Source organism: Ureibacillus xyleni (assembly GCF_900217795.1).
GTDB lineage: Bacteria > Bacillota > Bacilli > Bacillales_A > Planococcaceae > Ureibacillus > Ureibacillus xyleni.
In genome coordinates, this window is the sequence record NZ_OBMQ01000001.1 from 239,011 (window position 1) to 469,696 (window position 230,686).

Annotated in this window: 209 protein-coding genes, 2 pseudogenes and 1 other annotated feature (1 of these 212 cut by a window edge); of the genes and pseudogenes, 163 read left to right on the forward strand and 48 right to left on the reverse strand. The window is 34.5% G+C overall.

What is annotated here, in order from left to right; translation table 11 throughout:
* Window positions 1–776: 776 nt before the first annotated feature.
* On the reverse strand, window positions 777–2,768 hold the full coding sequence (locus tag CRO00_RS01090; RefSeq protein ID WP_237658283.1) for an S-layer homology domain-containing protein: 1,992 nt from the start codon (window positions 2,766–2,768) through the stop codon (window positions 777–779).
* A gap of 253 nt (window positions 2,769–3,021) precedes the next feature.
* Between CRO00_RS01090 and CRO00_RS01095 the strand changes: the two genes are divergently transcribed.
* Entirely contained in the window at window positions 3,022–4,500 is a 1,479-nt protein-coding gene (locus CRO00_RS01095) for an O-antigen ligase family protein (RefSeq protein ID WP_097071805.1), read from the forward strand.
* A gap of 22 nt (window positions 4,501–4,522) precedes the next feature.
* On the opposite strand, the gene CRO00_RS20070 is transcribed toward CRO00_RS01095, so the two are convergent.
* Entirely contained in the window at window positions 4,523–4,675 is a 153-nt protein-coding gene (locus CRO00_RS20070; protein WP_161946588.1) for a hypothetical protein, read from the reverse strand.
* 128 nt (window positions 4,676–4,803) lie between these two features.
* Here CRO00_RS20070 and CRO00_RS20390 point away from each other — a divergent pair, with 128 nt between their 5' ends.
* From CRO00_RS20390 to CRO00_RS01130, 5 genes are all read left to right on the forward strand, one after another.
* Window positions 4,804–7,524, forward strand: a complete 2,721-nt coding sequence (locus CRO00_RS20390) for an S-layer homology domain-containing protein (RefSeq protein ID WP_237658284.1) — start codon at window positions 4,804–4,806, stop codon at window positions 7,522–7,524.
* A 332-nt stretch (window positions 7,525–7,856) separates the two neighbouring features.
* Complete coding sequence (locus CRO00_RS01115) at window positions 7,857–9,002, forward strand: polysaccharide pyruvyl transferase family protein (protein WP_097071807.1); 1,146 nt, start codon at window positions 7,857–7,859, stop codon at window positions 9,000–9,002.
* Entirely contained in the window at window positions 8,999–10,093 is a 1,095-nt protein-coding gene (locus CRO00_RS01120) for a glycosyltransferase (protein WP_097071808.1), read from the forward strand. The genes CRO00_RS01115 and CRO00_RS01120 overlap by 4 nt, the downstream gene beginning before the upstream one ends.
* 13 nt (window positions 10,094–10,106) lie before the next feature.
* Entirely contained in the window at window positions 10,107–11,627 is a 1,521-nt protein-coding gene (gene murJ, locus CRO00_RS01125; RefSeq protein WP_097071809.1) for a murein biosynthesis integral membrane protein MurJ, read from the forward strand.
* Between the two features lie 205 nt (window positions 11,628–11,832).
* A complete protein-coding gene (locus CRO00_RS01130) occupies window positions 11,833–12,423 on the forward strand; it encodes a TetR/AcrR family transcriptional regulator (protein ID WP_097071810.1) in 591 nt (196 codons plus the stop codon).
* 78 nt (window positions 12,424–12,501) lie between these two features.
* On the opposite strand, the gene CRO00_RS01135 is transcribed toward CRO00_RS01130, so the two are convergent.
* The 3 genes from CRO00_RS01135 to brnQ form a co-directional block, all read right to left on the reverse strand.
* Window positions 12,502–13,872 carry a S41 family peptidase gene (locus CRO00_RS01135; RefSeq protein ID WP_097071811.1) on the reverse strand — a complete coding sequence of 457 codons (1,371 nt, stop codon included), beginning with the start codon at window positions 13,870–13,872 and terminating at the stop codon, window positions 12,502–12,504.
* Window positions 13,873–13,962: 90 nt separating this feature from the next.
* The gene (locus CRO00_RS01140) at window positions 13,963–14,883 is read right to left on the reverse strand and encodes an LCP family glycopolymer transferase (RefSeq protein ID WP_097072344.1); all 921 of its coding nucleotides are present in this window, start codon (window positions 14,881–14,883) and stop codon (window positions 13,963–13,965) included.
* A 230-nt stretch (window positions 14,884–15,113) separates the two neighbouring features.
* Window positions 15,114–16,433 carry a branched-chain amino acid transport system II carrier protein gene (gene brnQ / locus CRO00_RS01145; RefSeq protein ID WP_097071812.1) on the reverse strand — a complete coding sequence of 440 codons (1,320 nt, stop codon included), beginning with the start codon at window positions 16,431–16,433 and terminating at the stop codon, window positions 15,114–15,116.
* Window positions 16,434–16,684: 251 nt separating this feature from the next.
* On the opposite strand from brnQ, the gene CRO00_RS01150 reads away from it, so the two are divergent.
* Window positions 16,685–17,614, forward strand: coding sequence for a C40 family peptidase (locus tag CRO00_RS01150; protein ID WP_097071813.1), 930 nt, complete (start codon window positions 16,685–16,687; stop codon window positions 17,612–17,614).
* 349 nt (window positions 17,615–17,963) lie between these two features.
* Window positions 17,964–18,470 (forward strand): C40 family peptidase, encoded by a 507-nt coding sequence (locus tag CRO00_RS01155; RefSeq protein WP_097071814.1) that lies wholly within the window; start codon window positions 17,964–17,966, stop codon window positions 18,468–18,470.
* Between the two features lie 290 nt (window positions 18,471–18,760).
* Here the strand turns inward: CRO00_RS01155 and CRO00_RS01165 are convergent, their stop codons facing one another.
* The 3 genes from CRO00_RS01165 to secA2 form a co-directional block, all read right to left on the reverse strand.
* The gene (locus CRO00_RS01165; RefSeq protein ID WP_097071816.1) at window positions 18,761–19,147 is read right to left on the reverse strand and encodes a hypothetical protein; all 387 of its coding nucleotides are present in this window, start codon (window positions 19,145–19,147) and stop codon (window positions 18,761–18,763) included.
* Window positions 19,148–19,339: 192 nt separating this feature from the next.
* A complete protein-coding gene (locus CRO00_RS01170; RefSeq protein ID WP_097071817.1) occupies window positions 19,340–20,239 on the reverse strand; it encodes an accessory Sec system S-layer assembly protein in 900 nt (299 codons plus the stop codon).
* A complete protein-coding gene (gene secA2, locus CRO00_RS01175) occupies window positions 20,239–22,602 on the reverse strand; it encodes an accessory Sec system translocase SecA2 (RefSeq protein ID WP_097071818.1) in 2,364 nt (787 codons plus the stop codon). The genes CRO00_RS01170 and secA2 overlap by 1 nt, the downstream gene beginning before the upstream one ends.
* Window positions 22,603–22,858: 256 nt before the next feature.
* Between secA2 and CRO00_RS01180 the strand changes: the two genes are divergently transcribed.
* The 3 genes from CRO00_RS01180 (at window position 22,859) to CRO00_RS01190 (ending at window position 26,988) form a co-directional block, all read left to right on the forward strand.
* The gene (locus tag CRO00_RS01180; RefSeq protein ID WP_097071819.1) at window positions 22,859–23,920 is read left to right on the forward strand and encodes a glycosyltransferase family 4 protein; all 1,062 of its coding nucleotides are present in this window, start codon (window positions 22,859–22,861) and stop codon (window positions 23,918–23,920) included.
* Between the two features lie 172 nt (window positions 23,921–24,092).
* Window positions 24,093–26,345: a fibronectin type III domain-containing protein gene (locus CRO00_RS01185; protein ID WP_097071820.1), complete on the forward strand. Its 2,253-nt coding sequence runs from the start codon at window positions 24,093–24,095 to the stop codon at window positions 26,343–26,345.
* Window positions 26,346–26,739: 394 nt separating this feature from the next.
* A complete protein-coding gene (locus CRO00_RS01190) occupies window positions 26,740–26,988 on the forward strand; it encodes a hypothetical protein (RefSeq protein ID WP_097071821.1) in 249 nt (82 codons plus the stop codon).
* A gap of 193 nt (window positions 26,989–27,181) precedes the next feature.
* On the opposite strand, the gene CRO00_RS01195 is transcribed toward CRO00_RS01190, so the two are convergent.
* Window positions 27,182–28,246 carry an LCP family protein gene (locus CRO00_RS01195; RefSeq protein ID WP_097071822.1) on the reverse strand — a complete coding sequence of 355 codons (1,065 nt, stop codon included), beginning with the start codon at window positions 28,244–28,246 and terminating at the stop codon, window positions 27,182–27,184.
* Between the two features lie 240 nt (window positions 28,247–28,486).
* Window positions 28,487–29,122: a YigZ family protein gene (locus CRO00_RS01200; RefSeq protein WP_097071823.1), complete on the reverse strand. Its 636-nt coding sequence runs from the start codon at window positions 29,120–29,122 to the stop codon at window positions 28,487–28,489.
* Window positions 29,123–29,291: 169 nt separating this feature from the next.
* Here CRO00_RS01200 and CRO00_RS01205 point away from each other — a divergent pair, with 169 nt between their 5' ends.
* Together CRO00_RS01205 and CRO00_RS01210 are read left to right on the forward strand one after the other, a co-directional pair.
* The gene (locus CRO00_RS01205; RefSeq protein WP_097071824.1) at window positions 29,292–30,452 is read left to right on the forward strand and encodes a sensor histidine kinase; all 1,161 of its coding nucleotides are present in this window, start codon (window positions 29,292–29,294) and stop codon (window positions 30,450–30,452) included.
* A 31-nt stretch (window positions 30,453–30,483) separates the two neighbouring features.
* Complete coding sequence (locus tag CRO00_RS01210; protein ID WP_097071825.1) at window positions 30,484–31,158, forward strand: response regulator; 675 nt, start codon at window positions 30,484–30,486, stop codon at window positions 31,156–31,158.
* A gap of 46 nt (window positions 31,159–31,204) precedes the next feature.
* Here CRO00_RS01210 and CRO00_RS20395 read toward each other — a convergent pair whose 3' ends face one another.
* Window positions 31,205–31,702 (reverse strand): hypothetical protein, encoded by a 498-nt coding sequence (locus tag CRO00_RS20395; protein ID WP_237658285.1) that lies wholly within the window; start codon window positions 31,700–31,702, stop codon window positions 31,205–31,207.
* 273 nt (window positions 31,703–31,975) lie between these two features.
* Between CRO00_RS20395 and CRO00_RS01220 the strand changes: the two genes are divergently transcribed.
* The 53 genes and pseudogenes from CRO00_RS01220 (at window position 31,976) to CRO00_RS01475 (ending at window position 90,394) form a co-directional block, all read left to right on the forward strand.
* Window positions 31,976–32,500 carry a DUF4440 domain-containing protein gene (locus tag CRO00_RS01220; RefSeq protein WP_097071826.1) on the forward strand — a complete coding sequence of 175 codons (525 nt, stop codon included), beginning with the start codon at window positions 31,976–31,978 and terminating at the stop codon, window positions 32,498–32,500.
* Between the two features lie 144 nt (window positions 32,501–32,644).
* Window positions 32,645–33,490, forward strand: a complete 846-nt coding sequence (locus tag CRO00_RS01225; RefSeq protein WP_097071827.1) for a DegV family protein — start codon at window positions 32,645–32,647, stop codon at window positions 33,488–33,490.
* A 147-nt stretch (window positions 33,491–33,637) separates the two neighbouring features.
* Window positions 33,638–35,056 carry an ATP-dependent helicase ComFA gene (locus tag CRO00_RS01230; protein ID WP_097071828.1) on the forward strand — a complete coding sequence of 473 codons (1,419 nt, stop codon included), beginning with the start codon at window positions 33,638–33,640 and terminating at the stop codon, window positions 35,054–35,056.
* On the forward strand, window positions 35,053–35,652 hold the full coding sequence (locus CRO00_RS01235) for a ComF family protein (RefSeq protein ID WP_097071829.1): 600 nt from the start codon (window positions 35,053–35,055) through the stop codon (window positions 35,650–35,652). Before CRO00_RS01230 ends, CRO00_RS01235 begins: the two co-directional genes overlap by 4 nt.
* Window positions 35,653–35,726: 74 nt before the next feature.
* A complete protein-coding gene (locus CRO00_RS01240) occupies window positions 35,727–36,140 on the forward strand; it encodes a TIGR03826 family flagellar region protein (RefSeq protein WP_097071830.1) in 414 nt (137 codons plus the stop codon).
* A 155-nt stretch (window positions 36,141–36,295) separates the two neighbouring features.
* A complete protein-coding gene (flgM, locus tag CRO00_RS01245; protein ID WP_097071831.1) occupies window positions 36,296–36,547 on the forward strand; it encodes a flagellar biosynthesis anti-sigma factor FlgM in 252 nt (83 codons plus the stop codon).
* Between the two features lie 18 nt (window positions 36,548–36,565).
* The gene (locus CRO00_RS01250; RefSeq protein ID WP_097071832.1) at window positions 36,566–37,066 is read left to right on the forward strand and encodes a flagellar protein FlgN; all 501 of its coding nucleotides are present in this window, start codon (window positions 36,566–36,568) and stop codon (window positions 37,064–37,066) included.
* A gap of 65 nt (window positions 37,067–37,131) precedes the next feature.
* Window positions 37,132–38,766: a flagellar hook-associated protein FlgK gene (flgK, locus tag CRO00_RS01255; protein ID WP_097071833.1), complete on the forward strand. Its 1,635-nt coding sequence runs from the start codon at window positions 37,132–37,134 to the stop codon at window positions 38,764–38,766.
* A gap of 31 nt (window positions 38,767–38,797) precedes the next feature.
* Window positions 38,798–39,712, forward strand: a complete 915-nt coding sequence (gene flgL, locus CRO00_RS01260; RefSeq protein WP_097071834.1) for a flagellar hook-associated protein FlgL — start codon at window positions 38,798–38,800, stop codon at window positions 39,710–39,712.
* A gap of 55 nt (window positions 39,713–39,767) precedes the next feature.
* A complete protein-coding gene (locus CRO00_RS01265) occupies window positions 39,768–40,331 on the forward strand; it encodes a DUF6470 family protein (RefSeq protein ID WP_097071835.1) in 564 nt (187 codons plus the stop codon).
* A 36-nt stretch (window positions 40,332–40,367) separates the two neighbouring features.
* Window positions 40,368–40,811: a flagellar assembly protein FliW gene (fliW, locus tag CRO00_RS01270; protein ID WP_097071836.1), complete on the forward strand. Its 444-nt coding sequence runs from the start codon at window positions 40,368–40,370 to the stop codon at window positions 40,809–40,811.
* On the forward strand, window positions 40,811–41,032 hold the full coding sequence (csrA, locus tag CRO00_RS01275) for a carbon storage regulator CsrA (RefSeq protein WP_097071837.1): 222 nt from the start codon (window positions 40,811–40,813) through the stop codon (window positions 41,030–41,032). Before fliW ends, csrA begins: the two co-directional genes overlap by 1 nt.
* 193 nt (window positions 41,033–41,225) lie before the next feature.
* Window positions 41,226–41,588 (forward strand): annotated as a pseudogene (locus CRO00_RS20630) (flagellin N-terminal helical domain-containing protein); the annotation flags it as partial.
* 15 nt (window positions 41,589–41,603) lie between these two features.
* On the forward strand, window positions 41,604–42,980 hold the full coding sequence (locus tag CRO00_RS01280) for a flagellinolysin (RefSeq protein WP_237658311.1): 1,377 nt from the start codon (window positions 41,604–41,606) through the stop codon (window positions 42,978–42,980).
* 143 nt (window positions 42,981–43,123) lie between these two features.
* Window positions 43,124–43,933, forward strand: coding sequence for a flagellin Hag (hag, locus tag CRO00_RS01285; protein WP_097071838.1), 810 nt, complete (start codon window positions 43,124–43,126; stop codon window positions 43,931–43,933).
* Window positions 43,934–44,067: 134 nt separating this feature from the next.
* Window positions 44,068–45,374, forward strand: a protein-coding gene (locus CRO00_RS01290) for an IS3 family transposase (RefSeq protein ID WP_097071839.1) whose coding sequence is annotated in 2 segments (ribosomal slippage) — window positions 44,068–44,428 and window positions 44,428–45,374 — 1,308 coding nt in all. Because the reading frame shifts where the segments join, the coding sequence is not laid out codon by codon here.
* 143 nt (window positions 45,375–45,517) lie between these two features.
* Complete coding sequence (locus tag CRO00_RS01295; protein WP_097071840.1) at window positions 45,518–45,865, forward strand: DUF8042 domain-containing protein; 348 nt, start codon at window positions 45,518–45,520, stop codon at window positions 45,863–45,865.
* Window positions 45,866–46,160: 295 nt separating this feature from the next.
* Window positions 46,161–47,132, forward strand: a complete 972-nt coding sequence (gene pseB / locus CRO00_RS01300; RefSeq protein WP_202615599.1) for a UDP-N-acetylglucosamine 4,6-dehydratase (inverting) — start codon at window positions 46,161–46,163, stop codon at window positions 47,130–47,132.
* On the forward strand, window positions 47,132–48,115 hold the full coding sequence (gene galE / locus CRO00_RS01305; protein ID WP_097071841.1) for a UDP-glucose 4-epimerase GalE: 984 nt from the start codon (window positions 47,132–47,134) through the stop codon (window positions 48,113–48,115). Before pseB ends, galE begins: the two co-directional genes overlap by 1 nt.
* Window positions 48,112–49,044 carry a UDP-glucuronic acid decarboxylase family protein gene (locus CRO00_RS01310; protein WP_097071842.1) on the forward strand — a complete coding sequence of 311 codons (933 nt, stop codon included), beginning with the start codon at window positions 48,112–48,114 and terminating at the stop codon, window positions 49,042–49,044. Before galE ends, CRO00_RS01310 begins: the two co-directional genes overlap by 4 nt.
* 6 nt (window positions 49,045–49,050) lie before the next feature.
* Window positions 49,051–49,941: a UTP--glucose-1-phosphate uridylyltransferase GalU gene (galU, locus tag CRO00_RS01315; RefSeq protein WP_097071843.1), complete on the forward strand. Its 891-nt coding sequence runs from the start codon at window positions 49,051–49,053 to the stop codon at window positions 49,939–49,941.
* Window positions 49,938–51,245 (forward strand): UDP-glucose dehydrogenase family protein, encoded by a 1,308-nt coding sequence (locus CRO00_RS01320; protein WP_097071844.1) that lies wholly within the window; start codon window positions 49,938–49,940, stop codon window positions 51,243–51,245. Before galU (CRO00_RS01315) ends, CRO00_RS01320 begins: the two co-directional genes overlap by 4 nt.
* A gap of 26 nt (window positions 51,246–51,271) precedes the next feature.
* Complete coding sequence (locus CRO00_RS01325) at window positions 51,272–54,109, forward strand: 6-hydroxymethylpterin diphosphokinase MptE-like protein (protein WP_097071845.1); 2,838 nt, start codon at window positions 51,272–51,274, stop codon at window positions 54,107–54,109.
* Window positions 54,110–54,118: 9 nt separating this feature from the next.
* On the forward strand, window positions 54,119–55,015 hold the full coding sequence (locus CRO00_RS01330) for a hypothetical protein (RefSeq protein ID WP_097071846.1): 897 nt from the start codon (window positions 54,119–54,121) through the stop codon (window positions 55,013–55,015).
* A gap of 31 nt (window positions 55,016–55,046) precedes the next feature.
* Complete coding sequence (locus tag CRO00_RS01335; RefSeq protein WP_097071847.1) at window positions 55,047–55,721, forward strand: methyltransferase domain-containing protein; 675 nt, start codon at window positions 55,047–55,049, stop codon at window positions 55,719–55,721.
* A 34-nt stretch (window positions 55,722–55,755) separates the two neighbouring features.
* A complete protein-coding gene (locus CRO00_RS01340; protein WP_161946590.1) occupies window positions 55,756–56,901 on the forward strand; it encodes a glycosyltransferase family 8 protein in 1,146 nt (381 codons plus the stop codon).
* 130 nt (window positions 56,902–57,031) lie between these two features.
* Window positions 57,032–58,330, forward strand: coding sequence for a glycosyltransferase family 2 protein (locus tag CRO00_RS01345; protein WP_097071849.1), 1,299 nt, complete (start codon window positions 57,032–57,034; stop codon window positions 58,328–58,330).
* 38 nt (window positions 58,331–58,368) lie between these two features.
* Complete coding sequence (locus CRO00_RS01350; RefSeq protein ID WP_161946591.1) at window positions 58,369–59,652, forward strand: glycosyltransferase family 2 protein; 1,284 nt, start codon at window positions 58,369–58,371, stop codon at window positions 59,650–59,652.
* A gap of 13 nt (window positions 59,653–59,665) precedes the next feature.
* Window positions 59,666–61,966, forward strand: coding sequence for an HAD hydrolase-like protein (locus CRO00_RS01355; protein ID WP_097071851.1), 2,301 nt, complete (start codon window positions 59,666–59,668; stop codon window positions 61,964–61,966).
* A gap of 26 nt (window positions 61,967–61,992) precedes the next feature.
* Window positions 61,993–63,126: a glycosyltransferase family 8 protein gene (locus tag CRO00_RS01360; protein ID WP_097071852.1), complete on the forward strand. Its 1,134-nt coding sequence runs from the start codon at window positions 61,993–61,995 to the stop codon at window positions 63,124–63,126.
* A gap of 252 nt (window positions 63,127–63,378) precedes the next feature.
* Window positions 63,379–64,586: pseudogene (locus tag CRO00_RS01365) on the forward strand (ISL3 family transposase).
* Between the two features lie 208 nt (window positions 64,587–64,794).
* On the forward strand, window positions 64,795–65,838 hold the full coding sequence (locus CRO00_RS01370) for a glycosyltransferase family 2 protein (RefSeq protein WP_097071853.1): 1,044 nt from the start codon (window positions 64,795–64,797) through the stop codon (window positions 65,836–65,838).
* Between the two features lie 26 nt (window positions 65,839–65,864).
* Window positions 65,865–68,201 (forward strand): HAD family hydrolase, encoded by a 2,337-nt coding sequence (locus tag CRO00_RS01375; protein WP_097071854.1) that lies wholly within the window; start codon window positions 65,865–65,867, stop codon window positions 68,199–68,201.
* Window positions 68,202–68,222: 21 nt separating this feature from the next.
* Window positions 68,223–70,514, forward strand: coding sequence for an LbetaH domain-containing protein (locus CRO00_RS01380; RefSeq protein WP_097071855.1), 2,292 nt, complete (start codon window positions 68,223–68,225; stop codon window positions 70,512–70,514).
* A 396-nt stretch (window positions 70,515–70,910) separates the two neighbouring features.
* Window positions 70,911–71,117, forward strand: coding sequence for an IS110 family transposase (locus tag CRO00_RS01385; protein WP_097071856.1), 207 nt, complete (start codon window positions 70,911–70,913; stop codon window positions 71,115–71,117).
* Window positions 71,118–71,514: 397 nt separating this feature from the next.
* Window positions 71,515–72,660 carry a UDP-galactopyranose mutase gene (gene glf / locus CRO00_RS01390; protein ID WP_097071857.1) on the forward strand — a complete coding sequence of 382 codons (1,146 nt, stop codon included), beginning with the start codon at window positions 71,515–71,517 and terminating at the stop codon, window positions 72,658–72,660.
* Window positions 72,661–72,809: 149 nt separating this feature from the next.
* Window positions 72,810–73,961 (forward strand): glycosyltransferase, encoded by a 1,152-nt coding sequence (locus CRO00_RS01395; RefSeq protein WP_161946592.1) that lies wholly within the window; start codon window positions 72,810–72,812, stop codon window positions 73,959–73,961.
* An 85-nt stretch (window positions 73,962–74,046) separates the two neighbouring features.
* A complete protein-coding gene (locus tag CRO00_RS01400) occupies window positions 74,047–74,808 on the forward strand; it encodes an SDR family NAD(P)-dependent oxidoreductase (protein ID WP_237658287.1) in 762 nt (253 codons plus the stop codon).
* 30 nt (window positions 74,809–74,838) lie between these two features.
* Window positions 74,839–75,378 (forward strand): UDP-4-amino-4,6-dideoxy-N-acetyl-beta-L-altrosamine N-acetyltransferase, encoded by a 540-nt coding sequence (pseH, locus tag CRO00_RS01405; RefSeq protein WP_161946593.1) that lies wholly within the window; start codon window positions 74,839–74,841, stop codon window positions 75,376–75,378.
* Between the two features lie 72 nt (window positions 75,379–75,450).
* Window positions 75,451–75,687, forward strand: a complete 237-nt coding sequence (locus CRO00_RS01410) for an acyl carrier protein (RefSeq protein WP_097071861.1) — start codon at window positions 75,451–75,453, stop codon at window positions 75,685–75,687.
* A gap of 166 nt (window positions 75,688–75,853) precedes the next feature.
* Window positions 75,854–77,404, forward strand: a complete 1,551-nt coding sequence (gene istA, locus CRO00_RS01415) for an IS21 family transposase (protein WP_202615610.1) — start codon at window positions 75,854–75,856, stop codon at window positions 77,402–77,404.
* A complete protein-coding gene (gene istB, locus CRO00_RS01420) occupies window positions 77,401–78,147 on the forward strand; it encodes an IS21-like element helper ATPase IstB (protein WP_097071863.1) in 747 nt (248 codons plus the stop codon). Before istA ends, istB begins: the two co-directional genes overlap by 4 nt.
* Before the next feature lie 124 nt (window positions 78,148–78,271).
* Window positions 78,272–79,615, forward strand: a complete 1,344-nt coding sequence (locus tag CRO00_RS01425; protein ID WP_237658288.1) for an AMP-binding protein — start codon at window positions 78,272–78,274, stop codon at window positions 79,613–79,615.
* Window positions 79,612–80,673: a LuxE/PaaK family acyltransferase gene (locus tag CRO00_RS01430; protein WP_097071864.1), complete on the forward strand. Its 1,062-nt coding sequence runs from the start codon at window positions 79,612–79,614 to the stop codon at window positions 80,671–80,673. Before CRO00_RS01425 ends, CRO00_RS01430 begins: the two co-directional genes overlap by 4 nt.
* The gene (locus CRO00_RS01435) at window positions 80,670–81,860 is read left to right on the forward strand and encodes an acyl-CoA reductase (protein ID WP_097071865.1); all 1,191 of its coding nucleotides are present in this window, start codon (window positions 80,670–80,672) and stop codon (window positions 81,858–81,860) included. The genes CRO00_RS01430 and CRO00_RS01435 overlap by 4 nt, the downstream gene beginning before the upstream one ends.
* Window positions 81,861–81,876: 16 nt before the next feature.
* A complete protein-coding gene (locus CRO00_RS01440; protein WP_097071866.1) occupies window positions 81,877–82,599 on the forward strand; it encodes a cytidylyltransferase domain-containing protein in 723 nt (240 codons plus the stop codon).
* Window positions 82,600–82,614: 15 nt separating this feature from the next.
* Window positions 82,615–83,583 (forward strand): UDP-2,4-diacetamido-2,4,6-trideoxy-beta-L-altropyranose hydrolase, encoded by a 969-nt coding sequence (pseG, locus tag CRO00_RS01445; protein WP_272914303.1) that lies wholly within the window; start codon window positions 82,615–82,617, stop codon window positions 83,581–83,583.
* A complete protein-coding gene (pseI, locus tag CRO00_RS01450) occupies window positions 83,580–84,626 on the forward strand; it encodes a pseudaminic acid synthase (protein ID WP_097071868.1) in 1,047 nt (348 codons plus the stop codon). Before pseG ends, pseI begins: the two co-directional genes overlap by 4 nt.
* The gene (locus tag CRO00_RS01455) at window positions 84,623–85,783 is read left to right on the forward strand and encodes a glycosyltransferase family protein (RefSeq protein ID WP_097071869.1); all 1,161 of its coding nucleotides are present in this window, start codon (window positions 84,623–84,625) and stop codon (window positions 85,781–85,783) included. The genes pseI and CRO00_RS01455 overlap by 4 nt, the downstream gene beginning before the upstream one ends.
* An 18-nt stretch (window positions 85,784–85,801) precedes the next feature.
* Complete coding sequence (locus tag CRO00_RS01460) at window positions 85,802–87,142, forward strand: DUF4910 domain-containing protein (RefSeq protein WP_237658290.1); 1,341 nt, start codon at window positions 85,802–85,804, stop codon at window positions 87,140–87,142.
* On the forward strand, window positions 87,143–87,949 hold the full coding sequence (locus tag CRO00_RS01465; RefSeq protein ID WP_097071870.1) for a formyl transferase: 807 nt from the start codon (window positions 87,143–87,145) through the stop codon (window positions 87,947–87,949).
* Window positions 87,950–87,951: 2 nt separating this feature from the next.
* Window positions 87,952–89,100: a UDP-4-amino-4,6-dideoxy-N-acetyl-beta-L-altrosamine transaminase gene (gene pseC, locus CRO00_RS01470; protein ID WP_097071871.1), complete on the forward strand. Its 1,149-nt coding sequence runs from the start codon at window positions 87,952–87,954 to the stop codon at window positions 89,098–89,100.
* A 70-nt stretch (window positions 89,101–89,170) separates the two neighbouring features.
* The gene (locus CRO00_RS01475) at window positions 89,171–90,394 is read left to right on the forward strand and encodes a glucose-6-phosphate isomerase (RefSeq protein ID WP_097071872.1); all 1,224 of its coding nucleotides are present in this window, start codon (window positions 89,171–89,173) and stop codon (window positions 90,392–90,394) included.
* 51 nt (window positions 90,395–90,445) lie between these two features.
* Here CRO00_RS01475 and CRO00_RS01480 read toward each other — a convergent pair whose 3' ends face one another.
* Window positions 90,446–91,900: a flagellin N-terminal helical domain-containing protein gene (locus CRO00_RS01480; RefSeq protein ID WP_097071873.1), complete on the reverse strand. Its 1,455-nt coding sequence runs from the start codon at window positions 91,898–91,900 to the stop codon at window positions 90,446–90,448.
* A gap of 100 nt (window positions 91,901–92,000) precedes the next feature.
* On the opposite strand from CRO00_RS01480, the gene CRO00_RS01485 reads away from it, so the two are divergent.
* The 8 genes from CRO00_RS01485 (at window position 92,001) to hpf (ending at window position 99,478) form a co-directional block, all read left to right on the forward strand.
* Window positions 92,001–93,713 (forward strand): motility associated factor glycosyltransferase family protein, encoded by a 1,713-nt coding sequence (locus CRO00_RS01485; RefSeq protein ID WP_097071874.1) that lies wholly within the window; start codon window positions 92,001–92,003, stop codon window positions 93,711–93,713.
* A 121-nt stretch (window positions 93,714–93,834) separates the two neighbouring features.
* Window positions 93,835–94,206: a flagellar protein FlaG gene (locus tag CRO00_RS01490; RefSeq protein ID WP_097071875.1), complete on the forward strand. Its 372-nt coding sequence runs from the start codon at window positions 93,835–93,837 to the stop codon at window positions 94,204–94,206.
* Window positions 94,207–94,224: 18 nt separating this feature from the next.
* Window positions 94,225–96,669, forward strand: a complete 2,445-nt coding sequence (fliD, locus tag CRO00_RS01495; RefSeq protein WP_097071876.1) for a flagellar filament capping protein FliD — start codon at window positions 94,225–94,227, stop codon at window positions 96,667–96,669.
* A gap of 19 nt (window positions 96,670–96,688) precedes the next feature.
* The gene (fliT, locus tag CRO00_RS01500; RefSeq protein ID WP_097071877.1) at window positions 96,689–97,048 is read left to right on the forward strand and encodes a flagellar protein FliT; all 360 of its coding nucleotides are present in this window, start codon (window positions 96,689–96,691) and stop codon (window positions 97,046–97,048) included.
* Between the two features lie 101 nt (window positions 97,049–97,149).
* Window positions 97,150–97,554, forward strand: coding sequence for a flagellar export chaperone FliS (fliS, locus tag CRO00_RS01505; protein ID WP_097071878.1), 405 nt, complete (start codon window positions 97,150–97,152; stop codon window positions 97,552–97,554).
* Between the two features lie 264 nt (window positions 97,555–97,818).
* Window positions 97,819–98,229 (forward strand): PilZ domain-containing protein, encoded by a 411-nt coding sequence (locus CRO00_RS01510; RefSeq protein WP_097071879.1) that lies wholly within the window; start codon window positions 97,819–97,821, stop codon window positions 98,227–98,229.
* Window positions 98,230–98,421: 192 nt separating this feature from the next.
* Complete coding sequence (locus CRO00_RS01515; protein WP_161946594.1) at window positions 98,422–98,811, forward strand: PilZ domain-containing protein; 390 nt, start codon at window positions 98,422–98,424, stop codon at window positions 98,809–98,811.
* Between the two features lie 112 nt (window positions 98,812–98,923).
* Window positions 98,924–99,478 carry a ribosome hibernation-promoting factor, HPF/YfiA family gene (gene hpf / locus CRO00_RS01520; RefSeq protein ID WP_097071881.1) on the forward strand — a complete coding sequence of 185 codons (555 nt, stop codon included), beginning with the start codon at window positions 98,924–98,926 and terminating at the stop codon, window positions 99,476–99,478.
* A gap of 109 nt (window positions 99,479–99,587) precedes the next feature.
* Here the strand turns inward: hpf and CRO00_RS01525 are convergent, their stop codons facing one another.
* The 3 genes from CRO00_RS01525 to galU (CRO00_RS01535) all read right to left on the reverse strand — a co-directional run bounded on the left by CRO00_RS01525 (window position 99,588) and on the right by galU (CRO00_RS01535) (window position 103,465).
* Complete coding sequence (locus CRO00_RS01525) at window positions 99,588–101,279, reverse strand: phospho-sugar mutase (protein WP_097071882.1); 1,692 nt, start codon at window positions 101,277–101,279, stop codon at window positions 99,588–99,590.
* A gap of 65 nt (window positions 101,280–101,344) precedes the next feature.
* On the reverse strand, window positions 101,345–102,565 hold the full coding sequence (locus tag CRO00_RS01530) for a glucose-6-phosphate isomerase (RefSeq protein ID WP_097071883.1): 1,221 nt from the start codon (window positions 102,563–102,565) through the stop codon (window positions 101,345–101,347).
* Between the two features lie 9 nt (window positions 102,566–102,574).
* Window positions 102,575–103,465: a UTP--glucose-1-phosphate uridylyltransferase GalU gene (galU, locus tag CRO00_RS01535; RefSeq protein WP_097071884.1), complete on the reverse strand. Its 891-nt coding sequence runs from the start codon at window positions 103,463–103,465 to the stop codon at window positions 102,575–102,577.
* A 167-nt stretch (window positions 103,466–103,632) separates the two neighbouring features.
* On the opposite strand from galU (CRO00_RS01535), the gene CRO00_RS01540 reads away from it, so the two are divergent.
* Window positions 103,633–104,775 carry a DUF418 domain-containing protein gene (locus CRO00_RS01540; RefSeq protein WP_097071885.1) on the forward strand — a complete coding sequence of 381 codons (1,143 nt, stop codon included), beginning with the start codon at window positions 103,633–103,635 and terminating at the stop codon, window positions 104,773–104,775.
* A 21-nt stretch (window positions 104,776–104,796) separates the two neighbouring features.
* Here the strand turns inward: CRO00_RS01540 and CRO00_RS01545 are convergent, their stop codons facing one another.
* Window positions 104,797–105,681 (reverse strand): DMT family transporter, encoded by an 885-nt coding sequence (locus tag CRO00_RS01545; protein WP_097071886.1) that lies wholly within the window; start codon window positions 105,679–105,681, stop codon window positions 104,797–104,799.
* Between the two features lie 86 nt (window positions 105,682–105,767).
* Between CRO00_RS01545 and CRO00_RS01550 the strand changes: the two genes are divergently transcribed.
* Genes CRO00_RS01550 through thiD form a run of 3 tightly spaced genes read left to right on the forward strand, consistent with a single transcriptional unit; the run spans window position 105,768 to window position 107,159 of the window.
* Complete coding sequence (locus CRO00_RS01550) at window positions 105,768–106,031, forward strand: helix-turn-helix transcriptional regulator (RefSeq protein ID WP_202615600.1); 264 nt, start codon at window positions 105,768–105,770, stop codon at window positions 106,029–106,031.
* Entirely contained in the window at window positions 106,024–106,326 is a 303-nt protein-coding gene (locus CRO00_RS01555) for a hypothetical protein (protein WP_097071887.1), read from the forward strand. Before CRO00_RS01550 ends, CRO00_RS01555 begins: the two co-directional genes overlap by 8 nt.
* 14 nt (window positions 106,327–106,340) lie before the next feature.
* Complete coding sequence (gene thiD / locus CRO00_RS01560) at window positions 106,341–107,159, forward strand: bifunctional hydroxymethylpyrimidine kinase/phosphomethylpyrimidine kinase (protein WP_097071888.1); 819 nt, start codon at window positions 106,341–106,343, stop codon at window positions 107,157–107,159.
* Window positions 107,160–107,199: 40 nt separating this feature from the next.
* On the opposite strand, the gene CRO00_RS01565 is transcribed toward thiD, so the two are convergent.
* Window positions 107,200–107,625 (reverse strand): VOC family protein, encoded by a 426-nt coding sequence (locus CRO00_RS01565; RefSeq protein WP_097072351.1) that lies wholly within the window; start codon window positions 107,623–107,625, stop codon window positions 107,200–107,202.
* Between the two features lie 221 nt (window positions 107,626–107,846).
* On the opposite strand from CRO00_RS01565, the gene secA reads away from it, so the two are divergent.
* The 3 genes from secA (at window position 107,847) to CRO00_RS01580 (ending at window position 112,969) form a co-directional block, all read left to right on the forward strand.
* Window positions 107,847–110,354, forward strand: coding sequence for a preprotein translocase subunit SecA (gene secA, locus CRO00_RS01570; protein ID WP_097072352.1), 2,508 nt, complete (start codon window positions 107,847–107,849; stop codon window positions 110,352–110,354).
* Window positions 110,355–111,294: 940 nt separating this feature from the next.
* A protein-coding gene (prfB, locus tag CRO00_RS01575; RefSeq protein WP_097072353.1) for a peptide chain release factor 2 occupies window positions 111,295–112,396 on the forward strand; the annotation gives its coding sequence in 2 pieces (ribosomal slippage) (window positions 111,295–111,366 and window positions 111,368–112,396; 1,101 coding nt in all).
* 198 nt (window positions 112,397–112,594) lie between these two features.
* On the forward strand, window positions 112,595–112,969 hold the full coding sequence (locus CRO00_RS01580; protein ID WP_097071889.1) for a YhjD family protein: 375 nt from the start codon (window positions 112,595–112,597) through the stop codon (window positions 112,967–112,969).
* On the opposite strand, the gene CRO00_RS01585 is transcribed toward CRO00_RS01580, so the two are convergent.
* On the reverse strand, window positions 112,958–113,461 hold the full coding sequence (locus CRO00_RS01585; protein WP_097071890.1) for a competence protein ComK: 504 nt from the start codon (window positions 113,459–113,461) through the stop codon (window positions 112,958–112,960). The two genes, CRO00_RS01580 and CRO00_RS01585, sit on opposite strands and share 12 nt — an antisense overlap.
* A gap of 261 nt (window positions 113,462–113,722) precedes the next feature.
* On the opposite strand from CRO00_RS01585, the gene CRO00_RS01590 reads away from it, so the two are divergent.
* The 10 genes from CRO00_RS01590 to CRO00_RS01635 all read left to right on the forward strand — a co-directional run bounded on the left by CRO00_RS01590 (window position 113,723) and on the right by CRO00_RS01635 (window position 127,100).
* Window positions 113,723–113,989, forward strand: coding sequence for an IDEAL domain-containing protein (locus CRO00_RS01590; protein WP_097071891.1), 267 nt, complete (start codon window positions 113,723–113,725; stop codon window positions 113,987–113,989).
* Window positions 113,990–114,187: 198 nt separating this feature from the next.
* The gene (uvrB, locus tag CRO00_RS01595; RefSeq protein ID WP_097071892.1) at window positions 114,188–116,170 is read left to right on the forward strand and encodes an excinuclease ABC subunit UvrB; all 1,983 of its coding nucleotides are present in this window, start codon (window positions 114,188–114,190) and stop codon (window positions 116,168–116,170) included.
* Between the two features lie 6 nt (window positions 116,171–116,176).
* Window positions 116,177–119,044, forward strand: a complete 2,868-nt coding sequence (gene uvrA, locus CRO00_RS01600) for an excinuclease ABC subunit UvrA (protein WP_141396936.1) — start codon at window positions 116,177–116,179, stop codon at window positions 119,042–119,044.
* 68 nt (window positions 119,045–119,112) lie between these two features.
* Entirely contained in the window at window positions 119,113–120,321 is a 1,209-nt protein-coding gene (locus tag CRO00_RS01605) for a DUF4097 family beta strand repeat-containing protein (RefSeq protein WP_097071894.1), read from the forward strand.
* Window positions 120,322–120,639: 318 nt separating this feature from the next.
* The gene (ftsE, locus tag CRO00_RS01610; RefSeq protein ID WP_097071895.1) at window positions 120,640–121,326 is read left to right on the forward strand and encodes a cell division ATP-binding protein FtsE; all 687 of its coding nucleotides are present in this window, start codon (window positions 120,640–120,642) and stop codon (window positions 121,324–121,326) included.
* A complete protein-coding gene (gene ftsX, locus CRO00_RS01615) occupies window positions 121,316–122,212 on the forward strand; it encodes a permease-like cell division protein FtsX (RefSeq protein WP_097071896.1) in 897 nt (298 codons plus the stop codon). The genes ftsE and ftsX overlap by 11 nt, the downstream gene beginning before the upstream one ends.
* Before the next feature lie 48 nt (window positions 122,213–122,260).
* Window positions 122,261–123,499, forward strand: coding sequence for a murein hydrolase activator EnvC family protein (locus CRO00_RS01620; RefSeq protein ID WP_237658292.1), 1,239 nt, complete (start codon window positions 122,261–122,263; stop codon window positions 123,497–123,499).
* Window positions 123,500–123,682: 183 nt separating this feature from the next.
* On the forward strand, window positions 123,683–124,255 hold the full coding sequence (locus CRO00_RS01625) for a peroxiredoxin family protein (protein ID WP_237658293.1): 573 nt from the start codon (window positions 123,683–123,685) through the stop codon (window positions 124,253–124,255).
* Window positions 124,256–124,351: 96 nt separating this feature from the next.
* A complete protein-coding gene (locus CRO00_RS01630; RefSeq protein WP_097071897.1) occupies window positions 124,352–125,794 on the forward strand; it encodes a S41 family peptidase in 1,443 nt (480 codons plus the stop codon).
* A 136-nt stretch (window positions 125,795–125,930) separates the two neighbouring features.
* Window positions 125,931–127,100 carry a PDZ domain-containing protein gene (locus CRO00_RS01635; protein WP_097071898.1) on the forward strand — a complete coding sequence of 390 codons (1,170 nt, stop codon included), beginning with the start codon at window positions 125,931–125,933 and terminating at the stop codon, window positions 127,098–127,100.
* Window positions 127,101–127,141: 41 nt separating this feature from the next.
* Here the strand turns inward: CRO00_RS01635 and CRO00_RS01640 are convergent, their stop codons facing one another.
* Window positions 127,142–127,465 carry an AzlD domain-containing protein gene (locus CRO00_RS01640; RefSeq protein ID WP_097071899.1) on the reverse strand — a complete coding sequence of 108 codons (324 nt, stop codon included), beginning with the start codon at window positions 127,463–127,465 and terminating at the stop codon, window positions 127,142–127,144.
* The gene (locus CRO00_RS01645; protein ID WP_237658294.1) at window positions 127,462–128,190 is read right to left on the reverse strand and encodes an AzlC family ABC transporter permease; all 729 of its coding nucleotides are present in this window, start codon (window positions 128,188–128,190) and stop codon (window positions 127,462–127,464) included. Before CRO00_RS01645 ends, CRO00_RS01640 begins: the two co-directional genes overlap by 4 nt.
* Before the next feature lie 242 nt (window positions 128,191–128,432).
* Between CRO00_RS01645 and CRO00_RS01650 the strand changes: the two genes are divergently transcribed.
* The 14 genes from CRO00_RS01650 to CRO00_RS01715 all read left to right on the forward strand — a co-directional run bounded on the left by CRO00_RS01650 (window position 128,433) and on the right by CRO00_RS01715 (window position 147,668).
* Window positions 128,433–128,984: a helix-turn-helix domain-containing protein gene (locus tag CRO00_RS01650; protein ID WP_097071900.1), complete on the forward strand. Its 552-nt coding sequence runs from the start codon at window positions 128,433–128,435 to the stop codon at window positions 128,982–128,984.
* Window positions 128,985–128,995: 11 nt separating this feature from the next.
* Window positions 128,996–129,643 carry a TVP38/TMEM64 family protein gene (locus CRO00_RS01655; RefSeq protein WP_097071901.1) on the forward strand — a complete coding sequence of 216 codons (648 nt, stop codon included), beginning with the start codon at window positions 128,996–128,998 and terminating at the stop codon, window positions 129,641–129,643.
* A 161-nt stretch (window positions 129,644–129,804) separates the two neighbouring features.
* Entirely contained in the window at window positions 129,805–133,329 is a 3,525-nt protein-coding gene (gene addB / locus CRO00_RS01660; RefSeq protein WP_097071902.1) for a helicase-exonuclease AddAB subunit AddB, read from the forward strand.
* The gene (gene addA / locus CRO00_RS01665; protein WP_097071903.1) at window positions 133,307–137,041 is read left to right on the forward strand and encodes a helicase-exonuclease AddAB subunit AddA; all 3,735 of its coding nucleotides are present in this window, start codon (window positions 133,307–133,309) and stop codon (window positions 137,039–137,041) included. Before addB ends, addA begins: the two co-directional genes overlap by 23 nt.
* A 70-nt stretch (window positions 137,042–137,111) precedes the next feature.
* Complete coding sequence (locus CRO00_RS01670) at window positions 137,112–138,341, forward strand: DUF418 domain-containing protein (protein ID WP_237658295.1); 1,230 nt, start codon at window positions 137,112–137,114, stop codon at window positions 138,339–138,341.
* 117 nt (window positions 138,342–138,458) lie between these two features.
* The gene (locus CRO00_RS01675) at window positions 138,459–139,361 is read left to right on the forward strand and encodes a fumarylacetoacetate hydrolase family protein (RefSeq protein ID WP_097071904.1); all 903 of its coding nucleotides are present in this window, start codon (window positions 138,459–138,461) and stop codon (window positions 139,359–139,361) included.
* 115 nt (window positions 139,362–139,476) lie between these two features.
* Window positions 139,477–139,842, forward strand: coding sequence for a YisL family protein (locus tag CRO00_RS01680; RefSeq protein WP_097071905.1), 366 nt, complete (start codon window positions 139,477–139,479; stop codon window positions 139,840–139,842).
* A gap of 98 nt (window positions 139,843–139,940) precedes the next feature.
* Entirely contained in the window at window positions 139,941–140,099 is a 159-nt protein-coding gene (locus CRO00_RS01685) for an AC76 family protein (RefSeq protein ID WP_097071906.1), read from the forward strand.
* Between the two features lie 138 nt (window positions 140,100–140,237).
* A complete protein-coding gene (locus CRO00_RS01690) occupies window positions 140,238–141,695 on the forward strand; it encodes an alpha-amylase family glycosyl hydrolase (protein ID WP_097071907.1) in 1,458 nt (485 codons plus the stop codon).
* 254 nt (window positions 141,696–141,949) lie between these two features.
* The gene (locus tag CRO00_RS01695) at window positions 141,950–142,993 is read left to right on the forward strand and encodes an ABC transporter ATP-binding protein (RefSeq protein ID WP_097072358.1); all 1,044 of its coding nucleotides are present in this window, start codon (window positions 141,950–141,952) and stop codon (window positions 142,991–142,993) included.
* Window positions 142,990–143,931, forward strand: coding sequence for an ATP-binding cassette domain-containing protein (locus tag CRO00_RS01700; RefSeq protein ID WP_097071908.1), 942 nt, complete (start codon window positions 142,990–142,992; stop codon window positions 143,929–143,931). The genes CRO00_RS01695 and CRO00_RS01700 overlap by 4 nt, the downstream gene beginning before the upstream one ends.
* A 2-nt stretch (window positions 143,932–143,933) precedes the next feature.
* The gene (gene opp4B, locus CRO00_RS01705) at window positions 143,934–144,896 is read left to right on the forward strand and encodes an oligopeptide ABC transporter permease (RefSeq protein WP_097071909.1); all 963 of its coding nucleotides are present in this window, start codon (window positions 143,934–143,936) and stop codon (window positions 144,894–144,896) included.
* Between the two features lie 15 nt (window positions 144,897–144,911).
* Window positions 144,912–145,811 (forward strand): ABC transporter permease, encoded by a 900-nt coding sequence (locus CRO00_RS01710; protein ID WP_097071910.1) that lies wholly within the window; start codon window positions 144,912–144,914, stop codon window positions 145,809–145,811.
* A gap of 48 nt (window positions 145,812–145,859) precedes the next feature.
* A complete protein-coding gene (locus CRO00_RS01715) occupies window positions 145,860–147,668 on the forward strand; it encodes an oligopeptide ABC transporter substrate-binding protein (RefSeq protein ID WP_097071911.1) in 1,809 nt (602 codons plus the stop codon).
* 40 nt (window positions 147,669–147,708) lie between these two features.
* Here the strand turns inward: CRO00_RS01715 and CRO00_RS01720 are convergent, their stop codons facing one another.
* Together CRO00_RS01720 and CRO00_RS01725 are read right to left on the reverse strand one after the other, a co-directional pair.
* Window positions 147,709–148,560: a DegV family protein gene (locus tag CRO00_RS01720; RefSeq protein ID WP_097071912.1), complete on the reverse strand. Its 852-nt coding sequence runs from the start codon at window positions 148,558–148,560 to the stop codon at window positions 147,709–147,711.
* Window positions 148,561–148,643: 83 nt separating this feature from the next.
* Window positions 148,644–149,453, reverse strand: a complete 810-nt coding sequence (locus CRO00_RS01725; protein ID WP_097071913.1) for a Cof-type HAD-IIB family hydrolase — start codon at window positions 149,451–149,453, stop codon at window positions 148,644–148,646.
* 140 nt (window positions 149,454–149,593) lie between these two features.
* Between CRO00_RS01725 and CRO00_RS01730 the strand changes: the two genes are divergently transcribed.
* Both CRO00_RS01730 and CRO00_RS01735 read left to right on the forward strand, forming a co-directional pair.
* On the forward strand, window positions 149,594–150,358 hold the full coding sequence (locus CRO00_RS01730) for a prolyl oligopeptidase family serine peptidase (RefSeq protein WP_097071914.1): 765 nt from the start codon (window positions 149,594–149,596) through the stop codon (window positions 150,356–150,358).
* A gap of 56 nt (window positions 150,359–150,414) precedes the next feature.
* Complete coding sequence (locus CRO00_RS01735; protein WP_097071915.1) at window positions 150,415–150,729, forward strand: metal-sulfur cluster assembly factor; 315 nt, start codon at window positions 150,415–150,417, stop codon at window positions 150,727–150,729.
* Between the two features lie 37 nt (window positions 150,730–150,766).
* Here CRO00_RS01735 and CRO00_RS01740 read toward each other — a convergent pair whose 3' ends face one another.
* A complete protein-coding gene (locus CRO00_RS01740; RefSeq protein ID WP_237658296.1) occupies window positions 150,767–151,459 on the reverse strand; it encodes a Crp/Fnr family transcriptional regulator in 693 nt (230 codons plus the stop codon).
* 171 nt (window positions 151,460–151,630) lie between these two features.
* Here CRO00_RS01740 and CRO00_RS01745 point away from each other — a divergent pair, with 171 nt between their 5' ends.
* Complete coding sequence (locus CRO00_RS01745) at window positions 151,631–153,763, forward strand: ATP-dependent Clp protease ATP-binding subunit (protein ID WP_097071916.1); 2,133 nt, start codon at window positions 151,631–151,633, stop codon at window positions 153,761–153,763.
* A 430-nt stretch (window positions 153,764–154,193) separates the two neighbouring features.
* Here CRO00_RS01745 and CRO00_RS01750 read toward each other — a convergent pair whose 3' ends face one another.
* Complete coding sequence (locus tag CRO00_RS01750; protein ID WP_097071917.1) at window positions 154,194–154,385, reverse strand: DUF2929 family protein; 192 nt, start codon at window positions 154,383–154,385, stop codon at window positions 154,194–154,196.
* A gap of 191 nt (window positions 154,386–154,576) precedes the next feature.
* On the opposite strand from CRO00_RS01750, the gene CRO00_RS01755 reads away from it, so the two are divergent.
* Together CRO00_RS01755 and fabF are read left to right on the forward strand one after the other, a co-directional pair.
* Window positions 154,577–155,515 (forward strand): beta-ketoacyl-ACP synthase III, encoded by a 939-nt coding sequence (locus tag CRO00_RS01755; protein ID WP_097071918.1) that lies wholly within the window; start codon window positions 154,577–154,579, stop codon window positions 155,513–155,515.
* Between the two features lie 47 nt (window positions 155,516–155,562).
* Window positions 155,563–156,798: a beta-ketoacyl-ACP synthase II gene (gene fabF / locus CRO00_RS01760; protein ID WP_097071919.1), complete on the forward strand. Its 1,236-nt coding sequence runs from the start codon at window positions 155,563–155,565 to the stop codon at window positions 156,796–156,798.
* Between the two features lie 264 nt (window positions 156,799–157,062).
* On the opposite strand, the gene trpS is transcribed toward fabF, so the two are convergent.
* Entirely contained in the window at window positions 157,063–158,052 is a 990-nt protein-coding gene (gene trpS / locus CRO00_RS01770) for a tryptophan--tRNA ligase (protein ID WP_097071921.1), read from the reverse strand.
* Between the two features lie 65 nt (window positions 158,053–158,117).
* Window positions 158,118–158,335 (reverse strand) — a binding site (T-box leader).
* Window positions 158,336–158,841: 506 nt separating this feature from the next.
* Here trpS and spxA point away from each other — a divergent pair.
* From spxA to pepF, 4 genes are all read left to right on the forward strand, one after another.
* Window positions 158,842–159,237, forward strand: coding sequence for a transcriptional regulator SpxA (spxA, locus tag CRO00_RS01775; RefSeq protein WP_202615613.1), 396 nt, complete (start codon window positions 158,842–158,844; stop codon window positions 159,235–159,237).
* A gap of 419 nt (window positions 159,238–159,656) precedes the next feature.
* Window positions 159,657–160,310 (forward strand): adaptor protein MecA, encoded by a 654-nt coding sequence (gene mecA, locus CRO00_RS01780; protein ID WP_097071923.1) that lies wholly within the window; start codon window positions 159,657–159,659, stop codon window positions 160,308–160,310.
* Between the two features lie 129 nt (window positions 160,311–160,439).
* The gene (locus tag CRO00_RS01785; RefSeq protein ID WP_097071924.1) at window positions 160,440–161,570 is read left to right on the forward strand and encodes a competence protein CoiA; all 1,131 of its coding nucleotides are present in this window, start codon (window positions 160,440–160,442) and stop codon (window positions 161,568–161,570) included.
* 54 nt (window positions 161,571–161,624) lie between these two features.
* Window positions 161,625–163,433, forward strand: coding sequence for an oligoendopeptidase F (pepF, locus tag CRO00_RS01790; protein WP_097071925.1), 1,809 nt, complete (start codon window positions 161,625–161,627; stop codon window positions 163,431–163,433).
* Between the two features lie 471 nt (window positions 163,434–163,904).
* Here the strand turns inward: pepF and CRO00_RS01795 are convergent, their stop codons facing one another.
* The 4 genes from CRO00_RS01795 to CRO00_RS01810 form a co-directional block, all read right to left on the reverse strand.
* Complete coding sequence (locus CRO00_RS01795; RefSeq protein WP_097071926.1) at window positions 163,905–164,708, reverse strand: DsbA family protein; 804 nt, start codon at window positions 164,706–164,708, stop codon at window positions 163,905–163,907.
* Window positions 164,705–165,106 carry a globin domain-containing protein gene (locus CRO00_RS01800; RefSeq protein WP_097071927.1) on the reverse strand — a complete coding sequence of 134 codons (402 nt, stop codon included), beginning with the start codon at window positions 165,104–165,106 and terminating at the stop codon, window positions 164,705–164,707. Before CRO00_RS01800 ends, CRO00_RS01795 begins: the two co-directional genes overlap by 4 nt.
* A 157-nt stretch (window positions 165,107–165,263) precedes the next feature.
* A complete protein-coding gene (locus CRO00_RS01805; protein ID WP_097071928.1) occupies window positions 165,264–166,010 on the reverse strand; it encodes a lytic transglycosylase domain-containing protein in 747 nt (248 codons plus the stop codon).
* 6 nt (window positions 166,011–166,016) lie between these two features.
* A complete protein-coding gene (locus tag CRO00_RS01810) occupies window positions 166,017–166,595 on the reverse strand; it encodes a CYTH domain-containing protein (protein WP_097071929.1) in 579 nt (192 codons plus the stop codon).
* Window positions 166,596–166,706: 111 nt separating this feature from the next.
* On the opposite strand from CRO00_RS01810, the gene CRO00_RS01815 reads away from it, so the two are divergent.
* From CRO00_RS01815 to CRO00_RS01840, 6 genes are all read left to right on the forward strand, one after another.
* On the forward strand, window positions 166,707–167,099 hold the full coding sequence (locus CRO00_RS01815; protein WP_097071930.1) for a UPF0738 family protein: 393 nt from the start codon (window positions 166,707–166,709) through the stop codon (window positions 167,097–167,099).
* A gap of 121 nt (window positions 167,100–167,220) precedes the next feature.
* Window positions 167,221–167,895 carry a GTP diphosphokinase gene (gene yjbM, locus CRO00_RS01820; RefSeq protein ID WP_097071931.1) on the forward strand — a complete coding sequence of 225 codons (675 nt, stop codon included), beginning with the start codon at window positions 167,221–167,223 and terminating at the stop codon, window positions 167,893–167,895.
* Between the two features lies 1 nt (window position 167,896).
* Window positions 167,897–168,691 carry an NAD kinase gene (locus CRO00_RS01825; RefSeq protein WP_237658312.1) on the forward strand — a complete coding sequence of 265 codons (795 nt, stop codon included), beginning with the start codon at window positions 167,897–167,899 and terminating at the stop codon, window positions 168,689–168,691.
* A gap of 9 nt (window positions 168,692–168,700) precedes the next feature.
* Entirely contained in the window at window positions 168,701–169,603 is a 903-nt protein-coding gene (locus CRO00_RS01830) for an RluA family pseudouridine synthase (RefSeq protein ID WP_097071933.1), read from the forward strand.
* 232 nt (window positions 169,604–169,835) lie between these two features.
* On the forward strand, window positions 169,836–171,212 hold the full coding sequence (gene mgtE, locus CRO00_RS01835; RefSeq protein WP_097071934.1) for a magnesium transporter: 1,377 nt from the start codon (window positions 169,836–169,838) through the stop codon (window positions 171,210–171,212).
* Window positions 171,213–171,272: 60 nt separating this feature from the next.
* Entirely contained in the window at window positions 171,273–171,611 is a 339-nt protein-coding gene (locus CRO00_RS01840) for a 4-diphosphocytidyl-2C-methyl-D-erythritol kinase (protein WP_097071935.1), read from the forward strand.
* Between the two features lie 126 nt (window positions 171,612–171,737).
* On the opposite strand, the gene CRO00_RS01845 is transcribed toward CRO00_RS01840, so the two are convergent.
* Window positions 171,738–172,316, reverse strand: coding sequence for a CotY/CotZ family spore coat protein (locus CRO00_RS01845; protein ID WP_097071936.1), 579 nt, complete (start codon window positions 172,314–172,316; stop codon window positions 171,738–171,740).
* A 285-nt stretch (window positions 172,317–172,601) separates the two neighbouring features.
* Between CRO00_RS01845 and CRO00_RS01850 the strand changes: the two genes are divergently transcribed.
* The 6 genes from CRO00_RS01850 to CRO00_RS01875 all read left to right on the forward strand — a co-directional run bounded on the left by CRO00_RS01850 (window position 172,602) and on the right by CRO00_RS01875 (window position 175,370).
* The gene (locus CRO00_RS01850) at window positions 172,602–173,003 is read left to right on the forward strand and encodes a hypothetical protein (RefSeq protein ID WP_097071937.1); all 402 of its coding nucleotides are present in this window, start codon (window positions 172,602–172,604) and stop codon (window positions 173,001–173,003) included.
* Complete coding sequence (spoVAC, locus tag CRO00_RS01855; protein ID WP_097071938.1) at window positions 173,003–173,458, forward strand: stage V sporulation protein AC; 456 nt, start codon at window positions 173,003–173,005, stop codon at window positions 173,456–173,458. Before CRO00_RS01850 ends, spoVAC begins: the two co-directional genes overlap by 1 nt.
* Window positions 173,452–174,450 carry a stage V sporulation protein AD gene (locus tag CRO00_RS01860; protein ID WP_097071939.1) on the forward strand — a complete coding sequence of 333 codons (999 nt, stop codon included), beginning with the start codon at window positions 173,452–173,454 and terminating at the stop codon, window positions 174,448–174,450. The genes spoVAC and CRO00_RS01860 overlap by 7 nt, the downstream gene beginning before the upstream one ends.
* A gap of 9 nt (window positions 174,451–174,459) precedes the next feature.
* The gene (spoVAE, locus tag CRO00_RS01865) at window positions 174,460–174,828 is read left to right on the forward strand and encodes a stage V sporulation protein AE (RefSeq protein ID WP_097071940.1); all 369 of its coding nucleotides are present in this window, start codon (window positions 174,460–174,462) and stop codon (window positions 174,826–174,828) included.
* A 174-nt stretch (window positions 174,829–175,002) separates the two neighbouring features.
* The gene (locus CRO00_RS19940; RefSeq protein ID WP_101918854.1) at window positions 175,003–175,119 is read left to right on the forward strand and encodes a YjcZ family sporulation protein; all 117 of its coding nucleotides are present in this window, start codon (window positions 175,003–175,005) and stop codon (window positions 175,117–175,119) included.
* 2 nt (window positions 175,120–175,121) lie between these two features.
* Window positions 175,122–175,370 carry a stage VI sporulation protein F gene (locus CRO00_RS01875; RefSeq protein WP_097071942.1) on the forward strand — a complete coding sequence of 83 codons (249 nt, stop codon included), beginning with the start codon at window positions 175,122–175,124 and terminating at the stop codon, window positions 175,368–175,370.
* Window positions 175,371–175,435: 65 nt separating this feature from the next.
* On the opposite strand, the gene CRO00_RS01880 is transcribed toward CRO00_RS01875, so the two are convergent.
* From CRO00_RS01880 to CRO00_RS01890, 3 genes are all read right to left on the reverse strand, one after another.
* On the reverse strand, window positions 175,436–175,864 hold the full coding sequence (locus CRO00_RS01880) for a GNAT family N-acetyltransferase (RefSeq protein WP_097071943.1): 429 nt from the start codon (window positions 175,862–175,864) through the stop codon (window positions 175,436–175,438).
* A 1-nt stretch (window position 175,865) separates the two neighbouring features.
* A complete protein-coding gene (locus tag CRO00_RS01885) occupies window positions 175,866–176,384 on the reverse strand; it encodes a YjcG family protein (protein ID WP_097071944.1) in 519 nt (172 codons plus the stop codon).
* Between the two features lie 81 nt (window positions 176,385–176,465).
* Entirely contained in the window at window positions 176,466–177,185 is a 720-nt protein-coding gene (locus CRO00_RS01890; protein ID WP_097071945.1) for an alpha/beta hydrolase, read from the reverse strand.
* A gap of 129 nt (window positions 177,186–177,314) precedes the next feature.
* Here CRO00_RS01890 and CRO00_RS01895 point away from each other — a divergent pair, with 129 nt between their 5' ends.
* The gene (locus CRO00_RS01895; RefSeq protein WP_097071946.1) at window positions 177,315–177,893 is read left to right on the forward strand and encodes a phosphatidylglycerophosphatase A family protein; all 579 of its coding nucleotides are present in this window, start codon (window positions 177,315–177,317) and stop codon (window positions 177,891–177,893) included.
* Between the two features lie 301 nt (window positions 177,894–178,194).
* Window positions 178,195–178,803, forward strand: a complete 609-nt coding sequence (locus CRO00_RS01900; RefSeq protein ID WP_097071947.1) for a thermonuclease family protein — start codon at window positions 178,195–178,197, stop codon at window positions 178,801–178,803.
* A 79-nt stretch (window positions 178,804–178,882) separates the two neighbouring features.
* Here CRO00_RS01900 and CRO00_RS20255 read toward each other — a convergent pair whose 3' ends face one another.
* The gene (locus CRO00_RS20255; RefSeq protein ID WP_202615601.1) at window positions 178,883–179,038 is read right to left on the reverse strand and encodes a hypothetical protein; all 156 of its coding nucleotides are present in this window, start codon (window positions 179,036–179,038) and stop codon (window positions 178,883–178,885) included.
* A 174-nt stretch (window positions 179,039–179,212) separates the two neighbouring features.
* On the opposite strand from CRO00_RS20255, the gene CRO00_RS01905 reads away from it, so the two are divergent.
* The 9 genes from CRO00_RS01905 to CRO00_RS01945 all read left to right on the forward strand — a co-directional run bounded on the left by CRO00_RS01905 (window position 179,213) and on the right by CRO00_RS01945 (window position 191,428).
* Entirely contained in the window at window positions 179,213–180,604 is a 1,392-nt protein-coding gene (locus tag CRO00_RS01905) for an aldehyde dehydrogenase (RefSeq protein WP_419865841.1), read from the forward strand.
* A gap of 227 nt (window positions 180,605–180,831) precedes the next feature.
* Window positions 180,832–181,890, forward strand: a complete 1,059-nt coding sequence (locus CRO00_RS01910; protein WP_097071948.1) for a M42 family metallopeptidase — start codon at window positions 180,832–180,834, stop codon at window positions 181,888–181,890.
* Between the two features lie 6 nt (window positions 181,891–181,896).
* Window positions 181,897–183,366 (forward strand): UDP-N-acetylmuramoyl-L-alanyl-D-glutamate--2,6-diaminopimelate ligase, encoded by a 1,470-nt coding sequence (locus tag CRO00_RS01915; protein ID WP_097071949.1) that lies wholly within the window; start codon window positions 181,897–181,899, stop codon window positions 183,364–183,366.
* Between the two features lie 129 nt (window positions 183,367–183,495).
* On the forward strand, window positions 183,496–185,073 hold the full coding sequence (locus tag CRO00_RS01920; protein WP_097071950.1) for a peptide chain release factor 3: 1,578 nt from the start codon (window positions 183,496–183,498) through the stop codon (window positions 185,071–185,073).
* 250 nt (window positions 185,074–185,323) lie between these two features.
* Entirely contained in the window at window positions 185,324–186,409 is a 1,086-nt protein-coding gene (locus CRO00_RS01925) for an SDR family oxidoreductase (protein ID WP_097071951.1), read from the forward strand.
* Window positions 186,410–186,704: 295 nt separating this feature from the next.
* Window positions 186,705–187,484, forward strand: a complete 780-nt coding sequence (locus CRO00_RS01930) for a TerC family protein (RefSeq protein ID WP_097071952.1) — start codon at window positions 186,705–186,707, stop codon at window positions 187,482–187,484.
* Between the two features lie 104 nt (window positions 187,485–187,588).
* The gene (locus tag CRO00_RS01935; RefSeq protein WP_097071953.1) at window positions 187,589–188,938 is read left to right on the forward strand and encodes a TrkH family potassium uptake protein; all 1,350 of its coding nucleotides are present in this window, start codon (window positions 187,589–187,591) and stop codon (window positions 188,936–188,938) included.
* A gap of 499 nt (window positions 188,939–189,437) precedes the next feature.
* A complete protein-coding gene (locus CRO00_RS01940; protein WP_097071954.1) occupies window positions 189,438–190,904 on the forward strand; it encodes an ATP-binding protein in 1,467 nt (488 codons plus the stop codon).
* A gap of 77 nt (window positions 190,905–190,981) precedes the next feature.
* Window positions 190,982–191,428 carry a MarR family winged helix-turn-helix transcriptional regulator gene (locus CRO00_RS01945; RefSeq protein ID WP_097071955.1) on the forward strand — a complete coding sequence of 149 codons (447 nt, stop codon included), beginning with the start codon at window positions 190,982–190,984 and terminating at the stop codon, window positions 191,426–191,428.
* Window positions 191,429–191,570: 142 nt separating this feature from the next.
* On the opposite strand, the gene CRO00_RS01950 is transcribed toward CRO00_RS01945, so the two are convergent.
* The 3 genes from CRO00_RS01950 to CRO00_RS01960 all read right to left on the reverse strand — a co-directional run bounded on the left by CRO00_RS01950 (window position 191,571) and on the right by CRO00_RS01960 (window position 193,246).
* The gene (locus CRO00_RS01950) at window positions 191,571–192,212 is read right to left on the reverse strand and encodes a hypothetical protein (RefSeq protein WP_097071956.1); all 642 of its coding nucleotides are present in this window, start codon (window positions 192,210–192,212) and stop codon (window positions 191,571–191,573) included.
* 69 nt (window positions 192,213–192,281) lie between these two features.
* The gene (locus tag CRO00_RS01955) at window positions 192,282–192,893 is read right to left on the reverse strand and encodes a CPBP family intramembrane glutamic endopeptidase (RefSeq protein WP_097071957.1); all 612 of its coding nucleotides are present in this window, start codon (window positions 192,891–192,893) and stop codon (window positions 192,282–192,284) included.
* Between the two features lie 170 nt (window positions 192,894–193,063).
* Window positions 193,064–193,246, reverse strand: coding sequence for a YkvS family protein (locus tag CRO00_RS01960; protein WP_097071958.1), 183 nt, complete (start codon window positions 193,244–193,246; stop codon window positions 193,064–193,066).
* A gap of 123 nt (window positions 193,247–193,369) precedes the next feature.
* Here CRO00_RS01960 and CRO00_RS01965 point away from each other — a divergent pair, with 123 nt between their 5' ends.
* From CRO00_RS01965 to CRO00_RS02030, 14 genes are all read left to right on the forward strand, one after another.
* Window positions 193,370–193,558 (forward strand): hypothetical protein, encoded by a 189-nt coding sequence (locus CRO00_RS01965; protein ID WP_097071959.1) that lies wholly within the window; start codon window positions 193,370–193,372, stop codon window positions 193,556–193,558.
* A 91-nt stretch (window positions 193,559–193,649) separates the two neighbouring features.
* Entirely contained in the window at window positions 193,650–193,859 is a 210-nt protein-coding gene (locus CRO00_RS01970; RefSeq protein WP_097071960.1) for an aspartyl-phosphate phosphatase Spo0E family protein, read from the forward strand.
* Between the two features lie 245 nt (window positions 193,860–194,104).
* On the forward strand, window positions 194,105–194,977 hold the full coding sequence (locus CRO00_RS01975; RefSeq protein ID WP_097071961.1) for an NAD(P)-dependent oxidoreductase: 873 nt from the start codon (window positions 194,105–194,107) through the stop codon (window positions 194,975–194,977).
* A 48-nt stretch (window positions 194,978–195,025) separates the two neighbouring features.
* On the forward strand, window positions 195,026–196,351 hold the full coding sequence (locus CRO00_RS01980; protein WP_097071962.1) for an MFS transporter: 1,326 nt from the start codon (window positions 195,026–195,028) through the stop codon (window positions 196,349–196,351).
* A gap of 77 nt (window positions 196,352–196,428) precedes the next feature.
* Window positions 196,429–197,331: a chemotaxis protein gene (locus tag CRO00_RS01985; protein WP_097071963.1), complete on the forward strand. Its 903-nt coding sequence runs from the start codon at window positions 196,429–196,431 to the stop codon at window positions 197,329–197,331.
* A gap of 224 nt (window positions 197,332–197,555) precedes the next feature.
* Window positions 197,556–199,124: a Ppx/GppA family phosphatase gene (locus CRO00_RS01990; protein ID WP_097071964.1), complete on the forward strand. Its 1,569-nt coding sequence runs from the start codon at window positions 197,556–197,558 to the stop codon at window positions 199,122–199,124.
* 65 nt (window positions 199,125–199,189) lie between these two features.
* Window positions 199,190–201,280 carry an RNA degradosome polyphosphate kinase gene (locus tag CRO00_RS01995; protein WP_237658313.1) on the forward strand — a complete coding sequence of 697 codons (2,091 nt, stop codon included), beginning with the start codon at window positions 199,190–199,192 and terminating at the stop codon, window positions 201,278–201,280.
* Window positions 201,281–201,386: 106 nt separating this feature from the next.
* Window positions 201,387–203,042 (forward strand): putative bifunctional diguanylate cyclase/phosphodiesterase, encoded by a 1,656-nt coding sequence (locus CRO00_RS02000; RefSeq protein ID WP_097071966.1) that lies wholly within the window; start codon window positions 201,387–201,389, stop codon window positions 203,040–203,042.
* Window positions 203,043–203,251: 209 nt separating this feature from the next.
* Complete coding sequence (gene fadH, locus CRO00_RS02005; protein ID WP_097071967.1) at window positions 203,252–204,025, forward strand: 2,4-dienoyl-CoA reductase; 774 nt, start codon at window positions 203,252–203,254, stop codon at window positions 204,023–204,025.
* Between the two features lie 84 nt (window positions 204,026–204,109).
* Window positions 204,110–204,349 carry a short-chain dehydrogenase gene (locus CRO00_RS02010; RefSeq protein ID WP_097071968.1) on the forward strand — a complete coding sequence of 80 codons (240 nt, stop codon included), beginning with the start codon at window positions 204,110–204,112 and terminating at the stop codon, window positions 204,347–204,349.
* A gap of 141 nt (window positions 204,350–204,490) precedes the next feature.
* Window positions 204,491–204,931 (forward strand): cyclic-di-AMP-binding protein CbpB, encoded by a 441-nt coding sequence (gene cbpB, locus CRO00_RS02015; RefSeq protein ID WP_097071969.1) that lies wholly within the window; start codon window positions 204,491–204,493, stop codon window positions 204,929–204,931.
* Between the two features lie 77 nt (window positions 204,932–205,008).
* Window positions 205,009–205,908, forward strand: a complete 900-nt coding sequence (locus CRO00_RS02020; RefSeq protein WP_097071970.1) for a LysR family transcriptional regulator — start codon at window positions 205,009–205,011, stop codon at window positions 205,906–205,908.
* 173 nt (window positions 205,909–206,081) lie between these two features.
* A complete protein-coding gene (dapD, locus tag CRO00_RS02025; RefSeq protein ID WP_097071971.1) occupies window positions 206,082–206,798 on the forward strand; it encodes a 2,3,4,5-tetrahydropyridine-2,6-dicarboxylate N-acetyltransferase in 717 nt (238 codons plus the stop codon).
* Between the two features lie 12 nt (window positions 206,799–206,810).
* Window positions 206,811–207,929: an N-acetyldiaminopimelate deacetylase gene (locus CRO00_RS02030; protein WP_097071972.1), complete on the forward strand. Its 1,119-nt coding sequence runs from the start codon at window positions 206,811–206,813 to the stop codon at window positions 207,927–207,929.
* A gap of 42 nt (window positions 207,930–207,971) precedes the next feature.
* On the opposite strand, the gene CRO00_RS02035 is transcribed toward CRO00_RS02030, so the two are convergent.
* Window positions 207,972–208,739 carry a 3-hydroxybutyrate dehydrogenase gene (locus CRO00_RS02035; protein WP_097071973.1) on the reverse strand — a complete coding sequence of 256 codons (768 nt, stop codon included), beginning with the start codon at window positions 208,737–208,739 and terminating at the stop codon, window positions 207,972–207,974.
* A 462-nt stretch (window positions 208,740–209,201) separates the two neighbouring features.
* Here CRO00_RS02035 and CRO00_RS02040 point away from each other — a divergent pair, with 462 nt between their 5' ends.
* From CRO00_RS02040 to CRO00_RS02050, 3 genes are all read left to right on the forward strand, one after another.
* On the forward strand, window positions 209,202–210,176 hold the full coding sequence (locus tag CRO00_RS02040) for a Gfo/Idh/MocA family protein (RefSeq protein WP_161946595.1): 975 nt from the start codon (window positions 209,202–209,204) through the stop codon (window positions 210,174–210,176).
* 136 nt (window positions 210,177–210,312) lie between these two features.
* On the forward strand, window positions 210,313–212,109 hold the full coding sequence (locus CRO00_RS02045) for an ABC transporter substrate-binding protein (RefSeq protein WP_097071975.1): 1,797 nt from the start codon (window positions 210,313–210,315) through the stop codon (window positions 212,107–212,109).
* A 466-nt stretch (window positions 212,110–212,575) separates the two neighbouring features.
* A complete protein-coding gene (locus CRO00_RS02050; RefSeq protein ID WP_097071976.1) occupies window positions 212,576–213,316 on the forward strand; it encodes an SDR family NAD(P)-dependent oxidoreductase in 741 nt (246 codons plus the stop codon).
* Window positions 213,317–213,455: 139 nt separating this feature from the next.
* Here the strand turns inward: CRO00_RS02050 and CRO00_RS02055 are convergent, their stop codons facing one another.
* Window positions 213,456–214,322, reverse strand: coding sequence for an alpha/beta fold hydrolase (locus CRO00_RS02055; protein ID WP_097071977.1), 867 nt, complete (start codon window positions 214,320–214,322; stop codon window positions 213,456–213,458).
* Window positions 214,323–214,594: 272 nt separating this feature from the next.
* On the opposite strand from CRO00_RS02055, the gene CRO00_RS02060 reads away from it, so the two are divergent.
* Window positions 214,595–215,125: an HXXEE domain-containing protein gene (locus tag CRO00_RS02060; RefSeq protein WP_237658297.1), complete on the forward strand. Its 531-nt coding sequence runs from the start codon at window positions 214,595–214,597 to the stop codon at window positions 215,123–215,125.
* A 30-nt stretch (window positions 215,126–215,155) separates the two neighbouring features.
* Window positions 215,156–216,400: an MDR family MFS transporter gene (locus tag CRO00_RS02065; protein ID WP_097071979.1), complete on the forward strand. Its 1,245-nt coding sequence runs from the start codon at window positions 215,156–215,158 to the stop codon at window positions 216,398–216,400.
* A 74-nt stretch (window positions 216,401–216,474) separates the two neighbouring features.
* On the opposite strand, the gene CRO00_RS02070 is transcribed toward CRO00_RS02065, so the two are convergent.
* On the reverse strand, window positions 216,475–217,671 hold the full coding sequence (locus CRO00_RS02070; RefSeq protein WP_097071980.1) for an MFS transporter: 1,197 nt from the start codon (window positions 217,669–217,671) through the stop codon (window positions 216,475–216,477).
* Window positions 217,672–217,833: 162 nt separating this feature from the next.
* Here CRO00_RS02070 and CRO00_RS02075 point away from each other — a divergent pair, with 162 nt between their 5' ends.
* A complete protein-coding gene (locus CRO00_RS02075; RefSeq protein WP_097071981.1) occupies window positions 217,834–218,817 on the forward strand; it encodes an MBL fold metallo-hydrolase in 984 nt (327 codons plus the stop codon).
* 60 nt (window positions 218,818–218,877) lie between these two features.
* Here the strand turns inward: CRO00_RS02075 and CRO00_RS02080 are convergent, their stop codons facing one another.
* The 5 genes from CRO00_RS02080 to CRO00_RS02100 are packed head-to-tail and all read right to left on the reverse strand — an operon-like array spanning window position 218,878 to window position 223,200.
* Entirely contained in the window at window positions 218,878–219,954 is a 1,077-nt protein-coding gene (locus CRO00_RS02080; RefSeq protein ID WP_097071982.1) for an ABC transporter substrate-binding protein, read from the reverse strand.
* Window positions 219,951–220,751: an ABC transporter permease gene (locus tag CRO00_RS02085; RefSeq protein WP_097071983.1), complete on the reverse strand. Its 801-nt coding sequence runs from the start codon at window positions 220,749–220,751 to the stop codon at window positions 219,951–219,953. Before CRO00_RS02085 ends, CRO00_RS02080 begins: the two co-directional genes overlap by 4 nt.
* Window positions 220,748–221,548 (reverse strand): ABC transporter permease, encoded by an 801-nt coding sequence (locus tag CRO00_RS02090; RefSeq protein WP_097071984.1) that lies wholly within the window; start codon window positions 221,546–221,548, stop codon window positions 220,748–220,750. Before CRO00_RS02090 ends, CRO00_RS02085 begins: the two co-directional genes overlap by 4 nt.
* Window positions 221,541–222,641 carry an ABC transporter ATP-binding protein gene (locus tag CRO00_RS02095; RefSeq protein ID WP_097071985.1) on the reverse strand — a complete coding sequence of 367 codons (1,101 nt, stop codon included), beginning with the start codon at window positions 222,639–222,641 and terminating at the stop codon, window positions 221,541–221,543. Before CRO00_RS02095 ends, CRO00_RS02090 begins: the two co-directional genes overlap by 8 nt.
* Before the next feature lie 16 nt (window positions 222,642–222,657).
* Window positions 222,658–223,200 carry a helix-turn-helix domain-containing protein gene (locus CRO00_RS02100; protein ID WP_097071986.1) on the reverse strand — a complete coding sequence of 181 codons (543 nt, stop codon included), beginning with the start codon at window positions 223,198–223,200 and terminating at the stop codon, window positions 222,658–222,660.
* A 316-nt stretch (window positions 223,201–223,516) separates the two neighbouring features.
* On the opposite strand from CRO00_RS02100, the gene CRO00_RS02105 reads away from it, so the two are divergent.
* The 4 genes from CRO00_RS02105 to CRO00_RS02120 all read left to right on the forward strand — a co-directional run bounded on the left by CRO00_RS02105 (window position 223,517) and on the right by CRO00_RS02120 (window position 226,276).
* A complete protein-coding gene (locus tag CRO00_RS02105; RefSeq protein WP_097071987.1) occupies window positions 223,517–224,059 on the forward strand; it encodes a peroxiredoxin in 543 nt (180 codons plus the stop codon).
* Between the two features lie 93 nt (window positions 224,060–224,152).
* A complete protein-coding gene (locus CRO00_RS02110) occupies window positions 224,153–224,611 on the forward strand; it encodes a TlpA family protein disulfide reductase (RefSeq protein WP_097071988.1) in 459 nt (152 codons plus the stop codon).
* A 161-nt stretch (window positions 224,612–224,772) separates the two neighbouring features.
* Window positions 224,773–225,540, forward strand: coding sequence for a class I SAM-dependent methyltransferase (locus tag CRO00_RS02115; protein ID WP_097071989.1), 768 nt, complete (start codon window positions 224,773–224,775; stop codon window positions 225,538–225,540).
* A 76-nt stretch (window positions 225,541–225,616) separates the two neighbouring features.
* The gene (locus CRO00_RS02120; RefSeq protein ID WP_097071990.1) at window positions 225,617–226,276 is read left to right on the forward strand and encodes a potassium channel family protein; all 660 of its coding nucleotides are present in this window, start codon (window positions 225,617–225,619) and stop codon (window positions 226,274–226,276) included.
* Window positions 226,277–226,341: 65 nt separating this feature from the next.
* On the opposite strand, the gene rnjA is transcribed toward CRO00_RS02120, so the two are convergent.
* Together rnjA and CRO00_RS02130 are read right to left on the reverse strand one after the other, a co-directional pair.
* Window positions 226,342–228,009, reverse strand: a complete 1,668-nt coding sequence (gene rnjA / locus CRO00_RS02125; protein WP_097071991.1) for a ribonuclease J1 — start codon at window positions 228,007–228,009, stop codon at window positions 226,342–226,344.
* A gap of 6 nt (window positions 228,010–228,015) precedes the next feature.
* Window positions 228,016–228,225 (reverse strand): DNA-dependent RNA polymerase subunit epsilon, encoded by a 210-nt coding sequence (locus tag CRO00_RS02130; RefSeq protein WP_097071992.1) that lies wholly within the window; start codon window positions 228,223–228,225, stop codon window positions 228,016–228,018.
* A gap of 310 nt (window positions 228,226–228,535) precedes the next feature.
* Between CRO00_RS02130 and CRO00_RS02135 the strand changes: the two genes are divergently transcribed.
* Window positions 228,536–229,306, forward strand: a complete 771-nt coding sequence (locus tag CRO00_RS02135) for a Cof-type HAD-IIB family hydrolase (RefSeq protein WP_097071993.1) — start codon at window positions 228,536–228,538, stop codon at window positions 229,304–229,306.
* 113 nt (window positions 229,307–229,419) lie between these two features.
* Here the strand turns inward: CRO00_RS02135 and def are convergent, their stop codons facing one another.
* The gene (def, locus tag CRO00_RS02140) at window positions 229,420–229,977 is read right to left on the reverse strand and encodes a peptide deformylase (protein WP_097071994.1); all 558 of its coding nucleotides are present in this window, start codon (window positions 229,975–229,977) and stop codon (window positions 229,420–229,422) included.
* Window positions 229,978–230,372: 395 nt separating this feature from the next.
* On the opposite strand from def, the gene pdhA reads away from it, so the two are divergent.
* On the forward strand, window positions 230,373–230,686 hold the start of the coding sequence (gene pdhA / locus CRO00_RS02145; RefSeq protein ID WP_097071995.1) for a pyruvate dehydrogenase (acetyl-transferring) E1 component subunit alpha. It continues 799 nt past the right edge of the window; 314 of the gene's 1,113 nt are visible here — the first part of the coding sequence; it begins with the start codon at window positions 230,373–230,375; its stop codon lies beyond the right edge, outside the window.

Below are 230,686 nucleotides of genomic sequence, written 5' to 3' on the forward strand. Positions count from 1 at the left end.
CATTTTCTATTAATAGGCGAAAAAATTCTATTAATGGCATTGAATTTTCTATTAAGTAGCACAAAAATTCTAATAACCCTTAGAAATTTTCTATAATGCGCCCGGGGGAATAAATTTTTCTATTATTAGGCGGAAAAATTCTATTAATGGCATTGAATTTTCTATTAAGTAGCACAAAAATTCTAATAACCCTTAGAAATTTTCTATAATGCGCCCGGGAGAATCAAATTTTCTATTAATAGGTGGAAAAATTCTAATAATAGCATTGAATTTTCTATTAAGTAGCTTAAAAATTCTAATAACCCTTAGAAATTTTCTATAATGTACCCGGGGGAATAAATTTTTCTATTAATAGGCGAAAAAATTCTATTAATGGCATTGAATTTTCTATTAAGTAGCACAAAAATTCTAATAACCCTTAGAAATTTTCTATAATGCGCCCGGGGGAATAAATTTTTCTATTATTAGGCGGAAAAATTCTATTAATGGCATTGAATTTTCTATTAAGTAGCTTAAAAATTCTAATAACCCTTAGAAATTTTCTATAATGCACCCGGGGGAATCAAATTTTCTATTAATAGGCGAAAAAATTCTATTAATGGCATTAAATTTTCTATTAAATAGCGAAAAAATTCTATTAACGCTCAAAAATATTCTATAAAGTGCCCAGGGATTCAAATTTAAAGTAGCCCCAATCCTCAAGTCCCCAAGTTACAATCTCCAAAAAAAAACTGCACCCGCCAATTGTGCAATGACAATTGGAGTGCAGTTTTACATTAATTCTTCGGCAACACTTTTACTAAGTCTCCACGAATCCAAACAAATTTTGCGATTGATGGATCATCTGAATAAGCTTTGTACCAAACATAGCCGTCTGTGCCGATTGTTTCTTCCACGATTGCTACAGGATAGCCGAACTCTTGGGATTCACCTGTCGCTTTTTGTCTGTATGTGAAGGCGATTGAACTGTTTGTTGATGGTTCTAAGCGCGTATTCACTGTACCTGTCCCAGTTCGAACCATGCCGATACGGTTTTTAGCGTAATCTTTCAACCCGTACTTAGCGTCAATTTTGTACATATGTCCTGCGATTTTTGCTCCCCAATGTGGATCTGATGCATAGTAAACATTAATGCCAGTAGCTTTGTTACCAGGAACTGCTCCGAATGGGTAAACCGCCGTTTGTGGTACATATCGTTCTTGCATGTAGCGTTGAACAAAGGCTTTCACACTATCAGCAGGCGTTGCATATTTTTCGCCAAGCGATTCATTGGAGTCGTACACTTTAATGCCGAACAAATTATTTTTTGTTTGTGCATTCGTACTCATCCCGTAATTACTTTCGTGAATGGCAGCCGATAAAATAAATAGCGCATTAATATTTTCTGTTTCTTCCATTGATTTAAGGATCGTTCCTAAACCGATTAATTTCGATTTTGTTGTTGCGTCTTTATATTGTGCTCCACCGAATGCTTGGCGGTTTTCTAATTCTGCCATAATGATTTTGTCTAAGTCACTAGCAGTATAACTACTAGGTTGTCGTACGGAAGCAAATTGGAAGTAAGGGAAATACGTTCCTACTAAACTATTATTTCTATTATAGAAATGAACACCATCAAAACTATAATATTTTGCACCGGATTGCATGAATTTTGGTGCTGGGCCTACATTATATTTACCTTCGTATTCTTTCTTCGCATGATTGTAAATACGATGAACAAGAATTGAATCTTCAATATAATATTCATCACGGCCTTCAATTAAATCAGTCGGAATTAAATTAACTGCAGAAGGTTTTGCATAACCAACTACATCGCCAACTTGTACAATGAAATAATCGCCATTTGCAGATGTACCATTGTATTTTAATTCGCGCCCTAGTTGTGTATAAGTGATTTGTTTCTTGAAGCTTTTATCTTCGTAGATAGAAGTCGTTTTTGCAACCGTATCTGAAGCAAAAGCTAATCCACTCGACATTTTTATAATATTTTCACCTTTAAAAATTAAGTTTAAGCTACCTGAAGCATTTAACGCAGCTAAAGCTTGTTCATAAGTTGTATAAATTGTAGGATTTTTTGATACAACACCATTCTTAATTTTGCCGATATAGTATTTTGAGGAATCTACATTTCCTTCATTACTTTGATTACCATCAGCATTTTTAGCTACTTCTAATGCGCGGAATAGATAAGCCGCTGCATGTGCTTTTGTTGCTGAATTTCCTGGATTAAAGTACACACCTTTGTCCGTATGAACGCCGCGGATAATGTTAAAATAAACAGAAGTGGATACGGCATTAACAAATGAATCATGAATTTTTTTATTATCTTTAAATGTTAATGGAGCTTGGTGTAAAGGCACTTCTAAATATCTTAATGCATTGTAGAGCATACCAGCCATTTGTTGACGTGTAATTTTTTGATTTGGTTTAAAAGTTCCGTCAGCGTAACCACCTAAAATGTTTGCTCCAGCTGCATTTTGAATTTCTTGTGCTTCCCGTGTTCCTTGTTTCAAGTCAGAAAATGTATATTTCGTTGAATCAGGTAACTCTAATGCACGTGCAATATAGGAAGCAAATTCTCCACGTGTTACAGGGTCATTTGGATTAAAGTTTCCTTTTGCATCAGGGAGAATGACGCCTTTCTCCGCAAAATATGTAAGTTCAAACTTCATTTGGTGATTACTAATATCATTTGCGAATGAAATACTTGGTACGATTGATAATATGAAAATCATAGAAAATAGAAAAACGCTTATTTTTTTTAGCAATATATTGTCCCCCTTCCATTACGCTCCTATTCTATCAATTTTCGCTATAGATTAATAGAGAAAATCAGACTATTAAAAGGTTTGTAATAAAAGTGCAACCATATTATACTTAAACTCGTCGTAAACTTAATAAAAATGAGATAAATGGAGATTCTATATAAAACAATTTAAGCTAGTTTTGGATTGATCTCCAAACCTAAAATAGAGGTGCTTTTTATCAATGTACAAAGATAAATAGAGAGGATAGAAATCAATGATAGACATTTCCACGGAAATACGAAAAAAAGAATGGCTTGAAATTGCATTGGCAGTGGCTGTATTAATTGCAGGTACACTGTTGCCTTCTCAAATCGCATTAATCGCCACATCCATTTTCTTCGTGATCTTTGCATTTTTTAAACCATTCCAAAGTTTAGTTATATTAATTCCTTATGTTATTTTCCGAACACTTTTTACTGATTTAAATAGTGGAATGAAGCTAGTTGGGGATATAATAACAATTGTTGTTCTTTTCCGTTTGTTATTGCTCAATATAAAAAACTGGAAAACATGGTTTCATTTTAAAAAGTTCGAATGGTTTTTCTTTATCTTTTTAATTTTTGGTGCAATTATAGGCTATTTAACGGGTGTTTCCATTACTGCAATCATATTCCAAATTCGAACATTTTTAATTATGTATTTGCTTTATTACATTTTAAGCCGAAGCGAATTGCCAAAAAACTTTTTCGTCAAGTTGGCGTGGATTACTGTATTTTCAGGATTCGTGTTATTTGTACAAGGTGTAGTTGAAAAAGTTTCTCTGCGTCGTATGTGGATGCCAGAAGCATGGATGGAGAAAGTTTTATCTGCCACCAACTTTGTGCGTATTTACGGGTTAGTAAATAATCCAAACTCACTTGCTCTTGTTATATTCTTTGCCATTAGTGCGACATTTTTCCTTCGCTGGGTATATAAAGATGGACAATATAAATGGCTTCTTTTAATTTCACAAGTTGCGTTTATGGGCTTACTTTTATTAACCCTTTCTAGAGGAACTTGGATTTCTTCTTTTGTATTTGTCGTTTTCTTTATATTAATTTCACGAAATTGGAAGATGTTGAAACAGATCGCGCTAACTGTCATTGCATCACTTATCCTTGTATATGTACCAGTAAATATTGGTGCAATGCTTGTCCAAAACTATGGAAGTGATGTTGGGGGAGCTCCATCAATTGGAGGCTTAACAAATCGTTTTGCAGAGACATTTGATGAGGAAAATCTCGAGTTAATGGCTCAAAGTGGACGGGTATTTTATATCAAAAAAGGATTTGAAGTATTTTTTGACCATCCAGTAACAGGTACAGGGTTTGGTACTTTTGGTGGTTCTGCTACATTATCCTACGATTCACCAATTTATGAAAAATACGAAATCCGTTCTGATATTTATGGCGGCAAAAACTTCTATTCAGATAATCAATATATTCAAGTTATTGCTGAGACCGGTGCAGTAGGTGTTATCCTATTTGCAGGCTTCTTGCTAGCAATGGTGTGGATGTTCTGGAAAGATCGCCGACATCCGTTTGGCCAATACATGTTTGCGTTATGGTTTGCTACAGGTGTTTGTGGGATGGTTTATAACATTTGGGAGTTAAAAGTGTATACAATGTTCTTCTTTATGTTACATGGAATTTGGTCAGCAACATATAAGCTATATCCGATGTTACAATTAAGTAAGGACGAAACAGAAAATTAATTTTTAGAAGGCAGAGCGTATTTTATATGCTTTGTCTTTTTTTATCCGTCAAAAATCTAAGTTTATCCGCCAAAATTATCAAAATATCCGCCAAAATAATCAAAATATCCGCCATTTTCTCTAATTTATCCGCCAAACCGCAAAAGGCACTGTCGCTTTTTATCAAATCTACCATTGTAATAGAGAAATTACCTGAATGTAACAATAGTATCATAGATTAAAATAGGGAAATTTGTTATCTTTAAACATATAAGTAGATTGAGAGGAAGGTGACACGCTTCGTCAAGATTATGAAGCAATACAATGAAGAAAACATTTAATTTAGTACTATCTTTCTTACTAGCATTTTCGTTTATGTTAGTTGGAGTCGAACAAGCTTATGCATTCCAAACGACTAACGATTCGTACCCAGTTTCACAAGGGGTAAAGTATTCGAATTATACATATTCCGGTAAGCCTATTAATCACTTAGAAGTTGATTTATCGAATCAATATACAGAGCTACAACTGGGGTTACCGTTTCCTATCAATACTGTTTCAACATTAACAGATCGCGCAAATAAGGATTCAAAAGAAGGCAATCGTGTTGTTGGTGCAATCAATGCCAATTTCTTTAATATGACAGGTGGGTACCCACTTTATTTAATCTCTCAAAATAATAATATCGTGATGCCGGAAGTACTTTCCGACACGAAACAATATTATGTAAGTGAGCCAATTGCCTTTGGGGTTACTTCAAATGGTATGGCTGAAATAGATTATTATGACAGTGATATTATCGTTCAATATAATAATCAAAGTATTGAATTAAATGGGTTAAATCGAAACCGTGAAGTAAATGAGGGGATTTTGTTTACGCCTCAGTACTTAGTTTCGAAAACTCCAACGAATAAATACGGTATGGAAGTGGTTGTCGAAACACCTCAAACAATTGGGGGAACAAAATTTGGCCAGACATTACAAGGTAAAGTAATCGGAATTCGCAATTATGGGGACGACAACAGACCAACAATTCCACGTAATGGTTTCGTATTATCTTTTAACGGTAAAGCAATGGACAAATTTAAAACAGTTAAAATCGGCGAGCAAATCTCTGTATCGATTTCTATAGACCCGAAATGGCAAGATGCAAAATATATCATGGCAAGTGGACCTTTACTTGTGTATGGCGGAAAAGTTAACATCACGATGGATACGAAAAGTTCCCGTGCAAAGCAAGTAACTCCTCGTACTGCAGTTGCAATTAGCAAAGATAAACAAAAAGTACATCTTGTAACAGTAGATAAAGGGATGACTTTGGCTCAATTTGCTGCGTATTTAGCGAAACTGGGTGTGGATCGAGCAATTAACCTTGATGGTGGCGGCTCAACAACGATGGGTATTCGAAAATACGGAAGCAACACAGTTGTATTAGCTAATAGTCCATCGGGTGGTACACAACGAAGAATTTCAGCAATTATTGAAGCAGTAAGTACAGGCGCAACAGGTACTGCAACGATGATGAAAGTAACACGAGATCAACTAGGTACAATGTTAGTTGGCTCAACGGTTACATTAAAACCAAACTATTTACTTGACGAACATTATAATCCACTACCAATTAATACGAATGATTTTATTCTTACACCTACGAAAAATCTAGTAACGGTGAGTGGATTAAGTTATACAGCAGTTTCACCAGGCTCTGAGTCAATTACAGTTCAGAACGGTAATGCAAGCCAACGTATTTCAATTACAGTGGTTGATGCACCCGCAACTCTATCAATCTCTTCAACTAGTAATACGGTTGAACCGGGAGCAACGATGCAATTTACTGCCAAAGCAAAAGATGCAAATGGCAACAATTTAATCTATTCACCTTCACAACTGAAATGGGCTGTTGAAGGAGATATTGGGACAATTAGTAGCACAGGTGTATTCAAATCAAACGGTAAATACGGAAAAGGTAAAATTACTGCTACTTTAGGTACGAAATCAGTTTCTAAAGATATCGAAATCAAAGAAACATATACAGCTAGTACTTTTGCGATTAATAACTTCGAAAATTTAGCAGATTGGCGTGTGGAAGCAACTAAGTCAACTGGCAAACATCAGTTAGCAAATGCAAAACAATATGGTAAAGAAGGTAAGTATTCAGTAAAACTTACTTATGACATGACAGGTAACACAAATGGCACGGCGGCAACATATTTACGATTAACTTCCCTTTTTAAGATTCCTGGAAATCCACAAAAAATTGGTGTATGGATGTATGGAGACGGCAAAGGAACTTGGGTGCGTGGATACGTGCGAGATGCTGCCGGAAAACGAGTACCAATTGATTTTACAGCTGAAAACGGACAAACGTGGTCAGGCTGGAAATATGTTGAGGCAAGTATTCCTGCTGAAGTGGCAAGACCTATTACATTTGAGTCAATCTATTTAGCACAGCCAACCGTTGCGAAACAAAAAGCAGGTGTCGTTTACTTTGATAAATTACAAGCAGTTTATAAAGATAGCTATAAAGAACCGATTTTCTCTGATGTCAGCGCCTATAAAAAAGAAATTCAATATTTAGTAGATCGCGGACTAATAAGCGGATATGGAGATGGAACATTTAAACCTAATCAACATTTAACTCGTGCTCACGCTGCGGTATTGTTGACACGTGCATTAAAATTAGATGTAACAAAAGTGACAAATCCAAACTTTTCAGATGTCCCTAGCAATTATGTTTACTATAAGCAAATTGCAGCCATCCAAAATGCAGGTGTCATGGGTGGAGTTGGGAATGGAAAATTCAATCCAAGTGCGAATTTAACGCGAGCTCAAATGGCGAAAATTCTCGTTGAAGCATATGACCTGAGTGGTACAACGGGGACAAAATTTACGGATGTCAGTGAGAACCATTGGGCAGCACCGTACATTTACGCCCTTGCAGCTAACAACATTACAACAGGCTATGGAGATAACACGTTTAAACCAAATGTCGAAGTCTCTCGAGCACATTTCGCGGTATTCTTATACAGAGCAATCAATGCATAGATAAAATTAGTTGGTGGGAAACATTCGTTTTTCACCGACTTTTTTTGTTTTAAAACACAATTAAATAGGAAAGCGCACATAAATTCGTGAAAACCGCACATAAACCCAAGAAAACCGCACATAAATTCGTGGAAACCGCACATAAATCTCAAGAAACCGCACATAAATCTCAAGAAACCGCACATAAATTCGTGAAAACCGCACATAAACCCAAGAAAACCGCACATAAATCTCAAGAAACCGCACATAAAATCCACACTTCCACAATAAGACACTATTCGTGTCGTTATGCTATACTCAAACATAGAAAATAGTAAAAGGATGAAGGTACAGTGAAAATTGGAATCGTTGGCAACTATGGGAATGATAATAATGGAGATGAAGCAATTTTACTAAGCATCATTCGTCAACTCCAAAAGGCATTCCAAATCGAAACAAGTAATATTACAGTTTTTAGTAATAATCCAAAACAAACAGCGGAACATTACGGAGTTCAGAGCTTCCCGCTTTATTATAAAAACGGCAACGCGATTAAAACATTCATCAAAACATACAATCAAAATGTGGAAGTTGTCAAAAAACTAGATTTCGTCGTAATTGGTGGCGGGGGGATCTTAATGGACCTTTACAAACGAGAAGCTCCACTTTACGGTTCGTATGCGATGATGGCGAAAAATGCAAAAGTCCCATATGTTGTATATGGCTGTGGTGCTGGTCCTCTAAACACAGGATTAGGCAAATGGTTTATTAAATACATGGCAAAACACGCCCAGAATATCTCGGTTCGTGATCCGAAATCCAAGCAACTTTTACAACAAATCGGTGTAAAACGGGAAGTACATCTAATTGGAGATCCTGCATTTAGTTTAGAAGTGGAACGAAATGGATTTAGTGAGCGTCCTAAAAAAGTAGGCGTTACTGCTGTCCCATACTATAACGCTTCGTACTGGCCAACAGGGGATGAGACTCTTTATAACAATTACATCACAGGCATGGCGAAAAACTTGGACAAGCTTATTGAAGAATTCCAGGTGGATGTTACATTTTTCGCAACGAAATATCCACAAGATGCCGATGTGACAAAGGATATTCAGCAACAAATGCAACAAGGCAACAAAACTTCAATTATTGATGAAAATTTAAAGCCACAAAAACTGTTAGACCTTTCTGCAGGATTTGACGTATTAGTTGGAACACGTTTGCACTCCCTTATTTTAGCGACAGATGCAAATACACCAATTATTGGCGTTTCGTACCATACAAAAGTAAATGATTTTCTGCAAATGGCTGGTCTTGGTGAGTATTCGATCTCCATTGATTCATTACATAAAAGCGATCAATATTTTACAAATCTCCTTACAAAAATGGATCAAGATTGGGAAGCAGCAAAGCAATTAGCAGCCGCTACAAATGACGATTTTAAACAAAAATCTAGCCTCGGGTTGAAGTTACTGCAAGAAGGTGCGAATAAGAAATGAAAAAAGTGTTAGTGATTAGTAATATGTATCCTTCAAAAGAGCATCTGTCTTACGGGATTTTCGTGAAAAACCAAGTTGAGCAATTGAGAGCACAAGGAATCGAAACAATCTTAGCAGTGAACTCCAATCCAAATACAGGTAAAGTCAATGTTCTGAAAAAATATGCAAGCTGGGCTGGTCAAGTATATTCGTTATTCCGGAAAAATAAATCGTGTATCGGCATTACCCATAGCCATTACGTTTTTCCAAGTGGGATGTTTTCCTACATTTTAAAAAAGCGATATAACATTCCGTACGTAGTGACAGCTCATGGTGGCGATATTAATAAAATGGCAAAGAAAAGTGCACGAATTAAAGGTTATACTGAAAAAATATTGCAACATGCTGACCATATTATTGCAGTAGGAGAAGAGCTTGCTTCAAACATTCAACAAGACTTCCAAATACCGCAAGAACGAATTTCGGTTATGAGTATGGGGATAGATCGCTCAGTTTTCCAAAAGCCTCTAAACAAAAGTGAACTCGCTACATCTTTAAGCATGAATACTGAACGAGTAAATTTTTTATTTGTCGGAAATATTATTCAAGAAAAAGGTGTACAAGAATTAATCGAAGCTTTCTTAAAACTTGAAGAAAAATATCCACAAAAAGCTGTTCTATACGCAATCGGCTCAACCAAAAACATTTCTTTTTCAAATCAAATGAAGGAGCTTGCACAACAAAGCAACAACATTCATTTTTTAGAACCAATGCCGCAAAAAAGATTAGCAAATTACTTTCAAGCTTCTGATGTGTTTGTCTTACCATCTTACATAGAAGGGCTAGGGCTAGTTGCTTTAGAGGCACTTGCATGTGGAACGCCTGTCATTGCATCAGATGTAGGAGGACTACACTATATGCTTCAAAATGGTGCAGGGGTGCTCGTGCCACCGAAAAGTGTAGAAGCATTATATAATAAGATGGAACAGGTCATCCAACAAAATGGCCAACTTCAGGTAAATGAAGAGCAAATTCAGCAATTATTAAAACTGCATGATTCAAAGGAAATTATAGCTCGATTAACAGCGATTTACGAAAAGTATTCTGACTAGGGAATGATACATTTTGAAACGATTTTTAAAGATTGTCGGAGCTGTAGCAGCAATCAATGTTCTCGCGCGGATTTTTGGATTTTTGCGGGAAATTATTATCGGGACACAGTACGGAACAACGTATATATCCGATAGTATTTTTAATGCCTATACCATTCCGAACTTTTTATACTTAGTAATTGGCGGTGCCTTTACAACCGCCTTTATATCAATTTACCATAAAACGAAAAGTTCGATTGAAGATTATATTAGAAGAACTTTTACGACGATTTTGGTATCAATTACGATTATAACACTAGTTTTTGTTGTATTTGGTGAAGGCATTTTACATCTCGTATTCCCTGAAGAAACAGGAAAAGAATTCGATATGTTACTAGAGCTTTATCAATGGATGATGCCATCAACAATTATGCTCGTGTTGTCGACATGGTTAAGTGGTGTGTTAAACGTTCAAGGGAAATTCCATTTATCGAGTTTTTCAGTGCTTGTTTATAACATGTCCTTTTTAGTGATTTCAGTTGGTTTATCTTTAGTTGTCGGTCCAATTGGTTATGGGATTGGGGCATTAATAGGCGCAATTTTCATGGTTGGATTTTTACTATTCGGGGTAAGGAAATTGGAGCATGTGTCATTTAAATTATCATTTGACCGTGCAGATGACCAAAAAGAGCTTTGGAAAGTTGCCCTTCCGATCATGTTAGGTGGAGCAACGGCACAGATGTATACATTGCTTCAACGTATTTTTACGAGCCTTTTAGCAGAAGGAACGGTTTCTGCGATGAACTATGCGACAAAAGTATCTCAATTTCCACAAGCCATTTTAATGACGGCAGTTACAACGGTTATTTACCCACTTCTTAGTAAAAAAGAGTGGGAGGGGGATGAAGCATCGGTAAAGGCCCTTTACTTAAAAGGAATGCGTATGCTGTTTTTACTGGTAATGCCCATCTCGGTTTATTTTTTCTTCCAACCAGAGACGATTGTACGAGTTGTTTTTGAATATAACGAATTTGATGCCACTTCGACAGCGATAACAGCACCACTTCTTCAAATTTTTAGTTTGACGATGTTTTTCCTTGCTGCAAACACCTATATCACACGTTTTTATTACGCAAAGGGAAATTCCATGACTCCAGTTATATTCAGTTTAATTACCGTATTTGGTATTAATATTGCGGTGACATATGTACTAATCGAACGTTATGCAGGAGAGGCTGTTGCATGGGGGAATTTAATTAGTGCAATTATTAACTTCATCCTATTAGTTGCGTATTTACAAGGAAAATATAAGCTGAAGATTGTTAATAAAAATGTCTTGCAATTTGTAAAACTCGGGACATTGACGGTTGTGTTTGTCTTAATCAATTGGGTAATTGCAACTTTTGTGTCATTTGATAATAAATTTATCCATATGATTGTGACATTACTATTAGCATTAATTGGATACGCTATTATCGTTTACTTATTGAAATTTGATGAGGTAAAAGGAACTATAAATAAAATTCGAGGGAAATTAGTCAAAAGTAGTAAGTGATTAAATGTTAGAAATGCCAATTGTAATTTAGGGCTTTTCTTTTATTTAGTTAATTAATAATATAATAGTTGCGGGTTATGGCAGTTTTATGACAAAATCCTTTTAAAATAAGTATTTATAATATATAATAAAACTAGTATAAATTAAATGGAATATTCTGCATTTACCGTTAATATTATATGCAACTGAATAGGAGAGAGTTAAATTGCCAAAAGGAAGAAGAGTAAACTCTAGTGGGGAAAAAAGTAAGAAATTACTATTAGAAAAAGCAATGGAGCTATTTTCTACTTATGGGTATCACGAAACAAAAATTAGTGATATTGTAAAATCGGCGAATCTAACTCAACCGACCTTTTACCTATACTTTCAAAGTAAAGAATCTTTATATAAAGATTTGAATGAAGAATTTCAAACGAATTTCTTTCAATTAGTTCAAGAGGATTTGGACGAAAGTACTATGGTAAACGATAGTTTGATAAGTAATATTGAGCATCTGTTAGTGAATGTATTCACGTACTTTGCTGAAAATCCATACTTAACTAAAATCGGTTTTTATGATTCTGAGGATTCGGTAGAGCTTAAGAAAAAGTTTTCCGAACAAGTATCAAAAAGTTTACATGAACAAAAACAAGCCATTTCTTCTAATGTTGAATCATTAATAGTTGCGGATTCAATCGTTGGGGCAATCGAACGTCTAACTTTAACAGCTCTACTACCAAAATTACGTGAGCCTAAACAATTAGCGAATGATATTGTAAATATTTATTTTACGAACCAACAAGAGCTTGTACGATAATTTACATAGAATAGTTCATCAACGTTCTTAAAATGATTAATGGGCACCTCAAGAGAAATCTATGAGATGCCCATTTTTTTATGATTCTTTTACGGTTATGTGTAAATATTGACCTGATTTTAATGCTTTTCCGTTAGATGCTTGAATTGTTGGATGAGCAATTAGCATATATTGATATCCAGCTTTTAACGGCTTAACCGGTTTTACTATTACTTGATTATTGTTAATTTCTAAATTTACTTCAACTTTACTACCACTAAGTTCTACTAGTTCGATTGCGTTTGTATCAAGCGAATTCTTCACAGGTTGATTAAACGAAATTTTAAACGTTTTAGAGGTAGGGACATTTAATAATGCTTTACCTTCTTTATAGTTTGATAATTTTTTTGCAACACTGTCGTAATGAGCTTTGAAAATAGGGTCTGTCGTCGTCACAATATGGGGTTTTAATCCAACATTTTTGACAACCGTACCTTTTGGACCAAAAAATTCAGCCATTGTAAGTTTTAAATAACTTCCATCTGATAAAGGATATAAAGATTGCATCGTACCCTTACCGTAAGTAGTCTCACCATAAACGATTGCTGCATTTTGATCGAGTAATGCTGCAGCCGTCATTTCTGAAGCACTTGCACTAAATCGATTCACCAGTAACCGTGTATCTTTTGGGAATTTAACACTTTGCGAAATAGAAGGTTCTAAATAAGTATTAGTTGATTCCTTCAATTTGTACGCATAAGGAGCATTTGGGAACATTCCAATTAGTTTTTCAGCAGTAGATACATAGCCGCCACCATTGTTTTGCAAATCAAGGATAAATGAAGTGGCACCTTGTGTTTTTAATTTTGTATAAGCGTTTTTCACTAAAGTGGTTCCATTATCTGAAAATGAGCTTAATGCAATATAGCCTACATTGCCATATAGTAATTCGCTTGTAACATTAGGCAGCGAAAATGGGAGTCTTGTTATCTTTTTAGTGGTAGTAGATCCGTCTTCCTTTAAAAACTTTATTTCAACGGTTGTATTAGCTTCACCTAAAATAAGTGCTTGTGTTTGTTCTATACTTAAATCAGCGGTAGATTGGCCATTAACAGCGATAATAATATCACCAGGAACAACTCCTGCTTTACTCGCACTTCCACCTTCAATGACATCGACTATTAAAATACCTTTCTCGTGCTTTTCAATTACAACCCCAATACCTACAGTTGTCATTTCAATTGAGTTAGTAAATGCATCAAACTCCTCTTTTGTGAAGTAAGCAGAATAGGGGTCTAACATTTCAATCATTTCATCGATTGTGGTTGCGCGGTTTAGATCTCCTTTGATTTCGCCCACATAATCGTTCTGGATAATGCTTTTTACCTCATCAAACATTGCAGCGTGTGATTGTGTAGGGAGAATGAAAAGTAAAAGTAATCCTAACCATATTGGTATCATTTTTTTCATAGTAAAACTCCTCTTAATATGACTATCTTTATTATATATCTTCTAGATTAATAGTGGAAAACAATAAATATTTACAAGTTTTCGACAATATTATTGCAATGACTCTTGTAATTGTGTTCGAATGGTTTGAAGTTCTTTTTCTGAGGGGAAATAGTACCATACATCATTTTCAATCCGTCCATCACCTTCTTGAAAGTTTAGTTGTTCGATATTTTTTAGTGCAGGTTTATAAGACTTTATGAAAGTTTTCATATCATCATAGGTTATATTTGTTTCGACATTTGCACGAATCGTTTCTAATACAGATGGAACTTGCCAGATGATGTTGAGTGAGGATAGTTTATTTAATAAGCTTTCCACTACAAGCCTTTGACGAATTTGCCTTCCAAAGTCACCAAGAGGATCATCGTAACGCATGCGAACATAATCTAATGTTTCCTCCCCAGACAATTCGAGTGTTCCTTTAGGGAAATCGAATAAATCTGTAGAAAAGGCAATTTCATTTTCAACTTTTACTCCGTTTAATGTATCGATTAAATCAACAAAACCTTCCATATTAATGGAAACGACATAATCTATTGGAAGTTGCAATAAATTTTCAACGGTTGCATGAGTCATCTGAACGCCACCAAATGCGTAGGAATGGTTGATTTTATCATATATATTAAGTCCCACTATTTCAGTATAGGTATCTCGGGGAATACTTAACATATTGATAGTTTCGGAATCGGGGTTCACTGTTAAAACAAGGATTGTATCAGCTCGTCCAGGTGTATCTTTTAATTGATCAATTCCGAGTAAAAGCAATGTAACGGGTTTTAAGTTGCTTTTTGGTTCTGAGATAGGTTGAGGGGTTTTTGTAGGAATGGTTATCTCAGTTGTTGTATTTTCTATTTTTAAAGGTGAATGGATGGCTTTCATTGTAGATTTTACATTTAGGAAAAGGTAAGTTCCGTAGCTAACTATTAATAGAAGGAAAATTGCAATACTAATCAAAAGTATTTTTTTCATAGTGAGCCATTTTGGCAAAAAAATCTCCTCCTATTACATAGTATGCAATGGGAGGAGGGAATAGTACTAATTTGTGGGTGAAGGATGGGTGACTTTTCTCCGCATTTCGGATTGTCTAGCTTCGCGCGTTAGCCGTTCGGAAACTTCGACTACCTCCTACGCGTGTAAACACGCTTGTCGGAAGTCTCCAGTTTCTGTCACGGCTGAACGAACGCGCTCCGCATTTCGAATTAAGCTCTGCGTGTATTTTTTGTCGTTAGATGAATAATCCAACCGATAGCTAGTCCAACAATTGCTGGAATTAGCCAACCAATATTTTGGTCGTACAGCGGTAATGCAGATAATATGTTTTCATACCAACTAATTTCGATCCCAGCAGTTTTAATACCGTCATATAAACTTACAAGTGCTGTTGCAAGTAACGATAAACTGTAAACAATCGGTCTGCGGTCAAATAATTGGTCGAACAGTACTAAGAACATTAAAACAATCGCAATTGGATAGATAAACATTAACACTGGTAATGTAATTGAGATTAATTTTGATAATCCGAAGTTCGAAATGACTAAACTAAATAACGTAAAGACAATAGCTAACGTTTTATAAGAAAGACTTGGGAACAACTTGTTGAAGTACGTTGCGTTTGCTGAAACTAGTCCAACAGCTGTCGTAATACAAGCCAAAATAATAACAAGGGATAAAATAATATTTCCTGCACTACCAAAAAGTACTCGTGCAGATTCGGCAATAATACTTGCTCCGTCACCTAAATAACCGATTTTTTCTGTACTCGTAGCCCCGATATATTCTAATGAAATATATACAAAAGCTAGCCCGATTGCTGCCACAATCCCAGAGAAAATTGTAATTGTAACTTGTTTTGAGCGATCCACAATGCCTTTTGCTTGTAAAGATTGAACGATAACGATACCAAATACTAAAGAAGCTAATACGTCCATTGTAAGGTAGCCTTGTACAAAACTTTCAGAAAAGGCGTTTGTTACATATACTCCTTGAGCTTCACCAAACCCACCCATTGGAGTAATAAATGCTTTAACAGCGAGTAAAGCGATAACAATTAATAGAGCAGGAGTTAATACTTTCCCGATACGGTCTACTAATTTTGTTGGGTTTAAAGATAAGTAAAGCACTATGGCAAAGAATATTACTGAAGCAATAAATAATGGAACCCAACTTGATCTTGTGGATTCAGATAAAAAAGGTGCGATACCGATTTCATATGTTACTGCACCAGTTCTAGGTATTGCAAAAAGTGGACCTATTGATAAATAGATAACTGCTGTGAAAATGGCACTGAACATTGGGTGGATTCGATTTGCCACCACTTGTAAATCTCCACCATTTTTCGCAACTGCAATTATTCCAATTAACGGTAAACCGACACCAGTAATCAAAAAGCCGATAATTGAAGGAAGAAATTCTGTACCGGCATTTTGACCTAGTTCAGGTGGGAAAATAATATTACCAGCACCAAGGAATAATGCAAATAGCATAAACCCTATTGCTAGGTTCTCTTTAATAAACTTCATAAAACCTAATCCTTTCTAATTTGAAAAGCGAAAACTTTCAAAAAATAATAATTATTTGTGTTCACACAAGGTTGAATTGTATCACAGAATGAACAAGAATCAAATAGTATATTCATATTCTTTACTAACATATGTCGAAATATTGATAAATTCGTAAAAATTTTTAGTTAAACAATGGATTGTATAACGTCGAAAAATTAAATAAGATGGTAATATAGGAAAATTCCTCTTTGAAAGGGTGACTACATCAAATGAGCTACAACAAAAAATTACTTTTATTTACTTCTACTATGATAGCAATGTCTATTGTCGCACCCCAGATTGCCGATGCCTCTACATATGTAGTCAGTAAAGGTGATACATTAACAAAAATTGCAAAAACTAGTAACACCACAATCCAACAGTTAAAAGATTGGAATAAACTAAAAAATGACAAAATCTTTGTTGGTCAAAAGCTAGTTGTTGAAGCCAGTAAGACGAGCAAGCCGGTTGCAAGCACAATAACGGTTGCTAAAGAAATTGATAACTCTACCTATAAAGTAGAAAAAGGCGATACGTTATCAAAAATCTCTAAAAAGTTTAGCGTGACTATTTCAGATTTACAAAAATGGAACAAGCTACAATCCGATAAAATTTTTGTTGGACAAGTATTGAAATTAGATCAAGCTGCACAAATAACGAATATAGGCGAACCCGTTGCAGAATTCCAGAATGAAGTAGTCGCAGCAACAGACCAACAAATTACCAATCAACTATTAAAAGAAGTACCAATTGGACAAACTCCATCAACTGAAGTTCATACACTATATAATAAGGTAATAGAGTTGGCCAATTCTTTTATCGGAACTCCTTATGTTTATGGTGGAAATACTCCAGAAGGCTTTGATTGTAGTGGATTTGTACGCTATGTTTATTCAAATGCAGGAATTGATATCATTCGAAAAAGCAGCATGGATTACTTTATAAATGACACAACAGTTGTAGAGACAGCAGTTCCGGGGGATTTAGTGTTCTTCAAAGACACATATATTGCGGGAATCTCTCACATGGGAATTTATTTAGGAGACGGCATATTTATACATGCAGGCAGTGATGGCGTTGAATTGTCGAAATTAGAATATGAATATTGGAAATCACGGTTTGTCACATTTAAACGATTTAACCAGTTAGTTTCCAAATAGTTACAATAGTCCTGCCACCTCTTTCAAATTGAGGTGGTTTTTATATGAATCTATCTAAGATATACGATTTAAGCACTAAAAAGGTTTCATCATTCTATTACAAATGTTACAAAATGTCGGATAAATACTTAACAAATTTTAAGTTAATAGGTTTATTTAATGTAAAATAATGAGTTGCGGTTCGCGGAAATACTTGGTATAACTGGGTTTCCATCTATTTCTTTAAGTGCGAAATTTATCAAACTATGTAACTTCTTTGTTATAAAACTGTAATGTTACAGGGCGGAATCTCGTGTTACTCTTAATACAGATAATTTTACAGAATATTTACGCAAAGTTGGAGGGGCACATGAGATATAGCAAGCGAATTCGACAATTCATTCTAGCATCTGTAGCAGGACTAGCATTATACTTTTCACCAATCGTAGCTGAAGAATCTTTAGCGGCAGAAAAAGAAGATATCACAGCAGTTGAATTAAAAGAATCAGCGAAACAATATTTAGGTGTTCCTTATCGATATGGTGGTACATCAGAAAACGGTTTCGATTGTTCAGGATTTGTATTAACAGTTTACAAAGAGTTAGGTATCAAATTACCAAGAACGTCATCTTCTATGTTCTCAGTAGGTGAAAAAGTAAGTAAAGATGAATTACAACCAGGTGATCTAGTATTCTTTAACACTTCTGGTAGCGGCATTTCACATGTAGGAATTTACTACGGTGACGGCAAGTTCATCCACTCACAAACAGGTAAAGGTGTAAGTATTACAGAACTAGATGATAAATGGTACTGGGGCGACCGTTATGTAGGCGCAAAACGCGTTGCAAAAGTACAATTAGTAGCTAAAGCTGACTAATTAATTGAAAAAAGTGTAGATGGAGACAATGTATATTGTCTATATCTACACTTTTTTCGTTTTTTAGGGGGGTGGTTGAATCTATCGTATGAACTTTCTATTAACTTACTGGATTTTTCTATTAATGCCGCAAAATTTTCTATTATGGTGGGGAAATTTTCTATAATTGATATGAAAAATTCTATTATCCAGGAACTTTCTACTAACTCACTGAATTTTTCTATTAATGCCGCAAAATTTTCTATTATAGTAGGGAAATTTTCTATAATTAGCATGAAATATTCTATTATCTAGGAACTTTCTATTAACTTACTGAATTTTTCTATTAATCCCGCAAAATTTTCTATTATAGTAGGGGAATTTTCTATAATTAGCATGAAAGATTCTATTATCCAGGAACTTTCTTTTAACTCGCTGAATTTTTCTATTAATCCTGCAAAATTTTCTATTATGGTGGGGGAATTTTCTATAATTAGCATGAAATATTTATCCAGGAACTTTCTTTTAACTCGCTGAATTTTTCTATTAATCCTGCAAAATTTTCTATTATGGTGGGGGAATTTTCTATAATTAGCATGAAATATTATTATCCAGGAACTTTCTATTAACTCACTGAATTTTTCTATTAATCCTGCAAAATTTTCTATTATGGTGGGGGAATTTTCTATAATTAGCATGAAATATTCTATTATTCAGGAACTTTCTATTAACACACTGAATTTTTCTATTAATCCCGAAAAATTTTCTATTATAGTAGGGAATTTTCTATAATTAGCCTAAAATTTTCCATTATCTATAGGAATTTGTCTATTAATCCCAAAGGAACTATAAAAACCCACCACCATTTATTTGGTAGCGGGTTTTTAATATTATTGAACCACTCTTGCTGTCCAGCGTGAGAAGTCTGCGTTTTCTGCGTCGACTAAATCAGCAGGGAAGATAAAAGTCCAAGGTTTTGTTGAGTTTGGTTGTACAGTTAAGATTGGATCTAATTTAAATGACCCTTTCGCAACACGTTTACCGTTTGCATCAATGATTTCTAATGGAAGTTGCTCTAAATTTATCGCTTTGTCGTTACCATTTCGAATAAAAATTGATGCATGTAAGCTTTGATCATCGCGTAAATTTACTTGCAAGCCTGTAAAGTTTACTTCTTTTTTACCTAATTTCGGTAACTCTTTTACAACCTTTTCTAATGCTTCTTGTTGTTCTTGAGGAAGTTGTTTTTTCCACGTTTCATCAAGGTCTAATTGATGGCCACGTAAAGAAATTAAATTAAAGGCAATTTTCCAGCCATCTTCAGGTACTTCTTCAGCCTCAATTGAGTTTTTATCAAAAGTAAATACCCAAGGACGAGCACTTTCTGCAGGAATTGTACCAAGTTCTTTAAAGTTGAATTGCTTTGAAGCTAAACGTTTATCGTCTTTATCTAACAAAATTAACTCGATGTCAGCAAGTTCGATTGGTTGAGATAGTGATGAACGGAAAAAGGCTTTCACGTGCCAAGATCCGTTTCGTGCTTCTTCTTCAATGCTAATTGCCGCTAAAGATAGTTGATTTGGTTTTAACGGTTCCAACTCATTTGCTAAAAAGCGGAAAACATATTGTTGCTCTTGAGGAACGTTCCAATCAGGATGGAAAGAAAGTTTCGTTACAACTTCTTGTGATGCTGCTTTGTCGTTTTCAGCACTTTTTACTAGTTCTTTTGAATCGATTGCGCTATCTTTTCCGACTTTATCTGTTTTCTTGAAAAAATCAAAAATTCCCATTATTGTTCCCCCTCTTGACTAGCCAATTGTTTCATAAAGGTTACAAGTTCTCCTACGATTGAACGACGAAGCTCTTGATAATTTTTGCCGAATAATTCTAAGCCTTCGCGTTGATAAATACGCATTGGATCTTCTTGTTGGTAATGACGTAAGCCAATTCCTTCTTTTAAATGGGCCATTTGCTCTAAATGTTTAACCCACATTGAGTCGATAAAACGTAACATGACTTGTGGAATAATTGCCATTACTTGTTCATTTTGTTCAAAGCTTTCAATCGTGCTCGCTAATTCGTCAACAGATGATTGCATTGATTCTAGAATGCGTTTTGTTTTGTTTTCTTCACGATTAATTGAAACTGGTGTAAGGAATAGCGAGTTCAAGGCATTTTCCATTTTGTCGAAGTCCCATTCAATCGGGTCAAGTTCTTCTGGTGCGTTATCGTGAACAGCGAAGTCTACTGTTTCTAGTAGCATCGTTTTCAATTCGCCGATTAAATCTTTTCCTTCTAACACACGATCGCGTAGGTTATAAATTACACGACGTTGATCATTAATTACATCATCTAATTTTAAGTTATATTCACGCATTGAGAAATGGGCGCCTTCAACTATTCGTTGTGTTCGATTAATGAGTTCGAATACGTCTTTGTTTGTGATACGTCCAATTTCATCCACTTGCATTTTGCTTTGGAATTTTTCCACTTCTTCTTTTGCAAAGCGGCGGAACATGTCATCTTGGATGGAGATAATAAATCGACTTTCTCCAGGGTCCCCTTGACGTCCAGAACGGCCACGTAATTGATTGTCAACACGACGACTTTCATGTTTTTCAGTACCAATTACATAAAGACCACCAAGCTCATCAACACCCTCGCCAAGTACAATGTCAGTACCACGACCAGCCATGTTTGTAGCAACAGTGATACGGCCTTTTTGACCAGCTTCTGAGATTAACTCTACCTCTTGCTCTACAGTTTTGGCGTTAAGTAATTGATATTTCAAACCATATTTGTCTAATCGTTGTGCCACTTTTTCTGATTGTAAAATGGAAGTTGTCCCAATTAACACAGGTTGTCCTTTCTCGTGACGGCGGGATGCTTCTTGGGCTACATATTCGTATTTTGCATCAATTGTATCGAAAACGATATCTTGTTGGTCCAATCGAATTCGCGGACGGTTTGTTGGAATTTGCACAACACTCATGCCGTAAACTTCTTGGAATTCTTTTTCTTGTGTTTTCCCTGTACCCGTCATACCAGATAATTGTGGGTACATACGGAAGTAGTTTTGAATTGTAATTTGTGCTTGTGCTTTATTTTCTTCCGTAATGGTAACGCCTTCTTTAGCTTCAATCGCTTGGTGTAAGCCGTCTGACAGAGAACGACCTTCCAAAATACGACCAGTAAACATATCGACTAATTCGATTTTGTCATCTTTAACGATGTAATCTACGTCACGCTCGAACATAACGTGAGCACGCACCGCTTGAATTACATAGTGGTAAAGTGTTTGATGTTCTAGTTCATAAAGATTATCAACACCAAAAGCAGCTTCTACTTTTTCAATCCCTTGATCTGTTAGGGAAGTTGCTTTTGTTTCATCGTCGAAATCATAATCTTCATCTTTCTTGAAACGTTTTGCAAGAAGAGCTGCTATGCGGTGAAGTTCTTCATTTGCACTCATTTTACCTGCGATGATTAACGGTGTTTTTGCTTCGTCAATAAGTACAGAGTCCACTTCGTCAATGATAGCGAAATGATAAGGGCGCTGAACTTTATCTGCAATAGAATGCGCCATATTATCACGTAAGTAGTCGAACCCAAATTCTGTCCCTACACCATATGTAATATCTGCATTGTACGCCAGTTTTTTTTGATCTGGTTCCATCATCGGCACGTTTAGACCAACTGTTAAACCTAAAAAGCGGTGGATTTGTCCGATTAATTCGAAGTCACGTTTTGCTAAGTAATCATTTACCGTAATAACGTGAACGCCTTTTCCTTCTAAAGCACGTACGTATGAAGGAAGAGAAGCAACCAATGTTTTCCCTTCACCTGTTGGCATTTCCGCAATGTTCCCTTCAGTAAGTACAAGCCCACCGATTAATTGCACGTCGAAATGTCTCATATTTAACACACGTTTTGATGCTTCACGAACTACTGCAAAGGCATCTGGGATAATGTTTACTAGTTCTTCACCTTGTTCTATACGTTCTTTAAATGTGAACGTCATATTGCGAAGCTCATCGTCTGTCATCGATGAGTATGTAGCTTCAAGACCATTAATTTTGTCAACTATTTTGTAGTATCTTTTTAATTCTCGAGCACTCGTTTTTTCTTTGTTACGACTAAAAATTGAGAACATGATTTTACGCTCCTTTAAAAATTGTCTATACTTGTAGACACTTCATTATTCTATCAAACTTTTGGGGGTATGACTATAAAACCATAGGGAAAACTAAGGGTGAAACAGCCTCTAATACGGGTAAATTTCCAAATTTAATAAATTCATAATATTTGTTCCACTTTTGTAACAGAGAAAAGCCTATATTTTAAAAATTATTCATGCTATAATTATTCTGGATTATCGTGCATATATTTTATTTTTGAGGAGGAGAGACATGCTTTACGTGTCTTTAATCGCGGCGTTTCTTACGTCAATTTTAATTACTCCGTTAGTAAAGCGATTAGCATTTCGAATAGGTGCAGTTGACGCGCCAAACTATCGAAAGGTCCATTCGCGCATCATGCCTCGATTAGGTGGTTTAGCAATTTTTATTGCTTTTGTAGTAGGATTTATCACTTTAAGACCGGATATACCGAGATTTGAATCTCCCTACATGTCTATAGCCATTATTTTAGGTGCAACTGTCATTGTTATTACTGGAATTTTAGATGATATGTACGAAATTTCAGCTAAAGCAAAAATGATTGGGCAAATAATTGCTGCATGTATTATTGTATTTTTTGGAGATATCCAAATCGGAATGATTAACTTACCATTCGGTGGGGAGTTAGATTTCGGATTTTTAAGTATTCCATTTACACTTTTATGGATTGTTGGTATTACGAATGCCATTAATTTAATTGATGGTCTTGATGGTCTAGCAGCGGGTGTCTCTACAATTGCCCTTATTACGCTGGCGTGTATGGCCTTCATCATGGGGAACATGTTTGTTGTCGCAATTGCAGCCATCTTAGCATGTAGCACGATTGGTTTTTTATTCTACAATTTCCATCCAGCTAAAATTTTCATGGGCGATACGGGAGCTCTGTTTTTAGGATTTATGATTTCAGTGATGTCTCTGTTAGGGTTTAAAGGAATCACAGTATTTTCATTCATTATCCCAGTTATTATGCTTGGTGTGCCAATTTCTGATACATTTTTCGCGATTGTACGTCGCTTACGAAACAAACAAAAATGGTCAGATCCAGACAAATCACACTTGCATCACCGTTTAATTGATATTGGTTTTTCACATCGCCAAACGGTTTTAATTATTTATGCAATTGCATCATTATTTGGACTAGCAGCCATTACCATTTCTGTGTCCAAGTTATGGGGAGCAATTCTTCTTATCACAGTGATCATCGTTGCTATTGAGTTATTTGTTGAGATGATTGGACTAGCCGGGAAGAACTATAAACCTTTACTAAATATCGTGAGAATCTTTAATAAATAAAAATTACTTTGTTAAAATAATTTGGTGAGCCGCTACTTTCAATGGTAGTGGCTTTTTTATATGCAATTATTGTCGAAAAATGCTATTGATTATATAGCGAAATAATATAGTACATTCGACTTAGATAAAGTAAAATATAGGTAAAATACTTCTTTGAAGGAGGAAGATTAATTTGAGGAAAATTCTCTATCCTTTGCTCGCATTAGTGGTAATTTTACAACTAGTTGTTTCTCCTTTATCCGCAAGTGCTGCAGAACAAGTTTATTTTACCGAGCCGGAAGAGGGAAAGTATGAGCCATTACATCCTTATACATTGAATTGGACGGGGAATGTGTTAGTTGATGGTGGGTATAATTTAAGCACAAAGGTATTACATGGTCGTGGTCAAGGTAATCTTGCTGATATTGTCATTACGGATGAAGAAATTGGTGCAAATGCTATTATTGACTTAGGCCCTAATGCAAGTCTGACTACCACAATAAACCCGGACCAGTATCGAGGGTGGAAAACGTATGTTCCGTTAAGGTATTCGACATACTTGATCAAAACTCACGATAATAAATATGCTAAAGTTAAAATTACGGATATTCAGCCGGGGAGAGTGTATTTCCAATATGTAATGGAAACTGATGCACCGGTTCAAGGGAGTTGGAAAGAATTCTCTGAGAAATATCAGGTTCCACGAAATAAAGAATGGCGAATTAATTTTAGTAGAGAAGTGGATGCAACATCTGTTCATACTCAAAATGTGTATGTGACTTCCGAGAGTGGTTCACGGGTAAATGTTTTAGTAAAAGTTGACCCGAACAATTCAAAAACTGTTTTAGTTCATCCACCGAGTAATGGGTATGAATATGGGAAATCGTATACTTTATATGTTCAGAATATTAAGGAAAAGGAAACAAGTAAACTAATCAAAGAAAATGTTAAAATGAAGTTTACAATTGAGCAATCACCTGTCCAGCCAAAACCACCGACGAACATAGTAGCAACTGGTGGCAATGACAGTATTAATATTTCTTGGACAAATAGCCCAGATAATAATATTAAAGGATATTACATTTATACAAGTACTGATAATACAAACTTTACAAGGTTAATTAACACAGTTAACAACAGTTATTTATTTAATGGCAGTAACTTTACCATTAAAGCAACTAATGGCCAAAAACTATATATCTATATCGTTGCAGTCGATCTATTTGATAGAGTATCTATAAAAACAGATGTGATTACTGTGACACCTATTGCGGATATAGCACCAAATCCTCCAAGAAATATAATAGCAAGCCCTTATGGAGACGAAATTGATGTAAGTTGGGATGATAGTACTTCTAGTAATGTAGATGGATACCGTATTTATATTAGTACGGATGGAGTAAACTTTAAACCATTACGAAATTCGGAAGATGCAAGCGATATCTTTAGAGGGAACTATGTAATTATTGATGGATATTCAGGGAAAACCGTATATCTCTATGTAGTAGCGGTAAATAAGAATGGTACAGAATCGGCTAAGACAACTACGTTAACAGTGAAGCCGGGTGAAACTCAACCAAATCCTCCTTCCAATCTGAAGGCGATTCCGGGGGATGGTGTAATTGATTTAAGTTGGTCAAGTAGCACAAGTTCCAATATTTCTGGATATTATGTTTATGCGAGATATGACGGTGAAATCAATTTCCGAAAACTAACAATTAGTGGTAGTAACAATAATCTCTTCACTGGAAATAGTGTGAAAATCCCAGTAACGAATGGGCAAAAAGTATTCTTTTATGTAACAGCTGTAAATACGAATGGTAAGGAGTCTAGCAGTTCGTTTGTGGTATCAGCGACAGCAACAAGTTCAAGTTCCTACACAGCACCAGTAATTCATACAACAACTCCCGGTAATGGTACAATTAAAATTGAGTGGTTTGAAATTTATGATCCTAATTTACTCGGATACTATGTGTATTTAAGTGAAGGGTCAACGAATAATTTTAAAAGACTAACATATAGTGACGGAAATCCGTTAGTCATTAGTACAGAGCAATTAATTGACAGTTTAAAGAATGGCACAAAATATTATTTATATGTTTCAGCAGTTTATAAAAATAATCAAATAGTTGATTCAAACATTGTATCAACTACAACAACTACTGGTACCTATACAGATTGGAGTGGAACATGGAGTACGGACTATGGAACGATGCAGTTAAAACAACTTGGGTATACAGTTGTGGGTACTTATAAATATGGATCTGTCGAGGGTACAATCACAGGTACAGTTGACGGTTATACTTTAAAAGGCAAGTTTAGTGAACCGGGGAACACGGGAGATATTGAATTTATGATGACAACAGATAAGACCGAATTCTTAGGGAAATACCGAAATCAGTATCAAACTATCTGGGCACCTTGGGATGGAGAACGAATATATTAAATGATTGCACAACCAGTTATATAAATGCTGGTTGTGTTTTTGTTTGAATAGAATTTTCACTGGGACAAATGAAGTTAATAAGCAAATCGCTAAAAGGGGAAAATAGTATTAAATGGCAAGAGTTACTACTGCTACGGGTATCAAATGATTACTAAGGGAACAACATTATGTTAAGCGCACAAATGATTTAGCTAAGTGCACAAAAGGATTGTCAAGTGCACAAAAGATTTAGCTAAGTGCACAAAAGAATTAGCTAAGTGCACAAAAGGATAGGTAAGTGCACAAAAGAATTAGCTAAACGCACAAAAGATTTCGCAAACGGACAAGTTTATAGGTAAACATGAAAGCAGAGGGAATGGGCAAAAGTTGCTATGTGGACGAAAAGAAGCGATAAGTGAGCAAAAGCGATTGCTATGTGGACGAAAAGAAGCTGAAAGTAGCAAAACCAGCATCTATGTGGACAAAAATGAGATCAATAAGTAAAAAAATAGCCTCAATGAGTAAAATCTTTAGTCGAATGAACAAGAAGTTGCTGAATGAGCAAAATGCGGTATTGAATGGGCAAAACTTAATATCGAGTGAGCAAAAAGAGCAGCTGAATGGGCAAAATCCAAAGCCTGAATGGGCAAAATCCAAAGCCTGAATGAGCAAAATGCTGCTGAATGGGCAAAACTTAATATCGAGTGAGCAAAAAGAGTAGCTGAATGGGCAAAATCCAAAGCCTGAATGAGCAAAATGAACGGCCTAGAATTGACATAATCCGCACTTTTGGAAACCCCAAATAAAAAGACCACGAAGAACTCCCTTCCTAAAGAAGTTCTCCGTGGTCGGACAATTTAATTATTCACCGAAACATTCGCCTCAGCTGCTTTTTCGTTCTCTGGTGTTGTTCCTGAGATGTCAGATGTATCTGGGATTAAGCCAAGGTGACTTTTTAAAATGTGTTGTGTTTCTGATAGTGATTCTTCGTCCAATTGATAGTAATAAACACCAGTGGACATATCGTTATAACCGTTTAATGTAATTGTATCGATTTGCGGAATGCCTTTTGATGCGTAGCTGAAGAAGGACTTCATTTCGTCAAAGGTCATGTCCGTTTTCATGTTGTCACCGATTGCTTCGATTACGTCATCATATTTCGTAATAGACGAAACGGATGCTGCTTTTTTCGCAATTGCTTTTAATATATCTTGTTGACGTTTACCACGCATTAAGTCGCTATCGTGTTTACGTGTTCGAGCTAATGATAAGGCTTGACTACCGTTTAGTTGTTGTAAACCTGGTTCGAGCTGAATTGTGTAACGATCGTTTTCGTCTTTTTCAGTGAAAGCATACGGAATGTCGACATCTACTTCGATTCCACCTAATGCATCTACTACATCGATGAATGCATCAAAGTTCATTCGGACATAATAATCTACAGGGATATCAAATAATTCCTCAACTGTTTCGATTGTTGCAAGTGTTCCACCAAATGCATGGGCGTGGGTAATTTTATCGTTATAGCCTACTTCTGGGATATACACGTATGAGTCACGAGGAATACTTACTAACTTCACCGATTTTGCTTCGTTGTTTAATGTTGCTAACACTAGAGCATCTGAACGGGAATTTTCAGCACCTTGTCCGCGTTTTTCACTATCATCGACACCAATGAATAGGATGGACACATTGTCTTGAATAGGTTCGACTTTTGCTTCTCGTTTTTCGGAAACGGGACGATCCTCAATGACTTCATAAGAATCATTTACTGCATATTCAGCTTTTTTCGTGATGTAAACACCGTATGCAGTGACGCAGATTAAAAGAGAAGCCGACAGTAAAAGCAGTACTTTGAGAACCAAAGAAAATTTTGTCGACTTTTTTTTCTTTTTCACATTATTTATTTTTGATCTTTTCATTTAAATTCTCCTCTAAAATGTAGGAATCGTGTATATAAACTTAACTAATTGTATATATCTATAGTATGTCGAACATTTTTCAAAAAAACAGTGGTAATACTTTCACTATGTAAATCACGATAATCGCATTTAACGGGCAGTATGACTCTAGAGATAGAGAAATCACTGCCCGTATTTTCGATTAATTTATTAATACGACTAATTATACTATGTTGTCGAATTGCGGTAAATAAAATTTTGTCACGCCACAATAAATTCCACAAATTTCTTATCTATGCAAGAGATAGTAGATTGACCATTTGTTAATTCCGTCATCCAATTAACAAACGTTTCCTCCTCGTCTTTTAATACCTCTACAATCACTTCAACACCTTCAGCATATTGAATTTCTGACAAGGTATATTTTGAGTTTCTTACTTCATTTTCCACTTTTCCTAACCATGTATAGTCTATGGAAATTTTCATTACATGATGCAATTTTCGTTCAACAACTTGTGCAGCATCGATTCCTTCTGTGGTAGCTTTACCGTAAGCACGAATTAAACCGCCGCCACCTAATTTTATGCCGCCAAAGTATCTTGTTACGACAACAACGGTATCTTTTAGTCCTTGTTTTTTTAGTACTTCTAGCATAGGGACGCCAGCTGTGCCACTTGGTTCCCCGTCGTCATTGGCTTTTTGGATTTGATCATGTTCACCAATCATATAGCATGAACAGTTATGAGTTGCATTTGGGTGCTTTTTCTTTATAAAATCAATAAAATCAAGGGCTTCTTCTTCTGTTTCCGCACGATTTACATATCCGATAAAGCGGGATTTAGAAATAACAATTTCTCGTTCACCGTAGCCTTTTACAGTTCTATAGTCTTTACGCATTAAAATTTCTCCTTTTTCTACCAAAAAATGATATCATTTGATGCAGAGTGATTTACTTAAAATTTAATGTTAAAATGGTATAATAGTATTTATAGTGACATTTAATGGTTTTCTAGTAAAAATCCTTATATTGTTATAATATCAACACCAATTAGATTGGGGAAAAGGTATGTTTTCAAACGATAAAGTTGACATAGGTTCACTTGACGTTATTTTTAATCGAATGATTGAAACCATTACAAATTCGAAAAGTGATATATTTATTATAAGCGAACAAAGCCGCAGAAGCTTTGAAGAAATGCAAGCTGAACTAGAATTAATTAAACTTAAAATAAAATATTTAATTGATGAAAGTGACGATTTAGAAAAGAGAACCAAAATTGCTAAACAACGTCTAGTAGAAGTGAGCCGTTTTTTCGATCGTTACACGGAAGAACAAGTTCGTGAAGCATATGAATTCGCAAACGAACTTCAATTAAAACTTTCTTTAACTCGTGCAGAAGAAAAGCGTTTACGAGAAAAACGAGATGATTTAGAGCGTCGTTTAAAATCATTATACGATACAATTGAACGTGCTGAACATATTGTGAATCAAGTGAATGTAGTTTTAAACTTTCTAACGTCCGATTTAAAAAATGTTGGTGCTGCTTTAGAAAAGGCAAAAATTAAACAAGATTTCGGCATTAAAATTATTTCGGCACAGGAAAAAGAACGAAAACGACTTTCACGAGAAATCCATGATGGACCAGCCCAAATGATGGCAAACGTCCTCATGCGTGCAGATTTAATTGAAAGAACGTATCGTGAAAGAGGAATCGAGTCAGCCATTAGAGAAATAAAGGAACTAAAGGGAACTGTAAGAAATGCTTTATCGGAAGTTCGCCGTATCATTTACGACCTACGACCAATGGCATTGGACGACCTTGGAATTGTACCGACGTTAAAAAAATACTTATCCACTGTGATGGAGTATAATCCGGGTGTCCAAGTACATTTCCAATCTTACAGCAATGAACAACGCCTTCCCTCTGATTATGAAGTGTCCATTTTCAGGCTTGTGCAAGAAAGTGTTAATAATGCGATGAAACATGGAAAAGCTTTAGATATTTGGGTAAAAATTGAATGGCTTCACAATTGTGTAAATATTGTAGTAAAAGATAATGGCACAGGATTCGATAAAAATAGTATTAAAGAACAATCCTTTGGTATTATCGGTATGAAAGAAAGAATTGATCTATTAAAAGGTACAATGGATATCCAAAGCAGTGTTGGAAAAGGAACAGTTGTAATGTTTAAACTGCCATTTCCAGAAGACGAACTTGTAAAATGAAGCATTTTAATTGTGTAGGGGGTAACATCTTATGACGAAAATTATTATTATTGATGATCACCAATTATTCCGTGAAGGAGTTAAACGTATATTAGATTTTGAAGATACGTTTCAAGTAGTAGCAGAAGGAGACGATGGGACAGATGTGATTGGTTTATACCGTGACCACTTACCTGATGTTGTGTTAATGGATATTAACATGCCTGGTAAAAACGGTGTAGAAGCAACAGCTGACCTAATTGCAGAATTCCCAGATGCCAAAGTAATTATGCTGTCAATCCATGATGATGAAACATATGTAACGCATGCATTAAAATCTGGTGCTCTTGGCTACATGTTAAAAGAAATGGATGCAGATGAAATCGTAGAAGCAATTAAAGTCGTTGCAAAAGGCGGTTCATACTTACATCCAAAAGTAACGAAAAACTTAGTAGCAGAATTCCGTCGCTTAAGTGAACATGAAAATAAAGGCAATTTCCACCAAACTGAAATTCGCCGTCCATTCCATTTACTAACAAAACGTGAATGCGAAGTGCTGCAGCTGTTAACAGATGGACAATCTAACCGTACAATTGGTGAAACATTATATATTTCTGAAAAAACAGTAAAAAACCATGTATCTAGCATTCTACAAAAAATGAACGTAAATGACCGTACTCAAGCGGTAGTAACAGCTATTAAAAATGGCTGGGTTGAAGTGCGATAATAAAAGAACCCCCTCTCAAAAATTGAATTTGGGAGGGGGTTTATTTTTATTGTTTTATACTACGTAATTCCGCTTCTAAATCAATTGAACGTCGGGAAAGAAGGTCGATAGTTTGTTCTTGCTTCCGTTCGATTTTCTGCAACTCTTTTACAATTGTATTCGTTTCCGCAATTTTGCTTGTGTTGATGAGTGTTTGCTCTTTGACTGCAATGAGTTCACCATTTATTTTATGGACTTCCATTGACAGTGAGTCTAACTTAGCATCTGTTTCGTCTTGACGGTGGAGAATCGCTTTTACAATTTCAGTGTTTTCATCTAGTTGTAATTGCATTTGGTCCATTCTACCTTCGAGTTGGTCCATTCTACCTTCAAGTTGATCCAATCTACCTTCAAGTTGATCCATTCTACCTTCGAGTTGGTCCATTCTACCATTAAGTTGGTCCATCTTACTTTCAAATTCGAGTTTTCCTAGTTTCCCATCGAGACTTTCTTGCATTTGATCTACTTTCTTTACAAGTAGTTCTAGTAATTCACGATCTGTCATGTTCATCATCCTTTACTTGTGTTTTTACGAGACGAATAGTTGACCGCAATTTCTTTTATTATAAGCCAAAAAGGAGACTAAAAAAATCATTTTAATAAAAGAGGCAGAAAATATCAATTTCCCTCCAAAATAAGAAACTAAATTATCGTTTTATCGTCTTGATTACGATAAAGTAACAAATAATATATTACACTTACAAAATTCGACTTAAATTTACGTAGTTAGCCATAATAAGACAATTATGCTACAATATGCCCAGGAGGTTTAATGTTTATGAAAAAATGGTTATGGTTAGTGGTAGCTGCTTTCATGCTTACTGCTTGTAGTGATAATAAAGAAGAAACACAAAAAGAAGATGTAGCAAATGATGATAATACAATTGGTTTTGAAGTAATGGGCGATGAAGTGGAAAAAGCTCCGGATATTCCAAAAGATCAAGAAGAACAAATTTTAGCTGCTTTTGATGAATATATCCAATCTTTCAACTCTAAGGATATTGACCGTTATGTTCAAACGTTATCCAAAAATCCACAGGGCTTTAACTATGAAGAAGATTTAGCAGCGGCTAAAAAGGCATTCGAACAATATAATATTGAAAGAACTCCTTCAGACGTAACGATTGTAAAATATAGTAAAGAAGAGGCCCAAGTGTTTGCGAATTTGGACATCCAAATGACCGAACTTGAAACAGATGTAGAGTTAACAAGTAGTGGACGCCAAGTAACAGTTTTTGTTAAGGAAAATGATGCATGGAAAGTAACGAGTGTTTATTATATAGGAAATGACTCCCAGCAATAGAGAGAACATTGTAATAATTTGTCTATCAAAATAAATTTATTCATTATGCGTTTCATGTACAATTAAAAGTACGTGTAGCGCTTTCTTTTTTGATTCACATACTAGAAAACTTAAGGTAAACTATTGTCAATAGGAGAGTGGGATATGAGAATTGCAATCGTTACAGATAGTACAGCTTACTTAACCCCTGAAGAACGGGCGCGTTATAACATTCATATGATTCCTCTAAGTGTGAATCTTGAAGATGGTAGTTATGAGGAAGAAGTTGAAATTACATCTTCCGAATTTTATGATAAAGTGCGTAATCAAAAGCAGTTTCCAAAAACAACTCAACCGGCAGTAGGGAAATTTGTGGAGTTGTTTAACGAGCTTTCAAAGGACTATGATGACGTAATTTCCATCCATTTATCAAGCGGCATAAGCGGTACTTTCCAAGGTGCTGTGCAAGCTGGTCAAATGGTAGATGGAATTACCGTATATACATTTGATAGTGAAATTTCTTGTGCACCACAAGGACTTTATGCGATTAAAGCTGCTGAAATGTCGAAACAAGGGGCATCGGTGGAGCAAATTATGAGCACGTTAGAAGAAATGAAGTCAACAATGGACGCATACTTCGTGGTGGATGATTTGACGCATTTACAAAGAGGTGGAAGACTTTCATCTGCAGCGGCACTTGTTGGTGGTCTACTTCAAGTAAAACCCATTTTAACGTTTGATAATAAAGCCATCGTACCTTTTGAAAAAATTCGAACGAAGAAAAAAGCCCTTCGTCGAGTAGAGGAACTTCTGGCAAAGTCAGCTCAAGAACACGAACGACTTCAAGCAACGGTAATCCATGCTAATTGCGAAGAAGAGGGCCGTGAATGGATGAAACAGCTTGCCGAAAGTTACCCAAATGTGGAATTTAGCTTAAGTTATTTTGGTCCAGTAATCGGAACTCACTTAGGTGAAGCGTCTTTAGGACTTGGTTGGGTAAAGAAAATTTAATTTAGTTGTAAAACAGTCTCGTATCCGTTTTGGGGTAGGGGCTGTTTTTGTGTTAAAAGACAAATAAACTCGCATGAAAAGCAAATAAGTTCGTGTGAAAAGCAAATAACTCTTAACGAAAAGCAAATAAACAAAGGAGCGGTGCCAATGAAATTAATAAAATCACCATTTAAATCTTATAAAGGAATCATTTTAGAACCTCAAATTCGTGATTTCTTTACAGGACGAATTTGGATCCGAACAAACACCCCCTTCCCGCAAGAAAAAATCGAAACTAATCTAAAGTTTTTCAAAATAACTCCGGGGATAACAACTAAAAGAGGTCTCCTTAATCGGAAAATCTATCGCTGCAATCGGTGCCATAATGAAAAGCAACAAGAGTTCGTCCGCTATGATTGTGCGCGGTGTAATCAAACGTGTATATATTGTAGACATTGCATTAATATGGGGCGGGTGACGAGTTGTACGGATTTAATCACGTGGAATGGTCCAAAACCGAAATTTAGCCGAAATCACATATTAGATTGGGATGGTACGTTTACAGATTCTCAATCAAAAGCCTCAAAGGAACTGACAGAAAGCATCCGCCGAAAAAACAAGCATCTCGTTCATGCTGTATGTGGTGCTGGTAAAACGGAGATATTATTTCCCGCAGTACTAACAGCTCTGAAGGAAGGGTTACGTGTATGCATTGCTACACCCCGAACAGATGTTGTATTAGAATTATTTCCCCGTTTTCAAAAGGTATTTCCAAAAACTATTATTCACGCATTATATGGGAATGCACCTACGCAAACAGGCCTTGCTCAACTTGTAATTGCAACGACCCATCAACTTTATAGATTCGAAAATGCCTTTGATGTTGTTATCGTGGATGAGGCAGATGCTTTTCCTTACACGTATGATCCGGCTTTGCAAAAGGCTGTCCTTAAGGTGAAGAAACAACATGCACCAATTGCATTAGTTACAGCAACCCCATCGCATCAAATCCTCTCCAAAGTCAAACAAGAACAATGGGGTTACTCATTTATTCCCAAAAGATATCATGGGCACCCGTTACCAGTTCCAATTTTCCAATCATTGTGGTCCTATGATAAGCAAATATTAAAAGGAAAGATCCCTAGCAAACTATCCAAGTGGACAGAAACTAGACTTAAAAACAAAGAACCATTTCTAATCTTTTTCCCAACTATTAAACTAATGGAAATAGCAATACCTCTATTCCAACAAATCAATGAAAATATTTTAAGTGTTCATGCGGAAGATCCTGACCGTAAAGAAAAAGTGTTAAAGCTCAGAAACGAAGATATTCCGGGGCTACTTACGACGACCATCCTTGAGAGGGGAATCACGATAAAAAACGTTCAGGTAGCAGTGGTTGGTGCAGAATCGAAAATCTTCACATCTAGTGCCTTAATTCAAATCAGTGGTCGAGTGGGCAGAAACGTAAACTTTCCTAAAGGAGAAATCATCTTCTATCATCATGGAATTTCAACTGAAATGGATGAAGCGCGAACTGAAATCATACGCTTGAATAAAGAAGGGTTCGGGGGGAAAACAACATGAAGAGAAATGAGGTTTCAAACTGTTTGCTCTGTAATTCCACGTTAAACCAACAAATTACGTGGAAAGCACTTCTCACCAACGCTTTTCCAAAAACGTTCTGTATAGATTGTGAACAAAAATTTGAACCTTACGAAAATACCTCGGACCAAATACTATCACTTTATCAATATAACGATGCAATGAAAGATTTCTTACATCGATATAAGTTTATGCATGACATCATACTCGCAAAAGTTTTTCGAGAACAGATTCACAAGCATCTATCAAAAACCCGTGCTACTATAGTTCCCATTCCATTACATCCAGCAAAACTTAAAGAGCGCACCTTTGCCCAAGTAGATGAATTATTAAAAGCAGCACACATCCCATACGAACATTTCCTTGAAAAAACAACGACGGAAACTCAAGTTGGGAAAACTCGTCAAGAAAGACTTGCGACATCTCAATTTTTTAAGTTAGTAAAGGAGTGCAAAAATAAAGAAATTTTATTAATTGACGATATTTATACTACAGGCGCAACGATACAACATGCAAAGAGTCTTCTACTTGAATCTGGTGCGAAATCAGTTAAGGCATTTACTTTGATAAGAGGGTAATAATAAAAATCGAGGAAAATTTAGGGATTAATAGTATAATAGAAAGTAGAAAAATATAAACGGAGGGAACTTCAATGGCAGAGGTAAGAAATTGCTCAAGTTGTGGTGAATTTTTCAATTATACGGGAATGCGTGATATTTGTTATAAATGCGCACAAAACGAAGAGGAACTGTACCAAATTGTTTACCGCTTTTTACGAAAACGTGAAAACCGTGCAGCAACAATGGAAAGAATTGTTGAAGCGACAGGTGTAAGTGAAGAATTATTACATAAATGGGTTCGAAAAAATCGATTACAACCAGCAATGTTTCCTAACTTAGGATATCCATGTGATAATTGTGGACATATTACAAATAGTGGTAAACTTTGTGCAAAATGTCAAAATGAAATAAAGAGTGATTTACGCACTTTTGAAGCTGCAAAAGAATTTAGAGATAACATCGCCAAATCAGAAAGAGGCGCTTATTTATCTGATCGAAATAAATAAATGAAAAAGCTTGCATTTATGCTTAAAAACTGGGAATGTTCGATAAACTAACCGGGTATAAGTATAAAATGTGAGCTTTTTTGGTAAGAATCGTTAACATTTTTATGAACGTACCGAAATAAACGTTAGTAAACGAAATCGAAGGAGGGGTAGTTGTGAAAATCACACCAATTCATGTGAATTCAGTGAACCCGTATAACAAACAACAGAGAAAAATGAATGCAACATCTTCAATTTCTACATTTGCAGATAAAATTGAAATTTCAACTACCGCTAAAGAAATGTCAACAATCAGTACTGATCGTGCTCAAAAAATTCAAAAGTTAAAAGAAGAAATCCAATCAGGTGAATACCAAGTAAATGCACGTAAAGTTGCCGAAGATATGTTGAAATATTATCGCTATTAAAAAAAGGAGTTCGAACCCATGTCAGTTCAACAAATTATTAAGACACTAGAGAATCTTGAAAAAATGCATAAAAGTTTGCTTGAGCTAGCCTATAAAAAAACAGAAATTGTGAAAAAAGGCGACATGGAAGAACTTGATGGGATGCTCAAAAACGAACAATCCCATGTAGCAGCTATTGGAACACTCGAGCAACAGCGCCAAGCATTAGTACTGGATTACTTGAACGCAAAAGGAATTGCGACTCTTGGCACACCCACTGTTCTCGACGTAATCGAAGCAGCTGAATCAGAAAACGAACGAAATCAATTGGAAGAGGTTCGAAAGCGACTAATGTTGGTTGTGGACGATTTGCGAAAACAAAATGATTTGAATCAAAAGCTTGTTTTCCAATCATTACAGTTTGTTAATATGACTTTAGACTTATTACGACCTCGTCCAGATCAAATTAATTATTCAGGGAGTACAGTACGTAAGCAAAATACTACTTCGAATAAAACCATGTTTGATTCTCAAGCTTAAAGTGTAGTTTGGTTTTGCCAACTACTCTATACATACAAACTATTAATCTACAGGGAGGAAACTTCATGCGCTCCACATTTATGGGTTTAGAAGCAAGTAAGCGCGGCCTTTTCACGCAACAAAGCGCATTATATACAACGGGACACAACATCTCGAACGCAAACACAGAAGGTTACACACGTCAACGAGTGAATATGTCGCCAACACAAGGATATCCTGGCATTGGCTTAAACACTCCGAAAACTGCCGGCCATATTGGAACTGGTGTACAAGCAGATTCTGTTCAACGCATTCGTGATGAGTTTATCGATCGTCAGTACCGTCAAGAAACGAATAAACTTGGTTACTGGGAATCTAGAACAAATGCAATTACTCAAATGGAAGATATTATGTCCGAACCATCGGAATACGGCTTAAACGAGGCATTTAACTTATTCTGGAAATCTATGCAAGATGTTAGTACGAACTCAGAAGATTCTGCTTCTCGTAAAGTAGCTATTCAACGTGCTGAACACCTGGCTGATTCATTCAATTATATTGATACCCAGTTAAAACGAATCCAAGGTAACCTAGGAAATGAAATCAGTGTTTCCACAACACACATTAACTCTATTTTGAAACAAATTGGTGAAATAAATAAACAAATTCAAGCAATTGAACCAAACGGATACATGCCGAATGATTTATATGATGCGCGTGATAATTTAGTTGATAAATTAAATGAATATTTACCAGTAACTATTGAACGCGTACCTTCAGGAGGTAACGCACTTGATATTGCAGAAGGTAGTTTGACAATCAAATATAAAACAAAAACTGGCGATGAAATAACTCTTGTAAACGGTAAAGACTATGTGAAACTTGCAACGTTTGATACGAACGGTACAGCTGTAGATGGTGGGATAGATAATACAGGTACCACATCAGCTTTCCATTTGTTTGACAAAATTCAAATTTCTGCTTTAGGAGAACCACCAGCTAATGGCTCTACTAGTGCAACATTAAATTATGAAGATTTAGAACCTTCTAAAGGTAAACTTGTTTCACTGATTGATTCATATGGTCATAGTGGGAATAAGGGGTATTATCCAGAAATGTTACAAAATCTAGATAAATTAGCGAAAGCTTTTGTAACGGCGTTTAACGAAGTGCATGCTAAAGGGTTTACACTAGGTACTGCAGATAAAGCATCAACAAATGGTGGTGCCTTCTTTAACGGCGATAGCGCGGCAAACATTAGTGTTAACAATTCAATTTTAACCGATCCTAACCTCCTCGCAGCTTCAAGTGTTCAAGGAGAAGAAGGAAATGGTAAATGGGCAATAGAGCTTGCAAACCTTCAATTTTTAGGTATTGCGAACGGTGCAAATGTTTCTGTAAAAAAACCTGATGGAACAACTGATACATCTGCGACAATTTCTGCGGATTTAGAAGGTGCAACATTCCAAGCATTTTACCGAGGTCTAATTGGTCAACTTGGAGTAGATGGAGAAGAATCCAGCCGGCTACAATATAATACTGAAACAATTCGTCTAACAGTTCAGAATAACAAAGCATCAATGAGTTCAGTTTCACTAGATGAAGAAATGACAAATATGATTACTTTCCAACAAGCATATAACGCAAATGCTCGAATGATCACAGTAATAGATGAAACATTAGATAAAATAATTAACGGCATGGGTCGTGTAGGATTATAAACAATAACTTTTTAAAGAAAGGAGCATGATTATGCGCGTAACACAATCAATGTTATCCAACAACATGTTGCGTAATTTAAGTTCCAGTTACAACAAAATGTCAGAATTACAAAATCAAATCAACACTGGTAAAAAAATTACTCGTCCCTCCCAAGATCCGGTAGTTGCATTAAAAGGGATGAGCTATCGTACAGATTTAGGGAAATCAGAACAGTTTTCACGAAATATCAACGAAGTAAATTCATGGCTTGATTCTTCTGATGATGCATTAGGACAAGTAGGGGATGCACTAAATCGTGTAAAAGAATTAGTAGTGCAAGCTGCAAGTGATACAAATACCCCAGATGATCGTCAGAAAATAAAGTTAGAAATCGACCAAATACGAAATCAAATACAAGACCTTGCTAATACAAAAATAGCGGATAAATATATTTTCAGTGGAACAAAAACTCATTCGCCTGTATTTATTAATGGAGCGCAAAATCCAGATTTATACAGTACAGATGGAAGAAATGGGACAATTTCAATGGAAGTATTTGATGGCATTCAATTACAAGTGAATACATCAGAGGGATCTGAGCTGTTTAAAAATGTTGATAATTTAATGAAGAAAATTTCAGACGAAATGGGTTCGGCTACTACTGGTACAGAAATAGGGAATCTTTTAGGTGGTTTAGCGGATGGTACTGACGACACATTGTCAGAACTTCAAAATAAAGTACTAGAGTCTCGTGCGGATGTTGGTGCCCGCCAAAATCGTGTAGAAATGATGAATAACCGTTTAGACTCACATCAAATCAATATTACAAAGCAAATGTCTGAAAATGAAGATGTAGACTATGCAGAGACGATTACAGAGATGGTAACATTTGAATCAATTCATCAAGCATCTCTATCAGTTGGAGCGAAAATTATTCAACAAACCTTGGTAGACTTTATTAGATAAGATTTAAGCGTTTGGACAAAGCTGTTCAAACGCTTTTTTAAAAGGGAGGTATACGATGGATTTCCCAAAATTACAAATTCGAAAGACCGATATAAAACTGGATATGCAAATACATGATCCTATTCAACGCATTAGTCAACCAAAAGCAACACAAACTATTGAACAACCAGCAGCAATTATTGAAATTAGCTCTAAAGAAGCTCAGCTGAAAATAGATTCCTCACAAGCAAGACGAGACTTAGGTTTACTTGGTCCGCTTGAATCATTAGAAAAATATTCGAAAGACGGAAAACAAGCACAGTTAAAAATGATTGCAAAGACTGCGCAAGAAGGTAGACAAATGATGATGAGTGCTGGTAAGGGGCAAGGGCGTTCAATTATTGCAAATATCGCGAAGCAAAATCATGGTCCACACCGAACACCGATAAATATTAAGTTTATTCCTTCAATAGGTTCTGTGAAAATTGACTATGTACCAGGTAATTTGGATATTAATGTAACACCACAAAAGCCAAGAATCGATGCACAAGTAAACAAACCAATCCATGACTACAAACAAGGAAAAGTGACACATGATGTAGTACAACGACCGTCAATTGATATTGATTTTATTATGTAATCACTTGTGGTTATAGCGTAAAAGGAGCTCGAAATAATGAAAATTGAGACAAAATTTTTAGGTGAAGTTGAAATTAACGAAAACGATTTAATAACTTTTGAATATGGATTACCGGGCTTTCCGGATTTCCAGAAATATGTACTTCTTTCTATTGATGCAGACTTACCATTAGCACTCCTACAATCTATAGATGAAACTGATATTGGATTTGTAGTGGCATATCCATTTGCATTTAAAAAGGATTACATGTTTGATATTAGTGATGAAGATAAAGAAGACTTGCAAATCGAAAAAATTGAAGACGTTCTTACGTATTCTATTGTGACATTGAAAGAATCTTTCCAAGAATCCACATTAAATTTACTAGCTCCAGTAATTATTAATATTAATAAGAAACTTGGTAAGCAAATAGTGTTGCAAGATAATATTGCATTTCCATTAAGATTCCCAATCGGTGCGCTGGAAGGAAGTGCAAAATAATGCTAGTTCTATCACGAAAAAAGAATGAATCCATTATAATTGGCGATCACATTGAGGTGAAAATCCTTTCCACTGAGGGGGATCAAGTGAAACTGGGAATTGTAGCACCGAAAAATGTAAAAGTTCACCGGTCTGAAGTATTTGAAGCGATACAGGAGCAAAATAGAGAGGCTTTAAATGCAAATGTGGATCTGTTTCAGCAATTTAAGAATAAAAAGTAATGATACCCCGCTTGGCTTAGTCCAAGCGGTTTTATTTTATATAGTTAAATTGTAATGTATTAAAAATCGACGGAAATGAGATAATAGACTTAATTGTTGTAAAACTTTGTCGATAGAATTATAGAGATATAGCAATAAAACTATATCTCATCTAAACAAAATAGAGGCTATTACATTACAACCAAGGAGGGAGGTGCAAAAATTGAGAATTCAACATAATATTCTAGCATTAAATACGCATCGTAACTTACTCCTAAACAATACAAATGGTAATAAGGGTCTTGAAAAACTTTCATCGGGATATAGGATTAATCGTGCAGGGGATGACGCAGCAGGATTAGTAATCTCAGAAAAAATGCGTTGCCAAATTCGTGGGTTAAATATGTCTGGAAAAAACATTCAAGATGGTATTTCACTTATTCAAACTGCAGAAGGTGGGATGAATGAAATCCACTCTATGTTACAAAGAGTAAGAGAATTATCTGTGCAGTCTGCGAATGATACAAATACTTCTGAGGATCGTGCAAAACTACAACTTGAAGTAACATCATTATTTGATGAAATTAACTCTATATCAGAACGTACTGAGTTTAATGGAATGAAAGTACTTCGTGGTGGTGGTTCCATCGACCCTCGTGGCCCGAGCGGCGGCGGTACTTCTGGTCCGATGTTAACGGGTCAGGCACTGATCAATGCACAAACGTCATTTACTGAAAGATTAGTTCAATCAACTTTAGAGGCATCTGAAAATATGCTAGCAAGTGATTATGGGTTAACTGTTAGTGGAAAAACAATGACACTTTCGTATATTACCGACTCGTCTAGTGGAATGGTTGCACGTGTTTGGCCGAGTTCAAATCCAACTATGGAAATAGATAATGCAGACTTTTTTACTGAAGGAAGTCTTTGGATTGATGAAGATCGAATTGTTGCACATGAAATGGTTCATGCCGTGATGGCTGCTTCAGGTATAAATATGGATAGTATGCCAGATTGGTTTATAGAAGGAAGTGCAGAATTTTTACCAGGTGCAAAGGAACGGCTAGAGGGAAGCGTCAATATCTTAGGTGTACAAAATACAATTAATATGATTACTTCATCAACGAAGGGATCACACTTTTATTCAGCTGGTTATGCGGCGACAATTTATCTTGACCAAAAACTACGACAGTCAGGAAATTCAGAAGGGTTAAAAAACTTACTTGAATATATGCAAAGTAATCCATCGAAGACATTCGAACAAGCAATGAAAGACAAAATGAACAATCAAAGTTATAGTTTGTCAACTTTCGTTAATGATTTTAAAGCAAATGGAGCAAGTGTCGTTCAAAATGTTTTAACAAATGCTGGAGTTGGAGCGATTTCTGAAATTACTGGTCTAGATGGTGATGGGAATTTAGTTTTCGGAAGCCCAAAAACGAATGAAACCATTGTTCCGGATACGACAAATAAAATTGATAGTAATGGGTTTAATTATGTATTTAAAAATAACACACATTATACAGATGACATGTTAGCCTCTATTTTATTTAGTAACTACTTGCCAACGATAGATGAAGGGGGCGATATGAAGTTACAGCTCGGTGCAAATGAAGGGCAAAATATGAATATAACGATGCCAACAATTACAACAGACGCATTAGGTTTAAACGAAGTAGATATCGAGGTATTACCTGAACATTCAATTACACTGTTAGACAATGCAATAGGAGCATTATCTCATGAACGATCAAAGCTTGGTGCAATTCAAAATCGTTTAGAACACGCCTATGAAAATGTTGTAAATACATCTGAAAACTTAACAGCCGCCGAATCCCGTATTCGTGACACGGACATGGCAAAAGAAATGATGAACTTTACAAAACAAAATATTTTAATGCAAGCAGCCCAATCCATGTTATCGCAAGCCAATCAGCAGCCTCAAGGCGTTCTACAATTACTTGGTTAAATTAATAAAAAAATATTTATAAAAACTATTAAACTATTTTTGATAAAGACGATATTAAATATGTAAGGCAGACGAACTAGTTTCAAAGCCTGACGTTCCACATGGATGTGGATTATCATATAAAATTCAAGGAGGAATTCCAAATGAGAATTCAACACAACATTTCAGCTTTAAACACACACCGTAACCTTTCTGCCAACAATACTCAAGCTTCTAAAAATCTTGAGAAATTAGCTTCAGGTTACAAAATTAATCGTGCTGGTGACGATGCTGCTGGTTTAGCAATTTCTGAAAAAATGCGCGGGCAAATTCGTGGTCTTGACATGGCATCTAAAAATGCTCAAGATGGTATCTCTTTAATTCAAACTGCTGAAGGAGCACTTAATGAGACTCACGCAATCCTTCAACGTATGCGTGAATTAGCTGTTCAATCTGCAAACGATACTAATACTGATGATGACCGTACAAAACTTCAAGAAGAAGTTCAAGCATTAAGAACAGAAATTAATCGTATTTCTACTGACACTGAGTTTAATACTCAAAAATTATTAGATGGTAGCTATTCTGGAACGATTCATATTGGAGCAAATGCATCTCAAAGCTTAACTGTATCAATTACTCAAGCAGATGATACAACTTTACAAATTGATTCTGAAGATATCTCAACTCAATCAGGAGCTAATACAGCTATTACTGCATTCGATAATGCAATTAAAGCAGTTTCAACAAGTCGTTCAAATTTAGGTGCTATTCAAAACCGTTTAGAACACACTATTAATAATTTAGGAACAACTTCTGAAAACTTAACAGCTGCTGAATCTCGTATCCGTGATACAGACATGGCGAAAGAAATGATGGGCTTCACTAAGAATAATATCTTAATGCAAGCTGCTCAATCGATGTTAGCTCAAGCTAACCAACAACCACAAGGCGTACTTCAATTATTAGGTTAATAGGTTAATTTGAAGTCAAAAGCCCTTAGCTAAAATTAAAATGTACCCTATAAGATAGACACTTAAAAAAGTCTCTCTTATGGGGTATTTTTATTTATAATGAAACACAACTACAACTAGATGGAGCAGAACTTATGTCAAAAAGATTATTTACCGATCACGAACAGAATTTACTCAAGAAACATCCTTATGTCAAAGCAGTTAGTGAAAAAGCAGTGGCCATTAAAGAGTATGAAGAGGGAAAATTTTCACGTCAAATTTTTGAAGATGCAGGATTTGATATTGAAATCGTAGGGATTGAACGTGCTAAATCTGCTTTAAAACGTTGGCGTGCTGCTTATAGAGAGAATGGTGCTGCAGGTCTTGAGGACTCACGTAAAAACCATTCTGGACGTCCACTCGAGCGTGAATTAAGTATAGAAGAAAAGTATGCAAGATTAGAAGCACAAAACGCTTTATTACGTGCTGAAAACGAGTTATTAAAAAAGATCGATTTAGCAGAAAGGTTGTTGGTGAAGAAAAAGAAAGTTTAACATCCGAACAGAAATTTCTCTTAATCGATTATGTCATTGAAAAGTATAGCTTAAATCGCATGGTGAGTTATCTTTGTGAATTAGTTGGCGTCTCTCGATCTGGTTACTATCGTTACTTTTCAGAAGAAGGTCAACTTAATAGACAAGCCCGTAATCAAGCAGATGAAGAAGTAAAGGAAATTATATTAAAAGCGTTCAATTTCCGCCGTCGTAAAAAAGGTGCACGTCAAATTAAAATGACGTTAAAAAATCAATATCAAATTACATATAACTTAAAACGAATTCGTCGCATTATGAAAAAATTTAATATTGTTTGTCCTATTCGAAAAGCGAATCCGTATCGAAGAATGGCTAAAGCAACGAAAGAACATAGAACATTACCAAACTTATTAAATCGTGAATTTAAGCAAGGTATCGCTGGAAAAGTATTATTAACAGACATCACTTATTTAAGTTATGGAACAGGAAAACGTGCCTATTTATCTACCATTAAAGATGCCGAAACCAATGGAATTCTAGCATATGAAGTGTCTGACAAAATAACACTAGATATCGCTTTGAATACCGTAAGGAAATTAAAGAAGAGTGGTAGAAAACTAGTTAATGGTGCATTCATCCACTCAGATCAAGGGGTTCATTATACCAGTCCCCAATTCCAGAAACTTGTGAAGAAAGTGGGATTAGGTCAGTCAATGTCACGTCGTGGGAACTGTTGGGATAACGCACCACAAGAATCGTTCTTTGGTCATTTAAAAGATGAAACAGATTTGAAATCATGCGAAGCATTAGGCGATGTAAAACAAGAGATTAAGAGTTATATGACCTACTACAATCATTATCGAGGTCAATGGAACTTAAAAAAGATGACGCCTGCACAGTACAGACATCATCTTTTACAAGTTGCTTAAGAACTTTTTTTAAAATGTTCTTTACAAAGGGTACACTTTAAAATTAGCTAAGGGTTTTTTAGATTATTTCATTGATGTTCATGAAAAGATGTCGATATATTTAATGAAATAAAATATAGAATAGTAAGGTGAGGGTAACTGGTATGAGTGAAATAATTTTAGAGGTAATCGAAAGTTATAATCAGTATTTAGATAAAGTGGTAAATGGAAGTACTACTATTGCAGATTTACTTAGAACAGAACGAATTTCTGATGCGATGAATATCATATTGGATTTTACAGAAGGAATGGGATGGCTTACTGATGTGAGTATTTTATTAAAACAAAATGACGTCTCAATAAATTTGAGAGTAGAACAGATTCATGAATTTTTAATTGAAATTAATACCGGACTTATAAATCAAGATTATGTCCTAGTTGCTGATATGTTTGAATATGAGATAGCACCTTTTTTTGAAAGTGTAGAACCTATAAATACAGTTTCTGATTAATGAATTGATCTACAACCTACTGACTAATGAAATTTTAAAAAATACCAGATTACTGATTGCAAATGTTAATATAATAACAAATATAAGTAGTTTGGAAAAGTCAATTAATCACTGTGTATAGTCCAAATTATTTAAGAGTTTAGTAATAATTAAATTTATAAAAAAACTGAAAACCTATTTTAAATGGGTTTTTCTTTATTATTGTAGAATTTAGTCGATATATTCTTTAGCAGAGAAAGGTATACTATATATACTTTTATACATATTGAACGAAGTAAAAGATTGGAGTATTACAATGAATATACTTGAAAATAAAACAGTTCTCGTTACAGGTGGAACAGGCTCATTTGGAAAGAAGTTTGTTAAAAGGGCATTAGAGCAAAATGTGAAAAAAGTAATTATCTTTAGCCGTGACGAACTGAAACAATACGAACTGAAGCAAGAGTTTGATGATAATCGTCTTCGTTTTTTTATAGGAGATGTACGAGATAAAGATCGCTTAGTTCGAGCGTTTGATGGTGTGGATTATGTTATTCATGCTGCAGCAATGAAACATGTAGATGCATGCGAATACAACCCTTTTGAGGCCGTGAAAACGAATATTCATGGAGCACAAAATATTATCGAAGCTTCAATAGACCGCGGTGTAGAGAAGGTAATTGCTTTGTCTACAGATAAAGCGTGCAGCCCAGTAAATTTATATGGCGCAACAAAACTAGCTTCCGATAAGCTATTCGTTGCAGCTAATGCATACGTAGGGGATAAAAAGACAAGCTTTTCAGTTGTACGTTATGGAAATGTTATGGGAAGTAGAGGCAGCGTCGTCCCTTTCTTTAAAAAAATTCGTCATACCGGTGTTCTAACAGTTACAGATGAACGTATGACGAGATTCTGGATTACATTAGAACAGGGTGTGCAGTTTGTAATCGACAATTTAGAACGTATGCATGGCGGTGAAATTTTCGTACCTAAAATTCCAAGTATGAAAGTGGTTGATTTAGCAAAAGCAATCGGACCAGAATGTGATATCAAAATAATCGGTATTCGTCCGGGTGAAAAGTTACATGAAGCAATGATCATGGAAGATGACGCTCGACACACCGTAGAATTCGATGATTATTACGTTATTCAGCCAGAGTTCCCTTGGTGGTCAAAATCATTCGCTAAAGGTGGAAAGGAATTACCAGATGGTTTTGCTTATACAAGTGATTCAAATAATGATTGGTTAACAATCGAACAATTAAGAGAATTGGCAGGAGACATGTAATGATTGCAGTTATTGGGGGAGCAGGCTATATTGGCTCGCATACAGTTAAATATTTAAGTCAACAAGGAAAAGATGTGGTTGTATTTGATAATTTAAGTACAGGACATCGTGAATTTGTACCGTCGTATATTCCTTTTGTAAAAGGCGATTTAGCAAATAATAACGACTTACATCATCTGTTCGCAACCTATCCAGATATTCATACTGTTATTCATTTTGCTGCTTTTGCTTATGTAGGAGAATCTGTTCAAGAGCCGGCAAAATATTATCGAAATAATGTAGTGAACACTATTAATTTGTTAGATTCGATGCTTGAACATAATGTGAAAAATATCGTGTTTTCATCAACTTGTGCAACATATGGCAATCCAATTGAGTGGCCGATATCAGAAGAACATCCACAAAATCCAATTAATCCTTATGGTAGAACAAAATTAATGATGGAACAAATTATGGAGGATTATTCACGTGCATACGGATTAAAATATGTCGCATTACGTTACTTCAATGCTGCTGGAGCTGATGTGGATTGCGAAATTGGAGAATGGCACGAACCAGAGACACATTTAATCCCTTTAATTTTAGATGTAGCAATAGGGAAACGTGAATCCATTTCTGTATTTGGCTCTGACTTTAATACACCTGATGGTACTTGCATTCGAGATTATATCCATGTAACAGATTTAGCTGATGCTCATAGTCGAGCAGTAGACTTTTTACTTCAACAGAGTGGCAATTTAAAGTTGAACCTTGGAAATGGGGAAGGATTTTCTGTATTAGATATCATTCACGCTGTGGAGGAGATTACAGGAAAGATCATTAAAAAAGACATGGTTGAACGACGTGAAGGAGATCCTGCAAAGTTGATTGGTTCTGCTGAAAAAGCAAAACAAATTTTAGGGTGGCAACCAAAGTTTAAATTAGACGATATTATTGCATCTGCATGGCATTGGCATGTGAAGAATTTTGGAGGTACAAAATGAAACGTATATTAGTAACAGGGGGAGCAGGGTTCCTTGGTTCTCATTTAATTGATCGATTAGTGGAGCAAGGTCATGAAATAGTTTGCCTTGATAATCTTCAAACGGGGTCTTTACAAAATGTTAAACATTTAGAGGGACAAATTACTTTTATCCAGCATGATATAACAGAACCATTACCAGAAATGGGGATGTTCGATGAGATTTATAACTTAGCTTGTCCTGCAAGTCCAGTACATTATCAAGCCAATCCAGTACATACATTTAAAACAAGTGTTCTGGGCGCATTAAATCTGCTTGAATTAGCACGCAAAACAAATGCTAAAATTTTCCAAGCTTCTACTTCTGAAGTTTATGGGGATCCATTAGTACATCCGCAACCTGAACATTACTGGGGACATGTCAACCCTATTGGAATCCGAAGTTGTTATGATGAAGGGAAACGTGGAGCAGAAACATTATTTTTTGATTATGCTCGTATGTATGATGTTGAAATAAAAGTTGTACGAATTTTTAATACATATGGTCCAAGAATGGATCCAAGAGATGGACGTGTAGTTAGTAACTTTATCGTTCAATCGTTACAAAATAAACCATTAACAGTATATGGAGATGGTAAGCAAACACGTTCATTTTGCTATGTGGACGATTTAATTGAAGGATTCATTAGAATGATGGCAACCCCTAAGGAAATCCAAGGCCCAATTAATTTGGGAAATCCGAATGAATTTACCATGCTCGAGCTTGCAGAAAAGGTGTTATTATTAACAGAAAATGAAGCGTTATTAAAATTTGAACCACTTCCACAGGATGATCCAAAACAACGGCAGCCAGTTATAGACGAAGCTAAGAAGCTGTTAAATTGGGAGCCGAAAGTAATGTTAAACGAAGGGTTAAAAAACACAATTACATATTTTAAAGAAAAGGTATGAGTTGATATGTCGAAAAAAGTACGAAAAGCAGTAATACCAGCTGCAGGTTTAGGAACACGTTTCTTACCTGCAACAAAGGCCCAACCGAAAGAAATGCTGCCAATCGTTGATAAACCAACTATTCAATTTATAGTAGAAGAAGCAGTGGCTTCTGGAATTGAAGATATCATTATTATTAGCGGCCGAAATAAACGTTCGATTGAAGATCATTTTGATAAAACTTACGAACTTGAAGAGCTTCTTGCACAAAAAGGAAAATGGGATGAGCTAGAAGAGATTCAGTCGATTTCAAACTTAGCAAATATCCATTATATTCGACAAAAAGAAACAAAAGGGTTAGGTGACGCAATTTATTGTGCACATCGTTTTATCGGGAACGAACCGTTTGCAGTATTATTAGGCGATATAATATTAAAAACAGAAAAACCTGCACTTGCACAGTTAATTGAAACTTATGAAAAGGAAGAAGCTTCAGTAATTGGTGTACAAGCTGTTTCGATGGATGTAGTTCATCAATATGGAGTAATTGATCCAATTGGAAAAATTGTTAGAGGACAACCTATTGAGGTGAATGGTTTTGTTGAAAAACCAAATAGAGATGTGGCACCTTCAAATTTAGCTATAATGGGTCGCTATGTATTAACACCAAATGTATTTAGTGCTTTAAAAGCTACTACTCCTGGAGCAGGGGGAGAAATTCAATTAACAGATGCTATTGAATTACTAAATAAAAGTGAGAGAATCGTTGCCCATGATGTTGTAGGACAACTTTATGATATTGGTAGTAAATTTGGTTTTGTTCAAGCAACAATCGATTTTGCATTAGAACGTCCAGAATTACGTAAAGAAGTTCTTTCCTACTTAGAACAAATTGTACAAAAGGTGGAAATGAAATGACGAATGTTGCTGTTATTGGAACGGGCTACGTTGGGCTAGTTACGGGAGTTGTTTTATCTGAAATAGGTCATACGGTAACGTGTATTGATATAGATGAAAAGAAAGTAGAAATGATGAAGCAAGGGAAATCTCCTATATATGAGCCCGGATTAGATGAATTATTAGTAAAAAATATTTCTAAAAACCGATTATATTTTACTACAAACCATAAAGAAGCCTTTGCTAATTCAGAGATAGTATTGATTGCAGTAGGCACACCACAAAGTGAAAGTGGTGCTGCAGATTTACAATATATTAAACAAGCTGCAAAAGATATTGCACACAATGTTACAAATGATACAGTTGTAGTAGTTAAAAGTACAGTACCGATTGGAACAAATGATTTAGTAGAAAATATTATTCAAGAAAACTTAGTAGCAAATGTTAAAGTAGATGTTGTGTCAAATCCAGAGTTTCTTCGAGAAGGACATGCTATTCATGACACGTTCCACGGTGATCGTATTGCTATTGGAGCAGAATCAAAAGAAGCAGGGGATAAGGTTGAAGAATTGTTTGCACCTTTAAATGTGCCAATTGTACGTACAAATCGCCGTAGTGCGGAAATGATTAAATATGCAGCAAATGCATTTTTAGCTGTAAAAATTAGTTATATTAATCAAATTGCAAATCTTTGTGAACAACTTGGGGCAGATGTAGATGCAGTAGCGGATGGGATTGGAATGGATCATCGAATTGGACGAGCATTTTTAAACGCAGGTCTTGGATATGGTGGATCTTGTTTCCCAAAAGATACAGAAGCGTTAGCTTACTTAGCTAGAGAAAATGAAGTGGATTTGAGTATCGTTGAGGCTGCTATACTAGCAAACCATAGACAAAGTGAAATGTTCACTAAAAAAATAATAGATAAATTCCAAGGAAATATTGAAGGAAAAACGTTAGCTATTCTAGGTGTTGCTTTTAAACCGAACACAGATGACATACGAGAAGCCCCATCACTAAAAATTATTTCAAGCTTGTTAAAGCAAGGAGCAAAAGTGAAAGTTTTTGATCCTGTTGTAAAAGACCTAGGATACATAAACCCATCTATTGAATATTGTGATTCTGTAAGTGATTGTATAACAGATGTAGACGCAACATTATTAGTAACAGAATGGCAAGAATTTATTGATTGTGACTGGGAAGCATTAATCAAATACCCTAAAGTACCACTATTACTTGATGGAAGAAATGCTTTATCTATTGAAAGATTGTCAATATTTGGTTGGGATATTGATAGGATTGGAATAGTACCAAAATTAAAGTAATGACTTAATAAGGAAAGGTGATCTTATTGAGCAAAATTGAATTCAATTTACTAGAAAGTCGAAATGGATTTCCAATTATTGAAGCAAATGTAGAAGGGAAACCCTTCCTGTTACACAGCAAATATGATCCGATAAAAGAGGCCGAGCGATTTATTGACTCTTGGCACGAAAAAATTGAAGCAGCTGATTACATCCTTTTTTATGGTGCTGGAATGGGGTATCATATTAAGGCTTTTTTCGAAAGATACCCTGAGAAAATTGCTTCTGTCTATGAGCCGTTTGAAGAGATTTCTTATTTAACAGTTCAAAATAAAAGTGTAACAAAATTCCCTTTCTCTTTATTAGAACATTATGTTGTTCAAACAGAAAAACAAGTGACATTACAAACGTTATCTGTTTTTAATACGGATTTAAATCATAAGTTTGAAATGATTGTTTTACCTAGCTACGGAAAATTGCAAGATGATAGATTAAAAAAATTTATAGATATATTCAAAAAATTAGTAGATACAAAAAAAGGAAACATAGCTTCTGCGTTTGCTTATTCAAGAAGATGGACAATCAATGCGCTTATGAACTTGCCAAAAACATTAGAGCATCCGAACTTCCTAGTTGAAAAAAAACAATATTTCAAAGGAAAACCGGCTATTATTGTAAGTGCAGGTCCAAGTTTAAGTGAAGAAATTGAGAATTTACGTAAAATCAAAATAGAGGGTTCGGCTTATATATTTGCTGTAGGTTCAGCTTATAAAGCATTAATAAAAGAAGATATTTACCCTGATGCGATTTGTACGTATGACCCTCAAAATCATAATTACACGATATTTAATGAGTTAGTAGAAAATAAAATCGATACTATCCCAATGATTTATGGGACAACAGTTGGATTTGAAACGGTGGATTATTATAAGGGACCAAAACTTTATTTCCCAGTATCACAAGATAAGTTAACAGTTCATTTCCATAATGATCCACAGGTTATCGTGTATGATGCAACAACAATCGCAATTGTTACACTGCAACTGTTAAATCTGCTGGAAGTAAGCAAAGTAATTTTAGTTGGGCAAAATCTTGCATTAAAAAAAGATAAGTACTATGCAGAAGGAATTAAACGATACGACGAAAAGAAAAAAGAAGCATCCGATAACACTGCTAACGAAAAAGATTTGGAACAAACATTCGAAGTAGAAGATGTACACGGTGGAATGGTCTTAACAAATGACGAGTTTAGACGAATGAAAAATGATATGGAAAACTATTTGTCATTAATGGAGATTCCAGTTATTAATACTACAAATGGTGGAGCAGCCATTAAAGGGACAATCTTTAAACCTTTAAATGAGTTAATGAAAGAAGAATTAAATGCTAAGGTAGTAGTAGAAGATTGGTGGAAGAATGAGTCTAAGAATTCATCAGATGTATTAAATAAATCTTTTTTAAGAAAGTATCGTAAAGCATTTGAAAGTTTTGAACAGCAAGATAATGAATTACAGAAATTTTTGACTGAATTCAATCAAGCTCTCCCTACGTTGGAAGACAATCAAATTCAGCGAAAACTTGAAAAATTCGATGAGCTATTTCAAAAATTTCATTCGAATGAATTTTATTTGACAACCATATTCCCAATTGTACAATTAGCTTTTGAAAAATTAAAAAGTGAAAACCAATTAATTGTGGCAATGGCTAACTTAAAAAAGAAAGTGCAGAAGATTAGTGAAGTTTATACTTCTTATCTTCAACAATGTCGACAGAAATATTTAGATGTTGCACCAATCGTAAGCAATTACACCCTGTTAGAACTGTGTAAAGAAAAGAATTATGTAGCAACATCGGGAGTTTTCCATTACGAGGGAGAATGGAACAAAAGATTCCCTCCTGAAAAAGAAACAATGCCAGAAGATTTGACTGAAGAAGAACAAGAAGCATGGCAAAAACAAAAAAAATTAGAGGATAAAATTGACTTCCCAATCCCACTATTTGTTGATACAAAACAAAAGGGCGCAAAATTACAATTCCGTTTCAAAGGTACAAGATTATCGTTATTTGGTTTAAATCTTACTAACCAAATACTAAAGTTAAATATTCAAATTGATAATAAAAATCGAATTATAACAATTGGTGAAAATGAGTTGGAAACAACAGAAGGATATATCCGAAAGGGTATTTTCTCTGTAGTAAACTTAAAGAATACAATTCACCATGTCACAATTGAAGTGCTTTCTGATAATCCCAACTTTTTATTTGAAGGAATTGAAATCGATGATTCTAGCTCTAGTCGTGCTTACCATATTCATGAAGTTGAGCGAGTGGAAGAATTAGAGGTTGGTAAACGAATTCGATGTCATTATAGAGCACCTTATAATACAGTTGGAGAATTTATTGGACTAGGAGATGAAAAAGCTAGTTTCTTGCCGGTTGAAGCATGTGCTGAGCCAGAAGGGGATTTTTACTTTATTATGGTCGATGAGATTGATGGGGAGAAGAAGTTAATTGCAGATCGGAATGTGCAGAACGAAATTTCATGGTTAAATATTGCGAAAAGAATAAATAATTGCCATTTAGAAGATTGTCTAATGACACTTCCTTCTGGTGGTATTAATGCAGATGATAGAAAAAATGATTGGTTTAAATTTATTGAGTCAAATGCAAAAATTGATTGGAATTTGATAGATGGTTTAACTAGTTGGTGTATTGATCGAGTTGAAAATAAGAAGGAAAGTGTTGCTATAAGAGGGCGATACTATGGTGCAGGTCAATGGTGGGGAAATTCAGGACATTATTGGCATGTTAGCGGTAACTTGAGCAATCATTGGCCTTCAAATGGATTTAGACCTATTTTTATACTAAACAAAAAGAAAGGTTAAAATAATATTATGAAGAAATTCATTTTTTTTGGTGCTTCTAAATTAGGTGAACTAGCATATTTCTCATTAAAAGATAAAATAGAGATTTCATACTTCTCTGACAACGATGAAACGAAGTGGGGTTCTGAATATTATGATATACCAATTATTTCTCCTTATGAATTACAAAAAATACAAAAAGGCAATAAGGAGGTAAATATACTAATAACGAGTTCATATCATAAGGAAATATACTTGCAACTTAAAAATATGGGTTTAAATAATATACAAATATTTGATATTCAGAGTAGTATTTTAAACCCTGATGAAGTAAATAATGGTAAACAAATTTCAGAAATTTTTTTTACTAAGTATGGTATTAAAAGTAATAATAAGTTGTTCTCTAGTACATTTTTTAATAAATTCAAAGGGAAAAAAGTAACTTTAAAAATAGACGATTTGAACTTAGGAATTGACGGGTTAAATGATAAATATACTCTAGCCTATAGGAAAGTTCAAAATTCACCACATTATGAATTAATGTTGTACTTGCATAATAATTGGGCATTACAAAATTGTGAATATATAAAAAGACTTAGCATTGGAACACTAGATTTAAGGGAAGCGCAAATTGTAAATGATGAATTTTTGGATTATACAAGGGAAAAGTATGAGGAAAGAGTTAATTTACTTAATTTAGAACTATTAGAACCTATTAAAGTTGCAAAAATAAACAACAATTGGTTCATTATTGATGGGAAACATCGGGCAGCTTTGCATTGTTTGAGGGGATATAGAACTATCAATGCAGTCGAAGTAACCGAAATTATGTATGATAGTTTTAATTTTTGGATCTATAAGTTAATGAAAAATAAAGAAGCGGAATATAAAAAAAACTTATCCTTATTTGAAGGACTTTATTACTAAATAATTTGCAAAAGAAAGATGGGATTAACAAATGTATAAGAGTATAAGTGAAATTGTAAGAAGTTTAGAAGAATCACCTATCGAAAATGGTGGTAATATCTATCATCCGATACCTTTTGAAGAATTTAATAATTTAAAAACTAGTACTGATAATATTGAATTTTTGAAAAAATGGGCAATTATCAAATCTAAGATAGACGAATTATTTGGTGAAAAATTGAAAGAAATTAGTGTATTAGATATTGGTTCAAATGGTGGATTTTTTACTTTCTCACTTTCAAAAGAAGTAGCTAATGTAACTGCCTTTGAATCTCATCCTCGTTATGGAGAAATTGGGAAGTCTTTAACTAAAATAAAAAAAATAAATAATGTTGAATGGCATAATGAGAATTTTAATTTAGAGAAAATCAAAAATGAGACATATGATATTACATTGATGCTAAGTGTTTTTCAATGGATTGCTAGGGGGGGAGAAAATTTAGAAGAAAGTTTAGAATTATTAAAGGAAATTTCAAAAAGAAGTAAGTATTTAGTCTTTGAGCTTGGATTTAACTCAGGAAAATCTTGTTTAACTACTCAAAATCCGGACCATTTTGATGAACTTATTAAAATGCTAAAAAGAGGTACTATTTATAATAACTTTGAATTAATAGGAAAGAGTAACTTTTGGCATGATAAAGAAAGATTTATAGTTTTATGCTATTAATACATCTTAATTCGGACTTATGGAGTTGATATTTTTGGAGAAAATACACATAGTATTGGCGCCAGATAATAATTATGTGGTTCCAGCATGTGCGGTTATCACCTCGGTATTGGAGAATAATACCAGTGGTTCTAGTATACATTTTTATATTTTAGATAATGATATATCAAATGAAAATAAAAAAAATTTAGATATGGCTATCAAAAAAAATAATTTAACTTCATTAAGTTATTTACAGATCAATTCAAGTCTAATTGAAGGTAAGGTTGTTAATGGGCATATTTCAGAAGCTGCTTATTATAGAATATTATTACCACAAATACTTTTTGAAATAAAAAAAGTAATTTACTTAGATTGTGATGTAATAGTAAAAAAAGATATAAAACAATTATGGGATATTAATATCGATGATTATGCAATTGCGGCAGTAGGAATTAAAGATTTCTCTCACAGCTCTATAATTGGTTTGCCGAGCGACGCCCCTTATTTTAATTCTGGAGTTATGCTTATGAATTTGAAAAAATGGAGAGAAGAGAATTTGTTAGAGAAGGTATTAAATTTTATAAGAAATAATCCAGATAAATTACTCCTATGGGATCAAGATGCACTAAATGCAGTGCTTTATAATAATTGGTTGGAGTTAGATATAAAATGGAATGTAAGAACTGTTATTTTTACTTTAGATAAAGGGATGTTAAAACTTTCAAGTGGCGAACTTCAAGATATAAGACATAATCCATATATAATTCATTATACAACAGAGTCTAAACCATGGCATTTTTTAAATAATCATCCATTAAAAAAGGAATTTTTTGAATACCTAGATAAAAGTGGTATAAGTTACATTAAATATCCCGAAGAAAAAGTATTAAAATCAAAGATAATATTATTTGGTACTGGAAGAAATTCTGAAAATATCACCAAACTTTTAAATGAATATAATTTTCCTGTATTTACTTATTTGGATAATAATAAAGAGAATCATGGGAAGTTATTTTTAAATAGAGAGGTTCTTAATCCTGAAATGTTTGAAAAAACAAATGATTCTTATATTATAATTGCAAGCCAATATTACAATGAAATTTCTATTCAATTACAGAATAAAGGTTTAATAAAAAATAAGGATTACTTTTGCTCCCTTCATGATATAACTAAAATTAGTCAAAATTCAAATCACTAGATTAAGCTAATTCATTAATATATGTATAAGTATGTTTATTCTAATTTGCTAGATATGTTAAATAATGTAACAATATATTGGAATTCAATTTATACATAAACAATATAAATTTCTAGTAGGAGGAATTTATGTGACAACTCCAAGTATAAGTGTAGTTATGCCTGCATATAACCGTGCAAAATATATAGAAGCGGCTATTGATAGTGTTTTAATGCAAACATATAAGGATTTTGAATTAATCATTGTAGATGATGGTTCAACAGATCAAACGGTTGATATTATTCAAAATTATAGCGATCCACGAATTAGATTAATTAAGCATGAAACTAACAAAGGTGTTGCAGCAACAAGAAATACTGGTTACAGAAACGCTCTAGGGGAATTTATTGTAATCGCAGATTCGGATGATATAAATTTACCAACGAAATTTGAAGAGCAAGTAAATTACTTAGATTTGCATCAAGATATTTCTGTTGTAGGCTGTCACTATCAACATTTTAGTAATATGGATTTTTTAGATAAATGGGAATTTCACGAAGACGATAAATATATTAAATCCATGAGGTTATTTTGGAATCACCAAGCCCCAGCCTCAATGTTTAGAAAAGAGAGAATTGAAAAACTAGGATTACTTTTACATGATGAAAGTTATCTAGCAGCAGTAGATAGTGAATGGTTTTCAAAAATGCCTAATAGTATTAAATTTGCGAATATCCCCAAAGTACTTTACTTGTATAGAAGACACGAGGATCAGTTTACGAAAGATGGAAAGCGTGATAGTTTACAAAGAAATTATGTGGATAAGATAAGGAAAGAGATGCTCTTTAAAACTGGGGCAAACCCAACAAAAAGAGAAGTTCAAACACATTATATACTCTGTGAATTTGAAAGTTTTTTGGAAAATGATATTAGTTTTGAGGAAATAAGAAAATGGATAGAAAAATTAGTAAAAGCTAATTTAGAAAGTAACTTTAATGATCCTTCTGTTTTTTTACAGATAATCACAGAGAGGTTTTATTATTTATGTAATCATTATAATTATTTAGGTATTGAAGTATGGGATGCTTGGGAGAAGTATGCGTATCGACATATTATTAATTACGATAGAGTTATGGTGGAAAGTAAAATAATAAAAGAAAAAATAAGGAATAAAAAAGTAGCTATTTTTGGCACACTTAGTAGTGCTAATTTTGTATTTAATAAGTTATATAACCTAAATATGAAGGTTGATTTCTTTATTGATAATTATTGGTCTTACCCAAATCCTTCAATAAATAATATTCCAGTTTATAGTATAGATATTTTGAAAGAGGAAACAATTGATGTAATTATTGTATCTAATACCTCAAGTAGAAAATACATTATAAAAGAATTTCTAAATAATAACTTTCCAAATATTACAGTACTTTTGATTGAAGACCTTTCTTAAACAGAATCGGTTTTTCTTCATAACAAAGGATGGTTTATGTGCCTAAAATAAGTGTTATTATGCCTGTCTACAACAGAGAAGCTTATATCAACGATGCTATAGATAGTGTTTTAAATCAAACATATCAGGATTTTGAATTAATAATCATCGACGACGGATCAACTGACAATACAATTAATCAAATAAACTCTTATGATGATTCAAGAATAGTATTAATTAAACATGATAGTAATAAAGGTATTTCTGCTGCAAGAAATACGGGATTAAGACATGCTAAAGGGGAGTTTATTGTTAACTCAGATTCAGATGATATAAATTTACCTACAAAATTCGAAGAACAATTATATTTCCTTGAAAAGAATCAAGAAATGGATATTGTAGGTTGTCATTATCAACATTTCTCTGAGGAAGGATTAGGGGAAATATGGTATTTCCCCGAAGATAATGATTATATTAAAGCTAATAGGTTACTTTGGAATCAACAAGCACCGACCTCTATGATACGTCGAAAAAAAATTGAAGATAAAGGTTTGCTTTATTATGATGAATTTTTTAGTTCAGCAGAGGATACAGAATTTTTTAATAGAATGCCAGATGATGTGAAAATGACAAATATACAGAAAGTTTTATATTTGTATCGTAGGCATAATGCTCAAGTTACATTAGATTTAGAGGACACTCCCCAAAAGCGTTTAGTTAATCTTGCACGTATTAAACTTCTAAATGAAATGGGTCTGTACCCTTCTGAACATGAAATTAAAGTTCACTATTCACTTTGTGATTTCAACAGTTTAGTAAAAAATAAAATTAAATTTAGTGAAGTGAGAAATTGGACTGAAAAACTAATTACATATAATAATCTTAACTATTTTTATAATATGAATCTTTTTAAGAATATTTATGCTAGTCAATTTTTCCGTTTGTGTGATTATTATTCGTATAAAGGAAAAGAAATCTGGGATGACTGGGAAAATTTTGAATATAAAAAACGAACACCAGCATACGAAGTTTTTGATATGGAAAAGGTGCTTCAAATTCTCCAAAACAAGAAAATAGCGATATTAGGGACTCTTTACAGTACTTACAATTTAATTCGAACATTAGAAGTAGTAAAAATACCAATATCCTACTTAATTGATAATAAAATCGGTGATCAAGGTTTGAGAATGAATAATTTACCAATATATAAATTAGATAATATAAAAGAAAATCGTATAGATACTCTTATTTTGGGAATATTATCTGATAAGAAATATGATATCAAGAATGAGATAGAAGAGAATTATAATATAGAAGTAATTTTATTTGATGACTTAATCTAAGTAGGTGGATATTGTGAATTATAAAAATGACCTAGTTTTATCAAAAATAAATATTGAAGATTATGAGATGTTTAGCTTAGATATCTTTGATACACTTCTCTTTCGAATGTGTGCACGACCTGAAGATATATTTACTAAAGTTGGAGAACTAGCGATAGATAAATTTGGTGATGCCTTTGGATATTCTTCTAAAACTTTTAGAGAGGTTCGGAAGTTAAGTGAGCAAAAAGCAAGAAAAGTATATTTAAATAAAAATGAAATTAACTACGATAATATCTATGAATTCATGCCATTTGATGGTGAAATTAGAGAGTATTTAAAAAAAATAGAGCTTGAAGTAGAGAAGGAAAATATTTTTTTAAATGAATCTGTCTATTCTTTTATTAGAGAATGTTATAGTAAAGGTCGAAAAATTATTCTTGTTTCAGATATGTATTTATTTCGTGAACAAATAGAGGACATATTGAAGCATACAAATTTAGATTTAGAAATGATTCACAATATTTATGTTTCTTCTGAAAATAATGAAACAAAACATAATGGTAACTTATTTAAACTTGTTTTAGAAGATTACTCTTATGTACCATCTAATAGAATACTTCATATAGGTGATAATTACTATGCGGATTTTCTTCAGGCCAGGGAAAATAAAATGCATGCAGTTTACTACCCACCAATAATCGAGGATTATCTTAGTATCTATCAATTAGAGGAGAAAATTTCAGATGAGTGTGCTAACAATATTCGATCTTTAAGAAAAATAGTTTCCCATACAGCAAAATATAGTGGAGATGACCTTGCATTATACAAAATTGGTTCGGAAGTATACGGACCTTTTTATTCTGCTTTTGCTGAATGGGTAGTGGAACAAGCTATACAGAAAGATATAAAAAAAGTATTACCTTTAATGCGTGAAGGAATGCTATTATCAACACTTATAAAAAAAATAGTAGATGATCGGAAACTTGATATTGTAGTTACCCCAACATATATATCAAGAAAAGCGTCTTATTTACCGTCAATTAAGGAATTAACAGAAAAACATATTGATGAAGTGCTAAAAAGGGAGAATTTAATTTTATATGATGTGTTTAATCTCTTTTTATTACCAATCGAGAATACAGAATTCGAGCATTATAAATATAATACCTTAGGAGAATGTCACTTAATAAGAAGTGAGGAACAAAGCATAACTCAAAGGTTAAAAAATTACTTCCTTCAGGATGAGCAATTTTCATCAATAAAAGAAAATATTCAAAAGCAAAAACAGTACTTAAAACAATATATTACTGAAATATCCGGTAATGAAAGTTTTATTACTGTTGATCTTGGAGGTAATGGGACAATTCAAAGTAATATTGATATTTTGTTTCCTAATAAAGCTATCCATCTATTTGTATATGGAACAGAAAAGGCCTTAGAAAAAATAATAAACGGTCAAAAAATTTTCTCTTGGATGGGATTTGAAAATGACTTTTCTAAATTGAATGAGATTTTTGCGAGACATACAGAAGTACTTGAAGCTATTACTAGTATAATGGAACCTGGAACAGACTATTATAAAAGAAATGAATTTGGAATTGTTGAACCAGTAAAAAGTTTAACAAACTATTCATACGATTGCTTTTTAAAGCAAGAAATCATTTGGAATGGAATAGCTGATTTTCAACAGTATTTTTTGAAATTAAGCCATAAAAAAATTAAACTTACCTCAAATGAATTGTTTAATATTGTAGAGAGATTTATAAGTTATCCAACTTTCAAGGAAGTAAAAAGTTTACAAAATTTCTTTTTTGAAGATCACGTTACTTATACGTCATCAAGAAAGTTAATAGAACCTTATGAAAAGGGGAAAATTAACAATAAAGATTATTATAATTTTTTATCGCATCAAAAAAAACCTAAACATGAAGAAAGGATACTTTGGCCAGAAGGAATCGTTACTTTAGATAATCCATTATATTTTCTAGACATCATTTATGGTGAAGATTCTAAGATATTTAAACATATAGTTGCCATTATAAAGGGAATTAATCTTAAATGCTATAGAAGTATTGCAATTTATGGTGCTGGCGAAATTGGTATACAAGTTTATAATATATTAAAATATTTAGATATTAAAGTTACATTATTTGTTGATAAAAATTATAAAAATATTATAAGAGAAATACCCGTTTGTGATATGTCAGGCATTCCTGAAGATATAGATTTGATTATAATAGCCTCAGTTGTATACAAAGAAGAAATTTTTAATGAATTATCATGTTATTATAAAGAAAATGCGAACAAACCTAATATTTTAAAATTACTTTAATAGATTATTCTTAGAGGGAAAATATAATGTCAATTAATATAGTATGTTCTATCAATTCGGTTTTTTTGCAACATTTTTGTGTAATGGCAATGTCTGTTGTGAGTAATACAAATCATACAATACACTTCCATATTATTAATAACGATTTAACAAATGAAGATAAGCAATTAGTAAATAAAGTTTTTAAAAAATATAATTATGTATCAGTTTCTTTTTATACTATTGAAGATAAATTATTAGAAGATATTAAAATTCAAGCAGAACACTTAACAATTCAAGCATTGTATAGACTATTAATTCCAGAAATTTTGCCCCATTCTATAAATAAAGTAATATATCTTGACTCTGATTTGTTAGTTAACAGCAATATTGCTAATTTATATGATATTGATGTTGAAGATTATTATATAGCTGCTGTAAATGAAATATTTGAACCAAGTACTATACTATTAAAATTAAATTCTTCTTTAGATTACTTTAATTCTGGTGTTATGATAATAAACTTGAAAAAGTGGAGAGAAGATGCATTTCTGCAAAAGTGTCTGGTCTTTGCCAAAAATAATCAAGATAAGCTGTTATTAGCAGATCAAGACATATTAAATGGTGTTTTAAAAGGTGAATGGAAAAGGATTCCACTTGAGTGGAATCTAGTCAAAGGTATTTGGATTGACTACCAAGAATACTGTAAACGATATTCCAAAGTATATATTGATACAATTATTGAAAAGCCCAATATTATTCATTTTACTACTCCATCTAAACCATGGCATTGGCTCTGCGATCATCCATATAAAGAAAAGTATTTTTATTATTTAAATATAACAGGCCTTTCTTATGTTAAATACCCAGAATTAAGCTATCTTAATAGTAAGAATAATATTTACATTTTTGGATCAGGGAAAGCTGGTCAGGAAACATTGAAAATATTGGAAAAGCAGAATACGAAGATTAAAGGCTTTTATGATAATAATGTTGATTTATGGGGGATTTCGGTAAATGGAATCGAGGTATATGATCCTAAAAAGTGTAAAAGTGGTCCAAATGACTTTATTATTATAGCTAGTATGTATTATAAAGATATATCAAAACAATTAAAGAATTATGGACTTAAAGAATATAAGAATTTTTGTAGAATAGAATATTTACACAAATTACAATAAGTAGGTATTATTTATTTTTATATTAAAAATATAACAATTAGAAAAGAACTGATAAAATTCAGTTCTTTTCTCGTATTTAATGAATTTAAGACATCGATAGGTGTAAAAAATTAAGGGAATTATAAATAATGGTTCTATATTATTTGTTGGGGTTTTCCTACAATTTATGAAAAAGAAAATGCACAACATCACCTATTTTTCTATACTTGAATTGACTAGAAACAAGTTGAAAAAAGTGAGTTGTGCTGTATGATGAATATTAACATGGAACTGCCAGGATTAAAAGGTGTAAATATTGAGGAAATCATTGAACAAGAAAATCGTATCCTAGTCTATATTTCAATGCCTGTAAAAGAACATATCTGTCCAATGTGTGGAGATAAAACGACTAAAATACATGATTATCGAATGCGAAAGATTGGTCACCTTTCGTTTTGGGGACGTTCAACGAAGCTGATCTATAAATGTCGTCGTTATCGTTGTCATTGTGGTAAGCGCTTTGCCGAAAGGGCCTTTTTTTCGAGCGATATCAACGATTCTCTAGAGAAGCAAATCAAGCTATGATTATTCAATCCGTGAAGTCTAAAACATTTAAAGATGCGGCAAACATTCTTGGTACATCCGTCTCAACGATTTTACGCAGATTTATCAAACAAGCCAAAGCGACATTACCTGAGGGTGTTAAATTACCAAAAGCAATTGCCATTGATGAATATAAAGGGGATACGGATGCAGGTAAATATCAGCTCATTATAGCCGATGCTGAAACACATGAACCAATTGATGTTCTGCCGAATCGTCGACTACAAACGATAAAAACATATTTACAAAAATATGGTCAAGATGTGGAAGTCGTCGTTATGGATATGAACGGAAGTTTTAAAGCGGCTGTTCAGCAAGCCTTGGCAAAACCGATAATTGTCGCGGACCGATTCCATTATTGTCGCTATATTCATTGGGCTTTAGATGATGTCCGAAGAAAAGTTCAAAAAGAAATGCATGCCTATGATCGTAAGAAATCTAAGAAAATGAGATTTGTTTTACATAAGAATTCCGCTAAACTATCTGAGGAAGAGCGTTGGTATTTAAATCGTTATCTTAGTTTATCACCTGAGTTAAAAAAGGCTTATGAGCTAAAGGAACTGTATAAACAGTGGTTTACAGAAGCAAAAAAGGAAAAGAATGTTCAGAAGGTTAAAGAAGGATTAGAAGCATTTTACCGGAAGGTAGAAGAGTTGAACATTCCAAGCTTTTTAAAAAGTATACAAACATTAAAGAATTGGCAAATAGAAATTTTAAATAGTTTTGTATTTGGTTATTCAAATGGATTTTTAGAAGGAATTAATAATAAAACAAAAGTGCTCAAACGGAATGCTTATGGATTCCGCAGATATGAGCACTTTAAGGCGAAAATAATATTAGGTCACATGTATAAAAATATAGGGTTGTATGTTGGTTAGAGGGAGCTAAGTCGCGACCTGCCATACATTCCTTCCTCGCTACGCTTCGGAAGAAATGTATGGCAGGGATGGTTTTCTTTTAAACAAGTATCCTTGATCTCTCGTGTGTTACCCCAACATTTGACAAAGGACCTAAATAATTTAAGTCCTATACATCTAATTATGATAATAAAAAGAGGTTTAATAATAAAATCTGTGAGGTAATAGAATGTCTTTAATATCTACCATCATTACAAATTATAACTATGAAAAATATATTGCCGATGCTATTCAATCTGTTTTGAATCAAACATATAATAATTATGAAATTATTATAGTCGACGATGGCTCAACAGATCATTCATTAGATATTATTTATGAATACAAACAAAATTACCCTGATGTTATTAAAGTAATTGAACAAGAGAATAGTGGGCAGGCTGTAGCATTTAATAATGCATTTAAATTAGCGCGAGGAGAAATAATAGCTTTTTTAGATGCAGATGATTATTGGTACTCCAATAAATTAGAGAAAATCGCAAAATATCATCAAACATATCCTGCTATTCAGCACAATTTAAATGTTAATAATAAAGAAAAAATTACAATATTAGAGGATCAAGTTCAAAAGCAACAATATGCTTGGGAAAATTATAATTTTGGAGGATATGTTCCTACATCTGGTCTTTCGTTTGTTAAAGATGTGGTAGCATTTGTTTTCCCTATCCAAGATAATGGATTTAAAGTATGTGCAGACTGGTATTTAAAATGTATGTTTTTAAATGAATTTGATATTTTTTCCTTAAATGAATCCTTAGGATGTTACCGAGCTCACGAATCCAACAATTGGTATGAGAGTCAAGAAAAGTATAAAGCGTATGGAGATTTTATTTTAGAGCAAACTAATCTCTATAGAAGAAAAAAAGGAAAAAGATTACTATCACTAGACTCTGGTAAAAATATAAAAGAATACCTCTATTCATCACTAAAATTAAATAAGACTGATCGTTATGTTATTTTTGGAACTGGTCAACAGGGGAAGTATTTTTATCAACGTATGAAGGATGACTATGATGTAATCGGTTTTACTAATAGTCTTTCGAAAAAGTCGTTTGAATTTGAAGGACTTATATGCACACCTTTAGAGGAAGTACTAACAAATACTAGACAGGATGATAAAATTCTGATTGCAAGTGATAGTTTGGGTGAAATAGAGTATTTATTACGAGAAATGGGAGTTGCACAAAATAGAATTATCTCACCTCAATTATAAAGTCAACAATAGAGGAAGCGATATATATGGAATTGTACAAAAAAGATAAAATGTTAAATAACGTCCAAATTAGTGATTATGAGATTATTAGTAGTGATATATTTGATACTTTAGTATTAAGAAGTTGTGCGGAACCTAGTGATATTTTTTTAAAAGTTGGACAATCTGCAAAAGAGAAATTTCATCTTTCTTTCCCTTTCTCTAAAGAAAGTTACAAAGAGTTGAGAAAATCTGTAGAAGAAAATGCTAGGAATTATTTAAAACATAAACAAGAAATTACTTTTAAAGATATTTTTGAGAAAGTTCCGCTTGATAATGAAATTAAAATGTTTTTAATGGAGCAAGAGATATTAGAAGAAAAAAGGAATTTAATATTAAATGAAAATGTTTATTCATTACTAAAAAGCGCCTATCACCAAGGGAAGAAAGTTATTTTAACATCTGATATGTATTTATCAAAAGAACAGATAGAAGATCTGTTAATTGGAATAGGAATAGATTTAACTCTTTTTGATGAAGTATTTGTTTCATCGGAATTAGATAAAACAAAAAGTAATGGTTCTTTATACCAACATATTTTATCCTTTTACAACAATACTCCGAAAGAAAAAATATTACATATAGGTGATAATTATAATTCTGATGTGATCCAAGCGGAACGAAATGGACTTAAATCAATCTACTACAACGTAATAAATGAAAATATATTTAGTATTTATAAAATTGAGGAAGCACTAACTGAAGCTCCCTTGAATGAACTAAGGTCTTTAAGGAAATTGATTGGAAATACAACTAACTATAAGGGAGATAACTTAAAGTGGTATCAAATAGGTGCTCAAATATTCGGTCCAGTTTATGCCCTATATTGTGAATGGATTCTTGATTATGCAAAACAGATGAAGGTTAAACAAATTGCACCAATGATGAGGGAAGGGGCATTATTTAAAAAATTATTGGAGAACAATATCCAGGATGAGAACCTTGATATTGTTGTTAAACCGCTTTATGTTTCAAGAAAAGCTACATTCTTACCAAGCTTAACTACGTTTGATGAACTAGTAGTTACAGAATTACTTGAAAGAGATTTTTTGTCTATTAATGATTTATTTAATCTCTTATTATTAGAAATAAAGAATACTATTTTTGAACAATATAGTACTTTAAAAATAGGAGAGATTAAAACAATAAATTTAGCTGATACTACATTGTATAAACATCTCCAACAATATCTACTAGGCGATGATATAAAAAAAGCCGTCGAGAATAACATTATTGAGCAAAAAAACCTTTTTAGGAACTATTTAGAAAACGAGACGAATAGTTACTCATTTCTAACGGTTGACCTAGGAGGTAACGGTACTATACAGACTCAAATTAATAATGCACTAGGGGATAAAGAAAAAGCAATTCATTTGATTTTTGCTGGCCGATTTACAGCACTAAAAAAAGTTGTAAATGGAGATAAGCTTTATTCATGGATGGGTTATATGACAAATCAAAGTATGAAAGTTAAGAGTTTTTTTAGAAGTCCCGAAATTATTGAAGCTGTAACAAATATTGTAGAAGCAGGAACAAGTCATTATATCTTTAAAAGACAAAATTTGGTCGAAATAATCTCTAATGGAATACATTATCCAGAGGAACAAAGAGTAAATCAATCAATTTGTTGGGAAGGCATATTAGAGTTCCAAAAAGCGTGGTTAAAATTTAAAAAGACACAGCCTGTTAAGCACCAACTATTAAATAACCTAGATGGAATAATAACAATATTTTATAGATTAATTACTTATCCTACCTATGATGAAGCAAGATTATTAGGCTCATTTATACAAGATGATCAAATTCATTACTCTAGAAGTGAGTCGATTTTACAAGAAAAAGATTTCTCAGTACTTGAGCAGCAAGGTATAGATGAATTTTTATTAGCAAATAGAGATGGTTATTCGATACATGAAATATATTGGCCACAAGGTGTTGTAGCTTTGAGGAGTCCTAATTATTTTACACAAAAGTATTTAGAAGAATGCTTAAAAGATTCAAATTATGTAGAGATTTATAATTTATTAAAAAATATTGAAATAAAAAAGTATCGTTGTATTTGTATTTATGGTGCTGGTGAAATAGGAGAGAAAATATTATTAATATCACAGTTATTTAAATTGCATATTAGCTATTTCATCGATCGGAATTATAAACAAATGAGTAGCGGTTTTCATGGTGTACCTGTAATAGGTAATTCGAATTTAAGTGAGAAAATAGATTTAATTATTATTGCTTCAAAAGCTTTTAAGCAAGATATAGAAAAAACAATACTCCAAAGATATAAAGGTAAAAAGTTACCAACAATTATCGGATTTGATTAGTGAGTAGGCAGGGGGAAGATTGTGATTACTCCACTTTGGAAAGAAGATAGTTATTTAAGTGATATAAGTAATAAAATTACGAATATTTCATATGTAGTAGTTGACTTATTTGACTCATTGATTTTTCAGAAATATAAAAATTCGAATGATTTACATAAACTAGTATATAGAAGTGGGCTTAAAAAAAATATTTTTTCAATTGAAATGGGAGAAGAATATTATTTAAACTTACGTATGAAGTTCCAACATAAAGAATTACAGGAGGAAATACAACCATCTTTAAAAGGAATATTCAAAAAATTTCCGCTAAGAATGGTTAAAAGGGATTGTTTATTGGATTTAGAATTAGAATTAAATAAACAAAGTTGTTACCTTAATCCTTTTGTGTATACATTACTTCAAACTTTACATGACGAGGGTAAATCAGTTTTTCTTACGGCAAATACTCCCTATAGTAAAAAACAGCTAGAGGAACTATTCAAGCATGTAGGGCTTTCGGAATACTTGTATTCAGATATCTATCGAGACTTTTTTGAAAATAGTGAAAGTAATATCATATCTTTCCTTGAAAAGATATCGACATCTAAATTGATGAATAATAAACAAGTGTTATATATTTCTAATAATAAACAAAATATTTCAGTGGCTGAAAAACTTGGCTTTCAAACAATTCATTATAATATTTTAGCAACTAACTTGAAAAATCCAACAGATTTAGAAAGTCTTTATTATGAGGAAAATTCTGACGAGTTTTATATGATAAGAAAAGCAGTTGAAAGTACAAAAACGGTAATAAATAATCCCTTTTTTAAAGTGGGCGCCACTATAGCTGGTCCATTGTTAAGCATGTATATTTTAAAAGTATATAAAAATTTAATCGAAGAAGGAATTACATTGGTTCTCCCACTTATGAGAGAAGGGGAGCTACTTAGCGAAATGCTTCAGGAAGTATCAAAATTTAGTAATAACAAATCGCTGGAAATTAAACCATTATATATATCAAGAAAGTCTTCCTATATACCTGCTCTATCAGATGATAATAATATTGAAGACATTCTAAATTTTTTTGAAGGAATTGCAATTAGTATTAATGATTTATTCAAATTGTTTGAAATTCCATATATGGATAAAGTACATGGACAGAAGACATTATATGAATTAAAATCTTTGGATCTAAAAGTATATGAGCAAATAAAGGAGAAGTATAAAAAGCTTATTAATATTAAGGAACTAAAGAACAGTAAATTGACATTAATAAAAAAATATATACTTGATAATTTAGGTAAGCATAGAAATATTGCTACAATAGATATCGGATTTAACGGTACAATTCAATCAAATATTGAAAAAATTATTGAGACAGAAAAATACCGTTTAAAGCATTATTTATTAATATCAAGAGATGGGATTGTCAATAAATTAGCTGATGGAATGTGGATTTCTTCATATATTAATGGTGAAAAAAATTGTGATTATAAAAATGATATAATTCGAGCCGTCGATGTTTTTGAACAGCTAGTTGTGGGATTAAAGGGATCGACATTAGATTATAAATGCAATCAATTTAATGTTGTACCAGTTTGTGAGAATCTACTATATGAAGATGATGAAATAAAAAATAGAGAAGCAATAAGAGAAGGGATACTGTTTTTCTTTAATATTTTATTATCTATGAATTATATTGAATTTTTAGAGAAAGTTGATTTTTCAAAATTAGGTCAAATGCTGCATCGATTAATACAATATCCAACAAAACAAGAAGCTAAAAGTTTAGGATTATTAAGTTATAGTAGTAACTTTGGAAGTTTATCAATGCATAAAATAATTGAAAATAAACAACTAAAGTTTGACGCAGAATATAAAAAAGTTCTGTTACACGCAATGGATTCGAGCTATTTGTCTAGTTCAATTTGTTGGCCACAAGGTGAACTTTCTATAATAGACAATATGTATTCTGTAGAGAACATGAAAAACACTAAACCTGTTCAATATTTGAGAAAAATATCTATTCATTTAAATGGTAATAAGTGTGCTAGAGTAGGTATATATGGAGCAGGAGAAATTGGGAAAGTTATTTTTGAGTCATTACAATTTTTATCTTTACAACCAATTTGTTTCATAGATAAAAATAAGAAACTACATGATACAGTTCTAAATAGTATTAAAATTGTCTCTCCTACTGATAGTATTAAGTTAGATTTAGATACAATTATTATTGCATCAAATACTTTTACAGATCAAATTGTTGGAGATTTGAAGAAATTGTATGGCAATGATTTTAGTAAACTTAAGATAGTAAAATTAAATGGTTAAATTTAAGGAGCATTCCTGTTAGAAGGATTTTCGGGGACTTGAAATAAAAAAAGCCCTCTTGTATGATGCTTGAGTGTCAACCGGAAAATTGACTCGCACATCTACAGAGAAGACTTACGTTATGAATTCTATACGAACTATAAATTTAATCAAGTTTCTAAAAATACTTTAGTAATCAGATTCGATATCGCCAAGCATAAAGATATTGATTGTGCGATTGATGCGCGGGGCGTGTTCCCAAAAAATCCTTCCCAATTTCACAATCACGGGATGGAATTGAAGTGTTTTATACGCACTTACTAGCTTTAAAATCAACACATGAAAAACAGGACATCCTCGTTGGCTTCGAACCAACTGGGCACTACTGGATGAACCTAGCTGCGTTTTTAACGAACTATGGGATTAAGTTTTGTGATGGTGAATCCATTTCATGTCAATCGTTCAAAAAAGTTAAACGATCATCTCCAAACGAAGAATGAACAAAAGGATCCGCTTGTCATCGCCCGTTTAATGCGGGATGGTCGCTTTAGATATTCACGACTACTTGAAGGCGTAGAAGCTGAATTACGAAATGGTACAACATTGCGTTCGAAAATTCAGTAGATCTCAATGCGCTCCAAAATCCCATTATACATTGGATTGATTGCTTCTTCTCTGAATTTATGAAGGTATTTAAAAAACTTCGGTAAGATGGCGGATGCAGTTCTTGAAAAGAAGCCTTTGCCAGTAGATATTCAGGGGAAGTCACCGGAAGAATTAGTATTTTTATATCGCCAAGTAGAGGCACGTCATTATAAGCATTGCAGAGATTCAATGTGCATCACATATTGGAACTGAAAGTTAATTACTACCAATTAGCTTTAGCGAAGCTTATCACCAAACTGTAAATCAATTAAAGTACTGTAAAATACCAAGATATAAATCTAGAAAAAATACTTATTAATAAGATTGAAACGGGTTAAACCGTTGATATATCAACATTTATAGAGGGAGGGATAACGTGTACCATACAATCATCATCGGCGCAGGCTACGCAGGCCTCGTTCTAGCCGAACGCCTTGCCAGCCAACAAAATCAAAAAGTTCTCGTTATTGAACAACGCCAACATATCGGTGGGAATGCCTATGATCGCTACGACGAGCATGGCGTTTTAATTCACGAATATGGTCCACACATTTTCCATACGCGTTCTAAAGAAGTATGGGATTATTTATCGCAATTTACAGAATGGCACCATTACGAGCATCGTGTACTTGCAAAAGTTGATGGACAAGAAGTTCCAATTCCTTTTAATTTAAATACCATTGAGCGCGTTTTTCCACCAGCACTTGCTGAGCGTTTACAGAAAAAATTGGTTGATGTGTTTGGCTATAATGTTAAGGTACCGATCTTAAAGCTTCGTGAACAAGATGATAAAGATTTAAAGTTTCTGGCAGAATATGTATACGAAAAGGTGTTTCTCCATTATACATTGAAACAGTGGGGGATTGGACCTGAAGAGTTAGATCCAACTGTGACAGGTCGAGTACCAGTGTATGTTTCAAGAGATGATCGGTATTTTCAAGATCCTTATCAAGGTTTACCTAAGTATGGCTATACGGAAATGTTTAAAAATATCCTCAATCACCCAAACATTCATCTGATGTTTAATACCCGTTACCAAGATATAATGACGATTTCAAAGGACGGTCATACGTTATTTGGACAACCATTTGAAGGGCAAATTATCTATACGGGAATGATTGATGAATTATTTGATTTCGCTTACGGTGAGTTACCTTATCGATCCTTACGCTTTGAATACGATATATTTGACGTAGAGTATAAGCAATCAGTAGGACAGTTAAATTCGCCGAATGGTTATGATTTTACTCGTATTACTGAGTTCAAGCATTTGACTGGGCAAAAACATCCTAAAACGAGTCTTGCTAGGGAGTACCCGCAACACTATGTAAAGGGAGAGAATATACCATACTATCCGATTACTGCTGAAGAAAATCAAGTAAAGTATAAAAAGTACAAGCAACTTGCAGATACTTTACCAAATGTTCATCTTGTCGGGCGTTTAGCAGAATATAAATATTATGATATGGATGCAGTAGTTGCAACTGCATTGAAGCTATACAAGAAATTAGCATCTAAATAATTTACATTCATGGCTATGTCTGAAATGGTAAACCATTTGACATAGTCATTTGTTGTTTGTTTGTATTATAATAATTGTTAACCTTGCATAGAAAGGTAATTATTGCAAGGGAAATGGAAACTTCCATACTAAACATAGGAGATTATTGCATGAAAATTTCTGTTGTCATTCCATTATACAATGCTGAAAAATACATATTAGAAACATTAAATAGTTTAATCAATCAAACATATCCAATAGATGAAATATTGGTTGTAGATGATTGTGGACCAGATAACTCGGCATCAATCGTTGAACACTATAGTAAGCAGTATCCTGTTATAAAGCTATTAAGGCAACCACATAATCAAGGTGGTTCAGCTGCCCGTAACCGAGGTTTACAAGAAGCGAAAAACGATTGGGTACTAATGATGGATGCAGATGATACTATTCATCGGGATTTATTGAAACGTCAAATCGAGCGATTACAAGAATATATCCATGTAGATCCAGCTCCAGTTTGTGTCCACCCCGCGTATTTACAAACAGATGCAGATGGTAATATACTCGAAAATAGCGAATACCGTGGACAGCAACTCCCATTTAAAGAAACATTTGGTTCACTCTTAGTTCGCAATTATATTATTACCCCATCTGGATTGCTTTTAAATCGTGATGCTGCGTTAGAAATTGGTGGATATAAAACGAACTTCCTTATTTCAGAAGATGCAGAGTTTATTTTACGTTTGTCTCGAAAAGGTACTTTTGTCTATTTAGATAAACCATATGTGTATTTTCGTAGACATCCAATGAGTATAACATCCGATTTAAAAAAAGCATCTCAGGCGGGGAAAGCCATTCTAGATATATATACAATTGACGAAATTAAAGAAGCAGTAATGTGTAGAAATTTCCCTAAGCAAAAAAATATACTAGATTTTGTGTCGTTACTTTATCAATACGGTCGATATGAAGAAGGATTTAAATATTTAAATCAAATTACAGAAGATGATTATGCCCAAAGTAAATTGTTTCTTCAATCACTATTTTATATTGAGAATAAGCAATTTAAAGAGGCGGCCCACTATATTGATGACCTGTTAGTTTTAAATGGTGAGCATGGCGCGGCATTAAACAATCGTGCTGTTTTGTATGCGCAAAGTGGGAATTTCTCTATAGCAAAACAGTTGTTTAAGAAGGCACTTGAATTATTTCCTGGTTATATGGATGTTACTGATAATTTAAAAGTGTTAATAAATGGAGAAGGACAATATCGTTTTACGAAACGTGAATTAAGAAAGAATTTATTACGGTACTCCTAATTTTATGTTCTGGTGAATTTGTTAGCCTGGTTATTATGTTAAAATTTATAGGAGTGTACACTACATTTTTTAAAATAACATAATGATGATAAGGAGCTGTAATATGTTATTAGAAAATACAATAGTATTCATCACGGGTTCAACTCGAGGCATAGGTCGAGCTACTGCAACTATATGTGCTTCTTATGGCGCGACATTAATCCTCCATGGTCGTGATGAAGATACTTTAGCACAACTAAAAGCTGAAATAACTAATCAATTTGAAGCGGAAATTTATACTATCGCTTACGATGTCCGTGATTCGGAGCAAATAAAAAAAGCATTTACTTGGATTAAGAAAAATGTAGGGCATTTAGATGTATTAATAAACAATGCTGGTGTATTGGATGATGCACTTCTTGGAATGGTCAATGAAAAGCAAGTATCTAATACATTCGGTGTTAACGTTGAAGCAGTAATTTTTCATATGCAGTATGCCTCACGTTTAATGATGAAACAAAAATTTGGCTCCATTGTCAATGTTAGTTCAATTATTGGTAAAACAGGTAATACTGGACAAACTGTTTATGGAGCAAGCAAAGCAGCGGTAATTGGTGCGACATACTCTGCTGCTAAGGAATTAGCACCTTACAATATTCGTGTCAATGCAGTAGCGCCAGGATTTATTGATACGGATATGACGAAACAGTTGTCAGAAGATAAGTACCAACAACGTTTAACGGAAATTAAAATGGGGCGTATTGGAAAGCCGGAAGAAGTCGCCAATGTGATATTATTTTTGGCATCTGAATTATCTTCTTACGTTACCGGTCAAGTTATTGGAGTGGATGGAGGCATGGTGATTTAAACCATGTCTTTCTTTTTGGAGGTGAGGAAAATGTTAGCTTTTAAAAAGCTGGAAGAATCTGATTTAGAGCTTGTACTTAATTGGCGTACAAGTGAGCATGTCACACAATTTATGTATACGGATATCGAAAAGAATATGGATAACCAACGAAAGTGGTTTGAAAGGATATCAAAAGACGATAACCAGTATTATTGGTTAATTCAATACGAAGAACAGCCAATTGGATTAATTTCTTTAAATGAAATTGATCGTATGCATCATAAGGCTACATTTGGTTATTATATTGGGGATTTGAATTATTCAATCATTGCAGGTCGAATTCATCCTTATTTATATAACTTTACATTTTTTGAATTAGGTTTAAATAAATTGTATGCTGAAGTTATGACTGGAAATGATGGTATGATGAAAATGCATTTACATTATGGATTTACGCATACAGCTACTTTTAAAGAACATGTTTATAAATATGGGCAATATCATGATGTTGAATATTTTGAATTACTATCATCTCACTGGAGAAACAAATGTACAAAGTTCCATAAGTATAGAGCTGAATTTATCTTATAAATAGAAAAGTGAATGTTTTAATAGTTTTTCCGATAATATAGGTATAGAAAAATGTTAGGTAGGGATATACAAATGAATGAACAAAAATTACGTACAATCTTTGCAGAAAGTCTAGGGATTGACGAATCACAAGTGACGGACGATCTGACATATAATGCGATTCCAGAATGGGATTCCATTGCACATATGGCATTAATCGCTGAAATTGATGATCAATTTGATACAATGCTTGATACTGATGATGTTTTAGAGATGAGCACATTTGCTAAAGCGAAAGAGATTTTAGTGAAGTATGATGTAGAATTTTAATAATGACTTCGATTTTTTAGAAGAAAGAGGAATGGTGTAAACGCTAAAATAAAATGGACAGTTACCGCTAGATAAGATTGAACACTTTCGCCAACTATTAACTTAATTCTCTTATACTATTAAATAGTACATAGGAATTGGGGAATGAAAGGTGAAAGAAAAGTTAATGTTATATCTAGAAATTCATCAAATGGTAAAGCAAGGATTCTCTGTTACTGACATTGCAAAACAACTAAAAATATCGCGTACAACTGTTTATAAATACTTAGAGATGTCATCTGAAGAAGCTTTTGAATGGGTGAACTCGTTGAGTTCTAGAAAGAAAAAATTAGATTCTTATAAAGATTGGCTTGTTGCTTGGTTGCAGGAGTATCCACATTTAAGTGCAGCACAAATGCAAGACTGGTTACTTGAACGTTTTCCTGACTTCGTTGTTGGAGAAAGCACAATGAGGTTGTATGTAAATCAATTACGAGAAGAATATCAAATCGAAAAAACAAGGAAAACTAGAGAGTATGAAGCTGTGGTTGAACAACCTATGGGTAAACAGATGCAAGTAGATTGGGGAGAAACAAGACAAAAAACTAAAGATAAAAAAGAAGTAAAGTTATATTGTATTTGTTTTGTGCTCTCACATTCTCGTTATAAATATGTAGAATGGCAAAATCGTCCCTTTACAACTCGTGATACGATTAGAAGCCATGAAAATGCCTTTCAGTATTACGGAGGTATGCCAGAAGAAATTGTATATGATCAAGATCATTTGATTACAGTTAGTGAAAACGCAGGCGACATCCTTTTAACTGGAGAGTTTCAAGCTTATCAGAAAGAACGAAAATTTAGAGTTTACTTATGCCGAAAAGCGGATCCTGAATCCAAAGGGAAAATTGAAAATGTGGTGAAATATGTGAAGTACAATTTCGCAGATAGTCGTATTTTTTCAACCATAGAGAATTGGAATGAGCGTTGTTTAGAATGGCTCAAAAGAACTGGTAATTATAAAGTTCATAATGGCATAAAAAAGAGACCAGCTGAAGTGTTTCTCCTCGAAAAGCAACACTTAAAGCAAGTCTCTTACCAACTCTCAAATGAGAGCTCCATTGAATCAAGTTTAACAAGAAATGTGAATAAAGACAACACGATAATCTACAAATCAAATCGCTACTCAGTTCCACTTGGTACATATAGACCTAAAGGTCTTAATACAGTAGCAATTGAAATCTATGATGATCAAGAAAGTCATAAGCAGCTTATCATTAAGCGAAATCATGGTGGAGAAGTTCTAGCAAAACATCGTTTGGAGATAGGAAAAGGGAAATTAATAAAAAACAGAAATCATGGAAGAGATCGTTCTAAAGGTATTCAAGCTTATAAAGATACGGTTATTAGGCAGTTTGAGAATACTGAGTTAGCAACAACTTATGTTAATAAAATGATGGCCCTATACCCTAGATATAAACGAGATCAATTAGACATCTTACAAAAAGCAACAATTGAATATGGTGAATTTATTGATGAGGCTCTTCAGAAGTGTGTGAATGAGCAGCTATTAAGTGCTAATGATTTCAGTGATGTATCAAAATACTTAAGTAAAATAAAGAATGAATTACAACCAGTAAACAACTCAAAAGTTCATCGAGAAAAACCTCAAAATATAAAAGTAGAAAAGCGTTCTATTAGGACATACACCAAAATTTTAGGGGGTGTGACGTCATGAATGATAGTTTAGAAAATCTTCAAGATTACTTTAAACAACTAAGATTAACAGAAACTTCTCATGAATTGCCTAACCTTCTTAGAAAAGCAGAACAAGCATCTTGGACTTACCGTGAATTCGTTCAGGAGATCGTTTTATATGAGTTGAAAAAGCGGGAAGAAAAAAGCATAGAGAAACGTATGAAATGGGCTAAGTTTCCCTATTTAAAGACATTGAAGGAGTTCGACTTATCCGAACAAACGTCATTAAGCCAACGGCAACTAAACCAGTTAGAGGAACTAAATTGGATGGAAAAGCAGTTCAATTTAATACTCCTTGGGCCACCAGGCTCAGGCAAGACTCATCTATCTATTAGTTTAGGAATTGAAGCAATTCAACGAGGGTTTCAGGTTATGTTTGTGACTATGGGAGAGCTAATAAACCTTTTAAAATCACGAGAATTCACACGTAAATCTCAAGTTCTTTTAAATCGCATTGAATCCTCTGATTTAGTTATTATTGATGATTTGATGTATATGGCGATGGATCAAAGAGAAGCAAATCTCTTTTTCCATCTTATAAATCATCTTTATGAAAGAAGTTCAATTGTATTAACCTCTAATAAAAGCCCCGATGAATGGGGCGAATTATTGGGGGATGATGGAATTACAACAGCGATCTTAGATCGACTACTTCACAGAGTCGAAATCATTCATTTAAATGAAGACAGCTACAGAATGAAACATCGTCAAAGTATGTTTTAATCGAAAGTGTTCAAAATTAATTAGCAAAAAGTGTTCAATTCTACTTGACGCTTACAAATGGGCTTTCAAGTTGAAAAAAGGTAGACAATGGCATGGTCAAACCGTGCCTTTTTCTTTGAGGGGAGTGAATAATTTGAGCGTTTTTAATGTAGAACAAGATTATATAGCAGTCATTACAAGTGAAAATCAGTATCAATATAAAGACTTAATTTCGATGAGTTTTAATAGTTCGCAAAAAGAACTAATATTAATCATTTGTCGAAATGCTATTGACATTTTATCCTCTTATGTATCAGCTATTAATAGTGGACATGCGGTAATGCTGATGAGTGCAGACACGAATAATGAATTACTTCAATCCGTTGTTTCGAATTATCAACCTAAATGGATTGTTGGGTTAAATAATTTTAATGGATATGAAAATGATAAGGATAAGTTAGTTCGACAAAGTGAACTGCAAATTGAAATTCATTCAGATTTAGCAATCTTACTGAGTACATCGGGAACGACTGGTAGCAAAAAGTTTGTACGACTTTCTTATGATAATATTCGTTCGAATGCTAAATCTATCATTGAGTATTTACAAATTGATCAAAACGAACGTGCAATCATGAATCTGCCGCTATCGTATTCATATGGTATGTCAATTGTGAATAGTCATTTATTAGCAGGAGCCACTATTTTATTGACTGAAGAAAGCGTAATGGAAAAGTCGTTTTGGAAGTTTGTCCGCGAACAGAAGGCTACTTCTATTGCTGGCGTACCATTTACATATCAAATGCTTCAGCGTATCGGTTTTACAAAAATGGATTTACCTCATTTGAAAACACTTACTCAAGCAGGTGGACGTTTAAATGAAAAACTTGTAAGACTGTTTGCTGAATATGCGCAAGAACATAGTAAACGTTTTTATGTGATGTATGGACAAACGGAAGCAGCACCTCGTATGTCATATATTCCACCGAAACGGCTATTAGATAAGGCAGGTTCAATTGGGATTGCTATTCCTGGTGGTAAGCTTCGTGTGGATAATGAAACATCTGAACTCATTTATGAAGGTCCGAATGTCATGATGGGTTATGCAGAATCGATAACTGATTTAGCAAAAGGTGATGAATTAGGCGGTCTTCTTTATACAGGCGATACAGTAACAATGGATCATGAAGGTTATTTCACTATTACTGGTCGGATGAAGAGATTCATTAAATTATTTGGATTGCGCATTAATTTGGATGAAATGGAAAAAAAACTAGAGTCGGAAATACATACCACTGTGGTTTGTACAGGAACTGACGATAAATTAATTGTAGCGATTGAATCGGAAAAAGTTGTCGAACAAGTAAAAGAAGCGATTGAAAAACTTTATAAATTACATCGAACAGCCTATAAAGTAAAGATTATTGATGAGATGCCTCGCTTTAGTAATGGAAAAGTAGATTATTTAACGCTAAAGGAGATTTGTCTATGACGATTCCTTACCATTTGACAAAAACGGAAAAAGAATCGCAATTATTAGCGAAATTAAATGATTTAACGAAATGGCATATAGAAAACTCGCCTGAGTATAAGGCGATGCTTGAAAAAAGTAGTGCAAAAGAAGTAGCAAATTGCTTAGAAGAAGTCCCCCATTTACCTGTACAGCTTTTTAAATTAATGGATTTGAAATCTATTCCACAAGAAAATGTCGTAAAAGTGTTAACCTCGAGTGGTACAACAGGCCAACAAGTATCAAAAATATATTTAGATAAAGATACGTCAGTGACACAAACAAAAACATTAGTGGAAGTCATGAAACCGATATTAGGGAATAAGCGACTACCTATGATTATTTTAGATACAAAATCTGTATTGAAAGATCGAAAATCCTTTAGTGCAAGAGGGGCTGGAATTTTAGGTTTTTCAAATTTTGGACGGAAACATTTTTATGCACTGAACGATGATATGACGTTAGATGTGGAAGGGTTACAGTCTTATTTAAAAGAGTATGCGGGACAGCGAATTTTGTTATTTGGGTTTACATTTATGATTTGGCAATACATTTATAAAGAGTCATTGAAGCAAGAGATAAAGCTTGATTTTGGAGATAGCATTTTAATTCACGGTGGCGGTTGGAAAAAGTTGAAGGATGAAGCAGTGGATACGCAGGAATTTAATCAACTTCTTCATCAACAGCTAGGAATTCGTGAAATTCACAATTACTATGGAATGGTTGAACAAGTTGGTTCTATTTTTGTCGAATGTTCACATGGATATTTACATACACCGAGCTATGCGGATGTGATTATACGTAATCCGATTACATTTGAACCAGTACCATTTGGTGAACAAGGATTAATTCAAGTGTTAAGCGAATTGCCGAAGAGTTATCCAGGTCATTCGTTGTTAACTGAGGATTTAGGAACGATTTTAGGCGAAGATGACTGTTCTTGTGGTTGGAAAGGTAAATATTTTAATGTTGCAGGGCGAATTCCGAAGGCAGAGTTGCGCGGTTGTAGTGATACGTTTCAAGGAGGAGGTGTAGGATGAAACTTTTTTGGCCACAAAATGGTGAATTTGAAGTTGTGCTAAAAAAATTGGGGAATCAACAACTTCTTTCTCCATTTGACGATGAGGTTGTTCGTTTTACACAATCATTATCTAAGCGTTTACTACAATATAGACAAATACCTGAAATTGTTGCATTAGGTTTTTGGCTAAGAAAAACAAATGTTCAGTCAATGAAAGAAAATTGGGAAACTGAAAAAAGTGGGAAAGTGATTAAAGCACGAGGAACAGTATTTCATATTGCACCTTCGAATGTGGATACGATTTTTGTCTATTCATGGATGCTATCACTCCTTGCTGGAAATCGAAACATTATTCGAATTTCTAGTAAAGAAAAATCGAATCCTTTGCTAGATGCAATTATATTGGAGTTATCAAGACCTGAATTTGAAAAAATTGCTAATATGACCATAATATGTACATACAGTTATGAAGAAAAGGCCACTAAAATATTGAGCAGCATTTGCCATACACGCGTTGTTTGGGGAGGAGACACAACAGTACAGACCATTCGTCAAATCCCCTTAGCTTCAATGGCAAACGAACTTGTTTTTCCCGATCGTTTTTCATTAGCTGCTTTTTCATCTGAAGTGGTGTTGACATTAGACGAAGAAAATCTAGAGCAGCTGCTTGAGCAATTTTATAATGATGTCTTTTGGTTTGACCAAATGGCTTGTTCATCTCCAAGGCTTGTTGTGTGGAGTGGGGAGAAAATAGCACAAGCAAAGACTCGTTTTTGGAAAGCATTTGAAAGAAAAGTATATGGTAAGCGGTATGAGCTAATGGCTGCAAATCAAGTATTAAAATATTCCACAAGCTTGTGGCTATCAGTAAATAAAGAAGTTAGTCAAATTAATAACAAAACATATTTTTCTCGAATTCAACTAACGGATTTTTCTCCTGAGGTGCGTGAACGACACTGTGGTGGTGGAGTGTTTTTCGAATATCATGTGAATAAATTGATTGACATCGCGTCCATTATTATTGATAAAGACCAAACACTTGCATATTTTGGTTATGAAAAAGAAGAGTTGATAGAGCTTGTTCAGAAAATCCCTACAAGGGGACTTGATCGAGTTGTACCTATTGGACAGGCACTCAATTTTGATGGTGTATGGGATGGACAAAGCTTTATAAATTCTTTTACGAGGGAAGTAACGATTCTTTAGAAGAGGGTTGAAAATAATGAAAACAATTTGTATTATCCAAGCAAGAATGGGCTCATCCCGCTTGCCTGGGAAGATTTTGAAGCCACTTGGAAATGTTGATGTATTAACATATGATGTCAAACGCTGTAGACAAATTCAAGGTGGCGATGAAGTAATTGTTGCTACTTCTACGCAATCGCAGGATGATGCGATTGCTGATTGGTGTAAAGAACATCAAGTAAATTATTATCGTGGTTCAGAAGATGATGTACTTGATAGATACGTCCAATGTGCAAAGCAGTTCAAACCGGATTATGTGATGCGTGTCACGTCGGATTGTCCATTTGTCGATTATGAAATGGCAAGTGAGATGCTGGCATTAATGGAACGGGAGCGTAAAGATATTGTATTAATTGATGGTGAACTGCCTCGTGGATTAGCGGTAGAGATTATTTCTTATGAAGCGCTTTTACGTATACATGAAATTGGAAAGGAATCTCGTCATCGCGAGCATGTAACTTATTATGCCTATGAGTTTCCTGAACAATTTGAGTCTGTTACATATAAAGTACAAAAAAATCGCATAGCACCAGAACTTCGCATCACGCTTGATACAGAGGAAGATTATGAACTCATTAAAGCTGTTGCAGAGTACTTCAAAAATCCTCTGGTATCCAGTAGCGATGTAATTCAATTTTTAAAGGATCACCCTAAAATCGCAAAAATTAATGCACATATTGAACAAAAGCCGGTGATTTAACTGAAAAAAGTAATTATACGAACAGATGCGTCTACTAAAATTGGTAGTGGTCATGTAATGCGTTGCTTAACTATTGCAAAAAATCTTCAAAAACATGATGTTAAGGTTACATTTTGGATGGAACAATTAGCTGGAAATTTAATTGATTATGTTCTAGAAGAAGGTTTCGAAGTAATAGGCAAAGTACGAAAAGCTGATTTATTTGTAATTGACCATTACAAGATTGGGAAGCAGTGGGAAAAAGAGCTTCGTAATTATACGAATAAAATCGCAGTTATTGATGATTTAGCTAATCGCTCTCATGATTGTGACTTAATTTTGGATCAAAATGTTATTCCAAATTATTCGACTCGTTATAATGATTTAATTCCTGCACATTGTATTCAATTGCTAGGTACCAAATATTTAATTATGCGGGATGAATTTATTGAGGCGCGGATGCATCTGCGTCAGTGCAACAATAAAGTAAATCGTTTACTAATTTTTATGGGTGGAACCGATCCTACAAATGAAACTATGAAGATTTTAAAGGCTTTGAGTTATTTTTCAGATAGTTTTGGTCATATTGATGTCGTTGTTGGAAATGGTAATGTTTCTAAAGAAGAGATCAAACAAATTTGTTTGAAGCAAGGGTATTCCTATCATTGCCAGATCAATTATATGGCGCAATTGATGCAACGCGCTGATTTTTCAATTGGTGCAGGGGGTTCAACTACATGGGAGCGATGCTATGTAGGACTTCCTTCTTCAAGTACTATTGTTGCTGAAAACCAATCAATAACTACCCAATATGCAGCAGAATTAGGTGCAGTTGTGAATTTGGGGTGGCATGAAAATGTAACTACACAAACCTATGTAGACCTATTGTTGAGACTAGAAAATAATGAAATTGATTTGAATCAATTAAGTAGAGTTGGACTAAACTTAACTGAAAATACCTCTCCAAACCCATGGATAAACGAAATAATGGAGTTGTTAACATGATCAAAATTGGACATAAAGAAATTGGCAAACATACAAAGCCTTTTATTATTGCAGAAATGTCAGGAAATCATAACCAATCATTGGAACGTGCTCTTCGTTTAGTAGATATAGCAGCTGAAACAGGTGTAGATGCACTTAAGCTCCAAACGTATACTCCTGATACCATTACATTAGATGTACATACAGGTGAATTTTTCATTTCAAATGATACGAATCTTTGGAAAGGACAATCTTTATATAACTTGTATAAAGAAGCATATACACCATGGGAATGGCATGAAGCAATTTTTAATCGTGCAAAACAACATGGTATTCTTGCCTTTAGCTCGCCATTTGATGAAACAGCAGTTGATTTTTTAGAGACGTTAAATGTACCTGCCTATAAAATCGCTTCTTTTGAAAATGTATCAATACCTTTAATTCGAAAAGTTGCTCGCACCGGAAAACCGATCATTATTTCAACTGGAATGGCAACCGCAGCAGAACTCGACGAGGCAGTTCACGCAGCTCGCGCGGAAGGAAACGACCAACTTATTCTATTAAAATGCACAAGTACTTATCCAGCAAAGCCTACTAATTCGAATTTAGCGACAATTCCACATATGCGTGAGCTGTTTGGAACTGAGATTGGTTTGTCTGATCATACAATGGGTGTGGGAGTATCAGTAGCTGCTGTAACACTTGGTGCAACGGTGATTGAAAAGCATTTTACTACATCACGTGATGAAGGTGGCGTTGATTCAGCATTTTCCATGGAACCACATGAGTTAAAAATGCTTGTTGAGGAAACAGAGCGCGCTTGGCAAAGTATAGGTCGAGTGAAATATGGACCAACTGAGGCAGAAGTGGCTTCGTTAGAACATAGACGTTCAATTTATGTAGCACAGAATTTAAAAGCTGGAGATGTTTTGACGAAAGAGAATATTCGAGATGTCCGTCCAGGTTTAGGGTTGCCAACAAAATATTATGATTTAGTGTTAGGGAAAACAATAAAAAAAGATGCAGAAAAAGGAACACCGCTTAGTTGGGAGTTATTATTATGAGAATTGTAATTTATAAAGGACAATTCCAATACGATGTTGTAAATGATTTTGGGATTGCCATTGGTGAAGTGCTAACAAGATTAGGCCATGAAGTTATTTTTATAAATTTGAATAGTCGCAATATAGTGAACGAATTAACTGACACATTCAATCAACCTATTGACTTTGTTTTGTCATTTAATGGGATTGGTCATGATTTAAAGATAAAAGGTGAATCTTTATATGATTATTTAAAAACTCCGATTGTAATGTGGCTAGTAGATCACCCAATTCACTTGTACGAGCGAGTTACCGAGTCTATTAAGTATAAAATTGTTATTTGTATAGATGAAACACATGTAGATTATATTGAACAAAATATTCAAAAAGAAATTATTACTTCCTTTATACCACATGCCGCAAAAAAAGAAGAATTTCAACCTAATATTCAAAAAAAATATAATGTTGTTTTTGCAGGGCATATAGCTACTACCGATGAATACGAGGAAACATTAAATCAAGTCGAAAGCTATATCCCTAATATTCGGGATAAAGTTAAGATAAAGTTAAAAGAACAGGGGAACATTGATTTACGTCTAATAATGAATGATTTTTATCAAGAACAGCCTCATTTAAAACAAGTACTAAATGAAGTGGGCGTTATGTATGTTTTAGATCGTTATATTCGAGCGATAAAACGAGAAAATATTATTGCTGAATTACTGAATGGAGATATAAATATTGACTTCTTTGGTATTATTCCCGAAAATCATCCATTCCTATCAATCAGTAATTTTAAATATCATGGTTCTGTTCCATTCGAAGAGATGAACAAAATATTTAACCAGTCTAAATTGGTACTTAACGTTTTACCCAATTTCCCTAACGGCGGTCATGAACGAATATTTACAAGTATGATGCAAGGTGCATTACCTATAACGGATTCTAATTCATATATAAAACAACATTTAGAGCAAGTTCTAAGTTATGAATATGCTGAAGTTTCAAATGTCAGTAAAGTAATTTTGGAATTACTTACAAATGAAGATGAATTAATAAAACGTATAAAATTCAATCATCAAATTGCTTACGAAAATCATAGTTGGGAAAATCGTGTAGAAGAATTGTTATATGTAGTGGAAGTTGCCAAAAATCACCTTTATTCGAATGGTATTTAGTTGGGAGTTATTATTATAATGAATGAATTACATCAAATGAACGAATTGTTTGATGAACTGTTTCCCATTATGCGTAGTATTACTGGGGAAGGTGTTCGTGAAACAATTCGAATTTTGCAAAACTATATGCCCCTCGAAATGGAGGGAATTCCAACTGGTACCGAAGTATTTGATTGGGAAATTCCAAAAGAATGGGTTATTCGTGAAGCGTGGATTAAGGATGAGCAAGGGAACGAAATTATTAATATAAACAACTTAAATTTACATGTTATTAATTATTCTGAACCAATTGATCAATGGCTCTCTTTAGAAGAATTAAAACAACACGTTCACACAATCCCTCACTTGCCTGATGCGGTACCTTATGTTATTTCATATTACAAAGAACGTTGGGGTTTTTGTATGTCTCAGAGTCAACTCGATTCATTATCTGAAGGAACGTATCACGTATTTATTGATAGTGAAAAAATCAATGGCGAGTTGAATTATGCTCATGCAATTTTACCTGGTAAATCAAAAAAAGAAGTATTAATTAGTACATATATTTGTCATCCATCGATGGCGAATAACGAGCTGAGTGGACCTATTGTTGCTGCTTTTTTATATAACCGTATTAAGAAATGGGAAAATCGAGAATTAACGTATCGTTTTGTTTTTGTTCCTGAAACGATTGGATCTATTTCTTATCTGTGGAAGTATGGTCAGCATCTGAAAGAACATTTGTATTCGGGAGCTGTTTTAACTTGCCTGGGAGGAATAGAGCATCGTTTAAGTTATAAGATGGCACGAAATAATGCCGCTCCTCTTAACCAGTTAGTAACATACTTAAATGAACGAGAGAACTATGCTATGCCTGTTCGACCATTTACTCCTCTATACGGTTCAGATGAACGTCAATATTGTTCACCGGGTTTTAATTTACCTGTTGGACAGTTTTCTAAAATGGTTTATGGGGCATACCCAGGTTATCATAATTCTCTTGATACAAAAGAAGCTATGTCCATTGAATCGTTATTGGAAAGTTTGAACGAAATTGAGCAGTTATTGAAACTACAAGAATTAGATGGCTATTATATTAATTTAAAGCCATTTGGTGAGCCAAAGCTTGGGAAATATGATCTTTACCCAGATATTAATACTCCAACGATATGGGGGCGTTCAAGTAATAAAAAAATCGACGGTCGCCAACAATTAAATCAAATATTAACGATTTTAAATTATTCAGATGGAAGGCATCGTTTAGCAGACCTAGCGAAAACTTTAAATTACTCGTTAGAAGATTATGAAATATCCTTAGAGGCTTTAAAAGAACATCAATTAATAGAAGGTCCTTTCTATGAAGAAAGAGAGTTGTTTTAAATGAGAGTTTTATTATTAACGGGATCACATCCGAGACATTTGTATTTGGTCAATAAACTAATGGAGTTAGATATTGTAGCGGCACATGTAATGGAAGTTCGAGAGTCCTTTGTTCCTAATCCTCCTGAACATCTTGAAGAAATAGACCGAGAAAATTTTATTCGTCATTTTGCTGATCGGGATGAGGCAGAAAATCGCCATTTCGAAGGACACACTGAAGTACTAGGTCAAGTACCGACTTTAAAAGTTTCATTACAGGAGTTAAACAGTGAAGAGACTATAAAATGGGTTTGTAATCAAACTTTTGATATAGCTATTAGTTACGGTGTGCATAAATTAAGTAATGAGTTATTAAACGTATTAGGAAAGCACGCTTGGAATGTTCATGGTGGATTATCACCCTGGTATAAAGGCAATACGACTTTATTCTGGCCTTTCTTCATGTTACGACCAAATTGGGCAGGTATGACGGTACACCGACTTTCATCAAGACTGGATGCAGGGGATATTGTGCATCATTCTCTCCCGCTGCTTGAATATGGAGATGGCTTACATGATGTTGCATGTAAAGCTGTAAAACAAGTTGCTAGTGATTTAGGTGAAATATTAACAACCCTTCCGCTAGAGGACATCCAATATACACCTCAAAAAGGAAATGGGAAGCTATGGGTTGGTAGTGATTGGATGCCACAACATTTACGATTTGTCTACAATACGTACAATAATGATATAGTGGATTACTATTTAGATGGCAAGCTGCCCCAAATTGAACCGACAATTATTTCTGCTTTTCAGAAAGGGGAGTAAGTATGAAAAAGCTACCTGAATATTTATCTTACGGCCAGCAACGAATAGAAGAAGAAGATATTCAAGCTGTTATAAATACTTTACGTTCTCCGTTACTTACTCAAGGTCCAAAAATTGCAGAATTCGAACAAAAACTAGCAGATTATGTTGGATCCAAATATGCGGTGGCATTTTGTAACGGTACAGCGGCATTACATGGGGCATGTTTTGCAGCAGGGATTAGTGAAGGGGATGAAGTAATTACCACACCCATCACTTTTGCTGCAAGTGCGAATTGTGTACTCTATATGGGAGGAACTGTAGTTTTTGCTGATATTGATGCAAATACATATAATATAAATCCGCTTGAGATTGAAAAAAGAATCACTTCTAGAACGAAAGCGATTATACCGGTTGATTTTACTGGTCAGCCAGCTGATATGGATACAATTAATAAAGTTGCTAAAAGACATAATTTAATTGTTATTGAGGATGGCGCGCATTCATTAGGTGCAGAGTATAAAGGACGAAAGGTTGGAACATTGGCTGATATGACGATGTTTAGTTTCCATCCAGTAAAGCCGATTACAACTGCTGAAGGTGGCATTATAGTTACAAATAATGACGATTTTTATCAAAAATTATTAACGTTTCGTAGTCATGGGATTGAGAAGACCTCTTATTCTTCGGAACAAGGCGATTGGTACTATGAGATGACGAATTTAGGATTCAATTACCGAATGACAGATATCCAAGCAGCACTAGGGGTGTCGCAATTAAATAAGGTAGAACACTTTTTAGAAAGACGCCGTGAAATTGCTAAAATGTATTGTGAAGCATTTAAGGAAATACCTGAAATAATAATACCTAATCAACTGAAGGATACTAATTCTGGCTGGCATTTATATATGATTCAACTCGATAAGAAAGTGTCAAGAAAAGATATTTTTGAAAAAATGAGAAGTTTAAATATTGGTGTTCATGTTCATTACATTCCTGTGTATTGGCACCCATATTATCACCAATTAGGGTATGAAAAAGGTTTATGTCCAATTGCTGAAAACTATTATGAAAAAGCCTTAACTTTACCAATTCACCCTGGACTAAAAGATGAGGAAATTCAGGTAATTATTACAAACTTGATTGAACTTGTTGAAACTTATAAAATTTAGTCGAAATAAATAATAACTATTCATAGCTTGCTCTTATATAGGGGCAAGCTATTTTTCGGGGGTTGAATTTATGTTAGAGTTTCATTCTACTATACAAACACAGTTTTCAAGCCATCCTGTACCTGATATTAGTCACTATAATCAATCAACTTTTGATGAATTATTTGAAATTGCAAACATTGCTCAAGAGATTAATTTGAAAGCTCAAGTTCTTTTAGTTATCGGTGTAGGTGGCTCATTCCTTGGTGCTCGTGCAGTTATTGATGCCTTAACTCCTTATTTTAAAACCGATGCTTATGGCGTTGAAGTCATTTATGCTGGCCAAAATATGAGCGGCGCCTATCTAAATCAACTCCTTAAATACCTTGATACTAAAGAAATCTATGTTAATGTGATCTCAAAATCAGGCTCTACAATGGAACCTGCATTAGCATTCCGTGTAGTAAAGCAATATATGGAGCAACGTTATGGCATTGAGTCAAAACTGCGTATAATTGTAACAACTGATGCTGAAAAAGGAATTTTAAAGGAAGTTGCTGATAAAGAAGGTTATCGCCGTTTTGTAATCCCATCAGAGGTTGGTGGGCGTTATTCAATCTTTACTCCAGTTGGGTTACTCCCAATTGCAGCAGCCGGGATTGATATTCAAGCTTTTATTGATGGAGCTAAACAAGCAGAATGTGATTTATCAAATGAGAACTTAGAACAAAATCCAGCTTACCAGTATGCATTTTCTCGTTATGAACTGTATAAAAAAGGCTATTCAGTAGAACTTTTAGCCTCATTTGAACCGCGCCTTAATAAGCTCCATGAATGGTGGAAGCAATTATTTGGTGAAAGTGAAGGGAAAGAGTATAAGGGACTTTATCCGTCAACCGTCAATTATTCAACGGATTTGCATGCAATTGGGCAGTTTATCCAAGAGGGAAGCCGAATCATGTTTGAGACATTGATTCATTTTGAAGAAGTTGAAGCCGATACAGAAATTCCATTTACACTCGATGACATGGATGGTTTAAATTATTTAGCTGGTCGGTCAATGAATGCTATTAATGCTACCTCAAAAGATGGAGTTGCATTAGCCCATGAAGAGGGGGACGTACCTGTTATGAAAATTGTACTTCCTAAATTAGATGCATATCATGTTGGATATTTAATGTTCTTCTTTATGAAGGCATGTGTGATTAGTGCAACACTACTCGAAGTGAATCCATTTGACCAACCTGGTGTAGAGGCATATAAGCAAAAGATGGTTGAGTTGTTGAAGAAAGACGCTTTAGTAATACAAAAGTAATTTTCGACATAGAAAGAGCACCCATTGACAAAAGTGAGTGCTTTTTCAAATTTATTTTGTTCCTAGAATTTGTAATATCCCTTGGCTAGTTTGATTAACTTGTGCCATCATAGATTGAGCAGATTGTAACAGTACTTGTTCCTTGTTTAAGTTCATCATTTCTTTTGCCATATCTGAATCTGTTAATTTAGATAAAGCTTTTGTTAAATTTTCAGAGGTATTTAGCACATTGTTATTTGCATGTTCCAGTTGATTTGTTAACGCGCCATATACTGCACGACGGCTACTTATGGTTGCGGAAAGATTATCCACCCGTTTTAAACCTTCCATGATACTGTCATACGAGTCTAAACTGATTCCATTTAAATGGATGCGGAAATCCCGGTGATCATATAAAGGTATTTTAATTTGTTGTTCTTCATTTGCTCCTGATTGTATGATAACTGGACTCATCTCTTCCGGCGTAAATGTACCACCTGATTCATTTGTAATTTTCTCAGCAAGTGAAAGAAGTTGCTCACCAAACATACCATTAATATCTAATTTTAGACCATTTGTATTATCTGCAAGTGGATTTAATTGTCCTTTTGCACGGTTATTTGTAATAACTGTTAATGAGATGTCTTCTGCTTTTAAATCATCAATTACATCAGAGATTTTATAATTCGATAATTGAGTTGTGCCTGATAATGAACTTTTTTCATGAACAGGAGCATCTGTTATTAGTACGAAATTTTTTGTTGCATCACTTCTAAAGTTGAATTTTAACGCTTCCTGAATTCCCTCTAATCCTGATTCAGGTTCATCTCCCCCTCCACTTGGTTGGATAGTAGAAACTTTTTTTTGGAAGTCGCTTATTGATAAAGAAGAAGTATAAGATTCGAGAGGAACACTATCCCCATTAATATCTCCATAAATAGATAAACCAAAATTAACGTTTACTCCATGGGCTTTTAATGCATTAGAAAAGTTCTCAATATTGTTAACGACATTATTAATTGGGCCCCACATACTCCCTGTTTTATCAATAATAAACACTATATCTGCATTTCCAGTAGTCCCTGGTTTAAGCTCAGGTGTAAAAGTTGAAGGAGGAATTAGTAGTTTTATTGTATTAAATTCAGTATTTTCAACAATATCATTAATGGATTCTGTAACTTGTTTGATTTCCTCATGTATTAACATTCTGTCTTCAGGTGTTAATGTATCATTGGAAGCTTGAATTAATAGTTCTCTCGCACGAATCAAATTTGGATTCTGGATTTGTCCCAAAGCTCCTTCAGCCACATTAACAAGGTTAAGTCCATCATGAATATTTTGAGATGCTTGATTTAGACCATTTATTTGTGCTTGCATTTTTTTTGAGATTGCTAAACCTGCTGCATCATCACCTGCTTGATTAATCTGATAACCAGATGATAGTTTTTGTAACGTTTTATTTAATTCTGTGTTAGTTTTTGAGTATTGATTATGTACAATTTGACCTTGATTATATTGTATTCTCAAAATATCTCACCTCTAGAACAATTATACCACTTAATGGTAAAATTTACTTATATTTTTAGAGATTTTGTTTTTTAATATAGGAAAATGTTTGGAGGAAATTATGAATTTAATGTATATAGCAACACCTTTTGATAACATACAAGTCAATATAAATGAGACAACTTTTTTTCTACATGACATGAATAATCCATGGATAGAAGCTGAAAAAATGCTGGAGGAAATCTCAGAGGAAATAGATAAGAAGAATCATATTGTATTTTGGGGAGTTGGTATTGGCTATTTGGTTAAATTAGTTACAGATTACTTTCCAGATAAGAAGGTAACTATTTATGAGCCAATTGAAGGTGTTTTTCAATTATTCCAACATATGAAGAATAAATTGCAAATTAATTCAAATAAGATGATGAAAGAATATACAGGTACTTCTGTTCAAGAAATGATTAAAAACATTAAAGATTTTGAAGATTATATCGAAGACGAAATTATGTTTATTAGAATACCTAATTATTATTTTATGGAAGAAGCATTTACCCGCTTTTATCATGTTTTTGATCAAATGAGAAAAGATGTTTTTTCAAATAATGAGATCATTCGGAAATTTAGTGATTTTTGGGTTATCAATAGATTGAAGTTAAAAAAGGAAATTGAAGAGACTACATCTTTTATTGATTATTCAAAACCATATATTCAAGGAAAGCCTGTAATAATTGTTGCAGCTGGACCATCGTTAAATGATGAACTTAATAATTTGAGAATAATTAAACATAAGAAAATGGCCTATATTTTTGCAATGGGTTCTGCAAATAAAGCACTTATAGAAAACGGTATTTTTCCAGATGCAATTTTCACGTATGATCCGCAACCTCATAATCAATTTGTAATTTCAAAGAAAATAGTAGAAACAATGGACATTCCACTAATTTACGGAACTACTGTTGGTTTTGAAACAGTAATGAACTACAAAGGTAAAAAGTTTTATTTCGTAACACAAAGAGATCAATTGTCACCTTTTTTATATAAGAAGGTTTTTCCGGTTATTCGAGATACTTCAACCATTTCAAATATTACTTTACAAGTTTTATCCTATTTAGAACCTTCTCATGTAATTTTAGTAGGTCAAAATTTCGCCTTTCGAAGTGGGGACTTTTATGCAAAAGGTATTATTCGAATAAGTAATAAAGAAATGGAATCTAAAGCTTTTAAGCATGAATTAGAAAGAGGGCTTAAAGTTGAAGCTGTAGATGGTACTAGAATATTAACCTCTCAAGAATTTGAAATCATGAAAAAGGAAATGGAAGCGTATTTAAGAATCTTACCATTAAATAAAGTAATAAATTGTACATATAAGGGTGCAAAAATAAAAGGCGTAGAGTATAAATCATTATCCTTTGTTATGAAGAATGAGCTGAAGAATAGTTTAATCGATAGTGATTGGTATAAAAATAGCGAAATGAATACAATACAAAAATCGATTAGTGATGAACAATTGTTGAGTTATTCAGAAGAACTAACTGTATGTATTAAATATTTTCTAGAATTACTAACAGAGGCAGGAAAGGATTTAGATATTAGTTTCATAAAAGAAATGGAAAATCTCTTTAAGAAACTGATGAATAATCCAATATCACAACATGTAGTTTTAGTATCATTAGAACTGGAACAAAAGGAATTGTTAAAAGAGATGAAATATATTTTGGATAAAGTCAAGGAACCAAAAGAACGAGTTTATAAATTAATACATTGTTATGAGAAATTTGTTTTGTCATTTAGGGAAAAATTTAAGTGGATATTGGTGGAACTTAAAGGACAATAAAAATCTAAATAAGCTCCAATAATTTTGAACTGCTTTTATGAAAAGTTTACAATGGTATCCGATATATAGACTATAAATAAGTACATTATAAATGCTCGGGGAAATCAAGGAGGATGGGAGCATGCGTATATCTTCGCAAGGAGCTATTGAAGGATCTGCATCAGTTAAGTCGATGAACCAAGATTCAACAATCGATAAAGTATTAAAGCAAGGAAGCCAAAATACTTCAACAAGTCAACAAGAACAAATGATCAATAAAGACGATGACACCAAAGATAAACTTAAGCAAGCTGTGGACTCTTTAAATGAAATTTTAGAAATTAACCATAACTCAGCAAAGTTTGTTTACCATGAAGGGCTTGAACGCTATTTTGTCCAGGTAGTAAACAGAGATACAGAAGAGGTAGTCAGAGAGATTCCACCTAAAAAAATATTAGATGCCTTTTATGAAATGCAAAAATTAGTAGGTATGATTGTAGATGAGAAAATATAAGTTTTGGAGGTTGTTAACATGGTAACACGTGTTGGAGGGTTAGCTTCAGGGATGGATATTGATTCAATTGTTGAAAAATTAATGTCCGCTGAAAAAGCACCGTTAAATAAATTATACCAACAACAACAAAAATATGAATGGGAACGCGATGCTTATCGTGAAATTAATACCGCACTAAGTTCATTTGATGACTTTTTATTTGATAATTTCCGATTAACTAGTAATTTTTATAAAAAAACTGTTTCATCTACTAATAGTTCTCTAGTGACGGCAACTGCGAATTCCTCAGCATCTGGAAGTTTATCAATTGAAGCGGTTAGTCAATTAGCTAGTTCTGCAAGAGTTGTTGGGAATACAATAAATGCAACGGGTTCTAAAAAATTATCTGAAATTGGTATTACGGAAACATCAGTTAAACTTAATGCAATACAAGCAGATGGTAAACTTCTAAAAAAAGCGGTTACTATCTCTATTGATGGAAATGAGACAGTTGATTCATTTTTAAAGAAGATTAATAATAGCAGTGTTGGAATTACTGCAATTTTTGAAAATAATAAAGTATCGTTTACTGCGAAAAATACTGGTAATAACACAACTGGTGGAGAAATTGTTGTAGAAGCGGGTGCAGATGTATTTAATAAATTATTAAATAAAACGGGTATTACAAATGGTAGTGCGATCGCAGATAATGGGAAAAACGCCATTTTTACAGTTAATGGTATTTCTACAGAAAAAAGTTCAAATTCATTTTCTTTAAATGGATATACCGTAACTTTACATGAAACATTTAATAGCGAGCAATCATTGGGTCAATCATTTATTGCTGCAATTGAAAATAAAAATAATGCACAAACAAATTATTCTAATATGTTGAATAGAGACAACCCGGGGAGTTTAGCAGATAAATATCTGTCAGGAACAGGGTCAGGGTTTGCTACTGCGGATGAGTTGAGGTCATTTTTTGAAAGTGAGCTTGTAACTAGAAAAAATAATTTAGATACAGCTTTGTCAAATTTAACTAATGCACAAAACACATTGATTTTGAGCGATGCAAAATTTCAAACAGACGAAAAAGATACTTACAATAGTCTAAGTAAAGAAGTTAAGGATTTCATTAAAGGTCTGAGTGATGAAAAACTTGCAGCTGTAGCTGATTTCTCAAGTATTGATACACCACCAGGACCTCTAACTCAATCAGAATATGATTATTTAGAGGGTCTTTCAGGTAATGATGCAAATATCTTTATTTTTACTCATGAGCAGTTAGTTGAAGCTAAAGGTGCTAAAACAGCAGGAGCGGTATATAACTCTTTATCTACGGATTCAAAAAAATTCGCTCAAGAATATTTAAAAAGCGACACAGATTTTAATAACTTATCGAGTGAAGTACAAACTGAGTTTGAGAAATTAAGTACAGACGAACAAAATATTTTAAAAGCTTTAAACTCAGAAAGTATAGCCTCGGTGGCAAATTTAATTGATAAAACAAAAGCACTTGAGACAGCACAGAATAAAATTACTGAACTTTCAAATGATATTGCAATGTTTAATAATACTGTTGCGGCTAAACAAAATAATGATGCTGTTTACAATACAGCAAAAGTTTCGCTACAAACAGCATTATTGAAAACAGCAACAACTGAAGAGCAAAGGACAGCAATTGAAAATGCAACAGATAGTGATTTACTCAATATCGCGAAAGTATTAGAACAAAGTGGAGCAACTGTACCACCTGTAACGTTAACATCTACCACTGACACAGATAATATGGTCGACAAAATTAAAAAGTTTGTTGAGACATATAATGGACTCGTTACAACTATTAACGGCAAACTAAAAGAGACCTATAATCGTAATTTCCCACCATTAACCGAAGAACAAAAAGAAGAGATGTCTGAAGATGAAATTGAAAAGTGGGAGAAAAAGGCGAAAACAGGTCTTTTACGCAATGACTCCATTCTAACAAATGGCTTATATGCAATGCGTCGTACATTTATGGATGCAGTTGGTGGGTTAGGAGACGCTACAATTAACTCTTTAGCTGAAATCGGTATTACAACTTCTTCAACTACGTCTGATGGAGGAAAGCTTATAATAAATGAAGATAAGCTTCGTGATGCAATTAATAAAAATGCAGACCAAGTTGCAGGTATTTTTACACAAACTGGTACTGCCAAAGATGTTAAAAGTGGTAAACTTGAAGATACTCGTGGTATAGGTCAACGGTTACGTGATGAATTAAAAAGCTTTACTGGAACAATAGAGAAAAAAGCCGGAAAAGCGTCTTCTACAAATCAATCGTACACAATTGGAAAACGTTTAGATGAAGTGAAAGACCGAATTGATTCATGGCTTGATAAGCTAAAAAATATCGAATCACGTTATTGGAAACAATTCACTGCTATGGAAACAGCCATTAATAAAGCAAATAGCCAGTCAACTTTATTCCAACCATCAATGTAACAAAATAGGAGATTGGTTTATGGAAAATATTCAACAATTATTGCAAGTTTCAGCCAGACTTTTTAAACATCTTTCCGATATCCCAAAAGGTGATGAACGTTCGAGTTATATTGAGGAAATAAATCAGATGTTAGATGAGCGCGGTACAATTATTGAAAAGTTAAGACTAGAAGAATTCCAGATAGACCCTAACAATAAAACACATGACACCTTAGTAAAATTAGATCAAGGAATTCGAGAACGTCTTAAAATAGTTTTTGAAGCCGTTAAACAAGATATGAAAGACTTACAAAATTCAAAGAAAAACGAAAAGCAGTATATGAATCCTTATTCTTCTGTTCAGGTAATGGATGGTATGTATTACGATAAGAAAAAGTAAGGATTTTCACCCAAAACTTACATTTAAATTATAGATCGCTTTCTCTATTTTTCTACTATACAATATTAATATAATGTATCTCTCAAAAGGAGTGGCCCTAATTGGCAGCACAAAATTCGGTACTAAATGCGTACAAACAAAATAGTGTTACAACAGCTTCACCTGGTGAACTAACGTTAATGTTATATAACGGTTGTCTAAAATTTTTGTCTAAAGCAAAAAAAGCAATTGAAGAAAAAAATATTCAAGAAAAGAATACTAATATCCAAAAAGCTCAAGCTATTATTCATGAGCTCATGTCTACTTTAAACATGGACTATGAAATTTCAAAGCAAATGTTACCGTTGTATGAATACATGAACCGTCGTCTAGTTGAAGCAAACATTAAGAATGACATAGCTATCATTGATGAAGTGATGGAACTTACAACTGAATTCCGCGACACGTGGAAACAAGTTATCCAAATTACTCGACAACAACAATTTAGTAATACACAACAAGTTTAAAAGATTCCTCTCATTGGTGGACAATTACCGATGGGAGGTTTTTTACATTTTAATTAAGAAGGTAACTGATTGTGTCTTTAGTCACGGTAGAAAATAGTCTATAAATCCCCCGCAAACTATTGTTTTAGTTAATAATTACTAACTTTACAATTAATGTAAAATAATGAATAATACACTTTGCCAAAATAACGATAAATGTTTAAATAATAGAAAGTAGTATTTTAATTTTTAAACAATATATCGTAAACGTTTGGGGGAAATACTATGAACTTTAAAAGAAAAGAAGGTTTTCGTTTTACTTTTGATCCACCACTTGAAGCAGACTATGAAATCTACATAAATGGGCAATTGGCTAGTATGGAAACATATCATACAAAAATATTGGATATTAGTCCTCGTGGTATGAAAATCTTTTGTGGACCGGAGATTGGGAGTTATTTAAAGCATAGCACCTTACAGATTAAAGTTCATTTTCTCCTTGATGTTGCGCATATCCGTGCAATAGGTGATGTGGTTTGGAGTCGACCTTTTGGCAGGGCTTATCAATGTGGTCTTAATTTTTCTGTTCAAAAAGACATTGATGAACTGATTACGAATGAATTAAAACTTCGTCGAAAAAAGGAAGTTTTTGCGAAAAGGATAATTCATAATTTAGCTTTGGACACAGTGAATTAATATATTCGAAGGAAGGCTCCTATTCAAATGGAGTCTTTTTTCATGTGCAAAAATTAACTTTGTCTAATTTGGCAATTATTACAAATATTACTGTTCAATCAATAAAAGTCATGGTATAAATGTTTTGAAAAGCAAAATAACAATATCATGTTACTTTGCTTCCTTTTATCCATTGTTTTAGGGGGAAACAATATGAACTTTAAAAGGAAAGAAGGTTTTCGTTTTGTCTTCAATGAGCCTATTGAAGCGAAATACGAGATTTACATAAACAGTAAACGCATTAATTTGGAAAAATATAATGGGAAAATTTTGGATATTAGTCCGCGGGGCATGAAACTGTTTTGTGGACCGGAAATCGGGGAGTACTTAAGAGATACTACTTTGCAAGTTGAAGTTCAGTTTGTGCTTGACGTGACAACGATTCGTGCTTTAGGGGATGTTATGTGGAGTAAACCACTAGGCTCTGGTTTCCAATGTGGTGTTGTCCTCGCAGCCCAAGAAGATATAGACGAGCTCATCATTGGGGAAATGAAACAACGCCGCAAAAAAGAGGTTTTACAATCTAAACATAAGAAATCTTAAATTTTTTTGAATGAAAATGTCGAATTATGAAAAAGATTCTCTATAGTGGTAGGATTTTTTAAACCTATGGCGAATATATATCTACATAGGTGGAACTAAAGGAGGAGTTTACATGCTAAACTTTAACATTCGTGGTGAAAACATTGAGGTAACTCCAGCGATTCGCGAATACGTTGAAAACAAAATCGAGAAAATTGAGCGATATTTCAGCGAGGGTGTTAGTGCGAACGCTAACGTTAATTTAAAAGTTTATAATGACAAGCAAACAAAAGTGGAAGTAACAATCCCAATGCGAAATGTCACTCTCCGCGCAGAAGAACGTCATGATGATATGTATGCTGCAATTGATTTAATTGTCGATAAATTAGAACGTCAAATTCGTAAACATAAAACAAAAGTAAACCGTAAATTCCGTGAACGTGAAGGTGTGGGCGTTTACTTTGCTCAAGAAGTTGCAGGAACTACTCCTAGCCCAGTTGAGGAAGATGAATTTACGATTGTTCGTACAAAACAATTTGACCTTAAACCAATGGATCAAGAAGAGGCCATCCTTCAAATGAATCTTTTAGGTCACGATTTCTACGTTTATACAGATGCCGATTCAAACCACACGAACATCGTCTACAAACGCCGTGATGGTAAATACGGTTTAATTGAGACAAACTAAGCTACGGGCTCCCGAGAAATCGGGGGCTTTTTTTGAAAAATTCATTGAAACATATGTTCGTATTTTGTATAATAGAAATACCCCAAAGCAATTACTTTGGGGCAAGAAATTATTTAACAAACTCTTTTATCATATTTTCTAGTTGTTTCATTGCTGCTTCTTCTGTGTCAGCCGTAACACCGAAATAATATTTACATTTCGGCTCAGTACCAGAAGGACGGATGGCAATCCAAGAGTTGTCTTCTAAGATAAGCTTTAATACATTTTCCTTTGGTAATTGAAGTGTCTCCGTAGATCCATCGGCAAGAGTCGTTTTACTCGTTAAATAATCTTCTACTCGTACTACTGGGAGACCAAAAATATGTGTTGGAATATTCTCTCGTAATTTATTTAAAAGGTCTTTCATTTGTTCTTGTCCATCTTTTCCTTCAAACACCTTTGAAATAAGCGCTTCTTTATGATAGCCAAATTGTTGGAAGATGCTATTTAATGCATCAAATAATGTTTGTCCTTTTGTTGCATAATATGATGCCATTTCAGCTACTTTTAACGCAACTTGCACGGCATCTTTGTCACGGGCAAAGGTTTTGATTAGATAACCATAACTCTCTTCATACCCAAATAAAAACTCGTATTGATGCGAAATATCAAATTCCTCTATTTTTTCAGCGATATATTTGAAGCCTGTTAATGTATTAATTGTTTTTACGCCATAATGTTCAGCGATTTTCGTACCTAGTTCTGAAGTGACAATCGTTTTTACCATCGCACCATTTGAAGGTAATGTACCGTTTTGTTGTTTTGTTTGTAAAATATAGTTTAGTAATAGAGCACCTAACTGGTTTCCTGTTAGAAGTTCATAGTTGTTACGATTCCACACAGCTACACCTAACCGATCAGCATCTGGATCTGTAGCGAGTAATAAATCTGCCCCTACTTTATTACCTAAGTTCATCGCCAATTCGAAAGCTGCTGGCTCCTCAGGGTTAGGATATGGCACTGTTGGGAAACTTCCATCTTGAATTGCTTGGTGTTCAACGACATGCACATTGTTAAAATCAAACTGTTTAAGTCCGTTTACAACAGGATGTAGCCCTGAACCATGTAAAGGTGTGTATACGATGTTAATTTGCGAATTGACATTGCTATGTTCTTTTAACGTTAATAAATTTTGTAAATATAAATGATCAAGTTCCTCTAAAATCCATTGCACTAAACCTTGTTTTTCTAATTCCTCAATCGAGAGAGCGTTAATTTTAAATATGTCATCTATTGTATTCATCTGTGCATTGATTTTAGCTACACCATCTGGAACTAGCTGAGCGCCATCTTCTCCATAAACTTTAAAGCCGTTATATTCTTTTGGATTGTGACTTGCAGTAATAACGACCCCTGCAAAAGCGTTTAGTTCTCGTACTGTAAAGGACAGTTGAGGTGTTGGTCGTGGTTCTTTATATATATAAGAAGTAATGTTATGTGCACCAAGGACACGTGCTGTTTCAATTGCAAATTCATATGAAAATGTTCGCGTATCATAAGCGATAACAACACCGCGTTTTTTCGCATCTTCACCATTTGCATCGATATATTGAGCAAGTCCTTCTGCAACGCGTCGTATTGTATAAATATTGATTCTGTTTGTGCCTGCACCAAGTAGACCGCGCATCCCACCCGTTCCAAAAGTCACATATTGATAAAATCGGTCTTCGATTGCTTTTTCATCACTTTCTACTAAAACGAGTTCAAGAGCTAAATGATGAGGTATACCTGCTTCTACCCATATTTTGTATTGTTCTATCATACTTGCACCTACATTTCGTTTAATCTAATCTCATTTTAATCTCTTTTTCATTTTTCCCCAATATGCTAATTAGTTTTCGTCACGATATTTTCTTGTAGTAACTCGTTCATCTTTTGTTTATAGGCTTCAACACCCGGTTGATCAAAAGGATTTACTTGCAATAGGGTAGCGCTAATGACACACGCTTTCATGAAAAAGAACATTAAATACCCAACATTGTAGGCGTCAAGTTTTGGTAATTCAATTTTTAATACAGGAACACCACCTAATGCATGTGCTAGTGCGACTCCATCTTTTGAGGTTGCATTAATCTGATTCATTGAGCTTCCACCTAAGTAATTTAGCTGGTCGATGTCCTCTAGTGTAAAAGGAATAGCAATATCCTCTTCTAATTCTTTAAAATGTAGTAACGTTTCAAACATAATGCGGCTACCATCTTGGATAAATTGACCAATGGCGTGTAAGTCTGTTGAATAATTTACAGTAGAAGGGTACAAGCCTTTATGTTCCTTCCCTTCACTTTCACCGAATAGTTGTTTCCACCATTCGTGTAATTTATTGAGGCGGGGTTCAAATGAGGCTAATAACTCCATTGAATACCCTTGATTGTATAAATCGTATCTAGTGAAGGCATATTGGAAAGCTGCGTTTTGTATATTGTCATTGGAAAAATCCAATCTTGCATGTTTTGCACCATGTAAAAACATATGTATATCAATACCAGCTGCAGCGATGGGGAGGAGTCCAGCTGGGGTAAAAACCGAGTATCTTCCGCCAATGTCTATTGGGATGATGAGTTGACGGTATCCTTCCTTGATCGCAATTTGTTTCAGAGGTCCATTTTCTCGATCCGTAGTAACGATAATTCTATGCCTAGACTTGTCTTTATAACGACGCTCTATATATTCTTTTATTACACGAAACGTTAATGCAGGTTCCATTGTTTTTCCGGATTTTGAAATAACATTCACGTAAACTTCTTTTGTATCTAAATATGTAATTAGTTGTTTTAGATAGGTACCACTCATGTTATTGCCTGCATATAACACTTGGAGTCCATTATTTGTTCGAAAATATGGCGTGCAAGCATCAATCACAGCACGAGCACCTAAAAACGAACCACCAACGCCAATGACTAGAAGAACATTGGCATTGGTATTTATTTCGCTTGCTATTTTTTCAATCTCTATCAATTGGTCTAATGGGCAATCGATATAATAATCAATGTTCGGCAGAGTAGGAATGGTATATTGTGAAATTGCGTTTGGATAACTAAATTTCAACATCTTCTTCTCCTAAAAAGTTATTTTTTCAACATTTAAAATAGTATTCATATATTGTAGTAATTCATTCTTTAAGTCATTTCGCTTTAATGCAAAATCTATTGTTGCTTGGACGTAGCCTATTTTGCTGCCAATATCGTATAATTGTCCTTCTACATTGTAAGCAAGTATTTTTTCAGAATAGTTCAGTAGATCAAGAGCATCAGTTAATTGAATTTCGCCACCTGCACCGGGAGTAATTGATTTTAATGCATTAAAAATAGTAGGTGTTAATATATAGCGCCCCATAATTGATAAATTGGAAGGTGCCTCATGTGCACTTGGCTTTTCTACAAATCTTTTGACCTCAATTGGTTGCCCTTCGATAATTGTACTTTTTGGGTCAATTACGCCATACTGATGAACAATTTCCATTGGCACTGGCTGTACACCAATTACTGATGTTCGTTGCTCTTCATATGTATCAATTAATTGTGCAATGGCAGGGGTTTCGCTATCCAAAATAATATCGCCAAGTAAAACTGCAAATGGTTCATTCCCGATAAAACGATGGGCACAATATATTGCATCTCCTAAACCTTTTGCTTCCTTTTGGCGTATGTAATGGATATTGGCTAATTGTGATATTTTTTGTACTTCCTCTAGATCATTCCATTTACCTTTTTTGGCTAGGTGTTCTTCGAGTTCGTAGGTTTTGTCAAAGTGATCTTCTATTGCACGTTTGTTGCGACCACTAATAATAATGATATCTTCAATACCTGATGCAACGGCCTCTTCAACAATATATTGAATAGTAGGTTTATCAACGATTGGCAACATCTCTTTTGGCTGTGCTTTTGTTGCTGGGAGGAATCGAGTTCCAAGACCCGCTGCTGGAATAACCGCTTTCCTTACTTTTGACATTTAATCATCTCCTTCATAGGTAATAGTTACTTAAATACTACCATATATTAACTTTTTAAAATATCTTGAAGTAATAAATTTATAGAGAAATAAGTGTGCTGTATCCGTTTTGCATGCAACTATTATGTTAGTATAAAATTGGAATAATAAATGTTTAGGAGTTACATATGGAATCAAAAAGAATACCATTTATTGACGGCTTAAGGGGATTTAGTTTGCTCGGCATTTTGCTTGCGAATTTGCTCATCTTTCAATATGGGATGTTTGGAAAAGATTATATTGAAACCACTTCCTTTTGGGATGACGGGGCATACAAGTTTGTCAAAATTGCTGCTGAAGGTTCTTCCATGCCAATTTTTACATTTGTGTTTGGCTATTCTTTCATCCAACTAGTAGATTCTATTCGAAAAAGGGGTAGAAAAAGTCGCTGGTCGATTGTACGCCGAAGTATCGGATTAATCATGCTTGGATTTTTACATGCTACCTATTTATGGGACGGGGATATTTTATTATTTTATGGAAGCATCATGATTGTCTTATTCCCTTTTATTAATCGCAAACCGAAAACCCTTTTCATTTGGGCGATTGTCATATTTCTTTTGACACTCGGCTTAGGGTATGGACAACTAGACATGACAAACCAAGAAGAACAGGAAATGAAGGAATATAACGAGTTGGCCGCTAATACATACGCAAATGGCAGTTACGGGGAGATTTATGAATTCCGTAATTCTATTATGCCTCCAGGGTTTGAAGATCCTATTTTTATTACGATTCTACTCATCATTGCCCCTTTTATTTATATCCCCATGTTTTTGTTCGGGATGGGAGTTGCCAAATTAGGTGCTTTTGAAAAGATGAAAACTGAACGAAAGTGGTATGTTAGAGGTTCTGTTTTTGTACCTATTGGGCTTATCTGTAAAACAGTTGGATTGATGAAAAATGATTGGGCTGGAATTTTCTCATTGGGCGGATCGATTTTATTGTCAATCGGGTACATTAGTCTTTTTGCATTACTCTATAATACTAAGATACTCGTTCGGATTCGTTCCATTTTTGAAAATGTAGGGCAGTTATCTCTATCAAACTATATTTTGCAAACAGTTATCTGTACTTTTGTATTTTACGGTTATGGATTAGGATTGTTCGGACAGCTTGGTGTTGCAATGGGTGTTTTACTTGGGCTTGTTATATTTTGTTTACAATGTGTTTTAAGCTCACTGTATTTAAAGAAATTCAAGCGTGGCCCACTAGAAGTTTTGTTACGGATTTGGACAAATTTTTCGTGGAATGGTAAACCGAAAGCATGAGGAAAGTGCCCCAAATGTACTTTAGACGTTTGGGGTTTTGTTTACGGTTACTAAATAAATGCTAACCCCCACTAATAACATTCCAATAAATAAATTAACCGTAATCTGTTCATCCAAAAATACTGCGCTCACGAAAACGGCAAGAATCGGTACTAAAAATGTAAATGCTCCGACTTTACTTGCTTCTCCTTCATTCATCAACTTATAATAAATCACTTGCGCAGCCGCCATTCCAGCCGTTGTTCCCCATATTAAACTAAAGATTAACCCTTTATTCCATATGATGGCACTCATTTCTTCCGTCACGAACCCACCTGTTAATAATACTGCTCCACCAATCACAAGTTGCATGACGACCATCCAATAAGGATCCACATTGTGACGGTTTTTCTTTACATAGACAACGCCAATTGCCCAGCTTAGTGCAGTTCCAAGGGCTAAAATGACTCCGATTGCCGATAAGTGAATCATAAGTCCGTCTATACTCACAAGCACAATACCAGCAAAACCAATAACTAACCCGGAGATTCGCCAAATCGTCATCGGTTCGCCAAGCCACCACCAAGCTAACAGGCCAAGCATCACTGGTTGAAAATAGACGAGTACAGAAAAAAGTCCACCCGGCAAATAAATAAGACCAATCGTTTGGATGCCTAAATATAACACGATATTCAAAATCGCTGAAATTATATAATAAACCCAATTTCTTTTAAACTGTAAGATGTGGCGGTTTTTCCATGCGATGAGGAGTAAGATAAGTCCTCCTAAAAAGGCACGCACTCCGGCAAACAACAGAGGGGGCATAAAGTTTACACCGTTTTTGTATATGGGCCAACTCACTCCCCAAATGACTATAAGCAGTATTAATAATGTATAAGAGGTCAGTTTTGAGGTTTCTTTCTCCATTTCCAACCTTCTTCCTTCGCGATTTACATTAGTATATGAATAGGTTTTCGTACCGGGTACAAATGTAAAGTGTGCTTGACATTCAGATGGATGTAAAGTATCCTTTACGTAAAGTTAACTTTACATTTGAGGTGAATGAGTTGCGAAACCGCATTAAAGATTTACGGCTCGTGTATGATTTGACTCAAGATGAACTGGCGGAAAAACTTGAAGTCTCGAGGCAAACGATTATTTCTTTAGAAAAAGGTAGGTACAATCCGTCGCTCATTTTGGCGTATAAAATTTCTCGTGTGTTTATGTGTCGAATTGAAGATGTATTTATTTTTGAGGAGGGAAATGAAAATGGATAATCCGATTATTGCTGTTCTGTTTTGGATGGTTTTGGCTTCAATTATTGTGGGTGCTTTTTACATTCCGCGCCGCATGATGAAAAAGAAGAAGCAATTTGATGAGCGTTTCGTGTATAATGACCATCTTGCTCGTTCTTATAGTTGGATGGGTTCACTTGGTGTAATTTTTGTGACGTGGTTTTTATCGCTCGTTGTTTTCCATTCTATGATTGCGTTTTGGCTTATCACTGCTATCTACGTAGGGCATATGTTATCGTATATGATTGGTTCTGCGATAGCCAATAGTCGAAATTAGAAGGAGTTTTCATTATGACCATATCAAAAGCATGTACCATCGCTGGCTCTGCTGCCAGGGGTGGTGCGGGAATACAAGCAGATTTAAAAACATTTCAGGAGCTTGGCGTTTTCGGCATGTCGGCAATTACGGCATTTGTGGCAGCTCATCCCGAAACGAAACAGGGGATCTTCATTCAGCCACTAGACGTAATCGAAGCGCAACTCTCAACAATTTATGAGCAGGGTGATATTGAAGCTTTAAAAACGGGTATGCTCTTTTCAAAGGAAATTATTGGGTTTGTAGCGGACTGGCTTCAATCAACTGCTATTCAAAATATTGTGGTGGATCCTGTTATGTTTGGGAAGGCGGGGTCAGCGTTACTCGATTTTGATGCCATGGATACGTTAAAAACGACACTCATTCCTCAGGCGAAGATTATTACACCAAATATGCCTGAAGCGTCATTTCTATTAGGAGGGGCTGAGATAAGTTCGTTAGCCCATTTACAAGAAGCAGCGAGAGCTTTATTTGAATTGGATCCGGAGTATATTCTCGTTAAAGGTGGTCGATTACAAGATGCTGCGATTGATGTTTTGTATGATGGAAACACAATGACGTTACTCGAAGCACCTCGAATAGAAACAGTTCATACGAATGGTGCAGGGTGTTCTTATTCTGCGGCAATTACAGCGGGGCTTGCGAATGGGTTGTCGATGAAGGAATCTGTTATTCAAGCGAAAAAATTTGTGACGGCAGGTATTCGTCGTTCCATTCCATTTGAAAAGGTTGCGGGCATGATTGACCATCGTGCATTTAAACTTTATGGAGAAGAAGCTGTAAAAGTTTTATAGATGATAAAAACCCTAACTGTGCTTGTTAGGGTTTTGCTTTTTAGAACAGTTCGCCACTATCCAAACTCACTTGCCATTCCACACCGAACTTGTCCTTCACGGCGCCATAGCATTTGCTCCAAAACGTTTCTTGAAGTTCCATGCTTACTTTGCCGCCTTCTTTTAATCCTTCGAAGCTTGAGCGAATAAATGCCTCATCATCACTTACAACTGTGACACTAATGTTGTTTCCTACTACATATGGAGAGCCTGGCCAATTGTCTGAAAACATTAATCTGCTACCTGCAACATTAATATTTGTATGCATTACTAAACTTTTTGCTTCCTCTGGGATTGGGAAGTCCGGATTTTCTGGTCCATCACCAAACGTCATAATTTGTGGTGCTTCTGTTTTAAATACATCTGCATAAAATTCTACCGCTTCACGACAGTTTCCATCAAAAATCAAATACACTTCAATTGCCATACCATCCATCTCTCCTCTTAAAATGATTTATTACTTTCTAATTGTACTATACTTCCTAACGTACCCGGTACTCAAACAATTCAGAATTTTGTGTGTACCGGGTACGCGAACAATTCTGAAAATTTACCTCCGCTTAATTTAAAAAAAGAGAAGGTCATTTGCACCTATATATAGGTAGTGATAAAATGAAACTTGATACTAAATGGGAAGTGAAAATATTCATGGCGAACATTTTAAATAAAATTTTTGATCCAAATAAAAAAGAACTGAAAAAATTAAATAAAATTGCAGACCAAGTTGAAGCATATGCATCTCAAATGGAACAACTTAGTGATGAAAGTTTAAAAGAGAAAACCGTTGAATTTAAAGAACGTTATCAAAATGGGGAAACTCTTGAACAATTACTTCCTGAAGCGTTTGCTGTTTGTCGTGAAGCTTCACGCCGCGTACTAGGAATGTATCCGTTCCGTGTTCAAATTATGGGTGCTGCAACGTTAAATGAAGGAAACATTGCGGAGATGAAAACAGGGGAAGGGAAAACGTTAACTGCGACAATGTCCGTTTACTTAAATGCCCTAACTGGTAAAGGGGTGCATGTTGTAACGGTCAACGAATACCTTGCTAGCCGTGATGCTTCTGAAATGGGACAGCTTTATAATTTCCTTGGCCTTTCTGTTGGCTTAAATTTAAACAGCTTATCAAAAGAAGAAAAACGTGAAGCCTACGCTGCTGACATTACTTACAGCACAAACAACGAACTAGGCTTTGACTATTTGCGCGATAACATGGTTCTTTACAAAGAAGAACGTGTTCAACGCCCTCTTCATTATGCCGTAATCGATGAAGTGGATTCGATTTTAATTGACGAAGCACGTACGCCGTTAATTATCTCAGGTCAAGCTGGTAAAACGGCAAAATTATATGTTCAATCCAACATGTTTGTTCGTATGTTAAAAGCAGATGAAGACTACACGTATGATGAAACAACTAAAGGTGTTACATTAACTGAAAATGGTATTGGAAAAGCGGAGAAAGCATTCGGCATTGATAACCTATTTGATCTTTCTCACGTTCGTCTATTACATGCCATCAACCAATCATTAAAAGCTCACGTGTCCATGCATCGCGATGTAGATTATGTCGTTCAAGATGGCGAAATCATCATTGTTGATGGCTTTACAGGACGTTTAATGAAAGGTCGTCGCTATTCGGATGGATTGCACCAAGCAATTGAAGCAAAAGAAGCTGTAGAAATCCAAAACGAGTCCATGACAATGGCGACTATTACGTTCCAAAACTATTTCCGTATGTACGAAAAACTTTCAGGGATGACAGGTACGGCAAAAACGGAAGAAGAAGAGTTCCGTAACATTTATAATATGCAAGTTGTCGTAATTCCTACAAACAGACCGATTGCGCGTGACGACAGACCGGATTTAATCTTCGCTACGATGAACGGGAAATTTAATGCGGTAGCTGCGGATATTGCAGAGCGTCATAAAAACGGTCAGCCGGTTTTAGTTGGTACGGTTGCGATTGAAACATCTGAAATCATTTCGCAGTTATTAGATAAACATAAAATTCCGCACAATGTATTAAATGCGAAAAACCATGAACGAGAAGCTGAAATTATTGCAAATGCGGGTAACCGTGGAGCAGTTACGATTGCGACAAACATGGCTGGTCGTGGTACCGACATCAAACTGGGTGAAGGTGTTTTAGAACTTGGCGGTTTAGCGGTTATTGGTACAGAACGTCACGAATCTCGCCGTATCGATAATCAGCTGCGCGGTCGTTCTGGTCGTCAAGGGGACCCTGGTGTAACGCAATTCTATTTATCTTTAGAAGATGATTTAATGCGCCGTTTCGGTTCAGACAAAATGAAATCGATGATGACGCGCCTTGGTATGGACGATTCTCAACCAATTCAATCGGGTATGGTTTCAAAAGCCGTAGAGTCTGCTCAAAAACGTGTTGAGGGGAACAACTTTGATGCGCGTAAACGATTACTACAATACGACGATGTACTTCGCCAACAACGTGAGGTTATTTATAAAGAACGTCGCGATGTATTAGAAACTGAAAATATGCGTGCTCTTGTGGAAAATATGATTCAAGAATCGATTGAAAATATCGTTCGTGTTCATACTCAAGGCGACCAAAAAGAGTGGAAGTTAAAAGCTCTTGAAGATTATATTCAAGCTAATTTGTTAGAAGAAGGCGCTGTAAAAGCTAGCGATCTTGAAGGCAAATCTGCAGAAGAAATGATTCAATTTATTTACGCGGAAGTTCAAAAACGTTACGACGAAAAAGAAGAAGCCCTAACACCGGAACGTATGCGCGAATTCGAAAAAGTTATTTTACTTCGCTCGATTGATACGAAATGGATTGACCATATCGATGCAATGGATCAATTACGTCAAGGGATTCATCTACGTGCATATGGTCAAACAGATCCATTACGTGAGTACGAGCAAGAAGGATTCGCAATGTTCGAGGACATGGTGGCATCTATTCGTGAAGACGTAACGAAATATGCAATGAAAGCTCAAATCCGCAACAACTTAGAGCGTGAAGAAGTCGCAAAAGGCCAAGCAGTGAATCCAAAAGAGGAAGCTGCACCTAAGAAAAAACAACCCGTTCGTAAAGCAGAAGACATTAAACGTAATGACCCATGCCCATGTGGTAGCGGCAAGAAATATAAAAACTGCCATGGTGCGCAGCAGTAAAACATAGATTTGCTCAATAAATCTGGGTTTTGTGCGGATAAGGGTGTTATTCGTGCGGATAGCGAGTTGATTGGTGCACATAAACTGCGTCTTGTGTGGATAGCAAATTGATTGGTGCACATGAGCCGTGTTTGGTGCGGATAGCGAGTTGATTGGTGCACATAAGCTGTGTTTTGTGCGGATAGCGAGTTGTTTTGTGCACATGAGCCGCGTCTTGTGCGGATAGCGAGTTGTTTTGTGCACATAAGCCGCGTCTTGTGCGGATAGCGAGTTGATTTGTGCACATAATCTGGGTTTTGTGCGGATAGCGAGTTGATTGGTGCACATAAGCCGCGTCTTGTGTGGATAGCCAACTGTTTTGTGCACATGAGCCGTGTTTTGTGCGGATAGCGAGTTGTTTTGTGCACATAAGCCGAGTTTTGTGCGGATAGCCAGATATTTTGTGCACATGAGCCGAGTTTGGTGCGGATAGCCAGTTGTTTTGTGCACATGAGCCGAGTTTTGTGCGGATAGCGAGTTGTTTTGTGCACATGAGCCGAGTTTTGTGCGGATAGCGAGTTGTTTTGTGCACATAAGCCGGATTCGTGCAGATAGCGAGCCGATTCGTGCGCATGGATCCGTGTTTGGTGCGGTTACAAGTTGATTCGTGCAAATAGAGCCGCGTTTTTCACATGAGCCCGGTTTTGTCCGGATAACGCAACTTTTTGACCGTTCAGTAAGTCGTTTTGTCCGGATAGCTCAACTTTTTGTCCGTTCAGCAAGTCGTTTTGTCCACATAGCCCGACTTTTTGTCCATTCAGCGAGAGTTTTTGTCCGGATAAACCTGTTTTTCGTCCACAAAAGGAAGAAACGCACTATTAATAAAGAAGACATCTGAACCGTAATCATCAATGAATGATACGGTTCTCTCAATTTCATATCGTACGGAGGATTTTATATGATTGAATTAGCAGAAGTGAGAAATACGTTAGAAACTACAGCCAAAAAATTGGTGGACTTCAGGGGGTCTCTTTGACTTAGAAAACAAAGAGGCACGAATCCAAGAGTTGGATGAAATGATGTTAATGCCCGGCTTTTGGGATGACCAGAATGGAGCTCAAACGGTTATAAATGAAGCGAATGGTTTAAAAGCAATTGTTAATGAATTCAACGAGCTTGTCGGAACGCAAGAAAATTTAGAAATGACGTTGGAGCTTTTAAAAGAAGAGCCAGATGAAGAATTGCAAGAGGAACTAGGCAATGAATTAGAGGAATTTGAACGCAAAATGGATGCGTTTGAACTTCAAATGCTATTAAGTGAGCCCTATGATAAAAATAATGCCATTTTAGAACTTCACCCAGGTGCAGGTGGGACAGAATCACAAGATTGGGGTTCGATGTTACTGCGTATGTATACTCGTTGGGCAGAGCAGCATGGTTTCAAAGTGGAAACGATGGATTATTTACCGGGGGATGAAGCTGGTATAAAATCGGTGACGTTACTAATTCAGGGGCACAATGCTTATGGATATTTAAAGGCGGAAAAAGGTGTTCATCGTTTAGTTCGTATTTCACCATTCGATTCAGCAGGTCGTCGTCATACATCTTTCGTTTCTTGTGAGGTTATGCCAGAATTTAATAACGAAATTGAAATTGACATTCGTACGGAAGATTTGAAAATTGATACGTATCGAGCAACTGGTGCAGGTGGACAGCACATTAATACGACTGACTCAGCTGTCCGTATTACACATATTCCAACAGGGGTTGTAGTATCCTGCCAAGCCGAACGCTCTCAAATTAAAAACCGTGAAAAAGCGATGAACATGTTAAAAGCGAAATTATATCAACTTGAAATTGAGAAACAACAAGCTGAGTTGGATGCAATTCGTGGTGAGCAAAAAGAAATCGGCTGGGGATCACAAATTCGTTCTTATGTATTCCACCCATATTCAATGGTAAAAGATCACCGTACAAGTTTTGAAACAGGTAACGTTCAAGGAGTTATGGACGGGGATTTAGACGGTTTCATTAATGCATATTTACGTTCACGTTTAGGTTAATAACAAAGTAGGCATTTATAAGTCATAAAAAGACTTGTAAATGCTTTTTTAATTCCTTGGTAATGTTGTTGGCCCGAAACTTGTTTAAATTTTGCCATCTCAGTTTAAAATCAAATATTCCCACCTCCATCATTGCATTTTTTCATTAATAATGTAATATGATAATAAGAACAAATGTTCTGTTTAGGAGGGTTTTTAATGGCGCACATTCCCATTGAAACTGTCCCATATTTTGAAGCAGCGATTTATCTACCGATGCTACTAATCGTATTAGAAAAAGATTATGCACAAATAGAAAATGGGCAGTTTAAGTTCAAGGGTCCATACATTTTTTTAATAGAAGAAGCAAGAAGAAACGTTGAGATTGATTTGAAAAGTACGAAGGCGTATTTAAGAGAACATCAATTAAAGATTGTACAAAGAGCTCGTGATGAATTATTTTCTGAATATGAATTTCATTGTAAACAGTTGATGGAAATTAGAAGATATTCCAATATACGCCTTCGAAATCATGTTGAAGAATTGCTTAAACTTTATTTGAAAAAAGCATCAATTGTTTATTCAAAGGGTTAAATCGTTTTTTAGAATAAGTCTTTGGTTGGTCCCGAATTTATGTAACATGGATGCACTAACATATTGAGAACAGAAAGAAGTATAGTTAAAGTTTAGTATTAGTTCGCGTCCATCTTTTAATGTAATTTCAGTGCTATCTTTAATACGTCGAATGTTGGTAATTGCATGTAGTCCGACCCAAACGTTACTTGGTGAAGCTGGTGATAAAAGTGGGAAGAATACGCAAGGCATCCCATAATCATGTGAAATAATAATCGGAAGTTTGTGTTTTTCGTTGCCGAAGAACCGTTTTGAAACTGTGCGCGCAGTTTTATAGTTAGTTCCCATTAGTACACAAGATTTTCGAATTATGTAGATAGGCTTCCGTGAAACTATAATTTCTCCACTTTTATCATAGACTCGAGAATAAAGCTTGTCTCCATGTTCTAAAGGTTCGATAAGATAAGTGTTAAACGAAATATGATACGAATCAGCAATATTTACATTTCCCATTTAAATTTCCCCCTTTGTTTATTTTCACTGGATTTATAGACATGATAGTACGGTTTTCGAGCAATTTCAATACATAATTTAGAAAATTGCGTAAACTTGTAATTTCACTATTTCAAAATGAATCAAATTAGAAAAATCAGACACACACCTATTTGTCCCCGAGCAAGCTACAAAGAAAAAAGTAAATCTATTTTTCAGAATATATTGCAAATTGAGTAGATGTTATCTTATAATAGAAAAAAGGGAATCGGGGTGATATCGATGGATAAATATTATTCATACACAGATTTTCTTAAAGCAGTTGGACATTATCAACATGCAAATGAATCTGAGAGATTATTGAATGAAATTTATTTAGACTTGTTTTTAAACAGTATGCAAAGACTACAAAGAATTGACCAGTTGAAGGATCTCATCGATAGAGCATTAGATGAACGAAACAAGGAAGCCTTTTACGCATACACTACAGAACTGAACCAATTACAAGAGACACAAGAATTGGAAGAACCACAAGAAACAGTAAATTAATATAATATTTTAAAAGTCGCCTGTTAAAACAGTGCCAAACATGTAAAGTTTCGCTTTACTAAGGCAATGTTTAAAATAGGCGACTTTTCTGCATTTAGAAATAAAAAATTTAGAATATACGTTCGCTTTTTAGTTCGTGTTTTACGAATTGTATGCTAAAATTAATATACAAGAATTGGGTGAAAGGACGATTGACGAATGACCGAAACTTTTGATTTACAGTCCGCTTATCAACCAAGTGGCGACCAACCCACTGCAATTGCGGAACTAGTAAAAGGCGTGAAAGAAGGAAAGCGACATCAAACTTTGCTCGGAGCAACTGGAACTGGAAAAACGTTTACCATATCCAATGTGATTAAAGAAGTTAATAAACCAACTCTCGTAATAGCGCATAATAAAACACTTGCAGGACAACTGTATAGCGAATTCAAACAGTTTTTCCCAAACAATGCCGTTGAGTATTTTGTCAGCTATTACGACTATTATCAACCTGAAGCATATGTACCACAGACAGACACGTACATTGAAAAAGATTCTAGCATTAATGAAGAAATTGATAAGTTGCGCCACTCGGCTACATCCGCTTTGTTTGAAAGACAAGATGTCATTATTATCGCTTCCGTTTCATGTATATATGGCTTGGGGAATCCGGAAGAATATCGAGAAATGGTATTATCTATTCGTAATGGCATGGAAATTGAGCGCAATCAACTGTTACGAAAACTCGTAGATATACAATATGAACGCAATGATGTGAATTTTACGCGGGGTACATTTAGAGTACGCGGAGATGTTGTCGAAATCTTCCCGGCTTCTCGCGATGAAAAATGTGTTCGTGTCGAGTTCTTTGGTGATGAAGTTGATCGGATTCGAGAAGTGGATGCCCTTACAGGAGAAATTATGGGAGACCGAGAACATGTGGCGATCTTCCCAGCATCCCACTTCGTAACTCGAGAAGAAAAAATGTTGAAGGCAATTGAAAATATCGAAAAAGAACTAGAAGAACAGCTGGAAAAATTCCGTTCTGAAGATAAACTACTTGAAGCGCAACGCCTAGAACAGCGAACAAATTATGATTTAGAAATGATGCGGGAAATGGGCTTTTGTTCAGGAATTGAAAACTATTCACGACATTTAACGTTAAGAGAAGCAGGGGTTACGCCGTATACATTACTCGATTATTTTCCAAAAGATTTTTTACTTGTTGTTGATGAAAGTCACGTAACATTACCTCAAGTTCGAGGGATGTACAATGGGGACCAAGCACGTAAAAATGTATTGGTAGAGCACGGCTTCCGTTTGCCATCAGCGCTTGATAATCGTCCGTTAAAATTTGAAGAATTTGAACAACATATTCACCAGGCAATCTTTGTTTCTGCAACACCAGGTCCATATGAAATCGAACATACACCAGAAATGGTAGAGCAAATTATTCGTCCTACAGGGTTGTTAGATCCAACAATTGACGTGCGCCCTATTGAAGGACAAATTGATGATTTAATCGATGAAATCAATGACCGTGTAGCAAGACAGGAACGTGTGCTAGTTACCACGCTAACAAAGAAAATGTCAGAGGATTTAACGGATTACTTTAAAGAAATGGGTATTAAAGTTGAATACTTGCACTCTGAAGTAAAAACTTTAGAACGAATTGAAATCATTCGTGAACTTCGAAAAGGTACGTATGATGTACTGGTTGGAATTAATTTACTGCGTGAAGGATTAGATATTCCAGAAGTATCCCTTGTTGCTATTCTCGATGCCGATAAAGAAGGCTTTTTACGTTCGGAACGATCACTCATTCAAACAATCGGACGTGCTGCTCGTAATGCGAATGGGCACGTAATCATGTATGCAGATCGGATTACTGATTCAATGAAAAAGGCTCTCGATGAAACAAAACGTCGTCGAACAATTCAAGAAGCCTATAACGAAAAACATGGCATAACACCACAGACAATTCAGAAGAAAATACCAGACTTAATTCGAGCAACACAAGCTGCAGAAGAGGAAGAAACATACGTAACAAAAGTAACGAAGGGTAAAAAATTATCGAAAGCAGAAATTGAAAAATTAATTGCATCCCTAGAACAAGAAATGAAAGAAGCAGCAAAAGCACTTGATTTTGAACGTGCAGCCGAATTGCGTGATACGATATTTGAATTGAAGGTAGAAGGGTGACCAATATTGAAAAATACAGAAATAGTAGTGCAAGGTGCACGTTCGAATAATTTAAAAAATATACATGTAACGATTCCCCGGGACAAGCTTGTTGTAGTAACAGGTTTATCAGGTTCTGGAAAGTCTTCCTTAGCATTTGATACGATTTATGCAGAAGGACAACGCCGCTATGTCGAGTCTTTATCTGCGTATGCAAGACAATTTTTAGGGCAAATGGACAAGCCAGATGTGGATTTAATTGAAGGGTTATCACCTGCCATTTCCATTGACCAAAAAACAACGAGCCGAAACCCACGCTCAACAGTTGGAACCGTTACGGAAATTTACGATTATTTCCGTTTATTGTTTGCGCGTATTGGGAAACCGATTTGTCCTAATCATGATATCGAAATAACGTCACAAACCATTGAACAAATGGTGGACCGTTTATTAGAATTTCCAGAACGAACTAAAATGCAATTACTTGCTCCCATCGTCTCTGGGCGAAAAGGATCTCATGTAAAATTACTTGAAGATTTAAAAAAACAAGGATTTGTTCGAGTTCGTGTAGATGGTGAAATGCGTGATTTAGATGATTCGATTGAGATCGATAAAAACAAAAAACATAATATCGAGGTGGTCATTGATCGTGTTGTAATTAAAGACGGCATTGCATCACGTTTAGCTGATTCTTTAGAAACAGCGTGTAGACTTGCAGATGGGAGAGTACTTGTTGATGTGATGGAGCATGAGGAACTGCTATTTAGTGAACACCACGCTTGCCCACATTGCGGATTCTCTATCGGTGAGTTGGAACCGCGCATGTTTTCGTTCAATAGTCCTTTTGGTGCTTGCCCTTCTTGTGATGGACTTGGCACGAAACAGGAAGTCGACCTTGATTTATTAATTCCAGATTGGGGTAAATCGTTAGAAGAGCATGCCATCTCAGCATGGGAACCAACTAGTTCGCAATATTATCCATCGCTTTTAAGAGCGGTATGTGAACATTACGGAATACCAATGGATGTGCCAGTTTCCCAACTACCGAAAAGTCAAATGGATAAAATTTTATATGGATCGGGACCGGAATTAATTCATTTTTATTATGAAAATGACTTTGGCAGCATCCATGATAAAAATATTGAATTTGAAGGTGTTGTTCGAAATATTGAACGTCGATTCCGTGATTCTTCTTCTGATTGGGTTCGTGAGCAAATGGAAAAATATATGACTCAACAACCTTGTCCATCATGTAAAGGATATCGATTAAAACCTGAAACATTAGCAGTTAAAGTAGAAGGATTACATATTGGAGAGGCAACAAAACATTCGATTGCTGAAATGTATGAATTCTTTTCAAATCTAACGCTAACTGAAAAAGAAATGCAAATTGCAAAATTAATCATTCGAGAAATTACGGAAAGATTAAGCTTTTTACTCAATGTTGGGCTAGATTATTTAACATTATCACGATCAGCTGGTACACTTTCCGGTGGTGAAGCCCAACGTATTCGTCTTGCTACTCAAATCGGCTCCCGGTTAACAGGTGTCTTATATATTTTAGACGAACCTTCAATCGGGTTACATCAGCGGGACAATGATCGTTTAATTTCAACACTTCAAAGTATGCGAGATTTAGGAAATACATTAATAGTCGTAGAGCATGATGAAGATACGATGATGGCTGCTGATTATTTAATTGACGTTGGCCCAGGTGCTGGTGTTCACGGTGGAGAAATTGTGGCAGCAGGAACACCTGAAGAGGTTATGAATAATGATGCATCCATCACAGGGAAATACTTAAGCGGGAAACAGTTTATTCCAATTCCCCTTGAACGAAGACAATCAGATGGACGTAAATTGACGATTAAAGGTGCAACGGAAAATAACCTAAAAAATGTAAAAGTTGATATTCCATTAGGGCAATTTATTGCGGTAACCGGGGTTTCTGGTTCAGGAAAGTCGACGCTCATTAACGAGATTTTATACAAATCCCTTGCACAAAAGTTAAATCGCGCTCGAACAAAACCGGGCGCTCATAAAGAAATTACAGGTATGGAGCATTTAGATAAAGTGATTGATATCGACCAATCGCCAATTGGACGTACACCACGCTCAAATCCTGCAACCTATACAGGTGTGTTCGATGATATTCGCGATTTATATGCAACGACGAATGAAGCAAAAGTACGCGGCTATAAAAAAGGACGCTTTAGCTTTAATACGAAGGGTGGCCGTTGTGAAGCGTGCCGTGGTGATGGAATCATCCGAATCGAAATGCACTTTTTACCAGATGTTTATGTACCATGTGAAGTATGTCATGGGAAACGTTATAACCGTGAAACGCTAGAAGTTCGCTATAAAGAAAAAAATATTGCTGACCTACTAGATATGACGATTGAAGATGCTGTTGTATTTTTTGAAAATGTACCGAAAATTCAGCGTAAACTTCAAACGATTGTTGATGTTGGACTTGGCTACATGAAACTTGGACAACCCGCAACAACATTATCAGGTGGGGAAGCACAACGCGTGAAGCTTGCCTCTGAATTACATCGTAGGTCATCGGGGAAATCTTTCTATATTCTGGATGAGCCAACAACTGGTTTACATGCAGATGATATTGCACGACTACTAAAAGTATTGCAGCGTCTTGTTGAAAATGGCGATACTGTTCTTGTCATTGAGCATAATCTTGATGTGATTAAAACGGCAGATTATATTATTGATCTTGGCCCAGAAGGTGGAGATAAAGGTGGGACAATTATCGCAACTGGTACACCAGAAGAAGTGGCAGCAGACGAAAATTCCCATACTGGCCGCTATTTGAAAACAATTTTAGAACGAGACAAAAAGCGAATGGAACAATTACTCGCGGAAGCGTCCAATAAATAAATTTCATGAAACTTTTGCCCTCCCTTACGCGTAATAATGGTATACAAGTTTGAGGGAGGCTTTTTTTAATGGAGAATGAACGTAAACGCATTTTATCATTAGTTGAAAATGGAACAATTACAGCAGAAGAAGCAATTGTTTTACTTGAGGCGTTAACAAAAGAAAAAGGATCCACAGCATCACAAACGATTGCCCCATTATCATTAGGGAATGAGTCTGATTCAAAAGCATCGCAACAAACTAGCAACGAATCTAAAGAAACACATTCGAAATCAACTGGCTTTGAAGATTTATTCGGAAAATCTTTCAACAATAAAGAAGCGAACAAAAAAATGGATGAATTTATGAACGATTTGAAAGAAGATTTATCCCATTTTAGTCATCGTGTTGTGAATTTAATGAACACAACATTTTCCAAATTAAAGGACATCGATTTAGAATTTCCATTTGGGGAGAAAGTGCAATTTCAAAAAACGTATGCCTTTGATGCCGAGCAAATAAATGGGCTAGAGTTAGAAATTCCGAACGGGAAAGTCGATGTTGTAAAAGCAGAAGATCAACAATTTCTTATCGATGCTCAAGTAAAAACAACTTTACAAGATCATAGTGAAGAAAAAACAATTGCCGAATTTGAAGAAAAATTCGTAAAAGTTGTCGATGGGAAGCTTACCATTTCCGTTCCTTCTAAAATGTCTCATGTCAATGTTCGACTTGCGGTTCCAGAAAAACAATATGATATTATGATTTTACGTTTGCTAAATGGTGCAGTAACTGTAAACGATTTACATTCAAAATTATTAAAGGTAAAAACGTATAATGGGGCTGTTAAAATCGATCATGTCAATTTCCAACATGCAGATATTGAAACTGGAAATGGTGCAATCGAACTTCGAAATAGTAAAGGGGAAGACCTAGAAGCTGAAACGGTGAATGGTCGTATCTACATCGATGGTGAAGTAGAAGAAGTGGAAGCTGAATCGGTAAATGGTGCAGTAGTTGTGACGACTCATTCTCCTACTGCTAGAAAAATTAAAGCCCAAACTGTCGCTGGTGCAGTGGAAATCTATGTTCCAAAATCGCTTTCCCTAGCCGGACAAGTAACGACAAACTTCGGTAAAGCAGATGTTGGTTTAGCTGATGTTGTCACTCGATCTGAAGAAGATCAGTTCTTACTTAAAACACTACATTTCGATAAAATTGCTGAAAATTCGAATATATTAAAGTTAACAGGTGAATCCCGTACAGGAAGTATTATTGTACGTTATATCGCTGAATAATATGGTGGAACGAATCGTATCACACGGTTCGTTCTTTTTTGTTTTTAAATTGTATAAAGTTTTCAGAATTGTTTTTGTACCGGGTACCTAGAAGGATTTTTTGTCTATTTATGGAATATTAATAAAGGGCGTTGTATGATAAAAGAGAATTATGAAAAAAGGATAGTTCCATTATCATGTGTAAAATGAATTTTTCGTAAATGTTTGCAGTATCTGTTGATAGAATGAAAAGAAATTGTAATAAAATCAGATTGAATGAATGCTATAATGAAAGGTGAGTTAAAAAATCTATTTTTATAGAACTTAGGTGGTTTATTGATGATCCAAATGAATAATGTCGTTAAGAAATATCCGAATGGTGTTGTTGCGGCAAACGGTATTTCTGTAGACATAAAACAGGGTGAATTCGTTTATGTAGTTGGTCCCAGTGGTGCTGGGAAATCTACTTTTATAAAACTAATGTATCGCGAAGAAAAACCAACTTCTGGTGATGTGATTATCGCTGGAACAAATTTATCTACTCTTAAAAATAGACAAGTTCCATTTCTCCGAAGGCAATTAGGAGTCGTTTTCCAGGATTTTAAACTTCTTCCTCGTCTAAATGTGTATGAAAATGTCGCATTTGCACTTGAGGTAATTGAAGAACATCCGAAAATGATTCGTAAACGTGTCATGGAAGTATTGGAACTCGTAGGTCTTAAACATAAAGTACGTATGTTTCCAAGTGAATTGTCCGGTGGGGAGCAGCAGCGAATTTCGATTGCCCGTTCCATTGTAAATATGCCAAAAGTGGTCATTGCCGATGAGCCAACAGGAAACCTTGACCCAGAAACATCTTGGGAGATTATGAACATCTTTGAAGAAATTAATACTCGAGGTACAACGATTGTGATGGCTACCCATAACCGTGAAATCGTAAATACGATCCGAAAACGAGTGATTGCGATTGAAGGCGGCATGATTGTCCGAGACGTATTCGGAGGTGACTACGGTTATGAGGGGTAGAACGATACAACGGCATTTTCGAGAAAGTTTAAAGTCGTTAACTCGAAATGGTTGGATGACTTTTGCTTCGATTAGTGCAGTAACGGTCACATTATTGTTAGTTGGTGTTTTTACAATTATCATGATGAACCTGAATAAAGTTGCTGACGACATTGAAAATGATGTAGAAATAAAAGTTTTAATTGAAATTATTGATGATAAAGAAAAAGCAAAAGCGGCAGAGGATACATTAATATCTGATATAAAAAAAATATCCGGTGTTGAGGAAGTCGTTTATTCGTCAAAAGAACAAGAGCTTGATTTATTAATTGAAGACTTTGGTGATGATTTAAGCTTATTTGAACAAAGTAACCCACTTCGTAACGTTTTGTATGTGAAAGCCAAAGAGCCACAACAAACAGCTAAAGTAGCGGAGAAAATTGAAAAACTAGATAATACATATCAAGTTGTGTATGGAGAAGGTAAAGTCGAAAAACTATTTAGCTTCTTAAATACAAGTCGAAATGTAGGATTGGTCCTTATATTAGGTTTACTATTTACAGCTATTTTCTTAATTTCTAATACAATTCGTATTACGATTATTGCGCGTAAAGAAGAAATTGAAATTATGAAACTCGTTGGGGCAACCAATTCCTTTGTTCGCATTCCTTTTGTCATTGAGGGTATGTGGTTAGGAATTTTAGGTTCAATTATTCCAATGGTGGTTGTATCAGTCGTTTACTACAATGTCTACAACATCGTACAACCGAGACTTCAAGGTGAATTATTACAATTAGTCGATTTAACACCACTACTTTATCAAGTTAATGTATTAATTTTAGTTTTAGGGATGTTCATTGGAATTTGGGGTAGTTTTATGTCTGTCCGAAGATTCCTAAAAATTTAGCCGAAATAGTAGCTTAGTAGAATCAAAAGTCGAAGGGAGTCTTAGTTGGTGAAAAGCTTTAACAAAAAGCCATTCCAAATATTCCTGGCAATAGTTGCATTTTTCCTAGCCGTTCAAATGCCTATAGCATATGCTACTAGTTTGTCAGATTTAAAAGATCAAAAATCACAAGTAGAACAACAAAAAAATCAATTAAATAGCCAAATTAAACAAAAATCAAACGCCATCAGTACGATTGAAGGAAAGCAAGATGCATTACTTGCTCAAATTTCGAAATTAGGAAAAGAAATTACGAAAACGAATGACCAAATTTCAATCGTTTCTGGGGAGATTAAAGAAGCAAATAATGAAATCGAAAAATTACAGCAAGAAATTGTTGAACTACAAGAAAAAATAGATCAACGTGACGAACTACTTCAAGAGCGTGCGCGTGCCATTCAAGCAAATGGTTCCGTAAGTTATATCGATGTGCTACTTGGCGCTAATAGTTTCGTAGATTTCATCGACCGTTTCTCAGCTGTGAATACATTGATGGAAGCAGATCGCCAAATTATGCGTGATCAAAAGAACGACCAAGAAAAGCTTGAAGAACAAAAATTAATGCTTGAAAAAACGAAAAAAGAGTTAGAAACAAAACAAGCAAAACTTCAAAGCTTAAAAGAATCTCTTAATGCACAAAAAGTGGAAAAAAATAAACTTGTAGATGAGCTTGAAGCAGAGCAAGAAAAACTTGCAAGTGAGAAAAAATTATTAGAAAAAGAATATTCTGAGGCACTAGAAGTAAGTAAAGAGCTTCAACAAAAAATTATTGCAGAACAAAATCGTATTTTAGAATTATCTAGACAAAATCAACAAGGGGCGCTTCCTGTTGTTTCTTCAGGTGATTGGACAAAACCTACGAATGGTACGTTAACAAGTGGTTACGGATGGAGAAACTTAGGCTATGGGCCAGAATTCCATTATGGTATTGACTTAGCAAATTCTATTGGTACACCAATTGTTGCTGCTGCTGGCGGTGCGGTTGTATATGCTGGTCCACTTTCATCTTACGGTAATGTTGTAATTGTTACGCATAATATGGGTGGCGATATTTATACAACTGTTTATGCACATTTAGATTCATATAGTGTAAGTGTAGGACAAACGGTTGGTAAAGGCGAACAAATTGCAAGAATGGGGAATACGGGTCGATCTACAGGGCCACACTTGCACTTTGAAGTTCATATTGGTACATGGCAAGGACAAGTACCAGGGAACGTAAACCCAATACGTTATATCCCGCTATAATAATACAATGCAGGTTTAGTTGTGGTTAATCCACCCAACTAGCCTGTTTTTTTAGTGTAAATAGGAAAACTTTATGACTTCTATGATGAAAGTTCCTTCAAGCAAGCATATAAGTGTTATGCACAAGTTTTTAATTATGTTATTCTAATCATTAGATGAATTCTTATCTTTGGAGGGTGGAAGTTGAAGAAAAAAGCATTTGGACTTTCCATTGTTCTGGTACTTGTTGTCATAATGGTTGGTACATATATTAAAAACCAAATTGAAGCGAGTGAGGCCATTAATGATTATGCTCTAGGATATGAAATGGATTTAGATAAAGAAGGTTTAGCAAAAGGCCAAACTGCACCAGATTTTACACTGCAAAATTTACAAGGTGAAAGTTTGACTTTATCTGATTTAAAAGGAAAAAAAGTTATACTAAACTTTTGGGCAACATGGTGTCCACCATGTAAAGAAGAAATGCCACATCTTCAAAAATATTATGAAAAATATGCAAAGAAAGATAATGTGGAAATCGTAGGTGTGAACTTAACCTATACAGATAGTAAAGTGGATAACATTCGCAAATTCGTTGAAGGTTACGATCTTACATTCCCAATTCTTTTAATGGAAGATGAAGGCATAAATGAAATCTATCAAGTTTTAACGATCCCATCAACCTTCATGATTGATTCTAAAGGACGCATTCAAAAGCATATTGTAGGACCATTGGATCAAGATGCATTAAGAGAGCACGTAAAAGAGTTAGATTAATACCAATAGAATAATTGATGAAAATATAAAATTCGGCTTTTTGTATGTGTTATCCTTTGTCGTTCTTTCATAGATTGAACGAGAGGAGGAAAATGAATGCGAAAGAGTCGAATTTTTTTATGTCTTGCTGCACTTTTTGTAATCATAATTAGTATCGTTGTTTGGCAAAAATGGGCTGCATCTTCTAAAGAGGATACAAAAGTAAGCGAAGTCCCTGTTATTGACCAAGCCTACTCGTTAATTACAGAGAAATCAGTTTACGGAACAAGCGAAGATCAGATTATAGAAGGCGCATTGCGAGGGATGACGAACGCAATTAAAGACCCTTATAGCACGTACTACACAGAAAAAGAGGCAGCTTTGCATAAGCAATCGTTAGCTGGACAACGGGTTGGAATTGGAATTGAAATTACAGAGAAAAACGGTAAATTTATCGTCGTTTCCCCAGTGAAATCGTCGCCTGCAGAAAAAGCTGGAATTCGTCCTTTTGATGAAATTGTTCAAGTAGATGATGAACGCATAGAAGGAAAAACAATGGGTGAATTAATGCAGTTGATTTCAGGGCAGGCGGGAGAAAAAGTGACACTCGTTTTATATCGTCCAAGCACTGAACGTCATATAAAAGTAACGGTAGAACGCAAAGAAATCAACAACAAAACTGTAAGCTCTAAAGTTTTAAAAGTTGAAGATACTGAGATTGGTTACGTATCGGTTTCTATGTTTGGAGAAAAAACAGCAGAGGAATGGGTTAAAGCAACGAAAAAATTAATCAGTGAAGATGTTGAAGGATTAATTGTGGACTTGCGCGACAATCCAGGTGGTTATTTACATAGCGTCGCTGCTGTTGTAAGTAGTATCGAAAAAGAGAATCTAGTATTTGCTTATATGCAAAATGGAGCCGGGGCAATGGAACCTTTAAAAACAGGAGACATTGAGGAAGAAAAATTTTATTTAGAGAAAATGAGAAAATTGCCGATCATCCTTCTTCAAAATGAAGGGAGTGCATCAGCGAGTGAAGTAATGGCAGGAGCTGTTCAAAGCTGGGAACGCGCCCTTGTAGTAGGAAGCAAAAGTTTCGGTAAAGGAACTGTTCAAGAAACATGGGACTTAAAAAATGGTGGAGAATTAAAATTATCAACAAATAAATGGTTAACACCGAATCGTGAATGGATACATGGAAAAGGAATCAAAGCGGATATCGAAGTGGAACAGCATCCATTATTCTCTATGGAAGTAATTCCGTTACGTGGGGAGTATTCAGAAGGTGATTTTAATGAAGAGATCGCCTACGTGCAAAAAGTATTAAATGGACTAGGGTTTAATGTTGGACGAACTGATGGGTTTTATGATGAAGAAACGGCAGAGGCTGTAGCACTATACCGTGAAAAGAATGATTTACGAAAAGGGCGCTATATGGATGATATTTTCTTTACAAGCATCCGTGAACAAGTGACAAAATATAAAGAAGATATGGACAACGATGTTCAGTTAAACATGGGCTTAAGTGTGATGCTTCACCGTTTAGAAGGGGATATTTAACTATTTACAAGTAGCTAGAATGTTCTAGCTGCTTTTTCTTATTGATGAAATCTACGAAAAATTGTGTTAATAACTACGAAAATAGCAATTCCTTTGATACAATGTCAATAGTTAGTAGTAAACGGGCGGTGAAAATGTGATTACAGATATATTAATAGAAATTGCATTGGCGATAGGACGAATGTTTCTGAATCCTATCCTGTATGTATCCATCATTGTAGCAGTGATTTTAGGCTACCGTCGTGTGAAAAGGGAAAGAAAATTTTTCCATGTACGTATTTTATGGGGATGGACCGAGGCAATTGGCTTATTAAAAGAAGGTTTGCTATATGCATTTATCATTTCACTCCTTTCCCTTGCATTCGGTTTAACCGTGCCTTTAGATTTACTGTTTGTTTTAACCATTATCAGTTTAATCGCTCTAATCGTTTACTTTTTCCATATCCTTTCACCGGTTATTTTACTTACATTAAGTATTCTCGTACTTTGGGTCGTTGAATATCAAGGGTGGAACTTTCAATTTGTTGGAATCACAATCGATGGCCTTACATTAAGTCAAGGAACCGTTGTAACAGCAACAATTTTAACAGGCCTTTTCGTTGTAGCAGAGGGCTTATTAATTCGAAAAAATGGAGCCCTTATTGCCTCGCCTATTGTAGAAAATTCAAAGCGTGGATTAAGAGGGGTTGCATTTGCAAGTAAAAAAGCGTGGATTTTGCCTGTCTTTTTAGTAATACCAGGAGATGCGATTGATGCTTATTTCCCTTGGTGGCCACAATTTTCACTAGGCTCTACTCAATTTTCACTCATTTTGTTTCCCGTTGTTATGGGGTTTCAACAGTTAACACGCAACAAACTACCAATTTACTTTTATCCAAGATTAGGCCGCGCAGTACTTATACTAGGTGAAATTGTGATTATTGGCGGATTAGTTGCATACTTTATCCCGCTCGTTGGGTTGATAACTTTAATTGTTGGTGCCATTTCAAGAATCGTTATCTCCATTTATTATTCAACTGGGCAACAAAAGGATGTTTACGCTGTTTCAGCAAAATCAAGTGGGGTAATGATTGCAGGTGTATTACCAAATTCACCAGCGGAAAAAATGGGGTTAGTGGTTGGAGAAATTATTCGAAAAGTAAACGGTGTGGAAGTGCATACAGAGCGTCAATTATACGAAGCTTTACAGGTGAATGCTGCACATTGTCGTTTAGAAGTGTTAAATCATGACCATGAAGTTCGTTTAACTCAACATGTCGTTCATAATAATGACCATCACCAAATCGGTCTGTTAATAGCTGAATAAGAAAATGCGATGTCGGAAGTAGACATCGCATTTTTTGGTTTCTAGAAAAAGTAGCGTAAAATGGCCATTGATACAACACCAACGACCACTGTTTTCGACAAGCTTTTAGTAAACACTGCCACAATTAATGTTGGAATAAATGCAGCTAAATTTAACCAATCAAATGTAACAATCGATCCATCAGCATTAAAGAGTGATTCGATTACAAGGGCACTTAAAATACATACAGGGATATATTTTAACCATCGTAAAACAACATCTGGTAACTCGACATTTCTTACTAACATAAACGGAATGACACGAGGCAACCACGTAACAATTGCACAACCGAGCATAAGCAAAATCATTGGGACGGTAGTTGTCATTTTTCAGTCACCACCCCAACTGTTGCAACAATCATCGTAGCAATTAATACAGCTAAATGCCCCGGCATGAAATATAAAAGGATATATAAAATAATGGCCATTAACGCAATCAATTTTAAATAATGCATTAGCTTTGATTTACCGATATCGATTAAGTTCAAAACGAGTAAAGCACAGAACATCGCAATTAACGCGAAATCAAGTCCCCAGCTTTCTGCATTTGGAATCCATTTTCCTAATAATCCGCCAATTGTACAAGAGGCAATCCAAGTTAAGTAGGCCGTAATATTTAAGCCGTCCATCCAGTTGCCACCGATATGTTTTTCTTTCATCAGTTTCGTAACAGCAACCCCAAACGTTTCATCGGTTAATAATGTTCCAAATCCAATGTTGCGTAATGGAGAATACCTAGTTAGGTTCGGCGCAACAGTAAGAGACATAAGAAAGTGACGTAGATTCACAATAAACGTTGTGAGAATAATAACAGAAAACGGAGCACCTGCTATGTACAATCCACAAAAAATAAACTGTGCCGAGCCAGCATAAACAAGGACCGATAATAAAAAAATCTCAAAAACTGATAAATTAGACGTGATGGCAATAACTCCAAAGGCTAACCCAATACTGATATAGCCTAATAGTGTAGGAATACAATCTTTCACTCCTTGAGAAAAGGTATCAAGAGTTGTTGTTTGATGGGCGTTAATTTGTGTATTTAAACTCACTTTTGTCCTCCTATGTACTATTAATATAGTAATTTTAAAAATCCATTGTGTAATTATATGAAACTTTTAAATTTCAAAAAACGTTCAGGTAAATATGTAGACAAATTGTAATGAGGTTGTCAATAGTTTATTAGATATTGAAAGGAATTTGATACTTTGATAAAATTATCAATAATATTTTGAAAATTGTTTATTATAGTATACATCTGTCTTTTAAAATAAACAACAGGATTGGTGAACATATGGAGCAAATGAGTCGAAATATCGGTTATCAATTAAAAAAAATCCGCGGCCAACGTAGTTTAAGTTTAGATGATGTTGCCAAAGCTACTAATGTAAGTAAAGCTCAGTTAGCCCAGATAGAAAAAGGTGAATCAAACCCAACCGTCTCAACTATATGGAAAATTGCTTCAGGTATGAGGATTTCGTTTTCCTCACTTTTACAGCCGCCATGTGGACAATTTCAAAAATTTGACGAAAAAACATCCACTGTTGTATCAGAAGAAGATGGAAAATATCGTGTTTATTCGATTATTCCGTATGACCCTGAAAGAGGCTGGGAATTCTATAAAATTGAGATGGATCCTGGAGTCATACATAGGAGTGAAGCACATTCTGAAGGCGTAGAAGAAACGTTAACGGTTATAAGTGGACAAGTTTTCGTGGAAGCTGGTGGAATGAACGAACATTTATCACAAGGTGAGACGTTAGTATTTTCTGGTTCACAAGAACATCATTATGAAAACCCGACGAATGAGACGACGATTTTACATTTAATTTTACAATATCGATAGAGGTGGTACTTGTGAGCGATTGGTTTACCGTAGAAAACATTGAAAGTTTAGCAGCTCAATATCGAACACTTGGACCGCTAATTGGAATTTTATTGCCCTTTATTGAAGCTTTCCTACCTTTTTTACCATTAGTTGTAATTGTAGTTGCAAATGCAAGTTCTTACGGGCTTTGGATAGGGTTTCTACTTTCTTGGATAGGAACTGTTTTAGGATCCTACGTTGTGTTTTTACTTGTCCGTAGGTTTGGGAAACATCCAAGACTTCAAAAATTTATAGGCAGGGAAAAAATACAGAAGCTTATCAAATGGGTAGATATGCGTGGTTTAAGTCCACTTTTTATTTTACTTTGTTTTCCTTTTACTCCCTCAGTTTTGGTGAATATTGTAGCAGGGTTATCTCATATAAAGAAGAAGTACTATTTAATCGTGATTATGGCTGGTAAGTTTATCATGATAGCAAGTATGAGTGTGTTAGGATATGACTTAAGAGCATTGTTAACAGACCCAGTTAAATTGATTTTCGCAGGGGTAGGGATTTTCCTACTATGGTTTGTAGGGAAGGCAATTGAAAAACATCTCAATAAAAAAGTTGAACGAGATTTAAGGGAATCATCCAGTAAGAAGGTAAAAATGTCAATGAAGAAAGAGCGGTTATTATAAACTGCTCTTTTTTCTACTATTCGAACAGATACGCAAAAATTATCTATTATACTAAAAAAATATTATAATGATAGAAAAAGATTAATAATAATAGAATTTTACTAGATAAGAACACTTGTTCTGTATATAATAAATACTAACATAAAGTAAGGAGGAGCTATATGTCGTTAAGAGTGATAAGTGGGAGAGCAGGAACAGGTAAAACAACACTCATCCATAAAGAAATCGTAAACGAACTTAAAAAGCAACCACTTGGCCCACCCATCTATTTAATTGTTCCTGACCAAATGTCTTATCAAGCAGAGCATATGTTAACGAATAATTATGGCATCCAAGGAATTATTCGAGCACAAGTAATGACGTTTAAACGTCTTGCATGGTATATCCTACAAGAAACAGGTGGGATTGCGAAAGAACAACTGGATAAAATCGGCTACCGTATGTTAATCCGCCGACTTCTGGCTGAAAATAGAGATCAATTTTCACTATTCCGTCAAGCTGCTGATAAACGTGGATTTACAGAAGAAATTGAACAATTGGTGAAAGAATTTAGCCAGTATAACATCAATAGTGAAGCTTTAAATGAAGCGATTAATAAATTGCAAGAATCAAACGCACCTCAAACATTAATTGCTAAAACGAAAGACTTGCAAATCATTTTATCAAAGTTAGAGGAAAAGCTTGGTGATAAATATGTTGATAGTGACGGCTTTTATCCAATCTTACTCGAACAACTACAAAACTCTCAAAAATTAAAAGAAGCCCACATCTATATTGATGGTTTTACGGCATTTACAGTTCGTGAATTTGAAATTGTTAAGCAATTGCTAGCATTGGCAAAGCGTGTCACCATCGTTCTTCCTTTTGAAAACGATCAAGATAAATATGATGACCAAGCTGTATTTTATCGACCAGCAGTGATGTACGATAAATTATTACAGGAAACAACAAATTTCAAAGTTGAAATGGAGCCACGAGTTCATTTAGATACTTGTTACCGTTACAACAATCATGATTTAGCGCATATTGAACAGCAATTCCACGAACCAGTACCATCTCAAGTGAAAGCTGAAGGATTTGTCGAAATTATTGAGGGAGCCAATCGACGAGCAGAGGTCCACGCAATTGCCCGGGAAATATGTCGACTTGTGCGGGAAGAAGACGTTCGATATAAAGAAATTGGGATTATGTATCGACAAGCAGACCTATATGACCCACTAATCGATACAATTTTTAAACAGTATGACATCCCCGTCTTCACAAATGAAAAGAAACCAATGTTACACCACCCGTTAATCGAGTTTAGTCGTTCTATTTTAGAAATTGTCACATCTAACTGGCAATATGAGCCGATTTTCAGGAGTGTAAAAACAGATTTATATTTCCCGTTAAAAAGCAATTTGAAAGAAATGCGGGAAAAAGCAGATTTGCTAGAAAACTTTGTAATTGCACAAGGAATTTATGGATATCGATGGTTTGAAGACTCAAGATGGTTTTACAAAAAATATCGTGGACTAGAATTTTTCTCAAAACATCAAACAGACGAAGAACTAAAAATGCAGCAAATCATTGATGAAATAAAATCAATAATTAAAGAACCAATTGAAAAATTGCAGCAAGAATTAAAAAATGCACAAACAGGTCGTGATATTGCCTTTGCATTGTTCAATTGTATTGAAGAACTACAAATATACGAGAAGTTACAAATGTTAAAAGATACTGAACTTGAAGAAAACGAATTGCATGGAGCGAGTGAGCATGACCAGGCCTGGAATCGCTGGATAAATGTGCTGGATCAATTCGTTTTAATGTTTGGTGATCAAAAACTAACGATTGAAGAAGCTGCGCAAATTTTAGATGAAGGATATGATACGCTTCAGTTTTCCAAAATTCCACCATCTGTTGATGAAGTAACTGTGGCTACTGTTGAATATTCAAGATTTGATAATAAGTCTGTAGTTTTTGTTATTGGTGTGAATGACGGTGTGTATCCTATGCGCATCGATTATGAAGGTCTAATTACCGATGCAGATCGAGGTTGGTTTGCTGAGATTGATACAGAACTTTCCCCAACTTCAAAACATCGATTGCTCCAAGAAGCTTTCTTAATTTATCGCGCGTTTTCATCGCCTACAAACAGACTTTATGTAACCTATTCCAGTGCAGATGAAGAAAGTAAAGCTTTACTTCCATCTTTATATATAAACCGTCTGCATAAATTGTTTGAAGTCGATGGTGTCAAAACGTTACCACATAAAAAAGTGTTAATTGACCCAATTGAAGAGCTAAGTAAAAATAACAATCTTTCATATTTACAACACCCAAGAACATCTTTAGCTTTCTTAATGATGCAATTAAGACAGGCTCAATATTCGAATGAACTTTCATCTGAATGGGTGGCATTAAAATCATTTTATGAACAACATCCATATTGGAAGCAAGTATTAGAAGTTGTCATGCGCCCATTACAAAAGAAAAATGTTGCTGAAAAACTAACACCAAACATAACGGAAGAGCTGTATGGAACTGAGTTAACTTCAAGTGTTTCACGAGTCGAGAAATTCTATCGATGTCCGTTCTCCCACTTTACAACATATGGGTTAAGACTAGAGGAGCGCGCTGTTTATCGGTTAGAGAATTTTGCAATCGGGGACCTTTTCCATGAAGCATTAAAATGGATTACGTTAGAAACTGAGCGCTTAAACATCCATTGGAATCGTTTAACTCGTACTCAATGTACTCATCTAGCACGACAAGCTGTAGAGCATATTGTTCCTGTATTTTCTCATCAAATCCTTTTAAGTAGTGCTCGTTATCGTTACATTCAACGAAAATTAATTCGCATTGTGGAAAGAACGATGATGGCCTTGTCCCAACATGCAAAATCATCCTTCTTTAAGCCAATAGCAATTGAAGCTGCATTTGGACCAAATGAACAACTACCTCCATTGGAAATTAATTTAAAAGGCGGTCGCAAAATGAACATCCGTGGACGTATTGACCGTATTGATGGGGCAAAAATTGGAGATAAATCTTATTTACGTGTAATAGATTATAAATCTTCTAGTCGTGACTTAGATTTGAATGAAGTATATCACGGGATTTCATTACAACTGTTAACCTATTTAGATGTTGCAGTTGAAAACGCAAACTTCTGGCTTGATGGGGAAGTGGACCCAGCTGGTGTTTTATATGTTCATGTTCATAATCCTTTACTAAAAGGTGAAAAAGAATTGGACGAAATCGCGTTAGAAGTAGAGCGAATGGAAAAATATAAAATGAAGGGTTTGCTAACTGAAAACCCAGACTCGCTTATTGCAATGGATGATAATTTAGAGTCTGGTGGTTCATCAAAAATTATCCCAGTTCAAATTAAAACAGATGGGGCTGTTTCAATTGCTAAGTCCCGAGTTGTGGCACCCCATGCAATGAACGAAATTAAACAATATGTTCGAACAAAACATAAAATTGCTGGTGAAGGCATTATGAGCGGAGAGGTAGGCATCCATCCATATCGACTTAAAGGCAGAACAGCTTGTGACTTCTGTAGTTTTAAATCGGTTTGTCAATTCGACCCTACTGACCAAGAGCAAGTTTATCATCAACTTCAAGCAGATAGCAGGGATGCTGTTGTATCAAAAATAAGAGAGGAGTTGAAAAAAGATGGGTCTATCGATTCCGAATAAAGGACCAGATGTGACATGGACAGATGAACAGTGGAAAGCAATTTGGGCAACTGGTCAAGATACACTTGTTTCAGCAGCTGCAGGATCAGGTAAAACCGCAGTATTAATTAATCGAATGATTGAGAAAGTCATTGCAAAGGAAAACCCAATCGATGTAGATGAGCTACTAGTCGTAACTTTTACAAATGCTTCAGCAGCGGAAATGCGCCATCGTATGGCAGAAGCATTGGAGAAAGAGATTGCAAAAGACCCACGAAATCAACATTTACGCCGTCAGTTAAGTCTAGTCAATAAAGCACAAATTTCAACTCTTCATTCATTTTGCTTATCAATTGTTCGGCAGTATGCTTATTTAATTGATATTGATCCAGGGTTCAAAATTGCAAATGAAGGGGAGTCAGCATTACTTCGCGATGATATTTTAGCTGAAGTACTGGAAGAAGCCTATGATAGCGAGGATGATGCAAGAGTTAATGCGGTTTATCGTTTAGTTGATAGCTTTACATCTGACCGTGATGATCAAGCAATTGAAACGTTAATCGAAAAACTATATGACACATCTCGTGTTCATCCAGTTCCGACAAAATGGTTACGCTCATTACCGAAGCAATATGACTTACCAGAACAAATTACAATCGACGAACTTGATTTTATTGGACCTTTAAAAAATTCAATTAAATTTAGTTTAGAAGAAGCATTTGCGCAAATAGAAGATTTTCGTCAATATACTTTAAGACCAGATGGACCCTATACTTATGGCGAAACAGCCGAGTTAGACTTTGCTGTCATCAATGAAGCAGTTAGACGAATCAATCATGGTACATGGCAAGATTTATATGATTTCTTCTCTACTTTAAAATGGTCCACTTTATCAAGAAAAAAGTGTGATTGTGATCCAGACTTGAAAGAGAAAGCAAAGAAAAAACGCCAACAAGCAAAAGATATAGTAGATGGAATAAAAAAAGCCTTTTTCTTAAGAAAACCAGAGCGATTGTTACAAGAAATTCGTTTAATGGCACCGATTATTCAAACATTAGTTGAATTAACTGAAACGTTTAGTGAGAAATTTACAGCGGCCAAATTGCAAAGGGGAATTGTGGATTTTTCTGACTTGGAACATTATGCATTAGAAATTTTAGCTGTGAAAGAAGATGGAGTTTTAAAACCTTCTCCTGTTGCAATAGATTTCAGAAACCGGTTTAAGGAAGTGCTCGTCGACGAATACCAAGATACGAACATGCTTCAAGAAACGATTTTGCAACTTGTGAAAAGTGGTAGTGAAGTCGATGGAAATTTATTTATGGTGGGCGATGTGAAACAATCGATTTATCGATTCCGTCTTGCAGAACCGATGCTATTTTTAAATAAATATAACTTGTTTGAAGATGAGCCAGTTGCAAGTGGGTTGAAAATTGATTTGAACGCCAACTTCCGAAGTCGAAAAGAAGTTCTACACGGTACAAATTTTATCTTTGAACAAATCATGGGTGAAACGGTTGGAGAAATTAAATACGATGAAAAAGCTGGTCTTAAGCCTGCAGCACCATATGATGAGATGGAAACGCCCGTTGAGTTATCGATTTTATACGAAGAACAAGATGATCCTCAAGAAGATAAACCAGATAGTGGTGATTCTACTGAGGATGCTGCATTAGACGTTCTAATTGAAGAAGAGATGAAAAAATCTCAACAAGAAGCTCGTTATATTATTAAACGTATTCGTGAAATGATGGATAATGGAACGACCGTATTTGATACAAAACAAAAAAACCCATCAAAGCGAGTTCGACCACTAGAATATCGGGATATTGTGATTCTAATGCGTTCTATGACTTGGTCTGGAGATTTAGTTGAAGAATTTAAAGCAGCAGGCATACCACTTTATGCAGAGACTTCAAAGGGATATTTTGAAGCACTTGAAGTAATGGTCATGTTAAATGTCTTGAAAATCGTCGACAATCCATACCAAGATATCCCTTTAGCTTCTGTACTTAGAGCGCCATTTATCGGTTGTACGGAAAATGAACTAGCGGCTATTCGATTAGTAAACAGAAAAGTTCCTTTCTATGAAGCAGTGAAACTATTTGTTGAAGAAGAAAAAAGCGGACTTCAATCCAACACAGCAGAAAAACTACAAGTGTTTTTACACCAATTGGAAAATTGGAGAGACATGGCACGGAGAGGTTCGCTGGCGGATTTAATTTGGAAGATTTATATGGATACCAACTATTATGAGATGGTTGGTGCTATGGGTAATGGGAAACAACGCCAAGCCAATTTACGTACTCTACATGACCGCGCATTAATGTATGAAAAAACTTCCTTCCGTGGACTATTCCGATTTTTACGTTTCATTGATCGAATGCGTTCACGAGGGGATGATTTAGGAGTAGCAAAATCTATCGGTGAAAAAGATGACGTCGTTCGTTTAGTAACCATCCATTCATCGAAAGGATTAGAATACCCAGTTGTTTTCGTGGCGGGATTAGGCAGAAGTTTTAACCAGAAAGAATACAGCGATCCGTATTTGTTTGACCAACAGTTTGGTCTGGCCGTAAAAGCCATTGATCCTGACGATCGAATTATGTATACTTCACTACCTTTCTTAGCGATGAAAGAGAAAAAGACTTTGGAAATGAAAGCAGAAGAAATGCGTATTTTGTATGTAGCAATGACCCGAGCAAAAGAACGACTTATTTTGGTAGGTTCTGTAAAGGATTGGGACAAAACACGTTCATCTTGGAGCGAATCTCAATTGTTGCCCCTAGATGCAATGATTCCAGATTATATACGTGCTAGAGCAAAAAATTATCTTGATTGGATTGGACCTGCCATTGCAAGACATGCTTGTTTTGAAATTTTTAGTGACGATTCTTATACACCTATCACACACCCATCACAATGGCACATAAATCCGATTAGTAATCGTAATTTTACAATCGCCAATACCAAGGAACAAAGTGAAACTCAAAGCCTATATACAGAGGAATTGGATGCGTCGATTTTAAATGAACTAACAGACCGTTTTAATGCTACGTATCCATATAAAGAATCGATAACAAAAAAATCAAAAACAAGTGTTTCAGAAATTAAGCGAATTGAAAATCTACAACGCGAGGAAGAACCAGAATCCAATACACTATTAAATAAAGGAAAGAGTGCATATAAACGACCTTTGTTTGTACAGGAAAAAGCATTATCGCCTACTGAAATTGGTACTGTTGTTCATACTGTCATGCAGCATATTCCAAAAGAAGGTTTCCGTCAACTGGATGAGGTTACAATCTATTTGCAATCTTTAGTTGAAAAGAAATTACTAACTGAAGACGAAGTGAATACTGTTGATGAAGAAAAGATTATCCAATTTTTCTCAACAAGTATCGGGCAACGATTTAGTCAAGCCAAGCAACTTTATCGAGAAATTCCTTTTACATTAAGTATTGTAGATCAAGCAGGAGACTCGCAAATTGTGCAAGGGATTATCGATTGCTTGTTTGAAGATGAAGATGGAAAATGGGTTCTACTCGATTACAAAACAGACAAAATATTGCCGTCATTTAGAGAAGCTGATGCACTTAAAATTGAAATGGAAAAGCGTTATAGTGTTCAATTGCGTATTTATAGCCAAGCAGTTGAATCGGTATTAAATCTTAAAGTTAACGAAAAAATATTGTATTTATACAATGCGCAAAAGGAAATTCGTTTGGATTAATTTAAAACAGTCTATTAATGTTTCAATTAATAGGCTGTTTTTCTCTAAAGACAAACTAAAATAGTGTAGAATGACAGTAGAAATGTTTGAAATACAAGATGGAGAAGAAAAGGGAGTACAGACTGTGAATTTTCAACCTACGAACTTAGATGAGAGAATCCATTCTCTTGATATTTTGCGCGGATTTAGTTTACTAGGAATTTTACTAGTTAACATGTTTGCTTTCTCTTTACCGATGCCGCATATATTAGATTTAAACTATTGGTTTACAGAAGCAAAGGATATTATTTGGCAACAAAATCTCGATATTTATGTACAAAGTAGTTTTTATCCGTTGTTCTCAATGCTCTTTGGATATGGTCTTGCGATGCAATATACGAAATCCCAAGAATCAGGGGCTAATTTCTATAAATTCGCACCGAAAAGGCTAGGTGTACTTTTCATTTTAGGTTTACTTCATGCCTTTTTAATATGGTGGGGAGATATTTTAGCAACCTATGCAGTTTGTGGTTTGTTTCTATTATTATTTATTCGATTTTCGAGTGGTTGGTTATTAACATTCGGATTAGTCATTAATAGTTTTATGCATTTATTTATTTTAGCTATATACTTCTTAGCTGGAATTGCCAATACAGAAGTGGAAGAACCTGCAATTGATATAGAAATGCTGAATAGTGCAATTTCTGCATATGGAGTTGGCGGTTGGACAGATGCATTTACCCAAAGACTCAGTGATTTATCCATTCAATTGAGTTTGGATATGTGGATTATGTCATTGATGACTATCTTACCTTATTTGTTAATTGGTGCAGCTTTTGCAAAGTGGCGCTTATTCGAGCGGGCGAAAGAACTGAAAAAAATGTGGATTGTGCTGGCCATTATTTTTGTTGCTGCGGGGCTATTTATTAAAAGTGCACCATATATATTTACTCGTACTTATTTATTAGATTATTTAAAAGTGTATATAGGGGGTCCCCTTCTTTCAATTGGCTACATTTCGTTAATCGTTAGTATTTGTTTAATACCATTTGCAGCTAAAATTCTTAAACCAATTGCTAAAGCTGGTCGAATGTCATTAACGTTATATATTATGCAATCGATTATTTGTACGGTTCTTTTCTATAATTTTGGCTTTAGTTTATATGGGCAAGTAGATGTGCAAATGGGTACGATTATGGCAATTGGTATTTATCTAGTACAAATTATCTTTGCAGAAATTTGGTTTACCAAATTTAGGCAAGGTCCACTAGAGATGGCAGTAAAGCGCATAACTTACAGAAAAATATTGCTGGAAAAGTAAGAAATTTCGGAATATTTCATGTATGATGGTATAAAATGATTTATTCATTTTTTGGAGTTTAATCAACATGAGCATAATTACAAATTTAACGAAGGAAATATAGAAGGAGCCTTTATTATGAAGATTTTATCTTTTAAGTTTAATGGAGAAGTAAAATTCGGTCCAAAAGTTAAAAAAGAAGAAGCAGTGTGGGATGTAGTTGCTATTCAAGAAGAGCTAAATGTTCTTCCTTCTTTCCCAGCAAATATTATTGATGGGATTACACTAGGTTTTGATTTTGTAGAAAAGATTCGTAAATTAGTAGAAGCAGCTAAAAATTCAGAAAAGGTTGAGTCTTTCAAACGATCATTTTCTGAAATTGAGTGGCTTTCTCCAATCCCTAGAACTCCGAAAAACATTTTATGTATCGGCAAAAACTACGATGAACATGCAAAAGAAATGGGCGCAACTGCAGCACCAACTGATTTAGTAGTATTTACAAAATCCCCTACTTCGATTGCTGCAGATGGACAAGTACTACCAATCCATGAATCTAAAACTGATTCACTAGATTACGAAGGTGAATTAGCAGTAGTAATTGGAAAAGTGGGCAAAAACATCGCGAAAAATCAAGCACTAGATTATATCTTTGGTTACACAATTGCAAATGACATTACTGCACGTGACTTACAAGATCGTCATAAACAGTATTTCATCGGCAAAAGTTTAGAGGCAACTTGTCCTTTAGGTCCATATGTTGTAACGAAAGATGAAATTCCTAATCCTCAAAATTTAACAATCGTTACTAAGGTGAATGGTGCAATTCGTCAAAATGGTTCAACAAAGGACATGGTATTTTCAGTTGAAGAGTTAGTGTCCATCCTTTCTCAATATGTCACATTAGAACCAGGCGACGTTATTTTAACAGGAACGCCTGCTGGGGTAGGAAAAGGTATGACTCCACCAGTATTCTTAAAAGCAGGAGATGAAGTGAAAATCTCAATTGAAGGAATTGGCACTTTATCGAATAAATTTGAATAAAATCTAGTAAACTTTTAATAATTTTATTAAGGTTTTAGATAGACTATTATATTTGAATCCCCACTCAGTACTATGGTAGGATAATGCTGTAAAAGAAAATTAAGGTGGGGACAAAATGGATTTTTTAACAAGTTCTACGCACCTACACATCACAACATGGGTAGTTGCACTTGTACTATTCTTCGTGGGCGCTTTAGTATCAAAATCTAAAGGCATTCACATGGCGTTACGTCTATTTTACATTTTAATTATTATCACTGGTGGCGCCTTATTTATTGAAGCTATGGATTATGGTATGGGAATGGATTACGGAATAAAATTTTTACTAGGGATTCTAGTAATTGGTATGATGGAAATGGTATTAATTCGCCAAAAGAAAAATCAACCAACAACAGTATTTTGGATCTTATTTGCTATTTTCCTATTCGCGGTACTATTCTACGGATTTAAATTACCAATGGGCTTGAATTTCTTAGCATAATGTAAAAATCGCTAGGTACAATACGTACTTTGCGATTTTTCTTTTTTTGTTTATAATGTATGGATTAAGATGGTTTTCTCTTAGAAAGGACGAAAAACATGTTACCAATCATCATGCTTATATTTATTTTTCTATTAATTGTTCTATTTATTGTTCTTGCGTTTGTTCAAAAAAGTGAGGATCCAGATACAGTTGACGGGATATTATCTCAAGAACAAGTGAAAAAGATTCAAAAAAAATTAAAACAGGAAAAGTAATGAAATCCCATTATTTTCATGTTGTCACTAGTTTGTCTTATTTGCATTAGCAAATTATTATTTTCTTTGGAAATGATAACTGAGTTTCTTTTTTTTTTGGTAAAATGTCGATGGTATGGTTAGAAGGAGAGGGATAATTTGAAATTTAAAAAATGGATTTGTGCAACTGCTGCCTCGATTTTGTTAGCTACAACATTAAATACAACTTCCATTGCGAAGGCTGAGGGTACAAAATCGATTGCAGATGAAAGTATATATGACGTTTTAGTAGATCGTTATTTTAATGGTACTGGAGAAAACGATTACAATGTAGATCCACATGACCCATCGAAATTCGCAGGTGGGGATTTTAAAGGAATAGAGCAACAATTCTCTCTCATTTCACAAATGGGCTTTTCGATACTATCGTTAGGTTCTGTTTTTGCTACTGAAACTTACAACGGTACGATGGTCACTAGCTACTCTAAGATAGAGCCACAATTTGGGACAAGTGAAGACTTTACGTCATTAATCAAACTAATGAATGAAAAGAAAATAAAAGCTATGGTTGACTTCCCGTTAACAAATGTTAGCGCCAATCATGAATGGGCTACTGACCCTTCAAAAACAGATTGGGTTGTTGGTAAATCAGATGGTAAAGTTCGATGGGATTTAGGAAATGTAGATGTTCAAAATGCTTTAATTGAAAGTGTGGTCAATTTTATATCTACATATAATATTGAAGGCGTTCGATTAACAAATCTTGAAATTGCAGATACAACATTTCTTAATAAAATGATTGAAGCCATCAAAGAAGTGAATAATGACATTTACGTTATTTCGAACGAAGAAAGTGATGCAAACTTTGATGCAACTTTTTATGATGAAACGAATGAAACTTTCCGAAATGTTTATAAAAATGTCGATCAAGACTCTTCAAATCAATTAAAGCATGTTGAGCCTTTTGCAAAAGGGGAAGGGTTACCAACACAATTAATGATCGACAATTTAAATACGGATCGTTTCGTTATGGATGTTGAAGCATTTCCACCAACGAGACTTAAACTTTCACTTGCTTCTACATTATTATTGCCAGGTGTGCCTGTTATGCAATATGGGTCAGAAATTGCAATGAATGGTGCAGCAGGTCCAGAGTCTCATCAGCTCTATAATTTTAAAACAGATGATGAATTAGTAAATTACATTACGAATATCCAAACGTTACGAAATAAATCGGAAACGTTACGTCGTGGTGAGTTTAAATTAATTAAAAATGAAAATGGCTTTTTAGCATTCGAGCGTTATTCGGATGACGAAAGATGGATTGTTGTAATTAATAATACTGGGAAAACAACAAGATTTGACATATCAGCTGACGAAATTGGCGAGGATAAAGAACTTCGTGGTATGTTGGAAAGTGATGTAATTCGTCCAAATGATGATGGCATTTATCCTATCGTATTAGATCGTGAAGTTGTTGAAGTATTCCAGGTTATTGATAAAGTTGGGATAAATAAAATGTACTTAGTTTTATTAGCATTTGTTTATATTTTATTTATTTCGTTTATTGTTGCGATGATGAAACGAAGCAAACGAAAAAGAGCTTTAGAAAAATAAGATGAACCGGTAAAATCATTCAATTGGTTTTACCGGTTTTTTTTATTTGCCATATTGGTTATGTGCGGTTTTCCAATATTTATGTGCGGTTTTGGAGGGTTTATGTGCGGTTTTTTGAATTTTATGTGCGGTTTTCCATCATTTATGTGCGATTTTATAAACTAAACCTTTTCACACTCATAAAAGTGGACAAGAGAAAATATAACTTAATAAAAGATTCGTCGTTTTCATACAACATAGCTTTACTTCATATGATGAATGATTCGAATTTCAAAATTGGAAGGAGAATTCATTTGCAACGCACCGACGAGATATTAAAAATTAAAGATTTACATACAGCATTTCGAATAAATGATCGCTATTACGATGCGGTGGATGGCGTTTCGCTAACATTAAAAAGAAATGAAATCCTCGCAATTGTTGGAGAATCGGGTTGTGGAAAGAGTACTTTGGCTACATCAATCATTGGATTATATGACCAAAGTAAAACTCGAGTACAAGGGGAAATTTTATATAAAACACAAAATCTTGTTTCCTTAAATGAAGACCATTTAAATGAAATTCGTGGTAGTGAAATAGGAATGATTTTTCAAGATCCTCTTTCTTCATTAAATCCACTAATGCGTGTGGGAGATCAGATTGAGGAAGGGTTAATTTATCATACAAAATTATCCTCAGAAGAACGAAAAAAGAGAGTACTCGAATTATTGCAGCAAGTGGGCATACAAAACCCAGAACGAGTTGCGAGGCAGTTTCCCCATCAATTGTCGGGAGGTATGAGACAGCGAGTCATCATTGCAATTGCGATTTCGTGTAAACCGAAAATATTAATTGCAGATGAGCCAACTACAGCACTTGATGTTACAATCCAAGCTCAAATTTTAGATTTACTTTTAGCCCTACAACAAGAAACTGGAGCAGGGATTATTTTGATAACACACGATTTGGGGGTAGTAGCTGAAGTGGCGGATCGGGTAGTGGTTATGTATGCAGGTGAAATCATTGAAGAAGCGCCGGTAAGAGAAATATTTCTACATCCGAAACATCCTTATACCCGTTCATTATTTCATTCTATCCCACAAATGTATTCATCCTCGGACCGACTAAATGTGATTCAAGGAATGGTTCCATCACTTACCAATTTGCCGAGAAATGGTTGTCGTTTTGCATCTCGCATACCTTGGATTCGAAAAGAAGCTCATGAAAAAAATCCTCACCTCCATGAAGTGGCACCAAATCATTTTGTTCGATGCACTTGCTGGAAAGAGTTTCACTTTAATAGAGGAGGAAATACATGAGCTTTATGGTGATTCAAGATTTAAAAGTCCATTATCCTGTGCGCGGTGGGATTTTTAATCAAGTGGTTGATTATGTTTATGCAGTGGATGGCGTTTCAATGGAATTTGAAAGTGGTAAAGCTTATGGTCTTGTGGGGGAATCGGGATGCGGGAAATCAACAACGGGAAAGGCGATTGTTGGCTTAGAAAAAATTACTTCTGGAAGAGTGATTTATGAAGGAATCAATGTAACGAATAAAAGAAATAATCGAAAATCAACCTTCAACCGAGAAGTACAAATGATTTTCCAAGATGCGCATTCAAGTTTAAATCCTCGAAAAAGGGTACGAGATATCATTGCAGAGCCAATTCACAATTTTTTAAAACTGTCACCAAAGGAAGAAGAGCGAAAAATATGCGAATTGCTTGAAATTGTTGGAATGCCAGAAGACGTTAAATATAAATATCCCCATGAGTTTTCAGGGGGACAAAAACAGCGATTAGGGATTGCAAGGGCCATTGCGACAAATCCAAAATTAATTATTGCTGATGAACCAGTTTCAGCACTGGACATATCTGTACAGGCCCAAATATTGAATTTCATGAAAGATATCCAAAACGAATTTGGGTTAAGTTATCTTTTTATTTCTCATGATTTAGGGGTTGTAAAACATATGTGCGACTACATATCGATTATGTATAAAGGTCGATTTGTTGAAACAGGGACAAAATTTGATATTTATAATAATCCACAACATATTTATACTAAACGACTACTTTCTGCCATTCCACAAGTTACACCAATCGGACGAGAAAGACGGAAACGCGAACGTATTAAAGTAGAAAACGATTATCGGGAACAATATAAAAATTACTTTGATGAAAAAGAAAGGGTTTTAGATTTAATACCCATCACCAGTACACATAATGTGGCTGCTTTACCTAAGGGGGTGATTTGACAATGTGGAAAATAATTGTTCGCCGTTTTATTCTCATGATTCCACAATTATTTGTCTTAAGTCTCCTTGTTTTTTTCTTGGCTAAATTTATGCCGGGTGATCCTTTTACAGGCTTAATCACCCCCCAAACTGACCCAGCCCGGCTTGAGGAGTTATCTGAAAAAGCTGGCTTAAATGATCCGTGGCCAGTTCAATATGTTCGTTGGATTGGCAACGCATTGCAAGGGGAGTTTGGCATCAGCTATACCTTTAAAAGGGATGTGGCTGAATTAATCGGTGAAAGGGCATTAAACACATTTTGGCTTTCCTTACTAAGTGTCATTTTACTTTATACCATTGCAATTCCTTTAGGCATTTTAGCGGGACGGTATCATAATTCTCGATTGGATAAAACGATTATTCTTTATAGTTTTATTACATATGCCATCCCGACGTTTGTGCTATCGCTATTGTTTCTATATCTATTTGGTTACAAACTAGAATGGTTTCCTACAAGCGGGAGTGTGGATATTGAGTACAGTTCTGGTACCATCCAATACTATTGGAGTAAGTTGCATCATATTCTTTTACCTACTATTACGTATGCCATTCTTGGAACAACAGGAATCATTCAATTTTTACGTTCTGAAATTATTGATGCCAAAGCAATGGATTATGTTCGCACCGCAAGAAGTAAAGGCATTCCTATAAAGAAAGTTTACACAAAGCATATTTTTCGAAATAGTTTATTACCGATAGCGGCATTCTTAGGTTTTACCATAACTGGATTATTAGGTGGGTCTATTTTTATCGAGACGATTTTTGGATATCCTGGGATGGGGCAATTATTTATTTCGTCCATAGCTTCGAGGGATTATAGTGTAATCACTGCTCTTGTAATGTTATATGGTTTTTTAACACTTTTAGGAAGTTTGTTATCAGACATTATTATGAGCATTGTGGACCCGCGCATTCGAATCGAATAGTTAGGGGGTTAGTAGGTGGTGGCTAAACGGAAGCGCAAAAAATATAAAAACTCTCCACCAACCGGGTTACAAGTTATTTTTCGGGAGTTTTTAAAAGATCGAGTTGCTTTCTTTTCTTTTGTTTCACTTGTTGTAGTGATAATTGGTGTTTTTTTATGGTCCTATCTTTTTATTGACCAAGAAGCGTTAATGCGGATTAATTTGCAAGATCGTTATTCAGAACCGGGAGAAAAGTTTTTATTTGGAGCTGACCAAGGTGGGAAAGATATACTTGGGCAAATTATTGTCGGTGCTAAAAATTCTATTTTTATTGCCATCTCCATCACCATAATAACTGGAGTTTTTGGGGTTATTGTTGGGTTAATTTGCGGATACTTTGGAGGATGGATCGATAATTTGTTTATGCGATTGATTGATTTTTTCATTACGATTCCATCATTAATGTTAATTATTGTTTTTGTTACCGTGGTTCCAAAGTATACTGTCGCGTCTTTTATTTTTATTATGAGTATGTTTTTATGGACAGGTACTGCGCGGCTTGTTCGATCAAAAACTTTAACGGAAAGTAGACGAGATTATGTGCTTGCATCAAAAACGCTCGGAACAAATGATTTCGTCATCATGTTCAAAGGCATTTTACCTAATTTAAGTTCCATTATTATAGTGGAATTGACATTAAACTTTGCCGGAAATGTCGGCATTGAAACAGGACTTTCCTATTTAGGATTTGGACTTCCAATGTCTACCCCGTCACTTGGAACCCTTGTTAGTTATGCTAATAATCCACTCGTATTGCAACAATATTGGTGGGTGTGGCTGCCGGCATCTCTATTCATTTTGTTCATGATGTTGGCAATCAACTATGTTGGTCAAGCTTTGCGCAGATCAGCAGATGCTAAACAACGATTAGGATAGTCCTTGGCACCATTAATTTTGCCAGTATATACACTAGGGAGGGATATTATGAAAATAACTCGATGGATAATACTAGCACCCATAATATTAACCTTGCTAATTTTAGCAGCCTTTAGCCGTGTTGATGAAACGTTAATAATCAAGACAGAGGATGAAATGATAGAAACTGCTGCTCCAAGTTCACATTCACCATTTGAAATGTCGGTAACAAATAAAGGGAAGCCAATTGATGGAGGAGTATTAAAAGTTGCCATGGTGAAAGATGAGCCGTTTCAAGGAATCTTTTCTTGGGAGCTTTATGAAGATGGTTATGATGCGGATTTAATGTCATGGGCATCGAATTCACTTTTTGAAGTGGATGAAAACTTCATGATTACTAATGAAGGAATAGCATCAATGTATGTAGATCAAAAGAATAACAAAGTAACTGTCACAATACGAGAAGGTGTGAAGTGGTCTGATGGGAAACCGTTAAAAATTGAAGACGTCATCTTGCCATACCATATCATTGCACACAAGGACTATCCTGGTGTGCGGTACAATACAGAATTCCAAAATATTATTGGGGTAAAAGAATATCATGAAGGAAAAGCAGATACAATCAAAGGCATTAGAAAAGTTGATGATAGGACAATTGAAATAAGCTTTAAGCAACTATCCCCATCTATTTTCTATGGTGGTGACGGTTTATGGACATATGCGGCACCAAGTCATCAAATTGGTCATATTCCAGTTGAAGAGTTAGTGCAATCGGATGCTGTTCGTAAAAATCCTGTCACTCTAGGAGCTTTTAAAATTGATAAAATTGTCCCTGGGGAATCTGTTCAATATGTGAAGAATGAGCACTACTGGAAAGGTGAGCCTAAGCTTGATGGAGTATTAGTAAAAGTTGTTCCATCTAGTTCGGTTTCTGTAGCAATCGGCACAGGGGATTTTGATATTATCCAACATTTCAATGCAACGAAAATGCCGGAAATCGAAAACTATGACAATATCACGATTTTAGGCCGGCCCGAACTTTTTTATTCTTACCTTGGATTTAAAGTAGGGAAGTACGATTATACAAAAAATACCGTTGTAACCGATTTAGAAGGCTCAAAAATGGGGGATGTGAACTTACGGAAAGCGATGGCTTATGCGTTAGATATCGAACAAGTTTCTGAAGTGCTCTATAATAATTTGCGAGTGCGGGCAAATTCTTTGATTCCACCAGTTTTTGAATCGTTCCATGATGATTCTTTAAAAGGATATGTATATGACCCGGAAAAAGCACAGAAACTTCTCGATAAAGCTGGTTATATAGATGTGGATGGAGACGGTTTCCGCGAAAATCCAAAGGGCAAAAAATTAGAAATAAAATTAGCCTCCATGGCAGGTGATTCCACTCAGGAAGAAATCACAGCTTACTACTTACAAAACTGGAAAGATGTTGGGTTAAATGTAACGTTAACAACAGGGCGTTTAATAGAGTTTAATTCTTTTTACGATATGGTAAAAGCAGATCATCCTGAAATTGATGTTTTCATGGGGGCATGGGGGACAGGAACTAACCCTTCGCCAGCGGGATTGTATGGAGCAGCTGATCAATATAATTTTAGCCGTTACACTTCCGAATTATTAGAAACGACAATTCAAAATATTGATTCACCACAAGCATTTGATAAATACTATCGTGCAAAACAATTTAAGAATTTCCAAAAACATATTGAAGAAGTAGCAACAACTGTTCCAATGCAATTCCGTTACGAAATTTATCCGATAAACAAGCGTGTAAAAAACTATAGTATAGATTTAAAAAATCCAACAGAACTTCATGAAATTGAACTGATTGCGAAAGAACCATTTGCATCCAAGTAATGTAAAAGAGTTGCTCCTTTTACCGGAACAACTCTTTTATTTAATAGTCTTTATCTGTAAAGAAAATGGCAATGGTCCCTGGTCCAACATGGGCACCAATTACGGCACCAATCAGCGTCATTTCAAATGATTTTGGCTGTAGTTTATCTTGAATTAAAGCTTTCACTTCATTGGCGAATGTTAAATCGTCACCGTGACTTATACCGACCACTTTATTTGAAAAATCACCGCCGCGCTCATGCATAATCTCGATTATTCGGTTAATGGCTTTTTTACGACCTCGAATTTTTTCAAGAGGAATTAATTTACCATCTTCAACGTGTAAAATAGGTTTAATGCTCAATAAGCCACCAATAAAGGCACTTGATTTTGAAAGTCGTCCACCTGCAGCTAAATAATCTAAATTTTCAACAGTAAATAGGTGGGTCATATGCTGAGTAAAGTGATTGATTTTTTCGATAAGGTCCGTATACGTAACTCCCTCATCCCGTAATTTTACTGCCTCTTTTACTACTAAGCCGCATCCTAATGAAGCACATTTTGAATCGATAATTTTAAGCTTGAATTCTGGATATTGCTCTCGAACTTGGGCAGCAATCATTACTGCTGTGTTGTATGTACCAGATAAGTTTGATGAAAAGGCAATATATAATCCTTCTTCTTTGCTTTGTGCTAGTTCCTCGAATTTTTGTAAAAATAACTCTGGTGAGACTTGAGAAGTTTTTGGAACAGCCCCTTGACGCATTGCATCATAAACTGTTTTCGGTTCAATTTCTACGATATCATTATAATCTGTATCATTAATGTCTACTCTTAATGGAAAAAGTTCAACATTGTTTTGTTCAAAAAATTCCTTTGGCAAATCACTGCCACTATCTGCAAATATTTTCATATATTCAGTACCTCCTTTAGACATGAATGAGCACCTTTACTTATTGTCATTCTATGGTGAGGGCTTTGGGAAAAGTTCCTTGGCTATAACTTTAATCTATCAATTAAAAAGTTAGCAATACCGTCCTCGTTATTACTTGAAGTAGTGATCTCATTAGCAATACTTTTCAGTTGAGATATACCATTCGACATTGCTACTCCAATTCCTGCATAATCTATCATTTCTAAATCATTATCTTCATCGCCAAAAGCTATGATTCTGTCTCTTGGAATGTTCATTTCCTTTGCAATCAGTGAAATGCCAACTGCTTTACTTAACCCTTTGCGCACAATTTCAATAATATGAAAAGGTGCTCCCCAACGACGATGTTCGATTAATTCAGCATGAACATCCTCTAAATGATTACGAATAATTTGAACCTTATCTTCCTCGGCATGTATAAGTAAACTTGTTGGGTCTTCGTTTAAACTGCCTCTTAAATTTCCGATTGTCACACGAGGATCGCCCATTTTAAACATATCCATCATGGGGCTATTTTCTAAATGAATAAACACATCGTCCATCACTTCGGCAATTAAGTTTTCGTATTGATATTTATCCACTGAATCAACAACATCGTGAACTACTTTTAAATCAACTGGAGTATGAACTGTTTGCCAGGATTTATTTTTAGGATGATGTACAAGCGCACCATTAAAGTTAACAATTGGCGTTGTTAACATTAATTCGTTATAATACAACTGACTTGCACGAAATGGACGGCCAGTCGCAATCATAACTTGATGTCCTGCTTCCTTTGCTTTAAAGAGTGTCATTTTCGTTTTTTCTGAGATTTTTTGATGATCTGTTAAAAGCGTACCATCTAAATCTAACACAATTAAATGTTGCTTCATGAAGGAATTCTCCTTTCTATCTTAATGATTTTATCCTAAATGGATAAATTTAGTCAAAAAATTGTTATTGTACGATTTTAATAAGTGTTATTTTATTCTTTGCTTTACATGAATTAGATATACTTGAGGAGATGGTAAAAATGTATGTTCAAAATGATATGTGGCAAGATATACCGTTATTACATGTTTATGATGAGAAAATGGATGAACATACACCAATCGTCATCTTTTTACATGGCTTTCAAAGCGCAAAGGAACATAATTTGCACTATGCATATCAACTTGTAAAAAAAGGGGTACGTGTCATTTTGCCAGATGCAAAACTACATGGAGATCGTTCAGAAAATTTGTCTGAAGGAAAGATGAACTTACACTTTTGGGAAATTGTTTTAAATTCAATTCAAGAGGTAGGAGTGCTTTATAACGAATTGCTTTCAAGGGAATTGGTTACATCCGGAAAAATCGGTGTTGCAGGGACTTCCATGGGTGGCATAATAACATCAGGTTGTTTAAAAAAATATGAGTGGATTTCAGCAGCAGCTATTTGTATGGGTGCTCCAGGATTTGTAGAGTTATCGAACTATCAATTAAATCAATTTGAGTCAATTGGAGTAAAATTACCAATGACATCAGAACAAAAAGATCAACTCCAAGATTTATTGGCTGAATATGATATTACAAGAGAGCCCGAAAAATTTAATCAACGTCCAGTTCTTTTTTGGCATGGTGAAAAAGATACAACGGTTCCTTTTAAAAATACATATCATTTTTATATGCAGTTACGTTCATACTATGTGCAAGCACAAGACCATTTAAAATTTATTGTATCACCAAATGATGGGCATAAAGTACCGCGAGAAGGTGTTATTGTTGTTACGGATTGGCTTTCTCAACATTTGGAATAAAGTTTAACCTTTGATATGATGAAGTTAGCACTATTGAGAAAGGGGAAAAGGTGAATATGGCAATAAGCGAAGATATGAAAGAAAGCATTCTTGGAGCGCTGGAAAACGTAATCGACCCTGAGTTAGGTATTGATATCGTTAACTTAGGTTTAGTATACGATGTCGATTTAAATGACGAAGGTTTAGCTACGATAACAATGACATTAACATCAATGGGTTGCCCACTAGGACCAGTTATTGTTGATCAAGTGAAAACGGCTTTAAGTGAGCTTCCTGAAGTAAAAGATAGTGAAGTAAACATTGTATGGCAACCAGCATGGTCAAAAGACATGATGTCACGCTATGCAAAAATGGCCTTGGGTATAAGATAAAACAAATAGTCGTAGAGAATTTTGGCTCTACGACTATCTAATCAATTCTGCAAATAGTTGATGGGCAATTTTCACAACAAATCGCTTGTTTCAAAAAACTAATATTCATAATCGTAATGTATCCTTTATCAAAACTGATAATCTTTTGCTTTTTTAATTCATTCAACATCCGATTAATCATTTCACGACTTGTGGAACAGAGGTTAGCAATTTCAGTATTTGTTAAAAAGTGTTTGATTAAAATTTTATTATCTTCTAAAGGCTCTCCATATGTGTTTGCTAAACGTATTAACGTTGAATACAGCGCACCTTTTTTTCCATGTAAAATAAGATCCCGTAATAGACTTTGATTTTTTAAGTTTTCATTTTGTAGCCACTTTAAATATTCAATCATTAAAGCGGGTTTTTGTGTTAACATCATTTCTAGTGAATCTTTACTTAGCGCTAATAATTCCGTATGAACATTTGCTTTTGCAGTTGTTGATCTAACTGTTGTTTCACTAAATAATGGGCATTCCCCAATAATGCTTTGACTACCGCAAATTCTAAATGTAATTTCCTTTGCATCTTCTGTTTCCTTACTAATTTGAACAGTTCCTTCTTTAATTAGAAGAATTTCTGTGGCACACTCACCCTCTTGAAAAATATTACTTCCTTTTTCAACCTTAATTAATGAACCGTGTTCTTCAAACAAATGAATTATGTCAATCGGCAATGTATCAACTACCACGCCATCACTTCCTTTTAAGTAGATGCAAAATCAAACAAGTATTTGAAATACATCATAACATATTTTTTTTCTTTCTCGTAAAAACTTTATAGTGTGAATTTTTGCATTTCCTACTCAAACATCTTATAATCAAATTAGTCAAAAAAGGTCAAAGTTGAAGAGGTGTAAATAATGCAATTTCAACAACAAGATAATCGAAAACCATTAGAGCAATTTGGACGAAACTTAATCGAAGAAGTAAAAAATGGCAAGATGGACCCAGTAATAGGAAGAGACGAAGAAATCCGAAACGTCATTCGTATTTTATCAAGAAAGACTAAAAACAATCCAATCTTAATTGGGGAGCCAGGTGTTGGTAAAACAGCCATTGTTGAAGGATTGGCTCAGCGAATCGTTAGAAAAGATGTACCAGAAGGATTAAAAGATTGCATTTTATATGAGTTGGATATGAGCGCTTTAATCGCCGGTGCAAGTTACCGTGGTCAATTCGAGGAAAGATTAAAAGGAGTACTAAAGGAAGTAAAAGAATCAGAAGGTCGTATCATATTATTTATTGACGAGATTCATACAATCGTTGGTGCCGGCAAAACAGATGGGGCAATGGATGCAGGGAATATGTTAAAACCAATGTTAGCTCGTGGGGAACTACACTGTATTGGAGCAACAACACTTGACGAGTATCGTATGTATATTGAAAAGGATCCGGCTCTAGAACGCCGCTTCCAACAAGTTATGGTGCGTGAACCTTCTATTGAAGATACAGTTTCGATTTTACGTGGTTTAAAAGAACGGTTTGAATTACATCACGGTGTCCGCATTCATGACCGCGCAATCATAGCTGCTGCCGAACTTTCCAATCGCTATATAACTGATCGATTTTTACCAGATAAAGCTATTGATTTAATTGACGAAGCATGTGCTATGATTCGTACGGAGATTGATTCAATGCCACAGGAACTAGACATGGTAACAAGACGTGTCATGCAGTTAGAAATTGAAGAACAGGCGTTAACGAAAGAAAAAGATGAAGCCAGTAAAAAACGTCTAGAAGCATTGCGAAATGAATTAGAGACGTTAAAACAATCTACGGCAAATATGCGAAAGCAATGGGAACAAGAAAAATCAGGCTTACAGGAGATTCAAAAGAAACGCGAACAGCTAGATAAATATCGCCGTGACTTAGAAGACGCAGAAAGCAAATATGATTTAAATAAAGCAGCTGAATTACGCCATGGTAAAATCCCTGCAATCGAAAAGGAATTATCTGCATTAGAAGAAGAGTTGAAAATGGGCTCTGAAACTCGTATTCTCCGAGAAGAAGTAACTGCAGATGAAATCGCATCAATTATCTCAAGATGGACAGGCATTCCTGTGACGAAGCTAGTTGAAGGAGAACGTAATAAATTATTACGTTTAAAAGATACGCTCCATGAAAGAGTCGTTGGTCAAGATGAAGCCGTGAAATTGGTGACGGAAGCTGTATGGCGAGCACGTTCTGGTATTAAAGATCCAAACCGCCCAATTGGTTCCTTTATTTTCCTAGGTCCAACTGGGGTAGGGAAAACCGAGCTAGCGAAGGCATTAGCAGCCCAACTTTTTGATTCAGAAGATCACTTTATTCGAATTGATATGAGTGAATATATGGAGAAACATAGTGTGTCACGTTTAGTGGGGGCACCTCCTGGATATGTTGGTTATGAAGAAGGGGGTCAGTTAACAGAAGCTGTCCGCCGTAACCCATATTCTGTTGTGTTGTTGGACGAAATCGAAAAAGCACACCCGGATGTAGCGAATATTCTATTGCAGATTTTGGATGATGGCCGCATTACAGATAGCCAAGGACGACTTGTCAACTTTACGAATACCGTAGTGATAATGACGTCTAACATTGGATCGCATCACTTGTTAGAAGCAAACCCGAATCCTGAGAAAACAACTGAAGATTTAGTGATGGCTGAACTAAGACTACACTTTAAACCAGAGTTATTAAATCGAGTGGATGATATCATTATGTTCCATGCGTTAACGTCGAATCACTTCAACGCCATTGCTTGGAAATATGTCGGGCAGCTACAAAAGCGCGTTGCAGAACAAGAAATTGAGTTAGATGTTTCCGAAGAAGTTGTGACTTGGGTTGTAGAACATGGAATCGATCCTCAGTTCGGAGCACGACCATTAAAACGATTCATCCAGCGTAACGTAGAAACCGTCGTTGCAATGGAGCTGCTAAAAGGGGAAGCTCTACCAGGAGATAGATTACAAGTATTGTTAGAAGATGATCAGTTAGTGGTGAAAAAAATATAAAAGCTATGTTTGGACAGTAGTAGACTCAGGAGAAAATGAGTTTGCTGCTGTCTTTTTGCATAATTTGTGGGGATTTGCAGTGAATGTGATTATTGATACAAACTATAAGTGACACTTATGGAAAATGCAAAGACTTCATGCCCACCTCCAATTAAAGTTGTAATATAAAGTGGAGAACGGAACTTGCCTGATGGATACAACAATTCCGGAAAAAATCCGCAAAAACTGTATTCATAACCCCGATGAAAACAAAAATTTAGAATAAAGTCGAAAAAAATGTCTTCATCCCCCCGATGATAACAAAAACGCAAGTAAACGTCGCCAAAAAAATGCATTCACAACACCATCTCGGCAGTGCAAATTAACCATTGCTCGGAAATAGCCCAAAGAAAAAAGCACTCCCTATAACAGGAAGTGCCTACCTTACAAATTAATGATGTTCTGCATCTGGAGTTGGTTCGTTTGGAATAATTGCGCTGATGATAACAATCAGAATTAGGAAAACAACTGAGATAACTAAGCTAGTAATTAAGCTAAATGGTACATTCAAAATTGAGCTTACTACATACGTTACCATTGTAACTAGTAAGAATGACCATACAAATGACATAATATATTGCATCTAATTTCACCTCTACTATAACTTTTAAATAGTATATCTATATTCATCTTAAATATCATACCATAGGAAAACATGAAAGAACAATAAACTTTTAGAACAATTCGTGAAAATAAGGTTGAGTAACGCAACATTATGAGCTATAATTATGACCAAGTACTAAATGCAAGTCATAAAAAAGGGGGCTTTTCAAAATGAATGCAGGGATAATTGGGGTAGGCAAATATGTTCCGGAAAATGTCGTAACGAACTTCGATTTAGAAAAAAGAATTGATACAAATGACGAATGGATTCGAACAAGAACTGGTATAGAAGAAAGAAGAATTGCAGCAGATCATGAAAACACTTCTGATTTAGCTTATTTAGCTGCTAAAGAAGCGATAGAGAACGCAGGGATTACAGCGGACGAAATTGGTTTAATACTAGTTGCTACTGTAACTCCAGATCAAGCATTTCCAAGTGTGGCATGCCAATTACAAGAAAAACTTGGTGCTGTTAATGCAGCGGCATTGGACGTAGCGGCTGCTTGTGCTGGATTTATCTATGCACTTGCTACTGCAAAACAGTTTATTGAGACGCAAACATACAAATACGTATTAGTAGTAGGTGCTGAAAAACTATCGAAAATAACAGATTGGACAGATCGAAATACCGCTGTTTTATTTGGTGATGGTGCCTGTGCTGCAGTGCTAGGTGAAGTTTCTGAAGGACGTGGAATTTTAGCATTTGAATTAGGCGCAGATGGTACGGGTGGAAAACATTTATATCTTAATGAAGTAGACCATATCGCTATGAACGGTAGAGAAGTATTTAAATTCGCGGTACGCCAAATGGGTGAATCTGCTATTTCGGTATTAGAAAAAGCAGGACTAACAAAAGAAGATGTTGACTTCTTAATTCCACACCAAGCGAATATTCGTATAATGGAAGCTTCTAGGGAACGTCTAAACTTACCAGAAGAAAAATTATCTAAACGAATTCACAAATATGGAAATACTTCTTCGGCTTCTATTGGATTAGCTTTAAAAGACGAATTAGATGATGGTAAAATAAAAGATGATGATATACTAGTCTTAGTTGGTATCGGAGGCGGCCTAACTTGGGGTGCGGCTGTAATCAAATGGGGCAAATAATTTATTTCAATGAAAATAGTTTATAACCTAAGGGGGATAAGAAAACTATGAAAAGAAGAGTAGTCATTACAGGTGTTGGAGCAGTTACACCTTTAGGTAATACAATTGAAGAAACTTGGGAAAATTTAATTTCAGGTAAATCTGGCGTAGGTCCTTTAACAAGAGTCGATGCAGAAAAATTCCCAGCAAAAGTAGCAGCAGAAGTGAAAGATTTCGATATTGAACAATATATTGATCGTAAAGAAGCACGCAAAATGGACCGCTTTACTCATTACGCATTGGCTTCCTCGATCATGGCAGTAAAAGATGCAAATTTAGACATTACAGAAGAAATTGCACCAAAAGTTGGTGTTTGGATTGGTTCAGGTATTGGCGGAATGGAAACGTACGAAAAACAAATGGAAGTTTTCCAAGAACGTGGTGTACGTCGTGTTAGTCCATTCTTCGTACCAATGATGATTCCGAATATGGCTTCTGGTCAAGTTTCTATCCATTTAGGAGCTAAAGGAATTAATTCATGTTCCGTTACTGCATGTGCATCAGGAACAAATTCAATTGGTGACGCATTTAAAGTTATTCAACGTGGTGATGCTGATGTGATGATTACAGGCGGAGCAGAAGCACCAATTGTAAATATGGCCGTAGCAGGATTCTGTTCAAGTACAGCCCTATCATTAAATACAGATGCTCAAACTGCATCACGTCCATTCGATAAAAACCGCGATGGATTTGTTATTGCAGAAGGTGCAGGAGTTATTGTCCTTGAAGAGTATGAATTTGCAAAAGCTCGTGGCGCAAAAATTTATGCAGAAATCGTAGGATATGGTGCAACAGGAGATGCATACCATATTACAGCTCCAGCTCCAAATGGCGAGGGTGCTGCTCGTGCAATTCAACAAGCTTTAGAAGATGCAGAAGTAGCTCCAACTGTAGTTGGTTATATTAATGCCCACGGTACAAGTACGCCATACAATGACTTATTTGAAACGATGGCAGTAAAATCTGTATTTGGAGAACATGCATACAAATTAGCAATGAGTTCAACAAAATCGATGACTGGTCACTTATTAGGAGCAGCAGGTGGGGTTGAAACAATTTTTACAGCCTTAGCTCTTAAAGAAGGAATTTTACCACCAACGATTAACTTAGAAACTCCAGATCCAGAATGTGATTTAGATTATATTCCAAACGAAGCACGTAAAGAATTTGTAGAATATGCAATGTCAAATTCTCTCGGTTTTGGTGGACATAATGCAAGCTTATTATTAAGAAAAGTAGACTAAATAATATGTCGATAAGAAAATGCCTTTAGCGAAAAGCTAAAGGCATTTTTGTTTTCACTCATGAATATTAAATTATAAAAGGAGTGTTGGACATGTTTCGTTTTATGCTTTTTTTATTTAGCTATGGCATATGTGTCATATCCGTAGGCAACCTACTTTTATATTTAAATTACAGAACTCTCGGTTATTCTTGGACTGCAGTTTGGGCATTTATTGTTGGTACTCATGAGTTATATTTAGCGATTGGATCAATCATTGTATTGTTTATCTTGATTTTCGACCTAATCCCATCGCGTTTTCCATTTTTTTAACCGTAGCTGATGCAATTGCGTTTGCTTTCTCTGCACCTTCATCTAAAATTTTATCTAATTCTTCTGAGTCGATAAGTTCGTTAAATCTTTCTTGGACAGGCGTTAAATGTTCAATTAAACTAGTAGCTACACCTTCTTTAAAAGCACCGTAGCCAAGCCCTTCATACTTTTTAACAAGGGTTTCAATCGCTATTCCTGTAACTGCAGATTCAATTGTTAAAAGGTTTGAAACTCCTGGTTTGTTTTTTTCATCAAAAGCAACGACGCCTTCTGAATCTGTCACAGCAGATTTAATTTTCTTTTCAATTTGTTTTGGTGTATCTAAAAAACGAATCGTTGCTTTTGTGTTTGGATCTGATTTACTCATTTTTTTTGTTGGTTCTTGTAATGATTTAATTCGTGCACCAGATTTTGGAAGTTGAATCTCTGGGATGACAAATACTTCTCCGTAACGTTTATTAAAACGTTCTGCTAGGTCACGTGTTAATTCAATATGTTGTTTTTGATCATCCCCTACAGGAACGATATCAGTATTGTATAGTAGAATATCTGCTGCCATTAATGGTGGGTAAGTTAAAAGTCCGGCTGGTACAGATTCTTTCCCTTCTGATTTATCTTTATATTGGGTCATACGCTCAAGTTCACCGATTGATGCAACACATTGTAACATCCAACCTGCCTGTGCATGTGCAGGAACTTCTGATTGTATGAATAGAATTGCTTTGTTAGGATCAATTCCTGTTGCCAAATAAGTAGCTGCTAGCGTTCGAATATTTGAACGTAATTCTTTTGGATCTTGTGGTAGTGTTATTGCATGTTGATCTACTATACAATAAACGGCTTTCCCTTCATCTTGAAGAGCAGGAAACTGCATAAAAGCCCCGATGTAATTCCCTAGTGTAACAACCCCAGTTGGTTGAACTCCTGAAAAAATTGTTTTCATCAATAAATCCTCCTAAATTTCTTTTCTAAAAATAAAAAACATCATGCGTCCTTACGAAATGTTCGTAATGGGACGAATGATGTTGAATCCGCGGTACCACCCAGCTTGTCTATAAATAGACCACTTGACCTTCGTAACGTGAAGGAAACGAGCTTTACTACTAACATGTTCATAAAGCCAACTCGAAAGTCCATTCCATTTGCACCGTATCTGTTTGCACCAACCACAGATTCTCTAATAATAACGGAAGAACAAATGTACTACTCTTTGTCATTGTTTTTACAATTTTTCACCAATATATATTTGATAATTAATATATAAAAAATTTTTACTAATTGCAAATAATATTTTTTTGCCATTGAATGAAAAAACATAACGATGGGTAACATTGTAACGTGGTTAAGATATTGTTATTTAAAGGAACTTTTTCATTTGTACAAATGACTTGCGCAAGGAGAATGGGGTAATAAGCGTCAGAATTTACAGAAAGTTATGATTATTTCTCGATTAATGTTATCTAATTGAGAATTATTTTTGTAAAATTTGTTAGTTTTAATACCATAAAAAAAGGGAATAGAAGACATGTATAGTAAAAATGTATAAATTATATGCATGAAAGAGAAAAAATGAAAATAATTTAACTCGATATTCTATTTATTTTCTTAATAAGTTGTATTCAAATGAGAAAGAATGTTGTATAATTAAGACGTTATTTTAAATTAAATTAATTCTAATCTAATAAAAAGTTGAGAATAGATTATTAATCAAAAGAAGGGAAGTGTCATAATGATCGTAACATTATTTACATCACCAAGTTGCACATCTTGTCGAAAAGCAAAAGCTTGGTTAGAAGAACACGAAATTCCTTATAGAGAACGAAATATTTTTTCAGAACCATTAACAATAGGTGAAATAAAAGAGATATTACGAATGACAGAAGATGGAACCGATGAAATCATCTCAACTCGTTCAAAAATTTTTCAAAAGTTAAATGTAGATGTTGAAAGCTTACCATTACAACAATTGTACGAACTAATCCAAGAACACCCAGGCCTATTACGTCGACCAATTATTTTAGATGAAAAGCGCCTTCAAGTTGGATACAATGAAGATGAAATTCGCCGCTTCTTACCTAGAAAAGTTCGTGCTTTCCAATTGTTAGAGGCGCAAAAAATGGTGAATTAAACCTGTATTTGTTTAATCTAAAAGCAATCGATAAAATCCATTTTCCTTGGGTTTTATCTTTTTTTATTTTTATAGTAAATGAAGAACATTTTTGCAGGGAATATTAATGAATCACTTTAACATATAATAATTAATCTTTTAAAATTTTTCACTTGATTTCAAAAGTATTGTCAACTACAATTTCAATATTCAAATAATTTTATTTGGCCGGTGTTTTTTTCTTTTCATTTTTATTAGGTAATCATACAATAGAGTTATAGAATAAAACATAATTATAGAAATAAATAATGTTTTGTTCTTAACCAGAAATACTGGCGTAAACACTTTTTGAATTAACAGATTAAATCTTGTTAATCAAAACATACTAAGAACGCTTTCCTTGTTTTTCAACGAATGACTGTGAAGGGAGTTGAAGTCTAATGGACATCGAACGCGTAAACGAAAACACGATAAAGCTCTTTATTACGTATCGTGATATTGAAGATCGCGGATATAGCCGTGAAGAAATATGGTACAACAGAGCAAAAGGAGAAGAACTCTTTTGGGATATGATTGGAGAAATCAATACAGAAGATTACTTTGATTTAGATGGCCCAATTTGGATTCATGTAAATGCTTCTGAACATGGACTTGAAGTCATTGTTACTCGTGCAAATATTAATGGTGACAGTGAATCTAACTCCTTGCTTTCTAGCTTCGAGGAGCACCGTGAAGCTTCCCAACATAATATAGATGAATCTATTTTTGATTCTTTTGATGAAGAAGAAGGTGTTCATCATCAAGGAATCACAAATATTTCGATTTATAAATTTAAAGACATTGATGAATTAATCCCAGTTGCAAATCGAATCGTAACATTTGGTTTACAATCATCTTTGTACAAATATGAGAATTACTATTATGTAGCAATTGATTTCACAAATATTACTGAAAAAGAGGAACGTCTAAACATTCGATCAATTATTAACGAATATCTAGGTAGCTCTAAATTAACAGTATTCCGTCTCCAAGAATATGGTGAAACTATTATGGAAGAAGATTGCTTTGAAACGGTAATTAAATATTTTTCTTAAAAGATTAGAGGTGACCTAAACTAGGGGCATCTCTTTTTTTTTGTAAATTATTAATTTCCAATGATTTAAAATAAGCGCTTGAAATCCAACTATTTCCTCCTTACAATTACTGTTAGGAGGGGACGCTAAATGCTAGTTGCTTATACAGATCAAAATCAAAGGTTTGTATTACATTCGAGTATACTTCCATCAACTTTAAAACAACTTCGAACAACAACGAATTTTTATTGTCCACAATGCAAACAACAGCTCCAGCTAAAAGTAGGGCATGTAAAAATACCGCATTTTGCCCATGTGAAGAAAAGTGAGTGTGAGCATTCATTCTCTGATGGCGAGTCACCTCAACATTTGGAAGGAAAAGAACAGTTATTTTTACTTTTTCAAACTCTCCGTTTAAATGTTCAGTTAGAACCTTATCTACCTAAGTTAAAACAACGGCCAGACTTACTGCTACATCACAACAACAAACAGTTTGCGATTGAATTTCAATGTAGCCCAATCCCCAATGAGAAACTAACACAACGTAATTCAGGTTATTCCAGTGCTTCAATAATACCAATTTGGATTCCTGCCACACCCAGTGAAATTAGTGAAGGAATAAATAAGATTTCGATTAATAAGCAAATTCAACAATTTATTATTTCCACTAAACACCAACAATATATTATGATGTATAATCCATTTCTGCGACAGTTTATTTACCTATCAAATATATTATTTGTTCATGGCAATACTTTTATTGCAAAAGTGAATGCCTTACCTATTCAATTTCAAAATTTCCCATTTTATTTACCAAAGAATTTAACAAGAGAAGAATTTGAACGATATTTAATAATTTATAATAAAGCGAAACATAACTACTTAAAATCAAGAGTATTAATAAGTAGGACAGGTGTAAAAGATTTATTATTGCGGAGTATTTATGAACTTCGATTAAATTTACTCTCCTTACCATGCTATATTGGTGTTCCTTTAAAGGGGAGTGAAGTATTAAATCTCTTTTCAGTAGAGTGGCAAGTTGCACTATTTTATTTTCTAAAGGTTTATCAAATTTCTGTAGGGACAATAAATAAAAGTGTAATATCGCATTTTTTAAAATGGTCCAATATTAATGGAACAGAGGAAACATATAGGGTTGTCATGGACTATTGTGATTTACTCAAGGCACTTTCTATACATGATGTTAACGAGAACATTAGTAAGGAACATGTGGACAACTATCTGTATAGTCAATTTCTTGCAATTAAAAGTCAATCTTGAGAAAATGAATGAAATACGAAAATTTCGAATTAAATGGTATCGGAGGCAATTTTTATGGCGAAAAAGTTATTAAATCGTGAAGAAGTACCAGTGGAGTTAACATGGGACTTAGAAGGAATTTTCTCATCAGACGCTGCGTGGGAAGAAGAATTTAAAGAAATTGAAAAGCTAATACCTGAGGGTGAAAAATTTAAAGGTACTGTAGTTGGAAATGCAAAAAATTTATTTGATACACTTCAATTTAGTGATGAATTATCTAAACGCTTTGGGAAGCTTTACGTATATAGCCATTTAAAACACGATCAAGATACTACAAATAGTAAATACCAGGGAATGGATGCAAGAGTCCGCTCTTTAGGCGCAAAATTATCAGCTGCTTGGTCATTTATCACACCAGAGATTTTATCAATTGAGGAAGAAAAGATTCAATCCTATTTAGAAGAATATGAACCGCTTCAATTATATACACAAATGTTAAAAGAATTGAATTTAAAACGCCCCCATGTTCTATCTGCAGAACAAGAACAATTACTAGCACAGTTTACAGAAGTAACATCTGCTTCCAGTGGTACATTTAGTGCTTTAAATAATGCAGATTTAGAGTTTCCTCTTATTAAAAACGACGAAGGGGAAGAAGTGCAATTAACCCATGGAAATTATATTACGTTTTTAGAAAGCGATAATCGCCAAGTGCGGGAAGAGGCTTTTAAGGCAATGTACGACACATATGGTAAATTTAAAAATACGTTTGCATCGACATTATCTGGTAATGTTAAATCACATAATGTAAGTGCTCGTATTCGAAAATTTGATTCAGCAAGACATCGTGCATTAAGCAATAACACGATTCCTGAAAAAGTTTACGATCAGTTAATTTCAACTATTCATGAATTTTTACCTGTTTTACACCGTTATATTGCCCTTAGAAAACAAGTATTAGGTGTGGAAGAACTTCATATGTATGACCTATTCACACCATTAGTAAAAGAAGTGAAAATTGATATGCCTTATGAAAAAGCGAAGGATATTATGGTTAAAAGCTTTGCTCCATTAGGCGAAGAATACCAATCCATCGTTCAAAAAGGATTAGACAGCCGTTGGGTAGATGTTCTTGAAAACAAGGGGAAAAGAAGTGGGGCCTACTCATCAGGAACGTATGGTACGAACCCATATGTTTTAATGAACTGGCAAAATAACATTAATAATCTTTTTACGTTGGCACATGAATTTGGTCATAGTATGCATAGTTATTATACACGTCAAAATCAGCTCTATCCTTACGCAGACTACTCCATTTTTGTTGCGGAAGTGGCTTCAACTTGTAATGAGGAACTGTTATTTGACTACTTATTAAAAACAACTGAGGACTCACAGCAAAAAATTTATTTACTAAATCATTGGTTAGATGGATTCAGAAGTACTGTTTTCAGACAAACAATGTTTGCAGAGTTTGAGCACCTTATTCATGAAAAAGATGCAAACGGGGAAGCGTTAACTGCAGAAAGTTTAACTGAAATCTACTATGATTTAAATAAACAATATTTTGGTGAAGAAATGACAGTAGATGAAGAGATTGGACTCGAGTGGGCACGAATTCCACACTTCTACTACAATTATTATGTGTATCAGTATGCAACGGGGCAAAGTGCAGCAACCGCTCTGAGCAAACAGATTTTAGAAGAAGGTCAACCGGCAGTGGATCGTTATATAAATCATTTCTTAAAAGCTGGCTGTTCTGATTTCCCAATTGAAGTTCTAAAAGCTGCAGGGGTGGATATGGAATCTCCAACGCCAATAAGAGAAGCGTGTAAAGTATTTGAACAAAAGTTAATTGAACTTGAATCGTTATTATTAAATAAATAAAAAGAAGAACGATGTGAAGGTGTTCATCATTGCCTTACATCGTTTTTTTAAATTTGCAATACTAATAATATTTATATAATTCAAAATAACAATTTTTATTATTATATAACAGTTTTGAAACTACGAAAAAATGAGTACAACCTGTTATAATCCTAGTAATACCAACGTTTATGAAAACGGTTACTATATGACGAATTTGTGAAAGGTATCTAGTTTCATTGCATCGATTATTATTCTATGATAAATTAAATACGTGAAATAAATCACATAACAAACATACACCCCTTTGTTTGAACGTGAACATTTCTCCCATCCCCTTTGTGAAAAGAGACGTCTATTCTTGAAAAAGAATTGGGCGTCTCTTTTGTTATTGTTAGGCAGTGTATTAACTAGCGCAAAAAAAGTAGACAATTTCAATTCGAAATTGTCTACTACTATATTAATAGATATAAAAAATAAGTGCTTAATGAATTATTTTCTTCTCCATAGGGTAATTTCTTCGTTTGTCAGGCGATCAAGTTTTTGTTGCAGCATTCGTTTTTTTAGTTCACGTTCTGCATCCTGTTCTGAGATAGAATATATTTCAGCAACATCTGCTGTCGTTAAGGAATGAAATCTACTAAACAATTCATCTATTGTCGGAAGCGTTTGGCATGTAATTGTGTCATTAATCATTTCTTGTAAGATTTGAACATACACCTCATAAGCATACATACCACTTACTTTAAGTCCTTCATCCTCTATACATTCATTGAAGAATACAATACTCGGAACTTCATCAACATCCATTTCACGGGTAATGTGTAAGTCGCATTGAAAAGCTCGAGCTGCCTCTTTTGAACCGAAATCATTAATAAATTCATCAATGTCAAGATTCGTTTCTTTGGCGATATCAATTAAAACCGCGTAGGACGTAACATCCTTTGTATTTAATAGAGCATGTTCTTGTAATTTAAGTAAATAACGACATGAAGCACGTTTCCCTTGTAGTTCAGCTGCTTTTATCGCAATTGACGGGAGGGCAGGATGCGTAATATCCAGTTCTGCACCTGTCATACAACCTTTCGTACGTCTTAAACTATTTAACGATGCTAATTTTGTACTCAGCACATAGCGCCAAGTAAAATAATGATCGTACTCTAGTTGTAACTTTCTTAGCATTGATTGCATTTTTAAGGCCTTTTTGCAAAGTGGATCTATAAAAATATATAATTCTATAGGCTTTGTAATGCTAGAAGGTGCGACGGGTTTCGGCAATAATTGGACATTATTCACTCTAAATCCTCCTCATCTTCATTTGGCGAATTAATCATATGATGAGCAGTCATAACAAGACGTTGATAATATACTTCACGAAATTTCCCTTCAAGGCCAACCTCATCCATTGCTTCACTCATACATTCAAGCCAAGCTTGAGCACGGTCAGGAGTGATTTTAAAAGGTATATGACGAGCTTTCATCATTGGATGTCCGTGTTCCTCTGTATAAAGATTCGGCCCACCTAAATATTGAGTTTGGAATTGTATTTGTTTACGTAGAACTTCAGATAAATCTTCTGGAAAAATCGGAATTAACAATGGATGCTTCGCAACACGTTTATAAAAAGCGCGAAGGAGCTCAGAAAGTTTTTCAGCACCAATTTCCTCGTAAGGAATCGTATATTTTCGATTCATAGCTGCAACTCCTTTACTTCTTTTTGTTATACGTAATGAAATATCCGAGTATTGCATACCCCGTATAGTCGTTACTGTTTTAACACTAGAATGTGATGTATTTATTCTAACAACGTATTGCTTATTTCTCAAACAAATCGCATATTAGGAATAAATCTTAAGCGTTATAGTAGTTTAGTACCTTGTCTACATAATTAACTGTTTCCTTAAATGGTGGAATTCCACCATATTTTGAAACATTTCCAGGTCCAGCATTATATGCAGCTAATGCAAGTTCTATATTATTATTGAATTTATTTAGCATTTGGCTTAAATATTTAGTGCCTCCCATAATATTTTGTTCAGCATCTCTTGAATCATGTACACCAAGATATTTGGCTGTACCAGGCATAAGTTGCATTAAACCAGTTGCACCAGCTGAACTAACAGCATTTGGATTAAAATTAGATTCAGTTTTTATAACAGCAGCGATTAGCTTTTCTGGTACACCATACTTTGCGGAAGCTTTGGTAATTAAATCCGAGTATTTACTTGCCCCTGCAAGGACATCTGAATATCCAGATGTATTTAAGTAGTCTTTATTAATGAAGTTATGAAAAACATTATTGTTATCTGTTTCCATTAATGAGTCATAATAAGATTCAGGTATGTAATTTGAAGTTGAATTTAAGTACATTGAAGAAAGATAATTTTGTGAAGCATTGCTTTGCTCCTGTTGTGAGTAGCTTCCCAAAATATTAGCAGCGTTATTCGTTAAAGAAGAAGGTGTTGAAGACATCATTTCTTCTAGTAGTTCTGTAAAAATTGAGTTATTGTTCGTTAACGATTGAACGCTTGTTTGTGAATTGCCCATAGATTGTATTGCTTGAATTTCAAGTAACATTTTCATCGATGAAATATCCAAATACGATCAACCTTTCAACGCTTTCATAAAGCGAGCGATTTTTTTATCTGTAACATGCCTTTTAATTTGTCGGCTTTGTAAAAACTCCATAAAAATTTCTTTACCCTCTTTTTCATTACTTGCTTCATATTCTACCTCATAATCGTCACACTGCAAATAGAAAGAATGGTCAAACACAAGGATTCCACCTTTGTATGGAATTTCCACACGATCTGTTGTTAAAGAGCCAAAAACATTTAATTCATCAATGGGAATAGTTAATTCGATTAATTTTGCTCTAACTTTAGGAGCTGAAAATTCTTTACCAGCTAACATTAAATCAGCTTGCTTTCTTGTAATTTCATCTGTTGTTTCTAAATGAATATTTGTCGATTTTTTCTCTTTTAACGTACAGACAATTTTATTTTTTGTTTCCCTTATACGAAGGCCACTTGATAATTCTTTTAAGGTAAAAGATGGGGTATCGAAATAATGATTTGTTTGGCTAATAATATCTTCATCCTTCACTTGAAATTCCTTTAGCAAAAATTCATACTGTTCTTTTGTTAACATATTTTTAAATTCAATCTCTAATTCTTGGCTCATGGATACTTTCCTTTCAAAAATGGATTATGTATTTTCCTTCATTCTTTTTCTCGAAATTGTATACTGCTATGTTAAAATATGAAGGAATAGTGTTGAAGGGATGTAATTTTAATGCGCAACATTTATAAAATTGACAATTATCAGTATGTACATAATAATCACCACTTTAGTTTAAACGAAAATCAAAAGGAAATACAAATTGTTCCTGCAGGGCAAATGTTAGCAGATTCTGACCACCTTGCATTGATTTATGTTGTTGAAGAAGGTGGAGAGTTTAGCTATTTACAATTTTCGAGGGAGCTTTGGTCACATCTAGTTGATATCATGAAATCTAACCAAAATCCATATGTAACGATAAATGGAAAAGCAATTGAATTAATTCATTTCATTGAAGAACTAGAAATGCTAATTTTCAATATTGAAGGTAACGACAACTATGGTAAAGAATTTGTCGATGCCATTGAAGAAGCGTTTAAGGAAATATTCCAAAAAGACACGTTGTAATCATAAAAAACGATACGTGCTTATAAATTGATAAAGTTGCATGGTTGGGTATGCTCCACGAAAGGTGCAACAACGATTTGTTCTTTTACAACAAGTCGTGTTTTCTAAGGAGGAATTTTCTATGGGACAATGGGACATATTTTTAAGCCCATATAAACAGGCTGTGGATGAACTAAAAATCAAATTAAAAGGAATGCGTTCTCAATTTGGAATAACTGGAACCACTTCTCCAATCGAGTTTGTTACAGGTAGAGTGAAACCGTTAGCTAGTATATATGATAAAACATTAGAAAAGGGAATACCCTTTGAACCTTCTCATCAATTAACAGAAGAGCTTCAAGATATTGCTGGGCTGCGTATTATGTGTCAATTTGTTGATGATATTTCAACAGTAGTCAATTTAATCCGTCAAAGAGATGATTTGAAAGTAATTGAGGAAAAGGATTATATTACACATAGTAAACCTAGTGGATATCGCTCATACCATATGATTGTTGAATACCCTGTCGAAACAATTAACGGGAAAATTGAAGTGTTAGCAGAGATTCAAATTAGGACGCTTGCGATGAATTTTTGGGCTTCCATTGAACATTCCTTAAATTATAAATATAAAGGCTTGTTCCCTGAAGAAATAAAAAACCGACTCCAAAGTGCTGCAGAAGCTGCTTTTATATTAGATGAAGAAATGTCTTCTATTCGAAGTGAAATACAGGAAGCACAAGTATATTTTAGTGAAAATAAAGAAGCATCAAACCCAACGATTCGATCGACAAATGAGGAAAAGGAGCGTGAGTAATTTGAAGTTCTCGATTCAGTCACGCAGAGATTCTCAATCAAATGAATTGATGGAACTCGCAAAAACGTATTTACAAGATTTCGGCCTAACATTTGATGAAGAGGAACCTGAGATTGTTATTTCGATTGGTGGGGACGGGACGCTTTTACATGCTTTCCATCGCCATCTTCATCGATTGCACCAGGTTGCTTTTGTCGGAATCCACACTGGTCATTTAGGGTTTTATGCTGATTGGAAACCTTCAGAACTCGAAAAACTAGTATTATCCATTGCGAAAAAAGAATATAACGTTGTTGAATACCCATTATTAGAGGTGCATGTTCAAACTCATAATAGTGAATCAAAAACGTATTTAGCACTTAATGAGGCGACAATTAAATCTCCAGACGTTACGTTAGTGATGGATGTAGAATTAAATGGTAATCACTTTGAACGGTTCCGTGGTGACGGCCTTTGTATATCCACGCCATCCGGAAGTACTGCTTATAATAAGGCACTAGGTGGGGCAATTATCCATCCGACACTACAAGCCTTTCAAATAACAGAAATGGCGTCGATTAATAATCGAGTTTTTAGAACGGTTGGCTCGTCATTAGTATTGCCTGCCCATCATAATTGTGCATTAATACCTGTGAAAAACCAACAATTTACAATGACGATTGATCACAACCACCTTGTACAAGACGATTTGAAGTCAGTTACTTTTAATGTAGCGAACGAGAGAGTACGCTTTGCTCGTTTTAGACCTTTTCCATTTTGGGAACGAGTACATGATTCCTTTGTTTCGAACGAATAGGAGTTACCAATGGATACAAGATTTAAGCTACAGTTTACTGCGAATAAAAATGGTCAACTATTAAGGGATGCAATTAGTCATCAAGGTATTTCAAAGAGGGGATTAACCTCTATCAAGTATAATGGTGGCAATATATTAGTAAATGGAATTGAAAAAACTGTTCGCCATGTGTTAAATGAAGGCGACGAAATTACAATTATTTTCCCACCTGAAGAAACAAGTGATGGATTAATTGTAGAACACGGTCATTTATCCGTAGTTTATGAGGATGATGCTCTACTCATTATTGAAAAACCGCCCTTTATGAATACAATCCCATCTCGTGAACATCCTACTGGAAGTGTTGCGAATTTAGTGAGTGGATATTTTTTGCAAAAAGGGATTCATTCGACAGTTCATATTGTAACGAGGCTAGATCACAATACATCAGGTCTAGTTTGTATTGCAAAACATAGTCACATTCACCATTTAATGGGGTTGCAACAAAAAAGAGGGCAAATTAATAAGCAATATGAAGCAATCGTCCATGGTACAGTTGAGTTAGATGAGCAACAAATCATTGCACCAATCGGACGTAGTGAGACAAGTATCATTGAACGGGTTGTGCGAAGTGACGGTCAATATTCTCATACGGATGCTAAGGTTGTAAAACGAGGTTTTTCGATTGATGGAGAACCGTTAACACATGTTCGATTAAAGCTTCATACCGGAAGAACTCATCAAATCCGTGTTCATATGGCACATATAGGACATCCGCTAGTGGGGGATGATCTTTATGGAGGAAGTAAAAGGTTATTAAACCGGCAAGCTCTCCACTGTGTTTTCCTAGAAATGCTCCATCCTCTTACAAATGAAACGCTTGCCTTCTCAAGTGAAATACTTGAACCAATGAAGAAACTTATCAATAATTAAAAGAGATGTTCGAAAATAACTCGAACATCTTTTTATTTTCAGATAAAAATTATGTTATATTTGAAAAATGAAAATGCAGGTTCTTTATGGAAGAACAAAAATATCACTACCAAGTGTTGTGATGCCTAACGAAGTAAATTATCGAATTTGTAAAAGTATTGTGAACTTAAAAAAAGGTATTTACGAGAATTGTAATTGCACATATGATGAAGTTTGAGAGGAGGGGACATGCATGGTAGAGCAACGTAAAAATAATCATGAGGATCAGTTTGACGAAGAATTTTTACGACAATTATTAATAGATGAAGATATCGATTCATTTCGTGAACACTTTTTAGCACTTCATCCGTACGATCAGGCGCAATTTTATGAGAAGGTTGGACCTGATATACGTACCACAATCTATCAATTCTTGTCTCCTCAAGAAATGGCTTTAATCTTTGAAGCAATTGAATTAGAAGATGAAGAATATGAGCAATTCTTAAAAGAAATGGATACTTCATACGGAGCAGAAATGCTTTCTTATATGTATACAGATGATGCCGTTGACGTGTTAAATGAGCTTGATGAAGAACACCGTGAAAGCTTCCTAGAAATGATGGATAGCGAAACTGTCGAAGAGATTAATGAATTGTTAGCTTACGAAGAATATACTGCCGGGGCTATTATGACGACGGAATATGTCTCGATCTTAGAAAATTCAACGGTTCGTTCAGCAATGACCGTTCTTCGCAATGAAGCGCCAAACGCAGAAACGATTTATTATGTATTCGTCGTGGATGACCAGCATCATTTAACTGGAGTTATTTCATTACGTGATTTAATTATTTCAGAGGAAGATACACTAATTCGCGACATTATGAATGATCGTGTTGTGAATGTCAAAGTAACGGATGACCAAGAAGAAGTTGCTCAAATTATGAAAGATTATAATTTCTTAGCAATTCCAGTTGTTAATGAACAGCAAGAAATGCAAGGGATTATTACTGTCGATGATATTATCGATGTCATTGATGAAGAGGCTTCTGACGATTATTCAAAATTGGCAGGGGTATCAGATATTGATGATATTGATGGGGGTCCATTTAAAGCGGCAACGAAACGTTTACCTTGGTTAATTATGCTTTTATTTTTAGGGATGATTACAGCTTCTTTAATGGCACAATTTGAAGCAACCTTGGACAAAGTAGCATTATTAGCACTCTTTATTCCGTTAATTTCAGGAACTTCTGGGAATAGTGGAACACAAGCATTAGCCGTTGCTGTCCGTGGTATTGCAACAGGTGAAATACAAGAAAAAAGCAAAATAAAAATGCTATTCCGTGAAATTATGACAGGGTTAATTACAGGTATTGTATGTGGAATTGTTGTAGTTGCGATAATTTTCTTTTGGAAACATTCATTACTCATTGGGTTATTAGTGGGTGCTGCCATTTGTTGTTCGATTCTCGTTGCAACAATTGCTGGCTCTTTTATTCCATTACTTATTCATAAACTTGGGGTTGACCCTGCAGTTGCATCTGGACCATTTATTACGACTCTAAATGACGTAACGAGTATTTTAATCTACTTAGGATTGGCTACAACGTTATTAGGACAACTGAGTTAGTTAGGCAATATTCACGTATTTTTTCCTTTTGCATATTTTATGAAAAAAAGGATGTGCAAAATGGAAGAACCATTACTTTTTATTCCAACTCCGCCATTTTATTATATTGAAGTGGAAGAAAGTGAGCAGCAAGAGCCATACCTCGATGAAAGTACCTCTGTCTATGAAATATCGAGATCGGGTCGTATTTTAAATCCAGTTATTGCTAGACAATTGAGCTTCTTTTCCCAACCGTTAAACAGTAGCAGGACTTTGCGATTCCATTTAAAAAATGGAGACAATGTTGTTGGTAAAATTGCAGGGCTAAACGGTGTAGTAGTGAAGGTGAAAACGAAAGATGATATCCGTGAACTAGATGGAAATGAAATTGACTTAATTACAACAACAAATGGTATCTAATTCGAAAAGTCGGCAGATCCACTATGTGGGTTTGCTCGCTTTTTTTTAGTAAGATTGTTTTCTATTTATTTAATACAATAAGAAAGAGAGGCTAACCGTCATGATTAGCCCCATCTTTCTTAACTATTATTTTTTGCAAATATTTAAATCTACATCTGCGATACATTGAATTGCAACAAATGCTTCTAAATCTACTGTTAGACAGCTATCAGTTTTTTCATAGTCTTCTACATCGTCGAATTCCATTAAGTCGAAGTTTCCGTTTTCATCAAATACATCTACTACATCACCATTTTCATCAACAGGTGCTACAACGCGTAAAGTCGCGCAGCAATCACCGAAAACATCTTCTACTCGGAAGAATGGTGAAAAATGTAATTCATTGTCTTTATCTTTTTTGCCATCACCTTTGCCGTCGTTACCTTTACCTTTACCTTTACCTTTGCCGTTATTATCATCTTTCTCTTTAAAGAATGCTTTAAATGGAGTGCCGTCTTTGTTTAATAACATGAAAACTCGAGTATCTGCTTGATTACGTGTATGGTTTACAAGACCTCCTAGTGGCTCTAAGAAGCAACTTGTTCCACACTCATCACAATCATGTCTTACTACATGGTTTTGTAGTTTAAGGATTGTTTTTACTACTTCACAAACACAACCCTCACGATGTGAAGTACCTTCCACATTATTTCTACCACAACCCATTATCTTTCACCTCACTTTTTTTTAGTTCAATCTACAATATGTTAAAGTCCATTTGAAAAACGGGCGAATGTCCATAGGCGCAAGATTTAGGACACTTTTTTTGTTATCAAGTCAAATTCATTAACATGCTTAGGAAAAATAAAAATCACTTAACTTATATGTAGATTGAGCTCATGAAATTGATAACGAATCGATTGCCAAATTCATATTGATGCGAGCACAATAGTGTTCTTGAATAATTTAAAATCGTAATGCCCATAATGGATAGAAAAAGGGGGTTTCATTTTGAAAAAAATGGCATTGGCCCTTTTCTGCATCCCATTTTTTCTTTTCGGATGCTCAGGGGAACAATTAGTAGAAGTGAAAAACACAGCGAATGCAGAACAAAATCAAAATGTGGAAGAAGTGATTAAAAACTCAAATGACGTTTATGCTGGTAACGCAATATTTATAGATGATCAATTATTAGTAGCGGTACAAGCAAAACCCTGGTTAGATTACAAAAAGAGTAAAATTGAGAAAAATTTAAAAAAACAAATTGAAGAAAAGTACCCTAACTTAGAAGTCTTTGTTTCTGCTGATTATAAATTATATTGGGAAACACAGAAACTTCTTGAAGAAGAGGATGAAAAAAAGGTAAGCGACGAACTAGAAAAGCTCAAAAAGCTTGCTAAGGAGGAAACATAATGGATCAACAACAATATCAACAAATAGAGGATCAGATTACTCCTCCTACCCCCTATTTTAAAAACGTCATAAAAGCCTTCTTAGTTGGAGGATTAATTTGTACGATTGGGCATGCAATAACTTATTTTTATATTATCTTTTTTGACTTTACCGAAACGACAGTAGGGAATCCGACTGCTGCAACGATGGTATTTATTGCTATGATTTTAACTGGTTTAGGACTTTACCGTAAATTAGGGCAATTTGCTGGGGCTGGTAGTGCAGTTCCCGTAACAGGATTTAGTAATGCTGTTGTCTCTGCTGCAATTGAACATAAAACAGAAGGTCTTGTATTAGGTGTTGGCGGTAATATATTTAAACTTGCAGGATCAGTTATTGTTTTTGGTGTAGCTTCTGCATTTTTTGTGGCGTTAATTAAATTAATCTTAGTAACAATGGGCGTGGTAGAATGGTAATTATTTTTAAAACAAAACCATCAATTATTGCATGTGGTGCCGTAGCAGGACCATTAGAGAAAAAAAGTGTATTTTATTCTTATTTTGATTCTGTCGTGGAGGATGAGCGTTGGAATCAAAAAACGAATGAACAAGGTCATGCGATGATGATTCAAGAAGCTTGCAACATCATTATGAAGAAAGCAAATATAACGAATAATTTAGATATCGATTTCTTCCTTAGTGGTGATTTAGTCAATCAAATGACCCCTACTAACTTTGCTGCAAGAGAACTAGCTGTTTCATTTATTGGGATGTTTTCTGCATGTGCAACTTCAGTATCTTCAGCAATTGTTGCGAGTCTCTTAACGGAATTAGGAGCATCAAAATATGCTATTGCTGGTTCATCGAGTCAGCATAACTCAATAGAGCGCCAATTTCGATATCCTGTAGATTATGGAGGGCAAAAACCAGAAACTGCACAGTGGACCGTTACTGCTGCTGGTTATGCTTTAATCGGTAAACATGATCCAAAACTACCTTCCATCGTAGCAGGAACAATCGGGAAAGTAGTGGACTATGGCGAAGTAAACCCATTCCATATGGGAGGCGCAATGGCTCCAGCTGCATTTGATACTATCAGTTCTCATTTGAAAAAACGTAATCAAAAAATTACAGATTATGATTTAATTATGACTGGCGATTTAGGGAAGATTGGTTTAAAAATTTTAAAAGCAATGTTTGCACAAACAGGGGCTAAACAAGAAGAATTAGACATATTCCGAGATGCGGGTGCTGAATTTTATGGGGAAGATAAAAGTTTCCAATCAGGTGCGAGTGGCGCAGGGTGCTCAGCAAGTGTTTATTATAGTTACATTGAACAACAATTAAAAACAGGCCGCTATAAAAGGGTTTTACTTTGTGCAACTGGGGCATTGCTCTCTCCGCTATCATTTCAACAGGGGCAATCCATTCCTTGTACAGCACACGCAATTGAAATTACGATGGAATGAGGAGTAAAAATGATTTTTATTGATTTTCTCTTAGCATTTGTAATTGGCGGTTTAATTTGTGTTATTGGACAACTATTAATGGACGTAGGAAAACTAACACCTGCTCATACTTTATCAACCTTAGTCGTGGCGGGCTCCATTTTAGCTGGATTAGGTTGGTATCAGCCCTTAATTGATTTAGCTGGTGCAGGTGCAACAATCCCAATAACTTCATTTGGTAATGCATTAACTACCGGCGCCATTGCAGAAGCTGAGAAACATGGATGGGTTGGCGTATTAACCGGAATGTTTGAAGTTACAAGTTCTGGAATAAGTGCGGCGATTGTTTTCGGTTTTATTGCTGCTTTAATATTTAAACCTAAAGGAAAAGTAAACTAGGGCGTTTACCCCCTCCTTTCGATTGTATGTTTGCATAATATACATTCGAAGGGAGGGGATTTTTTTATGTGGGAGCAATATGATCAAGAAAGTCCGACAGTATTTTACGGTCATCCTCAAGTAATGCCAGCATACAACCATTGCGGTCACACTCAAGAAAGTCCAGCATATGATATGGGAAAGAAAGTTTGCTGTGGAGGTTCTAGATACAAAGGGTCTTCTTTTGTACTAATTGTTGTGTTATTCATTTTATTGATTATCGTGGGAAGTTGTTATAATAGGGAGGGATAAAATTGCAGAACCCTTTTTTCAAACAAATTGAAAATAAAACTGGTGTAAACATGGAGGAAATTTTCGCGTTAGCAAATGCAATCCAATATGCCGATTTTAAAAATGAAAAACAAGTTCGGAAAATTGTACAACGAGTTAGTAAACTAGCAAATAAACCGATTTCTAAAGATTTAGAAAATCAAATTGTAAAGTCAATTGTTCAAGATGGTCAATCATTGGATCTTACAAAAATTCAAAAGATGTTAGGATAAAATATCGCCACTTTAGTATGAAAGCCAATGAATTTATTGGTTCCGTACTAAAAGTGGCGGATTTTTTAAATTAATTTTTCCATCGCTCTATGAGGGATATTTGCATCTAAAAATTCTGGTGATGTTACTTGAAAACCTAGTTTTTCATAAAACGGCACAGCATAACTTTGTGCGTTTAGCTTAAGTTTTTTCCATCCTTGTTTTATTGCATATTCCTCAACCTTTTGCATAATTAGAACTCCAAGTTTTTTACCTCGGTATTCTTTTAGTACACAAACTCGTTCAACTTTGCCTACTTTACTTTCAATTTCACGTAATCTTGCAGCAGCGATTGTTTTATCTTGATCTAAAACGATAAAATGGGTGGAAGTGGCATCGTATTCATCTAATTCTAGATGTAACGGAACACCTTGCTCGATTACAAACACTTTTTTTCTAATAGAGAAAGCTAACTCTAATTCTTCTTTCGTTTTAACAATTTTAACTTCATACACTTTACTTTTCATCCCCAGTTAAGCGATATGTTTCATACGTTGTCCATGAACCATCCTCTAATTGGTATAGTAAATGGATACGATCAATCGTTTCTTGTTCATTAACGCCTATCATACGTAGTTGACCAAAAATATCATCATGCTCTGTTTCGGTTAAGTCTTGGGCTATCGTAATATGTGGGATAAATACATGTCTCGGTTTCCCGATATTTATCCGGCTCTGTAATTCTTGGTGAAGATTTTTCAACTGTTCTGTTGGTTCAATTCGGAAAAAGATAACATTTGTCGTTGGGAAGAACGAACTAATACGAGAAGCATTAATCTTTAACGGCGCACAATTTTCCGCAATTGAAGCGATTTCTTTAGAGATATTTTGAATTTCAAGTTCGTCAGCCTCAAATGCTTCTTTTAATGTAATATGCGGCGTTATTTTTGAGTAATGAGAGTCATACCGTTTCCGATATGTGTTTGCTAAATCTTGTAATTTTTTTGATGGAAAAGCAACAATTCCAAATTTCATCGTTCATTACCTCCCTAAAATCTTCTGTACGAATTTAATTATAGCAGATTAGAGAAAATTAGGCATTTCAGCGAGCTACTGTTAACTAAAGTTTTCAATGAGTGCTCTTCTTAAATCGGGCTTCCAATACTTCCAAGTGTGATTACCATTGAATTCTTCATAAAAAGTATTATAACCCTTTGTCAAAAGTAAATTATGGAGTTTTCGATTTGGTGTTAAAAAATCTTTAATTTTTTTATCAGTAGTTAACACTTTGTCTTCACCTGTGCCGATAACATGGTAAATCGATAAGGCATTGTTTACGGGAGATTGTTCAACTATTTGTAATACGTGCTCATCGACATATGGTGATTGCAAAATAGCTTTTGAAAAGATGTTTGGATATTTAATTGCAGCAATGAGTGATGCTGTTGCAGCCATGGAATCACCAATTAAACCACGAGTCGAGCCAATTTGAAACGTTGAATATTCGTTATCCAAATACGGGACAAGTTCATGAGCTAAAAAACGTAAATATGCTTCATGCTGCTCTCCAGTTGGGATGTATTTTTTTCTTCTATCTTCCACATTTTTATAAGGTACACCAACGATAATTAAATTTTCGATTTCAAAATCATCAATCAGCTTATCTGCTAGGCGTGAGATACCACCTAATTGGAAATAATCTTTTCCATCTGATGCGATTAAGATGTTATATTTATTAAGAGGGGTATAATTCGCTGGTACATAAATCAGTAACTCAATATCCTCTTGTAATGAATGGCTATAAAACGTTATATCTTTTACTTTTCCCTGATCCACAAGGGGACCTCCTATCATAACTAAATGTATCAAAATTGTATCATATCTGTATTACTACGTGTACTATGTAGTAAAGATAGAAATACAGGAAGAATTTTCATTGTCATTAAAAGAAATGGGGCGCAAAAAATGGTAAAAAAACGAATTTCTTCAGAAGAGGTAGCAAAGGCAACGAAAGAAGCATTAGAAAGACGTGGTGTCACAATTGAAGATATTGCAGCAATCGTTTATGATATGCAATTACCATATAACGAAGGACTTACAATCGAGCATTGTACGAACTCAGTTGAAAGAGTACTTCGAAAACGTGAAGTTCAGCATTCAGTTTTAGTTGGCATCGAATTAGATGAACTGGCTGAAAAAAATTTGTTATCTCAACCATTACAATCGATTATTGAATCCGATGAAGGGCTATTTGGAGTGGATGAAACGCTAGCACTTGGTTCTGTTATGACATACGGTAGCATTGCTTTAACAACATATGGACATTTAGATAAAAATAAAGTTGGAATCATTAAAAAATTAGATACAAAAATTGGCAACGGGGTTCATACATTTTTAGATGACTTAGTGGGAAGTATTGCTGCTTGTGCTGCATCACGAATTGCACACCGTATGCGCGATCTTGAAGAAGAAGGCGAAACATTTGCTGACATACCTCCAACAGTGTTAGGCCCTAAACCAAAGCAGAAAAAAGAAAATGAATAAATCAATGCAGAACGCTATTTACACGATGAATAGTGTTCTTTTTTGTATCCTAATAAAGTGTTATCTTTTGTGAGCAGACTTTGCACACAAGCCGCAAAGCCAAGTTGTAGTTGTCTATACGACATGTCATTGTGCTAATGAAGGTCCGATTAAACTTTTTTGATTCTGTGCGCGGCATACAGTGGTAGAAGCGACTATTAAAGGAGAATTTCTACTGTAATTTCGTCAATAAAATTTTGTGCTTTGGCGTAATAATGTATGATACTATTACTTAGGTAAAATGAAAGAATGAGGTAGCAATATGAAAGCGGCTGATATTAAAACAATTATAACGAGCGGGACAGTTATTCTCGCTGTAGTACTTTATTTAGTATTTAATAATTCGTCAAAAGAACCAGAACAAAGTAATAATTACCAAATCACTCCAGAGCTCGCTACAGAAGCAACTGGGAATGACTTAATTGAAGCACAATATGTCTCAACTAATGATGGCGACACATTTCGTGTAAAAGTAAATGGAAAAGAAGAACAGATTCGGTTGTTAATGGTTGATACACCCGAAATGAACTATGACAAAAACAATCCAATGCCATATGCTGAAGAAGCAAAAAGTTATACATTGAACTTGTTAGAAAACGCTTCAAAGATAGAACTACTTCACGATGTAGGTCCAGAAACAGATAACTATGGGCGATTATTAACATATGTGTTTGTTGACGATGTACTTTTACAAGAGCTTTTACTTAAAAAAGGATATGCAGCTGTTCGATATATTCATGAACCAAATAACACATTAGAAGAGGAATTTCGTGAGATTGAAGAAACTGCTAAAGATGGCCAGTTAAATATTTGGGAAAATGAAAATTATCTACAGAAAGATGGGTTTCATCCAGAGGTAATTGAAAACTAGAAAACATAGAAGGACTGTCTCTCAATTGAAAAACAGTCCTTTTTCTTTTACTATTCAGTTGGTTTGTTTCATCGCAATCTTATTCACTTTGAAATTCATTTTCTTGTGGCAATTGTTCTTCTTCACTTAGGAATAAAAAGGATTCGTCCTCTAATTGATGAATTTTTTCTCCATTTAAGCCAATAGACAAAGGTCCTGAAAAAATTTTTTCCCACCAAGTATCAGTCGATATCATAAATAAATTGCCCCCTTATCACGTCTTTCAGATCATCATTACAAACATTATGAACTTTCATTTTTTTGACTACAATAAGGTTGTAAAAAGGATTTGAAAGACATTTTGTAGTAAATTGTACATAGTTATTATGAGCAGATTGAAAAATATTATGTATAGATTAGGGGAAGAGAAATGATAAAATTTACTGGTGAAGAAGTAGAATTAATGATTGAAGAACAGCGCAAGTTTTTTTACACAGGCCATACAAGAAGTATTGATTTCCGGAAAAAACAACTGGAAAAATTAAAAGAGAAAATAAAAAAATATGAAGAAGACATTTTACACGCATTAAATCGAGATTTGGGTAAAAGTGAATTCGAAGCTTATACAAATGAAGTAGGTTTAGTTTTAAGCAGTATTGAACTATTAATTAAAAATATTGATGAATGGTCAACACCAGTACAAGTTAAAACACCAATCCATTTCCAACCGGCAAAAAGTTTTATTGTTCGAGAACCATATGGCGTTGTGCTAATTATTGGACCATTCAATTACCCATTCCAACTAATTATGGAGCCTTTAATTGGTGCCCTCATTAGCGGTAATACAGCGATCGTAAAACCTTCTGAAACAACTGTTAATACGACAAAAATTATTAAGAAAATCATCGAAGAAACGTTTGATACTTGCTACGTACGTGTTGTTGAAGGAGAGAAAGAGGAAGTTACCGCACTAATTCATGCATCGTTTGATTATATTTTCTTTACTGGTAGTGTGTCTGTAGGAAAAGTAATTATGAGGGCTGCAGCAGAAAGATTAACACCAATTACACTAGAACTTGGTGGTAAAAGTCCAACAATTGTTGACCAAACGGCAAATCTTGAAGTAGCGGCTAAACGAATCGTATGGGGTAAATTTAATAATACTGGACAAACTTGTGTTGCTCCTGATTATTTATTAGTTCACGAATCTGTTTACGATAAATTTGTGAAAATTCTCCAAAAGACGATTGCTCAATTTTATGGCCAAAACGCTCAAGAAAGTAAGGATTACGGAAGAGTTGTGAACGAACGTCATTTTGATCGTTTGCAACAACTTATAGAAGCTGAACAAAGTTTTATCACATTTGGTGGAAAAACGGACCGAAGCGATTTATATATAGAACCGACAATCATGGAAAATATCACTTGGAAAAATCCGATTATGGAAGATGAAATTTTCGGCCCAATTTTACCGATTATGCCTTACGATGATTTAAAGGTTGCCATTCATCAAATTCGTCAATTACCAAAACCGTTAGCTGCCTATTTCTTTTCCGAGCATGAAAAAGCAATGGATTACTTTTTACAAGAATTATCCTTTGGTGGTGGGTGTATAAATGATACGGTATCCCACGTTGGCAACCCGTTTTTACCTTTTGGAGGTGTAGGGCCATCAGGAGTTAACGCGTATCATGGGAAAGCAAGCTTTGAAAACTTTACTCATCCAAAATCTATTATGAAACGTTCTTCAAAATTGGCAACGAATATTGTATTTCCACCATATAAGCAAAAAGTAAAACTAGTTCGCTCTATTTTAAAATAGTATTGGCCGAGAAGTTTGGTTTCAAATTTCTCGGTCTTTCGAATTATATACACGTTTAATAAATAATAAAACAGTACAATATTGCTATCTTACATAAAAACTTAAAACTTTTTTGACATTTTTCTTTCAAATTTTTCTATAATCGAGGGTGTCGATAATTGGCGAATTTTGATATGATTATTTTTATTCAGATTTCGTTATGATTAGAAAATTTAGGGGGCTTATTGATGAATGATGTATTTTATGAAAAAGATACAGTAGATTTATTAGGCCAAATTGTAAATATTCCCAGTCCATCCGGGTTTACAAAAACAATCATGACCTTCATTGCAAAATATTTAACTGATTTAGGCATTGACTATAAAAAAACAAACAAAGGCGCGATTATTGCCACATTTACAGGACAAAATGATGAATCCCACAGACTTTTAACAGCACATGTTGATACGTTAGGGGCAATGGTTAAAGAAATTAAATCCAATGGACGATTGAGACTTGCTTTAGTAGGGGGCTTCAATTGGAACGCAATAGAAGGGGAATATTGCAAGATTCATACTGCTTCTGGTAAAAAAATACGCGGGACAATTTTAATGCATGAAACCTCTGTACATGTATACGCGAAGGCTGGAGAAATTAAACGCGACGAGAAGCATATTGAAGTACGACTTGATGAAAAAGTGAAAACTCCAGATGAAATAAGAAATATTGGAATTAATGTAGGGGACTTTGTATCATTTGATCCACGATTTGAAGTAACAGATTCTGGGTTTATTAAATCTCGCCATTTGGATGATAAAGCAAGTACAGCTCTATTATTACAATTAATGAAACATATTAAAGAAAACAATGTTTTGCTTCCTTATACAACACACTTTTATATTTCAAATAACGAGGAAATTGGTTATGGTGGAAATTCCAACATCCCTGAGCAAGTTGTAGAATATATTGCTGTAGATATGGGGGCAATTGGAGATGGTCAAGCTTCCGATGAATATACTGTTTCAATTTGCGCGAAAGATTCGAGTGGACCATACCATTATGACTTAACTCGACACCTTGTAAACTTAGCAGAACAACATAAAATTGATTATAAATTAGATATTTATCCTTATTATGGATCTGATGCATCAGCTGCAATTCGAGCTGGTTATGATGTGAAACATGCACTATTTGGCCCAGGAATTGAGTCGAGCCACGCATATGAACGAACACATATTGACTCACTTAAGGCGACTGCACAATTGTTATATGTTTACGTAACTTCATCAATGGTAAAGGAGGATTAAGTGAGTATGTATACAGAAGAATTAATCAGTGTACTTCCCTTTAAAGAAATCGTTGGACAATTACCAACGAACATAAAAGACATTTCTATCGACTCGAGAAGCGTCCAACCAAAAAGTATTTTTATTTGTATCAAAGGGTATACCGTCGATGGTCATGATTATGCTCAGAAGGCAGTAGAAATGGGTGCTATCGTCATCGTAACAGAACGAAGATTACAATTAGAAGGGGAAGTTGCGCAAGTCATCGTCCAAGATACAAATCGAGCGTTAGGATTATTGGCAGCTAAGTTCTTCGATTATCCTTCAAATGATATAACGATGATTGGTGTTACGGGTACAAACGGGAAAACGAGTGTTTCTGGCATCATACACCATATGCTTATTGGTATGGGAGAAAAGTCAGCGGTTTCAGGTACAATCGGCTTTAACTTAAATGGAGTTTTATATGAGTCTGCCAACACAACGAGCGACGCATTAAGTACACAACAAATGATTTTCCGTGCAAAAATGGAAGGTTGTCGTGCGATGGTTATGGAAGTATCTTCTCACGGACTATCTTTAGGTCGACTTGCCGGGGTAGATTATGATGTGGCAGTATTTACAAATTTAACTCACGATCACCTTGATTTCCATGGGACGATGGAAAACTATGGCAATGCAAAAGGGCTATTATTCTCACAACTAGGACAAGATTTAACAAAAAATAAAGCGGTTGTTTTAAACGCAGACGATCCTTGGTCTGAAAAGTATGCGAACATTACACCATATCCTGTTTGGACATATGGTTTGAAAAATGATGCAACTTTCCGTGCAGAAAATTGTTGCTACGATGATAACATAACAACCTTCGACATGATTACACCTGAAGGGAAATTTCCCGTTTCTATGAAATTAATTGGGGAATTTAACGTGTACAATATATTGGCTGCAACAGCAGTATTTTATTCTAGAGGCTTCGAAATGGAAGCAATATTAGAACAAATTGAAGACTTAAACCCAGTGCGAGGTCGTATGGAAAGAATTGTAACCGATTTACCGTTACAAATCTTTATTGACTATGCCCATACACCAGATGCAATTGAAAAGGCAATTAATGCTGCACTTCCATATAAAAAACCTGACAAGAAAATCATCTTCCTTGTTGGAACAGGTGGGAATCGCGATAAATCGAAACGTCCAGCTATGGCGGAAAAAGCCTCTGAAGCAGACTATGTCGTGTTAACAACGGATGATCCGCGTTTTGAGGAATACGATAGTATTACAGGAGACTTAGCAAAGGGGATGCAACATGAAAATTATGCATGTATCGGTGATCGAGCAGATGCAGTAAGACATGCAGTATCTGTTGCAGAACCTGGAGATATTATTATATTTGCTGGTAAAGGACATGAAGATTATCAAATTATTGGTAATACGAAATATCCTCATAGCGACGCAGAAATTGCCATTGAGGCTGGTAGATTAAAATTTGTGTAATCTATGCTTACTAACCCTCTCTAACTTATATATAGAGAGGGTATTATTTTGGTTAAAATGAAAAAAGGTTGTGTAATTCAGTTAAATTCTTTTATGATAGGAAAGGTATAAATAAAGGAGACTTAAACTATGACTTCAAAAATAGAACAAGATATAATTTCTCGTCGAACATTCGCCATCATTTCCCATCCGGATGCTGGTAAAACGACGATTACAGAAAAATTACTTTTATTCGGTGGTGCCATTCGTGATGCTGGTACGGTTAAAGGAAAAAAGACAGGTAAATTCGCTACATCAGACTGGATGGAAATTGAAAAGCAACGTGGAATTTCTGTAACGTCTTCCGTAATGCAATTTGACTATGATGGTTTCCGAGTAAACATATTAGATACACCCGGGCACCAAGATTTCTCTGAAGATACGTATCGCACTTTAATGGCGGTAGACAGCGCGGTAATGGTAGTTGATGCAGCCAAAGGGATTGAAGCACAAACATTAAAACTATTTAAAGTTTGTCGTATGCGCGGTATTCCAATTTTCACGTTTATTAATAAGTTAGACCGTCAAGGAAAAGAACCTTTAGAGTTAATTGAAGAACTAGAAGAGGTACTTGGAATTAACGCTTACCCTATGAACTGGCCAATTGGTATGGGGAAAGAATTTTTAGGGATCTATGACCGTTATAACAAACGTATTGAACAATTCCGTACAGAAGAGTCAGAACGTTTCCTACCAATTGATGAGGATGGCGAGTTAGCTGTTGATCATCCAATGAAAGTGACGTCTTATTATACACAAGCGATGGATGATATCATTCTTTTAAATGAGGCTGGAAATGAGTTTTCTGAAGATAAAATACGTCGTGGCGAATTAACTCCAGTATTTTTCGGTTCAGCTTTAACGAATTTTGGTGTACAAACGTTTTTAGAGACCTATTTAAAATTTGCTCCTGCTCCTCAACCACGTATAACAGAGGACGAACAATTCATTGACCCAGTGGAGCATAATGATTTCTCTGGATTTATCTTTAAAATTCAGGCAAACATGAACCCAGCCCACCGAGATCGTATTGCTTTTGTTCGTATTGTATCAGGTAAATTCGAGCGTGGAATGAATATTACATTAACGCGTACAGGGAAATCGTTCAAAGTTTCTCAATCTACTCAATTTTTAGCTGATGATCGTGAAACAGTTGATGAGGCTGTAGCAGGAGATATTATTGGGCTATATGACACAGGGACATATCAAATTGGCGACACAGTAGTAGGTGGCAAAAAGACGTTTTTATTTGAAAAATTACCGCAATTTACACCGGAAATTTTTGTTCGAGTTTCTGCCAAAAACGTAATGAAATCGAAACAATTCCATAAAGGGATTTTACAATTAGTTCAAGAAGGTGCGATTCAATATTATAAAACATTGCACACTGAAGAAGTAATCCTTGGAGCAGTAGGACAACTGCAATTTGAAGTGTTCGAACATCGAATGAAAAATGAGTACAATGTAGAAGTTATCATGCAACCAATTGGCTCAAAAATTGCACGATGGATTGAAAATGAGGAAGATGTGAAAGAGTCCATGTCTTCATCTCGCTCAATGCTTGTAAAAGATCGTTATGATAATTTTGTATTCTTATTTGAAAATGAATTTGCAATGCGTTGGTTCTCCGACAAAAATGAGAACATTAAGCTTTATAGTTTATTATAAGAGAACACGGGAAGTTTTTTCATAATTTAGCGCGGCTTACATTGGTAGGCCGCTTTTCTTTTAGAATAATCTCCACTATGAAGATGTTTCTAAATGCAAGCTTTTGTCATCCTAGGATTAACGGAAGAGATTGCCTTTTAGGAGGTTATATCATGCTCATTAAATATATCTTCATAGGTGTATTTAATTCGAATATGAGATAAAATGGAAACAAGCAACAGCTTCATTAAAATAGGCTGGGGGTCATACGATGGGGATTCACTTTTTTACCGGTTTTCCAGGATTTATCACAAGTCAACTTATTCGAAGTATTTTTGAAAAAGAAATATCAGATTCTGTTGTCGTTTTAGTGTTACCAACTGAAGTAGAAAAAGCTCAAAAAGAAATGGATGAAATCACTCGTCTCTATCCAAGGCGAAGTATCGAAATTATTCAAGGGGATATTACTTTACCAAACCTTGATATGGATAACGAAACCGTTCAACGTATTGTGCCTGAAATATCTGTTTTGTGGCATTTAGCTGCAATTTATGATCTAGCTGTACCAAGGGAAGTTGCTTGGAAAGTAAATGTTCATGGCACATCAATGGTGAATGACTTTGTAAAATCACTTCCTAATCTTAAACGCTATATGTATTTCAGTACAGCTTATGTTGCAGGTACAAGAGAAGGTATTTTACTTGAAACAGAACTTATTCGTCCACCCCAATTTAAAAATTATTATGAAGAGACAAAATTTGAAGCAGAACTTTTAGTGGATGATTTAAAAGGGAAAGTTCCGACAACGATTATACGCCCAGGAATTGTTAGAGGTCATTCTGTTACAGGTGAAACGATTAAATTTGATGGACCTTATTTTTTCTTAAATATGATTGATCGTTTAAAAAGTTTGCCTTTTATTCCTTACTTAGGAAATTCTGCATCTACTATTAACGTAGTACCGGTTGATTTTATCATTGAAGCATCGACATTTATTTGTACAGAGGATAACGCTATCGATAAAACTTTACATTTAACCGACCCACAACCACATCCCGTACAGGAAGTATTTCGTTCTATGGTGAAAGAAATGACGGGGAAATATCCACGAGGAAGATTCCCAATTGATATTGCACGGTCTTTGATGAAAATAAAAAATTTAAGGAAAATTCTGGGTGTTGAAATTGAAACGTTGGATTATTTGACTTGGAATGCAACCTTTGATACTCGACAAGCGCAGTACATTTTAGGAAAAGGAAATATTTCATGTCCGGATTTCATTGCTACTATTCCAACGATGGTCAAGTTTTACAATGAAAATAAATGTAACAAACTTTACCAAATTGAAATAAAATAATATTGATGATAATTTCAAATTTATGTTATAATCAATTTACAGAAAATCAAATATCCATTTGACAATTGTCAAAGGGGAGTAGCTTATAAGTATTGAAGAATACTTACTTCACATTCGTCATTACATGGTTTATTCCATCGGGTGTGAAAGCATAATTTGCACGTGTAATTATTGCTAAGCAAGACCTTTGCCTATTTTTAGGCAGAGGTCTTTTATTTTGCCTAAATTTGGTGATTTCTGTGCATTTTAAAATCCCACCGATATGGGTATACAAAAGATTAAGGAGGATTTTTACGTGGAAGCAATATTATTGGAATATGCTTGGGTACTATTAGTGCTCATTGTATTAGAAGGTCTTTTAGCAGCAGATAATGCAGTTGTAATGGCAGTTATGGTTAAACACTTACCAGAAGACAAACAGAAAAAGGCATTATTTTATGGATTAGTTGGTGCTTTCATTTTCCGTTTCGTTGCATTATTCTTGATTACGGTGTTAGTAAACTATTGGCAAATTCAAGCAATCGGTGCTGCTTATTTACTCTTCATCTCAATCAAACATATATACGATTCGAAATTTAAGAAATCTAATGAAGATGATGATGAAATGGATGAACAATCTCAAAAAGGAAAAGGATTTTGGGCTACTGTTGCCAAAGTTGAGTTAGCAGACATTGCTTTTGCCGTTGACTCTATGTTAGCAGCTGTTGCCATTGCAGTAACATTACCTGAATTGGGCGATTTCCATATTGGTGGTATTAACGCAGGACAATTCGCTGTAATGTTCTTCGGTGGAATTATCGGTATGATTATCATGCGATTTGCAGCTCAATGGTTTGTAAAAGTATTAAATAACTATCCTGATTTAGAAACTGCAGCATTTTTAATTGTTGGTTGGGTTGGTGTGAAATTAGTTGTGTTAACATTATCCCACGATAAAGTTGGTATTTTACCACACGATTTTGCACATTCAACAACATGGAAACTAATTTTCTGGAGCGTATTGTTATTAATTGCGCTTGGTGGTTACTTTATCAGTGTTGCAAAAAAGAAAAAGCAGGTTATAGAAGAAAAATAAAGATTTTAAGTTTAGAGGGGCAGAGTGCTGTTCCTCTTTTCTTTTACATTTGTATTCCTTATACTTATAAAAAAGTTCTATTTTATGGATAAGAGGCGAAAAAAGTGACTCACAAGAAAAAACATAATCGAGTAATCACGCCATTTCAATTATTAGTTTCTTATTATTTCATCGCGATTGCATCTTCATTTTTACTACTAAGAATTCCAGCAGTGTATCAAGAGGGTAAAGAAGTTTCATTAGTGGACAGCTTGTTTACGGCAGTTAGTGCGGTTAGTGTTACAGGATTGACCGTTTTTAATATATCCTCTACCTTTACACCTTTTGGCATGGTTGTTCTCCTTATCATATTACAACTCGGAGCAATTGGAATTATGTCGATAGGTACATTTCTTTGGCTCATTACTGGGAAGAGAATTGGCATGCGAGAACGACAATTAATCATGATTGACTTCAACCAATCGCAAGTGTCTGGCGTGGTGCAGTTATTAAAGGAAATCGTCAAACTGTTATTTATCATCGAAGCGGTTGGGGCATTAATTCTATCTATTCATTTTCACCAATATTTTGATACATGGGGTGAAGCAATTAAAAATGGGATATTTGCTTCCATCTCAGCAACGACTAATGGTGGATTTGACATAACTGGCGAAAGTTTAAAACCATTCCATAACGATTATTTTGTTCAGTTTATTACGATGATCTTAATTGTTTTAGGAGCAATTGGGTTTCCAGTTTTAATAGAAGTAAAAAAGTTTTTATTTAGAAAAAAGATTGGCTTCCGTTTTTCACTTTTCACAAAAATCACAGCTTTAACTTATGGTATTTTATTTGTAGTCGGGACAGTTGTTATTATTCTAATCGAGTCGTTTTTGTCATTTAGAGGGATGCCATGGCATGAAAAGTTATTTACAGCAATGTTTCACTCTATTTCAACAAGGTCTGCGGGCTTAACAACTTATGATGTTTCGCAATTTAGTGAAGCCACAGACATTTTTTTAAGTTTTCTAATGTTTATTGGTTCTTCCCCAAGTTCTGTTGGTGGGGGAATTAGAACTACAACTTTTGCACTAGCTATATTATTCCTAATTAACTTTGCAAATGGTAGGACAGATATACAATTATTTGGACGTGAAATACATTTAATTGATATTTACCGCTCCTATGTTGTTATCATCTTAGCATTTTTTATGGTCATGATTTCGACAATGGTGTTATTAATAACAGAGCCTTATGCAACTACTACACAAATTATTTTTGAGATCACTTCAGCGTTCGGTACATGTGGCATGTCTTTAGGCATTACGGAACAATTATCGACAGAAGGAAAATTTGTTGTAATGATTTTAATGTTTATCGGTCGTGTTGGCCTTATTTCCTTTTTATATACATTAGGTGGGAAAGCAGAAAAACCACCTTATCGTTACCCAAAAGAACGTGTCATTATAGGTTAAATGATGTTGATGTCTCATACAATTTAGTGAGACATCTTTTTTTGTATAAAAAGTACTATAAATATATCTTTAATTTTCTAAATTCCCCCAAAAGATGAGGATTTCATGAAATAAAAACATTCAATAATTGTCTTTTTTTGTTAAGGGAAGAAATATTTTAGGTATATAGTAATGCTAGTGGAATTTGTGTACAAAAATTGAAGATTGAAAATGATAAATAAAAGTGACGGAAAAGTCAAAATAATATGTTGTTCGACAGAAAAATATTATTTAAAAAAGGGTAAAAAATGAAAAATGATATTTTTTGCCCATTTTTTTATAAAAAAACTGTGAAATAATTTTTATAATAATTCTATATAAAGAATATTTTGTAAAAAGAAAAAATTCAAGTTCAAGTCATATTCAAATATTGTAAATAATAGAATAAATGTAAAAGATTTGCGTGAAAAATAGAAAGAGAGAGAGTATTTTTCCAAATGGAAGGATTGGTGTATTCAGAATGGTGAAAACTGTAAGTCCTATTTTTAGGAAATTGTTTCAAGCCGTCAAGGATCCAGTACTTATTTTAAATACTTCTTGTCAGATAGAGTCAATCAATGACTATGCAGCGCAACTATTAAATATAAATAGTACAATTAAACAACAATTACCATTGGACGAGCATTCAGAAATCCAATGGTCATCATTTGTCGATAAAATTCAGATGGATATGGGCGGCTTTTGTGTTTTAAATGTTAAAACGAGTGATGATCAATTTAGAAAAGTTAAATTGGTTGGATATTATCATGAGAAGAAAAAATTAATTTTCGCTCGAATTGGTTTAATCCATGATGAAGGCGTTAAAAAAACTAGTAAAGTCGATACAAGTGTTTTCTCAATGATAAATGACATACCCCATGGAGTTATTTTGACATCGATAAGTGGTGAAGTGATTGACCTTAACGAATTAGCATCAAATTATATCGAATGTGAAAAATGCGAAATTATTAATAGTCAACACGAAACTGTTTTTAATTATTTCGTTGACTATGATTACTGTAAACTTCAATATTTCGCTAACTTAATGAATAATGGACGAGCATCAATTAATGTTTCGCGAACAAATCGGTTTGGGGAAGAACTGTTTTTTAAGTTAGAGAGCAAATTTAACTATAAAATGAGTATGATAGTCACGACGATTACAGATGAAACAGAAATCGTTAAGTTAAAACAGCAACTTGACCAACAAAATTCATTGAACGCTCTTGGCCAAATGGCAGCAAGTATTGCCCATGAAATTCGTAATCCAATGACATCTCTAAAAGGTTTTGTTGAGCTATTAAAAATTAATTCTACTGACGATGGTTATAAGTATTTAAGTGTAATGGACTCTGAACTTCATAGAATGGATACCATTTTAAGTGAGCTTCTATACTTATCGAAACCAAAAGAACGTCATTTTGAAAAACTTTCATTTACTCAATTAGTAGATGAAGTTGTCGAATTAATGTTGCCCCATGCTGTTCATCACAATATAACTTTAAAATCAGAACAACATGATAATTATTGTACAAAAATAATTGGAAATGATAATCGACTTAAGCAAATGCTTATTAACTTAGTGAAAAATGCAATTGAATCGATGTCTACTGGCGGGAAAATTACAATTAGCATAAAAAATAAAGATTCATATATACAAGTAGCTGTAAAAGATGAAGGTGCAGGAATTCCTGACGTTGAACAAAAAAACTTATTCAAACCTTTCTATACAACAAAAGAAACAGGTACAGGTTTAGGTTTAGCATTGGTAAAAAAGGTTGTGGAAGAGCATAATGGAACTATTTCTGTAGAAAGTACAATCGGTTACGGGACAACCTTTATTATCAATCTTCCATTTTGTGAGAAAATACGTCATACGCAGGATGAAGATGATTTTATCAATTATTGGAATAGTAGAGATTCAGTAAAAAATATACCAGTAGTCTAATACACTGAATGTATTTTTGACAAAGCTTTCTCTTAATCGATATAATGCATATATATCATTAAAGAGGATGAATTGTCATGTCAACGAATGAGATTAAGCAATCGCTAAAATTATATATCGTTTTGTCTCGAGCGAATAAAGCAATAAATGAAGTGACGAATCAATTTTTTCAACAGCATGGATTAAATCCGACTGAATTTGCAGTTTTAGAGCTGCTTTACCATAAAGGTCGACAACCACTTCAACAAATTGGTAATAAAATTCTTCTGGCAAGTGGTTCGATTACATACGTGATTGATAAACTTGAGAAGCGTGGATATTTAAACCGGGTTTCATGTCCATCAGATCGGCGCGTTACTTTTGCAGAAATTACTGAAGAAGGCTCACAATTTATGCAAACTCTGTTTCCAGAGCATGAACAAAGTTTACATGAATTATTGAGTGTCTTAACACCAGAGGAAAAAGAAACAGCAATTACATTATTGAAAAAATTAGGACTATCGATAAAAGATTTGTCTTATTAAAAGCAATTAAAATGGTGGCGTATTCTGCCATCATTTTTTTTCTACAAAGATTTACAATCAAACTAAAAAGGGGAGTTCTAAAGTCTCGTCTCGACTTTGAACTGCCCTTTAAATGTTGTATTTCGTAGAGTCAATCTTTTTACTACTTCAATTGGATTGTTAAGCCCATCTTAATCATCGCATCTGATAAATCGTATTTTGCATGATCGTAGATTGATAATCGAACTAATAATTCGTCTTTTTCAAATACGACCATTAGCACTTCTTCATCTTCAAAGTTTGTGATAAAAGCTTTTGAATTTGTAAGTTTAAAGTCTTCGTGATAAGTAGAGAAATCGAAAGGTTCGTATTGTTCGTTAATGGCAGCCATTGTTTCTTCAGTGTTTGAAACAAGGTCATTGAACGTTGTATCGTTTACTGAAGCAGCTTCGATTCGCATAAAGATGGAGTCGTCTTTTTCATAATATAATACGTCTTTCCCCGGTTCCTCTGCAGTAAGTGCAAACCCTTTAATCGTTTGAATTGTATATTTTTCGCTATCTACGGCAGTAGTTGCTTCTGTAAATTCTTTATTATTTGACGTATAAGAAATTGCAGGTGTTTCATTATTTGTTTGAGGATCTTCTTCTTTCGTAATAGGTGGTTGTTGTTGTTCAACATTGTTGTTAATATCACTATCTGCAGTAATTGAATCACTTGCAGGCTCTGTAGTTGGTTTTTCAGCTGTATTACAAGCTGCAAGAATTAGACTAGATAGAAATATTGTCATTAATAATTTTTTCATAATTTACATCCTCCTTGTTGAATTAAACGTTTTAAGATGGTTAAAGTTTCACTTATTGCAAAAAAATTATTAATTCAGTGGTATGATCATAAATAATAATAAAATGAAAACTTCATGGGCTACAATAATTAGAGGCATACTTTTTTTCCATTCATAAAGGAAGCCCCACATAAGTCCAGCAATGAGCGCGGCAATTGCACCTAGAACAAAACCACTAATTGCAACTGAAAGAGCAAATAACACGCTGGTAAAAACAACTGCAACTATTGGTGTAAACCATTGTTTTAATTGTTGTTGTACATACCCTCTCCAAAATAATTCCTCACCTACTACAATAATAAAAATAAGTAATAAGTAGTGCCATATATTATTTGGTCCATACGTTTCAAGAAATTTTGAAACAGTTTTTAACATACCCGGTTCTACTTTTGAAACAATAATATTCCCTAGACGAACAATTGCATATAAAATTGTACCGTAACCAATACCTAAAATAAGATATTTCCATGTAGGAAGTTCATCATCAAACTTTCCTGCTAACATAGCAATTGCCATCCCAACTAATAGGGTAAAAGTATAAAGGTACCAAAAGATTGTTGTTTCCTCAAAGGTGTAAAATAACATGATGATGACGAAAAATATTGATAGAAGGAGTACTAAAGTTTGTTTTGAAAATTTCATAATTTGACCTCCTTCTATATATATTATCAAAAAAAAAATCCCCTATCACCTTTTTGCGAATAACGGGGAATTAATTTATTTCTTGAAGATGTGTGAAGAAAATTAACTAGTTGGATAGTTGACCTATAGTATATTACATCCAAATAGTATGACAATCTTCAATGATTTCTCTAAAATTGACTTAATATTTTATACTTCTTATGGTTTACGACAGTTTTTTCTTCCATTTCTAGATCATGAAAATTATCCATAATGGTTAAGTCAACAATGACTGAGTTTTCATTCACTTTTTCAACTACGCCTTGTAGTCCTTCTTTGAACTCGACAATATTTCCAACCTCTGCTATTTTCATAAGAGTCAGCTCCTTATCGACTAATATTATGAAAGTTTGCATTATTTTCTTAAAAAAGTAAAGAGCTTTTTGAATAATTAATAAATTTTAACTATTTCTTAACAGGAAAGTAAGGTGTTTTATATGGAAAAATATAAAAATCTGATTGAACAATTAAAAAACGGGGTAATAAAAAATATAGAGATTCCAAAAGAAGAGTTTCTACAATTTCGCGAAGTGTTAGTACGGGATGAAATGTTTAAACATTTTCGTGGTGAGGCGAAACAAGGTGGCAATGTTGTTTTTACGTTTTTAGACAATCCTAGATCATAAGTAGTGTCGAACTTTGACTAATGTTTTTTCGTCTATTATTGAAAATAAACATTATAATAGGAACACACCACGAATTTTTAGGAGGGGCTTTGTGGATAAAAACCTTTTAAAAAAACTTGAGCAAACACGCCAATTAATGATTGAATCAGGAATGGAAAATGGACTTCAAAATCCAAAAACAATACGTTTAAGCAAACAACTAGACCGGATAATGAATCAATATGATGATGATGATGATGATGATGACGGGTCGAATGAAGACGAAGATGATGATTCAAGTAACAATAAATTATTGAATTAGAAGAAGCCGTTATGAAAAAAATAAATTTTTTGTTTTATTTTTATTAAAAAATGGGGATATTAGATTTGAACACAGCAACATTCTCATTTCCCCCTTTTAGAGCAGAGTCTTTCTGCTCTCTTTTTTTTGCTTTTAAACAAGATAATAATGTAAAAAGAATGTAATAATACCAATTATTTATCTACAATTTATTTTCCTTTTGTTAAACTACTATAAGAGGAAAAAATTAGTGAAGGAGAATTTTAATGAGCCAAAATAAAAAAATTGCATTTATTGGTACAGGCGTTATGGGTGCAAGTATCGTAAAACATTTAATTAATGCAAAATACAGTGTTTCAATATATACACGTACGAAATCGAAAGCACAAAGTTTATTAGAATTAGGAGCAACTTGGTCTACTACACCAAAGGAAGCTTCTGAAAATGCAGATGTCATTTTCACAATGGTTGGGTTTCCAAAAGATGTTGAAGAAGTTTATTGTGGTCAAGATGGAATTTTTCAAGCTGCGAAGAAAGGTTCAATCGTCATTGATATGACTACTTCTGAGCCATCATTGGCGAAAAAACTATACGAGCAAGCAAAGGAAAAAGGAATTTCTAGTTTAGATGCACCTGTTTCTGGCGGGGATGTTGGTGCTCAAAATGGCACGCTTTCCATCATGGTTGGCGGGGATAAACAAGCATTTGAAGATGTTTACCCGATTCTACAAATCTTTGGTAAGAATATAGTATATCAAGGGGAGGCTGGTTCGGGGCAACATACGAAAATGTGCAATCAAATTTTAATTTCAACAAATATGATTGGCGTTTGTGAGGCAATTAGTTATGGGATTAAAGCTGGTTTAGACATTGAGAATGTTTTCCAATCCATCTCAACAGGGGCAGCTGGATCATGGTCATTAAGTAATCTAGGACCGAGAATGGTGAAGGGCGATTTAGAACCGGGCTTCTATATTAAACATTTTATTAAAGATATGCGTATTGCAATTGATGAAGCTGAAAGAATGAATTTAAACTTACCCGGCTTAAAATTATCAAAAGAACTGTATAACCACTTATTAGAAAATGGCTATGGGGAAAAAGGGACACAGGCTTTGATTAAATATTATGTTGAGTAAGACTGGCTAAAGTAAAAGTAGGGAGAATCTATTTTTAGGAGAGATATTATGGGGAAACAACTTAGACGCAATATCCCTGGTCAAAGAAGCCAACTAGCTTTATACATGTCTTTACCAATTTTATCATGGGCATTTTATGATTTTGCCAATACGATTTTTTCTTCAAATATCAATACGGTGTTCTTCCCGTTTTATATGGATGAAGTTTTAGGTACAGATGAAGTAAGGCAGCAGGTTGCAAGTACGTTTATTTCCTATGCGAATGCAATCGCCAGTTTCTTTTTAGTTATTTTTTCACCGCTATTTGGGGTTTGGATTGACTATACAGGGTATAAAAAACGATTTATTGTCTGGTTTGCCTCCATCTCCATTCTCTTTACTTTTATGATGGGAATATTTGCGAGCATTAATTTCAACACGGTCATTTCAGGGGTACCTTTAAGCTTATTTTTAGTTGTCATTAGTTTTGTTATAGCAAAATTTTTCTTTAATTCGAGTTTAGTATTTTACGATTCGATGATGGGTGACCTAGGAACAAAAGAAGAAATGCCTCTTATATCTGGGTTTGGAGTAGCAATTGGTTACTTAGGGACGATATTTGGTTTACTAGTGTATCTATTGGTTAGTGATGGAGATTTTCATCGTGCTTTTATACCAACAGCTATTATGTATTTACTATTTTCATTGCCTTTATTTTTCTTTATTAAAGACAAACCAATTCCAAAAGAAAAACGAAAACCGATTAAATTTTTAGAAGGCTATAAAGAAATTGTAAAAACATTTAAGGAAATGAAAAAGTATAAAGCGATTTTCACATTCATGATTGCTTATTTCTTCCTAAATGATGCTATAGCGACAACCATTGCAATGATGGCAGTTTATGCTACGGCCATTGTTGGATTTACATCAGGACAATTTATTATTTTATATTTAGTTAGTACCATCTCCACTGTTATAGGATCATTAGCCTTTGGGTATATTACAAAAGCAATTGGTGCAAGACGTGCTGTAGCAATCGTTTCCATTCTAATGATTGTGGCATTAATATTTGCAGTTTTTGCTACTGCACAATGGATGTTTTGGATTGCAGGCAGTATGTTTGGTATTTCCTTAGGTTCAATGTGGGTTACTTCTCGAACGCTCATTATTGAATTATCTCCAGAGGAAAAACGTGGCCAATTTTTCGGCTTGTTTGCTTTCTCAGGAAAAGTATCATCAATTATTGGTCCTGCACTATACGGAACTGTGACACTTTTGTTAAAAGACTATGGCACTTTAGCAAGCCGTGTTGCTTTAGGTTCACTTATAATACTTACAATTATTGGGCTTTTTATACATCTACAAGTGAAACCTGAAAAACAAAATCGATTATAGGAGAAAAGACTTCCCTATGATACAATCAAGGTAGAATACTAGTTAGATATAGTTAGATTAGGGAAGGAGCCAAAGCAATGGAGCAGAAAGGAATTTTGCTTGAAAGCGGAACAAATGAACTTGAAATAGTTGAATTTGAAGTGGCGAATAATAAGTTTGGCATCAACGTTATTAAAGTAAAAGAAATTATTCAACCAATTCCAGTTACATTTATTCCGCATGCACATCCACATGTTGAAGGTATTGTACAGTTACGTGGGGAAGTTTTACCAGTTGTTGATATGTTAAAAGTACTAGGTATACCTAATGCTCAGTTTAACGTTCAACAAAAATACATTGTTGCTGAGTTTAATAAACAAAAGGTTGTATTCCATGTTGACAATGTAACGCAAATCCACCGAATTTCTTGGGATCAAATTGAAAAACCTTCAGATATGTATCAAGGTGGTTCATCACAAGTTATTGGTGTTATAAAACAAAATAACACGATGATTTTACTTTTAGACTTTGAGAAGATCATGGTAGATATTAATCCAGATTCCGGTATTAGCATGGACTCAGTTAAAAAACTTGGAAAACGTGAACGTTCTGAAAAGAAAATTGTTTGTGCAGAAGATTCTCCTTTATTACGCAAACTAATCCATGACACAATGTCAGAAGCCGGCTATGTAAACCTTGAATTTTTTGAAAACGGGCGCGATGCATTAGATTATTTAGAAGGAATTCTAAAATCTGGGAAACAAATTGAAGATTATGTTCAACTAGTCATTACGGATATTGAAATGCCAAAAATGGATGGCCATCATTTAACAAAGAAAATAAAAGCGAATCCAGGGTTAGAGAAATTACCAGTGATAATTTTCTCAAGCTTAATTACGGATGATTTACGCCATAAAGGTGAAGAGGTTGGGGCTGAAGATCAAATTAGTAAGCCAGAAATCGCTGAATTAATTTTAAAAGTAGATGAGCTGATTTTATAAAACTACTTGTGGGCTTTGGTATCCCAACTATATAAATCTCTACTAGGTCGGATACCCCTTTGGCAATCCGGCCTTTTCTATTCAAGGTTTTAAAATTTTCATCAATCAAAAGTTAGGCTAGGACTAAAATTGACTCTTACAAATACTGTATAGTTCCATATTCATTTAACCATTCTTTAAATTATAGTAGAGGTGACAAGTAAATTCTTGATTCCTCAATAAATATAAAAAGAGAGAAGGGATTCCCTACGGAACAGTTAAAAACCGCGATAATAGATATCGGTTCAAATACAATTCGTCTCGTACTATATAAATACAATACTAAAGAAGGGCTTCATGAATTTGGAAATATTAAAACTGTTGCTAGGCTAAGAACTTATATTGAATCAAATGGAGAGATGTCAGAACAAGGTATCTCTATTTTAGCTGATACATTAAAAACTTATAGAAAAGTTTTAGATGACTATGAAGTGACAGATATTTATGCTGCTGCAACTGCAGCTATTCGACAAGCTACAAATAATCAGGTTATCCTTAATCGAATGAAGAAGGAAACGGGGATTACCATTAATTTACTAAGTGAAGAACAAGAAGCATATTTTGGCTTTTTAGCAGTGGCCCATTCAATGGATACGCCATCAGCAGTGACAATTGATATTGGTGGTGGTTCTACTGAAATAACTTTATTTGTGAACAAAACTTTACAAAAATCAGTAAGTTTTCCATTTGGTACCGTTTCACTTAAGCAAAAATTTGTTTCGGGCGATATAATAAATGACGAAGAAAAAAAATTACTCCGTCAATATATAAAAAAACAATTTGAAAAATTAAGTTGGATACAAAACGTCAAACTACCGGTCATTGCAATTGGTGGAAGTGCCCGCAATATTGCTCAAGTTCACCAACATACAATTGACTATCCAATATCGGGTATACATCAATATGAAATGGATCTTGAGCACTTAGCAGCTTTAAACACTTTTCTAGGGAAAATGCCATATGACCAATTGAAACAGCTAGATGGTCTTTCTGCTGACCGTGCTGACATCATTGAAATTGCATTAGAAGTATTTAAAACGCTTATGGATGTAGTGGGCGCAAAAAAATTCCAAATAAGTAAAAAGGGATTGCGTGAGGGACTTATTATTCATCGTGTGCTTCAAAATGAACCAAAGAGCTTTGACAAATTTAATGTTTTTGAAGAAAACGCTAGAAGAATTATGTACCAGTATGGTCGGTTTGAAGAAGAATACCAGATGTTAACGATGACTACTGAACAGCTCTATAGGGAATGCTGCCGGTTAAACTTTTTCACATTTAATGAAAAGCATCTTAGTTTGTTAAAGAAAGCAGCACAAGTTTTTTCGATAGGGGAATATATCGAGAATGATTCATCCAACCAGCATACGTTTTATTTATTAGCAAATCAATCCATTGCAGGTATGAGTCATGTAGAACGTGTTAAATTAGCATTACTAGCCTCATATAAAAATAAAGACTATTTCCGTCGTTTTTCTGCTCCATTTTTAAATTGGATTCATCGTGATGAATTAAAAATTTTAAGGGAATTTGGGGCTTTGTTAAAATTTGTCTATTCATTAAATGTTTCGAAGCGAAATGTGGTAAAATCAATACGTTTAGAAATAATAAATAATACTGTAGTCATTAACATTGTAGCAAGCAAACATCCTATGGCAGAAATTTACCAATCGGAACGTCAAAAAAAACATATAGAACGTGTATTTAAAAAGCCAGTTAAAATTCAATTTTTAAAAGAGGGTGAAATGGGTTGACAACTGAAATACAGAGAGATTCCCAAGATGAAAGAGAAAAAGAAACTGGAAATTCATACGAACAAATGGTTCAAGAAATTGCTAAGCCAGAATATTATAATAACCGTGAGTTAAGCTGGTTAGCATTCAACGAAAGAGTATTAGAAGAGGCTGAAGATACTGAAAATCCTTTACTGGAAAGACTAAAGTTTTTAGCTATTTTTAGTTCGAATTTAGATGAATTTTTTATGGTTCGAGTTGCAGGATTACAAGATCAAGTTCGTGCAGGCTTCCATAAACCAGAAAATAAATCTGGGTTAACACCGAAAGAACAATTAACGAAAATTGCTGAAAAGACACAATCTTTAGTACGAAGACAAATGGAGGTATTTCGTCATTTAATCTTTAATTTATTACCTTCAGAAAACGTTAAAATAAAGGAATTTAAATCTTTAAATCAAGTTCAAAAGAAATTTATCGATGAATTTTTTGAAGAAACAATATTCCCTGTTCTCACACCGGTTGCTGTTGATGCATATCGACCTTTTCCAACGCTTCTAGGAAAAACATTAAATTTACTTGTCATGTTGGAAGAGAATACGACAAATGAACAAAATGAAAAAGTGGCAATTGTACAAGTTCCGTCAGTATTAGAACGATTTATTGAACTGCCTAGTAACGATGGCGAAAAGGAATATATTCTTTTAGAAGATGTCATTACGAACCATATTGATCAGCTATTCTTTGGGTACAATGTAAAATCTGCGCAAGCATTCCGTTTAACTAGAAATGCAGATTTAACCATTCACGAAGAAGGCGCACAAGATTTGCTTGTTGAAATTGAAAAAGAGTTAAAGAAACGTAAATGGGGCGTTGGCAGCAGGTTAGAAGTTCGCGATGGTGAGATGAGTGACGAAGTTCTAGATTATTTATTAGAAGAATTTGAAATCGAAGAATCTGATGTATTTAAAATTGATGGGCCATTAGATCTCACATTTTTATTCGGATTTGTAAAGAAAATTTCTAAAGGTCTGGAACATTTAGAATATGAAAGTTTTATTCCACAAAGACCGAAAGACTTAGATTCTGATGAAGATATTTTTGAAAAAGCATTAACACAGGATGTATTTTTCCATCATCCATATGAATCTTTTGAGCCAATTGTCGATTTTATTACAGATGCAGCTACGGATCCTACAGTACTTGCCATAAAACAAACGTTATATCGTGTGAGTGGAAATTCACCAATTATTAATGCTTTAAAACAAGCAGCAGAAAATGGAAAACAAGTAACGGTATTGGTTGAGTTAAAAGCTAGATTTGATGAAGAAAACAATGTTCACTGGGCAAAAGAACTAGAGCAAGCAGGCTGTTTAGTGATTTATGGTATGAATAACTTAAAAACACATTCTAAAATAACGTTAGTTGTAAGAAGGAATCATGGGAAAATTGAACGCTTTGTTCATTTAGGTACAGGGAATTATAACGATGCTACAGCAAAAATTTACACAGATATGGGTATCATCACTTCCAATAAAGAATTCGGAATCGATGCAACGAATTTCTTTAATTATTTAAGTGGTTATACAGAAAAACCTGTTTTCCATCATTTAGTGGTTGCGCCATTTGATATTCGAGATGAGTTTATTAAATTAATTGATGAAGAGATTCGAATGCATAAAGAATATGGTAATGGGTTTATTCGTGCAAAAATGAATTCATTAACAGATAAAGATTTAATGATGAAGCTATACGAAGCATCTATTAATGGGGTAAAAATTGAATTATTAATTCGCGGTATTTGCTGTATACGTCCTGGAATTCCGGGAATAAGTGAAAATATTACGGTAACAAGTATTGTTGGTCGATTTTTAGAACATTCACGAATTTTTTGGTTCCATCATAATGGTGAAAATAAACTATTTTTATCTTCAGCGGATATGATGACACGAAATATGATAAAACGTGTTGAAATTTTATTCCCTATTTATTCTGAACAAATAAAGAAACGGGTCATGCATATACTATTAACTCAATTTAATGATACAGCAAAAGCCCGTATTCAAGATTCTTTTGGTAAGTACCATTATAAAATAGACCGTAATCATTCTATGAAGTTAAATTCTCAAGAATATTTTTTATTAGATGCGATGAGTAACGTTGTCGTGGAAGAATAAATCGTTTATGATTTACGGGGGATAGTGTAGTTTTATGTTTATAGATAAGGCTACACTAATGGTATTATAGTTGTAGCAACATTAAGTGATTTAATGGGGGATAAAAATGATAAATTTTCCTATTACGGAAATTGAAGAATATTTACGTGATATTATGAAACTAAATCCTTTTGAAGCAGTTGTGATTTTAAAACAACGTGCACAACAATCATTTTCAGTTGAAATGATTAATTCAAAAGCATCTATTTTATCTCCTAACGCATTTATTAAAGGGATGGATGCCCAAAAGTTTTTTCAATGGTTAAAATGGGAGCAGTTTACTGAAATCATTCAAAATTCTACTACTGGTGAAATTCAATACATATCAATTGATAACAATTTTAAAAGACTATCTTTTTATGTCCAACCGATATCATTTAAAGAGGATATTTACTATGCCTTAATTATTAAACATGTATTACAAAATAATAGTCCATTTAGTTTGGTTACTTTCCAAGATGAGACAACTGGCTTATTAAATCGACGGGCATTAAATGTAAGATGGTCTGAAAATTATCGAGATTATAAGGACGATAAAAATATCGCATTAGTATTAATCGATTTAGATCGATTCAAAAAGTATAACGAATCCCTTGGCAAACAAAAAGCAGATGATATGATAAAGCAAATAAGCGAGCGGTTTGGCAAATTAAGAAATGAAAATTATGAACTATTTCATTACAACGGTGATGAATTTCTTTTCCTTGTTCGTTATTATTTACGGGAAGAAATCGATTTGTTGGCAAGTCAGATTTTAGAACAACTGAAAGAGCCATTTATTATCGATGGACAGGAATATTTTGTTACATGTTCCATTGGTATTTCAACGTTATTATCTGATCAAGGCCGTGATTTAGAATTACTACTATTACAAGCGGAACAAGCGCTGTTTTATGTAAAAAAACATGGTCGTTCACATTATCGCTTTTATCGAGAAGAAATGAGCCATACATTTCAAAATGAAGTTTTAATGGAGGCTCATTTACGCCGTGCAATTGAATTTAATGAGCTCATTATTCACCTACAACCACAGATTGATTTTGAAACGAACGAAATTGATAGCTTCGAAGCATTAATTAGATGGAATAATCCAAAGTTTGGTTTTGTTCCACCTTCTCAATTTATCCCAATTGCGGAATCTTCTGGGTTAATCATTCAAATTGGGGATTGGGTATTAGAGCAAGTGTGCCAATATCAACAACAATGGCGTGAAAAAGGATATAGACCTGTTCGAATTGCGGTGAATATTTCTCCCAAACAGTTTAAACAGGATTCCTTTGCAGAGAAAATCAAACAAATATTAAACAAGTATGATGTCAATCCTAAATATATTGAGCTAGAAATTACCGAAAGTTCAATGGAGAATGCGGATGAAACAGAAGTCATTTTAAAAAGTTTAAAAGAACTGGGTGTTTATGTATCGGTTGATGACTTTGGGACAGGATATTCATCACTAAGCTATTTGAAAAAATATCCTATTGATATAATTAAAATTGATCAATCCTTTATTGCAGACTTAAATAAAGATGAGAAAAATGAGGCAATAGTAAAGGCCATTATTGCCCTATCGCAAAATTTAGGAATGGATGTTATTGCAGAAGGTGTAGAAGAAAAATCACAAGAGCTTTTCTTAAAACAACATCGCTGTAAAAAGGGGCAAGGCTATTTATACAATAAGCCACTTCCTGTAGAAGAAATAATTGAACAATATTTAATGAAATAAAGCAAACCAACAAATTTTATTTTAATAGAATTTGTTGGTTTTTTATTTATTAAAAATTAAATTAGCAAAGCCGACTGAGGTTGTCTTTTGAAAGTGAAAAGATGCTCTAATTGCTTTTGGCAATATTTTCTGACAATTGAATGACAATCTAACGAAATTGCTGTACAATAAATAATGAATAGTCATTCACTTAGGGGGTAGGGGATTTTATGTTACTAAAAGACGAAACAATTATCGTTACTGGCGGATCAAGTGGTATGGGGTTAGCGATGGCAAAGCAATTTGTTAGCCAAGGGGCAAATGTTGTTATTACAGGTCGTGACAATGAAAGATTGCAAAAAGCTAAAAATGAAATAACAAAAGATCGTGGTAACACAATTGAAACTTTCCAAATGGATGTTCGAGAAATCGAACATGTACAAGCAATGGTTCAGTTTACGCTTAATAAATATGGGAATATTACTAGTTTAGTAAATAATGCAGCAGGAAACTTTATTGTACCTGCAGAAAAACTATCTCCAAACGGTTGGAAAGCTGTTATCGATATCGTATTGAATGGAACATTTTATTGTTCTTCTGAAGTAGGCAAATATTGGATTGAAAATGACATAAAAGGAAAAATACTAAACATGGTAGCTACTTATGCTTGGGGTGCTGGGGCTGGAATTATCCATTCTGCCGCTGCAAAAGCAGGTGTTTTGTCACTAACACGTTCACTCGCTGTTGAGTGGGGTTACCAATATGGAGTAAGGGTAAATGCCATTGCACCGGGACCAATCGATCGAACTGGAGGAGCAGAGAAACTATGGCAATCAGAAGAACATACAAAACGAACAATTAATGCTGTGCCATTAAAAAGATTAGGTACACCTGAAGAAATTGCTGATTTAGCTACTTTTATTTTGTCACCAAAAGCTTCTTATATGAATGGAGAATGCGTCACATTAGATGGTGGTCAGTGGTTAAATCAATATCCATTTTAGTTACTTTGCAAGTTTTCGGAGAGGAATAACTAAAAATATGAGATGCATACTAATTACAACTCTAATGCAAAGGAGGTTGTAATGATGGGTATGTGGGTAATACCGGCATTAATAACGGGTATTCTTTTAGTAGCCGTTTCGTATTATATGTCATATGGGGTCATGAAAAATGTTCGAAAGCGAGCTGCTGCAACAGATACACCGATTAGTAAAGTAGTACGTGATCACCCAATTGCAATGAACCCAATTATTATCATGTATGTTATCTTTGGTTTATTTACTGGAATAATGATTTTTTACTATTGGTCTGTTTACGGCTATTAGTATGTGTTATTTTAGAAAAATCATCCTTCTACTCCAAAATACTACCTGCTTATCATGGTCATTTGTGAACAAATTGTGATATCATATAAGTAATGTAGTATCCTGTTCTGAATAGTTCGACAGAAAAAGGAGTAGAAGGCCATGATTTCAACAAATAGAAGAGCATTATTAGATACTCCGATTAGTGAGTTCATTATTTCATCTGAAAAAGTAGCTCATGTTCAAGTTGGTAATAGTGCTGAACATGCTTTATTAGTATTAACAAAAACAGGTTATTCTTCAGTCCCTGTATTGGATACTAAATATCGTTTACATGGATTATTAAGTACGAAAATGATTACTGAGTCTATTTTAGGTCTTGAACGGATTGAATATGAAAAGCTTGCAAACATTAAAGTTGACGATGTAATGGATCGTGGTGTTACGTATTTAAAAATAACTGACACATTCCAAAAAGCTTTGGATTTAGTAATAAACCATGCTTTTTTATGTGTAGTAGATCATGAAGGTACATTCGTTGGAATATTAACTCGTCGTGTCATTTTAAAACAATTAAAAAAATACATTTATTCAGTAGATTAGTAGAGTAATCGACAAAGTCCTGTCATGGATTTTGTCGATTTTTAAGTCTAACGGTACGTTTTGCCATGTAAGGAAGGATGAATAGTTTGACTACAACTGAAGCAGAAATTATAAAAATATTATCTGAAGAGAAAAATATGCGAAAGGCTGCAGAACGTCTTTTTTTAACACAACCAGCACTATCTCAACGTTTGCAATCCATTGAAAAAGATTGGGGAGCACAACTTTTTATTAGATCGCAAAAAGGTTTAACACCAACACCTGCAGGAGAGTTAGTCATACAATACGCAATTGATACGATAATACGTAAAGAAGAGGTTTTTGAAACCATTCAAGCATTAAACTCAAAGGTACATGGGACATTAAAAATCGCTTGTGCATCTATTGTGGGACAAAACTGGCTTCCTAAAGTATTAAAGGATTTTGTAACACAATATCCAGATGCGAAAATTTCCTTAATTACAGGATGGAGTTCAGAAATTGTGAAAGCTCTATATGAAGGGGAAGCACATGTTGGGATTGTCCGCGGACAAGCCGAATGGAAGGGTAAAAAAGTACATCTATTTCGAGATATGATGTATTTAGTTGATAAAGAAATAAAACAACTTGATGATATATTGACGACAGATCGACCATTTATTCAATTTAAAAGCGACTCGAGTTATTATCAAGAAATCCAACTTTGGTGGCAACGTCATTTTTCATCTAATCCAAAACGGCAAATTATTGTGGACCAGATTGAAACTTGTAAACAAATGGCAATGAATGGTATTGGATATGCTATTTTACCTTCCATAACTTTAAATGGTGAGGAGAAAGTAAATAAAATACCCATCACAAATACTGAAAAAGATTTAGGATTAACCCGTGATACTTGGTTAATTGGCTATGAGTCTTCTTTTGAATTAAGGCAAGTAGCAGCATTTGTTGAGGTTGTTAAACAACATGCAAGCTGTCTTTACGATTATACAAAATAATACTATGGTAATAAAAAGCTCGTCTAAATGTTCGATTAAATCACACGAAGATAATAGTAATTAAAATAGTTATGTGAATTATAAATAATCGGATATTTATACGTGCTATTTAATAAAATATTTAGTACAATATTTTCTATGTTAGAAATCTTTACATAGATAGGAGATTCATAATGACAAAAAAGTTAAATGCACAAGAAATAATTCAATTTATTGGACAATCAAAAAAAGTAACACCAGTGAAAGTCTATGTAAATGGAGAAGGTGTTGCCAATTTATCGTACGGCGAAAATACAAAAGTATTTGGTGAAAATAATAGTGCCGTAGTATTTGGTGAATGGAACGTAATTGAGGTTGCTTTAAAAGAACATAGCGACAAAATTACAGATTATGTTGTTGAAAATGATCGTCGTAATTCTGGTGTACCTTTATTAGATTTCAAAAACGTTAATGCACGTATTGAACCAGGTGCGATTATCCGCGATCAGGTTACAATTGGTGACAATGCAGTCATTATGATGGGAGCAATCATTAATATCGGTGCTGAAATTGGTGAAAAAACGATGATTGATATGGGTGTAGTATTAGGAGGTCGTGCTACAGTAGGTAAAAACTGTCATATTGGCGCAGGTACTGTCCTTGCAGGTGTAATCGAGCCCCCTTCTGCAACTCCAGTTATTATTGAAGATGATGTTGTCATCGGTGCGAATGCTGTTGTGTTAGAAGGTGTTCGTGTAGGTAAAGGAGCAGTTGTTGCAGCAGGCGCTATTGTAATTAGTGATGTTGAACCATATACTGTTGTAGGTGGTGTACCGGCGCGCGTTTTAAAACAACTAGATGAAAAAACAAAATCTAAAACTGAAATTATGGACGCGTTAAGAAATATATAAGAGGGTGTTAAGATGGATTCACTCATTCAAATAAGAAGAGATTTACATCAAATACCTGAATTAGGTTTTCAGGAGTTTAAAACTCAAAAGTATTTGTTAGAAAAACTATCTCAGTTTCCACAACAATTTTTAAATATTACTACTTGGGAAACAGGTATCGTCGTAAAAATTACAGGAAGTAACCCATCCAAAACAATTGGTTGGCGTACAGATATTGATGGATTACCGATAGTAGAAGAGACAGGATTACCTTTTGCTTCAACTCATAACGAAAATATGCATGCGTGTGGACATGATTGCCATATGACCATTGCCTTAGGTATCGTAAAGGCATTTGCCGAAAACCAACCAAAGAATAACGTTATAGTTTATTTTCAGCCAGCAGAAGAAGGACCAGGTGGAGCAGAGCCAATGATCAAATGGTTAAAGCAGGAAAGACCAGATTTATTGCCAGATGAGATTTATGCATTGCATATTGCCCCAGAATATCCTGTTGGTACTGTTGCGACGAGAGCAGGCCTTTTATTTGCCAATACTTCTGAACTTTTCATTGACTTAAAAGGTCTTGGTGGTCATGCCGCATACCCTCATAAAACTCGAGATATGACTGTTGCTGCGGCTAATTTAGTATTACAATTGCAAACGATTATTAGCCGTAATGTAAATCCATTGGACAGTGCGGTTATAACAATTGGAAAAATGACGAGCGGTACAGTTCAAAATATTATTGCAGAAAATGCAAGATTAGAAGGTACAATTCGTACGTTAAGTGTAGAAGCCATGAATGAAGTGAAGCGTAGAATTGAAGCAATTTGTGCTGGAATTGAAGCTTCTTATGAATGTTCCATCACAATTGATTATGGATCGATGTATTATGAAGTAAATAATAATGAGGCATGTGCGAATAAGTTATTATCTCATGCAAAATCTTTTGAAGGATGTCAGGCGATTGAGTGTCCACCTGCAATGACAGGTGAAGATTTTGGTTATTTTTTAAAGGATATCCCGGGTGCATTATTCTGGGCAGGAGCAAATTGTGACCATGGATTACATCATGCAAAGTTATCTCCTGATGAAGACTTATTAGCATTCAATGTGCACTTTGTAGAACAATTTATTAGAAATAATTAAAATAAAGGTCGACTCGTGAAGTTTATTGAGTCGACCTTTTAATTATTGTATTGTATATCCTCCATCTAGTACGACGGCTTGACCGGTCATCCCCATTGACTCCTCACTTGCAAGAAAGATAGCCAAATTTGCAATTTCTTTTACATCAAGTAATCGTTTTTGAGGAATTAATGGATATAAGACCTCTTCTAAAACCTTTTCTAATGGAACTTTTCTTGTATTCGCTAAATCTTGTAATTGATTGCGCACAAGTGGTGTATCAACATATCCTGGGCATAGTGCGTTTACGGTTATGCCATCAGTAGCAGTTTCTAGAGCTGCAACCTTTGTTAACCCGATAACACCATGTTTTGCAGAATTATAAGCAGCCTTCCCTGCAAATCCGACAAGACCATTAATGGAGGCGATATTTATTATTCTTCCAAACTTTTGCTTTTTCATAAAAGGTAATACATGTTTAATAGAGATAAAAGGAGCAGTTAACATGACTTTTACCATTAATTCAAAACGTTCAGTTGGGAAGTCTTCAATCATGGCAACGTGTTGGAAACCTGCATTATTTATTAATATATCAATCCGTCCAAAAGTATTTACTGTTGTTTTAATGGATGATTTGATTTCCTCTTCATTTGTTACATCACATTTAATGCCAATAGAGTGTTTTCCTAAAATGGAAGCAGCGTTTTTTACCTTTACCTCATCTATATCTGTTAATACAACTTTTGCACCTTTTCGATAAAATTCTTTTGCAATTTCATATCCTATCCCTTGTCCAGCTCCAGTAATTAGTACGACTTTATCTTGAACCATTATAGTAACCCCCTTCTCTAAAAAATGTTCCTTTTTGTGTAGATATGATTGTAATTAGATTTTTATTATATATTTACTTCAATTTCTTAAATTATTTTTCTTAGAGTACAGACTAATTTTCAAAAATCTGCAGTAAATCTATTGCTCTTAGTTTCAGGTGGAATGCTAGTGGTGTGATTTAAGTTCCTCCGTCGTCGCATAGGTCTGTTTATGGCTACTAAATACAAATAACCCTCACAAAATATCCTGTTGAATTTTTTTATAGGACCATATTTTGATAGTTCAATACTTTTATACTGGTATAATATGGATAAAGATTATATTATAATTCAGTAAGCTACATATCATCTGGTATATCTGTAGTGAAATTACGTTACAAAAGTAGAAAGAAAATGTTTCATTCTTCCATTTTTTAAATGACTACCTTATGAAATGATAGAAGTGACTAAGGGGGTCAAGAAAATGGAAAATAAAAGCATGTTAGGAATTGGAATTATTGGTATTGGTATTGTTGGAGAGAGATTACTACAGGCATTTAAGGATCACCCTAGAACAGAAGTTGTTGGTATTTTTGATGCGAATGAGAAACGCCTGGTAGAGGTTGGGGAAAATTATGGCATTGAAATTTTTTATGATTCAATTCAATTAATAGAGAGTAGGAAAGTAGATTGTATATATTTAGCGGTTCCTCCAAAGTTTCATTACTCTCTTGCTAAGGAGATTATAAAGCGTGGAAAACATATCATTTGTGAAAAGCCATTAGCAAACTCTTTATTAGAGGCAGAGGAAATGCTTGCCCTAGCAGAACAGGAAAATATAATGCATGCAATGAATTTCCCAACTGTTTATAGACCATCTTTTCTAACCTTACAAAACCATGTAAAAAAGGGTTTTTTAGGCGAGTTAACGAGAATTGAAGTACAGTGCTACTTTCCAGAATGGCCACGATCTTGGCAAAATAATAATTGGATAAAGTCACGGGAGCAGGGGGGATTTATTCGTGAGGTCTTTCCACATTATATCGAAATGATACAAAGATTATTTGGTGATATTGAAAATGTATGCTCTTACATCGAGTATCCTTCTAACGAGGATCAATGTGAAAAAAGTACTGTTGCAATAGCAACTTTAATAGATGGGACGCCGATATTGTTTAATGCAGTATCAGATATAGGTATGAAAGAGAATTTAAAGTTTACCTTACGCGGAACAAGTGGAGTTCTTCATCATAAAAATTGGACAGAGTTGTGGAGAGAGACACCGGATATAAAAGAGCAAGTTATATTACCAAGTGAAAATCACTTTACTAGTTTTATAAATGATATTATTCGTAATTTCAACGGTGAACCTACTAGACTAGTTACTTTTCGTGAAGGGGTAAAAATACAAATGGTACTTGAAAAAATTTTGGAAGGATGTAATTGCCGAAAGTTTTAGTAAAGTAGGTGAAAAATTGTTGTAGAGGTTAACTATTGTGCATTAGGTCTTAGTGAAATTGGAAGGGTAAAATACTTATCAAATATGTAAAAACTTTTTGAATTAACATGATTAAGTTAATCGGGGGAAGGAAGGCATGAATCTTCAAACTCAGTACTACTTTTTATTGCTAAGGCGAGTATTTCGGGATATTGAATGCAATGTTGAAATCTCCATTTCCATGAAATTTATTTCGCAAACTTTATTTTGTACAGAAAGAAATGCAAAGTTAATTTTAAATAAATTACTAGAAGAAGGACTAATTCAGTTTACCTCGGGAAAAGGGAGAGGGAACACATCCACCATTGTCTTTTTGGTAAGTCTTAATAAGGCCCTACTAAAGCAAATCCAATATTTGATTAAAGAAAATAAAATTAATCAGGCAATTGATTTAGTGAAAGAGTTTGGAAAAGGTACTGAAGTAGAAGAATACTTCATTAATTGGATTACCAACTACTTTGGTTATCAAAAGATGTCATCGTCTTTTAATGAAGTAGAAGAAGTAGAAGTATTGCGTTTCCCAATATATCGCCCTATTACAACAGTCGATCCAACACGGGTGTTCTTTGATTTTGATGCCCATCTTGTAAAACAGGTTTACAACACACTTGTTGACTATCATTTTGATACGAAGGAGTTTGTCGGAAGTATCGCACATAGCTGGGAGCATAACGAGAAATGTACGGAATGGTTTTTCTATTTGAGGAAAGGTGTTCATTTCCATAATGGAAAAGAGCTAAATGCTAGTTCTGTTAAAGATTCAATTATTCGGTTGTTTCATTCTCCTCATCAATGGCTTGTCGAGGATATTGCAGATATTAAGGTACTATCCAAGTATGTTGTCTCATTTTCTTTAAAAAGAGAAAACCATCTATTTCTTCATTATGTTGCTTTTGTTCCAATGTCAATTGTTGATGTTTCATCCACTTCTGATGGATTTTCTCAGTACTCAATCGGAACAGGTCCATTTCGTTTTGAAAAAATACAACCCGATTTCTGTTTACTTTCTAGTCATTCTAGTTATTTTGGTTATCGACCTCATTTAGATAAGGTTGAAATTATTCGAATTTCTGAAGAGCTTAGAGGAAGTATTGAAGACTCGAAAAAGTTGTTTCTTGATACAGCAGAAACAAACTTGGGGGAAAAAGAACAATGGGAAACATCAAATGCTATCTTCTCTGGTACAAATGTTATTACTTTTAATACAAAAAGAGATGGACCTCTTCAAAAAGTAGAAATTAGGAAATTAATTGGAGAACTATTTGACCGTAAAAAGCTTGTAAATCTCGGAAAACCTCGAATAAGCCCTGCTCAAGGTTTTTTAATTGAAAATAGACAAATGGAACATGAACTCTCTTATTCTGAAAAAAGCCCCACTCCTGCAGACATTAAAAACAAATTAAAAAAACAAGGTTATTTAGGAGAAAAGCTTACACTTGTTACCTATTCAAGACATTCATTAGATGCAAAACTAACTCAACGAATGTTAGCTGAAGCAGGTATTCGATTAGAAATAAAAATTGTTAATTGGAATAATATTCAACGTAAAGAAATACTCGAAAATGCAGATATGATTTTGTTTGAAGGAACTCCAAATGAAGGATTAATCTCCTTATTCGAGTTACTCCTCTTTAAAGACGGTTTTATCTATCCATTTTTATCAGAGCAATTAAAGAGTAAAGTAGAATCATTTATATACTGTATAAAAAAAGAAAATAATACATGTAATAGTTTAAAGATTTATAAAAATTTAGAGCAATTTCTTATAGAAAATGGGGTTGTACACTTTTTAGTGCATAAGCAAGTTGAAGTTTTTCATGACTATTCACTTAAAGGTGTACGTTTTAATTCTAGAATGTGGATTGATTTTAAGGACATTTGGTATAAGCAATAGAATACGCTTCTTTTAAAAGGTTACCACAAGTAGGTAGGGCACTGAAAAAGTCGATTTTAATAAATTTTTATAATAAAAATACGCTCAGATCTTTTAGGAAGTGGGATTCACGAAGACTCCTACGGGAACAGCTTGAGCTGAAGACCCCGCAGGAGCTTGCGACGAGGAGGCTGAAGCCAAGCCCGTGGAAAGCGAAGTGAATCCCACCTTCTATTTAGAAGCAAATAATTACTATAAATTTTTATCGGTATTTAGTTTTTCAGTGCCCTCCAAGTAGGATAGCTTCTTTTTAAAGTAGTAAGTTCAAAAAGTAATTACGAATCTTAAAAAATATCCTTATCAAAAAAATGGGAGTATACAAATTCATTCAAGTAACTAGAAACTTTAGATAATGAGCTTTTCAAATGAATCGGGATGTACGAACTATTTTTAGGGAAACAATCGTGTAAAGTGAGGATGATACAGAATGGATTTAGCCAATAAGACAGTTATAGTAACTGGTGCCGGAACGGGGATAGGGAGAGCAACTGCATTGAAATTGGCAAGTAAAGGTGCAAAAGTTGTTATAAATTATAATAAATCAGAAAAAAATGCAGAGGATGTTATTCGAGAGATTAAGAAATTAGGTGGGAAAGCATTTTCTTATAAAGCTGACGTGTCAAATGAAGATGAAGTAAATAGCATGGTTTCCAAAGTAATTGAAATTTATGGCACAATTGATGGGTTAGTTAATAATGCGAGTATTACAGCCCAAATTCCACTGGATGATTTAAATTCAGTAACAGATCAAATATGGAATGACATATTTAATGTAAATGTAAAAGGGATGTTTACTTGTACAAAGGCTGTAGTTCCTTATATGAAACAACAAAAGTCAGGGGTCATAATAAATATGGGGAGTGTTGCAGGAGTGACGGGAATAGGATCATCAATACCCTATGCTGCAAGTAAGTCTGCAATACATATAATGACAAAATCATTAGCAATTGCTTTGGCACCGGAGATAAGAGTAAATGCTATTGCTCCTGGTGCGGTGAATACGAGATGGTGGGCTGGAAATGAGGATAAAATGTATAACCTTGCAGGAAATCTCCCACTAGAGAAAATATCAACACCTGATGAAATTGCTGATTGTATTATTTTCCAAATGACACAAAAATCTTTGACAGGACAAACATTCATAATAGACAATGGGCAGACTCTTTAAAATTTACAACACTTTCAAACTTCTCTTTATGGTTTATGGCAATCCAGAGTTCCATAACAGGGAAAAAATATAGATAATAATTTTAATAGAAAAGAATCCTGAATATGTTTTTTCAGGATTTTTTTATACCTATTTTTTATTAGTTTGCTATTAAATAATCAGTTACTAATTTGTTTACTTCATCTTTTTGTTCCGCAGATAAACAATGTGAAGCGCCAACAACTAACTTAGTAGTTATTATAGGGTTAGTTGAAGCTCTCTCAAATGCCTTGTCAACCGATGAATACACTACTTCCTCATTACCAATTAGTAATAGAGTTGGAGTTTTTAAATTTCGTATTTCCTCATCATTATAGGTTCTCGGCGGGACACGAAGTTGCATTACACCAAACTTGTAACCAACCACAAACTGATTAAATAAAACTTGGTCCGGTACACTATTTTTAGCAAACAGCCATTTATATAGTTTTTTTATGAAGTAAGTTTTTTTAAACCACATTGCTGGAAATAGTTTGAGAGGAAATTTCCAGTTTAATCGGTCAAAACTCATAACGGGTGCAAGTAAAACAAGTTTTTTAACCCGATTAGAATTAAGACAATATTGTAAAGACATCCAGCCTCCCATAGAATGACCAGCTAAAAAAACTTTATCCAACCCTAAAGAATCTAATAATTCATCTAGCCAAGTATTAATATCTTCTGATGTTGAAATAGATTTTGTGCATTCACTTTTCCCAAAATCCCCCACTATATCTATGGCGTAAATTCTAAAATGTTTACTCCAAGTGGGAGCATTAGCAAACCACATTGTTGAACTAACCGTCATGCCATGAATTAAAACTAGTGGGGGTGCGCTAACAGGTCCGCAGACGATTACATGAGTTTTTCCAAAAGAAGTCTCAATGTAATCCGTTTCTAATTCAATTCCCCAAAGCTTAAGTGATCTATCATACTGTTTAAAATAAATTTGTTTAGCCACATCAGTCTTAAAAGTCTTTTTGGACATAAATAAGTTACCTCCTTTTTCAATAACCCTCCATAATCTGTATTTTTTATAATATCAGAAAATAAGTTGCCAAAAACATGAAAAAAGATATTATTTTTTACCATTTTTACAGTTTAAATTAAGGATTAAAATTAAAAAAAATACAAAGTAGGAAAAAATCAAATGGAAGAAAAGGAGAAGAGACTTTGAAAAAATTCCTAAAAAATGCGTTGTGTTAAGTAGGGGGTACACAGCAACTTTATTGATTTAGAAAAATTATGGAGGAATGCAATATGACACTTGATATCCAAACATTAATATGGCTATTTCCAATTATGTTTATTTTTCATGATTTTGAGGAGATTATCATGATGGAAAAGTGGCTGGAAAAGAATTTGACAAATATTTCTGGTAGGTTACCATCAAGTATTGCTCTAAAAGTAATCAAACAATTTTCAATGTCAACCGCACAAATGACTGTGGCGGTGCTAGTTATTTTCTTATTTGTAAGTAGTTCATCCTTTTTTGCTAGTCAGTATATAAATCAAGGCAGTTTTAGTAACATTTATATTTTTACTGTGATTATCCTTGCTTTTTTTGTTCATGTATTTACTCATATCGGTCAATCTATTTTATTTCGCTCGTTAACTCCTGGTATAGTATCCTCTATTTTCATAGTTTTACCTTATAGTATCATCATGATCAACTCATTAATAATTAATGAAATAATTACATGGCAAATCATTTTCATATGCTTACCCTTTATGTTTTTATTACTTCCTATTGTAATTTTCGCACATTGGATTGGAAAAAAAACTATATAAATTTTTTTATATTTAATAGGAGGTGATAACATGTTAAGAAAAACTCTTAAATTTCACCCTATTGCATGGGGATTAATAATTGGTACGTTCCTATCGAGAGCAGGATTTTTTATGAGTATACCTTTTCTAGGTATTTATTTACATGAGGTTATGGGTTTTTCAACTGCGATGACAGGAACTATATTATCCATAAGTTTTTTTGTTAGTACTTTTACAAGTTTTATCGGTGGTGCTTGGTCAGATAAAGTTGGTAGATTTCCAGTTATGATTATTTCAATGTACTTATGGGGAATAGTCTTTGTTGGTTTTACTGTTGCAAGTGAGGTTTGGCATTACTTTGTATTAAATGCTCTTAGTGGATTTTGCAGAAGTATATTTGAACCATCTGCACGTGCTCTTTTGGTAGATGTAACGCCGCAAGAGAAAAGAGTAGATGTGTTTAATATGCGTTATTTTGCAATCAATGTTGGAGGAGCTATAGGTCCATTAATTGGACTATCGCTAGGTGCTTCTAAAACAGCATTACCATTCTTGGTTAGTGCATTATTATATTTTTTATATGGAAGTTTAATATTTGTATGGAAATACAAATATTCTTCAATAAATATTAGTAAGGAAATAATCGAGAAAGTGACTTTGTTTAACAGCCTAAAAATAATAAGTAAAGATAAAGTGTTTCGATTTTTTTTAATAGGGAATATTTTTGTTACTGGAGGATATGCACACATTGATACTACATTATCTCAATACCTAGGTAGTGATGGAATAGAGGCATATTCAGTGCTATTTGCAACTAATGCCATATCAATTTTGGTATTGCAATATCCTATAATAAACCTAATGAAAAGGTATTCTCCATTAATTTCATTAAAAACAGGCAGTATTTTATTCGGAATTGGGATATTTGGTTTTAGTTTTTCCCACTCACTTCCTCTTATGATAATAGCTATGGTTATTTTTACTATTGGTGAAATTCTATGTTTCATTATAGGCGATGTACTAATTGGAGATATTGCCCCTGATCATTTAAGGGGTGCGTACTTTGGAGCAGCAGGACTTCAATTTATTGGACAAAGTGCGGGTGCAGCAATTGGAGGCATGCTTTTAAACATGTTTGGGTTTGAAAGTGGATTCTTAGTTTTTGGCATATTAGCGATATTAACCATTTTAGCTTATCCATTTTTTGAAAGAGGACAATATTTACTAAATACCAAATTTAGTGATAATAATTTGACTTTGCCGATAAAAAACAATGGGGCTACAAAATCGTTATGATTATCACACTTAAATAGAGAATTGAATAAAAAACTAGTGAAGGAAAAAACATTTTCTTCACTAGTCTGTATGATTTATTTAACTTCTGCATGCATTAATGCTGGTGCTTTTTTTCGAGTCCAACCATAGGCTAATGCATAACAGCCTAATAATATGAATGTTCCTAAAATGAATGGAGATGATAACTTCCATTCTAGTAAGACACCAGCTAACGCAGGGCCAATCATATTTCCTAAACTCATATAAGCGTTGTTCATACCAGCTGCAAATCCTTGATCTGCTCCTGCAAATTTAGATATTAATGTGTTCACTGCAGGACGGATGAATACTGTAGCGATTTGGAATAATGTTGAGACTAGTAAAATCATAAAGAATCCACTTACAAAGATGATTAGTACCATCGTAATTGCAGCAACGACTAAATTAACTAAAATTACTTTCATCTCACCGTATTTTTTAAATAGTTTATCGACAATAAACATTTGTAGGATGACACCGGAAAGTCCGCCTAATGTCACAACAATGGCAATATCAGTCGGTGTATAATCAAATTTCAAAGTTAAAAACATCGATAAAGTAGCTTGGAAATTGGCAATTCCAAAGCTAAAGGTAAATACAACAATTAATAAAATGAAATATGGTGTTTTCACAGAACGAACTAATTGAGTTATTAAATTTTCCCGTGGTTGACTTTGGGCACCAGAAGTTTGTGGCTGTATGTTCGGTAAAACAATGAAAGATAATATACCTGCAAGTAACGCAACGATTCCTGCTAAATAAAAAGGAAAATGTAGGTTAACAGTTGCTAAAAAACCACCTAATCCGGGACCAATCATGAAACCTAAAGAAATAGCAGCTCCAATCATACCCATGCCTTTACCACGTTCTTCAACAGTTGTAATGTCAGCTACATAGGCCATTACTGGAGGCATAATAAATGCAGCACCAAACCCACTTAAGAAACGAGCAAGGAACAATAGCCATACCTCAGAAGCTAATCCAAACAGAATTTGTGCAATGCCATAAATAATTAACCCGCCAACGATAAATACTTTTCTTCCATAACGGTCTGATAGATCCCCAGAAATTGGTGAAAATAAAAACTGTGCAAGGGCAAAAATAGCAGTTAAAAATCCAAGAACTTGACCGCCCACACCGAAAATTTCTAAGTAGGAGGGAAGTACAGGAATAATGATGCCAATTCCACCCATTGTGATAAACATGTTAAACATTAAAAATAGTAAGGCAATCTTTTTTTTCTTTTGAGACATTTCTGCCCACCTTCCCCTAAACTTTTCCCCTAGTAACGTGTATTCTCTAGCTTATCACATTGCAAAAGGTTAAACTAGAAAAAAGATAAATATGTATACATTGGGGATTTTTATCTAATTCATGACATACCCCTAACTGTTTGGAGTAAAGGAAGCGATTGTATGTTTGGTCCAATAACACAAAATAATAAAATTGTATACCCGATTATTTTTCCTATTAAATATGGTGCAATGAAATCGATTAATTGTTTTTTGTATAATGATGGATCGACATTAACTTTAATTGATGGAGGGTTAAATACACCCGAGTTTGTGGATTTTTTTGAACAATCATTAAGACGTTATAAATTATCAATTGAAGACATCGATCAAATTTTTCTCACTCATCACCATGAGGACCATATTGGCGTAGTGAATTCGATACTTTCTAAAAGGCAAATTCCTATTTTTGCCCATGACAAAGCAATACCCCGACTACGTTTTGAAAAAGAATTTTTAACGAACAAAATTCATTTTTTTAAAAAGATATACGAAGAATATGGATGTTTACATCTTTCAGCTAATCGCTTTGAAAGAATGAATCAAACTCTTCGTAAACGAAATGAGTTAAGTATATTAGGCGATATCCAATCGGTAAATGAAGGTGATCGAATTGGAGATTGTAAAGTAATTGAAGTACCGGGTCATTCTCCAGATTCTATCATTTTTTATGACGAGTCTGTAGGATGGCAATTTGCAGGTGACTTACTTTTAGAGAACCTATCAACGAATGCTTTAATCGATTTTGATGACAATTTGCAATTGCTTCCGACAGTTTCTCAATATGAAAATTCTTTGCAAAAATCACTAAAATTATCGACAAGCTGGGTATTTGCTGGTCATGAAAATTTATTTCAGAATCACACATTAGAAATTCAGAAAAAATTACAGCGTATGCAAAAGAAAGAAACGAGAATTATTGAAGCCGTGGAAAAAGGGTATCATATAACAATGGATATTGCAGAAGCTCTTTATGGAAAACGAGTTAAAAAGGAATTTATCTTCATTATATCTGAGGTTATTGGGTATTTGGAATACGCCATTAGTCGGGGCAAACTTGAAAAACGAATGGAAAATGGTCAATGGTATTTTAGAAAACTAAAATAAACGAGCAATGATGATTGTCAAAGCTCGTTTTTTATATTTATTGAAGTGCTAGTACTTTTCCTATCTTAAACTCATTTTAAACTCTAAAAAATATTCATTATATTTTCCTAGCCATTTTGGTCCTAGGTTTTCGTATACTTCTAAATGCTCACGTATTTCTTCAGCAGGGTAGAAACGTTCGTCACTAATCACTTCTGGGTCCATTAATGCCATGGCAGCACGGTTTGGTGTGGAATATCCAACATAGTCATTATTTTGTGCAGATACCTCTGCCTCTAACATAAAGTTAATAAAAGCATGGGCTCCATCAATGTTTGCTGCAGTTTTGGGAATAACAAAATTATCAAACCATAAATTTGATCCCTCTTCAGGTACTGCAAAGTCTAACTCTTCATTTTCCCACATCATATCTTGTGCTTGACCAGACCAAGTAAGAGCAACAGTTGCTTCGTTATTTATCATTAATGGAGTAATTTCATCCCCGATAATCGCTTTTACATTGGGGGATAGGGTTATTAATTTATTTGTTGCTTCGCGAAGTACGTCATCATCTTTTGCATTTAAAGATTTCCCTATAGAATTTAATCCCATTCCGATTACTTCTCGGGCACCGTCAACTAAAAATACTTTGTCTTTTAATGAAGGATCCCACAAATCTTCCCATGTTGTAAAAGTTAAATGCTCTTCCACTAAAGTTGGATTAAAAACGATTCCGACTGTACCCCAAAAATAAGGAATTGAATATTTATTTTTTGGATCAAAGGCTAAATCTAAAAAATATGGATCAATGTTATTTAAATTTGGTAGTTTTGAATGATCTAATGGTATTAATAAATCTTGTTCAACCATCATCTGAACCATATATTCTGAAGGGACAGCAATATCATAAGCAGAGCCACCTTGTTGAACTTTTGTCATCATTGCTTCATTGGAATCGAAAGTTTCGTAAATTACTTTGATGCCGGTTTCTTTTGTAAATTGTTTGATTAATTCTGGGTCTATATACTCTCCCCAGTTATAGACAGTAATCGTATCCTTACTACCTGCTGAACCTGCTGATTCTAGTCTGTTTGCTGCAAACTGAAGAAGGGCACAAACGACAACAATGGCAATCGTAGCTTGAACTAAAGATTTCATCGTTGCACCCCCTCATGGATGCGCTTTGAACGGTTGTTAAAGAAATAATAGCCGATGACAACGAACACAGTAACAAGGAAAACAAGTCCGGAAATCGCGTTTATTGTTAAAGAAATTCCAGTACGTGCCATTGAGTAAATTTCAACCGATAAAGTTGAGAAGCCATTTCCTGTTACAAAAAATGTTACGGCAAAATCATCTAATGAATACGTTAACGCCAAAAAGAATCCTGCAAAAATACCAGGTTTAATGTAAGGTAAAATGACACGGGTTAATACATCGCGTTTTGAAGCACCTAAGTCTCTAGCTGCATCGATTAATGACGTATTCATTTCTAATAACTTTGGCAGTACCATTAACACAACGATGGGAACACTAAAAGCCACGTGAGAAACGACAACTGAAGCAAACCCAAGTTTAACACCAATCATTGTAAATAAAATTAAAAAACTTGCTCCAATTACAACGTCTGGACTAACAATTAATACATTATTTAACGAAAGAAGCGTGTTGCGTATTTTTTTATCTTTTATTGAAACAATCCCAATTGCACCTAAAGTTCCGAAAATCGTAGCAATTAAGCCGGAAAGGAGAGCTACAATTACGGTATTGATTAGAATAACAATTAATCGCGAGTCTTTAAAAACTGCTTTGTAATGTTCTAATGTAAAGGATTCAAAGTCATTCATTGATCCTCCACTATTAAAAGAATAGTAAATTAAATAGAAAATCGGCGCATATAAAACAAGAAATACAATGATAAGATATAACTTAGATGCGCTAGATAGTTTTCTCATCGCACGCGGCCTCCTTTCTTCTGACCAGTTAAGAACATGATGACAACCATGCTAAGAATTAGGAAGACAGCGATGGTAGAGCCCATACCCCAGTTTTGCGATACGAGGAATTGTTGTTCAATGGCAGTACCTAATGTGATTACTTGATTTCCTGCAATCAACCGAGTAATCATAAATAGTGATAAGGCTGGAATAAATGTTACTTGGATACCTGATTTTACACCGTCAATTGTTAACGGAAATATAACTCGAAGGAATGTTGTAAAACTCGATGCACCTAAATCTCGAGCAGCATAAATCAGAGTTGGGTTTAACTTATCTAACGAGTTGAAAATCGGAATAATCATAAATGGAATGAAAATATACACCGATACAAAAATAAAACTAAAATCAGTAAATAAAATTTGTTTTGGTTCAAACCCAAATACTTCAACCGCCGCATTGATTGGTCCGTATAAACCAAAAATACCGATAAAAGCATAGGTTTTTAGCAGTAAATTAATCCACGATGGAATGATAATTAACATCAACCATAACTGTTTATGTTTTGTTTTTGTCAATAGGTAAGCAGTTGGATAAGCAATCATTAACGTAAACAATGTAATTAAGAAAGCATACCAAAAACTAGTAAGCGTCATTTTTAAATAAACCGGTGAGAAGAAAGCTTTGTAGTTGGCAATGGTAAAATTTCCACTTAAATCAAGCATCGAGTAATAAACGATTAAGGCAATAGGTGCGATGACAAATAATGCAATCCAAATAATATAAGGAAATAACGCGCCCCTTTGTTTAGCCATTATCTTCATCTCCATAAGATTCTAATCGTTTGTCAAATTCTTCTTCTGTTTCGTTAAATCGCATAACATGAATTGCCTCAGGGTCAAAATCCAGCCCTATTTGTTCACCAACATTAGCCTTTTTAAGAGAATGCACAAGCCACTCATTTCCATCTTGATCGTAAGTGGATAGTTCGTAATGAACACCACGGAAAAGTTGTGTATCAACAGTTACAACAAGCTTTCCTTTCTCTATTGTTGTAATTTCTAAATCTTCTGGTCGGATTACAATATCCACTTTTTCATTTGGTTTCATTCCTTGGTCTACACATTCAAAGGTTTTACCCGTAAATTGAACTTTAAAATCTTCTACCATCACACCATCCACGATATTTGATTCTCCAATAAAATCTGCGACAAAACGGTTGATTGGCTCGTCGTAAATATCAACAGGTGTACCAGATTGTTGAATTTCTCCATCATTAATAACAAAGATTTCATCAGACATTGCTAGCGCCTCTTCTTGGTCGTGAGTTACAAAGACAAAAGTTTTGCCGAGACGTTGTTGTAATTCACGTAGTTCGTACTGCATTTCTGATCGTAATTTTAAATCGAGGGCAGATAATGGTTCGTCTAACAATATAACTTCAGGGTCGTTTACAATTGCTCGAGCGATTGCGACACGCTGACGTTGACCACCTGACATTTCGGAAATTTCACGGTTGCCAAATCCAGATAAATTGACAAATTTTAATGCTTCTATCACACGCTCTTGAATCTCTGCTTCTTTTAACTTTTTAATTCTTAAACCGAAAGCGACATTCTCAAATACATTTAAGTGAGGGAAAAGGGCATAATCTTGAAAGACAGTGTTTACTTGGCGTTCGTTTGCAGGCACATTATTTATTTTTTTATCATTAAAATAAATTTCTCCACTAGATGGAGAAGTGAACCCTGCAATTATTCGAAGTATCGTTGTTTTCCCACAACCAGAAGGGCCAAGTAATGTATAAAATTTCCCTTTCTCTAGTTCAAAGTTAATATTCTTTAATACCAAAGTTCCGTCGTCGTAGGTTTTAGATACGTTTTTAAAGCGAATAATTGTATCATTCATGTTCTTGCCTCCTTTACTATAGGTAAGATTCTGTTGCTACCAAAAGCAACTGGGTTTCTCCTTGATGTGCATTAAAAATTTGATGATTATGAGATGCCTCATAATAAACTGCATTACCAGCACTTGCAATGTATTCGTGATTGCCTAATACCAAACGGATACGTCCCTTAAGTACGTAAATAAATGTTTCGGCTAAAGATGGAGCAAAATGTTTATATTCGCCACCTTCAGTAAGAGTTAAAATAACTGGTTCCATCTCTTTATCATTTGAAGTAGGAATTAACCATTGTAATTGATACTTTTTTTCTTCATCAAAATGAGTTGTTTGATCTTCTTCGGTATAGACGACTTGTTGTTCTTCTAAAGAATCATCGAAGAAATCTTTTGGCTTTGTTCCAAGTACTTCTAATATAGAGAATAATGTTTCAATGGAAGGAGAATTCAAATCTCGTTCTAATTGAGAAATATATCCTTTTGTTAAATCTGTCCGTTCTCCTAATTCTTCTTGTGTTAAACCTTTTTTTATGCGTAATGCCTTTATTTTTGCACCGATTTGCATATACATACTCTCCTAGTTTATTGTTCGTAAACTTTAAATGTGAGAAGTTTATAAATACATAACTTTTTGTTTACTATAACGATATTATTATACGTATTCTATTATAAAAATCAATAATTTACACTAAAAAACGGCAAAATGGAATAATTCATAAAAAATTGCCAATAATAAAATTTGACGAATTTTTGTCTTTTATAAAAATTCTTATTTGATAAAACGTCCAAATTATTGAAAAAAAATTTGTCGTTTGTTATCGTAAAATGTGGGTAATATCCTAATTTAATCATTTTGTAACAAAATATTGGAGGGAATTTTAATGGCTGAACGTATGGTAGGTAAACAAGCACCTGCATTCTCAATGGAAGCAGTAATGCCTGACAAATCTTTTGGTAAAGTATCTTTAGAAGAAAACATGAAAAACGATAAATGGACTGTATTATTCTTCTACCCAATGGACTTCACATTTGTATGTCCAACAGAAATTACTGCAATGTCTGATCGTTATGACGAATTCGAAGACCTTGATGCAGAAGTAATCGGTGTTTCAACTGATACAATTCATACACACTTAGCTTGGATTAATACTGATCGTACTCAAAATGGTTTAGGTCAACTAAAATATCCTTTAGCAGCAGACACTAACCACACTATTTCTAAAGAATATGGTGTGTTAATTGAAGAAGAGGGTATCGCTCTTCGTGGATTATTCATCATCAATCCAGAAGGTGAATTGCAATACCAAACTGTATTCCATAACAACATTGGCCGTGATGTAGATGAAACATTACGTGTATTACAAGCTCTTCAAACTGGTGGATTATGTCCAGCAAACTGGCGCCCAGGTCAAGCAACTCTATAATAAAGGCCTTTTAATCTGGTTTGAATTAACAAATAAATCCCCACATTGGTTCGTGGGGATTTTTTACTTATAGAAAATAGGAGGATTAGTATAATGAAATTACGCTCACCAATGCCTGAATTAGAAGGCGCTACGAAATGGTTAAATGGCCAGGTAACAAAAAATGAATTAGTAGGTGAAAAACCAACACTAATCCATTTCTGGTCAGTAAGCTGTCATTTATGTAAAGAAGCAATGCCAGATGTAAACAATTTCCGTGATCAATACAAAGATGAGTTAAATGTTATCGCAGTGCATATGCCACGTTCTGAAGAAGATACAGATTTAGAGCAAATCGAAAAAGTGGCTGCACAATTCGATATTACACAACCAATTTTTGTTGATAATGAAATGAAATTAACAGATGCATTTGAAAATCAATATGTACCTGCTTACTATGTATTCGATAAATCCGGTGTTTTACGTCACTTCCAAGCTGGTGGAAGCGGAATGAAGATGTTAGAAAAACGTGTAAATCGCGTATTAGATGAAATGCGTAACGAACAAAATTAAGTGATTTCAAGCGTAAGGGACTTTCCCTTGCGTTTTTTTATATTCTAGTTTCCATATAAAATTAATTATAAGATTGATTCATTTTATCGAATATCTTTATTTGACTTATTTCATTATAATAAACCCAATTAGTAGATATTGTTAATTGGGGAGTGGAGATAATGAGTAATGTTAACAAAGATTATTGGAACGCACAGTTATACGATGAAAATCATTCGTTTGTATCAAATTATGGCAGCAATATTTTAGAATTATTGAAAGTAAAAGAAGGAGAAATGATTTTAGATCTTGGTTGCGGAACGGGGGATATTGCAAATAAGCTATACGAAAAAGGGGCAAAGGTATTTGCAGTTGATCTATCTAAAAATATGATTGCAGCTGCAAAATCTAAATATCCAAATATAACTTTTGGAGTCATGAATGCAACAGATTTAGAATATGAAAATATGTTTGAAGCGGTCTTTTCAAACGCGACATTACATTGGGTGAAACCGCCTATTAAAGCCTTACAATGTATTTATAAAAGTTTAAAAGATGGAGGGCGCTTTGTTGCTGAGTTTGGTGGGAAAGGTAATGTTTCCATTATTACGAATGAAATAATTAATCAAATCAGATTAAGTGGTAATGAATTTAATGAACAAAATAATCCCTGGTATTATCCGAGTGTTGCGGAATATACAACATTAATGGAAGAAGTGGGTTTCCGTGTAACCTTTGCACAACATATCGACCGACCTACGCCATTAAATGGGGAGGGAGGGTTGAAAAACTGGATTAACATGTTTGGTCAACAGCTGCTAGATGGAATTGATGATAGGTTGAAAGAACAAATTATTGTAAACGTCGAAAATGCACTAAAGCCAAACTTATTTAAAGAAGGCTATTGGGAAGCGGATTATAAAAGAATAAGAGTAATTGGAGTTAAGTAATATACCATCAGCAATTGTATTAAAAGAATGAGTGGGTTAAAATAGTGCCATTAAAGTTTTGGTACGGAGGAAAACAATGAAAAAAGAATTTGTTGTAATAGGACTGGGTCGTTTCGGAGGAAGTATTGTACGAGAGCTTGTAAGACTAGGGGCAGATGTATTAGCAATTGATACGAATCAAGAAAAAGTAGATGAATTTGCAAAAATCGCAACGCAAGCGGTTATTGCTGATACAACAGATGAAGATGTAATTAAATCTTTAGGAATACGAAACTTTGAGCATGTAATTATTGCCATTGGGGAGAATATTCAAAATAGTATACTAACAACCCTCATATTAAAAGATTTAGGTGTAAAACAAATTACCGTAAAAGCACAAAATGATTATCATGCCAGAGTGTTGGAGAAAATTGGTGCGGACTTTGTTGTACATCCAGAACGTGATATGGGCATTCGAATTGCCAATAACATGATGTCGAGTAATGTACTTGATTATTTAGAACTTTCCGATGAACATTCCATAATGGAAATAAAGGCAAATGATCAAATTGCAGGTTATTCATTAATTGATTTAGACATTCGTGCAAAGTATGGTATCAATATTGTTGGTATTAAAAGAGGAGAGGCGATTATTATTTCTCCAGCCGCTGATGAAAAAATATTATTAGGCGATATTTTGTTAGTCATTGGTGCTGATGTTGATATTAATCGATTTGTAAAAAAGATGATGAGCTAGTAAAAACATAAAGCCGCAACCAAGAACACATTGTTCAAAGTTGCGGCTTTTTAATGGAGTCTGTTTTAAACCTCCATAATAATTGGAAGAATCATTGGGCGACGTTTTGTTTTCTCAAATAGGTATGGACCTAAAACGTCTGTAATTTCATTTTTTAACTCTGTCCATTGAGTCGACTTTTCTTGAATCATTTCATTTAAATGGCTATTTAACATTTTTTGTGCTTCGCTTATTAATGTACCTGATTCGCGCATATATACGAAGCCACGGGAAATGATATCAGGTCCAGCAACAATTTTTTGTTTTTTCATGTCCACACTAACTACGACAATCACTAATCCCTCTTCAGAAAGGATGCGTCGATCACGTAAAACAATATTGCCAATATCCCCAATACCGCTTCCATCAATATAAACATCCCCAGATGGAATACGTCCAGCGACATTTGCTTCATTAGGGCTTAATGCTAATACATCACCGTTTTCCATGACAAAAGTATTTTCAGGTAATACATCACAATCTACGGCAAGATTTGTATGCATTTTTAACATGCGGTACTCACCATGAATTGGCATAAAGAATTTTGGTTTAATTAGACGTAACATTAACTTTTGTTCTTCTTGTGAACCGTGCCCTGATGTATGAATATTATTTAAAGAACCATGAATTACTTCTGCACCAGCGCGGAATAAAAGGTTAATAATTTTATTAACACTCATTGTATTTCCTGGTATCGGTGAAGAAGAGAATACAACAGTATCGCCTGGTTGGATTTGAATTTGTCGGTGTGTTCCATTTGCAATACGAGATAATGCTGCCATTGGTTCACCTTGTGAGCCGGTACATAAAATCATCACTTCATTGGCTGGTAAACGATTGATTGTCTGAGCATCAACAAATGTTTCTTTTGGTGCAGTAATATATCCTAGTTCACGACCGATTGAAATCGCATTGTCCATAGAGCGACCGAATACGGCAATTTTTCTACCATACTGTGCAGCAGCATCTGTTACTTGTTGTAGTCGATGGATGTTTGATGCAAAAGTTGCAAAAATAATACGTCCTTCAACTTTACGTAAAATATCGTGAATGCTTTCTCCAACTTTACGTTCTGACATTGTAAAGTTTGGTACTTCAGAATTTGTACTATCTGAAAGTAAGCAAAGTACACCGTCACGTCCTATTTCTGCCATTTTCGTTAAATTGGCAGGTTCGCCTACAGGAGTAAAATCAAACTTGAAGTCTCCTGTATGTACGATGTTACCAGGAGGTGTTTTTACAACAATCCCGAATGCATCCGGAATACTATGAGTAGTACGGAAGAAACTTACTGATGTTTTTCGGAATTTAATAACATCACTTTCTTGAATTTCAATTAATTTCGTTGTGCGTAGCAAGCCGTGTTCATCCAGTTTATTTCTTAATAATCCTAATGCCAGCTTACCTCCGTACACCGGGATATTTACTTGACGTAATAAATAAGGAATACCACCAATATGATCTTCATGTCCGTGAGTAATAAACAATCCTTTAATTTTATCAGCATTACGCACTAAGTAAGTGTAATCCGGAATAACGTAATCGATTCCTAATAAATCGTCTTCCGGGAATTTAATTCCAGCATCAATAACAATGATTTCATCCTGGAATTGAACAGCATATGTGTTTTTACCGATTTCGCCTAGTCCGCCAAGTGCGAAAACAGCTGCTTGATCATTTTTAACAAACTTCATAAAGGATTATGCATTCTCCAATTGGAAGTTCGGGCTGTTTTTTTCATATTCTAAGTAGTTGCCCTCTAGTAGTTGAATGTATTCAATACTAATTTTTCGGTCTTTTAAATAGTGGCGGACTTCTCTTTCAGAAGATGCTTCTAAATAAAGACTTTTCGTATTTTCGCGAACTGGTACTTCATTAGCATTTTCTTGATAGTAAACTTTGTAAATCATGTTTTCTCTCCTTTAATTACGTACATTCTAGTGCATTCATTGCTATTTTCACCTAATGTGAAACTATTCCATATGATGCATTTCCTTTATATTATCATGCAAGTCCTTTAAAATAAAGAAAAGCCCTTCAAAATTGAAGGGCTTAAGCAATTGATTTTTTTCCGAGGATGCCATTTAACCGTTTCAAAATTCTCTTTTTGAGGCGCTTTAACATGGCACATCACTCCTTAGGTAAATTATACGTAAACTTTTTCTATATGTAAAGTATTTTCCATTTACATGTAAATATGCGCCCCGAAAGGAAATTAAAATGAAAAAGATTTTATTCTTCGATGTTGACGGTACACTATACAATAGTGAGAAAAAAATACCTATTTCAGCAAAAGAGGCTATACAAAAAGCGAAAAGTAACGGTTATGAAATAGCGATTGCTACTGGTAGAGCACCTTTTATGATTGAATCATTACTCGAGGAATTGGAGATTGATACATATATTACGTTTAATGGTCAGTACGTTGTGTATAAAGGTGAAGTAGTTTTTACAGATAGTGTCGATAAAAAATATTTATCGGAAATTATTGCGTTTGGCAGTAAAAGAAACCATCCAGTCGTTTTTATTGATGAACGAGAAATGATTGCATCCATTGAAGGACACGATTATATTCAAAGTAGTTTAAATACATTAAAATATCCATACCCAATTATTAATCCTTTGTTTTATGAGGAAAATGCCGTTTATCAAACGTTAATTTTTATGGAAGAAAAGGATGAACAACTTTACCATAATACATTTTCTGAAGTGAAGTTCGTTCGATGGCATAAATATTCTTGTGATATTCTACCGAAAGATGGATCGAAAGCAAGAGGTATCATTAAGCTGTTGGAAAGAATGAATATCCCAATAGAAAATTCCTTTGCATTTGGTGATGGTTTAAATGATATTGAAATGTTACAAGCAGTAGGTACTGGGGTTGCGATGGGCAATGGGCATGAATTAGCGAAAAAAAGTGCAGACGTCATTGCGGGACATGTCGATAAAGATGGTTTGGCAAAAATTATGAAGGAATTAAAAATAATCTAGACTCTTATAATAGTTTATGCAAGATGGGTAGTAGATTTTTGGACTATATTTTGAGCATTTTGTTAATAATTAAGGAGGTGACCCTAAATTTTTAGGGCACCTCCTTTTCGATTTTATTCGCCATGTAATGGAAATGAATCAGGTACTTCTGCGAAAGGATTGTCTTTATTAATGTGATCATAAAACATTACGCCATTCAAATGATCTAGTTCATGTTGAAAAGCAATGGCTGGTAGTCCTTTTAATCGTAATTTTTTTTCTTCACCATCAATAGTAAAGAATTTTACTGTAATTCTAGCGTAACGTGGGACATATCCAGGCACTTGTCGATCTACTGATAAACATCCTTCGCCATTAGGTATATACGTTTTTTCTACGGAATGACTCACAATTTTAGGATTAATAGCTACAAAGCTAAGTAATTCGCCATTATCATCTTCAAGATGCAGGGCAAACATTCTTTTTAATGAATTTACTTGATTTGCAGCTAAACCAATTCCAGATCGTAGTCCGTATTTTTCAGCAATTTCTGGATTTTGACTATTTATTAAGTATTCAAGCATATCATTGGCAAGTTTTCGGTCTTCAACAGCTAAAGGGAATTTTACTTCTTCCGCACGAGTTCTTAAAGTTGGATGACCTTCACGAATAATATCTTCCATTAAAATCATAAATGAACTTCCTTTCAAAAAAACTATGTAAATTAAGTATACATAAAAACATTTTACTTTCTAAGTTAAAAAGTATCATAAGTTTATTTTTTTTGCTTACGAAATGTTTAGATGTTTTAGTATATGTGAATAAAAAGAAAGAGAAACTATTTGTAAATATTATGTAATGAAAACAAAATAAACCCAGCTATAGAAATACTTGTTATAATACAGTTTGTTTTAAGAGGTATAACAGTTTGTGATACAGTATGAGTTGGTGATGAGAAAAAAAGTGTAAAATAAACGGAATTCAATGATTGACCGATTGAAATTATTTTTATATACTCAATTTAACGATTTGTTGTACTAATTTTTTTAGAAAAAATTTTAATACAGAACACAAGGAGAGGTGCTATATGGGAGAAAAGAAAACAAAAGTATTTAATCCGGCTGCTACTTTAAATGAGATTGAAAACAAATTTGAAATGTTCCAAATTTTAAATGAAAAAGGTGAAGTCGTTAATAAAGACGCACTACCTGATTTATCTGATGAAGAATTAGTGGAACTGATGACACGCATGGTTTATACACGAATTCTTGATCAACGTTCAATTTCATTAAATCGTCAAGGAAGACTTGGATTTTATGCTCCAACAGCTGGTCAAGAGGCATCACAATTAGCATCACACTTTGCTTTAGAAAAAGATGATTGGATTTTACCAGGTTATCG

Bases quoted from the DNA above. Each gene is read 5' to 3' on its own strand.
- CRO00_RS01755 (WP_097071918.1), top strand. From the start codon at position 154,577: ATGAATGCAGGGATAATTGGGGTAGGCAAATATGTTCCGGAAAATGTC.
- uvrB (WP_097071892.1), top strand. From the start codon at position 114,188: ATGACCGAAACTTTTGATTTACAGTCCGCTTATCAACCAAGTGGCGAC.
- CRO00_RS01885 (WP_097071944.1), bottom strand. From the start codon at position 176,384: ATGAAATTTGGAATTGTTGCTTTTCCATCAAAAAAATTACAAGATTTA.
- fadH (WP_097071967.1), top strand. From the start codon at position 203,252: ATGTTACTAAAAGACGAAACAATTATCGTTACTGGCGGATCAAGTGGT.
- CRO00_RS02010 (WP_097071968.1), top strand. From the start codon at position 204,110: ATGGGTATGTGGGTAATACCGGCATTAATAACGGGTATTCTTTTAGTA.
- galE (WP_097071841.1), top strand. From the start codon at position 47,132: ATGATTGCAGTTATTGGGGGAGCAGGCTATATTGGCTCGCATACAGTT.
- CRO00_RS01240 (WP_097071830.1), top strand. From the start codon at position 35,727: ATGGCAGAGGTAAGAAATTGCTCAAGTTGTGGTGAATTTTTCAATTAT.
- CRO00_RS01995 (WP_237658313.1), top strand. From the start codon at position 199,190: ATGGTTCAAGAAATTGCTAAGCCAGAATATTATAATAACCGTGAGTTA.
- CRO00_RS20390 (WP_237658284.1), top strand. From the start codon at position 4,804: ATGAAGAAAACATTTAATTTAGTACTATCTTTCTTACTAGCATTTTCG.
- CRO00_RS02135 (WP_097071993.1), top strand. From the start codon at position 228,536: ATGAAAAAGATTTTATTCTTCGATGTTGACGGTACACTATACAATAGT.
- galU (WP_097071884.1), bottom strand. From the start codon at position 103,465: ATGTCAAAAGTAAGGAAAGCGGTTATTCCAGCAGCGGGTCTTGGAACT.
- trpS (WP_097071921.1), bottom strand. From the start codon at position 158,052: ATGAAAACAATTTTTTCAGGAGTTCAACCAACTGGGGTTGTTACACTA.
- spoVAE (WP_097071940.1), top strand. From the start codon at position 174,460: ATGATTTTTATTGATTTTCTCTTAGCATTTGTAATTGGCGGTTTAATT.
- CRO00_RS01945 (WP_097071955.1), top strand. From the start codon at position 190,982: ATGTCAACGAATGAGATTAAGCAATCGCTAAAATTATATATCGTTTTG.
- CRO00_RS01375 (WP_097071854.1), top strand. From the start codon at position 65,865: ATGGAATTGTACAAAAAAGATAAAATGTTAAATAACGTCCAAATTAGT.
- pseH (WP_161946593.1), top strand. From the start codon at position 74,839: ATGTTAGCTTTTAAAAAGCTGGAAGAATCTGATTTAGAGCTTGTACTT.
- CRO00_RS01925 (WP_097071951.1), top strand. From the start codon at position 185,324: ATGGGGATTCACTTTTTTACCGGTTTTCCAGGATTTATCACAAGTCAA.
- CRO00_RS01910 (WP_097071948.1), top strand. From the start codon at position 180,832: ATGAATGATGTATTTTATGAAAAAGATACAGTAGATTTATTAGGCCAA.
- CRO00_RS20070 (WP_161946588.1), bottom strand. From the start codon at position 4,675: ATGGTAGATTTGATAAAAAGCGACAGTGCCTTTTGCGGTTTGGCGGAT.
- CRO00_RS01530 (WP_097071883.1), bottom strand. From the start codon at position 102,565: ATGTTGAAATTTAGTTATCCAAACGCAATTTCACAATATACCATTCCT.
- CRO00_RS01720 (WP_097071912.1), bottom strand. From the start codon at position 148,560: ATGAAAATATTTGCAGATAGTGGCAGTGATTTGCCAAAGGAATTTTTT.
- CRO00_RS01385 (WP_097071856.1), top strand. From the start codon at position 70,911: ATGGGATTAAGTTTTGTGATGGTGAATCCATTTCATGTCAATCGTTCA.
- CRO00_RS01165 (WP_097071816.1), bottom strand. From the start codon at position 19,147: ATGCTAATTATAGAAAATTCCCCCACCATAATAGAAAATTTTGCAGGA.
- def (WP_097071994.1), bottom strand. From the start codon at position 229,977: ATGATTTTAATGGAAGATATTATTCGTGAAGGTCATCCAACTTTAAGA.
- CRO00_RS01555 (WP_097071887.1), top strand. From the start codon at position 106,024: ATGGATAATCCGATTATTGCTGTTCTGTTTTGGATGGTTTTGGCTTCA.
- CRO00_RS01630 (WP_097071897.1), top strand. From the start codon at position 124,352: ATGCGAAAGAGTCGAATTTTTTTATGTCTTGCTGCACTTTTTGTAATC.
- CRO00_RS01155 (WP_097071814.1), top strand. From the start codon at position 17,964: ATGAGATATAGCAAGCGAATTCGACAATTCATTCTAGCATCTGTAGCA.
- CRO00_RS02065 (WP_097071979.1), top strand. From the start codon at position 215,156: ATGTTAAGAAAAACTCTTAAATTTCACCCTATTGCATGGGGATTAATA.
- brnQ (WP_097071812.1), bottom strand. From the start codon at position 16,433: ATGAAGTTTATTAAAGAGAACCTAGCAATAGGGTTTATGCTATTTGCA.
- CRO00_RS01550 (WP_202615600.1), top strand. From the start codon at position 105,768: ATGGATGTAAAGTATCCTTTACGTAAAGTTAACTTTACATTTGAGGTG.
- CRO00_RS01675 (WP_097071904.1), top strand. From the start codon at position 138,459: ATGAAGATTTTATCTTTTAAGTTTAATGGAGAAGTAAAATTCGGTCCA.
- rnjA (WP_097071991.1), bottom strand. From the start codon at position 228,009: ATGAAGTTTGTTAAAAATGATCAAGCAGCTGTTTTCGCACTTGGCGGA.
- pseC (WP_097071871.1), top strand. From the start codon at position 87,952: ATGAAAAAGCTACCTGAATATTTATCTTACGGCCAGCAACGAATAGAA.
- addB (WP_097071902.1), top strand. From the start codon at position 129,805: ATGTCGTTAAGAGTGATAAGTGGGAGAGCAGGAACAGGTAAAACAACA.
- CRO00_RS01460 (WP_237658290.1), top strand. From the start codon at position 85,802: ATGAATGAATTACATCAAATGAACGAATTGTTTGATGAACTGTTTCCC.
- CRO00_RS01545 (WP_097071886.1), bottom strand. From the start codon at position 105,681: ATGGAGAAAGAAACCTCAAAACTGACCTCTTATACATTATTAATACTG.
- CRO00_RS01335 (WP_097071847.1), top strand. From the start codon at position 55,047: ATGTATAAGAGTATAAGTGAAATTGTAAGAAGTTTAGAAGAATCACCT.
- CRO00_RS01410 (WP_097071861.1), top strand. From the start codon at position 75,451: ATGAATGAACAAAAATTACGTACAATCTTTGCAGAAAGTCTAGGGATT.
- ftsE (WP_097071895.1), top strand. From the start codon at position 120,640: ATGATCCAAATGAATAATGTCGTTAAGAAATATCCGAATGGTGTTGTT.
- CRO00_RS01195 (WP_097071822.1), bottom strand. From the start codon at position 28,246: ATGAAAAGATCAAAAATAAATAATGTGAAAAAGAAAAAAAAGTCGACA.
- CRO00_RS01225 (WP_097071827.1), top strand. From the start codon at position 32,645: ATGAGAATTGCAATCGTTACAGATAGTACAGCTTACTTAACCCCTGAA.
- CRO00_RS01715 (WP_097071911.1), top strand. From the start codon at position 145,860: ATGAAAATAACTCGATGGATAATACTAGCACCCATAATATTAACCTTG.
- CRO00_RS02055 (WP_097071977.1), bottom strand. From the start codon at position 214,322: ATGTCCAAAAAGACTTTTAAGACTGATGTGGCTAAACAAATTTATTTT.
- CRO00_RS02050 (WP_097071976.1), top strand. From the start codon at position 212,576: ATGGATTTAGCCAATAAGACAGTTATAGTAACTGGTGCCGGAACGGGG.
- CRO00_RS02130 (WP_097071992.1), bottom strand. From the start codon at position 228,225: ATGATTTACAAAGTTTACTATCAAGAAAATGCTAATGAAGTACCAGTT.
- CRO00_RS01525 (WP_097071882.1), bottom strand. From the start codon at position 101,279: ATGATAGAACAATACAAAATATGGGTAGAAGCAGGTATACCTCATCAT.
- CRO00_RS01785 (WP_097071924.1), top strand. From the start codon at position 160,440: ATGCTAGTTGCTTATACAGATCAAAATCAAAGGTTTGTATTACATTCG.
- CRO00_RS01490 (WP_097071875.1), top strand. From the start codon at position 93,835: ATGCGTATATCTTCGCAAGGAGCTATTGAAGGATCTGCATCAGTTAAG.
- CRO00_RS01985 (WP_097071963.1), top strand. From the start codon at position 196,429: ATGGAGCAGAAAGGAATTTTGCTTGAAAGCGGAACAAATGAACTTGAA.
- CRO00_RS01250 (WP_097071832.1), top strand. From the start codon at position 36,566: ATGTCAGTTCAACAAATTATTAAGACACTAGAGAATCTTGAAAAAATG.
- CRO00_RS01895 (WP_097071946.1), top strand. From the start codon at position 177,315: ATGGTAAAAAAACGAATTTCTTCAGAAGAGGTAGCAAAGGCAACGAAA.
- CRO00_RS01465 (WP_097071870.1), top strand. From the start codon at position 87,143: ATGAGAGTTTTATTATTAACGGGATCACATCCGAGACATTTGTATTTG.
- CRO00_RS01680 (WP_097071905.1), top strand. From the start codon at position 139,477: ATGGATTTTTTAACAAGTTCTACGCACCTACACATCACAACATGGGTA.
- thiD (WP_097071888.1), top strand. From the start codon at position 106,341: ATGACCATATCAAAAGCATGTACCATCGCTGGCTCTGCTGCCAGGGGT.
- CRO00_RS01485 (WP_097071874.1), top strand. From the start codon at position 92,001: ATGAATTTAATGTATATAGCAACACCTTTTGATAACATACAAGTCAAT.
- flgL (WP_097071834.1), top strand. From the start codon at position 38,798: ATGCGCGTAACACAATCAATGTTATCCAACAACATGTTGCGTAATTTA.
- CRO00_RS01295 (WP_097071840.1), top strand. From the start codon at position 45,518: ATGAGTGAAATAATTTTAGAGGTAATCGAAAGTTATAATCAGTATTTA.
- CRO00_RS01440 (WP_097071866.1), top strand. From the start codon at position 81,877: ATGAAAACAATTTGTATTATCCAAGCAAGAATGGGCTCATCCCGCTTG.
- CRO00_RS02120 (WP_097071990.1), top strand. From the start codon at position 225,617: ATGAAAAAAGAATTTGTTGTAATAGGACTGGGTCGTTTCGGAGGAAGT.
- CRO00_RS01905 (WP_419865841.1), top strand. From the start codon at position 179,213: ATGATAAAATTTACTGGTGAAGAAGTAGAATTAATGATTGAAGAACAG.
- CRO00_RS02045 (WP_097071975.1), top strand. From the start codon at position 210,313: ATGAATCTTCAAACTCAGTACTACTTTTTATTGCTAAGGCGAGTATTT.
- CRO00_RS01920 (WP_097071950.1), top strand. From the start codon at position 183,496: ATGACTTCAAAAATAGAACAAGATATAATTTCTCGTCGAACATTCGCC.
- galU (WP_097071843.1), top strand. From the start codon at position 49,051: ATGTCGAAAAAAGTACGAAAAGCAGTAATACCAGCTGCAGGTTTAGGA.
- CRO00_RS01435 (WP_097071865.1), top strand. From the start codon at position 80,670: ATGAAACTTTTTTGGCCACAAAATGGTGAATTTGAAGTTGTGCTAAAA.
- CRO00_RS01940 (WP_097071954.1), top strand. From the start codon at position 189,438: ATGGTGAAAACTGTAAGTCCTATTTTTAGGAAATTGTTTCAAGCCGTC.
- CRO00_RS01230 (WP_097071828.1), top strand. From the start codon at position 33,638: ATGAAATTAATAAAATCACCATTTAAATCTTATAAAGGAATCATTTTA.
- CRO00_RS02105 (WP_097071987.1), top strand. From the start codon at position 223,517: ATGGCTGAACGTATGGTAGGTAAACAAGCACCTGCATTCTCAATGGAA.
- secA2 (WP_097071818.1), bottom strand. From the start codon at position 22,602: ATGTTCTCAATTTTTAGTCGTAACAAAGAAAAAACGAGTGCTCGAGAA.
- CRO00_RS01685 (WP_097071906.1), top strand. From the start codon at position 139,941: ATGTTACCAATCATCATGCTTATATTTATTTTTCTATTAATTGTTCTA.
- CRO00_RS01670 (WP_237658295.1), top strand. From the start codon at position 137,112: ATGACAGTAGAAATGTTTGAAATACAAGATGGAGAAGAAAAGGGAGTA.
- CRO00_RS01140 (WP_097072344.1), bottom strand. From the start codon at position 14,883: ATGAAAAAAATACTTTTGATTAGTATTGCAATTTTCCTTCTATTAATA.
- fabF (WP_097071919.1), top strand. From the start codon at position 155,563: ATGAAAAGAAGAGTAGTCATTACAGGTGTTGGAGCAGTTACACCTTTA.
- CRO00_RS02060 (WP_237658297.1), top strand. From the start codon at position 214,595: ATGACACTTGATATCCAAACATTAATATGGCTATTTCCAATTATGTTT.
- spoVAC (WP_097071938.1), top strand. From the start codon at position 173,003: ATGGATCAACAACAATATCAACAAATAGAGGATCAGATTACTCCTCCT.
- CRO00_RS01700 (WP_097071908.1), top strand. From the start codon at position 142,990: ATGAGCTTTATGGTGATTCAAGATTTAAAAGTCCATTATCCTGTGCGC.
- CRO00_RS02115 (WP_097071989.1), top strand. From the start codon at position 224,773: ATGAGTAATGTTAACAAAGATTATTGGAACGCACAGTTATACGATGAA.
- CRO00_RS01235 (WP_097071829.1), top strand. From the start codon at position 35,053: ATGAAGAGAAATGAGGTTTCAAACTGTTTGCTCTGTAATTCCACGTTA.
- ftsX (WP_097071896.1), top strand. From the start codon at position 121,316: ATGAGGGGTAGAACGATACAACGGCATTTTCGAGAAAGTTTAAAGTCG.
- CRO00_RS01430 (WP_097071864.1), top strand. From the start codon at position 79,612: ATGACGATTCCTTACCATTTGACAAAAACGGAAAAAGAATCGCAATTA.
- CRO00_RS01135 (WP_097071811.1), bottom strand. From the start codon at position 13,872: ATGAAAAAAATGATACCAATATGGTTAGGATTACTTTTACTTTTCATT.
- istB (WP_097071863.1), top strand. From the start codon at position 77,401: ATGAATGATAGTTTAGAAAATCTTCAAGATTACTTTAAACAACTAAGA.
- CRO00_RS01975 (WP_097071961.1), top strand. From the start codon at position 194,105: ATGAGCCAAAATAAAAAAATTGCATTTATTGGTACAGGCGTTATGGGT.
- istA (WP_202615610.1), top strand. From the start codon at position 75,854: ATGTTATATCTAGAAATTCATCAAATGGTAAAGCAAGGATTCTCTGTT.
- CRO00_RS01310 (WP_097071842.1), top strand. From the start codon at position 48,112: ATGAAACGTATATTAGTAACAGGGGGAGCAGGGTTCCTTGGTTCTCAT.
- CRO00_RS01745 (WP_097071916.1), top strand. From the start codon at position 151,631: ATGCAATTTCAACAACAAGATAATCGAAAACCATTAGAGCAATTTGGA.
- CRO00_RS02020 (WP_097071970.1), top strand. From the start codon at position 205,009: ATGAATAGTTTGACTACAACTGAAGCAGAAATTATAAAAATATTATCT.
- CRO00_RS01640 (WP_097071899.1), bottom strand. From the start codon at position 127,465: ATGACAACTACCGTCCCAATGATTTTGCTTATGCTCGGTTGTGCAATT.
- CRO00_RS01565 (WP_097072351.1), bottom strand. From the start codon at position 107,625: ATGGCAATTGAAGTGTATTTGATTTTTGATGGAAACTGTCGTGAAGCG.
- CRO00_RS02100 (WP_097071986.1), bottom strand. From the start codon at position 223,200: ATGCAAATCGGTGCAAAAATAAAGGCATTACGCATAAAAAAAGGTTTA.
- CRO00_RS01585 (WP_097071890.1), bottom strand. From the start codon at position 113,461: ATGGGAAATGTAAATATTGCTGATTCGTATCATATTTCGTTTAACACT.
- CRO00_RS01320 (WP_097071844.1), top strand. From the start codon at position 49,938: ATGACGAATGTTGCTGTTATTGGAACGGGCTACGTTGGGCTAGTTACG.
- CRO00_RS01095 (WP_097071805.1), top strand. From the start codon at position 3,022: ATGATAGACATTTCCACGGAAATACGAAAAAAAGAATGGCTTGAAATT.
- CRO00_RS19940 (WP_101918854.1), top strand. From the start codon at position 175,003: ATGGGAAAGAAAGTTTGCTGTGGAGGTTCTAGATACAAAGGGTCTTCT.
- CRO00_RS02000 (WP_097071966.1), top strand. From the start codon at position 201,387: ATGATAAATTTTCCTATTACGGAAATTGAAGAATATTTACGTGATATT.
- CRO00_RS01830 (WP_097071933.1), top strand. From the start codon at position 168,701: ATGGATACAAGATTTAAGCTACAGTTTACTGCGAATAAAAATGGTCAA.
- CRO00_RS20255 (WP_202615601.1), bottom strand. From the start codon at position 179,038: ATGATATCGACTGATACTTGGTGGGAAAAAATTTTTTCAGGACCTTTG.
- hpf (WP_097071881.1), top strand. From the start codon at position 98,924: ATGCTAAACTTTAACATTCGTGGTGAAAACATTGAGGTAACTCCAGCG.
- CRO00_RS01370 (WP_097071853.1), top strand. From the start codon at position 64,795: ATGTCTTTAATATCTACCATCATTACAAATTATAACTATGAAAAATAT.
- CRO00_RS01590 (WP_097071891.1), top strand. From the start codon at position 113,723: ATGGATAAATATTATTCATACACAGATTTTCTTAAAGCAGTTGGACAT.
- opp4B (WP_097071909.1), top strand. From the start codon at position 143,934: ATGTGGAAAATAATTGTTCGCCGTTTTATTCTCATGATTCCACAATTA.
- hag (WP_097071838.1), top strand. From the start codon at position 43,124: ATGAGAATTCAACACAACATTTCAGCTTTAAACACACACCGTAACCTT.
- CRO00_RS01395 (WP_161946592.1), top strand. From the start codon at position 72,810: ATGAAAATTTCTGTTGTCATTCCATTATACAATGCTGAAAAATACATA.
- CRO00_RS01150 (WP_097071813.1), top strand. From the start codon at position 16,685: ATGAGCTACAACAAAAAATTACTTTTATTTACTTCTACTATGATAGCA.
- CRO00_RS02090 (WP_097071984.1), bottom strand. From the start codon at position 221,548: ATGGCTAAACAAAGGGGCGCGTTATTTCCTTATATTATTTGGATTGCA.
- CRO00_RS01210 (WP_097071825.1), top strand. From the start codon at position 30,484: ATGACGAAAATTATTATTATTGATGATCACCAATTATTCCGTGAAGGA.
- CRO00_RS01915 (WP_097071949.1), top strand. From the start codon at position 181,897: ATGTATACAGAAGAATTAATCAGTGTACTTCCCTTTAAAGAAATCGTT.
- pepF (WP_097071925.1), top strand. From the start codon at position 161,625: ATGGCGAAAAAGTTATTAAATCGTGAAGAAGTACCAGTGGAGTTAACA.
- CRO00_RS02080 (WP_097071982.1), bottom strand. From the start codon at position 219,954: ATGAAATCTTTAGTTCAAGCTACGATTGCCATTGTTGTCGTTTGTGCC.
- CRO00_RS01205 (WP_097071824.1), top strand. From the start codon at position 29,292: ATGTTTTCAAACGATAAAGTTGACATAGGTTCACTTGACGTTATTTTT.
- CRO00_RS01360 (WP_097071852.1), top strand. From the start codon at position 61,993: ATGTCAATTAATATAGTATGTTCTATCAATTCGGTTTTTTTGCAACAT.
- CRO00_RS01965 (WP_097071959.1), top strand. From the start codon at position 193,370: ATGGAAAAATATAAAAATCTGATTGAACAATTAAAAAACGGGGTAATA.
- CRO00_RS02075 (WP_097071981.1), top strand. From the start codon at position 217,834: ATGTTTGGTCCAATAACACAAAATAATAAAATTGTATACCCGATTATT.
- csrA (WP_097071837.1), top strand. From the start codon at position 40,811: ATGCTAGTTCTATCACGAAAAAAGAATGAATCCATTATAATTGGCGAT.
- CRO00_RS02040 (WP_161946595.1), top strand. From the start codon at position 209,202: ATGGAAAATAAAAGCATGTTAGGAATTGGAATTATTGGTATTGGTATT.
- CRO00_RS01650 (WP_097071900.1), top strand. From the start codon at position 128,433: ATGGAGCAAATGAGTCGAAATATCGGTTATCAATTAAAAAAAATCCGC.
- CRO00_RS02085 (WP_097071983.1), bottom strand. From the start codon at position 220,751: ATGAGAAAACTATCTAGCGCATCTAAGTTATATCTTATCATTGTATTT.
- CRO00_RS02070 (WP_097071980.1), bottom strand. From the start codon at position 217,671: ATGTCTCAAAAGAAAAAAAAGATTGCCTTACTATTTTTAATGTTTAAC.
- addA (WP_097071903.1), top strand. From the start codon at position 133,307: ATGGGTCTATCGATTCCGAATAAAGGACCAGATGTGACATGGACAGAT.
- CRO00_RS02035 (WP_097071973.1), bottom strand. From the start codon at position 208,739: ATGGTTCAAGATAAAGTCGTACTAATTACTGGAGCTGGACAAGGGATA.
- fliW (WP_097071836.1), top strand. From the start codon at position 40,368: ATGAAAATTGAGACAAAATTTTTAGGTGAAGTTGAAATTAACGAAAAC.
- CRO00_RS01695 (WP_097072358.1), top strand. From the start codon at position 141,950: ATGAATGATTCGAATTTCAAAATTGGAAGGAGAATTCATTTGCAACGC.
- CRO00_RS01220 (WP_097071826.1), top strand. From the start codon at position 31,976: ATGAAAAAATGGTTATGGTTAGTGGTAGCTGCTTTCATGCTTACTGCT.
- CRO00_RS01810 (WP_097071929.1), bottom strand. From the start codon at position 166,595: ATGAGCCAAGAATTAGAGATTGAATTTAAAAATATGTTAACAAAAGAA.
- CRO00_RS01750 (WP_097071917.1), bottom strand. From the start codon at position 154,385: ATGCAATATATTATGTCATTTGTATGGTCATTCTTACTAGTTACAATG.
- CRO00_RS01900 (WP_097071947.1), top strand. From the start codon at position 178,195: ATGAAAGCGGCTGATATTAAAACAATTATAACGAGCGGGACAGTTATT.
- CRO00_RS01845 (WP_097071936.1), bottom strand. From the start codon at position 172,316: ATGGGTTGTGGTAGAAATAATGTGGAAGGTACTTCACATCGTGAGGGT.
- CRO00_RS01735 (WP_097071915.1), top strand. From the start codon at position 150,415: ATGGCAATAAGCGAAGATATGAAAGAAAGCATTCTTGGAGCGCTGGAA.
- pseI (WP_097071868.1), top strand. From the start codon at position 83,580: ATGATCAAAATTGGACATAAAGAAATTGGCAAACATACAAAGCCTTTT.
- CRO00_RS01605 (WP_097071894.1), top strand. From the start codon at position 119,113: ATGGAGAATGAACGTAAACGCATTTTATCATTAGTTGAAAATGGAACA.
- CRO00_RS01980 (WP_097071962.1), top strand. From the start codon at position 195,026: ATGGGGAAACAACTTAGACGCAATATCCCTGGTCAAAGAAGCCAACTA.
- CRO00_RS01800 (WP_097071927.1), bottom strand. From the start codon at position 165,106: ATGAATCGAAAATATACGATTCCTTACGAGGAAATTGGTGCTGAAAAA.
- CRO00_RS01120 (WP_097071808.1), top strand. From the start codon at position 8,999: ATGAAAAAAGTGTTAGTGATTAGTAATATGTATCCTTCAAAAGAGCAT.
- secA (WP_097072352.1), top strand. From the start codon at position 107,847: ATGGCGAACATTTTAAATAAAATTTTTGATCCAAATAAAAAAGAACTG.
- CRO00_RS01950 (WP_097071956.1), bottom strand. From the start codon at position 192,212: ATGAAAAAATTATTAATGACAATATTTCTATCTAGTCTAATTCTTGCA.
- CRO00_RS01455 (WP_097071869.1), top strand. From the start codon at position 84,623: ATGAGAATTGTAATTTATAAAGGACAATTCCAATACGATGTTGTAAAT.
- fliT (WP_097071877.1), top strand. From the start codon at position 96,689: ATGGAAAATATTCAACAATTATTGCAAGTTTCAGCCAGACTTTTTAAA.
- pseB (WP_202615599.1), top strand. From the start codon at position 46,161: ATGAATATACTTGAAAATAAAACAGTTCTCGTTACAGGTGGAACAGGC.
- flgK (WP_097071833.1), top strand. From the start codon at position 37,132: ATGCGCTCCACATTTATGGGTTTAGAAGCAAGTAAGCGCGGCCTTTTC.
- CRO00_RS01515 (WP_161946594.1), top strand. From the start codon at position 98,422: ATGAACTTTAAAAGGAAAGAAGGTTTTCGTTTTGTCTTCAATGAGCCT.
- CRO00_RS02110 (WP_097071988.1), top strand. From the start codon at position 224,153: ATGAAATTACGCTCACCAATGCCTGAATTAGAAGGCGCTACGAAATGG.
- CRO00_RS01840 (WP_097071935.1), top strand. From the start codon at position 171,273: ATGGAAGAACCATTACTTTTTATTCCAACTCCGCCATTTTATTATATT.
- CRO00_RS01510 (WP_097071879.1), top strand. From the start codon at position 97,819: ATGAACTTTAAAAGAAAAGAAGGTTTTCGTTTTACTTTTGATCCACCA.
- CRO00_RS01955 (WP_097071957.1), bottom strand. From the start codon at position 192,893: ATGAAATTTTCAAAACAAACTTTAGTACTCCTTCTATCAATATTTTTC.
- CRO00_RS01180 (WP_097071819.1), top strand. From the start codon at position 22,859: ATGCTTTACGTGTCTTTAATCGCGGCGTTTCTTACGTCAATTTTAATT.
- CRO00_RS02095 (WP_097071985.1), bottom strand. From the start codon at position 222,641: ATGAATGATACAATTATTCGCTTTAAAAACGTATCTAAAACCTACGAC.
- cbpB (WP_097071969.1), top strand. From the start codon at position 204,491: ATGATTTCAACAAATAGAAGAGCATTATTAGATACTCCGATTAGTGAG.
- CRO00_RS01330 (WP_097071846.1), top strand. From the start codon at position 54,119: ATGAAGAAATTCATTTTTTTTGGTGCTTCTAAATTAGGTGAACTAGCA.
- CRO00_RS01815 (WP_097071930.1), top strand. From the start codon at position 166,707: ATGCGCAACATTTATAAAATTGACAATTATCAGTATGTACATAATAAT.
- mecA (WP_097071923.1), top strand. From the start codon at position 159,657: ATGGACATCGAACGCGTAAACGAAAACACGATAAAGCTCTTTATTACG.
- CRO00_RS02030 (WP_097071972.1), top strand. From the start codon at position 206,811: ATGGATTCACTCATTCAAATAAGAAGAGATTTACATCAAATACCTGAA.
- CRO00_RS01730 (WP_097071914.1), top strand. From the start codon at position 149,594: ATGTATGTTCAAAATGATATGTGGCAAGATATACCGTTATTACATGTT.
- CRO00_RS01400 (WP_237658287.1), top strand. From the start codon at position 74,047: ATGATAAGGAGCTGTAATATGTTATTAGAAAATACAATAGTATTCATC.
- CRO00_RS01170 (WP_097071817.1), bottom strand. From the start codon at position 20,239: ATGGGAATTTTTGATTTTTTCAAGAAAACAGATAAAGTCGGAAAAGAT.
- CRO00_RS01860 (WP_097071939.1), top strand. From the start codon at position 173,452: ATGGTAATTATTTTTAAAACAAAACCATCAATTATTGCATGTGGTGCC.
- yjbM (WP_097071931.1), top strand. From the start codon at position 167,221: ATGGGACAATGGGACATATTTTTAAGCCCATATAAACAGGCTGTGGAT.
- CRO00_RS01200 (WP_097071823.1), bottom strand. From the start codon at position 29,122: ATGCGTAAAGACTATAGAACTGTAAAAGGCTACGGTGAACGAGAAATT.
- CRO00_RS01475 (WP_097071872.1), top strand. From the start codon at position 89,171: ATGTTAGAGTTTCATTCTACTATACAAACACAGTTTTCAAGCCATCCT.
- dapD (WP_097071971.1), top strand. From the start codon at position 206,082: ATGACAAAAAAGTTAAATGCACAAGAAATAATTCAATTTATTGGACAA.
- CRO00_RS01580 (WP_097071889.1), top strand. From the start codon at position 112,595: ATGGCGCACATTCCCATTGAAACTGTCCCATATTTTGAAGCAGCGATT.
- mgtE (WP_097071934.1), top strand. From the start codon at position 169,836: ATGGTAGAGCAACGTAAAAATAATCATGAGGATCAGTTTGACGAAGAA.
- CRO00_RS01540 (WP_097071885.1), top strand. From the start codon at position 103,633: ATGGAATCAAAAAGAATACCATTTATTGACGGCTTAAGGGGATTTAGT.
- CRO00_RS20395 (WP_237658285.1), bottom strand. From the start codon at position 31,702: ATGACAGATCGTGAATTACTAGAACTACTTGTAAAGAAAGTAGATCAA.
- fliD (WP_097071876.1), top strand. From the start codon at position 94,225: ATGGTAACACGTGTTGGAGGGTTAGCTTCAGGGATGGATATTGATTCA.
- CRO00_RS01265 (WP_097071835.1), top strand. From the start codon at position 39,768: ATGGATTTCCCAAAATTACAAATTCGAAAGACCGATATAAAACTGGAT.
- CRO00_RS01960 (WP_097071958.1), bottom strand. From the start codon at position 193,246: ATGAAAATAGCAGAGGTTGGAAATATTGTCGAGTTCAAAGAAGGACTA.
- CRO00_RS01725 (WP_097071913.1), bottom strand. From the start codon at position 149,453: ATGAAGCAACATTTAATTGTGTTAGATTTAGATGGTACGCTTTTAACA.